This is a genomic window from Nocardioides dokdonensis FR1436 (genome assembly GCF_001653335.1).
GTDB lineage: Bacteria > Actinomycetota > Actinomycetes > Propionibacteriales > Nocardioidaceae > Nocardioides > Nocardioides dokdonensis.
Genome location: NZ_CP015079.1, coordinates 1,246,777 through 1,475,042 on the forward strand (window position 1 = coordinate 1,246,777; position 228,266 = coordinate 1,475,042).

Genomic DNA, 228,266 nt, shown 5'->3' on the forward strand with positions numbered 1-228,266 from the left:
CTGCCCGCCGGGACGACGATGCCGGCGGCGCCCCTGGCGCCCGGGCACACCCTGCGCGACGCCGAGCCCGCCGACCACGAGCCCGCCTGGACCCTGCTCGAGGACTGCTTCCTCGAGTGGGCCGAGCGCCCGCGGCAGCCGTTCGACGACTTCGGCGCCCGGATCTGGGACCGCGAGGGCTACGCGCCGTGGCAGCTGCGCCTGGTGCACGACGAGTCCGGGGCCCTGGTCGGCGCCACGCACGTGCACCTGTCCGGTGGGGGCGGCTACGTCGCCAAGATCGGTGTGCGGCGCGACCGTCGCGGCCGCGGGCTGGCCGCCGCGATGCTCACCGACGCCTTCGCCCTGGCCCGCGCGCACGGCGCCCGGCGCTGCTACCTGTCCACCGACTCGCGCACCGGCGCGCTGGGGCTCTACGAGCACGTGGGCATGGTGGTGTCCTCGACGTGGGTCCACCGCGCCGTCGACCTCTGAGCCAGGGTGCCGGCGACCGCACGGTCTGCGAAGGTGGGTCCGTGCCGAGCACCACGAGCCCGGACCTGCGCGGAGCGGGTCTCCAGCGCTCCCTGGTCGCGCTCATCCAGGTGCTCGGGCTCGCCGTGTGGTTCTCCGCCACCGCGATCGCGCCCACCCTGCGCCGCGAGTGGGGACTCGGCGACACCTCGGTGGTGTGGCTGACCGGGGCGGTGCAGGTCGGCTTCGTCGTCGGCGCGCTGACCTCGAGCGTGCTCAACCTGCCGGACCGGATGCCCCCGCAGCGCCTGGTGGCGCTGTGCGCGCTCGGGGCCGCAGCCTCCACGGCGCTCCTCGCGGTGGCCGCCGACCGCCTGGGCGCTGCCCTGCCGCTGCGCTTCCTGACCGGCGTCTTCCTGGCCGGGATCTACCCGGTCGGGATGAAGCTGATGGCGTCGTGGTCGCTGCCCGTCGACCGTGGCCGCGCCTTCGGGGTGCTCATCGGCGCCCTGACCCTGGGCTCGGCCCTGCCGCACCTGATCAGCGCCGCGGGCCCGCTGCCCTGGCGCGCGGTGATGCTCACCGCCTCGGCCCTGACCCTGGTCGCCGGCGTGGTCGCGTGGACCGTGCTGCGCCCGGGTCCGTTGCTGGCGCCCGGTCAGCGCCCGCGGGCCCGGCACGCCCTCGCGGGACTGCGCGAGCCGGCACCCCGCCTGGCCAACCTGGGCTACTTCGGGCACATGTGGGAGCTCTACGCGCTGTGGACCTGGCTGCCGGCGTTCCTGGTGCGCCAGCCGGCGTGGGAGCTGTCGGGCGCCGGGGTGAGCGCGGTGACGTTCGGCACCGTCGGCGCCGCCGGACTCGTGGGCAGCCTCCTGGGCGGCTGGGCGGCCGACCGCTACGGCCGCTCGCGCGCCGCTGTGGCCGCGATGGCCACCAGTGCCGCCTGCTGTCTGCTGGCGCCGCTGCTCTGGTCGGCGGGCCCGGTGCTCCTCGTGGTGTTCCTGCTGGTGTGGGGCGCCTCGGTGATCGCCGACTCGGGCGTCTTCTCGACCGCGCTGAGCGAGACCGCCGACCAGCGCTACGTCGGGACCGCGCTGAGCGTGCAGACCGCGGTGGGCTTCACGTTGTCGGTGGTGACCATCCAGCTGCTGCCGCTGCTCGCCGACGAGATCGGGTGGCGCTGGGCGTTCTGGCTGCTGGCGCCCGGTCCCGCACTGGGCGCGCTCGCGATGCTGCGCCTGGGCCGGATCACGGCACCTCGACCGTCGTGACCACCGAGGTCACCGACGGGCGTCGCGGGGTCGAGGAGAACCCGAAGTCGGGGGCCGGGTGCACCGGCGCCAGGGCACCGAGGTCGCGGCCCTCGAGCCGGCCGCGGACCGCGGTCACGGCGTGGTGGTCGGTGGCGCCGTACCACTCGCGGCGCCCGTGGCCGGCCGACCCCCGGGTGCGCACGCCCCGCATCACGACCCGGGCGACCGGGTCGATCGCGGCGCAGAAGGCCGGCGCGGTGGCCACCGGGTCGGGCACCAGGCCCAGCAGCCGGCCCAGCGGCGTACGCCCGCCGACGTCGAGGTCGAGCTCGAGGGAGTCGGCGCGCACCGACCACGCGGTCGGCGGCCCGGTGGTCGCGAACTCCTCCACCCGCACCTCGTCGAAGGTGTAGGTGCGCGCGATGAAGTCGGCGACCCGCTGGGTCGGGGCCAGCAACAGGCGGTGGCCCGAGGGCAGCGCCACCATCGCGTCGGAGAACGGCCCCCACGGGGTGCGGTCCCAGCGCCCGACGACGACCCGCACCCCCGAGGTGCTGCCGACGCCGGCGATCCGGCCGTGGAAGCGCTGACGCATGCCGCGAGCCTAGGCGGCGCCACCACCCCCAGCGGTGGGCTGGCAACCGGAACCGGGGCCAAGGTGGTTGCTGGCTCACCGCTGCCGACCGCGCCGGTGCCCAGCGGTGAGCTGGCAACCTGGGTCGGTCCGACAACGGTTGCTGGCTCACCGCTCCCGGGCCCGGCACCCCAGGAAGCGCTCAGGCGTGGCCCAACCGCTCGAACGCGCGGGTGGCGGCGTCGACGATGTCGTCGGGGCCGGCGGTGATCGAGCCGTCGAGCCAGGCGCCGACCAGCTTCTCCAGGCCCCCGATGAACATCAGCCCGGCGAGCTCGCCGTCGCGGCCCTGGAGCGCGTCGGAGCCGTAGAGCGCGGCCGCCTCGGAGGCGGCGTACGCACCGAAGCCGCGCAGCATCGCGTTGCGCGGCGCGGCGAGGGTCGGGCGCGAGGCGCCCAGCAGGATCGCCACCCGGCCCTTGCGCGGGTCGTCGGTGATGACGGCGACGAAGGCGGCCACGGCGGCCCGCACCCGCTCGGCGGGCCCGCCCTCGGTGTCGTTGATCGCGGCGTCGACGACGGTGCGGATCTCCTCGGTGATGCCGGCCAGCACGGCCAGCAGCGCCTCGTCGAGGTTGGCGAACTGCTCGTAGAAGTAGCGCTCGGTCAGCCCGGCCTCGGCGCAGATGCGGGTCATCGTGACGGGCGGTCCGTCGGTGCGGCCCCAGACCTCGAGGGCAGCGGCGACGAGCTGCTCCCGGCGCGCGGCGATGCGCTCCTGGGCGCTCTGCCCGCGGTAGCGCCCTGCTTTGACAGCCATGAGCGCATGGTGCCACGAGCGCCCCGACGCGCTCCGCCTCCCTCCAGGGTGTCCCCACCCCGGTATTGACAGGACGTCCTGTCTGAATGACGCTGCACCCATGGCTGATCAGATGGCTGCCTCTCCCCCCGTCCGCGAGCTGCCCCCGCTGACCCGACGCGCGCGGGGTCTCCCGGTGGTCGGGCGCACCCTCGACTACGTCCGCGACCCCCAGGCCCTCTTCGAGCGGCAGTGGAGCGAGCACGGTCCGGTCTCCCCGCTGCCGCTGCTCGGGCACCCGTGGGTGCTGCTCCTGGGCCCCGACGCCTGCGGCGCGGCCCTGACCAACGGAGACAAGGCGTTCGCCAACGCACCCGCCTGGACATACCTCGTCGGGCCCTTCTTCCGGCGCGGGCTGATGCTGCTCGACTTCGAGGAGCACAGGCTGCACCGCCGGATCCTCCAGCAGGCCTTCACCCGCGACCGGCTGGAGGGCTACAGCCGCAGCCTGCAGCCGGCGGCCCGCGCCGGCGTCGCCGCCTGGACGCCCGACCCCGCCTTCCGCGCCCACCCGGCCCTGAAGGCGCTGACCCTCGACCTCGCCGCCCAGATCTTCATGGGCGGCGCCGAGCTCACCTCGCCCGAGGAGATGGACCGGGTCAACCGGGCGTTCATCGACTGCGTGCAGGCCGCCTCAGCACTGGTGCGCCGACCGGTCCCGGGCACCCGCTGGTGGCGCGCCACCCGCGGCCGGCGCCGGCTCGAGGAGTTCCTGCACGGCTACCTGCCCGCACGCCGCGCCGCGCCGGGCGACGACCTGCTCTCCCAGCTGTGCCTGCTCGAGGACGACGACGGGCAGCGGTTCGGCGACCAGGCCGTCGTGGACCACATGATCTTCCTGATGATGGCCGCCCACGACACCTCCACCAGCACGCTGACGACCATGACGGAGATGCTGGGCAAGCACCCCGAGTGGCAGGAGCGCTGCCGCGCCGAGTCGCTGGCCCTGGGTCCCGACCCCACGCTCGCCGAGCTCGAGGGCCTGACCTCGCTCGACCTGGTGATGCGCGAGTGCCTGCGGTTGCGCGCCCCCGTGCCACTCGTCGTACGCCGCACCGTGAAGGACACCGAGGTGCTCGGCACCCGCATCCCCGCCGGCCGCTTCGTGGCCGTGGCCCCCGGCTTCAGCCACCTGATGGCCGAGCACTGGAGCGACCCCGAGCGGTTCGACCCGGAGCGCTTCGGGCCGGAGCGCCGCGAGGACCGCTCGCACCGGCACGCGTGGATGCCCTTCGGCGCCGGCGTGCACAAGTGCCTGGGCATGGCCTTCGCCGGCATCGAGGTCACCACCGTGATGCACCACCTCCTGCGCCGGTGCACCTGGGACGTCGACCCCGGCTACCGCCCACCGCTGGACCACCGGTCCCTGCCCTTCCCCACCGACGGCCAGCCGCTCGACCTCCGCCCCCTCGACCCCCGCTCCCTCGACAGCCAGGAGAACCCATGAACCGCACCCGCACCGACCGCCAGCGCGACCTGCGCGGCAAGGTCGTCGTCATCACCGGCGGCGGCCGGGGCATCGGCCTCGCCACGGCCGGACGCTTCGCGGACGCGGGCGCCCGGGTGGTCGTCGGGGACCTCGACGCGGACGTGGCGGCTCGGGCGGCCCGCGCCGTCGGAGGGACCCACCGCGCCCACGGCCACGCCCTCGACGTCACCGACCGCGCCTCCTTCGCCGCGTTCCTCGAGCGTGCCGGGGAGCACGGTCCCGTGGAGGTGCTGGTGAACAACGCCGGCATCATGCCGCTGGGCCCGCTGGGCGAGCAGAGCGAGGAGTCGATCGACCGCGTGCTCGACGTCAACCTGCGCGCGGTCATCACCGGCACCCGGCTGGTGCTGCCGTCGATGGCGGCGCACGGGCGCGGCCACGTCATCAACGTCGCCTCGGCCGTCGGCCGGGTGGGGATGGCCGGTGGCGCGGTCTACTCCGCCTCGAAGTTCGGGGTGGTCGGCTTCTCCGAGGCCATGGTCGGCGAGCTGGCGCCCCTGGGCATCGACGTCTCCTGCGTCCTGCCCACCGTGGTGGCCACCGAGCTCGGTGCCGGGGTGTCGCCCGCGCGCGGCATGAGGCCCTGCACGCCCGAGCAGGTGGGCGAGGCGATCCTCGGTGTCGCCCGCGAGCCCCGCTTCGAGACCTGGGTGCCCGGCTACGCCAAGGCGATCTTCCACACCAGCAACGCCCTGCCGCGCCGCGCCCGCGACCTGCTCAGCCACCTGATGCACGCCGACTCCAGCCTCACCGACGTCGACACCCGCGCCCGGGCCGCCTACGAGGACCGCGCCGCCCGGTGACCCGGCGCAGATGTCGCGCCGAGTCGGCGCAAACCGCCCGGGCGGGGCAGGAGGAACCTAGGATCGAGCCGTGGCCCGCCCCCGTTCCCGGCTCGTCGCGCTCCTGGCCGTCGCCGGGCTGGCGCTCACGAGCGTCCCGTCGCAGGCCGGCGCGCCCCCGCGGGTCGAGCGCGACCCACGCAGGGAGCTCGGTCTCTTCGTCGACCCGAAGATGCCCGCGGCTCAGGAGGGCGCGGCGTACGTCGACATCGCCCGGCGCCCGCAGGCGCTGTGGCTCTCGAACGAGTACTACCCGCGCGAGCAGGTCGCCGACGTCGTGCGGGCCTACACCTCGCGCGCCGCGGAGGCCGGCAAGACCCCGATGCTGGTCGTCTACGCCATCCCCGACCGGGACTGCGGCCAGCACTCCTCCGGCGGCCTGCCCGGCGCCGCCGCCTACCAGGCCTGGGTCGCGGAGGTGGCGGCCGGCATCCGGGGCAGCAAGCCGATCCTGGTCCTGGAGCCCGACGCCATCGGCTTCTACGGCCACAGCGAGTGCACCAACGGGCGGAAGCGACTGCGGCTGCTGCGCAACGCCGTACGCCGGCTGAGCGCGGCCGGCGCGTGGGTCTACCTCGACGCCGGCCACTCCGGCTGGACGCCGTACGCCGACCGCGCCCGGCTGCTGAGGACGGCCGGGGTCGGCCTGGGTCGCGGCATCAGCACCAACGTGTCCAACTTCCGGCGCCTCGGCGCGGAGAAGGCGTATGCGGAGCTGCTGCTGCGCCAGCTGCGCCAGGACGGCGTGAAGGGGGTCAAGTACGTCGTGGACACCTCGCGCAACGGGGCGCGCCGCCCCGTCGACGGCGACGTCATCAACCCCACGTGGGCGCGGCTGGGCAAGGCGCCGCGACTGCGCTTCCAGGGCCGCTTCGACGGAACCCTCTGGGTCAAGCACCCGGGCGAGTCCGACGGCCCGGTCAACGGCGGACCGGCCTCGGGCCAGTGGTGCGACCTGCTCGCCGACCGGCTGCTGGGCAACGACGGCCCCGGCGGCTGCTGACGCGTGAGGGGCTACCAGCCCCAGCTGCCCGGGACGCCCTTGAACGGGCCGACCACCCGACTCGTGATCCAGCCGCCGTAGAAGCCGCCCTCCTGGGCGACGACGACCTCGCCGTCGACCCGGCAGGCACCCATCGCCGCCGGGCTCACCGCCACGGCGTCGGCCAGCGCCGCGAACCTCGGCGTCGGTGCGGGGTAGGTCCACGCGGCCCGCTCCGCGACCACCGGTCGGCCGTCGGGGCCGGCTCCGCCGACGACGTCGAAGTACGACGCCCGGCCCTTCCACTCGCACGCCGACGATCCCTCAGCCGGGCGCAGCGCCCCGTCGAGGAACGCCGTGCGCGGCAGGTAGTAGGTCGGCGGGTGACTGGTCTCGAGGACCCGCCACGAACGGGTCGTGCGCGCCACCACGAGACCACCGAGCTCGACCTCGACGCTCTCGGTGGACTCCTGCAGGTCCGGCGGGCGCGGGTAGTCCCACACGGACTCCTGGCCGGGTCCGGCCTTCTCGGGTCGTGGACGCACGCAGCCGGGGCTCAGGCCCCGTCGGCGACGGGCTCGGTCGACTGGGTCTCGGCGGGCCGGCTCTCATCGGGCCGGCTTTCATCGGGCTTGCTCTCATCGGGCTGGGGAGCCGGCGGGCCGTCGGCCTCGGCCCGCAGGTGCATGAGGCCGAGCGCGTCGCGCAGGTCCTCCGCGCTCTGGTACGTCTGCGGAGCCTGGTCGATGAGCACGCCCGCCCAGGTGGGCTCGTCGACCAGCACGTCGCTGCCGAAGTACTCCTCGATGGCCGCCGTCGCGCCCTGCGTGTCGAGTGTCATGTGGACACCCTGCCAGGTCACAAGGGGTGAGGACGGTCCCCGTCCCGTTTTTGGGGGACCGTGCCACCGCGCGCACCACCCGTAGGGATGGCCGGGCGAGGGTGCGGACGCGGTAGGCATGGGGGTCCCGTCCGCACCGTCGAGAGGCCCGTCGTGCCCCAGAGCCAGTCCTCCCCCACCGAGGAGCTCGCCCCGCACGTGATGGTGCTCTTCGGCGCCACCGGAGACCTGGCGGCGCGCAAGCTCTTCCCCGGCCTCTACCGCCTCGCCGCACAGGGCCGGCTGCCCGAGCGGTACGCCGTCATCGGCAGCGGCCGGCACTCCCCCGGCACCGACGACGAGTTCCGCCAGCAGGTGCGCGAGGGTCTCGAGGCCACGGTCGACGACCTGGACGCCCAGGTGGCCGACGCGCTGCTGGAGCGGGTGTCGTTCTGCACCTCCGACGCCGACGACGGCGCCGACCTCGCGGCCGCCGTCCGCGCGGCCGAGGAGTCCTGCACCGCGGGCTCCGACGCCGCCGGCACCGAGGACGTACGCCGCCTCGTCTACCTCTCGGTGCCCCCCGGGGCGATGGCCGGGATGATCGCGATGCTGGGGCGCGAGGATCTCACCGAGCGGGCGCGCCTGGTGGTCGAGAAGCCGTTCGGGCTCGACCTGCGGTCCTCCCGCGACCTCGACGCGGCTCTCAAGGAGGTCGCCGACGAGGAGCAGGTCTTCCGCATCGACCACTTCCTGGGCAAGGAGGCGGTGCAGAACATCCTGGCGCTGCGCTTCGCCAACGGGCTGTTCGAGCCGGCGTGGAACCACCGCCACATCGAGTCGGTCCAGATCGACGTGCCCGAGGACCTGGGGCTCGAGGGCCGCGGCAGCTTCTACGAGTCGACCGGTGCGCTGCGCGACATGATCTCCACGCACCTGGCGCAGCTGCTGGGGTTCGTGGCCCTGGAGGAGGCCTGCCGCTTCGACGCCGACGAGCTGCGCGACGCCAAGGCCGCGGTGTTCGCGGCGATGCGTCCCCTCGACCCCGCGCGCGCGGTGTTCGGGCAGTTCGAGGGCTACCGCGACGACGAGGACGTCGACGGCGACTCCGAGGTGGAGACGTTCGTGGCCCTCGAGGCCTGGGTCGACAACGACCGCTGGCGCGACGTGCCGTTCTACCTGCGCACCGGCAAGGCGATGGCGCAGGGACGGCGCACCATCACGCTGCGCTTCCGCACCCCGCACACCGAGATCTTCAACGGCTCGGTGGCGTGCAACGAGCTGGTGCTCGAGCTGACCGACCAGCCGCAGGTGCACGTGGAGCTGCAGGCCAAGAAGCCCGGCCCCGACATGGACCTGGTCAAGGCCACGATGAGCCTCGACTTCGCCGAGGACGTCGAGGAGGGCGACCCCCTGGAGGCCTACGAGCGGCTGCTGCTCGACGTGCTGCGCGGAGAGCGCACGCTCTTCACCCGCGCCGACGAGGTGGACCGGATCTGGCAGGTCGTCCAGCCGCTGCTCGACGACCCGCCGCCGGTGCAGTCCTACGAGCAGGGGTCGTGGGGGCCGCAGGACGCGCTCGACCTGCCGCTGGGCAGCTGGCACCTGGGCCGCTGAGCGGGCTCAGCGGGCGTTCTCGCGCAGGGTCGCACCCCGCGCGCCGCGGACGGTGAGCACCGCGCTGGCCAGCGCGACCGCCCCGAAGAGCACCGCGGTCACCAGCGCCAGCAGCGCGAGCCGCAGCGGGTCCACCGCAGCGACCAGCGCGGGCGTGGAGAGCGTCTCGGCGTAGCCGAGGGTCACGGTGCGCAGGACGACGTACTGCGCCAGCGCGCCGGCGGCCAGCCCTGCGACGGCCGTGCTGCCCAGCACCACCGCCAGCTCGCGCACCACCGCCGACATCACCTCGCGCCGCGAGACCCCCACGACGCGCAGCGAGGCGGCGTCCCGGCGCCGCGAGGGCAGCTGCACCGCGGTGCTGACGGCCAGCGCGGCGACCGCCATCACCAGCACCAGCGCCGCCACGACGGCGTAGAGCCGCAGCGCGAGCGCGTAGGCCTCGCCGTCGAGCCCGGCACGCACGTCGGCGTACGTGCGGTCGACCGACAGCCCGGCCGCGCGCAGCTCGGCGCTGACCGCCGCCGGGGTGTCGGCGCGCGCCAGCACCACGACCTCGGAGGAGTCCTGGTCGTAGACCTCGCGATCGGCGCTGATCATGTCGTAGTCGATGAGCAGCCCCCGCGGGCCGAGCAGCGGGACGCTGCCCGCCTCGACGACGGGGTCGACGGCGAACGTCAGCGGCGAGCTGGTCGAGAAGGCGTTGGGATCGGGCTCGGTGCGGGCCTCGGCCCCGCGCACCACCGGCAGCGCCTCGGGCAGGTCCCCGGTGGTGAGCTGGAGGATCGCGGGCTCGTCGGCCGCGGCCTCGATGCGCAGCTCGCCGGCCTCGACCTCGACGGAGGTGATCGCGTCGGGGGCCGAGGCGTCCGGCGCCACGTCCCAGCCGGCGCCGGTGATCGCGTCGACGGGCTCGCCGTCCATGCGCAGGTCGGCGAGGGTGATCGTGCCCTCGACGGTGGTCTTCAACGCGGCCGGACCACCGATCGTCAGTCCCTCGAGCCGGCACCCCTCCCGGCAGGCCCGGACGTCGGCCACGAGCGTGGTGCGCCCCGGCGGCGCCGGGCCGAGGTAGGCGAACCCGACGTCGCCCTGCGCGCTCACCAGCCGCAGCCGCAGCGTCAGCTCGTCGCCGGTGCGGGCCCGGTGGTCGACGTCGACGGTGAGCCGGCGCCCGGTGAGGACCGGCGCGGGAGCGCGCGGGCGCAGCAGCCCGGCGATCTCGTCGGTCGACGTGCCGGGGGTCCACTGGCCCGACCACTGCGCGACCCGCGTCAACCGGGCGGTGTCGGCGACGGTGAAGACCGGCCCGGTGCTCGACAGGGTGCCCGCGGCCATCAGCCAGCGGCCGTCGGGGTCGGCGGCCCGGCTCAGCGCCACGGTGCGGCTCAGCGGCAGGTCGGAGGCCCACACGACCGCGGCGGGCGCCCGGGTCGCCGCGACGCTGGCCCGCCACTGCGACGCCGAGTCGTAGATGCCGGCCCCGAAGACGCAGATGGCGATCGCGGCGGTCACCGGCAGGATCACCAGGGTGCCCTCGCGGCGCCGGCTCAGCGTCCGCGCCGCCACGAAGGTCGGCAGCGAACGGCTGCGGGGCCCGCGCCGGGTCCACCAGCCGGCGAGCGCGGCGGTCCCGCGCGCCCCGGCCAGCCCCGCGACGACGGCCAGCAGCACCGGCAGCACCAGGTCGGTCACGTCCGGCTCGCCCGGCTTCCCGGCCGACAGCTTGCTGAGCAGCACCAGGAGGGTGGCGCCCACGAGGACGAGCTGGGCGACGACGGCGCCCCGTCGTGCGCGCGTGGGTCGGCGTACGCCGGTCAGCTGCTCGGCGAGGTCGACGCGCAGCACCAGCCCGATCGCGACGACGGCGACCAGCGCCGCTGCGAGGCCGACCCCCAGACCCAGCACGAGCGAGGTCCACGGCAGCGGCAGCGGCAGCCCGGGCACCAGCCACGACTCGACGAGCAGCCACGAGCCGCCCAGGCCCAGCGCTCCCCCGAGGGGCACCGCGAGGGCGAGCAGGACCAGCGGCTCGGAGAGACCCAGCGCCCACATCCGGTGACGGGGCAGACCGCGCAGGGACGCCAGCGCCAGCTCGGGCAGCCGCAGGTCCGCGGCGGCGGTGAGCAGCCGCAGGAGCAGCGCGAGCGCGACCAGGACCAGCGAGAGCACCGCCGGGGAGACCGAGCTGCGGGCGGTGGCCTGCTGGGCCCGGACCTCGGCGGCCACCCCGTCGATGTCGTTGATCGAACGGGACTCGAAGCTCCCGCTGTCCACCTGGACCTCGAGGTCCTCCTGGGCGGCGGCCACCGCTCGCACCCGGTCGAGCCCGGCGATGTCGAGGTCGGCGGGCGGCTCGAGGCGGCGGTCGACGAGGACGTCGTAGCCCACCCCGACGAGCCGCTCGGAGAAGGTGTCGTAGCCGGTCAGCAGCGGCGCCGGGCGGTAGGGCTGGCTGCTCGGCGGCGGGGTCGGCGTGCGGGAGGAGAAGCGGGACAGGTCGAACCACCAGTCCGCCTCATCCGGGCGTTCGGGCCCGGGCACGGTGTAGAGCCCGACGACCTCCAGCCGTCCGGTGCCCTCCACGTCGAGGGTCGAGCCGGGGCCGAGGTCGGTCAGCTCGCCGTCGCCGGCCAGCATCAGCACCTCACCGGGAGCGCTCGGGCAGCGGCCCTCGATCTCGAGGTGGTCGCAGTAGCCCTCCTTGGCCGCCAGCCGCACCAGCCCGCCCAGGCCCGCTGTCTCGTCGGAGCGCAGGAAGGTCTGCGGCGCCACGTAGGTGTCGCCCGCACCGGACCCGGCCTCCTGCGCCAGCTCGGTGGCCTCCGCCGCGGCCGCGGCCGGGTCGGTGCCGCCGGGCGGCCGGTAGGCCCAGCTCAGGCCGGTGAGGTTGTTCGGGGCGTCGGCGAGCCGGGTGACGAGGTAGGAGTTCGTCACCGCGTCCTGGAAGACCGGGCCGAGCACCGCCGAGCCGACGGCCAGGGCGGTGAGCAGCACGGAGCCCACCGAGAGCAGCAGGCGTGCACGCAGGCCGCGCAGCACCGTCGCGAGGAGCGTCCTCATCGCTGGGCCTCCTCGCGCAGGATCGCGGGCCGGGAACGTTCCCGGCTGGGTCGGCGACCGCGGCCCACGACGAGCGCCACGGCGACGGCGACGCCCGCCCCGAGACCCAGCACCGGCCACGGGTCGACCGAGGTGCGCAGGGGCACGGCATGGGTCGGGACCTCGACGAGCGTCAGGTCGCCCAGCAGCCACAGCACCGCGGCCGCGGAGCCGAGCACGGCGGCGACGACCGAGACCACGCAGAGCCCGGCGACCTCGAGGCGGCCGGCCCCGCGGAGGCGGCGTACGTCGAGGCCGACCACGCGCAGCGCAGCCATGTCGCGCAGCCACGCGGGCCGCTCGCGGGCGACGGCGGTGCTCAGCACGAGGAGCGCGACGAGGAGCGAGAAGCCGGCCATCAGCAGGTAGACCCGGGCCTGCGCCGCGCCGGTGTCGTCGCTCACCGCGGCGCGCACGTCCTCCAGGCTGCGCAGCTCGCCGCCGGTCTCCTCGAGCACCGCGTCGAGGACGGCGGCGGGCGCGTCCGCGCGCGCCAGGACCATCACCTGGGCCAGGGGGACGGTCGGCGGGGAGCCCTGCACCGCCCGCGGCAGGTCGGCCAGCACCCCGTCGCCCTGCACCAGCGGCAGGCCGGGCGTCCGGGCCACGACGTCGGCGGCCAGGTCGGCCCCGCCCGGCGAGTCGAGCACCGGCGCACCCTCCCAGGTCGCGGTGCGGGTGGCCAGGACCGGCACCGACGACGTGTCGGGGGTCGGCACGGCGACCAGCGGGGTGCTCGAGGTGAGCGCCAGCAGACCACCCGCGACCGGGACCGGTCCGCCGGGGCGGTCGCCGCGGGTCTCCGCGGCGGGCGACCAGCCGCGCTCGAGGAGGTCGGAGCCACCGAGCACGAGCGAGTCGAGGGTCCACGGCAGCGCGCTGTCGCCCGGGAGCCGCTGCAGGGTGAGCGCCACCGGCGTGCAGCCCGCCGCGCAGTCGACGGGCACCGCCACCGTGTCGGAGCCGCCGTCGAGGTCGATCTCGAGGCGGAGCCGGACCTGCCGGGACGCGCCGTCGGCAGCCCGCAGGGTGGCCACCACCTGGGGCCGCATCCGGCCCTTGAGGCGGCGGCTCACGCCGCGCACCGTGGCGACCAGCTCCTCGCCCTCGACGGGGCCGGAGGCGGCCGTCTGCTCGGCGACGAGCTCGTCGACCACCGACCCGACCGCGGCCGCGGCGGTGTCGTCGTAGAAGTCGCCCAGCACGGCGTCGAAGCGGGCCAGGTCGAGGAAGGCGCGCCGGGCGGCCACGCTGCCCTCGCCGGGCACCAGCACGGCCGCCATCAGGTCGGTGCCGTCGGGGTCGAGGCGCCGGGTCAGCGCCAGGGCGCCCTCGGCGTCGGTCTCGAGGTCGATGCGCAGCGGGGCGCCGGCGACCAGGCGGGCGGTCTGGTCGGTCCACCGCTCGACCTGCGTGGCGGCGGTGAGCGCGACCCCGGCGACGACCGCGGCGGCCACGAGCACCCGCACCGACCCGGCGGCCCCGGCGACCCGGTCGAGCCGTCGGGCGGCGAGGAACCCGGCCAGTCCCGCGCGGTGCCCGCGTCGGCGCACCCACACCCGCGCGAGGGCCCGCAGCACCCACAGCGCCGCGGCGCCCGCGGCGAGACCGAGGAGGGCGGGACCGGCGAGCACCACGAGGTCGGGGCGACCGGTCGCGGCGCCCGTCCGCGGGTCGGGGCCCACGGAGCTGCGGTAGACCGCGACCGCCGCACCCACGACCACCAGCACCTGGGCGAACGCCGCCGCGACCGACGTACGACGCGGCCTCGCGGTCGTCGTCACCTGGTCGGCCAGCGGTTCGCGCAGCGCCGCGGTCATCCCGACCATCAGCGCCCCGAGCGCCACCAGCACCACCAGCAGCGCGGCGACGAGCGCGTCCGCACCGACCAGGGGTCCGGGGTCGCTGAGCCAGGCGCGCGCGGTGACGTGGGCGACGACCAGGCCGAGCCCGCCCCCGAGCAGGCCGCCGAGCACGAGCACCACGAGCGGCTCGAGCGCCATCAGGACGAAGAGCGCGCCACCGTCGAGGCCCCGCAGCCGGGCCAGCGCGATCTCCCCCCGGCGCGCCCTCGCGAGCTCGCTGCCCGTGGCGGGCACCGCGACGAGCGCGACGACCAGCAGCGGCACCGCCAGTGCGCCGGAGGTGCCGGCGGACTCGGAGAAGCCCAGCACGGCGACCACTCCGGCGACCACCACGGTCGTGAGCAGCAGCAGCGGCAGCAGGGTGCCGCGTCGCGACCAGGCACCGCGCAGGGTCCGGGCCAGGTCGCGCCTCACCGGCCGTCCGGCGGGCGCCGGAAGGCGGAGTCGTCGACGGCCCCCGCAGGCCGCGCCGGGACGACCGGCCCGAGCGGCTCGACCGGCGGCTCGCCGGGCAGGGACTCCTGGGAGGCCTCCTGGGGACTCGGCGCGGGCTCCACCGGGTGCCCGGGCAGGTGCACCGGCTCGGTGTGGTCGACCAACCTGCCGTCGTCGAGGGAGTGGTGGCGGTCGCAGGCCTCGACCACCGCCGGGTCGTGGGTGGCCACGACCACCACGGCCCCACGGTCGGCCTCGCGACGCAGCTCGGCGAGGACCAGGGCCCGGTTGCCCTCGTCGAGCTCGCTGGTCGGTTCGTCGGCGAGCAGCACCCCGGCACCCACGCACAGCCCGCGGGCCAGCGCCACGCGCTGCATCTGACCGCCCGAGAGCTCCTCCACCTGGCGGTCGGCGAGGTCACCGATGTGGAAGCGGGCCAGCGCTTCGTGCGCCTGCGCGTCGGCCTCGGCCGGTGCGACGCCGCGGGCCCGCAGCGCCACCGACACGTTCTCGCTCGCCGACAGGATCGGGACCAGTCCGTAGACCTGGAGCACGAACGCGACCTCGGGCCGCGGGTCGCCCGTGCCGCGCCAGGTGGGCGCGCCGTCGTACGTCACCTCACCGGCGCTGGGCCGGAGCAGCCCGCCGACGATCGAGAGCAGCGTGGTCTTGCCCGAGCCGCTGGGCCCGGACAGCGCGGTCAGCTCACCGGCGCGCAGGACCAGGTCGATGTCCTCGAGCAGCGGGCGGTCCACCTCGTAGCGCACGCCGCGCACGTGGACGTCGCTCATCCGCCCTCCTCGGGGGGCCGGGAGACGACGAGGCGGTCGCGGCCGTCCTGGGGCTCCGGCTCGATGCGCACCAGCGTGCCCTGCGGCCACTGGCCGGCCAGGTGCGAGGGCAGGTGCACGACACCCTCGGCGCCGATGACGACGTACTCGGCGCCGTCGCGGCCCTCCAGGCCCACGCGCCCGCCCTTCATGGTCACCGTGCGGGGGAACGTCGCCGCCACCTCGGGCTGGTGGGTCACCACGATGATGGTGGTGCCGAGCTCGTCGCCGAGGTCGTGGACCAGCCCGATCACCGCGTCGCGGTCCTCGTGGGAGAGCTGGCTGGTGGGCTCGTCGGCGAGCAGCAGCTGCGGCGAGGTCGAGACCGCGCAGGCCAGGGCGAGGCGCTGGCGCTGGCCGCCCGACATGGTGGCGACGACCTGGTCGGCCACGCTCTCGAGCCCGACCCGGGCCAGCAGCGCGGTCTCCGGCACCGCCTGCCTGCGCTCGGCCGAGGTCAGCGCGAGCCGGGCGAACGCGACGTTCTGGCGGGCGGTCGCGTAGGACAGCAGGTTGCGGGTGGCGCCCTGCAGCATGGTGCTGACCCGGCGCGAGCGCAGTCGTGCGAGCTGGGGCTCGGGCAGCCGAGAGATCTCGTGCTCGCCGAGGAAGATCCGGCCGGCGCTGGGCTTCTGGATGCCGCCCAGCAGCGTCAGCAGCGTCGACTTGCCGGAGCCGGAGGGACCGAGGAACGCCACCCGCTCCCCGGGGCGCACCGCGAGGTCGACGCCCTGCAGCGCGACGACGTCGTGGCCCTCGAAGGTGCGGTAGAGGTGCACCACCCCGGTGCACCGCACCCCGATACCTCCGGGGTGGGTCGGCTCCCCGATGTCCACACCGGGTTCGAGCACCGTCACCTGGGACCTCCCCATCTCCGCGGGACAGCAGACCCCACCGTCGGCGGGTGGCGCAACACCGCCGGCGCTTCGTTAAGGACCTGTGACTCCTGGGGTTCACGCCGGGGCGTACCTTCTGCCCTCGTGGGAGAGCGGATGCGGGGGTTGCTGGCCGACACCCGGCCCCTGCGCAACGACCACTTCCGTCGGCTGTGGGTGGCCAACATCGTCACCGTCGTCGGCGCCCAGCTGACCGTCGTGGCGGTGCCGGCGCAGATCTACGCCGACACCGGCTCGTCGGCGTACGTCGGGCTGACCGGGCTCTTCGGGCTCGTGCCCCTCGTCGTCTTCGGCCTGTACGGCGGCGCGCTCGCCGACGTCTTCGACCGCCGCAGCATCCTGCGGGTCACCACCGTCGGGCTGATCGCGACCAGTGCGCTGTTCGCGGTGCAGGCCTTCGCCGGGTCCACGAACGTGTGGCTGCTGCTGTGCCTCTTCGCCCTCCAGCAAGCCTTCTTCGCGGTCAACCAACCGACCCGCAGCGCGGTGCTGCCCAAGCTGCTGGCCCCCGACCTGCTCCCGGCGGCGAACTCGCTCAACATGACGGTCTTCCAGGCCGGCGCGATCGCCGGGCCGCTGGTCGCCGGCGTCCTGATCCCGTTCACGGGCTTCGCCTGGCTCTACGCCGTCGACACGCTGACCCTCTTCGCCACCCTGGGCGCGGTGCTGCGGCTGCCGGCGCTGGCCGTCGAGGGAGCGGCCACCCAGGTCCCGGGCGTGCGGGCGGTCATCGACGGCTTCACCTACCTGCGCTCCCAGCCGGTGCTGCTGATGTCGTTCGTCGTCGATCTCATCGCCATGGTCTTCGGGATGCCGCGGGCGCTCTTCCCCGAGATCGCGGCCGTCGACTTCGACGGGCCCGGTGAGGGCGGGCTGGTCTTCGCCCTGCTCTTCGCGGCGATCCCCGCGGGGGCCGTGCTCGGCGGCGTCTTCAGCGGCTGGGTCTCGCGGATCTCGCGCCAGGGCCTCGCGGTGGTGCTGTGCATCCTCGTCTGGGGCGCCGCGATGGCCGGCTTCGGACTGGCCGTGGTGCTCGCCGAGCAGTGGCGCACGCCGATGCTGCTCCTCGCGCTGCTGATGCTGGTGGTCGGCGGGGCCGCCGACATGGTCTCGGCGGCCTTCCGCACCTCGATGCTCCAGAGCGCCGCCACCGACGCGATGCGCGGTCGCCTCCAGGGCGTCTTCATCGTCGTGGTCGCCGGCGGGCCGCGGGTCGCCGACGTCCTGCACGGCGCCACCGCCGCGAGCGTCGGCGCCGGCGCGGCCGCGGCCGGGGGCGGAGTGCTGGTCGTGGTCGGCACCGTGGTCGCCGCGCTGGTGGTGCCGTCGTTCGTGCGCTACCGCATCACCCGCACCCCTCCCACGGCGGCGGTGCGTGAGGGATGATGCGGGCGTGGAGGATGATGAGCGCGTGAACGCGGTCAGTGACGCCCCTCTGCTCGATCCCGACATCGACGTCGACGAGCTCGGCGCCCACCTGCGCTCGCTGGCCTACCGGATGCTCGGCTCACCGGGTGAGGCCGACCGGGTCGTGGCCGAGGCCTGGCAGCGCCGCCAGGGCGCCGCGCCGGGCAGCGTGCTCGACGAGCGCACCTGGTTGAGCATCGTGGTCGCCCGCCTGAGCCTGCAGCGGCTCCGGTCGCCGGTCCACGACCACGCGCCCGCGCCCGACGACGAGGCGGTCGCGGTGCCGCTGAGCGAGCCCCAGGAGCCCGTCGACCCGTTCCAGGAGGCCGACGCCGCCGCGCTGCGCGAGGCCGTCGACCCCGACCTGCTGGCCGCGCTCGAGCGGCTGGCGCCGGCCGAACGGGTCGCCTTCGTGCTGCACGACCTCTACGACTGGCACTTCGAGGACGTCGCCGGTGCCCTCGGGCGCACCCCGGTGGCGGCCCGCGAGCTGGCGATCCGGGGTCGGTGCGCGGTCCAGGCGGGCAGCGACGACGAGGCCGCCGGCGCGGCCGCCGGAGCCCGGGCCCGCCAGCTCGACGTCGTCCGGGCCTTCGTCGAGGCCGCTCGCGGGGACGACCCCGCCGCGATGGCCGCCCCGCTGCACCCGGAGGTGCGGCTGCGGGCCGACGGTGCCGCGATCGGGCTCGGCGCCGAGGCGATCGTGGAGGGTGCACCCGCCGTCGCCGCGCACCTCGCCGAGCACGTCGCCGACCTGCGCCCCGCGCTCCTCGACGGGTACGCCGCCGCGGTGTGGCGCGAGGACCAGGCGGAGCGGATGGTCGTCGGGTTCACCGTCGAGGACCGACTGGTCCTCGAGATCGACCTGGTCGCCGACCCCGGGATCCTCCCGCTGCTCGACCTCGCCCCGCTGGACCCCCGCGCCTGAGCCGGCGATGAATCCGGTTGTCGGCGCCGGTCTCTAGGCTGCAAGGTCGAGAGGCACCCGGCGCGGTGCCGACGAGAGGACAGCAGATGGTGGACATGATCTCCGCGACCGGCCTGGTCAAGAGGTACAAGGACGTGGTGGCCCTCGCGGGGCTCGACCTCGCCGTCCCGGAGGGGCGGGTGCTGGCCCTGCTCGGGCCCAACGGGGCCGGCAAGACCACCGCGGTGCGGGTGCTGACCACGCTGCTCAAGGCCGACGAGGGCACCGCCCACGTGGCCGGCGTCGACGTGGCGGCCGACCCCGACGGCGTCCGCGCCCGGATCGGGCTGTCGGGGCAGTACGCCGCGGTCGACGAGCACCTGACCGGCTACGAGAACCTCGAGATGGTGGGCCGGCTCTACGGCCTGGGTCGCACCCGCTCCCGCGAGCGGGCCCGCGAGCTCCTCGAGCGCTTCGACCTCGTCGACGCCGGCGACCGGCCCTCCAAGACCTACTCCGGCGGGATGCGGCGTCGTCTCGACCTGGCCGGCTCGCTGGTGGCCGCGCCGCCGGTGCTGGTCCTGGACGAGCCCACGACCGGGCTGGACCCCCACGGCCGGGTGCAGATGTGGGACGTCATCCGCGAGCTGGTCAGCGACGGGGCCACCCTGCTGCTCACCACCCAGTACCTGGAGGAGGCCGACCGGCTCGCCGACGAGATCATCGTCATCGACCACGGCCGCGCGATCGCCCGCGGCACGGCCGACGAGCTGAAGTCGCAGACCGGCGGCGAGCGCGTCGAGCTCGTCCTGGCCCACGCCTCCGACCGGGAGGCCGCCACCCGGCTGCTGGGCGACGTCGCGATCGGCGAGGTCGGCGTCGCCGAGAACGGACGCGAGCTGACCGCCGCCGTCGACGGCGGGGTGGGCGCGCTGCGCCGGGTCCTGGAGGGCCTCGAGACGCAGGGGCTCGCGGTCCTGGACATCGGGCTGCGACGCCCCACCCTCGACGACGTGTTCCTCACCCTGACCGGCCACGCGGCCGAGAAGGACCCCACCGACGAGCCGTCCGAGGCCCTCACCGCGACCCAGGAGGCCACCCGATGAGCACCACCAGCCGGATCCCCGAGCCCACCCCGGTCGTCGCCCGCCCCCACGGGACGGTGCGCGCACTCAGCGACGGCTGGATCGTGGCGAAGCGCAACCTCATCAAGATCAAGCGCGTCCCCGAGGTGCTGATCTTCGTGCTGATCAGCCCGATCATGTTCGTGCTGCTCTTCGCGTTCGTCTTCGGCGGGGCGATCGATCCCGAGGGCGCGGTCAGCTACCGCGAGTTCCTCATCGGCGGCATCTTCGCCCAGACCGTCGTCTTCGGTGCCACGTTCACCGGCGCCGGCCTGGCCGAGGACATGCAGAAGGGCATCATCGACCGGTTCCGCTCGCTGCCGATGTCGCGATCCGCGGTGCTCGTGGGCCGCACGACCTCCGACGTCGTCTACAACGTGCTGTCGTTGATCATCATGGCGCTGACCGGGCTGCTGGTCGGGTGGCGCATCCGCGAGGGCGCCTTCGACGCACTGCTCGGCTTCGCGCTGCTGCTGGTCTTCGCCTACGCGATCAGCTGGGTGATGGCCTACGTCGGGCTGCTGGTGCCCTCGGTCGAGGTCATCAACAACGCCTCGTTCATCGTCATCATGCCGCTGACGTTCGTCTCGAACGCCTTCGTGCCGCTGAGCTCCTTCGACGGCGTGCTGCGCCAGTTCGTGCTGTGGAACCCGGTCTCGGCGCTGACCCAGGCCAGCCGCGAGCTGTTCGGCAACATCGACCCCTCCACCCCGCTGCCCGACGCCTGGTCGATGCAGCACCCGGCGCTCTACACCTTGCTCTGGGTGGTGCTGATCCTGCTGGTCTTCGTGCCGCTCTCCACCCGCCAGTTCGCCCGCGCCTCCTCCTGACCCGGCCCGGATATCTCGCCGAGTCGGCGCAGATGTCCGGTCCAGTCGGCGCACATCGTCCGTTCCCTGCCCGGCTGATCCCGGGCGAGATCTGCGCCGGGTGGACGCGACATCTGGGCCGGGTGGACGCGACATCTGGGCCGGGTCGCGCTCAGCGACGCAGGAGCAGCACCCGGTCGTCGCCGTCACGGACCTCGCCGCGGCCGTCGGTGTTGGAGGTCGCCAGGAGGAGGCCGCTCTCCCCCGGGCCGCCGTCGCGGGGCAGGGCGAGGACGCTGCGCAGCCGACCGAGCTCGCCGGCGTAGTGGCCCACCGGCTGCTCGACCAGGTCGGCGGAGGGCTGGTCCGAGGCCGAGGCACCCGTCAGCGGTACCTCCCACAGCCGCTCGCCGCGCAGGGCCGCCATCCACAGCGACCCGTCCCAGAAGGCCAGGCCCGAGGGTGAGGCGTCGGCGGTGCTCCAGACGACCACGGGGTCGGTGAGGCCGGCCTCGCCTCCGCTGCCCTCGACCTGCGGCCACCCGTAGTTGGCACCCGCCTCGATCAGGTTGAGCTCGTCGTAGGCGTTCGCCCCGAACTCCGAGGCCCACAGCCGGCCCTGGTCGTCGAAGGCGAGCCCCTCGACGTTGCGGTGGCCGTAGCTGAAGACCTCGTTGTCGAAAGGGTTGCCGGGGGCGGGACGTCCGTCGAGGCCCAACCGCAGCACCTTGCCGGAGAGGGAGCCGGTGTCCTGTGCGGACCCGGGGACGCCGTTGTCACCGGTCCCCACGTAGAGCAGCTCGTCGGGCCCGATGACCAGCCGCCCGCCCTGGTGGAAGCCGGCACCTCCGGGGATGCCCTCCAGCAGCACCACGGGCTCGCCCAGCCGCTCACCGTCCCAGGGCATCGAGACGATCCTGCTGGTCGCCTCGACGGTGTAGTAGGCCAGCAGCGCCGACTCGTCGGGCGTCAGCGCCAGGCCCAGGAGGCCCGCCTCGCCACCCGGCACGACGTCGGGCAGCGTCCGCAGTGCCTCGGTCTCGCCGGTGGCAGGTTCCAGGCGCAGGAGCCGTCCGGTGTCCCGCTCGCTGAGCAGCACGGTCCCCTCCCGGGTCGCGGCCAGGCCCCAGGGGCTGGTCAGCCCGGTGCTGATCTCCTCGGACGAGAGCCCCGCCGCGTCCCCTGGGGCGAGGTCGTCGGCCGGCGAGCCGGTGCGGGTCGTGGCGCTGGGGGCGTTCGCGCGCTGCCCGGGGTCCGGGTCGCCGCCACAGCCGACCAGGAGCGACGTCACCAGGGCGACGAGACCGAGCGAGCGGCCTACGGGACGGATCACGGCCCCAGCGTGCCAGGCCGCTCTCCACCCGTCAGGTCGCCCGCGCCCGCTCCTGACCCGGCGCGACATCTGGGCCGGGTGGGCGCGACATCTGGGCCGGGTCGCGGGTCCGCGCCCGCCCTGACGAGCGGGGAGACCCCCGTGGCTGGAAGAATCGACCCAGCCTGCGGGAGGGACCCCCATGGAGGACATGACGGCGATCCTCGTCGTGGCGCTGCTCGGCGGCATGGCCGCGGCGCTGGTGCGGCTGCCGCCGCTGCTGGGCTTCCTCGTGGCCGGGTTCGTGCTCAACGTGCTCGGGGTCGCCTCGGTGCCGGCGCTCGAGGTCTCGGCCGACCTCGGCGTCACCCTCCTGCTGTTCGGCGTCGGGCTCAAGATCGACCTGCGCCAGCTCGCCCAGCGCGAGGTGTGGGTCACCGCGACCGTGCACATGGTCGCCTCCACCCTGATCGGGGCCGCCGTCGTGGCGGCCATCGGCCTGAGCGGCACCGCCCTGCTCGCGGGCAGCGACTGGCGCACCTGGGTCCTCGTCGGGTTCGCCCTGTCGTTCTCCAGCACCGTCTTCGTGGTCAAGATCCTCGAGGACCGCAGCGCCAGCCGCTCCCTGGGCGGCCGGACCGCCATCGGGGTGCTCGTGGTCCAGGACCTCGCCGCGGTCGCCTACCTGGCCGCCTCCTCCGGGAAGCCGCCGTCCCCCTGGGCCCTGCTGCTGCTGCTCCTGCTGCCCGGGGCGTGGGTGCTGCGCACCGTGCTGGCCCGCATCGGCCACGACGAGCTGCGCCCGCTCTTCGGCCTGGTGCTGGCCCTGGTGCCCGGCTACGCGCTCTTCGAGGCCGTCGGCCTCAAGGGCGACCTGGGTGCCCTGGTCATCGGCATGATGCTGGCCGGCCGGCCCGGCGCGATGGGGCTCGCGAAGAGCATCTTCACCGTCAAGGACCTGCTGCTGGTCGGCTTCTTCGTTTCCATCGGGATCGGCGCCCTGCCCACCCTGGAGCACCTCCTGGTCGCCCTCGTGCTCGTGGTGGTGCTGCTGCCGCTCAAGGCCGTGGGCTTCGCCGCGCTGCTCGGCACCGCCGGGCTGCGACGGCGTACGTCGGTCCTCACCGGCTCCACGCTCGCGAACTTCTCCGAGTTCGGGCTGATCGTGGCGGTCGCGGCCTCGGCCGACGTGCTGGGCGAGGACTGGCTGGCCACCCTGGCCACCGCGATCGCGGCCAGCTTCGTCGTCGGCACCGCCGTGGGCAGGCGCCCTGAGTACCTCGTCAAGGCCCTGTCGCGGCTGGTCCGCGAGCGGCCCGAGCAGCGCCTGCACCCGGAGGACCGGCCGATCGACGTGGGCCACGCCGAGGCGGTGGTGCTCGGGATGGGCCGGGTCGGCCGCGCGGCCTACGACCGGCTCCAGCAGGTCCACGGCCTGGCCACGGTCGGTGTCGAGACCTCCGGCGACCGGGTGGCGCGCCTGGTCGAGGAGGGTGTGGACCTCATCGAGGGCGACGCCACCGACCCGGAGTTCTACGAGCGGCTGCACACCGGTGACGTGCGCGTGGTGCTGCTGGCGATGCCGTTCCACGGCAACAACGTCGACGCGCTCGAGCAGCTGCGCGCAGCCGGTTTCACCGGGACCATCGCCGTCGTCACGCAGTACGACGCCGACCTGCGCCAGGCCCGCGCGCTCGGCGCCCAGACCGGCTTCCAGCTCTACGACGGTGCCGGGGCCGAGCTGGCCGACCTGGCCGCGGAGGCCGCCGGTCTGCGGCTGCGCGACCAGGACTGAGCCAGGCTCTGCGAGGCTGGGCCGGTGCCCGACACCGTCCCCGCGCCGCAGCTGTCCCTGCCCGACGACGAGGCCCGCGCCCGGGTCGCGGCCTTCGCCGACGACCTGGTGCGTCGGCGCACGGTCCGGGACTTCTCGTCCCGCCCGGTCGCCGCGGGCGTCCTCGAGGACGCGGTCCGCGCCGCCGCCAGCGCGCCCAGCGGGGCGCACGTGCAGCCCTGGCGCTTCGTCGTGGTCACCGACCCCACCGTCCGCCGGCGCCTGCGCGAGGCGGCGGAGGCCGAGGAGCGCGAGTTCTACGGCCGTCGCGCCTCCGAGGAGTGGTTGCAGGCCCTCGCCCACCTCGGCACCGACGCCACCAAGCCGTTCCTCACCGACGCGGCCGCGCTGGTCGTGGTCTTCGAGGTGCACCAGGGCCCGGACTCGCCCAAGCCCTACTACGTCAAGGAGTCGGTGGGGATCGCCGTCGGGTTCCTGCTGGCCGCGCTGCACCAGGCCGGGCTCGCGACCCTGACCCACACCCCGAGCCCGATGAAGTTCCTCGGCGAGGTCCTCGGTCGCCCGCCCGAGGAGCGCGCGTTCGTCGTCGTCGCGGTCGGCCATCCCGCACCGGACGCCGAGGTCCCGGCCCTGGAGCGCAAGCGGCTCGACCAGGTGCTGGTCCGCGTCTGAGCCGCAGGGTCAGTCGCGCAGCTTGGCCAGCCGGGCACGCAGCAGGTCGACGCGGTGGGCGTTGCCGTGCAGCTCCACGTAGCTCTCGGCGTACGACGCCAGCAGCGCGTCGTCGAGCCGGCGCACCGCACCCGGGGGGTAGCGGTAGTCCATGCGCTGGTTGATGTCGGCCTCGTCGACGGCGACCAGCGCCTCGGAGAGCTCGCCGAGGCTGGTGACGCCCAGCTCGAGCAGCAACCCGGAGATCCACGCGTAGTGGTCGGTGCGCGACCAGCCGGCATCGGCGTACTGCCCGGCGAGGAAGGCTGCCAGCTCACGCGGGTCGAGGCGCGGGTCGGCGTCGGGCTCGGCGACCTCGTCGTCGCCGGCGCGCGGGTCGGTGGCCTGGAGCCGGTCGCGGATCGTGGAGAACTCCCGGTCGGCCAGCTCCAGCAGCCCGGCGGCGAGGGTGAAGCGGCGGTCGAAGTCGCGCTCGTGCTCCTCGGGGACGACGCCCTTGTAGCGGATGTCGTGCTCGAACTCCGCCCACGCGTGCTGCAGGACGGTGCGGATCTGCACCGACGCGACCAGCCCGCGCAGCGACGACCACTCCGGGTCGCCCTCGCGAGCGCCGTCGAGGCCGACGACCTGGTGCCGGCTGGAGTACCCGAAGCGACCCTCGCTGGCGGTCTCCCGGCCCATGTCACGGTCGTCGTGGACGACGAGCTGGTCGCGGACCAGGTCGGCCACCGTCTCGACGTCGCGCTGGACGTAGGTGATGACCCGGACCCCGAGCTGGTCGGTGACCTCGGTCAGCGGGTCGCGGTAGAGCGGCCGGCTCCCCGGCCGGCCGTCGACGCTGCGGGCCGCCTTGGCCGCGAACGAGCCGACCGACTTGGTGCGCCCGGTGACGGAGAGGTAGTTGATGCCGGCCTCGTCGAGCAGCGACTGGACCAGCCGCACGTAGCGCTCCCCGGCGTCGCGCAGCTGCGGCAGGCGCGCGGCGTACGCCTGGGTGGCGGCCTGGACCGGGTCGGTGCGCGGCCGGCTGCGCCGCGGGCTGGGCTCGAGGTCGTCGGGGAGGGTCGGGACGACGACGTAGCCGTTCTCCCAGGAGCCCTCGGGACCCAGGTAGGTGGTGGTCGCGTCGGGGTGCAGGTCGGCGAAGAGCCCGACGTAGGCGCACACCACGGCGTCGACCTGGTCCTCGACGACGCGCAGCTCGCTCTTGCGGGTGGCGCCCTCGACGTCGGCGCGCAGCCGGGTCCACGGCTCGCCGGCGGTGACCACGACGGTCTCCAGGTAGCCCATCAGCGCGAGCAGCTCGCTGCGCAGGCCCTCGAGGTCGCGCCCGGCCTTGTTCTTGTACTTCAGGCTGCGCCCGAGCCGGAACAGCGCGACCGTGGCCGGGTGCGGGTAGACCTCGATCGCGCGCCGCTGCCGGCCGGACCGGGGGTTGAGGTCGAGACGCAGCTGACCGGCGATCCGGGCGCCGCGCGGGGTCTCGGCGAACTCGGGCTTGCCCGTGTTCGCCGGGTGGGCACCGGCGTCGAAGCGCGCGAAGTCCTTGTTCAGCGCGGCCTCGCAGCCGCGGTTGCCGGTGGCGTTGCGCACGATCAGCGGGGCGTCGATCGCCACCAGGCACGGCCCGCCGGCCACCACGCCCTCGACGGCCGCGGCCACCTCGTCGTCGGTGCGCTGCGCCGAGACGTGCAGCAGCCGCGCCTCGGGGTCCAGCACCGCGACCCCGGTGGGAGCGCGCTGGCCCCAGGCGAGGTCGATGCCGACGTAGTGCATGCCCCTACCCTGCCGTACGCCGCCCCCGCAGCCGCTCAGGCCTCGCGGGTTCAGCCCTCGTGGATCGGCTCGGCGGGAAGCCGCTTGACCTTGCGGGTCCGGCGGCGTCGGCCCGGGATCATCGAGCGCATCTCCTCGAGCTTGCCGAAGCACAGCAGCCGGTCACCGGCCTCGAGCACGTGCCGGCTGTGCGGGTTCGGGATGACGCTGGTGCCGCGCTGCAGCGTCAGCGCCGAGATGTCGCGCTCGCGCAGCCCCGACTCGCCCAGGGTCTTGCCCACGAGGTCGGAGGCGGCCTGCACCGCGATCTCGGCGACGCCGTACCCGGTCGAGACCGTGAGCCGCTGGCGCACGTCGATCTCGGGGAAGGCGACCTGGTTGTCGATGAAGTCGATGATCGAGCCGGCGACGTCTAGGTCGGTGGCGCGCTCGATGCCCTCGAGCCCGGGCGAGGAGTTCACCTCCATCACCAGGGGACCGTCGTTGCCCTCGAGCATGTCGACGCCGGCGACCCGCAGCCCCATGATCTGCGCGGCCCGCACCGCCACGCGCTCGTAGTCGGCGTCCAGGGTGACCGGCTCGACGGTGCCGCCGCGGTGCACGTTGGAGCGGAACTCGTCGCCCTGCGCGACCCGGCGCATCGCCGCCACCACCCGGTCGCCGACCACCAGCGCGCGGATGTCGCGGCCCTTGCTCTCGGCGACGAAGCGCTGGATGAGCACGTTCTGCCGGGTGCTGTGCAGGGTCTCGATGATCGCCTCGGCGACCTTGAGGGTGGGCGCCAGGATGACCCCGATGCCCTGGGTGCCCTCCAGGAGCTTGATCACCACCGGCGCCCCGCCGACCCGCTCGATGGCGGCGATGACGTCGGCCCGGTCGCGCACGAAGGTCGTGGCCGGCATCCCGATGTGGTGCCGGGACAGGATCTGGGTCGCGCGCAGCTTGTCGCGCGAGTTCGTGATCCCCCACGACGTGCTGGGCGTGTAGACGTCCATCTGCTCGAACTGGCGCACCACGGCGGTGCCGAAGTACGTGATCGAGTTGCCGATGCGCGGCAGGATGGCGTCGTAGTGCGAGAGCCGCTTGCCCCGGAACTGCAGGTCCGGCTCGTCACCGGCGAGGTCGATGCCGAAACGCAGCGTGTTGAGCACCTTGACCTCGTGACCCCGGTCGAGGGCCGCGGTGCGCAGGCGCTGCGTACTGTACGACCGGGGCGCGCGGGACAGGATCGCGAGTTTCATGGGTTCCAGACTGAGAGGCGACGGTGGAGACGGACCTTTCCTACACCCTGGCGGGGTGGCGGGAGTGGGTCAGCCTGCCCGATGCCGGTGTCGAGTGGATGAAGGCCAAGCTCGACACGGGGGCCCGGACCTCGGCGATCCACGCCTTCGACCTCGAGGAGCTCGAGCGCGACGGCCAGCAGCTCGTGCGCTTCTCCGTGCACCCCTGGCAGGCCACCGACGAGGACGCCGTGCTGGTCGAGAGCCCCGTGCTGGACCGTCGAGAGGTCCGCTCGTCCTCCGGCCACGTCGAGGAGCGGCTGGTGGTGCCGATGGCGCTCACCCTCGTCGGGCGCACCGTCACCGTCGAGATGAGCCTGAGCCGCCGCGACGAGATGGGCTTCCGGCTGCTCGTGGGGCGTGAGGCGCTGCGCCAGGGCTTCGTCGTGGACCCCGGCCACTCCTACCGCGGCGCCCGCCCGCCGGTCACCGTCCGCCGCCGCAACCGGGGCCGCTGACGTGGCCCGCCCGTCGTTCGAGATCGGCCCCGTGCGGGTGCGCCCGGGGCGCGCCCAGTCGCTCGCGCTCCCGATCACCCGCCTGGTGACCGGTGCCGAGGTCGACCTGCCGGTCCGCGTCGTGCACGGGCGCGAGGACGGCCCCACCGTCTGGATCGACGCCGCCATCCACGGCGACGAGGCCGTCGGCGTCGAGGTGGTGCGCCAGGTGCTCGCCGACCTCGACCCGCGCACCCTGCGGGGCACGCTGATCGCGATCCCGATCGTCAACGTCCTCGGCTTCATGACCGGCAGCCGCTACCTGCCCGACCGCCGCGACCTCAACCGGTCCTTCCCCGGCTCGGCCCGCGGCTCGCTGGCCGGTCGCATCGCGCACCTGATGATGACCGAGGTCGTCGCCAAGTGCTCGGTGGGCATCGACCTGCACACCGGCTCCGACCGGCGCACCAACCTGCCGCAGATCCGCACCGACCTCGAGGACCCCGAGACCCGTCGCCTGGCCGAGGCGTTCGCGGCGCCCGTGATGATGCACGCGCGGCTGCGGGACGGCTCGCTGCGCCACGCCGCGCGCGAGGAGGGCGCCAAGGTGCTGCTCTACGAGGCCGGCGAGGCCTGGCGGATGGACCCGTGGGCGATCGACGCCGGCGTGCGCGGCGTACGACGCGTGCTCGCGGCGCTGGAGATGACCGGGCCCGTCGACGAGGAGCCGCCGCCGGCCAGCCTCGAGAGCTGGCGCAGCGGCTGGGTGCGCGCGCGAGGCACCGGGATGCTGCACCTGGAGGCCGAGCTGGGCCAGCGTGTCGAGAAGGGCGAGCGCCTGGGCGGGCTCTTCGACTCCTTCGGCAAGCGGGTGCGACTGGTGCACGCCGACCGCGCGGGCATCGTGGTGGGCCGCACCGAGGCACCGCTGGTGAGCTCGGGGGACGCGGTGCTCCACCTCGCCGAGGTCGAGCCGTGAGCCCGCGGACGAGCGGCGGGCCCGAGGTCCCCCGCGAGGTCGTGATGCTGCGCGAGCTGCACGCCCTGCTCACCAGCATCAGCAGCGCCGGGACCCTCTCCGAGCTGTTGCAGCTCGTCGCCCAGGGCGTCGTCGACGTGCTGGGCTTCCAGATCGCCGCGGTCAACTACCTCGACGACGACGGCTTCCTCGAGGTGCTCGCGGTCGCCGGTGACGAGGAGGCCGCACGCACCATGAGCGGGCGCCGGGTGCGGGTGGAGGAGTTCCTCGAGGAGTTCGAGATCGCCGACCAGTGGGGGCAGCTGCGCTTCGTCCCCCACGACCGCCTGCCCGACGACGTGGTGAGCACCTGGGTCCCCCGGGTCGAGGCGCTCACGGGCCCGGACGCCTGGCACCCCATGGACGCGCTCCACGCGCCGCTGCACGGCCCCAACGGGGAGCTGGTGGGGGTGCTCGGTGTCGATCTGCCCATCGACGGCCGACGGCCCGACGAGCTCGCCCGCCAGGTGCTGGAGATGTACGCCGTGCAGGCCGGGCTGGCCATCCACCGCGCCCGCGCCCTGCAGCGGGAGCACGAGCTCGCCGCAGGACTGCGGGAGTCCAGCCGCTACCGCGAGCAGGTCAACGCGGCGGTGACCCACGAGCTGAAGAACCCGCTCACCTCCATCCTGGGCCACGTGGAGATCCTCCAGGACACGCCCGCGCAGTCGGACCAGGTCGAGCGCAGCGTGAGCTCCATCAGCCGGGCCGCACGCCGGATGGAGGCGCTGGTCGAGAGCCTCCTGAGCCTGGCCCGCGTCAGCGACCCCGAGCAGCTGCCGGCCCGTCGCCGGGTCGACCTGCGCGAGCTGGTGGCCGAGGCGCAGGAGCTCGCCGCCGTCCAGGCCCAGCGCCGCGACATCACCCTGACCGTCGACGGGGCCGAGGAGCCCTGCCACACGGAGGGGGATCCTGCCGAGCTGGCGATGGTGGTCTCCAACCTGCTGAGCAACGCCCTGAAGTACACCCCGCCCGGCGGGTCGGTGCGCCTCACGACGAGCACCGTCGGCGACCGGGTGTCGCTGACCTGCACCGACACCGGCCACGGCATCCCGCTGGCCGACCAGGCCACCGTCTTCGACGAGTTCACCCGCTCGGCCCAGCCCGACGGCGGCGAGGTGCCCGGCAGCGGGCTGGGCCTGGCGATCACCCGCCGGGTGGTCGAGCGCCACGGAGGCACGATCGACCTCCGGTCGACGCCCGGGCAGGGCACGTCGGTCCAGGTCCTGCTGCCGGCCGCCTGAGCCCGGCCCGCGGGCTCACGGAACCCGTGCGTGACCTCGAGGCTCCTGGCACGTTTTACCTTCCACCACCCAAGGATGTCCGATCGGTGGAGGCGGGGTCCGGGCTCCGCTGACGAAGATCTGACCTTCCCCCGCACCATCCCCCCTTCTCCACCCCCCCCTGAACCATCCCCCTCCTCCCCCCGGAGCCACCTGTGCGATCCCCCCACCGCGCTGCGACCAGCCCCGCCCCCCGCCGGCACCGTCGCGGCGCCCTGCTCACGGCCCTGACCGGTGCCCTGGTCACCGCGTCGCTGTCCGTGCCCGCCGGCGCCCCCGCCGCCCCCGTCGCGCCCGTCGAGTCGTCCACCGTCGCGCTCGGGCCCGTGTCCGCCGCCCCGCTCGCCGCGCGCACCCAGGAGCGCCGTCGCCGCGACAACCCCCCTCCCGAGCTCGGTGTGCAGTTCCACGGGCTGTGGTCGTCCTACTCCGACGCCGACCGGGCCGGGGTGCTCGACCGGCTCGTCGACATGGGCGCGGGCTGGGTCCGCCTGGACATGTCCTGGGCGATGATCCAGCCGACCGCCGGGCGCATCGACCCCGCCGGCTGGGGTGTGCGGTTCGTCGACCGGGTCGTCGACATGGCATCGGAGCGGGGGCTGAAGGTGCTCGCCACCTTCTGGCTCACCCCCGGCTGGGCCGGCCCCGAGGCCGGCGAGCGCTCGCTGCCGGCCGACCCCCGCGACTACGGCCGGGCGCTGGCCTGGGCCGCGGACCGCTGGGCCGGGCAGGTGCAGGCCTGGGAGGTCTGGAACGAGCCGAACTCGAAGGACTTCCTCGCCGGCGCCGACCCGGCGGCGTACGCCGACCTGCTCTGCGCGGCCCACGACGCCGTGCGCCCCGCGACCGCGGGCGGCCCGCAGCTCGTCTTCGGCGGCACGATGCACAACGACTCGGAGTGGATCGAGGCCGCGTACGACGCCGGCGCGGGCGCCTGCTTCGACGTGCTGGCCACCCACCCGTACCAGTCGCCCTCCGACACCGGCCCGATGTCGGGGTCGGGCGAGTCGCAGTGGGAGTTCAGCCACCTCGCGGAGGTGCGCGCCCTGATGCGTCGCCACGGCGACACCCGCCCCGTGTGGGTCACCGAGTTCGGCTGGTCCTCGCACTCCGACCGCGGCGGCGAGCAGCCGTGGGAGCGCGGCGTCAGCCGGCGCCAGCAGGGCACCTTCACCGTGGCCGCGCTCGAGGCGCTGCGCAAGCAGTTCCCCTTCGTGAAGAAGGCCTTCCTCTACAACGACCGGGCCCGCACCGACGCCGGGCGGCACATGAAGGGCTACGGCCTGATGACCCCCGGGCTGAAGCCCAAGCCGGTCTACCGCGCCGTGCAGCGCTGGGCGGGTCGCTGACGCGGCCCTGCGGAGCCCCGGGTCGGGGTGTAGGTGGTGGTGACGGCGATCAGTCGCCGGCGGCCTCGAGCATCCGCACCAGCTCGGCGCCCATCTCCTCGATGACCGCCTGCAGGCCCTGGAGCGGGCGCACCATGACCGTGAAGTCACGGATCAGCCCGGCGTCGTCCCAGGTGATCATGTCGATGCCGTGGACCTGCTTGCCACCGACGACGGCGCTGAACTCCAGGATCGCGGAGTCGGGGCCCACCCACTCGCGGAGGTAGCGCAGCTGCGGCCCGAGCACCGTGAAGGCGGCGCTCAGGTAGCCCACCACGGCGTCGCGACCCTCCTGGGGCGTGTGCACCGCCGGGGACCGGAAGACCCCGTCCTCGGCGACGAGGGCCGGCAGCCGCGAGGCGTCACCCGCCTCGGCGACCTCGTGCCAGCGGGCCAGGGCAGCGGTGACGTCCATGACCCCATCCCACCACGGGGCGCGATTGACACGTGGTGCGGCGCAGACGGCATCCTGCCCGGGTGGACTCCCCCATCCCGGACTACCTGCACGAGGTGCTGAGCGCCTGCGGCGCCGACACCTCCGGCGCCGTCGCCGACTACATCCCCGAGCTGGCCCAGGTCGATCCCGACCGCCTGGGCGTGGCGCTCACCACCGTCGACGGCGCGGTCTACGAGGCCGGCGACTGCGAGTCGCGCTTCACGATCCAGTCGATCTCGAAGCCGTTCGTCTACGCGCTGGCGCTGCAGCAGCGCGGGCTCGAGGCGGTCCTGGACCAGGTGGACGTCGAGCCGTCGGGCGAGGCGTTCAACGAGCTGTCCCTCGAGAAGGGCTCCGGTCGGCCGCTGAACCCGATGATCAACGCCGGCGCGATCGTCGTGCACACCATGCTCGGGGACCCGGGCGACCCGCAGGGTCGCTGCGACCAGGTGCTGGCCGGGCTGTCCGCCTTCGCCGGGCGTCCCCTCGACGTCGACGAGGCGGCGTACGGGTCGGAGACGGCGACGGCCTTCCGCAACTACGCCATCGCCAACATGCTGCGCAGCCGTGACTCGATCACCGAGGACCCCGAGGACGTCGTGGCCGCCTACACCCGGCAGTGCTCGGTGCGCGTCAGCACGCGCGACCTGGCGCTGATGGCCGCCACGCTGGCCAACGGTGGCGTGCACCCGGTGAGCGAGGAGCAGGTCGTCGAGGAGTGGGTGGCCCGCCAGGTGATGAGCGTGATGGCCACCTGCGGCATGTACGACTCCGCCGGCGACTGGATCTCGACCGTCGGCTTCCCCGCCAAGAGCGGCGTGTCGGGCGGGATCATCGGAGCACTGCCCGGCCAGCTCGGCATCGCGGCCTTCTCGCCGCGCCTCGACCCGCACGGCTCCAGCGTCCGCGGCGTCGAGGTGTGCCGCCACCTCTCGGCCGACATGGGGCTGCACATGATGGACGCCCCCCAGCCGGTGCGCGCGACCATCAGGAGGATGCACACCGTCCAGCAGGTCGACGGCAGCGCCGCGAAGGTGTTCTCGCTGCACGGCTCCCTGCAGTTCGCCGGCACCGAGCGGCTGGTGCGCGACCTCGCCGAGGCCGATGCCGCGGGCCAGCTCTCCGACGCGGTCGTGCTCGACCTCACGAGGGTGCACTCCATCAACGCGGTGGCGCGCCGGATGCTGCTCGAGACCGTACGCCGGCTCAGCGTGGAGGGCTGCAGCGTGACGGTGGTCGACCCCGAGTCGACGCTGCCCGACCCCGACTGCGGGGACGGGCTGCGCCCGACGGTGGTCGGCACCGTCGCCGAGGCGGCCGCCCTCGGTGGCGGCTGAGCCCGCTCAGACCTCGGCGAGCCGCAGCGCGGCGACGACGTCGGCGAACATCCGCTGCTTGATGGTGGCCATCGTGGCCCGGTCCTTGCCGGCCAGGTGCCGCACCCGCGCGGCCGCGGCCTCGGGCAGGTCCTCGAGGCCGGTGGCGACGTCGACGATGCCGGCCGCCGCCGCGTCCGCGCCGGGGAACCGGTGACCGGTGGTCATCGAGTCCATCGCGGCCCGCGGGGTCAGCTTGGCCATGATCAGCGCGTTCATGCCCGGGGTGAACGGGATGTGGATGTCGACCTCGGGGAAGCAGAAGTAGCCGCGGTCCTCGCGCATCACCCGGTGGTCGTGGGCCATGGCCAGCATCGCGCCGGCACCGAAGGCGTGACCGTTGAGGGCGGCGACGGTGGGCACCGGCAGGGTCAGCACCTTCTCGAAGAGGCCGTGGACGCGGCCGACGTACTCGCCGAGGCGGTCGGGGTGCGCGCCGAGCCACTCCAGGTCCAGGCCGTTGGAGTAGAACTTGCCGTCACCGGTGGTGATCAGCGCCGCCGGCTCGGTGGAGGACGCGAGGTCGTCGAGGAAGCCGTCCACCTCGTCGAGGAAGGCGGGGGTGAAGCGGTTCTCGTCGTCCCCGAAGTGGATGGTCCACAGCGGTCCGTCGTGCGTCAGCGTCGGCATGCGGCGCTCCTCTCGTCGGCGACATCAGAGCACACGTCACGCCGGGTGCTGGAGGGCACCTCCGGGTGTGTTCCCGAAGCGCCTTCCTGGCCACAATCGGGACGCGGCCCGAGGTCGGGCCGGAGCCGGCGGTGCCGGCACAGAGTCGGGTCGCCCCGCGGCGGCCCGTCCCCCACGATCATCGAGGAGGACGCATGACGCGCATCATCATCATCGGAGGACACGGCAAGGTGGCCCGCAAGGCGACGCCGCTGCTGGTCGAGGACGGTCACGAGGTCACCTCGGTGATCCGTGACCCGGACCAGTCGGCCGCGATCAGCAAGCTGGGCGCGGAGCCCGCGGTCGCCGACGTGGCGTCCATGCAGCAGCGCGAGCTCGAGGACCTGCTGCGTGGCCACGACCTGGTCGTGTGGTCGGCAGGCGCCGGGGGCGGATCGGCCGAGAAGACGTACGCCGTGGACCGCGACGCCGCGATCCGCTCGATGGACGCCGCCGCAGCGGCCGGGGCCGAGCGCTACGTGATGGTCTCCTACTTCGGCGCCGGACCCGATCACGGCGTCCCCGCCGACAACGCGTTCTTCCACTACGCCGAGGCGAAGGCCGCCGCCGACACCCACCTCGAGGAGTCGGCCCTGAAGTGGACGATCCTCAAGCCCAGCGCGCTCACCGAGGGGCCGACCACCGGCAGGATCGACGTGCGCTCCGCCGACGCTGGCGAGGTGTCGCGCGGCAACGTCGCGGCCGTCATCCGTGCGGTCGCCGGCGCCGACCCCGCTGCCGTCGCCGGGCTGACGATCCCGTTCAACGACGGCGACACCCCGATCGAGGAGGGCCTGCGGCACGTCCGCTGAGCGGGCGGAGGTCAGTCCCCCGCGACCTCGGGGAGCCGCGGGTGGGCCGTCGGGTAGATGCCGACGGCGAAGCCGTAGACGGTGTCGCCGGAGCGGGGCAGCTCGTCGAACTCGCGCACCAGCGCGGCCATCCGCTCCCAGAACTCGACGGCGCGCTCCTCGGGCAGGCGCGCGTGCCGGACGAAGCCCCACAACCGCCCGTCGGCGAACGCGGGCGCCGACTCCCGCGCGGCCACCTCGAGGTCGTTGAAGTCCCGCGGCAGGGTCGCGCCCTCGCCCCCCTGCTCGGCACGGACGTGGAACATCCGCGCGGTGCGGCCGTAGAAGCGCTCCTCGATGGCGCGCACCCGCCGGGTCCGCACGACGCGCACCAGCCCCGCCTCGGTCAGCACCTTGACGTGGTGGGCGACCGTGCTCTTGGGTCGGCCCACCGCGGTGGCCAGCTCGGTGATGGTGGCCGCCCGCTCGTGGAGCAGACCGAGGACCGTCGTCCGCAGCGGGTTGCTGAGGGCACTGACCTGCGCCGGTGACGTGAGCACGAGCCGGTCGGCGAGCTCGTAGTCGGGAGGAGGGGGGTTGCTGGACATGGCCTGACCAGACTACCGTTCCAGAACGTTCCATCTTGTTGGATCATTCGCCAGGCAAGGAGAGCCATGTCCACGATCGTCCTGTTCCACCACGTCCAGGGACTCACCGCGGGAGTGGTGTCCATCGCCGACGAGCTCCGGCGGGCGGGGCACACCGTGCACACCCCGGACCTCTTCGACGCCCGTACCTTCACCACGATCGAGGACGGCATGGCCCACGCCCGCGAGGTCGGCTTCGACACCCTCCTCGAGCGTGGCGTGGCCGCTGCCGAGGGTCACTCCTCGGCCGTCTACGCCGGGTTCTCGCTCGGGGTGATGCCCGCCCAACGGCTGGCCCAGACGCGCGCGGACGCGCGCGGCGCGCTGCTGCTGCACGCCTGCCTGCCGGTCTCGGAGTTTGGCGAGCGGTGGCCGGAGGGGGTCCCGGTCCAGGTCCACGGCATGGACGCCGACCCGTTCTTCGCCGAGGAGGGCGGCGACATCGACGCCGCTCGGGAGCTGGTGGCGTCGACCGAGGCGGCGGAGCTGTTCCTCTACCCCGGCGAGGAGCACCTCTTCACCGACTCCTCGCTCCCCGCGTTCGACCCGGCAGCCACGGCCCTGGTGCTGGAACGGGCGCTGCGCCTGCTCGACGCCCTCTGACCGACGCTGGCCTCAGTGGACGCAGCCACCCGGCCTCGCTGCTCGTCTCGTGGTCGGCTCGCCGGCCAGCCTCTCCCACGGCATGATCGGCGACGTGATGAAGTCTCCGCTGCTCGCCGCCGCCCTGTCCGCCGTGGTGCTGGCGGGGTGCGGCGCCGACACTCCTGCCGAGCCTGCCCCTCCCCGGACGGCCGACCCGCAGGCTGACGGCGCGTCCTCGGCCGAGAGGGCCACGCGCCGCGACGCGTCCGCCCTGGCGCGCCTCCTACGGGCGCACCACACCGAATCGCAGGCCTATCCGAGGAACCATGCGTCGCTCATGCGGTTCGCAGAGGAGTCCGGGTTCGAGTTCACTGACGGCAACCTGATCCAGATCTACCAGGCACTGCCCGGGAAGGGGTCTGCCTCGTCCTTCGGATTCTGCGTGGTGAACCCCAAGTCGCGTGCGTGGACGCTCTACGACAGTGCCGAAGCCGACCACACGACCAGCACGGGTGGTCTGGTCTGCCAGCCGATGGCCGGGGCGAGCTGAGATCGACGTCCGCTCCGCCGGTCCTGAGAGCTGCTGCACACCTGGTCCACCCACGGCAGGCTCACCGATCGGCGGCAGCCGCCGCGGTCAGTGGGCCATGTCGACGAAGCGGGAGTAGTGGCCCTGGAAGGCCACCGTGATGTCCCGGGTGGGACCGTTGCGGTGCTTGACGACGAGCAGGTCGGCCTCGCCGGGGCGGGTCGACTCCTTCTCGTAGGCGTCCTCGCGGTGCAGCAGGATCACCATGTCGGCGTCCTGCTCGATCGAGCCCGACTCACGCAGGTCGCTCATCGCCGGGCGCTTGTCGGCGCGCTGCTCGGAGCCACGGTTGAGCTGCGACAGCGCGATGATCGGGACCTCGAGCTCCTTGGCGAGCAGCTTGATCTGGCGGGAGAACTCCGAGACCTCGAGCTGGCGCGACTCGACCTTCTTGCCCGAGCTCATCAGCTGCAGGTAGTCGATGACGATCAGCTGCAGGTCGTGCTTCTGCTTGAGCCGTCGCGCCTTGGCGCGGATCTCCATCATCGTCATGTTCGGGCTGTCGTCGATGAAGACCGGCGCCGAGGAGACCTCGCCCATCTTGCGGGCCAGCTTGGTCCAGTCGTCGTCGCCCATCGCGCCGTTGCGGATGTGGTTCAGCGGCACCTTCGCCTCGGCGGAGAGCAGACGCATCGTGATCTCCGAGCGCGTCATCTCGAGGCTGAAGAACACGCTGGTCAGGTTGTTGTGGATAGACGCCGCCCGACAGAAGTCCAGAGCCAGCGTCGACTTCCCCATGGCAGGACGCGCCGCGACGATGATCATCTGGCCCTTGTGCAGACCGTTGGTCAGCTCGTCGAGGTCGGCGAAGCCGGTCGGGACGCCGTAGATGCCGGAGTCACGGTTGCCGATCGCCTCGATCTCGTCGAGGACCCCGTCCATGATGTCCGAGAGCGGCGCGTAGTCCTCACCCGAACGCTTCTCGGCGAGCTTGAAGACCTCGGCCTGAGCCTGGTCGACGATGTCGTCGACGTCGCCCTCACCGGCGTAGCCGATCTGGACGATCTTGGTGCCGGCGTCGACGAGCCGGCGCAGCACCGACTTCTCGCGCACGATGGCGGCGTAGTAGCCGGCGTTGGCCGCGATCGGGACGTTCGCCGACAGCGTGTGCAGGTAGGGCGCGCCACCGACGCGCTGCAGCTCACCGCGGCGCTGGAGCTCGGCCGCGACCGTGACCATGTCCACCGGCTCGCTGCGCCCGTAGAGGTCGATGATCGCGTCGTGGATCGTCTCGTGGGAGGGGCGGTAGAAGTCGCCACCCCGCACCCGCTCGGTGACCTCGCTGATCGCGTCCTTGCTGATCAGCATCGCGCCGAGCACCGACTGCTCGGCCGCCATGTCCTGCGGCGGCGTGCGGTCGTTGGGTCCGTTGCGCGGGCGCTCGCCGGGCTTGTAGGAGACCGGGCCGTCGCCCCAGTCCTCGTACGGCGGCGGCTCCTCTGCGGTGCGGCCCTGCTGCTCGGTGACGCTCAACGTGCCCTCCCCTGCGTGGTCCCCGGGCCGACCCCGTGCCGGCTGGCGCCGGTGCTCGTGACGCTAGGGGCGAGCACCGACACAGCGGCGCCGCACCGCGTGGAGACCGGTCCGAGACGACGTCCGGTGGACCTCGTCCGCGTGACCGTACGTGTCCCGGGGCCGCATCGGAAAGCCGGTTGTCCACAGGCCCTGTGGATAAGTTGGCCCGTCCCGTGGAGGACACGCGACAGCGTGTGCAGAGCCTGGGGACGGTTCTGTGGAGAACTACTGTCAACTCCTGGGAGCACCCTGTCTGACCTGGGATAACGCACATCCACACCTGTGGATGAAAATTTGTCGGACATTGATTTTGTTCACGTCCCCGACACTCCCGGGACACCCCTGATGTTTGTCGACATAGCGCCCAGTACCGCACTGTCCACAACTTGTCCCCAGTTTCGGTAAGACACCGCCGACCGGTATGGACGACCTCGCGCCTACGATCCGCTCGTGAGCGCACCACCGGCCGGCACCGACCCCCGCGCCACCGACCGCGAGATCTGGCGGCTGGCGGTCCCCGCCTTCCTGGCCCTGGTCGCCGAGCCGCTCTTCCTGCTCGGCGACGCCGCCGTGGTGGGTCGCCTCGGCACCCCCGAGCTCGCCGGCCTGGGCATCGCCGCGGTGGTCCTGCAGACCGCCGTCGGCCTCTGCGTCTTCCTCGCCTACGGCACCACCGCCAGCGTCGCCCGCCGCCTGGGCGCCGGCGACCTGCGGGGCGCCCTGGCCCAGGGCGTCGACGGGCTCTGGCTGGCCGTCGGCATCGGACTGGTGACGACGATCGCCGGCGTCGCGCTGACCGGCCCGATGGTCGCCGCGTTCGGCGCCGGCCCCGAGGTGACCGAGCAGGCGACCACCTACCTGCGCATCGCCTTCCTCGGCACCACCCCGCTGCTGGTGATGCTGGCGGCCACCGGGGTGCTGCGCGGCCTGCAGGACACCCGCACGCCGCTCTACGTCGCCGTGGGCGGCAACGTCCTCAACATCGTCCTCAACGTGGTCCTGGTCTACCCCGCCGGTCTCGGCATCGCCGGCTCCGCGATCGGCTCCGTGGTCGCGCAGGTCCTCAGCGCAGCGGTGCTCGGCACCGTCGTGGTGCGCGGGGCCCGGGCCCAGGGCGCCCCGCTGAGCCCCGACCTGCCCGGCATCCGCCTCGCCGCCCGGGCCGGCGTGCCGCTCGTGGTGCGCACCCTGACCCTGCGCGCGGCCATCCTCGCCACGACGTACGCCGTCACCCTCGGCGCCGCACCGGGCGCCGGGCTCGACGTCGACCTCGCCACCCACCAGCTGGCGATGACGCTGTGGGGCTTCCTGGCCTTCGTCCTCGACGCCATCGCGATCGCGGCGCAGGCCCTCACCGGCCGGACCCTGGGCGCCGGCGACGTGGAGGCCACCCGCCGGCTGACCCGTCGGATGCTGCGCTGGGGCGTGGTCGTCGGCGTGGTCACGGGACTGGCGCTGGCCGCCGCCAGCCCGCTGCTCGGCCCCCTCTTCAGCCGCGACGAGGCCGTGCACCAGGCACTGGTGCCGGTGCTGCTGATCGCCGCGCTGGGCCAGCCGGTGGCCGGGATCGTCTTCGTGCTCGACGGAGTGCTGATCGGCGCCGGCGACGGGCGCTACCTGGCGCTGGGCGGCGTGGTCACGCTGGTGGTCTACCTGCCGGTCGCCCTGCTCGCCGCGTCCTGGGGCGGCCTGCTGGCGCTCTGGATCGCCTACACGACCGTCTTCATGGGTTCGCGCATGGTCGTGCTGGTGCTCCGCGAGCGCAGCGACGCCTGGGTGGTCACCGGCGCCACGTTCCCCGGCCCGCGCCGGGCCAGGTCGTAGGCTGCCCGCCATGGCCCCGTTGTCCCTGGTCGCCTCGGGGCTGCTCCTCGTCGCCCTCGTCGCCCCCACCGGTGGGTACGACGTGATGGCCGACTGGGCGGGCTGGGCCCTGGTCGTCGCGGGCCTGGGCCGCCTGCCCGCCGAGACCGCCACCCGCCAGCGTCCGGTCCTGATCGGGCTGGCCGTGGTCGCCGGCCTGCTGGCGGCCGTGCTCTGGTTCCCGCAGGTCAGTGGCTCCCTGGGCGACGCCGACCCCTCGATCGCCTGGGCGCTGAGCCTGCCGCAGCTGCTGGTCACCGTGCTGCTGGCCCACGAGCTCGGCGTCGCCGCCGCCGTGGGCCAGGACGCAGCGGCTCGCCGCCGCTGGTTCCTCGTGCGGACGGTCGCGGTGGTCGTCGCGGTGCTGCCCGTCCTGGTCTACGGCGCCGGGGTGAGCGGTCTGGAGCCGCTCGCCTTCGTCCTCGCCGACCTGCTCATCCTCACCGTGGTCGTGATGCTCCTGGTCGACGCCCGCCGCGCCTGGGCCGGAGGCACACCGCGCGACTTCGGGCGAAGCGCCGCGAGCACGGCCAGGGATTCGTAGCCTGGGGCGCACTGGGGCGTTGTAGCAACGACCCCTCCGCCTCCACCTGAGGAACATCCGATGCCAGTCCCCTCGTCCGCCCGTCGCGCTGCCACCCTGTCCGTGGCCGCACTGGTGGGTGCCCTGCTGCCGGTCCTGGCCGCTCCCGCCGCGACCGCCGACCCCGGCTGCCTCACCGAGGTCGCACCGCCAGGAGAGCTCCCGCTGCCGCTCCCGTCGCCGATCGGTCCCGGGGACCGGTGCGACGACAGCGTCCCCCCGGAGACCAGCCTGGACTCGGTGACCCCGACGCCCAACGGGCTCGGGTTCGTCGCGCAGGACTCGATCACCCTGACCTTCACCGGGAAGCACCCCGACGCGGACGCCGACCCGATCGGGTTCGAGTGCCAGTTCTTCAACACCCCCGAGGCCCCGGCCGACTGGCAGAAGTGCACCAGCCCGGTGACCTACACCGACCTCGAGGACACCCGCCGCGAGCTGGGCGGCAAGGAGACGCCGTACACCTTCCGGGTCCGCGCCTTCGACGCCGCGGACCGCCCCATCGACGCGACCTCCCCGAGCAACCCGCTGTTCGGCACCGGCGGCGCCGCCACCGACGTGCCCGACATCGACCAGACGCCCGCCGAGACGAGCTTCAAGGTGGACACGCTCACCCCGGTCGCGCGGATCTTCAACGAGCCGTTCGACCCCGAGACGCCCGAGCTGCCGATGCTCACCACCGACAGCCCCCGGCTGCGCATCACCGGCTCGGAGTCCGCGCTCACCTTCGCGTGCGACATCGACGGGCGCGAGATGCCCTGCAGCGACGACAACGTCGTCTTCCACGACCTCGGGCCCGGCACCCAGACGCTGAGCGTCTCGGTGAGCGACCGCGCGGGCAACACGTCGGCGAAGCCGGCCACCACGACCTTCACCGTGCCGGAGAACCTCGTCTCGCCCGGCCGGCGCTGGAAGACCCGGTCCTCGGACAAGTACTTCGCCGGCGACTACCTCGAGGCGACCCGCTACAAGTCGAAGATCTCGGTCGAGGGCACCGACGTGCGCGAGGTGCGGCTGCTCGCCACCACCGGGCCGGACACCGGCAAGCTGAAGTTCAAGACCCCCGGCGGGGTCTGGCGCAAGGTCAAGCTCGGCGGCAAGCGCACCCAGCGCAGCGCCGTCGTGATCGTGCGCAACGCGCAGAGCGGCTCCTTCAGCGGACCGATCACGTTCCGCGTGATGAGCCGCGGCAAGCCCGTCCAGCTCGACGCCATCATGCTGCGCTGAGCGCGACCGGTCGTCGAGGACGACGAACGGGCCCGGACCTCCGTCGGAGGTCCGGGCCCGTTCTCGTGGTGCAGGTGCGGTGTGGGACTCAGCCCTTGACGACGTTGAGCGACACGGTGGCCGACACCTCGTCGTCGAGACGCACGGACACCTGGTGGGCGCCGAGCGACTTGATGGCGTTCTCGACGGCGATCGTGCGCTTGTCGACAGGCTCGCCGCTCGCCTCGGTCAGCGCCGAGGCGATGTCGGCGGGGGTGACGGCGCCGAAGAGACGCCCGCCCTCGCCGGCCTTGACCGGGACGTTGACCGTCGCGGCCTCGAGCTTCGCCTTGATCTCGAGGGCGTGCGCCTGGTCGCGCACCGCGCGGCTGGACCGCGCGCTCTTGATCGACTCGACGGTCTTCTCGCCGCCGCGGGTCCAACGGATGGCCACGCCACGGGGGACGAGGTAGTTACGGCCGTAGCCGTCCTTGACCTCGATCACGTCGCCGGGACCACCGAGACCGGTGACCTCCTGGGTCAGGATGAGCTTCATCGTCCGTGCTCCTCTCAGCGACCGGTGGAGGTGTAGGGCAGCAGAGCCACCTCGCGGGCGTTCTTGACCGCGATGGCCACGTCCCGCTGGTGCTGTACGCAGTTGCCGGTGACCCGACGCGCGCGGATCTTGCCGCGGTCGGAGATGAACTTGCGGAGAAGGGTGGCGTCCTTGTAGTCGGCGCCGGTCGCCTTCTCCTTGCAGAACTGGCAAACCTTCTTCTTGGGCTTGCGAATCACTGCCTTGGCCATTGTGGTGCTTCCTTTCTAGAAGCCCGCCCCGGAGTGGGTACCGGGTCGGAATGGATCAGGTTGATGGTCAGTGGTGCTGGACCGGACGGTCCAGGATCAGAACGGGGGCTCCTCGCCCACGCCGGGGGCGCCCCAGGGGTCGTTGCCCTGGCTCGGGGCCGGACGGGACTGTGCCCCGCCGTACCCGCCGCCGCCCTGCGGAGCGGCCTGCTGGCCACCCTGCTGGGGCGCCGGAGACGCCCAGGGGTCGTTGGCCGGAGCAGCTGCGCCCTGGCCTCCGCCCTGAGCCGGCTGGCCGCCGCCGTAGCCGCCGCCCTGTCCGCCGCCCTGGCCGCCGCCGGAGTAGCCTCCGCCGCCGCCGCCCTGACGGGTGGTGCGGGCGACCTTGGCGGTCGCGTAGCGCAGGGACGGGCCGACCTCGTCGACCTCGAGCTCCATCACGGTGCGCTTCTCACCCTCGCGGGTCTCGTAGGACCGGGCCTTGAGGCGGCCCTGGACCACGACGCGCATCCCCTTCTGGAGGGACTCGGCAACGTTCTCCGCGGCCTGTCGCCAGATCGAGCAGGCGAGGAACAGCGCTTCGCCGTCCTCCCACTCGTTGGTCTGACGGTTGAGGGTGCGCGGCGTCGACGCGATCCGGAAGTTGGCCACGGCCGCCCCCGAGGGGGTGAATCGCAGCTCCGGGTCGTCGACGAGGTTGCCGACCACCGTGATGACGGTCTCGCCTGCCATGAGGTCTCCCTAGCGGTGTGCTGATCCTGGTGCTGTTCGGTCGTCCGATCCAGCGTGCGCGACCATCGTGGCCGAACGCGCCGACATCGGACAGGGGTCATCCACAAGTGGACGACCCGAGGCATCGAGCCGGGAGGCTCAGTGCGCGTCGGGCCGGATGACCTTGGTGCGCAGGATCGCCTCGTTGAGGCCGAGCTGACGGTCGAACTCCTTGACCGTGGCAGGCTCGGCGTTCAGCGTGATGACGGCGTAGATGCCTTCGGCGTTCTTCTTGACCTCGTACGCGAGGCGGCGACGTCCCCAGACGTCGACGGACTCGACGGTGCCACCGTCGTTGGTGATCACGTTGAGGTACTTCTCGAGGGACGGCTGAATCGTCCGCTCTTCGAGGCTGGGGTCGAGGATGACCATTACTTCGTAAGCACGCATAGCAGTCTCCACCTCCTCTGGACTCGGCGGCCACGGTCTCTCCGTGGCAGGAGGGCTGTGCGTTCCCGCACCCGCACGACGCTCGCGCGCCACGCTGGTGGGAGCGGGGACCGCGGACAGGGACCCGTCGGTGGGGCCTGCGATCGCGGACAGCGCAAGATACCAGCGCGCGAGGACCACGGCCCAAACGTCGGCCCACGCCTGTGCACGACCAGGCGTGGGTGGCGCCGCCCCGGGGTAGGAGGGCGACGACATGCGCCACTCCTCCTCCGGGCGACATCCCGGGCACCCGGGCCTCCCCGCGCCGCCGCCGCGGCGGCTCGCGGGCCGCTACGAGCTGCGCGACCGGGTCGGGTCCGGTGCGATGGGCTCGGTCTGGCGCGCGTGGGACCACCAGCAGGGGCGCTGGGTGGGCGCCAAGGTGCTGGGCGAGCACGACGCGGGGCTGCTGCTGCGCTTCGTGCGCGAGCAGTCGGTGCGCATCGACCACCCGCACGTCGTCGCCCCGACGGGTTGGGCCGCCGAGGACCACCTGGTCGTCCTCACCATGGACCTGGTGCGCGGGGGGTCGCTCGACGACCTGCTGCGCGAGCACGGCCCGTTGCCCGAGAGCTACGTGGCGGTGCTGCTGGCCCAGCTGCTGCGTGCCCTGGCCGCGGTGCACGAAGCGGGCGTGGTGCACCGCGACGTGAAGCCGGCCAACCTCCTGCTCGAGCCCACCGGGAGCGGGCGCCCGCACCTGCGGTTGGGCGACTTCGGGGTCGCCACCCTGGTCGACGGCCCCCGGCTGACCCAGCACCCCGGTGTGGTCGGGACCGACGGCTACCTGGCCCCCGAGCAGGTCGCGGGGGCTGCGCCCGACCCCCGCCAGGACCTGTACGCCGCCGGCGTCGTGGTCCGCGAGCTCCTCACCGCCCGTACGCCGCGCCAGCAGGCCGGCCGGCCCGCCCCGCCCGGTCTCCTCTCCGGGTTGGTCACGTCGCTGACCAGCCCGGATGCCGGGGGCCGCCCGCCCTCGGCGCTCGCCGCGCTCGAGCGGCTGCACCGCCTGGGGGTGCCGGCGGGCACACCGTGGGACCGGGAGCCCCGACCCCCGCACGTGCCCGACCGCCTCGGCACCCCGCCGGGGCCCCGCACCCCCGGCGCGGGCCGGGAGGCGGCCCTGTCGACGCGGACCGTCGCCGCGGCGCTGTGCCTGCTCGGCTCCGCCGGGCTGTGCCTGGTGGCCCTGGTGCTGCTGCTGTGAGCGCCGGTCCGCGCCGCTCAGCGACGGCGCAGCAGCACCAGCCCGGCCACCAGGAGGGCGAGGGCGACCCCCAGCAGCAGCGTCGCCGTACCCAGCCGGTCGTCGGCCAGCGCCGCGGTGAGCAGGGTGGACGTCATGGCGGGAGGTTCCCACGACCCCGGACCCGGCAAACCCGTGTCGGTGAGCGCTCCTAGGGTGGCCCCATGTCGTCGAACTCGATCCGCATCGGTGCCCACGTCGACCAGGCCGACCCGGTCGGCGAGGCACGCGCGCGCGACCTCCCGCTGGTGCAGATGTTCCTGGGTGACCCCCAGGGCTACCGCGGGCCCGAGGTCCAGCACGTCGGCGGCGCCGCCGGGCTGCGCGAGGAGGCCGAGGCCGCCGGCGTCGAGCTCTACGTCCACGCGCCGTACATCATCAACGTCGCGACCACGAACAACCGGGTCCGGATCCCGAGCCGCAAGCTGCTGCAGCAGCACATGGACGCGGCGGCCGAGATCGGCGCCCGGGGCCTGATCGTGCACGGCGGGCACGTCAACAAGAGCGACGACCCGGCCGTCGGCTTCGACAACTGGCGCAAGGCCGTCGAGGCCACCGACCTCAAGATCCCGCTGCTCATCGAGAACACCGCCGGCGGCGACCACGCGATGACCCGCCACCTCGAGCGGATCTCCGGCGTGTGGGCCGCGATCGGGGGTGCCGAGGGTGCCGACATGGTCGGCTTCTGCCTCGACACCTGCCACGCCCACGCCGGCGGGATCGCCCTGGAGAGCGTGGTCGAGGACGTGCTGGCGATCACCGGGCGCATCGACCTGGTGCACGCCAACGACAGCCGTGACGACTTCGGCTCGGGTGCCGACCGGCACGCCAACTTCGGCTCCGGCCGCATCGACCCGGACCTGCTCGCCTCGGTGGTGCGCGACGCCGGGGCACCGGTGGTGATGGAGACCCCAGGACCCGCCGAGGCCCACGTGGCCGACGCCGCCTGGCTGCGGAATCGGCTGTAACGTCCCTGCCGTGACCCACCCCGTGCCTGCCGCCCCGCTCCGGGTGCGGGAGATCCCGCCCTCCGAGCACCTGGCGTTCCTCGAGACCCGCCCCTCGGCCAGCTTCCTGCAGACCCCCGCCTGGGGCCTGGTCAAGGCTGAGTGGCGCCGTGAGTCGCTCGGATTCTTCGCCGGCGAGGAGCTCGTGGGCGTCGCGCTGGTGCTCTACCGCCAGCTGCCCCGCCTCAAGCGCTACCTGGCCTACGTCCCGGAGGGGCCGGTCCTCGACTGGACCGACGACGACCTGGGCCGATGGCTCCAGCCGCTGGCCGCCCACTGCCGCGGCCGTGGCGCCTTCGGGGTGCGGATGGGTCCGCCCGTGGTGACCGCGCAGTGGAGCGCCCAACAGGTCAAGGACGGCATCGCCGACGACGGCGTACGCCGCCTGGGCGAGCTGGCCCCGCTCGAGCGGGACCCCGTCGGGGCCCGTGTCGTCTCGCAGCTGGAGTCCCTGGGCTGGCGCCACCAGGGCGTCGACGGCGGCTTCGCCGCCGGCCAGCCCCAGTTCGTCTTCCAGGTGCCCCTCGTCGACGACGAGGGCGCGCCGCTCGACGAGGCCGCCGTCCTCAAGGCGATGAACCAGCAGTGGCGCCGCAACATCAAGAAGGCCGTCAAGGCCGGCGTGGAGGTGCAGTCGACCTCCGGCGTCGCCGAGGCGCTCGAGGCGCTGCCGGCCTTCCACGAGCTCTACGTCCACACCGCTGAGCGCGACCACTTCACCCCGCGCCCGCTGGGCTACTTCCGCACCATGGTCGAGGCCCTGGCCGGTGAGGGCGAGCAGCTCGACCAGCCCGACCGGCTGCGCCTGCACCTGGCCCGCCACGAGGGCGACCTGGTCGCGGCCACCATCGCGATCCGCGTCGGCACCCACTCCTGGTACTCCTACGGCGCCTCGTCCACCGAGAAGCGCGACGTGCGCGGCTCCAACGCCGCCCAGTGGGCGATGCTGCGCGACGCCCTCGCCGCGGGCTCGCACGTCTACGACCTGCGCGGCATCACCGATACCCTCGAGGCCGACGACAGCCACGTCGGGCTGATCCAGTTCAAGGTCGGCACGGGCGGCCGGGCCGTCGAGTACGCCGGCGAGTGGGACCTGCCGCTCAACAAGGTGCTCTACCGCGCCTTCAGCCTCTACATGGCGCGCCGGTGACCGCGCGATGAGCCTGACCCTGAACGTCGACGGCCCGCGCTGGCGCGAGCACCTGCGCCGCACGGCTGCCGCCCACCCGGGCCTGGTGCCCGTCGTCAAGGGCAACGGCTACGGCTTCACGCTGGGCCGCCTCGCGCGGCGTACCCAGTGGCTCGCCGAGCAGGACCTGGGCCACGAGCCCGACGCGGGCACCTGCGACACCCTGGCCGTCGGCATGTACGACGAGCTCGAGGAGGTCGTGCAGCGCTTCGACGGCAGCGTCGTGGTCCTCACCCCGTGGCGGCCCTTCGGCTCCGCGCTCGAGGCCACCGCCGACGACTCCCTGGCCGACCGCCTCGTGCACACCGTGGGTCGCCTCGAGGACCTCGAGGACCTGCTCGCGCGGCGCCCGCGGGCCCGGTTCGTGCTCGAGCGGCTGACCAGCATGCAGCGCCACGGGCTGTCGGCGCGCGAGCTGTGGGCGGTCGGCGAGGCGTTGCGCGCCCACCCCGGCGCCCGGCTCGAGGGCGTGGCGATGCACTTCCCGCTCGCCCAGGGCTCGCACACCTCCGAGGCCTCGCGGCTGCTGACCGACGTGGTGGGTGCCCAGCTGCCGCCCGGCCCCCGGTCGCACACGGTCTGGGTCTCGCACCTCAGCGACACCGAGCTGTCCGGCCTGCGCGCCCGCTGGCCCGACTTCACCTTCCGGTCCCGGATGGGCACCGGCCTGTGGCTTGGCGACCGCGGCTCGCTGTCGGTGACCTCGACCGTCCTCGACGTGCACCCCCTCGAGCGCGGCGACGTCTTCGGCTACCGCGGGCGCACCGCCCCCAAGTCCGGGCACCTGCTCGTCGTCACCGGCGGCACCGCCCACGGCGTCGGCCTCGAGGCCCCCACCGGCGACCTCGGCCTGCGCGGTCGCGCCGCCACCCTGGCCCGGGGCGGTCTCGACGCGGTCGGTTTCGTGCGCTCGCCGTTCTCCATCGACGGCAAGCAGCGGCTGTTCGCCGAGCCGCCGCACATGCAGGCCTCGATGCTCTTCGTGCCCACCGGAGCCCGGGTGCCCGCCGTCGGTGACGTCGTCGACGTCCGGGTGCGCTACACCGCCACCGCGTTCGACCGCATCGTCGTCAGCTGAGCGCGCTGCATGAGTCCCCGGCCGACCGGGGACTCATGCACTGGATGGGTGTTGCAACGCCCGACTAGTGCTGGAGTCCCCGGCTGACCGGGGATTCATGCACGGGCTGCGTACGCCGCACCGGGTCGTGCCGCGGGCGCCACACGTCGCGCGCCACCAGGCCCACGAGGTAGAGCTCGGCGGCGACCCGGACCACGATCGCGACCCAGTAGAACCCGGCCGCACCGCCGCCGCCGTCGTCGAGCAGGCCGCCGAGGTACCACCACACGCAGGCGAAGTAGAAGATCTCGCCGGCCTGCCACACGATCTGGTCGCGCAGGCGCGGTCGCGCCAGGACGGCCAGCGGGAGCAGCCACAGCACGTACTGCGGCGAGTAGACCTTGTTCACCAGCAGGAAGCCGGCGACGAGCAGGAACCCGAGCTGGGCCAGGCGCGGGGTCTGGGGCGCCAGCATCCCGAGCGCGAAGACGGCCGCGCACCAGCCGGCGAAGAACAGCAGCGAGGCGGTGTTGATGGTGGAGGGCTCGAGGGCGACGTCACCGGCCTGCGCCGCGACCAGCCACAGCGACCCGAGGTCGGCGCCCCGCTCGGAGTTGAAGGACCAGAAGACCCGCCACTGCTCGTAGCCGGTCAGCAGTGCCGGCAGGTTGGCCGCCAGCCAGGCCACCGCGGCCGACACCCCCACCAGCGCCAGGTGGCGCCAGAGTCGCTGGCGCAGGCAGATGACCAGGACCGCCCCGAGCAGGAACAACGGGTAGAGCTTGGTCGCGGTGCCCAGGCCGATGAGCACGCCGGTCAGCACCGGCCGACCGGTGGACCAGGCCCACAGCGCACCTGCGACCAGCACCACCGCCAGCAGGTCCCAGTTGACCAGCCCGGTCAGCAGCAGCGCCGGGGAGAGCGCGAACCACAGCGCGTCCCACGGACGGCGCGGGTGCGTGCGCGCCAGCAGCCAGACCGCGAGCAGGCTGAGCAGCGCGAAGCCGAGCGCGTTGACGATGACGAAGGCGCGGATCTCGCGCTGCACCTCGGGGTCGCCGAAGAGCGAGCCCGGGTCGGCGGCCTGCCGCTCGTCGAGGTCGGCCCAGCCGGTCAGACCCTGGGCGACCAGGGCGGTGCCCCAGGCCCAGTACGAGATCCCGACGGGATACTCCATGACCTCGGGGTAGCGCTCGCGCAGCTCGGCGTCGCCGGAGTAGGGCCAGGCCCGCTCGACCAGCGCCCGGCCGGTGTAGAGGTAGGGCAGGTCGGAGTAGCACATCTGGGTGTACCGGGCGTCGGTGTCGGTCCAGGTGTCGCTGTAGCAGGGAGCCTTCTGCAGCATCCCCAGCGCGACCACGACCGCGCACAGCGCCAGGAGCACCCGCAGCGGCGTCCACCACGGATGACGACCGGCCCGCGTCCCCACGGGCCCGCCGATCCCCTCGCTGAGCGTCGCGGCGAGCGGGTCCTCCTCGGTGGGAGCCGCGTCCGGTCCCGAGGACGGGGTCATCGCAGGCTCACCCGGTCACCCGTTCGGGCTCGGTCCGCCGCTGCCGGCGGCCCCGCTGGGCGACGACGACTCGGAGGGCGGGCCCGTAGGCACGGGCGGCCCGGTGGTCGTGGGGGACGGGGTCGGCTCCTCGGTGGGCGTCGGCTCCTCGGTCGGGGTCGGCTCCTCGGTCGGGGTCGGCTCCCGGGTGGGCGAGGGCTGCCGGGTCGGCGACTGCTGCGTGGGCTGCGGTGCCGGCGGTGCCGGCGGCGCGGTGGTGGGCGCGTAGCCCGGGGGCGCCTCGCCGTCGACGAAGACGGGCTCGGGGAACTCCTCGACCTCCAGGCCCTCCATCAGGACCTGCATCACCGCGAGCCAGGTGTCGGCGGGGTAGGCGCCGCCGAAGTACTCCGGCAGCCAGCCCTGGAGCTCCTCGTTGCCCTTGCCGCGCACGTACATCACCGCGGTCGACAGCTGGGGGGTGTAGCCGACGAACCACGCCGAGGAGACCTCGCCCCGACCGTTGGTCGCAGTGCCGGTCTTGCCGGCGGCCGGTCGACCCAGGCCGAGGGCGGCGGTGCCGGAGCCACCGGTCACGTTCTGCTGCAGGGCGTACGACACGTCGGCGGCGATGTCGGCGCTGACCGCGCGCTCACCCTTCTCCTCGTGGGTGTACTCCACCTCGCCGTCGGCGCCGACGACCTCCTCCACGACGTACGGCTCGCTGTAGACGCCCTCGTTGGCGATCGTGGCGTAGGCGTTGGCCAGGTTGACGGGGCTGACCGTCGCGTTGCCCAACGAGATGCCGGTGATCGGCTCGAGACCGGGCGACGTGGGCGGGATGCCGGCCCCGTTCTTGCGCGCCTTCGCCGGCGGGATGCCCATCGCGTTGGCCATGTCGAGCACCTTCTGGGCGCCGTTCTCCATGGCCAGGGTCATGTCGATGAAGGCGGAGTTGGCGGACTTCTGGGTCGCGTAGACCATGTCGATCGCCGAGCCGTAGCTCTGGTTGCCCTGGTTCTCGATCTCGTTGCCGTCGGGCAGCTCGTAGGGCGAGTTGCCGTCGAAGGTGTCGCGCAGCGAGAAGCCCTCCTTGATGGCCGCCGCGAGCGCGAAGGCCTTCAGGGTCGAGCCCGCCTGGCCGCCGGTGACCGCCCAGTTGTACTGCGACTGCACGTAGTCCTGGCCGCCGTAGAAGCCGCGCACGGCCCCGGTGCCGGGCTCGACGCTGGCCACACCGACGTGCAGCTGCTTGTCGCCGAAGCCCTCGGGGCGCGCCGAGAGCACGCCCTCCTCAGCGGCCTTCATGGCCTCGGCGGTGAAGGTCGTGGTCACCTGCAGGCCGCCGCCGTCGATCTCGTCGTCGTCGAAGCCGAGCCGGTTCAGCTCGTCGCGGACCATCTCGAGGACGTGGCCCTTCTGCCCGCCATAGGTGCTCTCCGCCTCGATCTGCGGGAACTTCGGGAGTCGCTTGGCCGCCTTCTCCCCCTGGGCGGCCGTGATGCTCTCGAGCTTGACCATCTGGCTCAGCACGTAGTCGTAGCGGCTCTTGAGGAGCTGCTTGTTGTCCTTGCCGTTGGCCGGGTCGAACCGCGACGGGTTGTTCAGCACCGCCGCGAGCACCGCCGACTGGCGCAGGTTCATGTCCGCGGCGTCCTTGCCGAAGTAGGACTGCGCGGCCGCCTGCACGCCGTAGGCGCCCCGACCGAAGTAGATGGTGTTGAGGTAGCCCTGGAGGATCTCGGTCTTGGACTGCTTGCGGTGCAGCTTCAGCGCCAGGATCGCCTCCTTGACCTTGCGCTCGTACGAGCGCTCCTGCGTGAGGTAGAGCACCTTCACGTACTGCTGGGTGATCGTGGAGGCGCCCTGGGTGTCGTCACCGGCGGCGTTGTTGAAGAACGCGCGCATGATGCCCTTGGGGTCCAGGCCCGAGTCGGTCCAGAAGGACTGGTTCTCGGCCGCCACCACGGCGTCCTTGATGGTCTCGGGCATCTCGTCGTAGGAGATCGAGGTGCGGTCCTGGGTCGCGAACCGACCGGCCTCGGTCTTGCCGTCGGCGTAGTAGACGAACGTCGTCTCGGTCTCGAACTCCGCGTTCGGGTCCGGGATCTCGGTGCTCTGGTAGAGGTAGAAGAAGCCGCCCGCGGCCAGCAGCGCGCCGACCAGCCCAGCGATCGAGCCCCACTTGAGCACGCTGAGGAGACGCTGCTTCCAGGTCCGGGGCGGGGCCTTGGTGGGCGTCCGCTTCACGGCCGGACCGGCTGCCCTGCGCTTGGCTGTCACGTCGCTGCTGCTCCCGGGGAAGAGGGCGCGGCTGGCGCGCCCGGTGGTTCGGACCGTGGATCAGGGTACGCAACCGGGTGGCACACGGAGCGATCGTCGCGAGGACGGCGCAGCGCACGAGTTTTATCATCCGGCGGATATATCGCTACGATACGTCTCATGGCACGTCGTGGAGAGACCATCGAGCTCGCAGTCCTCGGACTGCTGCACGAGGGACCCATGCACGGCTACGAGCTGCGCAAGCGGCTGAACCTGATGCTGGGCTGGGGCCGGGTGCTGTCCTACGGCTCGCTCTACCCCACCTTGAAGAAGATGCTGCGGGCCGGGCTGATCGAGGAGCTGGCACCCTCGCGCACCACCGTGAGCCGGCGTCCGCGCATCACCTACCAGGTCACGCCCGCGGGCAACCAGGAGTTCCACGACCTGATGATGGAGGTCGGTCCGACCGCGTGGGAGGACGACAACTTCGACATCCGGTTCACCTTCTTCTCCTCCACCGACATGGAGATCCGTCTGCGCGTCCTCGAAGGACGCCGCACCCGGCTCCAGGAGCGCCTCGAGCGCGTCCAGAGCCAGCTGTCGATGACGCAGAAGGAGGTCGACAGCTACGCGGCGGAGCTGCAGCGCCACGGCGTGGAGTCGGTCGAGCGCGAGGTCAAGTGGCTCTCGGACCTCATCAACGCCGAGCGCGCGGTGCCGCCCTCCGGGACGGACCCGGCTCTCGGGAGCACCGCTCCGCACGACCCCCCACACGTCCCCCAGCACGACCACCAGCACGACCAGCAGCACGTCCCACCGGCAGCCTCATCCGAGGTGCCGGCGACCACAGCTCGACAGGCCGGCTCTCCAGCCGGTGAGTCGTGAGACAGGAAAGGAACGACCCGATGGGTTCGGTTCGAGTAGCAATCGTGGGAGTCGGCAACTGCGCCACCTCCCTCGTCCAGGGTGTCGAGTACTACAAGGACGCCGACCCGCAGGGTTCCGTCCCCGGCCTGATGCACGTCATGTTCGGCGAGTACCACGTCAACGACGTCGAGTTCGTCGCCGCCTTCGACGTCGACGACATGAAGGTCGGCAAGGACCTCTCCGAGGCCATCCACGCGTCGCAGAACAACACCATCAAGATCGCCGACGTCCCCACGCTGGGCGTCGACGTCCAGCGCGGCCCGACGCTCGACGGTCTCGGCAAGTACTACCGCGAGACCATCGAGGAGTCGGCGGCCGAGCCGGTCGACGTCGTCCAGGTCCTGCGCGAGCGCGAGGTCGACGTCCTGGTCTCCTACCTCCCGGTGGGTTCCGAGGAGGCCGACAAGTTCTACGCGCAGTGCTGCATCGACGCGGGCGTGGGCTTCGTCAACGCGCTGCCCGTCTTCATCGCCTCCGACCCCGTGTGGGCCAAGAAGTTCGAGGACGCCGGCGTCCCGATCGTCGGCGACGACATCAAGAGCCAGATCGGTGCCACCATCACCCACCGCGTGATGGCCCGCCTCTTCGAGGACCGCGGCGTCACGCTGGACCGCACCTACCAGCTCAACGTCGGCGGCAACATGGACTTCAAGAACATGCTCGAGCGTGAGCGCCTGGAGTCCAAGAAGGTCTCCAAGACCCAGGCCGTGACCTCCAACCTCACCGGTGAGCTCGCGAACAAGATCTCGGACCGCAACGTCCACATCGGCCCCTCGGACCACGTGGCGTGGCTCGACGACCGCAAGTGGGCCTACGTGCGCCTCGAGGGTCGCGCCTTCGGCGACGTCCCGCTGAACCTCGAGTACAAGCTCGAGGTGTGGGACTCCCCGAACTCCGCCGGCATCATCATCGACGCCCTGCGCGCCGCGAAGATCGCCAAGGACCGCGGCATCGGCGGCCCGATCATCTCGGCGTCGTCGTACCTGATGAAGTCGCCCCCGGTGCAGCTCCCCGACGACGAGGGCCGCCGCCGCGTGGAGGCCTTCATCGCCGGCGAGGAGTGAGCCCTCCCCACCAGCAGCACCGCACCCGGCCCGACTGAGCCGGCTCTGCAGGACGAACGGCGCGGACCCAGCACGGGTCCGCGCCGTTCGTCGTCCGCGGCCGGGTCCCTCCCGGGGGGTGAAGATCGCGGCGACGTCGTAACCCGGGCCCGCGCGGGGTCGTTGGCCGTGGGTACGCGCCCACACCGACGGCGCCTGTCTCGAGGACGTCCATGACTCCCACACCCCGCCACCGCCGGCGGTTGAGGGCTACCGCCCTGCTCGCCGCCGGCACCACCGCACTGTCCGGTCTCGGCGCCCTCGGCGTCAGCGCCGCTGCGGCTCCCGCCACCGTCTCCGCCGCGAGCAGCAGCGCCACCGCTGCCGCTGCTCCCGGCGCCATCGAGGCGCCGCCCAGCAAGGCCGCCCTCGGCGACCTCGGCATCGAGAACAGCTTCGTCTCCTCGGTCGGCTGGGTGAAGCCCGGCGAGTCCTACCCCTCGCGCATCCTGGTGACCAACACCGGCGCCACGCCGGTCACCGGGGTCAGCATCACCGTGACCGCCCCGCGCGGCAGCACCATCACCGCGGCCCGGCCGCCCAGCGGCACCACCGCGGTGGTCCCCGCCGGCGGCGCCAGGACCGTCACCTGGAGCCTGCCGCTGGTGCCCGCCGGCACCGCGACCTCCCCCGCCCGCGTGACGCTGGTCCTCGAGCACCGGGCCGACACCCTGGCCGCGGAGCCCACCCTCGTGTGGCGCGACCTGTCGAGCACCGCCAAGGTGACCCGCGCCCAGCAGAGCACCAGCGTCACCAGCCACGGGCCCAAGGTGATCCCGCCGAACGAGGTCTACGACACCGCCCGGTACGGCGACCGGCCCTTCCCGATCGTCCCGGTGCAGTACCGCGACCGCGCCTACCAGGGCAACCACTCCGGCGACCAGCTCGAGAAGGTCGTCAACGACCCGGACTACCCGGGCTCCACCTTCAACCTCTTCCAGGAGATGAGCCTCGGCCAGCTGTTCCCCGAGGGCAGCGTGCCCTCGGCGGGCCTCGACGGCACCGACTTCACCTACGGACCGGGCTTCGACTTCACCCAGGTCCAGCCCGGCCAGACCTGCACCGGCGGCGTGACCAAGACCGGTCCCGTCCCGGCGCCCGGCACGGTCGGCGGTCCGGCCTACACCGAGCGCATCACCAAGGGCGTCTACAACCTGCCCGGCAACACCGCCTACTACGGTGCCGACGCCAACGGCACCGCGCTGATCGGCGCCCTGGCCGGCGTCGGCGCCCTCCAGGCCATCGACAGCGGCTGCGGCACCCCCGGCAAGATGGTCTACGACGCCGCCGCGATCGCGGACCCCGAGGTCGACTACAGCGACTTCGACACCGACAAGGACGGTGTCGTCGACTTCTTCATGGCCGTCTTCGCGGGCTGCGGCGGCAACGGCGCCTCCCAGCTGAGCGTGGCCGGCTGCGAGTACACGGATGCGCCGTACGACAACGTGTGGCCGCACTCCTCGTCGCTGGAGTTCTACTACACCGACCCCGAGACCGGGCTCGCCGGCTTCACCACCGACGACCAGCTCAAGGACCTCGAGGGTCGTCCGCTCTGGTACACCGACACCACGCGGACCACGATGACCACCGCCGACACGGGCAAGGCCCTCACGGTCTTCGTGCGGGTGGGTCCCTACAACGTCAACCCCGAGACGGCCATCGACGCCGCCAGCGTCATCAGCCACGAGTACGGCCACTCGCTGGGGCTGCCCGACTTCTACTCCACCGGCAGCCGCGAGACCTATGGCGACTGGAACCTGATGGCGACCGACCAGTCGCAGAACATGGACGCCTTCTCCCGCCAGGAGATGGGCTGGGTCGTGCCGCAGGTCCTGGACTCCTCGACCTCGGTCACCGGGTGGAAGGACTCCAAGACCGACATCGACACCCTCACCTGGCAGCGCCCCGACGGCACGCCGTACACCTTGGAGGAGGGGGTCGACGGGCGGGTGCAGAACTCGCAGATGTACGTCGCGAAGCTGCCCGGTCGCCAGCTGCTGGACCCGGCCGTCTTCGACTCCGGCGACAAGGCGAGCAGGACCCACGCCTGGTGGTCCGGGTCCGGCAACGACTTCGGGTGTGCGCCGCAGAGCGGTCGCAACCTCGACGTGTCGATCCCCCAGCTGGCCACGCTGCCGGCGGGCAGCAAGGTCGAGCTGTCCATGAAGTCCTGGTGGGACATCGAGTGGGACTACGACTACGGGTTCGTGCTCACCACCACCGACGGTGGCAAGACCTACAGCTCCAACCGGTCGGAGAACGGCTACACGACCTCCAACACCGACCCGCTCGCCGGGAACCCGAACCAGAACCAGTGCCAGGCCACCTTCGACAACGGCCTGACCGGGACCTCGGGCAGCTACCAGGCCGGCTCCGAGGCCATCGACCGCAAGGCCGGTGAGACCCCCGACGCCGTGTTCCTCGCCGACCGGTACGACATCAGCGAGCTGGCCGGCAAGCCGGCCGGTGCGCTGCGGTTCAGCTACGCCACCGATCCGGGCCTGGCCCGGCCGGGCTGGTTCGTCGACGACCTCAAGGTCACCGTGACCGAACCCGGCAAGCCGGCGTACGACGTGCTGGTCACCGACCTGGAGACCAGCGGCGGTCCCGACGACGACCGCATCTTCAACGGTGGGTGCCGCGAGGACCTGACCACCGCCCAGAGCTGCACCCAGGGCTGGAAGTTCCTGCAGGCGGGCGCCGGCTCCGAGCAGGACCACGCCTACTACCTCGAGATGCGCGACCGGTCCGGCTTCGACTTCGACGGCTTGGGGCAGGCCGACCGCGGGGGCGCTGCCTTCGAGGCCGGGCTGTACCTCGGCTACACCGACGAGGCGCACGGCTACGGCAACACCGGCACCGACAACCCGCCGGCCCAGTCGCCGCTGGACTCCACACCCACGCCGGGCAGCGACACCCCGGACCTGGACGACGCCGCGTTCACCACCGCCGCGGCCCGGTCGTCGTTCTCCGACGACCCGGCCAAGCCGCACGTGGACAACTACTCCGACCCGAGCACCACGTCGGGCAGCTGGGAGTTCGCGTTCGGCTGCCTCGGCTTCTCGGTGAAGCAGATGGCGGGCGCCGACGCGGCCCCGGCCAACAACCTGACCGGTGCTGTGGACCTCACCATCGGCAAGGGCTGCGGCGAGTTCAACTACGGCTACCTGACCGAGGCGCCCGGCGGGGGTGGGCAGAACACCGCGCCCCAGGCCGACGCGAGGGCCACGCCCAGCACCGTCCGCCCCGGCCAGGAGGTGACGCTCTCGGCCGAGGGCAGCACCGATGCGCAGAGCCCGGCGGCCGACCTGGACTACAGCTGGGACTTCGGCGACGGGGGCGGCACCAAGGACGCCACCGGCCGGGTCGTGCGCACGTCGTACGGCTCGGTGGGAGCGAAGACCGCCACGGTCACGGTGACCGACCCGCAGGGTGCGGTCGACACCGCGTCGGTGACGGTCACGGTGACCGGGGAGGCCGGCAGCGACAACACCGCCCCGACCGCCGCGGCGCGGGCCAAGCCGGACCGGGCCACCACCGCGCGCTCGGTGCGGCTGACCGGCAAGCGGTCCAGCGACGCCGAGACCGGATCGAAGGACCTCGACTACAGCTGGGACTTCCACGACGGCGGGACCACGGTCGACGCCACGGGTCGCCGGACCACGCACCGATTCCGTGAGGCGGGGGTGCAGAAGGTGAGCCTGACCGTCACCGACGAGTCCGGCGCGACCGACACCGACACCATCCGGTTCCGGGTGCACCGGTTCGTGGCCTGCCAGTCCGGCGCGGTGCGGCGCTCGGGCAGCTGGCGCACGGTCGCTTCGCAGCGCGGACCGGGCGGCAACTACTGCGACAACGCCGCGAAGGGGCAAGGGAAGGGCAAGGACGTCCTGCGCCTGGGTTTCAGCGGACCTCAGGCGGCGGTCGTCCACGGCACGGACAGGGCGGGCGGCTCGGCGAAGGTCCTCGTCGACGGCAAGCGCGTCGGGACCATCTCGTTCCGCAGCGCCGAGCCCTCGCGGCGCGTCTCCCTCGAGCGCGTCTTCACCGGCCTCGGCGGCGGGGAGCACACCCTCGTCCTCAAGGTCCGCTCGGGGAGCGCCTACGTGGACGGCTTCGTCACCTTGAAGTAGCCACCACCAGCACCAACCGACGGCGTCGGTCCCCCCGGGGGCCGGCGCCGTCGCCGTCGGTCACCTCACCGGGCGTCGACGACGCTCGTCGCTGGCGCTCCTCACTGCTCGACCAACAGCGGTCAGGAGGTGAGGGCCGCGCTCATCCGCTCGAGCGTGCGCTGCATGCCCTCGCGCAGCTCGTCGGTGAAGGCGGGCACGCCGCCGAAGGCGACCTTGGTGAGGCCCGTCGACAGCTTCGAGACACCGTCGGGGCTCTCGCGCCGGTGCACGATGCGGGTGCGGGTGCCGCCGTCGAGGGGCTCGAGGGTGTAGGACCACACGGTCCGGTTCTCCACGACCCGGAAGGCGATCTGGTGGTGCGGCTCGAAGCGGACCACCCGGGCCTGGGTCGGCCAGTGCATCCAGCCGCGATGGTTGAGGTTGATCATCCGGCTGCCCTGGCGCACGGCACCGCCGGGCACGAACGTACGACGCACCTGCGGGCTCCACTCGGGCATCCGACGGACGTCGCTGACCAACGCCCAGGTCTGGGCCGGGGTCGCGTCGACCTCGATCTCTGCGTGCAGGTCGCTACCGGTGCTGGGTGCAGTCGTCATGGTCGGTGACCGTACCCAACCCGGGGCTCCGGCCGTTAGCGCTGCGCCCACCAGGCGAGCAGCTCCTCACGAGCGCGCTCCTCGCCGAGGGGACCGTCGTCCATCCGCAGCTCGAGCAGGTGCCGGTAGGCCTCGCCGACCTCGCGGCCCGGCCCGACGCCGAGGATCTCCATGATCTGGTTGCCGTCGAGGTCCGGGCGCATCGCGCCGAGCTCCTCGGCCTCGGCGAGCCGGTCGATGCGCGCCTCCAGGTCGTCGTACGTGCGGCGCAGGCTCTCGGCCTTGCGTCGGTTGCGCGTCGTGCAGTCGGCGCGGGTCAGCACGTGCAGCCGGGTGAGCTGGTCGCCCGCGTCGCGGACGTAGCGGCGCACGGCCGAGTCGGTCCACTCGCCGCTGCCGTAGCCGTGGAAGCGCAGGTGCAGCTCGACCAGCGAGCTCACCGCGTCGATCTCGTCGTTGGAGAAGCGCAGCGCCTTCATCCGCTTGCGGGTCAGCTTGGCACCGACGACGTCGTGGTGGTGGAAGGTCACGGTGCCGTCGTCGACGAAGCGGCGGGTGCGCGGCTTGCCGACGTCGTGCATCAGCGCCGCGAGGCGCGAGACCAGGTCGGGCCCGCCGAGGCGCTCCTCCTGGTCGATCGACTGCTCCAGCACCGTCAGCGAGTGCTCGTAGACGTCCTTGTGGCGGTGGTGCTCGTCGCGCTCCAGCGCCAGCGCGGGCAGCTCGGGCAGCACCCGCTCGGCCAGGCCGGTCTCCACCAGCAGCGTCAGCCCACGGCGCGGGAACGGCGACATGATCAGCTTCACGAGCTCGTCGCGCACCCGCTCGGCGGAGATGATGTCGATCCGCTCGGCCATCGCGGTCATCGCCCGGACCACCGACGCGTCCACCTCGAAGCCGAGCTGCGCGGCGAAGCGGGCCGCCCGCATCATCCGCAGCGGGTCGTCGGAGAAGGAGTCCTCCGGGGTGCCCGGCGTGCGCAGCACGCGGTGGGCCAGGTCCAGGATGCCGCCGTAGGGGTCCTCCACCTCGCGCCCCGGCAGCCGTACCGCCATGGCGTTGACGGTGAAGTCGCGGCGACCGAGGTCCCCGGCCAGGGTGTCGCCGAAAGCGACGTCGGGCTTGCGCGAGGACGGGTCGTAGGACTCCGAGCGGTACGTCGTCACCTCGACCTGCCACTCGCCCTTGCGGCACCCGATCGTGCCGAAGTCGCGACCCATGTCCCAGATCGCGTCGGCCCAGCCCTTGAGCAGCCGCTCGGTCTCGTCGGGGTGCGCCGAGGTCGTGAGGTCGAGGTCGTTGTGGCGGCGACCCAGCATCGCGTCGCGCACCGGGCCGCCGACGAGGGCGATCTCGTGGCCGGCGTCGGTGAAGCGGCGGCCGAGGTCGTCGATCACGGGGCCGATGCGGTCCAGCTCGGCGGCGACCGATCGCTGCACCTCGACCATGCTGAGGGGGGCGGGCTCGTCGTGGGGCACGGGGGGGCAGTCTATGCGCCACCGGGGGACGCCTCCGTGGTGCAGGGTTCCCGGCCGCGCACCCCCGCCCCACTAGAGTCGTGGCGTGGTTCTCCCCCGTTCGCTGCTGCCTGCCCGCACGGGCGCGCGCCGGGTCGCTGGAGGGCTCCTGGCGGTGGTCCTCGCCGGGCTGACGGGAACGGCGGGTCTGGCCGCGTCGAGCGGTGCGACCGGGCCGCTCGCGGCGCCCGCCCTCGCCGGCACCGCCCAGGCGGCGGACGAGGACGTCGAGCCCCTCCGGGTCACGATCGACGCCCTGACCCCGGGGGAGCTGCCCCGCTCCGGGCCCCTCGAGGTCAGCGGCAGCGTCACCAACGTCGACGACGACACCTGGACGACCATCAACCTCTACCCGTTCCTGGGCAGCACGCCGCTCACGACGCCCGCCGAGCTCAGCCTGGCCCGCGAGACCGACGTCCTCGACTTCGTCGGGGAGCGCGTGACCGACCCCGGCCCCTACGCCGTCATCGACACCCTGGAGCCCGGGGAGTCGGTCGGCTACTCCTTCACCGTCGCCCGGTCGCGCCTCGAGGTCGACGAGCGCGGCGTCTACTGGTTCGGCGTGCACGCCCTCGGTCAGGGCGTGGACGGGCGCGACCCCAACGCCGACGGTCGCGCCCGCACCTTCCTGCCCTACGTCGGCGCCGAGGACCGCAGCCTCCCCGTCTCCGTGGTGGTGCCGCTGCGCCGTCGGGTCCTCCACGACGCCGACGGCCGGGTGGCCGGGCTCGAGTCGTGGGCAGAGGCCCTGGCACCCGGCGGCAGCCTCGCCGACCTCGTCGCGTTCGGCGCCGGCGCCGAGGGCCGGTCACTGACCTGGCTCGTCGACCCCGCCGTCACGGACGCCGCCGGACGACTGGCCGCCGGCAACCCGGCGCGCTCCACGACGCCCACGATCGACCCGCGCGACCCCGGCGCACCCGACGCGGACGACACGTCGGCCCCCGGCTCCCCCGACGACACGGCGACCGGCGACCCCGGTGACGCCTCGCCGTCCACGGACGACCCGACGTCCGGCGGCTCCGAGGGGACGGACCCCGCCCCGGGCCCGACCGAGCAGGACACCGGCACGGTGCCGCCCCGCCTCGAGGACCCCGACGAGCTGGCCGGGCTCGACCCCCAGGCCCGTGCGCTCGCGCTCAGCGCCGCCGACTGGCTCGACGCGTTGCAGGACGCCGTGGGTTCCGGCTCGCAGGTGCTCGCGCTGCCGTACGGCGACCTCGACGTCGCGGCGGCCGCACGGTTCGCCCCCGAGGTCTACCGCTCCGCGCGCCGCCGCTCCGGCTCGGAGCTGGAAGGGATCGAGCTGAGCACCCAGCCCGCTCTCGCCTCCCCGCTGGGCTTCCTGCCGGTGGAGGCCCTCGACATGGTCCGCGAGGACGAGACGATCCTGCTCACCGACCGGATGCTCGGTGGTCAGCGCGCCGACGACCCGCTGCCGGCGGTGGCCTCGGTCCTGGGCCGCACGGTGGTGCTCACCTCCTCCGGCGCCGTGGACGGCGGCCCCGGTCCGGGGCCGCGGCTCTCGTCCCTCGGTCTGCGCCAGCGGATCCTCAGCGAGGCCGCGGTGCGCCTGCTCGACACCGGCCGGCGCTCCCCCCTCGTGGTCACCTTGCCGCTGGGCTGGGCGCCGGACACCGACCCCGCCGCCTTCTTCGACGCCCTGGCCACCGACTGGGTCGACCTCGACACCGTCGCCGAGGCCACCGCCGACCGCCGCGCCCGGCCCGTCGAGGCGGCCGAGCTCACCTACCCGAGGGGACAGCTCGACGCCGAGCTCGGCCCGGCCGACCTGACGGCGGTGTCCGAGCTGGTCGAGGTCGGGCAGAACCTGCAGGACCTGCTGACCTTCAACGACCGGATCGCCTCCGTCGTCTCGGCGGAGGCTTACCCGACCGCCTCCTACCTGACCCGCCCGATCCGCGCCGCGGCGCTGCGCTCGGCCCAGGCGGCGGAGGAGGTGATCCGGGAGCAGCTCGGGGCCGTCGAGGTCACCGCGCCACCGGGGGTCACGCTCTCGAGCGCCAGCGGCCGGCTGCCGGCCACCATCACCAACGGTCTCGACGAGAGCGTCACGGTGCGCCTCGACGCGCGCTCGGACCAGCCGATGACGCTGCGGGTGCCCGACAGCATCGAGATCCCGGCCGGGGGGAGCACCACGGTGCTGCTCAACGCCACCACCGAGCAGCAGGGCGTGCACAACGTGACCCTGGTGCTCACCGACGTCAACGACGTGCCCCTCGGCAGCATCGACGTGGTCCCGATCCGCGCCGCGCAGGTCAGCGGCGTGATCTGGCTGATCATGGGTTCCGGGGCCGTGCTGCTCTTCGGGGCGATCGCCGTGCGGCTCGTGCGCCGCGTGCGTGCGGCCCGCGCCGAGCAGCACCCCCACCCCGACGACCAGCCCGAGGACCAGCCCGCCGACGAGCCGGAGGACCGGGCGTGAGCACCAGCACCGACGACGAGCGCTCCAGCATCCTAGGCTCGTCGGCCGTCATGGCCGCCGGCACCACCTTCTCGCGCCTGAGCGGCTTCCTCCGCGCCACCCTGCTGGCCGCGGCGCTGGGCAACCTGCTGCACGCGGACGCGTTCAACATCGCGAACACGATCCCGAACATGCTCTACATCCTGCTGGCCGGCGGCGTCTTCAACGCCGTGCTGGTGCCCCAGCTGGTGCGCGCGCTGCAGCACGACGACGACGGTGGCGCGGCCTACACCAACCGGATCGTGACCCTGGCCGGGCTGTTCCTGGCCGGCGTGACGGTGCTGCTGGTCATCGCGGCCCCGCTCGTCGTCGGCCTCTACACGACCGACTGGCCCCCTGACGTGCAGGAGTCGACGGTCGACTTCGCCCGCTACTGCCTGCCGCAGGTCTTCTTCTACGGCATGTTCGTGCTCGTCGGGCAGATCCTCAACGCCCGCGGCACCTTCGGCCCGATGATGTGGGCGCCGATCGCCAACAACGTCGTGGCCGTCACCACCCTGGTCGTCTACCTGCTGGTCTTCGGCGCCGCACGCGAGTCCGAGCAGTTCGCGGGCTTCAGCGGCTCCCAGGAGCTGCTCCTCGGCCTGGGGTCCACGGCCGGCATCGCGCTCCAGCTGCTGGTGCTGCTGCCCTACCTGCGCCGCGCCGGCTTCCGCTACGCGCCGCGCTTCGACTTCCGCGGCGCGGGCCTGGGCCACACCCTGCGCCTGGGCATGTGGACCGTCGGCTTCGTGATCGTCAACCAGGCGGCGTACACCGTCGTCATCAACCTCGCCTCGACCGGCACCGCCGGCGGCGACCCGGACGGCACCGGCGCCACGGTCTACTCGGCGGCCTTCCTGATCGTGATGGTGCCGCACTCGATCATCACCGTCTCGTTGGCCACCGCGATCCTGCCGCGGCTCTCGGCGCGCGCCGCCGCCCAGGACCTCGGCGCCCTGGCGGAGACGCTGTCGTCGACGATGCGCACCGGGCTCGCCGTGATCGTCCCCTTCGCCGCCCTGCTGCCGCTGCTCGCGCCCGACCTGCCCCGCATCCTCTTCGGGTACGGCGCCGCCGCGGACTCGGTCGACAACTACGTGGCCACCCTGGCGCTGTTCGGGCCGGGGCTGGTGTTCTTCACGGTCCACTACGTGGTCCTGCGCGGCTTCTACGCACTCGAGCAGACCCGCACCGTCTTCTTCGTGCAGTGCGCGGTCGGCGCCACGAACGTCGTGGTGGCCCTGGTGCTGGTGAACCTCACCGGTCCCGCCGCGACCGCGCCGTCCCTGGTCCTGGCCTACACGGCGGCGTACGCCGTGGGCTCGCTCGTGTCCTACTCCGTGCTCTCGCGCCAGGTGGGTGGGCTCGGCGGCCGACGGCTGCTGCGCTTCGTCGTGCGCGTCGTCCTGGTGGTGCTCCTGGCCACCGCGCTCGCCGCCGCGGTGGCCTGGGGCCTGCACCACGTGGGGCCCGAGGACAGCCGGTCGATGGCCGGGCTCCGGGTGCTGGTGGTGGGGGTCGTCGACGTGGCCGCCTTCCTCCTGCTGGCCCGCCTCGTGCGGCTGCGCGAGGTCACCGACGTGCTGCGCACCCTCACCCGTCGCGCCCCCGCCCCGCAACGGGACTGACCCCCCTACGATGTCCAGGAGCCCGGTGGCGCCTCGGCCCGCCGGGGTGAGCAGTCGGCCCGCCGAGCCCGTGGAGGAGCGCAGTGCACCACTCGATCCGACCCGGTGACGTGCTCGCCGGTCGGTACCGGCTCGTCGACCTGCTGAGCGAGAGCGGGAGCGGGCGGTTCTGGCGAGCGCACGACCGGATCCTCGAGCGGCACGTCGCACTGCACGTGATCGGCGCCGACGACCCGCGGGCCCCCGGCCTGCTGGCCGCGGCGCGGCGCTCCGCAGCGGTGCTGGACCCGCACATCCTGCGCGTCCTGGACGCCGAGGAGGTCGACGGCCTCTGCTACGTCGTCAACGAGTGGGGCGCCGGCACCTCCCTGGACATCATGCTCGGCGCCGGCGGGGTGCTGCCGCCCCGACGCGCGGCCTGGCTGGTCGCCGAGGTGGGTGCCGCCACGACCGTGGCCCACGCCGCCGGGGTGCCGCACGGCCGGCTGAACCCCGAGAACGTGCTGGTCGACCTGCACGGCTCGATCCGGGTCATCGGTTGGAGCGTCGACGCCGCGCTGCACGGCGTGCCCCACGGCCGCGTCGAGGACGACGTCGCCGACCTCGCCGGGCTCCTGTACGCCGCCCTGACCGGTCGGTGGGCGGGCGCGTCCGGCTCGGCCGTGCCGCCCGCGCCCCGCGAGCACGGCCGGGTGCTGCGCCCGCGCCAGGTGCGTGCCGGCATCCCCCGCCAGCTCGACACCCTCTGCGACGAGGTGCTCGACCTCACCGGACGGGGCCGGGGGCTGCGCGCCCCCGAGTCGGCGCGTGGCCTGGCGGCCGCGCTCGAGGACTTCGTCGGCGACCCGACGGGGATCCCCGAGTCGCTGGTCGAGCGCCTGGTCTCCCGGGGCACCGGCCCGGTGCGGTTCAGCGCGGTGCCCGAGCTGGGCCTGCGCCCCGCCGACGAGCCCGAGCCGGAGGCAGAGCCGGAGCCGGAGCCGGACGTGGAACCGACCCGGGTCATCCGGGCCGGCGACCCGGCCCTCGACGCCCCCACCGTGGCTGCCTCCATCGACACGCCCACGACCGCCGAGCCCGACGACGCCGCTGACCCCGACGGGACCGACACCCCGGCCGGCGGCACCCCCGCCGGCACCGACGCGCCCGCGTCGGTGGACCTCCCGACCGAGGCGGGGCTCCCGTCGTTCGGCACCAGCGAGGACCGCACCCACCGACCGACCCCCGGGCCGCCCCCGCCGCCCCTGGAGGACCCGGAGCCGCGTCCCCTCTTCGCCCCGGACCCGCCCGAGGGGGCCCCTGCCCGACGATCGCGTCCCGGCGCGCACACGTCGAGCGGACAGGGCGACTACTGGCCCTGGGACACCGGCACCGGCACCGGTGGTCCGGGCTCGATGACGCACACCGGGAGCGGGGTGCTCGGGTCGGACCCGCCGCCCGAGGACGAGGAGGTCCCCGGCCGCAACACCTTCCGCCTGGCCGCGCTGCTGCTGGCCGGGGTGCTCCTGGCGGTGGCCGTCGCGGTCGCCTTCAACGTGGGTCGCGGCCGGACACCGCTGGGCTCCGTCCCCGACGACGAGGCGTCGTCGGGCTCCTCGAGCAGCTCCTCGCCCTCGAGCACGCCGCAGCCGCTGCGCGGACTCAGTGCCGCCGACTTCGACCCGCAGGCCGACCCGCCGGAGGAGAACCCGGACCTGGCACCCAACGCGGTCGACGGCGACCCCTCGACCAGCTGGCGCACCAACACCTACGACCAGAACTTCGGTCCGGGCGGGCTCAAGACCGGTCTCGGGCTGGTCGTCGACCTCGGCTCCCCCGCCGAGGTCCGCGCCGTGGAGCTCGAGCTGGTCGGCGAGGGGTCACAGGTCCAGCTCTACGTCACCGAGGAGCCGCCCACGGGCATCGCCGACCTCGAGCCGGTCGCGGACGTCTCGGCAGGCAGCCAGGAGCGCATCGAGCTCGACGAGGCCGTGGCCGGCAGCTACCTGACCGTGTGGTTCACCTCCCTGCCCGACGTCGGCGACGGTTTCCGCGGCGAGGTCTCCGAGATCCGGGTGCTCGGGTGAGCGTCCCGTGAGGGGCCACCGCCAGGACGCCCGCCCGCTCGCCGAGCTCGACGACCGGGCCCTGCTGGCTGCCCACGTGGCGGGACGCGGAGGAGCCTTCGGCGAGCTGTTCGGTCGCCACCGGGACCGGCTCTGGGCCGTCGCGCTGCGCACCACCGGCCACCACGAGGACGCCGCCGACGGCCTCCAGGACGCCATGGTCGCGGCGTACCGTCGCGCCGGCTCCTACCGCGGCGACGCAGCGGTCACCACCTGGCTGCACCGCATCGTCGTCAACGCCTGCCTCGACCGGATGCGCGCCGCCCGCGTACGACGTACCGAACGGCTCCCTGACGACCTGGAGGAGTACGGCGACCGCGGCGACACCCGCACCGCGACCCCGGAGACCGAGGACCCCGTCGAGCACTCGGTGCGCCTGGAGCGCCGCCGCGCGGTGCTGGACGCACTGGCCACGCTGCCGGCCGAGCAGCGCGCCGCGATCGTGCTCGTCGACATGGAGGGCTACCCGGTCGCCGAGGTGGCCCTGATGCTCGACTGCGCGGTGGGCACCGTGAAGTCCCGGTGCTCCCGCGGTCGCGCCCGCCTGGCCGCGCAGCTGGGTGACCTGGTCCGCGTCGACGACCACGCCGACCGGGACCCGGCCGAGCCCGGCCGGGGGAACCCCCTCGCCGCCTCACCCGTCCGACCTGACGACCCCCGCGGACCACCCGCACCCCACCCCGACCAGCAGCCCGACCAGCAGCCCGACCAACAGCCCTGAGACCAGCCCCTCACCCCCGGCACGGTGGCCGACCCCGGCCAGCGACCGCCGGAGGACACGGGGGAGGATGGTCCGTCGTCCACCCGGACACCCACCGTCACTGAAGGAGGCGAGATGACCGCTCCCGTCGCTCCCTCCCCCGAGGAGGAGGCCCGGCTCCGGCGCCTGCTCGCCGACGCCCGGCACGAGGCGCCCGTCCCGGCCGACGTGGGCGCCCGGCTCGACGAGGTGCTCGGCAGGCTCGAGGCCGGCGAGGACGTGCCCAGCGGGATCAGCGGCACCGGCGTGCTCGAGTTCGCCGCCGCACGCCGCCGACGGGTCGCGTCGATGCTCGTCGCCGCCGCAGCCGTCGTGGTGGTCGGCATCGGCCTCGGCCAGGTGGTCGACCTGGACGGCGCCGGGTCCGGAGGTGACGCCTCCTCGCCCGAGGCCGGTGCCGGGGTGGCCGAGTCCAGCGACCGGGACGAGTCCCCGGACCGCAGCGAGACCAGCGCCGATGCGGGCGAGGGGAGCAAGGCGGCCCAGGACAGCCTGTCCTCCGGGCGCAGCCTGAGTCGACAGGGGCCCACCCGCGGGGTCGTGGTCCTCGACGGGCGGCTGCCGCGCATCTCGGAGAAGGCCTTCGGCGACGACGTGACCCGGCTCCAGCAGCGTGCCGTGCGCGACGGCGGGGCGCCCTCGGCCCGGCTGGAGCGCCTCCGCGGTGCGCCGCGCCCGGTGCTGCGCGCCTGGCGGGACTGTGCGCCGGCCGCGTGGGGCGAGGGCATCCTGGTGGCCGTCCTGAGCGGCAACGACGCGGCCGTGCTCGCCTTCCGGCCACCCGCCGGGGACAGCCAGGTCGTCGACCTGCTCCAGTGCGGCACCGGCGGCGTGCTGCGCACCACCACGCTCCCGCGCCGCTGACACGGGTGCGACCCGGTCCCCCGGGAATGCCACTCCCCTAGGATCGGTTGGACCGAGCGGACCGGGAACCGGTCCACCCCCAGACCGAGGAGAAGCTGGACGCATGTCCGAGAACGTCATCCGCAACGTCATCATCATCGGCTCGGGGCCTGCCGGCTACACCGCGGCGGTCTACGCAGCCCGGGCCAACCTGCACCCGCTGGTCTTCGAGGGCTCGGTGACCGCCGGTGGTGCGCTGATGAACACCACCGACGTCGAGAACTTCCCCGGCTTCCGCGACGGCATCATGGGCCCGGCCCTGATGGACGAGATGCGCGCCCAGGCCGAGCGCTTCGGCGCCGAGCTGGTCTCCGACGACGTCGTCGAGGTCGAGCTGACCGGTGACGTCAAGACCGTGCGCACCGCCACCGAGACCCACCAGGCGCACGCGGTCATCCTGGCCACCGGTTCCGGCTACCGCGAGCTGGGGCTGCCCCGCGAGAAGGAGCTCTCCGGTCGCGGTGTCTCCTGGTGTGCCACCTGCGACGGGTTCTTCTTCCGCGACCAGCACATCGCCGTCGTCGGCGGCGGCGACTCCGCGGTGGAGGAGGCCACGTTCCTGACGCGCTTCGGCTCCAAGGTCTCCCTCATCGTGCGCCGCGACGAGCTGCGCGCCTCCAAGATCATGCAGGAGCGGGCGTTCGCGGACCCCAAGCTCGAGATCCTGTGGAACAGCGAGATCGCCGAGATCCACGGCCCCGATCGCCTGGAGTCGCTGACCCTGCGCGACACCCGCACCGGTGAGCTGCGTCCGCTGGACGCCACCGGGCTGTTCGTGGCCATCGGCCACGACCCCCGCTCCGAGCTCCTGACCGGACAGGTCGACCTCGACGACAACGGCTACGTGCTGGCCCAGCACCCCAACACCGGCACCAACCAGCCCGGCGTCTTCGCCTGCGGCGACCTGGTCGACCACCAGTACCGCCAGGCCATCACCGCGGCCGGCACCGGGTGTGCGGCGGCGCTGGACGCCGAGCGCTACCTCTCCGAGCTCGAGCACGTCGCCTCCTCGCCCGCGGACGCCCAGGAGCGTGCCGACGCCGAGGTCGTCGGGGCCTGAGCCCGACCGCCGGGCACCGGGGAACATCACGACGCCCGGCGGCGTTCCACCTCGCAACGACCCCCTGGAGCCCTGCTCCGGAACCCGTCCCACCCCACAGATCTGAGAGGTCCACCATGGGCAACATGTCAGCCGTCACCGACGCCGAGTTCGAGCAGCAGGTCCTCCTGGCCGACAAGCCGGTCCTCGTGGACTTCTGGGCCGAGTGGTGCGGTCCGTGCCGTCAGGTCTCGCCGATCCTCGACGAGCTCGCCGGCGCACACAGCGACAAGATCACGTTCCTGAAGATGAACGTCGACGAGAACCCCGTGACGCCCTCGTCCTACCGGGTCACGGGCATCCCGACGATCAACGTCTACCAGGGCGGCCAGGTCGTGAAGAGCATCGTCGGCGCGCGCCCGAAGGCCGCGCTGCTCAAGGAGCTCGCCGACTTCATCTGAGCCGGCACGGAGCCTGCTCACGCAGGCCCCACCAGCGCACCCCGACCCTCGTCACCTCACGGTGACGGGGGTCGGCTGCGTTGGGTGGCCGGCACCGGGACGGGACGCACCACCCCCCGCAGCCGCGCGATGGCCGCCTCCACCTCGTCGCGCCAGGTCAGGGCGGCGTCGAGGTCCATCCGCATCCGTGGTGTCACCGGGTGCGCGCGGACGGTGCCGAACCCCACGCCGCTCAGGAACCCGACCGGCAGGGCGCACCCGGCCACGGTGCCCGGTCTCGCGGCGAGCAGCGCCCGGGGCGAGCCCGTGGGTGGGGTCGCCCGGCCGAAGGCCTCCACCGCCCCGATCCCCCCGCGGCCCAGCAGGTCGCGCGCCATGGCCTGCACCAGGACCCGGCCGAGGCCGCCCCCCGTGTGCGCGGGGTCGACGTACCCGCTGACCAGGAGGACGGCGTCCGGGGACACCGGTGAGGTCGCGAAGCCGTCCGCCGCAGGCACCAGCGCCGGCGGCGCGTAGAGCAGGTGCCCCACCGCCCGGCCGTCGACCAGCACCACCCGTCCGCACGAACCCCACTCGCGCAGGACCTCCGACAACCAGGACGCCCGTTCGTGGAGTGCCTCGGCGTCGCTGCACGACCGGGAGCGGCGCACCGGGTCGAGCTGCCACAGGGCGCAGGTGCGGCAGGGAGCGTCCAGCTCCTGGAGCAGGTCCACGGTGATCCGCACGATCTTCCGGGACACGCACCTCACCTACCCTCGTCGCCGGTGTGAGCCGATCGACTCGCCCACACCGCGATCTCCGCGTGCACGCAGGCCGTCCATCCCTCATGCTAGACCTGTCATGGATTCCTCACCCGCGCGCTCGCACACCAGCCTCGACTCCTTCGTCGACCTCTACGCCGCGCGCACGGCGGGGATGACCGCCTCGGAGATCCGAGCGCTCTTCGCGGTCGCCTCGCGCCCCGAGGTGGTCTCGCTGGCCGGCGGCATGCCCAACATCTCCGGACTGCCGCTGGACGTCGTCGGCAGCGCCATCAGCGACCTGGTCGAGCACCAGGGCACCGTGGCGATGCAGTACGGGTCCGGCCAGGGCCTGCCCGAGCTGCGGGAGCAGATCACCGACGTCATGCGGCTCGAGGGCATCGAGGCGCACCCCGACGACGTCGTGGTCACCGTGGGCTCCCAGCAGGCCGTCGACCTGGTCACCCGGGTCTTCTGCGATCCCGGCGACGTGGTGATCTGCGAGGCCCCGTCGTACGTCGGCGCACTGGGCGTCTTCCGCGCCTACCAGGCCGAGGTCGTGCACGCCGAGATGGACGCGCACGGGCTGGTGCCCGAGGCGCTGCGCCACGCGATCGCGACCGTCAAGGCAGCCGGCAAGAAGATCAAGTTCCTCTACACGATCCCGAACTTCCACAACCCCGCCGGCGTGACCATGTCCGCGCAGCGGCGCACCGAGGTCCTCGAGATCTGCCGCGACGAGGGCGTGCTCATCCTCGAGGACAACCCCTACGGACTGCTGGGCTTCGAGCGCGAGCCCCTGCGGGCCCTGCGCGCCGACGAGGCCGACGGCGTGATCTACCTCGGCTCCTTCTCCAAGACCTTCGCCCCGGGGTTCCGGGTCGGCTGGGCGCTGGCCCCCCACCCGGTGCGCGAGAAGCTGGTGCTGGCCCAGGAGTCCGCGACCCTGTGCCCCCCGCAGTTCTCCCAGATGGCGGTCTCGGCGTACCTGGCCAAGCACGACTGGGTCGGGCAGATCAAGCAGTTCCGCGAGATGTATCGCGAACGCCGCGACGCGATGATCTCCGCGCTCGGCGACATGATGCCCGCCGGCTGCTCCTGGAACGTCCCCGAGGGTGGCTTCTACGTCTGGCTCAGCCTGCCTCCTGGCATCGACGCCAAGGCGATGCTGCCACGGGCTGTGACCTCCCGGGTCGCCTACGTCCCCGGCACCGCGTTCTACGCCGACGGTTTCGGGTCCGGTGCGATGCGTCTGTCGTTCTGCTACCCCACGCCGGAGCGGATCCGCGAGGGCGTGCGGCGCCTGGCCGGCGTCCTGGAGGCCGAGATCGAGCTGAGGGCCACCTTCGGCACCACCATCCCGGAGCGCGGCCTGCCCGCCGGGTACGACGCGCCCGGCACCGACGTCACCTGATCCGGGCGGCATGGCAGGATCGGGCTCGTGCTCGATCTCACGTACCCCCCGATCATCCTGGCGGCGAAGACCGGTTTTCGCCTGCTCGGTCAGCGCATCACGACCACGGGCGCCGAGCACGTGCCGCGCACGGGCGGGGTGCTGCTGGCCTTCAACCACATCGGGTACGTCGACTTCGTCTACGGCGGGCTCGCCGCGAACCCCTCCAAGCGGCTGGTGCGCTTCATGGCCAAGCGGGAGATCTTCGACCACAGCGCCGGCGGGGTCCTGATGCGTTCCCTGCACCACATCGAGGTGGACCGGGGCGAGGGTCTCGAGTCCTTCCGCACCGCGGTGGACTACCTGGAGCAGGGTGAGGCGGTGGGGATCTTCCCCGAGGCGACCATCTCACGCTCCATGGAGCTCAAGGAGTTCAAGACCGGCGCCGTGCGCATCGCCGCGGCGGCGGGCGTCCCGATCGTCCCGGTGATCCTGTGGGGCACCCAGCGGATGATGACCAAGGACCACCCCCGCGACTTCTCACGTGGCAAGTCGATCCACCTGCGCGTCGGTGAGCCGCTGCACCCCGACGGCAGCGATCCCGTCGCCGAGACGGCCGCCCTGCGGGCCCGGATGGCCACGATGCTCGACGAGACGATCGCGGACTACCCCGCGGACGAGCAGCCGCCCGGCAGCTGGTGGGTCCCGGCCCGCCTGGGGGGCAGCGCCCCCACCCCCGAGGAGGCGCTTCGCCTCGACGGCGAGGAGAAGCGGGCTCGCGCCGCCAAGCGGCGCGCAGCCCGGGGCGACACGTCGGCCTGAGACCGTCCCATCGACTCGGTCGCCAGCAACATGTCGCTTTGTCGATAAAGCGACATATCGCTACATCGCTTCAGCAGTGGTTCAGATGGGTCGATCCCTGCGGTTGCGCGGGTCGATCACGTCCATGATCCGCTCGAGGTCCTCCATCGAGGCGAACTCCACGGTGATCTTGCCCTTGCTGCGGCCCATGTCCACCTTGACCCGTGTCTCCAGGCGCTCAGCGAGCCGCTCCCCCAGCTCGGAGAGCCCCGGCGCCGGGGTCCGCGGGCGCTTGGTGCGGGGACCGGGGCCCCCGTGGGTGCCAACGGACACGATCTCCTCGAGTCCGCGCACGCTGATGCCCTCGGCCACCACGCGCTGAGCCAACCGGTCCTGCAGCTCGGCGTCGTCGACCGCGAGGAGGCTCCGGGCGTGTCCCGCCGACAGCACACCGGCAGCCACGCGACGCTGCACAGCGGGGCTGAGGCGGAGCAGGCGGAGCGTGTTCGAGATCTGCGGGCGTGAACGGCCGATGCGCTGCGCCAGCTCGTCGTGCGTGCACTCGAAGTCCTCGAGCAGCTGCGCGTACGCCGAGGCCTCCTCCAACGGGTTGAGCTGGGAGCGGTGCAGGTTCTCCAGCAGCGCGTCGCGCAGCATGTCGGTGTCGTCGGTCTCGCGCACGATCGCCGGGATCGCCGTCAGGCCCGCCTGCTGGCAGGCGCGCCACCGGCGCTCGCCCATCACCAGCTCGAAGCTCTCCGGCCCCGAGCGGCGCACCACGATCGGCTGCAGCAGCCCGACCTCCCGCACGGAGTGCACGAGCTCGGCCATCGCGTCCTCGTCGAACACCTGACGTGGTTGCGCCCGGTTCGGCACGATCTGCTCGATCGGCACCTCGCTGAACCACGCCCCGGGGACGGGGGCGAGTCCGTGGACGTCGGCGCCAGGACCGGTCGTCGCGCCGACCCCGTCCACCGACGTCGGCCCCGGGCCGTCCAGCGGACCGGGCCCATCGAACGCGTCGTCCCGCTGCCCCTCCACCGGGGGAGGGGACGTCGGGATCAATGAGCCCAGGCCGCGACCCAAGCCGCGTCGTGGCGCAGGACGGGGTGCGTTCACAGCGTGACTCCTCGGGTGGTGATCTCGCGGGCGGCCTCCAGGTACGACAGGGCACCCGGCGAACCGGGATCGTAGGTCATCACCGTCTGTGCGTACGACGGCGCCTCGGAGACCCGCACCGAGCGCGGGATGAAGGTGCGCAGTACCTGGTCGCCGAAGTGCTCGCGCACCTCGTCCGCCACGCCGGCGGCCAAGCGCGTGCGCCCGTCGTACATCGTGATCAGGATCGTGGAGACCGCCAGGTCGGGGTTGAGGTGCTTGCGCACCATGTCCACGGTCTCGAGCAGCTGTCCCAGCCCCTCCAACGCGTAGTACTCGGCCTGGATCGGGATCATCATCTCCTCGCCGGCCACCAGGGCGTTCAGCGTGAGCAGCCCCAGCGACGGGGGACAGTCCACGAGGACGTAGTCGAAGCGGTCGTCCCCCACGTCGGTGGCCGACCCGACCCACGGGTGCGCGTGGATCGCCTTGCGCAACCGTCCCTCGCGCGCGACGACGCTGACCAGCTCGATCTCGGCACCGGCCAGGTCGATGGTGGCGGGGACCACCCACAGGTTCTCGACCTCGGGACAGACGCTGATGACGTCCTGGAGCGGGGAGCCGTCCACCAGTGCGTCGTAGGTGCTGGGCACCCCGCGTCGGTGCTCGACGTTGAGCGCCGTCGACGCGTTGCCCTGGGGGTCCAGGTCGATCACCAGGACCCGCTGACCCAGCTGGGCCAGGGCAGCCGCCAGGTTCACCGTGCTCGTGGTCTTGCCGACACCGCCCTTCTGGTTGGCGACCACCATGATCCGCGTCGTGCGCGGGCGAGGTGCCGGCGGCATCGACCGAGACCGCTGGCGCACGGACAGGCTGTGCTCCGCGGCCCGCGCCAGGGGAGTGGCGTCGTCGGCAAGTGCCGACGGAGCGTCGGCGAGGTCGCCGGCGGTCCGCACGCGGTACGGCGTGCTGGAGCCGGTTTCACGTGAAACATCGTCGTGGGCGGCCATCGGCCCTCCTGTGGAGAAAGTTCGAAATCTGTGGACAACCACGCTCAGAGCGCCGTTCTGGCCGGTGGATAACTTGTGGAGACAGGTCCCGGTCCGTGCGTCGCCGCGAAGCCCCCACGGTGCGTCGGGTGACCCTCAGGCCTGGGGGCGACGACGCCCGGACCGAGGACCCGGACGACGACCGCCGTTGCGCGACGCTCGACCCGCTGAGGTGCCGGGCGCCGGCGGCCACGATACCGACGAAGGATCCGCCCAGGCCACTCGGAGCACCCAGGTCGGCTCCTCGAGCACCCCGGCCCCCAGTCGACCGATCTCCGGCTCGGCACAACCCCAGCCGTGGAGGACGCCCCTTGATCGCTCGACCTCGTCGGCCACGGAGGACCCCTTCATCGCCACCAGGGCGCCGTGCGGGGCCACCAGGGGCATCGACCAGCCCAGCAGTCGCTCCAGCGGCGCCACCGCACGAGAGGTGACCACGTCGAACAGACGCTCACCGTGCAGGGCGTCCGCCCGGGCGCGCACGACCTCCACCTGCTCGGTCAGTCCCAGGAGGGCGACCGCCTCGTCGAGGAACGTGGTGCGTCTCAGGAGGGGCTCCACGAGCGTGACCTGGACGTCGGGGCGCGCCAGCGCCAGCACCAGGCCAGGCAGTCCGGCTCCGGAGCCGATGTCGCACACCCGCGCACCCTCGGGGATCCACGTCGAGACAGCAGCACTGTTGAGGACGTGCCGGTCCCAGAGCCGGGGGACCTCACGCGGACCGATCAGCCCGCGCTCCACACCGGCGTCGGCCAGCAGGGCGGCGTACTGCTCGGCGAGCGCCATCCGGGACGACGGGAAAACCCCCCGGGCCACGGCGGGCACGGGGGGTGTTTCACGTGAAACCGAGCCCGGGGGCTGCTCGTCACTCAGGGAGGATCACCACGAACCGACGCGGCTCGACGCCCTCGGACTCCGAGGCCAGGCCGGCCGCGGCCACGGCGTCGTGGACGACCTTGCGCTCGAACGGGCTCATCGGGTCGAGCTCCAGGCGACGCCCGGACTCGCGGACCTCCGCGCACTTCTCGCTGGCCAGCGCCTCGAGCTGGGTGCGCTTGTCGGCACGGAATCCCGAGATGTCCAGCATCAACCGGGAGCGCTCACCGGTCTCACGGTAGACCGCGAGCCGGGTCAGCTCCTGCAGGGCGTCCAGCACCTCGCCACGGGGACCCACGAGCTGCAGCAGGTCGGCGCCGACGATCGACACGGCGGCACGGTCGCCCTCGACGTCCATGTCCAGGTCGCCGTCGAAGTCCGCGATGTCCAGGAGCTCCTCGAGGTAGTCCGCAGCGATGTCACCCTCGTTCTCGAGGCGCTCGAGCCGACCGCTCTCGCTCTCCCGGGCGTTGGCCGGATCGTCCGTCCCGGCCGCCGGCTGGGCGTCCGTCACGGTCTCGGTCGGGGTCTCGTTCTGGCCGGCGTCGTCAGCCAGGTCCTGGCCGGCGTCGTCGATCGATTCTGGGGTCACGTCCTGGGTCACGAGGAACCTCCGTCGTTGGCGCCCGGCCGCTGGGGACCGGACTGCCGGCGTTGCTGCCGGGTCTGCTTCTTGGGCTGCTGGCGCGGGGCGGGGCGCTTCTCGACGGGAGCCTCGGTCGGCTCGTCGACGGCGAGCACCACGCCGTGCTTGGCCGCCTTGGCCTTCTCGCGCTCCTGCTTGGCGTCGAAGGCCGGCGTGCCCGGCGCGGGGTTGTTGCGGATCACGTAGAACTGCTGACCCATGGTCCACAGGTTCGAGGTCGTCCAGTAGAGGAGGACACCGATCGGGAAGGCCACGCCACCCAGGCCGAAGGCCACGGGGAGCACGTAGAGGAGCAGCTTCTGCTGCTGGGCGTACGGTCCGCTCAGCGCGTCGGCGGGCATGTTCTTGCTCATCAGCTGGCGCTGGGTGAAGAAGGTGGTCGCGGTCATGGCGAGCACCAGGACCAGGGCCACACCCATCACCCCGAGGTCGCCGCCGTCGCCGCGCCAGATCCCGTTGTTCCAGAAGGTCTCCGCGAGCGGGACGTGCCCGAACAGCTTGGAGTCACCGAACTGGATGGCCAGCTTCTCGGTGAGGAACCCGTGGGCGGTCTGGTTCTTGGCCGCCTGGTCGAGCAGGCGGAACAGGGTGAAGAAGATGGGCATCTGCAGCAGCAGCGGCAGGCAGGACGCGAACGGGTTGGTGCCCGAGTCCTTGTAGAGCTTCATCGTCTCCTGTGCGAGACGTTCCCGGTCGTGCCCGTACTTCTTCTGCAACTCCTTGACCCTGGGCTGGATCAGCTGCATGTTGCGGCTGGCCTTGATCTGCTTGACGAACAGCGGGATCAGCAGGGCGCGGATGACCACGGTCAGCCCGATGATCGACAGCGCCCAGGCCGCACCGCCCGCGGGGTCCAGGCCGATGATCGTGAAAAGCTTGTGCCACCCGATGAGGACGGCGGAGATCGCGTAGTACAGCGGGGTCGCGATGAAGCCGAAGATGTCGCCGATGATGCCCACCGATCAGGCTCCTTGCTGGGTCGTGTGCGGGGAGGGTACGGGGCTGCTCTGCGCCTCGGACACGTCCGGGGCCTCTCGAGGACGAGCATGCCGTCCCGGTGGGACCGGGTCGTAGCCGCCCGCCGCCCAGGGGTGGCAGCGACCGACCCGGCGGGTGCCGAGCCAGACGCCCCTGAGGCTGCCATGGACCTGCACGGCCTCCAGCGCGTAGGCCGAGCAGGAGGGGTGGTAGCGGCACACCTGGCCGTAGATCGGGCTGACGAAGGTGCGGTAGAGGCGCAGGAACGCGATCAGGACGTGCTTCACGCGCTGACCCTGCCGAGGCACCGCACGAGATCGGCCTCGAGGTCGGCCGACGACGCCTGCGCCGCCGCCGGCAGCGCGCGCACCACGAGCACAGCAGAGCCCGGGAGCGACCGGAGGTGCTCCCGGGCCAGGTGGCGCAGGCGACGTTTCACGCGGTTGCGGGCGACGGCGTTGCCCACGGCCTTGCTGACCACGAACCCCACCCGCAGCCCGCTGTCGTCGTCGACGACCAGCAGGTGCACGACCAGGGTCCGTGACCCCGCGCGCCGACCGCCCCGCGAAGCGGCCCGGAAGTCCGAGCCGTCACGCAGGCGGTGGGCGAGGGGTAGCAACGGCCGGGAGCGCCTCGCTCAGACCGAGATGCTCTTGCGACCCTTGCGGCGGCGCGAGCTCAGGATGGCGCGGCCGGCGCGGGTGCGCATGCGCAGTCGGAACCCGTGCACCTTGTGGCGACGGCGGTTGTTCGGCTGGTACGTACGCTTGCTCACGGCAGGGTTCTCTTTCGCTGGACGTCTGTGCAGTCTCGCCCCAGATCGCGCCGGGGTCTCGCCCCGACTGCGGTCGGGCAGTACCCGTGCGCGGACGCACGGTCGATGTCGCCTTTCGGCTGGCACCGCTCGCCCATGATGACGGCCCCGCGGAGAGCGGGAATCGTCATGGACATGCGGCCCCGGTCGACCTCGGGTGACCGCCCAACGGTACGCGGGGGAGAACAGCAGGGTCAAACCGGCGCGTACGCCCTGTGGAGGACGGCCTGGAACCTGTGGACAACGCCTTGCTGGTCAGCCTGCCAGCGGGTTACGTTCGAGGTCACCGAAGGTCGTCGCGACGGGGCCCGCTCCGGGCCGGAGCATCGGCCCCCGGCGCACGCTCGGGACCAGCGGAACCGCGGCTGACCTGCAGGGACGTGTCCCTTCGGCGGTTGCGACCGATGCGCACGAACCAGGTGGGGCGAGCACTGCCCGCATCACCCACAGCCTGTGGAAAAGCTTGTGGAACAAAGGCCGCACCAGGCCGGACGAGGCAGGAGATCCACCGTGGAGGACATCAGCTCTGAGCTCGCGAACGCGTGGGCCAGTGTGCTCGAGGACCTGCAGCCCAACCAGCGTGCCTGGCTCCGAGCCAGCGAGCCGGTGACCCTGCACGGCAACACCGCGATCGTCGCGGTCGCCAACGACTTCACCCGCAACCAGCTCGAGGGTCGCCTGCGAGGCCAGCTCGAGGACGCCCTGACCGTGCGCTTCGGCCGGGAGATCCGGATCGCGGTGACCGTGAACCCCGACCTCGAGGACACCGCCACCGACGAGCAGCCGTCCCCCGCGGAGGTCGAGGAAAGTCCATATGTCGACATAACGACTCGCCGAGACGAGCTGCCCGACCCCCCTCGCGCCGACCGGTTGAGCCCGAACCCGCCGCCGGTGCCGGATCCGCGGCCCTCCCAGGCAGGCGCCCCGAGCGCCCTCGAGGCCCGGCTCAACCCGAAGTACACCTTCGAGACCTTCGTCATCGGATCGTCCAACCGGTTCCCGCACGCCGCCGCCGTCGCCGTCGCGGAGGCCCCCGGCAAGGCGTACAACCCCCTGCTCGTCTACGGCGAGTCCGGGCTGGGCAAGACCCACCTCCTGCACGCCATCGGCCACTACGTGCGCTCCCTCTACAACGGCGCCAAGGTGCGCTACGTGTCGAGCGAGGAGTTCACCAACGAGTTCATCAACGCGATCCGCGACGACCGGCAGGACCGGTTCAAGCGGCGCTACCGCGACGTCGACGTGCTCCTGATCGACGACATCCAGTTCCTGGAGGGCAAGACCCAGACCCAGGAGGAGTTCTTCCACACCTTCAACACGCTCCACAACGCGAACAAGCAGATCGTGCTGACCTCGGACCGGCCGCCGAAGCGGCTCGAGGCCCTCGAGGACCGGTTGCGCAACCGGTTCGAGTGGGGCCTGATCACCGACGTGCAGCCGCCGGACCTGGAGACCCGCATCGCGATCCTGCGCAAGAAGGCGGCCATGGACCGCCTGACCGCGCCGCCGGACGTCCTGGAGTTCATCGCCTCGAAGATCCAGACCAACATCCGGGAGCTGGAGGGGGCGCTGATCCGGGTCACGGCCTTCGCGAACCTCAACCGCCAGGAGGTCGACATGACCCTGGCCGAGATCGTGCTGAAGGACCTGATCCCCGAGGGCGGCGAGCCGGAGATCACCGCGGGGCTCATCATCGCCCAGACCGCGGCGTACTTCGGGCTGGCCATCGACGAGCTCACAGGTCCCAGCCGCGGGCGGCACCTGGTGATGGCCCGCCAGATCGCCATGTACCTGTGCCGCGAGCTGACGGCCCTGTCGCTGCCCAAGATCGGGGCCCAGTTCGGCAACCGCGACCACACCACCGTCATGTACGCCGATCGCAAGATCAACCAGCTGCTCGCCGAGCGTCGCGCGGTCTTCAACCAGGTCAGCGAGCTGACGAACCGGGTCAAGCTGCAGGCCCGCCAGGGCTGAGGTCCCCGCAGCGCACCGGTCCGCGGAACCGGTGCGCTGCCTGTGGAGCAACCGGTCCCCGAGGTACGAACTACACGGGGAGGATCTGTGGAACCACAAGGGACGACCGGTTTCGGCACCGGTTCGCTGCACACCCCGACGCCGCTCGTCCGGATCCTCGTCCACAGGGGCTGTGGACAACGATCGAGCGTGCTGACCTGCACCGATCGTGTCTCTCCACAGAGTGCACCGCTGCTATGACTACGACTCACCTGTCACCAAGTCAGATCACTCGTCAACATCTGTTCGGCCCCTCCCCTGGGGAAAACCGCCCGGACCTGCCGACCGGGACACCCTCGTGGCAGGATCTGTCTCCCACCGCCCGCTGACCGCGCCCGACTCGAAGAAGGACTCCCCACCGTGAAGTTCCGCGTCGAACGTGACGTGCTCGCCGACGCCGTCGCGTGGGCAGCCCGCAGCCTCCCGGTCCGCCCGAGCGTCCCGGTGCTCGCCGGACTCCTCGTGGAGGCCACCGACCAGGGACTCCTGCTGTCCACCTTCGACTACGAGACGTCGGCGCGGGCGACCCTGCCGGCCGAGGTCTCCGGTGAAGGACGAGCCCTGGTCAGCGGCCGGCTGCTCGCCGACATCTGCCGCAGCCTGCCCGCCAAGCCGGTCGAGATGGTGCTCGACGGCACCCGGGTCTCGCTGACCTGTGGTTCGGCCCGGTTCAGCCTGCAGACCATGCCGGTGCAGGACTACCCGGCGCTCCCGGAGATGCCGATGGCCACCGGCACCGTGCAGAGCGACCTGTTCGCCCACGCCGTCGCCCAGGCCGTCACCGCCGCCGGTCGCGACGACATGCTGCCCGTGCTGACCGGCGTCCGCATCGAGATCGACGGTTCGTCGATCTCGCTGCTGGCCACCGACCGCTTCCGGCTCTCGCAGCGCGAGCTCGGCTGGGACCCGCGCACGCCGGACGAGACGGTCGCAGCGCTGGTGCCCGCGAAGGTGCTGGGCGAGACCGCCAAGTCCCTCACCGCGGGCAGCGAGATCGTCATCGCCCTGGCCGCCACCGGGTCGGGCGAGGGCATCATCGGCTTCGAGGGTGCGGCCGGCGGCGGCGTGCGACGTACGACGACCCGGTTGCTCGACGGTGAGTTCCCCAAGGTCCGCAGCCTCTTCCCCAGCGAGCACCTGACCGTGGCGAAGGTCGACAAGGCCGCGCTCATCGAGTCCGTCAAGCGCGTCTCGCTGGTGGCCGAGCGCAACACCGCCGTCCAGCTCGCCTTCAGCGACGGCGTGCTCACCCTCGACGCGGGCTCGGGGGACGAGGCCCAGGCCTCCGAGTCGATCCCGGCCGACGTCGAGGGCGAGGACCTCACGACCGGCTTCAACCCCCAGTTCCTCCTCGACGGCCTGACCGCCATCGACGAGTCGGTCGTCGAGCTCGCCTTCACCCAGGCCTCCAAGCCCGTGGTGATCAGCGGCTCCCCGGCGGAGGGCGGATCCGACCCCGGGTTCCGCTACCTGCTGATGCCGCGGCGCCTGCTCTCCTGAGCACCCGCACCCCTGGCAGACCGGCCCCACAGCAAGGAGCGCACCATGGACATCGGACTCGTCGGACTCGGCAAGATGGGTGGCAACATGCGCACCCGTCTGCGCAACGCCGGCCACACGGTCGTCGGCTTCGACCTGGACCCCGAGAAGCGTGACGTCGACAGCCTCGAGGAGATGGTGCAAGCACTGCCCTCGCCCAAGGTCGTGTGGGTCATGGTGCCCTCGGGCAAGATCACCCAGGACACCGTCGACGCGCTCGGCGAGCTGCTCGGTGAGGGCGACCTGGTCATCGACGGCGGGAACTCGCGCTGGACCGACGACCAGGCGCACGCCGCCCAGCTCGGCGAGAAGGGCATCGGCTTCGTGGACTGCGGCGTCTCCGGCGGCGTCTGGGGCCTGGAGAACGGCTACGCGCTGATGTACGGCGGCAGCGCCGACGACGTCGCGACCGCCCAGCCGATCTTCGACGCGCTCAAGCCCGAGGGCGACTTCGGGGCCGTGCACGCCGGCAAGGTGGGCGCCGGCCACTTCTCCAAGATGGTCCACAACGGCATCGAGTACGCCGTGATGCAGTCCTACGCCGAGGGCTGGGAGCTGCTGCAGGCCGTCGACGTCGTCGACAACACCACCGAGGTCTTCCGCTCCTGGCGCGAGGGCACCGTGATCCGTTCGTGGCTGCTCGACCTGCTGGTCGGGGCCCTGGACGAGGACCCGGGTCTGGCCTCGATCGCCGGGTACGCCGACGACTCCGGCGAGGGACGCTGGACCGTCGAGGCCGGCATCGAGAACGCCGTGGCCACCCCGGCCATCACCGCGGCGCTCTACGCACGCTTCGTCTCGCGCCAGGACGACTCCCCGGCGATGAAGGCGGTCGCCGCCATGCGCAACCAGTTCGGCGGCCACGCCGTGCAGAGCGCCAAGTCCAGCGGCGAACCCGGCCCGGAACCCGACCTGGCATGACGTGCACGTCTCGCACCTGACGCTGCACGACTTCCGTTCCTACGCCTCCGCCGAGGTGGCGCTGGAGCCCGGCGCCACGGCGTTCATCGGTCGCAACGGGCAGGGCAAGACCAACCTGGTCGAGGCGGTGGACTACCTGTCCCGGCTCTCGTCGCACCGGGTCGCCTCGGACGCTCCGCTGGTGCGTGCGGGTGCCGACCAGGCCGTGGTCCGCGCGGCCGTGGTCCGCGACGGGCGCACCGCGGTGCTCGAGATCGAGATCAACCCCGGGCGCAGCAACCGGGCGCGGGTCAACAGGTCCCCGCTGCCCCGGGCCCGCGAGCTCGTCGGCCTGGTCCGCACGGTCGTCTTCTCGCCGGAGGACCTCGTGCTGGTCAAGGGCGACCCGTCGGACCGACGACGGTTCCTCGACGACCTGCTCGTGCTGCGCACCCCGCGCCTGGCCGGGGTCCGGGCGGACTACGACCGGGTGCTGCGCCAGCGCAACTCGCTGCTCAAGACCGCGGGCCAGGCGCGGCGCGGCAGCTCATCGCAGGAAGGTGCGCTGGCGACGCTGTCGGTGTGGGACGACCACCTGACCCGCACCGGCGCGGAGCTGCTGTCCGAGCGGCTGGGCCTCGTCGAGGCGCTGCGGCCCTACGTGGCCCGGGCCTACGAGACCGTCGCCCGCGGGGCCGGTCGCGACGACGCGCACCTGGAGTACCGGCCCAGCCTCGAGATCGGCGCTGCGAGCAGCATCCCCGACCTCACCGCCCTCCTGCTCGCGGAGGTGGAGCGCCGCCGGGGCGAGGAGCTCGACCGCGGCGTCTCGCTGGTCGGCCCGCACCGCGACGACCTGCTGCTCAGCCTCGGCCACGGGGCCCCGGGACCGACGCCGGCGCCTGCTGGACCGGACGCCGAACCGGTGGACCCGGAGGCACCGGCGCCACCGCCGCCGCGCCTGCCGGTGAAGGGGTACGCCTCCCACGGCGAGTCCTGGTCGTTCGCGCTGTCGCTGCGGCTGGCGTCGTACGACCTGCTGCGCGACGACGGGGACGACCCGATCCTGATCCTCGACGACGTCTTCGCCGAGCTCGACACCGAGCGTCGTGACCAGCTCGCGGACCTCGTCGCCGGGGCCGAGCAGGTGCTGGTGACAGCGGCGGTGGCGGCGGACGTCCCGGCCGCGCTGGCCGGGGTCCGCTACCTCGTCGGTGGCGGGGAGGTGCGTCGTGAGCCCTGAGGAGCCCGGCGACCCGAGCGACGGTCCCACCGGTGGACCGTCCGGCGGATCCTCGGGCGGTGACGCCACGGGGGACCCGAAGGAGACGCCGCACCAGGATGACGGCCTCGACCTGGCCCGGCGCATCGCCCGGGCCACCGCGGGCGCCGGGGGCGCACCCGCGAGGCGCCGCAAGCGCCCGCGGAGCCCGGGCGACCAGGGCAGGGGCTCGCACCCCGACGACCGGGACCCCCAGCTGCTCGACGCGACCATGGGTCGCCTGGTGGCCGACCACGGCTGGGAGCTCAACCTCCGTGTCCACGGGGTCTTCGGGCGCTGGGTCGAGATCGTGGGCGCCGACGTGGGCGAGCACTGCACGCCCGAGTCGTTCGCCGACGGCCGCCTGGTGGTGCGCACCGGCTCGACGGCCTGGGCCACCCAGCTCAAGCTGCTGGCGCCCAGCCTGGTGCGGCGGCTCAACGAGGAGCTGGGGCACGGCACCGTGACGGTGATCGAGGTCCTCGGCCCGCACCTGCCCAACTGGCGCAAGGGCCCGCGCTCGGTACGCGACGGCCGGGGGCCGCGCGACACCTACGGCTGAGCCGGAGCCGGGTGCGCGCCAGGCGATCTGAGAGCCTCCCAGCGGTACCCGCCCCCACCGGACCCCCTGGGAGGCGCTCCGAGAGGCCTCCACGACCCGGGGATCGGCATCTTTTGCGCTGCGACACGTCATTCCTGGGGATGACGACGTGGTCTGGGGCCTTCTGGGCGGTATCATGGACCTCGGGTCGCCTCTGGCGGCCCGTTCCATGTCGTGGCTCGTCACGCGAGCCTGCAACGAAGAGGTGGACGTGTCCGAGCAGACCCCCAACCCGGACGACCAGCAGGACTCCCCAGCAGCACCCCCGGCAGGCGCGGCACCCGAAGGATCCGCAGCACCCGCCGACCGTCGACCCAACGGGGTCGAGTACGACGCCTCGGCGATCCAGGTGCTCGAGGGTCTCGAGGCGGTGCGCAAGCGGCCCGGCATGTACATCGGGTCCACGGGCGAGCGCGGACTGCACCACCTCATCTGGGAGATCGTGGACAACGCGGTCGACGAGTCGCTCGCCGGCTACTGCGACCGGATCGTGCTGACCCTGCTCGCCGACGGCGGCGTCCGTGTCGAGGACAACGGTCGCGGCATCCCCACCGGCACCGCTCCCGGACAGGAGATCCCCGCGCTGACGCTGGCCCTGACCGTGCTGCACGCGGGCGGCAAGTTCGGCGGCGGCGGCTACAAGGTCTCCGGTGGTCTGCACGGCGTGGGCGTCTCCGTCGTCAACGCGCTGTCCACCCACCTCATCGCCGAGGTGAAGAACCGTGACCACCTGTGGCGCCAGACCTTCAGCATCGGGGTGCCGGACGGCGAGCTCGAGCAGGTCCGCGCGCTGGGTGACGACGAGGGCACCGGCACCACGATCACGTACTACCCATCGCCCGACATCTTCGAGACCACCCGGCACTCGCTGGAGACGATCACCTCGCGGGTGCGCGAGTACGCGTTCCTCAACAAGGGCCTCGAGATCGTGGTGCGTGACGAGCGCTCCGCCGCCGACGCCCTGATGGACGCCGTCGAGGACGACACCGTCCCCGAGGACGTCGACAGCGCGGGTCCCGACGCCCTGCAGCGCGGTGCCGAGGGCGGCAGCGAGCAGATCTTCCGCTACGACCGCGGCCTGGTGGACTTCGTCGAGCACCTCAACCGGACCAAGACGGTCGCGAACCCCTCGGTGATCTCGTTCGAGGCCGACACCCCGGAGTCGGTCGAGAACCACATGAGCCTCGAGGTGGCGATGCAGTGGAACACCTCGTACGCCGAGTCGGTGCACACCTTCGCCAACACCATCAACACCCACGAGGGCGGCACCCACGAGGAGGGCTTCCGCTCCGCGCTCACCTCGCTGATGAACAACGCCGGGTTCGACTGGGGGTTGATGAAGAAGCAGGAGGACCGGATCACCGGTGACGACATCCGTGAGGGTCTGACCGCGATCATCTCCCTCAAGCTCGGCGAGCCCCAGTTCGAGGGCCAGACCAAGACCAAGCTCGGCAACACCGAGGCCAAGGGCTTCGTGCAGCGGGTGGTCAACGACCAGCTCGGCGCCTGGCTGGAGCAGAACCCGCAGGAGGGCCGCGACATCATCCGCAAGGCCCAGGCCGCGGCGCACGCCCGGGTCGCGGCCCGCAAGGCCCGCGACCTGGCGCGCTCGCGCAAGGGGCTGCTGGGCGGCGGCGGTCTGCCCGGCAAGCTGTCGGACTGCCAGTCCACCAACCCCGCCGAGTGCGAGGTCTTCATCGTCGAGGGCGACTCGGCCGGCGGCTCGGCCCGCCAGGGTCGTGACCCGCGGATCCAGGCGATCCTGCCGATCCGCGGAAAGATCCTCAACGTCGAGAAGGCACGCATCGACAAGGTCCTCGGCAACGCCGAGGTGCAGACCATCATCTCGGCCCTGGGCACCGGCATCCAGGAGGAGTTCGACGGCGACAAGCTGCGCTACCACAAGGTCGTGCTGATGGCCGACGCCGACGTCGACGGCCACCACATCAACACGCTCCTGCTGACGCTGCTGTTCCGCTTCATGCGTCCGCTCATCGAGCGCGGCTACGTCTACATGGCCCAGCCGCCGCTGTACCGGCTGCGCTGGAACAAGCCGGCCGAGCACGAGTTCGTCTACTCCGACGCCGAGCGCGACGCGCTGCTCAAGGAGGGCCAGGCCGCGGGCAAGAAGCTGCCCAAGGAGAACCCGGTCCAGCGCTACAAGGGTCTGGGCGAGATGAACGCCAAGGAGCTGTGGGAGACCACGATGGACCCCGACCAGCGCCTGATGCTGCAGGTCACCCTCGACGACGCCGCCCACGCCGACGAGATCTTCTCGATCCTGATGGGCGAGGACGTCGAGCAGCGCCGCTCCTTCATCCAGCGCAACGCCAAGGACGTCCGATTCCTCGATATCTAGAGATCTAGCACTGCTCCTAGACGTTCCTAGACATTCGTAGAACAGACGAGAGAGACGCAGACACGTGACTGAGACCCCCACCGACGGCGGCGGCCCGATCATCCCCAGCGGCGGCCGCATCGAGCCCGTCGAGCTGCAGACCTCCATGCAGCGCGCCTACATCGACTACGCGATGGCCGTCATCGTCGGGCGCGCGCTGCCCGACGTGCGTGATGGTCTGAAGCCGGTGCACCGCCGGGTGCTCTACGCGATGTTCGACGGCGGCTACCGCCCCGACCGCGGCTTCTCCAAGTGCAGCCGCGTCGTCGGTGACGTCATGGGTCAGTACCACCCGCACGGCGACACCGCGATCTACGACACCTTGGTCCGGCTCGCACAGCCGTGGGTGATGCGGGCCCCGCTGGTCAACGGGCAGGGCAACTTCGGCTCGCCGGGCAACGACTCGGCGGCGGCCATGCGGTACACCGAGTGCCGGATGGCGCCGCTCGCGCTCGAGATGGTCCGCGACATCGAGCAGGACACCGTCAACTTCCAGCCCAACTACGACGGCCGCTCGTCCGAGCCGATGGTGCTGCCGGCGCGCTACCCCAACCTGCTGGTCAACGGCTCCGCCGGCATCGCGGTCGGCATGGCCACCAACATCCCGCCGCACAACCTGCGCGAGGTCGCCTCGGGTGCCCGGTGGGCGCTGGAGCACCCCGGGGCCAGCAAGGAGGAGCTGCTCGAGGCGCTCCTCGAGCGGATCAAGGGCCCCGACTTCCCCAACGGAGCGACGATCGTGGGTCGCGAGGGCATCGAGCAGGCCTACCGCACCGGTCGCGGCTCGATCAGCCAGCGCGCGGTCATCGAGGTCGACGAGGACGCCCGGGGCCGCACCTGCCTCGTGGTCACCGAGCTGCCCTACATGGTCAACCCCGACAACCTGGCGCTCAAGATCGCCGAGCTGGCCGACTCCGGCAAGGTCCAGGGCATCTCCGACGTCCGCGACGACACCTCGGACCGCACCGGCCAGCGCCTGGTGATCGTGCTGCGCCGCGACGCCGTCGCCCGGGTGGTGCTCAACAACCTGCTCAAGCACACCGAGCTGCAGACCAACTTCAGCGCCAACATGCTCGCCCTGGTCGACGGGGTGCCGCGCACCCTCTCGATCGATGCCTTCATCTCCAACTGGGTCGCCCACCAGGTCGACGTCATCCAGCGGCGGACCCGCTTCCGCCTGGCCGAGGCCGAGCGCAACGCCCACGTCTACCGCGGCCTGGTCAAGGCCCTGGACATGCTCGACGAGGTCATCGCACTGATCCGTCGTTCGCCCGACGCCGACGAGGCCCGCACCGGTCTCATCCGGCTGCTCGACATCGACGACGTGCAGGCCGAGGCGATCCTGGCCATGCAGCTGCGGCGCTTGGCGGCGCTCGAGCGCCAGAAGATCATGGACCGGCTCGCCGAGCTCGAGGTGATCATCGCCGACCTCGAGGACATCCTGGCCAACGAGGCCCGGCAGCGCCAGATCATCTCCGACGAGCTGGCCGAGATCGAGGAGAAGTTCGGCGACGACCGCCGCTCGCAGATCATCGCGGCCGACGGGGACCTCTCCATGGAGGACCTGATCCCGGACGAGGAGCTCGTCGTCTCCATCACCCGCGGCGGGTACGCCAAGCGGACCCTGCGCCACCAGTACCGCCTGCAGAAGCGGGGCGGCAAGGGCGTGCGGGGCGCGACCCTGCGCGGCGACGACGTCGTCGAGCACTTCATCGCCACCACGAACCACCACTGGCTGCTGTTCTTCACGACCGCCGGCCGGGTCTACCGCACGAAGGCCTACAACCTGCCGGAGGCCTCCCGCGACGCCAAGGGCGGTCACGTGGCCGGGCTGCTGTCCTTCCAGCCCGACGAGTCGATCGCCCAGGTGCTCGCGATCCGCGACTACGAGCAGGCGCCGTACCTGGTGCTGGCGACCCGCAGCGGGCTCGTCAAGAAGACCCGCCTGGGCGACTACAACTCGCCCCGCCAGGCGGGCGTGATCGCGATCAACTTCCGCGAGGACGACGACGAGCTGATCGGCGCCGAGCTGGTCGGGCCCGACGACGACATCCTGCTGGTCTCCCGCAAGGGGCAGGCCGTCCGCTTCCGGGCCGACGACGGGCAGCTGCGCCCGATGGGCCGCGCGACCTCCGGTGTCTCGGGCATGAAGTTCCGTGACGGGGACTCGCTGCTGTCGATGTCGGTCATCCGGGCCTCGCAGATCGCTGCCGAGGTGGCCGCGGGCTTCAGCGAGGCCAGCGAGGACACCCCGGACGTGGACCCGGGCTCGCGCGAGCTCGTCGAGCCGGTGCAGGCCGACGAGGTCAAGCCGCAGTACGTCTTCACCATCACCGACGGCGGCTTCGCCAAGCGCACCCGCATCAACGACTACCGCCTCACCAACCGCGGCGGTCTCGGGGTCAAGGCCATGGGCCTGGTCAACGAGGACCGCGGCGGACTGGTCGGGGCCTTCATCGTCGAGGAGGGTGACGAGGTCCTGTCGATCACCGCCAGCGGCCAGGTCGTGCGCAGCCCCGTCAACGAGGAGTTCCGGCCCACGGGGCGCTCCACGATGGGCGTGAAGTTCGTGACGCCCAAGAAGAACGACTCGGTCGCGGTGGTGGCTCGCTCCGTCGAGGCCAAGGTCGACGCCGAGGACGGGGTCGAGGAGGGCGCCGACGAGGCCCTCGAGAGCGACGTCGACACCGGCGAGCCGGGGGACGGTTCGAGCCCGGATGCAACAATCGATGCCGACGAAGCGTCCGAGACGGTGGAGCACGGCACCGAGGACGTGGCCGACGACACCGAGGGTGAGAGCTGATGACTGAGCGTTCGACGGGGCCGCGCCCGACCTCCGGGTCGACGCCGGCACCGAAGCCCGCGGCCAAGCCCGCGGCCAAGCCCGCCGCCAAGCCGGCTCCGAAGCCGGCGGCCGAGCCGCCCTCGAAGTCGGGTGCGGTGGGCGACGACGACACCGCGGTCCGCGCCCCCATCACCGAGCGGATCCAGGGCCGGGTCACCCGGGCCGCGGAGGAGCACAAGGCGAACCGCGAGGCGAAGAAGCAGGCCGCCACGGCTGCGGCGTCGACCTCCGGGAGTGCGATGGCGGCGCCGGGGTCCGGGACCTCACGCGGCCCGCGCCGCGCCCGGCTGCGCCTCACGCGGGTGGATCCGTGGTCGGTGATGAAGACCGCGTTCCTGCTCGCCGTCGCCTTCGGCATCGTGACGGTGGTGTCGGTGCTGATGGTGTGGACCGTCCTCGACGGGGCGGGGGTCTGGGAGTCCATCAACCGCACCGTGACCGACGTGGTCGGGCAGGAGAGCGCCTCGGACTTCGACGTCGAGAACTACATCGGCACCTCGCGGGTCATCGGCTTCACGATGCTCATCGCTGCGGTGGACGTGGTCCTGCTCACCGCGATCGCGACCCTCGGGGCCTTCCTCTACAACATGGCCGCCGCACTGCTGGGCGGCATCGAGGTCACGCTGGCCGAGGACAACTGAGGTCGACCACCCGCGTTTTGTCCGCTCCCGCGGGCGTCGGGTAGTCTCCCCTCTCGGTCGACCGGGTCCTGTACCCGGTCCGATCCCGCCGGCGTGAGCCGGTGTGGGGCCTATAGCTCAGACGGTTAGAGCGCTTCCCTGATAAGGAAGAGGTCACAGGTTCAAGTCCTGTTAGGCCCACCCCTACGCCCCACCTGCGTGATCCGTTCCGTGCCTGGGAGGCCGACGTGAAGAAGATCCTGATGCTGCTGATCGCCGCTGGCGGCGCGCTGGTGGCGAAGAAGAAGTACGACGAGTCGCAGGCCGAGCAGGCGCTGTGGGCCGAGGCCACCGACCCGGTGCACAAGGCCTGATCGCTCCTCGGGTGCCACGGCACCTGGCAGCACCCTCCGGGGGCCTTGGCGCAATTGGTAGCGCACCTGCTTTGCAAGCAGGGGGTTAGGGGTTCGAGTCCCCTAGGCTCCACCACGAGAAACCGCAGGTCAGCCTGCGGTTTCTCGCGTTGGGGCCCGCCGCCCGGCCAGCGTCGTCAGGCGCGCAGGATGTCGTCGTCGTCCGACGTGTCCTCCTCGCGCCTGCCGAGGACGGCGCGGCCGGCCTCGAGCCGGGCGACGGGGACGCGGAAGGGCGAGCAGGAGACGTAGTCCAACCCGACTCGGTGGAAGAAGTGGATCGACTCGGGATCGCCCCCGTGCTCGCCGCACACACCGGCCTTGAGGCCCGGGCGGGTGCGGCGACCCTCCTGCGTGGCGACGTCGACGAGCCGGCCCACGCCGGCCTCGTCCAGGGTCTCGAAGGGCGACACCGTGAAGACGCCCTTCTCCAGGTAGGCCGCGAAGAAGGCGGCCTCCACGTCGTCGCGACTGAATCCCCAGGTCGTCTGGGTCAGGTCGTTGGTGCCGAAGGAGAAGAAGTCGGCCTCCTCGGCGATCCGGAACGCCGTGAGCGCCGCACGAGGCAGCTCGATCATCGTGCCGATGGGGATGTCCAGGGCGACCCCCTCTGCCTCGGCCACCTCGGCGAGGATCCGGGCGGCCTCCTCCCGCACGAGGTGCAGCTCCATCAGCGATCCCACCAGGGGCACCATGATCTCGGGCCGCGGGTCGTGCCCGCCCCGGATCCGGCGGGCCGCCGCCTCGGCGACCGCACGGATCTGGCCCGCGAACAGACCGGGCACCGTGAGGCCGAGTCGCACGCCACGCAGGCCGAGCATGGGGTTGGACTCGTGCAGCCGGTTCACCGCGGCGAGCAGCCGCACGTCCTCGTCGTCGACCACGCCCTGCTCCTCGGCGCGCGCGACCTTCACCATCAGCTCCGAGCGGTCCGGCAGGAACTCGTGCAGCGGCGGGTCGAGGAGGCGGATCGTGGTCGGCAGGCCGTCCATCGCGGTGAGGAGCTCGTCGAAGTCCTCGCGCTGGGGAGGCAGCAGCGCAGCGAGCGCCTCCGCGCGCTCGGCGGAGCTCGCGGCGAGGATCACGCGCTCGATCAGGACGCGTCGCTCACCGAGGAACATGTGCTCGGTGCGGCACAGGCCGATCCCCTGAGCTCCCATCCGTCGCGCCCGCAGCGCGTCCTTCCCGGTGTCGGCGTTCGCCCGGACCTCCATGGTGCGCACGGAGTCGGCGTGGGTGAGCAGGCGATCCACCGCTCGGATCAGGTCGGCAGTGCCCTCGTCGGCCACCTCGAGAGCCGGCTCGAGGCCCTCCTCGAGGTACGTCACCACCGGCGAGGCCACCACCGGCAGCCGGCCGATGAACACCTCCCCGGTGGATCCGTCGATGGAGAGCAGGTCGCCCTGGCGGACCTCGACGCCGTCGGCGTGGGCCAGCGCCTGCTCCTCGTCGATGTGCAGGGACTCAGCCCCGCAGACAGCGGTCTTGCCCATGCCCCGCGCCACCACGGCAGCGTGCGAGGTCTTGCCGCCCCGGCAGGTCAGGATGCCGGTCGCCGCGATCATCCCCTCGAGGTCCTCGGGGTTGGTCTCCTTGCGCAGCAGCACGACCGGCTCGCCGGCCGCCGTCCACGCGAGCGCCGTGGCTGAGTCGAAGACCACCTTGCCCACCGCAGCACCGGGGGAGGCCGGCATCCCCCGGGTGAAGGGCGTGCGCTCGCTGTCGGGGTCGAACTGCGGGAACATCAGCTGGGCCAGCTGTGCTCCGCCGACTCGTTCCAGCGCCTCGTCCATGGTGATGAGCTGCTCGTCCACGAGCTGCGTGGCGATGCGGAAGGCTGCCGCAGCGGTGCGCTTCCCGACCCGGGTCTGGAGCATCCAGAGCTTGCCGCGCTCGACGGTGAACTCGATGTCGCACAGGTCGCGGTAGTGGGTCTCCAGGCGCCGCATGATCTTGCGGAGCGACTCGTGGGACGCGGGGTCGACCTCGGCGAAGTCCTCCAGCGACAGCGTGTTGCGGATGCCGGAGACGACGTCCTCGCCCTGCGCGTTGACCAGGTAGTCGCCGTACCCGCCGGGCTTGCCCGTGGACGGGTCCCGGGTGAAGCAGACCCCGGTGCCGGACGTCTCGCCCAGGTTGCCGAAGACCATCGTGCAGACGTTGACCGCCGTGCCTGCGTCCTCGGGGATGCGCTCCCGTCGTCGGTAGATGCGAGCGCGGTCGGTGTTCCAGGACTCGAACACGGCCTGGATGGCCAGGTCGAGCTGTTCGCGGGGGTCCTGCGGGAAGGCGCGCCCGCTCCCGGCCTCCACCACTGCCTTGAAGTCCTCCACCAGCCGACGCAGGTCGCTCGCGTCCAGCTCGAGATCGTCCACGGCCCCCTTGGTCGCCTTCGCGGCATCGAGCACCCGGGCGAAGTCGTCGCCCTCGATGCCCAGCACGGTCCTGCCGAACATCTGGATCAGCCGCCGGTAGGAGTCCCAGACGAAGCGCTCGTCCCCTGAGGCCTCGATCAGGCCCTGCACCGAGAAGTCGTTGAGGCCGACGTTGAGCACCGTCTCCATCATCCCCGGCATGGAGTACTTCGCACCGGACCGCACGCTCACCAGGAGCGGGTCGACGGAGTCGCCGAGCCGGCGCCCGACCTCGTCCTCGAGTCGGCGCAGGGCCATGGTGACCTGCACCTTGAGGTGGTCGGGCAGGCGATCGTGCTCCAGGTAGTGCCGACACGCCTGCGTCGTCACGGTGAAGCCCGGGGGCACCGGCAGGTCCAGCCGGGTCATCTCGGCGAGGTTGGCACCCTTGCCGCCCAGCAGGTCCTTCTGGTCCTTGTTGCCCTCGCTGAAGTGGTAGACGAGCTTGTCCATCAGTGGTTCACGGCCTTTCGGTTCACGGGGTGGGCGGGCTGTCGGGACGGGCCGGCGGGAGCCGTGCCGGTCACGCGTGCTCGCCCCTGTGGCGCAGCACCTTGGTCAGCGAGTGGTCGCTGCCGACCTCGCGGACCGTCCCGCTCCGCGAGCGCATCACGAGCGACCTGGTCCGGGCCCCGCCACCGGAGTAGCGGACCCCCGCCAGCAGGTCGCCGTCCGTGATGCCCGTGGCCACGAAGAAGGTGTTGTCGCACGTGACCAGGTCGTCGAGCTCGAGGACCCGGTCGAGGTCGTGTCCCGCCGCGAGAGCCCGACGTCGCTGGTCGTCGTCGTCGACGTACAGTCGGGCCTGGATCTCGCCGCCCATCGCCTTCATGGCGCAGGCGGTGATGACACCCTCGGGCGTGCCTCCGACGCCCATCAGCACGTCGATCCCCGACTCGGGGCGGGCCACCGCGATCGCCACGGCCACGTCGCCGTCGGGGAAGAGCTTGATCCGGGCGCCGGCGGAGCGCAGGCGGGCGATCAGCGGGGCGTGCCGGGGACGGTCCAGGACGGCGACGGTCACGTCGGACACCGAGCCGCCCTTGGCATCGGCCACCACCCGCAGCGTCTCCTCGGCCGGGGCGGTCACGTCCACCCGTCCGGCCGCGCTCGGGCCGACCACGAGCTTCTCCATGTAGTACACGTCCTTGGGGTCGAACATGCTGCCTCGATCGGCCGCCGCGATCACCGCGATCGCGTTCGGCATCCCGTTCGCCAGCAAGGTCGTCCCGTCGACGGGGTCCACGGCGATGTCCATCTCGGGGCCCGTGCCGTCCCCGAGGTGCTCACCGTTGTGCAGCATGGGCGCCTCGTCCTTCTCGCCCTCACCGATCACCACGACCCCCCGCATCTGGACGCCGGCGAGCACCTGGCGCATGGCGTCGACGGCGGCGCCGTCACCCGCCTCCTTCTCGCCGAGCCCGGCCCACCGACCGGCTGCCATCGCAGCCGCCTCCGTGGCCCGCATCAGGTCGAGTCCGAGGTTGCGGTCGGGCAGCTGGTAGGGCCCGGTGTGCGGTTCGACCGGCGTCATCGCCCGCCCCGCACCTGGGCGTTCGGGCCGACCCGCGCCGCGATCGATCTGCCTCGCCCACCGGGGGGCCGGCTCGAGCGTGTCGTGCGGTGCACTCTCATCGTCGTCGTCCGTTCCTCGGCTGCCGGGTCGTCCCTGCGGATGTGATCTGCGTCTCACACCTTTGAATATCTTTATACACCTTTGTTTGTGTTGGTTCAAGGGGGTCAGGCGGCACCGTCGACGTGACCGGCGACCGGTCCGGCGACGCCGTTCGCCGCCGCCGGCCCGACGCGGGTGGCAGAATCGCCGGGTGCCCCCTCGCCTGTCGCTGTCGCTGGCGGCTGCCCTCGTGGTGCTGGCCGGGTGCAGCAGCCCCATCCCTCCGCCGGACGCCAACGAGCCGGCCGTGCCACTGGCCACCCCCACCGTCCAGGAGCGGCAGCCCCCCGCCGCTCGCCTGGTGCTCGACCTGGTGCCGCCGGAGGTGTCGCGGGTGACGGTGACCGACTTCGACCAGGTGGCTGCGGAGCTGGGGGTCACCGAGCGGTCCAGCGATCTCGACGCCGAGCAGCGCAGTGAGTTCTGGCGGCGTGCCGAGGCCGAGACGGTGCTCCTGGCCGACGGTCTGCTGCGTCCGGTGCAGGCCCGGCTGGAGCGGGACTTCTCGATCGGGCAGGAGGACGTCGAGTGGGAGGCGCGGCTCTTCGACGACGCGGGCCGCGAGGTCGGCTTCGTGCTGGCCTGGTCCGCGATGATCGATCCCGCCGTCGTCCAGCGGGCGGTGCGGGCCGGCGTGGGGCCGTTGCGCGGCGCCACGGTCCTGCCCGAGCAGAGCCTGGTGCTCTCCGGTGCCGCCACCGAGGTCGACGAGCCCTGGGGAGGTGAGCAGGTGGTCGACCTGGTCGACGGGTCCGCGACGTCGACGTACCTCGAGATCGGCTGCGTCGACGAGCCGGGCGCCGACTCGTGGGACGAGCTCGAGGCCTACACCCTGTCCTTCGGCAGCATCCTGGCCACCGCGCGCCTCGGCACCGGACGCGACGACCTCTTCGAGCGGCTGGCGGCCGGCACCGACGAGGACGGGTTCGGCGCCGGGTTCACCGGAGGCGCCGCCGACCCGTCCACCGGCCGACTGGGCTTCGAGGTGGTCTCGCCGGCGCGGGCCGCGGCCCTGACGCTGCGCCGTCAGCTGCCGTTCGCCGCCTGCGCCGGCTGAGCGCCGCAGGTGCGGGCGATCTCCCGCCGGGCCAGGCGGGTGCGGACCGTACGATCGGGGCGTGCCGTCCGCCCTCTCCCCCCGACTCTGGGGTGCCCACCTCCTGGTCCTGGTGCTGGTGGCGGCGGCCGGAGGTCTGGGCTGGTGGCAGTACTCCGCCTACCAGGCCCAGCAGGAGGCCGAGGCGCGTGACCTGACCGAGGCCACGCCCGTCGCGCTCACCGACCTGATGGGTCCTGACGACCCGTTCCCCGCCCGGTCGGTCGGCCAGCCGGTGACGGTGTCGGGCGCCTGGGTCCCCGACGGGACGGTCTACGTCTCGGGGCGCGAGCACGACGGGACGGAGGGCTACTGGGTCGTCACACCACTGGCCGTGGGCGGGGCCGGTGAGCCGGCCCTGCCGGTCGTGCGCGGCTGGGCACCCGAGCCCGAGGCGGCCGCCGCGGCGCCCGAGGGCGCCGCCAGCGTCCAGGGCTGGCTGCAGCCCTCCGAGGGCACCGGTGCCGGGGACGTCGACCGCACCGACGACGTGGTCCCGCAGGTGCGCACCGCGGACCTCATCCAGCACGTCGACCAGGACCTGTACGGCGCCTACGCCGTCCTCGACCCCGACGCGGCGCCCAACTCCGACCTGGTCGCCGCCGACGCGCTCGAGCCCGCCGACCTGGCCGAGCTGCCCGAGGCCGCCGGCTCCACGGGCCTGCGCAACCTCCTCTACGCCCTCGAGTGGGTGATCTTCGGAGGTTTCGCCGTCTTCATCTGGTGGCGCTACGTGCGCGACGTCACCCAGGGTGGACCGCTCGGAGCACCGAGGGGCGTCGGGCCCGGGGAGCCCCGGGTAGCGTCGGGCTCGTGAACGACGAGCTGCGCGCCCCGCTGGCGGCGTACCGGGTGATGGCCACCGTGGTCGGCCTCCTGCTGGTGGTCCTGGTCCTGGTCGGCTTGCCCCTGCACTACGGCTACCTCGTGTCCGACGCCGTCTGGCTCGCCGAGGGCAGCGGTCAGGGCTGGCAGCTGGGCTCCGACATCTCCGCCTACCTGGGCGTCGCCCACGGTTGGCTCTACATGATCTTCCTGTTCTGCGCCTTCTGGCTCTCGCGGCGCGCGGAGTGGGCGCTGGGCTTCACCGCGGTGACCCTGCTGTCCGGCACCGTGCCGCTGCTGAGCTTCTGGGCCGAGCACCGGGCCACGAAGCGGGTGCGCGCCCAGCAGCGCGCCGCCGCCGTACCCGTCCACTGAGCGACGAGGCAGTGCCGTGACCACCGCCTTCGTCCTCGGGGGCGGCGGCGCCCTCGGCGCTGTCGAGGTGGGCATGCTCGCCGCGCTGCTCGAGCGCGACGTCCGTCCCGACCTGGTGCTCGGCACCTCGGTGGGCGCCCTCAACGGCGCCTTCCTGGCCCAGAGCCCCGACCTCGAGGTGATCGAGCGCCTCACGGCGCTGTGGCGCGCCGTGGCGACCAACCGCAACGAGGTGTACGGCGACCGGCCGCTGCGCAGCATGCGCCGCGCGGTGGCGACCGGCACGCACGTGTTCTCGGCGAAGCCGCTCACGACCCGCTTGCGCGAGGAGCTGGGCGACGTGGTCTTCGCGGACCTCGCCGTGCCGTTCCAGGTGTGTGCGGCCAGCATCGAGCGGGCCGCGGAGCACTGGTTCGACACCGGCCCGGTCGTCGACGCCGTGGTCGCCAGCGCCGCGGTGCCGGGCCTGCTGCCGCCGGCCCGGGTGGGCGAGGAGCACTTCCTCGACGGCGGCATCGTGAACTCCGTGCCGGTCGCGCGCGCCCACCAGCTGGGGGCCGAGCGCATCTTCGTGCTCCAGGTCGGCCGGTACGACCGCCCGCTGCGCCCGCCGCGCCGCCCGTGGGAGGTCGCCCGCGTCTCCTTCGAGATCTCCCGGCGCCACCGGATGACGCGTGAGCTGGCCGAGCTGCCCGAGCACGTCGAGGCGCACGTCCTGCCGGCGCGCGGCACCTCGGACCGCGACGACTCGGTGCGCGCCGGCCTCGACTTCCGCGACGTCGAGCGACGCATCGAGCTGACCCGGGTGGCCAGCGGGGACTACCTCGACGCGCTGGGCTGACGCCGACGGCGCAGCAGCCGCGGGCTGGTGATCTCGGGCTGGGATGATCGCGGGGTGAGCATGCTGCGCAGGGCGGTGACCGTGCCGCTCGTCGTGCTGCTGACGGGCGTGGTCTGGCTGACGCTGCCGCTGTGGTTGATCGGGGCGGCGGCGCTGTCCCCGTTCGTGCCCGGGCACTGGCGGGCGCTGCGGCTGACCTGGCTCCTGGTCGTCGCCCTGACCGCGGAGAGCCTGCTGCTCGTGGTGCTGCTGGGCACCTGGCTGGCCAGCGGGTGCGGGCGCCGGCTGCGCACGGCGTACTGGGAGGGGGTGCACTACGACCTGGTGCAGGGCACGATGTGGCTGCTCTTCCGCGAGGCGCGGCGGGTGCTGCACCTGAGCATCGTCACGGAGGGTCCCGAGCCCGACGCCCATCCCGGCGTGCCGCTGCTGGTGTGCTGCCGGCACGCGGGGCCCGGCGACTCCTTCACCCTCGTCCACGCGCTCATGGACTGGTACGACCGTGAGCCGCGCGTGGTGCTCAAGGACAGCCTGGGCTGGGATCCCGTGGTCGGCACGGTGCTGCGCCGCATCCCGGCCCGCTTCATCAGTCCCGGCTCGGGGGAGGACCTCGAGGACCAGATCGCGGCCCTGGCCACCGACCTCGACGGGAACGACGCGTTCGTGATCTTCCCCGAGGGTGGCAACTTCACCGTCGAGCGACGGGCGCGCGCCATCGAGCGGTTGACCGGACTGGGTCTGCACGCCATGGCGCGGCGTGCCGAGGGGATGCTGCACGTGCTGGCGCCCCGGCCCGGCGGGGTGATCGCCGCGCTCGACGCCGCCCCCGAGGCCGACGTGATGATGGTGGCGCACACCGGGCTCGACCACCTGAACGGCGTACGCGACCTGTGGCGGGAGCTGCCGATGGACAAGCAGCTGGTGATGCGGTGGTGGCAGGTGCCGCGGGCGGAGATCCCCGAGGGCCGCGAGGAGCGGATCGAGTGGCTCTACGACTGGTGGCAGCACATCGACGACTGGGTGGAACAGCACCGGCCGGAGGATCTCTCCCCCGGCCGGTGGCGTCGCTGACCCGCTCCTGTGCAGGACGCGGGCCGATGGATCAGCTGTTGCTGGTGCCCTTGTCCTCGATGTCGACGACCTCGGCCGGCTCGTCGGGGGTGGTGACCGGGTGAGCGGTCTCGGCCTCGTCGGCCAGCGCCTCGTCGGGCGAGGAGCCGCCCGTGTCGTCGCTGGCAGCGGACATCGGCGCCGCCGGGGTGGGCACAGCGCCCGCACCGGTGGCCGTGCCCGTGGTGCTGGCCGTGGTGCTGGCCGCGGGCGGGCTGGGCACGTAGGAGGACTGCCAGTTCTGCGACTCCGAGCCGCCCTGGAGCTTCTTGGCCACCACACCGACCACGGCTGCCACGCCGGTGAAGATGAGGAGCTTCTTGAGCTTCGAGCCCTTCTTGCGGGGCTCCTCGCCCTTGAGCTCGGCGACCTTGGTCGAGGCCTTGTCGCCGAGGTCGGCGGCCCGGGTGCTCGCGAGGTCGTTGAGCTCGGCGGCCTTGGCGCCGGCGAACGCGGCACCGGAGGCGACGAGCGGGGCGGCCTTGGCGCGGACGTCGGCGATCGCCGGCCCGGCCTTCTCCTTGGCGTCGTGGCCGAGCACGACGGCCCGGTCGCGCGCGTCGAGGACGTACGGCGTGGCCCGGGTGCGGGCGTCGACCAGTGCCGGCCCGGCCTTGGCGCGGGCGTCGGCGATCGCCGGCCCGGCCTTCTCCTTGGCGTCGGCCATCAGCGAGCGCGCCTCGTCCTTCGCGGTGCTCACCGCCGACTCGACCTGGGGACGCACGGAGTCCACGACCGATTCCATGTAGTCACCGGCCTGCTCGATGAGGGACTTCTTCTTGCGAAGACGCATCCGCGTCACTTCCTCTCGTCAATGTGTGATCCATTCGACCACGGTTGTTCAACACCCGCCCGGGCGCCCCGGAGGGCCTCACGCGCTCCGACGTCACCTGCGGCAGGGCGACTTGTCACTCCGTGCGAGGATCTTCTCGCACTGACGACTCGTCGTCGTACACCCAGATGTACCCCCTCAGCACGAAAGGCAGTCATGGCGGACCCGCAGGCCATTCTCAAGACCAACCGGGGCGACATCGTCCTGAACCTCTTCCCGAACCACGCACCCGAGACGGTGGCCAACTTCACCGGCCTCGCGACGGGTGAGAAGAAGTACGACGCCGGCAACGGCAAGACCGGCCCGTTCTACGACGGTCTCGGCTTCCACCGCGTCATCTCCGGCTTCATGATCCAGGGCGGTTGCCCGCTGGGCACCGGCACGGGCGGCCCGGGCTACACCTTCAAGGACGAGCCGCACCCCGAGCTCGTCTTCGACAAGCCCTACCTGCTCGCGATGGCCAACGCCGGCCCGAGCACCAACGGCTCGCAGTTCTTCATCACCGTCGGCCCCACGCCGCACCTGAACCGCAAGCACACCATCTTCGGTGAGGTGGCCGACCAGGCCTCGCGCGACGTCGTCGACGCCATCGCCGCCACGCAGACCGGGCCGGGCGACCGCCCCGTCGAGCCCGTCGTCTTCGAGTCCGTGGAGATCGTGGGCGCCTGAGGCACCCGCCTCGACGCCGACCTCCTCACCACTGCCTCCCGTGACCCAGCCGCCGACTCCCGAGCCTGCGCCTGACGTCGGGGTGCCGGTCTGCTACCGGCACCCCGGCCGGGAGACCTACATCCGCTGTCAGCGCTGCGACCGGCCGATCTGCCCGGACTGCATGCGCGACGCCTCCGTGGGCTTCCAGTGCCCCGAGTGCGTCGCCGAGGGCGCGCGCAGCACCCGCCAGAACCGCACGGCGTACGGCGGGCTGCGTCCGACCGACGCCAGCCGCACCTCCATGGTGCTGATCGCGCTCAACGTCGCCGTCTGGATCGCGATCAGCGTGACCGGGGGCGCGGCGAGCCGCCTGGTCGACCTGCTCGCGCTGCGCACCAACGGCGTCTGCCTGACCGGCGAGGGCGGCTTCGACGTCGCCCGCGCCGTCTGCGAGGGCAACGGCACCTGGTTGCCGGGCTTCGTCGACGGCGCGTTCTGGCAGGTCCTCAGCTCCGGCTTCACCCACGTGCAGCTGATGCACCTGGGCTTCAACATGCTCGCCCTCTACCTGATCGGCCCGCAGCTCGAGGCCGTCCTCGGTCGGGCCCGGTTCCTCGCGCTCTACCTGATCTCCCTGCTGGCCGGCTCGGTGGTCGTGCTCTGGGCGGCCTCGCAGTACGGCGCGACCGTCGGGGCCTCCGGCGCCATCTACGGCCTCTTCGCCGCGCTCCTCGTCGTGGCGCGCAAGGTCGGCGGCGACATGCGCCAGCTGCTGATCCTGGTGGCGATCAACGTCGTCATCACCTTCGCGGTCCCGAACATCTCCTGGCAGGGCCACCTCGGCGGGTTCGTCGGCGGCGCGGTCGTGACGGCCCTCCTCGTGCACGCCCCCCGCGGCCCGCGACGCGGAGCCTTCCAGGTCGTGGGGCTGGTGCTCCTCACCCTCAGCCTGCTCGCAGCCGCCGTGCTGCGCATCGCCGCACTCTCCTGACCCGGCCCAGATGTCGCGCCCACCCGGCGCAGATCTCCCGCCCACCCGGCCCAGATGTCGCGCCCACCCGGCGCAAATGTTGCGCTCCTCTGCGGCCCCGTTGACGTTGCGCGGAGATGGGGACATCTGCGCCGACTCGGTGCGACATCTGCACCGGGTCAGCGGGATATCTGGGCCGGGTCGCGTGGGGGTGAGTTCTCCACAGGTGTGTCCACAGCTGTGGAGAACTACACGCGTGTGATTCGTCCACAGGTTCATCCCCAGGTGTGCAGAAACCGCCCGCCACCGTGAGGTGACGGGCGGTTCCTGGATGCGGTCGGGGCCGGCTCAGCAGGGGAGCCGGCAGGTCACTCCCAGCGGGTGGCGAAGATGAAGCCGACGCCCATGAACGCGATGCCGACGAACAGGTTCGACTGCGCCAGGTCGTTGAAGACCGGGATCGAGTCGAGCTTGTCGTTGGCGAAGATGTAGTAGGTGCAGATCCACACCAGGCCGACCAGGAAGCAGCCGAGCATGCCGCCGACGACGCCGCGGCCGCGGCCCATGGGGGTGCTCGGGTGCGCGGAGACCGCGAGCCCCAGGAAGAGGAGGCCGAAGCCGATGACGTAGTTCCACCGCACCAGGTCCGCCATCCAGGCCGGACCGCTGGGCTCGGAGCCGACGACCGTCGGGTCGGCACGCACCCCGAAGTAGTAGAAGAGGACCCAGGCCACCCCTGCGAGCACCATCAGCAGCGCCACGACGGATCGGGGGGTCACCACCGGGCCCCGGGGATCGGCCAGCTCGTCCTTGACCTTCTGTCTCACGTCTACTCCTCGCTGGTGGTGCTGATGGCTCGTCCCCGCAGCGCGTGGACCGCCCCCATGGCTCGGTGCGCGCCCGGGTCGCGGCTACCTTAGTGGGCATGACGGCGAGATCCCACGCGAGGCCGGCCCCGGGGCAGCGACCTCCGGGCTGGTGGCGTCGTGTGCGCGAGCGCTCGGGCATCGTCGTCGGGGGCACGCCCAGCACCGAGCGCCCGCGGGCGTGGCGGGTGCTGACCCCGGCGGTGGTGCTGCTCAGCGGAACCCTGTTCGCCGTCAGCGCGGTGAACTCCGACGGCACCGACCTGCGTCCGGGCATCACCGACCTGGTCGGCCTGGTCAGCTCCGAGGCCGACGAGTACGAGCGGCTGCGCAGCCGGGTCGCGGACCTGACCGAGGAGGTCAACGTCCTCACCAGCAGCCTCGCCGACCGTGACGTCGCGCGGGTGCAGGGCCGCATCGAGGAGTACGCCGACCCCGCGGGGCTGGTCCCGGTCGAGGGCGAGGGCCTCACGGTCACGCTCACCGACAGTCCTCTGGGCGACGACGACACCGACCAGCCCGAGAGGTTCCTGGTGGTGCACCAGCAGGACATCCAGTCGGTGGTCAACGCGATGTGGCGCGCCGGCGCCGAGGCCGTCACGATCCAGGGCCAGCGCCTGATCTCGACGACCGGCATCAAGTGCGAGGGCCCGTCGGTGACCCTGCACGGCGTTCCCTACCCGCCGCCGTACGTCATCTCAGCGGTGGGCGACACCGCCGAGCTGGCCGCCTCCGTGGACGGCGACCGCTACCTCACGCAGTACCGCGAGCAGTCCGAGCAGGACGACATCCTGATCGGCTGGGAGATGGAGGCCGAGTCCGAGGTGGAGGCGCCGCCCTACGCCGGCCTGCTCGACCTGTCGTACGCCGAACCCATCGCCTGACCCCAGCACGTTGGGGCCCAGCACGATCCGGCCCGCGGCGATCAGGCGCGTGGCGCGCGTCGTCCCTGACGGCCGTTGCCGTTGCCGTTGCCGTTGAGCAGCCCGTCCGACGGTGTCGGCTCGTCGGTCGGCTCCTGCGACGGCTCGTCGGTGGGCTCGTCGCTGGGCTCGGGCGAGGGCTCCTCGCTGGGTTCGGGCTTCTGGGCGACGAAGAGGTTGACGTCCTGGCCCTGGGAGAGCCGCTCCCCGGCAGCAGGAATCTGCTCGGTGACGGTGCCGGGCTTGGCATCGGGGTCGGTGTCCTCCCGGATGACGGGGTTGAAGCCGGCGTCGCGCACCTTCTGCGCGGCGACCTCCTCGTCGTCACCGACGACGTCGGGCACCTTCTCCGGGCCCTCGGAGATGATGAGGGTGACCGTCGACCCGTCCTCGACCTGCGTGCCGGCGGGGGGCTGCTGCTCGAGGACGAGGTTGCGCTCCTCGTCGGACTGGCGGCGTTGCACGACGGGTTCGAGTCCTTGGTCCTCGAGCGTCGCGACGGCCTGGTCGCGGAAGAAGCGGGTCACGTCGGGCACCGCCACCTCCGGGGGACCTGCGGAGACGGTGAGCAGCACGGTCGTCTGCGGCGCGACGAAGCTGTCGCCCGAGGGATCCTGGCCGATGACCCGCCCGGCGGGCCGGTCGGAGGTCTCGAGCTCGGTGTCGACGCTGAAGCCGGCCTCACCGAGCAGCCGGCTCGCAGCGGCTTCCTGGCGACCGACGACGTCGGGCACCGGGACCTCGTCGGGTGCGGAGGGGAAGAGGCGGGGCCACAGCAGCACGCCGGCGACGATGAGACCGATGACCAGCAGGCCGAGGGCGACCAGCCAGCCCACGGGTCGACGCTCCTCCTCGACCGCCGGCAGGCCGGTGGTCTGCGGCGGCACCGGGCGGGCCGCGACGGCCGTGGTGGCGACGGGCGGGGGCATCGGGGGGACGGTGGCCTGGACGGGTCGCCCGGCCAGGTAGCGCTCGATGTCGGTGCGCATCGCGGCGGCCGACTGGTAGCGGTCCTCGACCCGCTTGGCCAGCGACTTCATCACGATGGCGTCGATCTCGGGCGGGAGCTCGGTGTCGTGGTCCGACGGCGGCTGGGCCGGCTCCCGCACGTGCTGGTAGGCCACGGCCACCGGGGAGTCGCCCACGAAGGGCGGTCGCCCGGTCAGCAGCTCGTAGAGCTGGCAGCCGGCGGAGTAGACGTCGGAGCGGGAGTCGACGGTCTCGCCGCGCGCCTGCTCGGGGGAGAGGTACTGCGCGGTGCCCACCACGGCCGCGGTCTGGGTCATCGCCGACGCGGCGTCGCTGATGGCGCGGGCGATCCCGAAGTCCATCACCTTGACGTCGCCGGTGGGCGTGAGCATCACGTTGCCGGGCTTGATGTCGCGGTGGATGATCCCGGCCCGGTGGCTGTAGTCGAGGGCAGCGAGCACGCCGCTGGTGATCTCGAGGGCGCGCTCCGGGAGGATCTTGCGCCCCTCGCGCAGGATGTCGCGCAGGGTGCGCCCGGCGACGTACTCCATGACGATGTAGGGTTGCATCACGCCCGAGCCGTCCGAGGCGGGCTCCTCGCCGGTGTCGTAGACCGCCACGATGGAGGGGTGGTTCAGCGAGGCGGACGACTGGGCCTCACGTCGGAACCGGGCCTGGAAGGTGGCGTCGCTGGCCAGGTCGGTGCGCAGCCGCTTGACCGCGACCACGCGACCGAGCCGGGTGTCGGTGCCCTTGCGGACCTCGGCCATCCCGCCGCGGCCGAGCATCTCGCCCAGCTCGTAGCGTCCGCCGACCGTCGTCGGTGTGCTACTCATCCGCTCGCTCCGTCGCTCGGGGTCGGCTCCGTGGTGCTGCTCCGGCCCGGGGTCTGGCTCGGGCTCGGGCTCCTGCTCGGGGTCAGGCTCGGGCTCTCGCTCGGGGACGGGGACTCGCTGGGCGTCTCGGTCGGCGTGGGGGTGGGGGTCGGCTGGAGCCGCTCCCCCCAGTAGCTGACAGTGATGGTGGCGCCCTTCTGCACGGTGCCGGTCGGGGTGACGGACTCGACCACACCGGGCTCCTGGGCGCCGCCGTTGTCGATCTCCTGGAGGGTGACGTCCAGCCCCTGCCCGCGCAGGTCGGCCTCGACCTCGCGGACCTGCCGTCCGGTGTAGTCGGACTCCTGCAGGGTCACGGTCTCGGGAGCGGGGGGTGGTTCGCTCTCGGTCGGGGTCGGCGAGGGCTCCGCCGAGGTCGACGTCGCCGACGGCTCACGGGTCGGCTCCTCCTCCGGCTGCTCGTCGTCGCCGCCGGTGGTGAGCAGGACCAGGATCAGGGCGGCCACGGCGGCCAGCAGCAGCACCATCAGCACGACCGCCCACGGGCTGCGACCCGACCCGGACGAGCCGCCGGTGGGCGTGCTCGTGGGGGTGGCGACCGGCGTCGGTACGGCGGTGCCGTCGGCCGGCGTGTCGCCGGCTGCGGCCGCACCTGCCGCCGCTCCGGCGGCGAGGCCGGCGCCCGCGGCCCCGGCGGCCGGCAGGACCTGCGTGGCGTCCGGTGAGCCCGGGCCGACACCAGCGGGGCCGTGGGCACCGCTCGGGTCGCGCAGGGCTGCGGCGAAGGCGTGGGCGTCGGGCCAGCGCTCGGCGGGCTCCTTGGCCAGCGCACGGCGTACGACGGCGGCGAGCGGTCCCGGCACGGCGTCCGGGAGCTCGGGGACCGGCTGGTTCAGGTGCGCCAGCGCCGTCGTCACGGGCGAGTCGGTCTGGAACGGGCGACGCCCGGCGAGGCACTCGAAGGCCACGACGCCCAGGGCGTAGACGTCGGAGGAGGCGGTGGCGGTCCCGCCCCGCGCCTGCTCGGGGGAGAGGTACTGCGGGGTGCCCATCACCTGGCCGGTCTGGGTGACGCCGACGGCGTCGGCGGCCCGGGCGATGCCGAAGTCGGTGACCTTGACGGTGCGGTCGGGGGTGACGATCAGGTTGGCGGGCTTGACGTCGCGGTGCACGATGCCGGCCGCGTGCGCGGCGGCGAGGGCGGTCGCGGTCTGGGCCATCAGGTCGGCCGCGACCTCGGGGTCCATCGGCTCGCCCCGGCGCAGCAGCGCGGAGAGCGGCTGGCCCTCGACGAGCTCCATCACCAGGTAGGGCCGAGGCTGGCCCGACCCGTCGGCCGCGGCGGCCTCGCCGAAGTCGTAGACGGCCGCGATCCCCGGGTGGTGCAGCGAGGCGGCGTGCCGGGCCTCGGTCTCGAAGCGGCTGCGGAAGGCCGGGTCGTCGGCGTACTCGTGCTTGAGCAGCTTGACGGCTACGGAGCGGCCCAGGGTGGTGTCGGTGCCACGCCAGACCGCGCCCATCCCGCCGGTGGCCAGTCGGGAGTCGAGCCGGTAGCGGCGCGAGTCGTCGGCGAAGCCGGCGCCGGCCGCGCCGCTCTGGTCGCCGCCCGCGGGCACCGCCTGGGAGGGGGCGTCGTCGTCGCTCACCGGTTGATCACCGCCTCCATGATGGCCTTGGCGATGGGGCCGCCGAGCAGGCCGCCGGCGATCTCGCCGCGGGCGCGGCCCGGGGCGTCCTGGATCATCACCGCGACCGCGACCTGCGGGTCGTCGGCGGGGGCGAACGAGACGAACCAGGCGTACGGCGCCACGTCGTCCTGGCCGCTCTGCGCGGTGCCGGTCTTGCCGGCGACCTGGATGCCGGGGATGGCAGCGGGGTTCGCGGTGCCGACGTCGACGGTGGAGACCATCAGCTCGGTGAGCTGGTCGGCCGAGGAGGCGCTGAGGGCCTCGGAGAACTCCTCGTCGTCGGTGCCGTCGATCTGGTCGAACTCGGGGCTCTGCACCTCGTCGACCAGGTAGGGCCGCATGACGGAGCCGTCGTTGGCGATGCCGGCGGCGACCATGGCCATCTGCAGCGGAGTGGCGGCCACCTCGAACTGGCCGATGCCCGACTGGCCGGTCTGCGGCTCGTTCATCCCCTCGGGGAAGCGCGACACCGCCTGCGGCAGCAGGTCGTCGAAGTAGGACTGGTTGAAGCCGAAGAGCTCGGCCTGCTCCTGCATCGCCTCGGGGCCCAGCTCGACGGCCAGGCGCGCGAAGGTGGTGTTGCAGGAGTTCTCCATCGCCTGGGCGAAGGGGATCCGGTCCGAGCCGCAGTCACGGCCCTCGTTGTCGATGAGCCCGGAGTCGCCGGTGGTCTGCGGCAGCTGGTAGCTCGGACCGCCGGGCACCAGGTCGCCGGCCTCGTAGTCGCCGCTCTCGAGCGCGGCCGCCGCGGTGACGATCTTGAACGTCGAGCCCGGCGGCAGGGTGGTCTGGATCGACCGGTTCAGCAGCGGCTCCGAGTCGTCGGCCTCGAGCTCCTCGGCAGCGGCGTTGACCTCGCCCAGGTCGTGCGAGGCGAGCTCGTTGGGGTCGAAGGTGGGCAGCGAGACCATCGCCAGCACCTTGCCGGTGCGCGGCTCCAGGGCCACGACCGAGCCCTGGCCCTCGGGGCCGACGACCGCGCGCAGGCCGTCGAAGGCGGCCTGCTGGGCGGCGGGGTCGATGGTGAGCTGGACGTTGCCGCCCTGGCTCTCCTTGTTGCTGAGCAGGTCGACGAGCCGGGTCACGAAGAGCCGGTCGTCCTCCCCCGAGAGCAGGTCGTTGTAGGTCTGCTCGAGGCGCTGCTGGCAGCCCGAGCAGGTCGCCGGCTGGGCGTTGTAGAAGTTGAACCAGCCGGTCAGGTGGCTGTAGAGCAGCGGCTTGAGGTAGGTGCGCTGGTAGTCGTAGCGGTCGTCGGTCGGCTCGCTGCGCGCGATCGCCTCCTTGCCGACCAGGATCGCGCCCCGCTGCTGGGAGAAGCGCTCGTCGAGGGCGCGCCTGTTGTTGGCGTTGTCGTTGAGGCCCTCGGCCCGCCAGAACTGCAGGTAGGTGATGTTGGCCAGCAGTGCCACGAACAGCAGCAGGCAGAACACCGCGATGGTGCGGATCGGCTTGTTCATCGCTGGATCTTCACCACCTGGGTGTCGTCGTCGGAGCTCTGGTCGGTCTCGGCGGACAGGTCCGGCAGCGGGCGCCGGGCCAGGTCCGAGACGCGCAGCAGCAGGGCGATGATGACCCAGTTGGCGACCAGGGAGCTGCCGCCGTAGGAGAGGAACGGGGTGGTCAGGCCGGTCAGCGGGATCAGGCCGGTGACGCCGCCGACGACCACGAAGACCTGCAGCGCCAGCACGGCGCCGAGGCCGGCGGCCAGCAGCTTGCCGAAGCCGTCGCGGGAGATGAGGGCAGCGCGCAGGGCCCGCTCGACGATGAGGCCGTAGAGCACCAGCACCGCCATCAGCCCGGTCAGGCCCAGCTCCTCGCCGATCGAGGCGATGATGAAGTCGGACTCCGCGAAGGGCACCCGGCCCGGGTCGCCCGCACCGAAGCCGCGTCCGATCAACCCGCCCCAGGCCATCCCGAAGATCGCCTCGAGGGGCTGCTCGCCGCGCCCGTCGGTGCCGGCGCCGTAGTGCGCGAACGGGTCGAGCCAGATGTCGACGCGGATCTTGACGTGGCTGAAGACGCGCCAGGCCATCAGCGCGCCGCCGAGGAACAGCGCCCCGCCCACGACCAGCCAGCCGGGGCGTTCGGTGGCGACGTAGAGCATCACCAGGAAGAGGCCGAAGAACAGCAGGCTGGAGCCGAGGTCCTTCTGGAAGACCAGGATGCCGAGGCTGATGAGCCACATGCCGAGGATCGGGCCGAGGTCGCGCCCGCGGGGCAGGTCGACGAAGAGCACCCGGCGCCCGGCCAGGGCCAGCGCGTCGCGGTGCAGCACCAGGTAGCCGGCGAAGGCGATGACCAGCAGCACCTTGGCGACCTCGCCGGGCTGGAGGCTGAAGGGACCGAGCTGGATCCAGATCCGGGCACCGCGCACCTCGTTGCCGATCAGCGGCATCATCGGGGTCAGCAGCATGACGATCGCGGCCAGGCCGCTGGTGTAGGTGAAGCGGGTCAGCACCCGGTGGTCGCGCAGCAGCACCAGCGTGGCGATGAAGAGCCCCACCCCGACGCTCATCCAGGTCAGCTGCCGGGAGGCGAAGCTGCTGCCCTCGGCGAGGTCGATGCGGTGGATGACGGCCAGGCCGAGGCCGTTGAGCGCCGCGACCACGGGCAGCAGCACCGGGTCGGCGTACGGCGCGACGAGGCGCACCACGACGTGGCAGGCGACGATCAGCGCGGTCAGCCAGCCGCCGTAGCCGATCAGGTCGGCCGGGACGCTCTGCTCGACCCCGATCCCGACGGCGGCGTAGGCGCCGATCCCGACGGCGAGGGCCAGCACGAGCAGGAAGAGCTCCGCGCCACGCCGGCGGCGGTGCACGAAGGCGAGGGGACCCGAGGGGCTGGTCACGGCCACGTGATCACCCGCTGGGCGGCGCTCGCGCGGGTGCCCGTGTCGACGGAGCCACGGTCCAGGGACTCGGCGGGCGACATCTCGCTGGCCAGGTTGTCCACGATCGCCTCGGCGTCGGCGAAGTCGTCGGCGGCGATGCCGTCGCGCACGCCCTCGGCCACGAAGGCGGGCAGCCGGTCGAGCTCGACGTTGGTGGTCGCGAACGGCTGCGACAGGTCGATGCCGGGCAGGCTGGTGTTGACGCCGCGGAAGATGACGACCTGGCCGTCCTGCTCGCCGACGTAGTACTGCGACTGGCTCCAGGTCCAGGCCCCGGCCGCGACCATCCAGACCAGGCCGACCGCGATCAGGGCCACCATCAGCCGGCGCAGCCAGAAGAACCGGAACGGCTCTCGAGGCGCGTAGCGAGCGGTCTCGGGGTCGATCGGGTCACTGGGGATGGCGTGCACGTCGGGCGGCAGGTCGGGGATCTCCGCCTGCACCGGCTCGAGCTCACCGGTGTCGCCGGACCGGTGGCCGCGGAAGATGCCCGCGGGGCGCGCGCCCTTGACGGGTCGCCGACGCAGCTCGGCGGCCGCGCCCACCAGCAGGGGCTGGAGCTCGTCGAGGGCGGCGGCACGTCCGGCCGCCGCGGCCTCGTCGAGGACGTCGGCGACGATGCAGGTGACGTTGTCCGAGGAGCCGGCCTCGAGGCTGGCGCGCACCAGCTCGACCGCCGCGTAGTCGGGGGTGCCGGTGGACAGCACGTCGGCGAGCCGGGCGTCGTCGAGCACACCGCTCGCACCGTCGGAGCACAGCAGCAGCCGGTCGCCGGGCTGGAGGTCGGCGAGGAAGAGGTCGGGCTCGGCCTCGTGGATGCCGTCGAGCGCCTTGAGGATGAGGTTGCGGTGCGGGTGCACCCGCGACTCGGGCTCGGTGATCCGGCCCTCGTCGATGAGGCTCTGCACGAACGTGTGGTCGTGGGTGAGCTGGCTGATCTCGCCGGCGCGGTAGAGGTAGGCACGGCTGTCGCCGATGTGCCCGATGCCCGCCCGGGTGCCGTCGAAGACCAGGACCGTGGCGGTGGTGCTGGTGCCGTTGAGCGCCGGGTCCTCGTCGACGAGCTCGCCGATGCGGTCGTGGGCGCGGTGCAGCGCCCCGGCGACCCGGCCGAGCAGGTCGTCGGGCGTCAGACCGGAGGGCGGCTGCTCGTCGAGGCGGCGCAGCTGCTGGACGGCGGTGCCGCTGGCGATGTCGCCGCGGGCCGCGCCACCCACGCCGTCGCAGACCGTGAGCAGCCAGGGGCCGGCGTACCCGGAGTCCTGGTTGTCCTTGCGCACCCGGCCGACGTCGGAGATCGCGGAGTAGTGCAGCCGCAGCATCCCCCCGCTGCCGGTGTCCTCGGCCGTGGCCGTGGCCGCCTCGGGGTCCGGGCCGCTCACTTGCGCAGCTCCAGGATCGTCTTGCCGATGCGCACCTGGGTGCCCATGGTGATCGTGGTGGGCTGGTTGATGCGCACGGTGCCGATGTAGGTGCCGTTGGTGGACCCGAGGTCCTCCACGAACCACTGGTCGCCCGAGGCGGCGACGCGGGCGTGGCGGGTGGAGACGTAGTCGTCGTCGAGGCGGATCGCGGCGTCCGAGCCGCGCCCGATCAGCAGCGGGGCGTCGACGAGCTCGGCCCGCTCGCCGGCGTTGCCGCCCTCGACCACCAGCAGGTGGGTCGGCGCGCCGCGACGCTTGGCCGGGACCTTGGCCGCCTTGGCCTTCTTCTCCTTCTTGCCGCCTGCGGGCTGGGCGCCGCGGGCGGTCTCGGGCACGCGGGCCCCGAACATGTCGGAGCGGATGACCGAGATGGCGGAGAGCACGAAGATCCACAGCACCGCCAGGTAGGCGATGCGGATCAGCAGCAGGGTGAGCTCAGACATCGGCGTGCTCCTGCTCGATCCGCACGGTCATGGTGGTGTTGCCGATCTTCACCTCGGTGCCGTCGTCGGCGATGCTGCTCGTCATCTTCTGGCCGTTGACGAGCATGCCGTTGGTGGACCCGAGGTCGCGCACGTCGACGCGCGGGCGCTCGGCGCTCGCGTCGACGCGGAACTCGATGTGGCGTCGGCTCACGCCGGGGTCGTTGATGCGCACGTCGGCGTCGGTGCCGCGGCCCACCACGACGCTGCCGCCGAGCAGCGGGTGCCGGGTGCCGTTGACCTCCAGGAGGGCGCGGGCGCGGCCCACCTGGGTGTGGGTCGCGTTGCCGGTCACCCGGGCCTGGGCCTGGCTGCGGACCCGGAACCGGCCGGTGGTCAGATCGTCGGCGCCCTCGAACTCGATGCTCACGGGGCCGGGGAACGAGTAGGCGTTGGCCTGCGCGTGCTCCTCGAGCTGGCGCACCAGCTCGTCGGCCATGGCGGTGTCGTAGGGCGCGAGCCGCTCGAGGTCGGTGCCCGCCAGCTCGACGTGGAAGTCGTTGGGCACCAGGCGTCGTTGCCGGGAGAGGATCTGGGCGTTGTTGTCGCACTCGCGCTGCAGGGCGGCCGCGATCTCGACGGGCTGCACGGCGGAGCGGAACGCGCGGGCGAACGCTCCGGAGATCATCTGTTCGAGCCGCTGCTCGAATCGCTGCAAGGCGCTCACTCGGCCTCCTTCCGTCCTCGGCGACGCGGGAGCCGGCTCCTGGGGCAGGCCGACCGGCCCGGCACTGATGCCGGGTCGGACCCGATCGTAACGGGACGGGGCGGTCGGGGTGGGCACCCCCGACCCCTGGGAGCGGCCCGGTTTGGGTAACCGTCCCGCGCTGCGATAACCTCAGCACGCTTCGAGCGCGAGTGGCGGAATAGGCAGACGCGCACGGTTCAGGTCCGTGTGTCCGAAAGGACGTGGGGGTTCAACTCCCCCCTCGCGCACACTTGAGGCGAAAGACCGGTCGTCCAGCGATGGATGGCCGGTCTTTCTCGTTCCGGGGTCTCAGACCCCCGGCACGATCCGCATGTCACGCACCGCGCCGCCGTCCAGGGCGGTCAGCGCCTCCTGGTAGGCGGGGCTGTCGTGCGCGGCGCGGGCGACCTCCAGGGACGCGAACTCGATGAGCACGGTGCGGGTCGTCTCGCCGGCCTCGTAGGTCTGCTCGGGCAGACCCCGGGCCACGAAGGTGCCGCCCGCGGCCTGCAGCGCCGGTCCGGCCAGCGCGGCGTACGCCGCCACCTTGGCCTCGTCGCGGATCTCTCGGTAGATGCTGACCCAGTACACGCTCATGGCGACATTCTTCCGCACCGCCCGGCGGGCCCCTAAGGTCGGGCGATGATCGTCCCGCAGGTCCCCCGCGCGCTGGTGCCGGTCGTGGTGGTCAGTGTGCTCGCCTGGGGCCTGCTGCTGGTCGGTGCCGGCCAGGGCTGGCTGGGGGAGGCGACCGGACGCGGCGGCGAGTTCTGCGAGGCCGGTCGAGGAGGTCTGCTCCGCCAGCCCGTCAACACCCTCAGCAACCTGGGCTTCACCGTGGCCGGGCTGGCCATCGCGTGGCGACGGGACCGGACGCCGGGCGCTCCCGCCGCCCTGACGGCGTACGCCGTGGTGGTGGCACTGCTGGGCCCGGCCAGCGCGGCGATGCACGCCACCGAGACCGCGCTCGGTGGGCGGCTGGACCTGTTCAGCATGTACCTGCTGGCCTCGTTCACGACCGCGTACGCGGTGGTGCGCAGCGGCGGGCTCGACGAGCCGCGGGGCGCCGTGCTCTTCGGGGGCCTCGTCCTGGTCTGCGAGGCAATGGGGTCGCTGCCGGTGACGGTCCCGGTGCTGATGCACCCGGGCAACGTCGTCTTCGCCGTCCTGCTGCTGCTCACCATCGGCCTCGAGGGGCGGCTGGTCCGGCGGGGTCGTGCCGAGCCGGGCTGGGGGCTGGCCTCGGTCGGCACCCTGCTGCTGGCCTTCGCGATCTGGAGCCAGGCCAAGGACGGCTCCGCGCTCTGCGCGCCGAGGTCGGTGCTGCAGGGCCACGGGGCGTGGCACCTGCTGGACGCGCTCGCGGCCTGGTTCCTGGCGCGCCACTACCTGGCCCGTGGGCCCCGGTCGTCGTCCTGACGTTCCACACCACGACACGCCGTGCCGGTGTGCGGAACGTCAGGACGGCGGCGGCCTCAGCCGGCTGCGCGCTCCCGGGTGCGGCTGGCGAGCGCGGCCAGCGCCTGCGGGAAGATCTCCGCGGGCGGGGTGACCAGCCCGGCGCCGACCTGGCCGACGCCGGCCTTGTTGCCGGCCATGCCGGTGTTGATCTGCGGCAGGATCTGGGTGCGGCAGACCAGGCTCACGTCGATCCCGGTCGGGGCGCCCGCGAACTCCAGGATCGGGATGGACCACCGCGGGTTCTCCGCGAGGGTGATCTCCCGCATCCGCCGGGTGGTGGCCAGCGCGTCGGGCACGGTGCCGCCCACGAGCCGCACGATCGCCGGGGCGGTGGCCATCGAGAAGCCGCCGATGCCGGCGGTCTCGGTGATCGCGGAGTCGCCGATGTCGGGGTTGGCGTCCTCGGGGCCGTAGCCGCCCAGGAAGAGACCGTCGGCCACCTGGGCCGGGCCTGTGAACCACTGGTCGCCGGTGCCGGCGACCTGGATGCCGAACTCGGTGCCGTTGCGCGCCATCGCCACCACCATCGTGGAACCCTCGATGCCCCGGGCGGCGTCGAGCGCGAGCTTGCACGCCGGCATCGCCAGGTTGAGGAAGAAGTGGTCGTTGCCGCCGATGAAGCGCAGCGTGTCCGCGACGTCCTTGGCGTCGGCCGCGGACTCCGCCAGGGCCGGGGCGAGGTCCCGCAGCAGCATCAGGGTGCCGGCCCGGTTGCGGTTGTGGGCCTCGTCGCCCATCTGGAGCATCTGGGTCAGGATGCCGGTGACGTCGACCGGTCCGGCCGCCTTCACGGCCTGGGCCAGCAGCGGCCCGAGGACCGCCGACATCCAGCGCAGCCGCTCCAGCACCTCGGGTCCGTAGGCGCCGTAGCGCAGCACCTTGCCGAGGCCCTCGTTGAGCGAGCAGTAGGTGCGGCGACCGCTCACCGGGTCCTCGAGCACGAACATCCACATCGAGGGGGAGACCACGCCGGCCATCGGACCGACGGCGTCACGGTGGTGGCAGGGCTCCAGGGACACGGCGTCGCCGCGCTCGAAGAGCGCGACCGCGTCCTCGGGGTCCTCGACCAGCCCCTCGAGCGCTGCGGCGGCCATCAGCCCGCCGCGCAGCGGGCCGGTGGCCGCAGCCCACTCGATCGGCGGGCCCGCGTGCAGGAACTGGCCGGCCTCGAGGCCCAGCACCTCCGAGGCGGGGGCCACGTCGACCAGCACGGCCTGCACGTCCAGCATCGCCTGCACCGCCCGCGCGTTGGCCGCACGGCGCAGCGGGTCGGCCGCGACGACGGCGAGGTCGTCGGCGGTGCCGTCCATCGGGGGGCGCCAGTCGACCCGGGAGACCGGGACGGCCTGCAGGTCCACGGCGTCGGCGAAGAGGTCGACCCCGGAGGCGGCGACGCCCTCGGGGGCCGCGGTGGGGCGGGGAGCAGGCGTCGTACGGGCGTTCATCGGATGCCTCCGGTCAGGGCGATGGCCCGGCGCGTGGCCCGGGCGTTGGACAGGTGGACCTCGGCGCCGGCCTCGGCCAGGGTCCGGGCCTGGCGGGACAGCTGCTGCGGGTCGGACTCGGTGCCGACGCAGGCGATGACCACCGGGAGCTCACGGCCGGCGGCCCGGGCGGTCCCGATCGCGGCGGTGATGGCCGGGGCGAGGGCGCCGGCGGGGTCGGGCTCCGCGCCGTGGCCGAGCACCACGTCCATCAGGATGCAGGCCGTCGTCGGGTCGGCGGCGGCCCGGCTCAGGTGCTCCAGGCGCAGCGTCGGGTCGATCATCGGGTGCGCCCGGCCGGCGGTGAGCGTGTCGTCGCCGAAGTCGACCATGGTGTGCGCGTCGGCGGTGAGCGAGGAGTCCAGCGCCAGCTCGGGGGAGAGCGGGATGTTGCTCCGGATCCCGCCGAGCTCGGCGGCCGCGACCAGCATCGCCTCGTCGCAGAGCGTGCCGCCGACGAACAGGCCGCGCAGGTGGGCACCGCTGGTGCCGTCCGCGGTGCTGCCCCACGAGGGCCAGTCGGGGACCGGGCTGCCGAGCCGGTCGAGCACGGCCTCGGCGGCGGTGGTGAGGTCGGGCTGGCCGGCGCCGAGCAGCGCGAAGTGGACCGGGGTGGTCAGGGTCTCGGCGAAGGTGCGCAGCTCGGCCGCCACCTCGTCGGCGGGGGGCTTGGAGACCACCACGACCAGCTCGATGGTGGGGTCGGCGTCCAGGCGGCGCAGCGCCTCCCGGGTGGAGCGACCGGCGACCTGGCTGCCCAGGTCGCGGCCGCCGACGCCCAGCGCGGCACCGACCCCGACACCGGCGGCGTCGAGCAGGCACATGAGCTGCTGGCAGCCGGTGCCCGAGGCCGCGACGATCCCGACCGGGCCGGGGCGGGTGGTGTTGGCGAAGCCGAGGCCGAGGCCGCCGACCATCGCGGTGCCGCAGTCGGGGCCCATGACCAGCAGGCCGCGCTCGGTGGCGAGGTCCTTGAGCGCGATCTCCTGCTCCACGGGCATGTTGTCGCTGAAGATCATCACGTCGCGGTCGGCGTCGAGGGCGTCCATCGCCTCGACCATCGCGTGCTGCCCGGGCACCGAGATCAGGGCCAGGTCGGCACCCGACTCGGCGAGTGCGCGGCCCGTGGTGCGGGTGGGCGCCTCCTCGACGGATCCGGAGCGGCGGCGGCTGGAGGCGGCGAGCGCCGCGTCCACGGCGAGGAGCGCGGTCGACACGTCGCCGTCCTCGCCGAGCATCAGCGCCACGACCATGTCGTTGGGCGTCGTCGCCGGCAGGTCGAAGCCCATCGAGGCGAGGACCTCGAGGTTCAGCGGGGTCGCCATCGCCACCTGGGCGCTGTGCACCCCCGGGGTCGCGGCCACGTCCTTGCTGACCTGGAGCAGCGTGACGGAGTCGGCGTAGGCGCCGGAGCGGACCTCCACGTGCTGGCGGTGGGCGGTGAGCGGGGGACTGGTCATGGTGTGAGGCTCCTTGACGCGAGGTGGTGGAGAGCGGTCGTGGCACCGAGCAGGAGCCCGGCGCCGGAGGTGTGGCCGACCCGCATCAGGGCGTCGAGGCGGGCGGTGAGTCGGGTGTCGCGGCCGGCCTCGGCCGGATCGGCCAGGTCGAGGACGAGGCGCCGGAACTCGGGCAGCACCTCACCCCGCAGCGCGCAGCCCAGCAGGGTGGCGGACAGGGCGGTGGTCGCGGTGGGCGCGTGGCGGCGTACGGCGTCCGCGACGGGGCCCGATGCGGTGCCGAGGACCGCGGCCGTGACGGCCAGCCAGCCGCACAGCACGTCGTCGCCGACCGGGGTCAGCCCGCTGCCGCGACCCACGAGGGCGGGCACGCAGGCGGCGGAGCCCGTGGCGAGGTCGGCCAGCGCTGCCGCGGGCAGCTCGGCGCGGACCGCCGCCAGCCGGTCGCCGACGAGGTCCTCGAGCACCCGGGCGCGGGAGGGCACGCCGGCCCGGGGCAGCCGGGGGACGGCGACGTCGACGAGGCGGGTGACCACGACCTCGGAGTCCCCGACCAGGAGCCGGCCCGCACCCAGCAGGGCGTCGGGGGCGGCGGCGATGTCGTCGCTCAGCCGGGGCAGGAGGGTCTGGAGGCCGCAGGGCACGGCCGTCGCGGCCGCCGACAGCACCCCGAGGACGGCAGGGCCGGTCTGGTCGACCGGGCCTGCGGGGTCGCGCAGGTCGAGGTAGACGGCGTCGGGGCCCCGGTGCAGCACTGGGACCGTCCGGGCGGGACCGGCCAGCAGCGCGCCCAGCGGGGCGGGAGCCGCAGCGACGACGCGACGGTGGGTCCTCATGCGTCCTTCCGATGTGCGTCCCCGGGGTCTGGTGGGGACTTCGGTCGACGCTAGTGCGCTGGGGTACGGTCTGCCGATGGTAGGTCTTGCCAAGTTCGAGCCGCTGGGGGTGCAACAGTTGATAAGTCCCACGTACGGAGTCCCGCTGCGCGACCTCCTCCGGCTGGAGGGGATGCAGGGCACCACGGTGCTGGCCGGGCACGGTGGCCTGGACCGCATGGTGCTCGGGATCAACGTGATGGAGGTCCCCGACATCGCCGACTGGGTCAAGCCCCACGACCTGCTCGTCACGACCGGGTTCCCGCTGGCCTCGGGGGAGGACCACCGCAGGCGCACCGTGGCCCTGACCCGGCTGATCCGCGACCTGCACGCCCGTGAGCTGACCGGGCTGGGGGTGAAGCTCGGCCGGTACGTCGACTCCGTGGATCCCGAGGTGCTGGCCCTGGCCGACGAGCTGGACTTCCCGCTGCTGGGGCTGCCGATGGCGTTGGCCTTCGACGACCTGCTGCGCCAGGCCTACGGCCGGATCCACGAGCTCACGGCCGGGGTCCTGGAGCGCATCGACGCCCTGCACCGCGCACTGACGCTGCTGGTCCTGGAGGGCGGCGACCTCGACCAGATCGCGGCCGAGGTGGCCCGGGTCCTCGACCTGGGGGTGCTGATCACCTCGACCGACGGCCGGCTGCGGGCCTCCGCGCTGCCCGAGCAGCTGCGCACCCGTCTCGAGCAGGCCGACCTGCTCGAGCCCGGCGGCCGCTTCCGGGTGGAGCGCGCCAGCACCCGCCCGGCCCCGGTCGGGGACGGCGAGGTGCGGCTCCAGCCGATCGTCGCCGGCGGCACCGACCTGGCGCGGCTGGTGTGCTTCAGCCCGCACCGCCCCCTGTCCCGCGACGACGTCGTCGCGATGGAGCGCGCGGCGACCGTGGCCGCGCTGCTGGTCACCCGCCAGGAGGCGGTCGCGGCTGTCGAGAACAAGTACCGCGGCGACTTCCTGCGCGACGTCTTCCTCGGTCGCGCGGGTGATCGCACCTACGTCACCGAGCACGCCGCCAGCCTCGGCTGGGACCTCGCGAGCCCGATGTACGTCGTCTCCGCCGAGCTCGACCCGATGGCCGCCGACGAGCCCCCGGTCTCGGGCCGGGTGCGTCGCAGCTGGCAGGAACGCTTCGCCACCGCCTGGCGCCAGGTCTGCGAGGGCCGGCGACCGGTCATCCCCACCGTCGACTTCACCGCCGAGGTGGTGGCCCTGGTCCCCGACGGCGATCCCGGTCCCGACGGGTCGACCCCCGTGGACCAGCTGGTCGCGGCGGTGCAGGGCGACCGCGGCGGCGGCCGCCGCCCGTTCTCCGTCGGGGTCAGCCGGCTGGTGACCTCCCCGGACCAGCTGCCCGAGGCCTACCTGCAGGCCCGCCGGGCCACCGAGGTCGGTCGGCGGGTCAGCGGTGGCGGCGGCACCACCCGCTTCGACTCCCTGGGGGTGCACCGGCTGATCGCGCTGGTCCCGGACCCGGCCGAGGCCCGCGCCTTCGCCGTCGACGTCCTCGGCGAGCTTGCCGGGGACACCGAGGAGGCCGCTGACCTGCGCAGCACCCTGCAGACGCTCCTGGACCACAACCTCAACGTGGCCGAGGCGGCGCGGCAGCTGTTCTTCCACTACAACACCATGCGCTACCGGGTGAACAAGCTCGAGCGGCTGCTCGGACCCTTCACCAGCGACCCGCACCTGAGGCTCGACATCGCGGTGGCCTTGCAGGTCCTGCAGCTCCGGGGCTGAGAGACCGACCACAAGGAGTGCCAGTGCTCGCTGTTGTCGCTTGGCACTAGTCGCCCGTGCTCACGTGTGAGGCGCGCCACTAGCGTCACCCAAACGGTCTCGGACAAGAGCAAGGAGCCTGAGGATGAGCATGTTCAAGTGGGAGGTAGTGCACGGAGGCAAGACGCCGCCTCCGGGCGAGGCCGTCGGGCCGATGGAGAGGCTGAGCTGGCCACGCACCATCGGGCTCGGGGCCCAGCACGTCGTCGCCATGTTCGGCGCGACGTTCGTCTTCCCGGTCGTGATGGGGCTCGACCCCAACCTCGCGATCCTCTTCTCGGGTATCTGCACCATCCTGTTCCTGCTGATGGTCAGCAACCGGGTGCCGAGCTACCTCGGCACCAGCGCCTCGTTCGTCGCCGGTGTCGCGGCGATCCGGGCCCAGGGTGGTGACTCCTCCGACGTGACCGGCGCGATCATGGTCTCCGGTGTGATCCTCGCCCTGATCGGCGTGGCGGTGCACGTCGCCGGAGCCGGGTGGCTGAAGAAGATCCTGCCGCCCGCCGTCACCGGCGCGGTCGTCATGCTGATCGGCTTCAACCTGGCGCCCGTCGTGGCCGGCATCTACTGGCCCCAGGACCAGTGGATCGCCCTGGCCACCGCGACCGTCATGGTCACCGCCGCGGTGCTGCTGCCCGGCTTCTGGTCGCGGATCGCGGTCTTCCTGGCCCTGATCTTCGGCTACGCGGTCTCGTGGCTGGCCGACAACGTGATCGGCCCGATCACCTCGGTGACCCCGATCAGCGGCGGCGAGGCCGTCGAGCACGACCGGGTCGACTGGAGCATGGTCGGCGCCGCCGACTGGCTCGGCCTGCCCAACAGCGTCCTGGCCGACGGCGTCTCGGCCGTGCACGGTCCCAGCTTCTCGCTGACCTTCATCCTGCTCGTGCTGCCCGGCGTCATCGCGCTGGTCGCGGAGAACACCGGTCACGTGCGCGCCGTCGCGGAGATGACCGGCGAGGACCTCGACCCCTACATGGGTCGGGCGCTCTTCGGCGACGGTTTCGCCACCGCTCTCGCGAGCGCCTTCGGTGGCTCGCCCACCACGACGTACGCCGAGAACATCGGCGTCATGTCCGCGACCCGGATCTACTCCACGGCCGCCTACTACGTCGCGGCGCTGGTCGCGATCATCCTCGGCCTGAGCCCGAAGTTCGGTGCGATCGTCAACGCGATCCCGGGCGGTGTGCTCGGCGGCATCACCGTGGTCCTCTACGGCATGATCGGCCTGATCGGCGCCAAGATCTGGGTCGAGAACGGGGTCGACTTCGGCAACCCGGTCAACCTGGTGGGCCTCTCGGCCGGCCTGATCGCCGGCATCGGCGGGGTCACGATGAAGATCACCGACGACTTCGAGCTCGGTGGCATCGCCCTGGGCACCATCCTGGTCCTCGCCTTCTTCCACCTGGTCAAGGGCCGCAAGGAAGAGCTCGGTGCGGGAGAGGTGACGAAGGTCCTGTGAAACCCGCCCCCTTCTCGTACCTGAGACCGACCACGCTCGACGAGGCGCTGGCGAACCTGGCGGCCGATCCGGACGCCAAGGTCCTCGCCGGCGGCCAGAGCCTGGTGCCGCTCCTCTCGATGCGGCTCGCCGCACCGAGCACGCTGGTCGACATCAATGCAGTACCGGGCCTCGACCAGGTGCGCACGGACGAGAAGGGGGTCCGGGTCGGAGCCCTCGCCCGGCACGCCGCCGTCGAGGCCGACCCGGCCGCGCGGCGGGTCCAGCCGTTGCTCTCCCTGGCGCTGCGGATGGTCGCCCACCCGACCATCCGCAACCGGGGCACCACCGTCGGGTCGCTGGTGCACGCCGACCCGTCCGCCGAGATGCCGGTGGTGCTGATGCTCCTGGGCGGCAGCGTCACCGCTGCCTCCGCCCAGGGCACCCGCACCATCGCCGCCGAGGACCTCTACGTGGGGCTGATGGAGAGCGCCCTGAGCCACGACGAGATCGCCACCGAGGCGTTCTTCCCGGCCCTGCCGGACGGCGCAGGGGTGGCCTTCGACGAGATCGCACGCCGCCACGGCGACTACGCCCTGTGCGGGGTCGCCGCGATCGTGCACGCCGACGAGGAGGGGGCCGTCACCTCCGTGCGTGCGGGCTACCTCTCGGTCAGCGACCTCCCGACGGTGGTGGACCTCACGGAGGCCTTCACCGCTGGAGCCCTGGACGAGGAGGGCCTCGACCGGGCCGCCGAACTGGCGCTGGAGTCGCTGGCGCCCGAGGGAGACATCCACGGCACCGCCGCCTACCGGGCGCAGCTGGCCCGGGTGCTGACCAAGCGAGTGGTCCGCCGGGCCCACGAGGACTGCCTGGCACGACGCAAGGGAGACGCATGAGCACGCACGCCCCGACCCAGACCGATCCGGCCACCGGGGAGGAGCTGCACGACGTCCGGCTGCACGTGAACGGGATCGTGCACCAGGTGCGACTGCCGGCACGTCGCCTCCTCTCCGACGCCCTGCGCCACGACCTCGGCCTGACCGGCACCCACGTCGGCTGCGAGCACGGCGTCTGCGGCGCCTGCACGGTGCTGCTCGACGGACAGCCGGTGCGCGCCTGCCTGATGTTCGCCGTCTCCGCGGCCGGCCAGGAGCTGACCACCGTCGAGGGGCTCGCCCAGCCCGACGGCCGCCTCGGCCACGTGCAGCAGGCCTTCAAGGAGTGCCACGGGCTGCAGTGCGGCTTCTGCACCCCGGGCTTCCTCACCACCATCACCGCGGGGCTCCGGGACAATCCCGACCCCACCGAGGACGAGGCCCGCGACATGATCGGCGGCAACCTCTGCCGCTGCACCGGCTACCAGAACATCGTCAAGGCGGTGTGCCGGGCGGCCGAGCTCGGCCGGCTCGAGCCCGACCAGGAGGACCAGTCGTGACCACCAAGCTCTTCGGGCAGGCCGTCCAGCGGGTCGAGGACGACCGGCTGCTGCGCGGCAACGGCCAGTACGTCGACGACCTGATGCCCGGCGCCCTGCACGCCGCCATCCTCCGCAGCCCGCACGCCCACGCGAGGATCCTCGGCATCGACGTCGACGCGGTCCTCGACGTGGACGGGGTCGTGGCCGTCTACACCCACGAGGACCTCGACGGGGCGATGGCCGAGCCGCTGCCCCTGCTCATCCCGCACCCCACGCTCACCCACGGCCGCACGCAGTACGCCCTGGCCCGCGACGAGATCAACTACGTCGGCGAGGCCATCGCGATGGTCGTCGCGGTGGACCGCTACGTCGCCGAGGACGCGGTCGGACGGATCCACGTCGACTACGAGGTGCTGCCCCCGGTGGTGGGCATCGAGAACGCCCGCGACGGCGAGCTGCTGGTCCACGACGACGTCCCGGGCAACCGGGCCGCCCGGATGGAGCAGGAGGTCGGCGACGCCGAGGCCGCGATCGCCGCTGCCCCGCACCGGCTCAGCCTCGACCTCGAGGTCGAGCGCAGCGCCTGCATGCCGATGGAGGGTCGCGGCACCGTCGCCCGTTGGGACACCGACTCGCACCGGATGCAGGTGTGGACCTCCACCCAGACCTCGTCCGGGGTCCGGGCCGCGGTCGCCGCCAAGCTGGGGCTCGACCTCGGCCAGGTCGACGTGATCACGCCCGACGTCGGAGGTGGCTTCGGGGTCAAGATCGTGCACCCCTGGCCCGAGGAGCTGCTGGTGCCGATGGCGGCCCGAGCCCTGGGTCGTCCGGTGAAGTTCATCGAGGACCGCCGCGAGCACTTCATCTCCTCCGCCCACGAGCGCGGCCAGGTCCAGCACGTCGACGTCGGCTTCGACGACGACGGCCGCCTCCTCGGCCTGTCGGTGCAGTTCTGGCACGACAACGGCGCGTACACGCCGTACGGCCTGATCGTCCCGATCATCACCTCGACCCAGCTGCTGGGGCCCTACAAGCCCGCCAACTACAAGGTCGTCTTCGACAGCCTCTACACCAACACCGTCATCGTCACCCCCTACCGCGGTGCCGGGCGTCCCCAGGGCGTGTACGCCATGGAGCGCACGATGGACGCGATCGCTGCCTACCTGGGCAAGGACCGCACCGTCGTCCGGGCGGCGAACTTCATCCAGCCCGACGAGTTCCCCTACGACCAGGGCCTGCTCTTCCAGGACGGCCGCCCGCTGATCTACGACTCCGGCGACTTCCCGGCCTCGTTGGAGAAGCTCAAGGCGCTCGTCGGCTGGGACGACTTCGAGCGGATCCGGGACGAGGCCCGCGCCGAGGGGCGCACGGTCGGGATCGGGCTCGCCTGCTACGTCGAGGGCACGGGGGTCGGTCCCTACGAGGGCGGCCACGTGCACATCGAGACCTCGGGGAAGGTGAAGGTGTCCACCGGGCTGACCAGCCAGGGCCAGGGTCACCAGACCGCCTTCGCCCAGATCGTGGCCGACGAGCTCGGGGTGCCCTTCGAGGACATCGAGGTCGTCACCGGCGACACCCGCCGCTCGCCGTACTCGGTGGGCACGTTCGCCTCCCGGGCCGCGGTGATGAGCGGCTCGGCGATCGCCCTGGCTGCGCGCAAGACCCGCGAGAAGGTGCTGCGGATCGCGGCGGACGCGTTGGAGACCACCCCCGAGGACCTCGAGATCGTCAACGGCGTCGTCCAGGTCAAGGGTGCGCCCGCGAGCCGGATCGAGCTCGGGACCATCGCGGTGCTCTCGAACCCGCTGCGCTACGCCTTCGACGAGGCGTCGAAGGCGGCCACCCAGTTCGCTGTGGGCGACCCCACCAAGCCGCCGGTGGCCGACGACGACGAGCCGGGCCTGGAGGGCAAGGACTTCTACTCCCCGCTGCGCTCCACGTTCGCCAACGGGATGCACGCCGTGGTCGTCGAGACCGACCCGGACACCGCGGAGATCACGATCCTGCGCTACGCCGTGGTCCACGACTGCGGCAACCTGATCAACCCGCTGATCGTCGAGGGCCAGATCCACGGCGGCGTCGCGCAGGGCGTGGGTGGTGCGCTCTACGAGCGGATGGCCTACAACGAGCACGGCCAGCTCGAGAACGCCTCGTTCATGGACTTCCTGATGCCCTACGTCAGCGAGGTGCCCAAGCACATCGAGATCGACCACATCGAGACCCCGTCCCCGCTGAACCCGCTGGGTCTCAAGGGCGCCGGCGAGGCCGGCGTCATCCCCTCCGCGGCGGTCTTCGCGTCCGCCATCGAGGACGCCGAGGGCTTCTCCATCACCTCGATGCCGATCTCCCCGTCGGAGCTCTTCGCGCTCCGGCTCCACCACGAGCAGAAGCTCCAGGAAGGACCCCACGCATGAAGATCTCCGGAGAGGCCGTCCTCGAGGCACCCGTCGAGCAGGTCTGGAACGCCGTGCTCGACCCCTCGGTGCTGGTGCGCACGATCCCCGGCTGCGAGCAGCTGCAGGTGACCGGCGAGAACCAGTACGACATGACCGTCACCGCGGGTGTCGCCGCGATCCGCGGCACCTACACCGGCACCTGCGAGCTGCGTGACCTGCAGCCGCACGAGTCGCTGGTGCTCAAGGCCGCCGGCGCCGGCGCCCCCGGCACCATCTCCGCCGACGTGAAGGTGACCTTCATCGACACCGGCGAGGGCACCACGCGACTCACCTACGAAGCCGTCGCCGTCGTCGGCGGGATGATCGGCGGGGTCGGGCAGCGGATGCTCACCTCGGTCAGCAAGCGGCTCGCGGGGGAGTTCTTCTCCTCGATCAACCGCGTGCTGAGCGGCGCCGAGCCCGAGGCTGCCCCCGCCGCGGCGGTGGCTGCCGGCGCCCCGGCTGCTCCCGGTGCCCCCGCCACGGCACCTGCCGCGGGCGGCACGACCTTCACCGCCCCGCCGCGAGGCGGCTCGGGCGGCGCCGGTGGCGCGCTGCCCGGTGGCGACTTCGTGCAGGGCGTGCTGATCGGCGGCGGCCTCGTGCTGGCCGGCGTGCTGGCCGGTGCCCTGGCCGCCCGTCGGAGGGGTTGAGCGACATGAGCGCCCTCGACCACTTCAGCACCGCCCTCGAGATGGCCGCGGCCCTGCGGGCCCGGGAGATCTCCGCCCGTGAGCTGCTCGAGCTGCACCTGGCCCGGATCGACGAGGTCAACCCGCAGGTCAACGCACTCGTCAGCGTCGACCCCGACCGGGCCCGCGCGCAGGCGGCGGAGGCCGACGAGCGCCTGGCCCGCGGCGAGGAGGTCGGCGCCCTGCACGGCCTGCCCTACGCGGTGAAGGACACCCACGACGTGGGCGGGTGGCGCACGACGTACGGCTCGCCCCTGATGGCCGACCACGTGCCCGAGGCCGACGAGCTGGTCGTCGAGCGGATCCGCGCGGCCGGTGCCGTGGTGGTCGCGAAGAGCAACGTGCCGGAGTTCGCCGCCGGCTCGCACACCTTCAACACGATCTTCGGGACCACCCTCAACCCCTACGACCTGGGCCGCTCCGCGGGCGGGTCGAGCGGCGGCAGCGCGGCGGCCCTGGCCACCGGCATGGTGGCCCTGGCCGACGGCACCGACATGGGCGGCTCGCTGCGCAACCCCGCCTCGTTCAACAACGTCGTGGGCCTGCGTCCGGGCCTGGGCCGGGTGCCCGAGTGGCCCCAGGCCAACGCGTGGGAGGCCACCGCGGTGAGCGGTCCGATGGCACGCACGGTCGGTGACCTGGCCCTGCTCCTCTCGGTCCAGGCCGGTCCGACCCCGCGCGTCCCGATGGCCCTGGAGACCCCGGGTGCGGTCTTCGCGGAGCCGCTCGAGCGGTCGGGGGGCGCAGCCCTGGCGGGCCTGCGGGTCGCGCTCTCGGCCGACCTGGGTGGTGCCTTCGAGGTCGACCACGAGGTCGCCCGGGTGCTGGCCGACCAGGTCGCGGTGCTCGAGGGGGCGGGCAGCCGTGTGGTCGACGCCCACCCCGACCTGCACGAGGCGGAGGACACCTTCCGCACCCTGCGGGCCTGGCACTTCCAGGCCCGGTTCGGCGACCTGCTGGCCGCCCACCCCGACCAGTTCAAGGCCTCGCTCGCCGACAACATCCGGGCCGGCGCGCCGCTCAGCGGCGCCGACGTGGCCCGGGCCTACACCCAGCGCACGACGCTCGCGGAGCGGATGCGGGTCTTCTTCGAGTCCCACGACGTCCTGGTGCTGCCGGTGAGCCAGGTCCCGCCGTTCCCGGCCGACCAGGAGTACCCGCAGTCCATCAACGGCCGCCCCCAGGAGACCTACCTCGACTGGATGCGCTCGTCGTACCTCATCACCGTGACCGGCTGCCCGGCCATCTCGGTGCCGGCCGGGTTCACCACCGACGGGCTGCCGGTCGGCATCCAGATCGTCGCCCCGCACTCCGGGGAGCGACGGCTGCTGGAGATCGCGCACGCCTTCGAGCAGATCACTCGCGTGGGAGATCGTCGCCCGGCCCTCGGCAACGTTTGACGAACGGTCGCCGGTCGGCGATGCCCGGTTGGCGAACAGTGACAACGAAAACGCCATCGTCCGGCAAGTGATGCCGTGTTCACCGCCTCAGTTCCCGGGTGGAATGGTCCCCGTGAACCTCAGGGAACTTCCCCCAGAACAGGAGCAGCCCGTGACGCAGGACCGTCTCATCAGGATCGGCATCGACACGGGTGGCACCTTCACCGACGTCGTCGCCTTCGACGAGGGCAGCGGCGAGCTGGTCTCGACCAAGACGCCGTCGACGCCGGGCAACCCGGCCGACGGCTTCCTCGCCGGCGTGGAGAAGGTGCTCGGACTGCTGGGTCTGCCCACCGACCACGGCGACGCGATCGCCGCGGTCAGCCACGGCACCACGGTGGCCACCAACCAGCTCCTCGAGGGCAAGGTCGACGAGCTCGGCTTCATCACCACCGAGGGCTACGAGGCGATGCTCGAGATCGCCCGCCAGTCGGTGCCCGACGGGTACGGCAACTCCTACTTCTGGGTCAAGCCCGACCGGATCGTCCCCCGGCACCTGGTCAAGGGCGTCGGCGGCCGCCTCGACCACACCGGCGCGGAGGTGCGCCCCTTCGACGAGGAGGGCGCCCGCGCCGCCGCCCGGTGGTTCCGCGACCGCGGCGTGAACACGCTCGGCGTCTGCCTCCTGCACGCCTACGCCAACTCCGAGCACGAGGAGCGGCTGCGCCAGATCCTGCGCGAGGAGCACCCCGAGGCCGTCGTCAGCGTCTCCTCGGAGGTGCTGCGCGAGTACCGCGAGTACGAGCGCGCGATGACGACCCTCGTCGACGCCGCGGTGAAGCCGAAGCTCTCCCGCTACGTCAGCAACATCAAGACCCGGCTGGACGCCTTCGCCAGCACCGAGGTCGAGCGGCACGTGCCGTTCTACGTGATGAAGTCCAACGGCGGGGTGCTCTCCGCCGAGGAGGTCGTGCACCAGCCGATCACCACCGTCCTGTCCGGCCCCGCGGCCGGCGCCCTGGGCGCCGCGCTCATCGCCCAGGTCGCCGGTTTCGACAAGGTCCTCACCTGTGACGGCGGCGGCACCTCCACCGACGTCTCGGTCGTCATCGACGGCGAGCCCACGCTGACCACCGAGGGCAGCGTCGGGGCGTTCCCGAGCAAGATCCCGATGATCGACGTCGTCACCGTCGGTGCCGGCGGCGGCTCCATCGCCTGGCTCTCCCCCGAGGGCACCCTCAAGGTCGGTCCGCACTCGGCGGGCGCCGACCCGGGCCCGCTCTGCTACGCCAAGGGAGGGGCCGACGTCACGATCACCGACGCCCACGTGACCCTGGGCCGGATCCCTCCCCACCTGCTCGGTGGCGAGATCCCGCTCGACGTCGACGCCGCCCGCACCGGCGTCGTCGCCCTGGCCGGCAAGCTCGGCATCTCCCCGGAGGAGTGCGCCAGCGGCGTCCTGGAGATCTCCGCCTGGAACCAGGCCAACGCGCTGCGCCAGATCACCGTCAAGCGCGGCCTCGACGTCCGCGACTTCACCCTGACCACCTTCGGCGGCTCCGGCTCGCTGCTGCTGTGCCGCCTGGTCGACATCCTCGGGCTGCGCGCCGTGCTGGTGCCACCGAACCCGGGCAACGTCTCCGCCTTCGGCCTGCTGACCGTCGACGTCAAGAACGACTACGTCCAGACCAGCGTCAGCCTGCACGAGAACCTCCGTGCCGACGAGGTGGCCGGGGTCCTCGACACCCTCACCGCCCGCGCGGCCCGGGCGCTGGACGGCGAGGGCTTCCCCGCCGAGCAGCACCGCTTCGACCGCACCGCGGACGTGCGCTACTTCGGCCAGGCCTACGAGGTGCGGGTGCCCATGCCCGACGGCCCCGTCGACCAGGCGACCCTCGACGAGGTCGCCCGCCGCTTCCACGCCGAGCACCGCGGCCTGTACGGCTACGACTTCTCCACCGACGACAGCCAGCAGGTGGAGTGGGTCAACCTGCGGGTCTCGGGCATCGGCCCGATCCAGCGCCCCGACATCGCCGTCGAGACGATCGCCGACGAGCCGGGCACCCCCGAGCCGGCGAGCCGCCGCCCGGTCTGCTTCGAGGCGACCACCGGGTACGTCGACACCCCGGTCTACTGGCGCCCCGACCTGGCCCCCGGGCAGCAGGTCAGCGGCCCCGCCGTGATCGAGGAGTTCGGCTCGACCATCCCGCTGCACCCCGGCTTCCACGCCCGCATCGACGCCCACCGCAACGTCATCGTGACCCGAGAGGACGTGACGGCATGACCGCCGCTCCCGCCACCGAGCCCGCCCTCGAGCCTGGCCGCACGACGATCCCGTCGGCCAAGGCGCCCACCCAGTTCCCGTTCGGCAGCCTGACCGGCGACGCCGGCGCGTCCGCCGACCCGGTCCTCGTCGAGATCGTCCAGGGCAGCCTGGCCTCGGTCGAGATGGAGGTCGAGACGGCCATCGGCCGCACCTCGCGCTCCCCGATGATCCGCGACGCGCACGACTTCCGCGCCGGCATCCACGACCGGCTGCTGCGCAAGCTGACCGGTCGTTCCTACAGCGCCCTGGTGCACCCCATCGCCCGGGACTTCCCGCTGGAGGAGATGCGCCCCGGCGACGTCTTCTTCCACAACGACGTCTACGAGTCCGAGGGCGGCATCGGCCACCTGCCCGACCTGTGCGTCACCGTCCCGGTCTTCCACGACGCCGGCAACGGCCCCGAGGTCGTCGCGTTCGTCCAGGCCTTCGGCCACCACGACGACATCGGCGGAGCCGTCCCCGGCTCGATGCCCAGCCACGCCACCTCGGTCTTCGAGGAGGGCCTGATGGTGCCGCCCATCAAGCTGTGGGACCAGGGCGTCCCGGTCCGCTCCGCGCTGCGGATCATGACCCGCAACTCGCGGATGCCGGAGTCCCTGGCCGCCGACCTCGACGCCGAGTGCTCGGCCTGCCTGATGGGCGCGCAGCGTCTCGGTGAGCTCTTCGACCGGTACGGCCGCGACGTCGTGGAGTCGTGCTTCGACGCGATCATCGACCGCACCACCCAGACCTACCGGCGCGAGATCCTCTCGAAGATCCCGGTCGGCAGCTGGGTGTGGGAGGACTACGCCGAGCACGACGGGGTCGACGAGCCGCAGCTGCACACGCAGCGGATCACGCTGACCCGGACGCCGGCCGAGGACCCCGACGGCGAGCGGATCATCATCGACTTCGCCGGCACCTCCCCGCAGGCCAAGGGCCCGATCAACCACTGCGGCGACTACTCCGACGGCGTCTTCCTCAAGAAGTGGCTGGCGCCGATCCTGCGCAACCTGGCCGACACCCCCGAGCGGATGGCCGAGCTCGACGTCAACGAGGGGATCATCCCCCTCATCGAGATGCGCTTCCCGCCCAAGGGCACCCTGCTCACCCCGGAGTTCCCGGCCCCGACCAACGCCCGCACGTTCGTGATCCTGCGCCTGCTCGGGGTGCTGTCCGGCGTGGTCGCGAAGGCCGTCGACGGCCGGATGCCCGCCGACCAGGAGACGATCCGCTACACGGGCGTCTACGGCGACGACCTCGAGGGCCGTCCCTACCTGATGCGCGAGGTGCTCGGCGGCGGCTCCGGCGGCCGCTACTACGCGGACGGGGAGGACACCATCCACGTGGTCCCCGACTCCCGGAACCTGCCCAGCGAGTTCACCGAGTCGCGCTTCCCGTTCCTGGTCGAGAAGCTCGGCCTGGCCATGGACTCCGGCGGCGCCGGGCAGTTCCGCGGTGGCCTCGGCTACGAGAAGCACATCCGGATGCTCAAGGACGGCCACTTCATGTCGATCGCCGACCGGTCGATCCTGGCCTGCTGGGGCGTCAAGGGTGGCCAGGCCGGTCGCTCCTTCGAGGTCGTCATCGACCCGGACGGCCCGAACGAGCGGATCGTCGAGGCGCTGGCCGACGACGAGCCGGTCAAGGCCGGTGAGGTGATCCGGATCCGGACCACCGGTGGCGGCGGCTGGGGCGACCCGCTGGTGCGCGACCCCGAGATGGTGGTCCGCGACGTGGTCTGGCGCAAGGTCTCGCCCGAGGCGGCGCTGGCCGACTACGGCGTCGTGCTGACCGGGTCGCTGGACGACGACAGCCTCGGCTTCGACGCCGACGCCACCGAGCGGCACCGCGCCGAGGTCGGCGCGGCCCGCCCGGAGCAGGCCTTCTTCCACCGCGGGCCGGGCTACGCCCAGCTCAGCGGCGGGGCCACGGTCGCGGACGTCGACTGGCTGTGACCCAGCACGAGGTGGGCGTCCTGGCCGGTCGAGGCAAGACCGGCCGGGCGCTCGCCCGGGCCCTGCGCGAGCGGGGAGCCCGGGTCCGTCCGCTGGGGCGGGCGGACCTCGACCGGCTCGACCCGGCCCTGTCCGGGTGCACGGCGGTCTACCTGATGGCGCCGAACCTGCACCCCGACGAGCCGGCGCTGGTGGCCGACGTGCTGGCAGCGGCGCAGCGGGTCGGGGTGGACCGCGTGGTCCACCACTCCGTGGCAGCGCCGTACACGCCGTCGATGCCGCACCACCTGGGCAAGGCCCGCGGCGAGGACCTGGTCCGGCGCAGCGGGCTGCGCTGGACGGTCCTGCAGCCCTGCGCCTACGTGCAGAACCTCCTGTCCGGGCTGCGCGGCGACGAGCCCGCGGTGCGGGTGCCCTACGACCCGGACCGGCTCTTCGGGCTCGTCGACCTCGCCGACGTGGCCGAGGCCGCGGCCCGGGTGCTGCTCGAGGACGGCCACGAGGGGGCGACGTACGAGCTGGGCGGACCCCGACCGGTCTCCGCCCGCGACGTCGCCGAGACCGCCGCGCGCGTGCTCCGGCGCGACGTGCCGCTGCAGCGGGTGCCGACCGACGAGGCGGTGGCCGCGGCGCCGGAGGCCGAGCGGGAGTGGCTGCGCGCGATGTTCGAGTACTACGACCGGCACGGGCTCCCGACGGGCGGGCTCGTGCTCCGGGCCCTGCTCGGTCGGGGCGGCACCCCGCTCGCCGCGACCCTGGCCCGGGAGCTCGGAGCCGGCGACCCGGCCGCAGGGCCGTCCGCCACTGGCAGATAGTGCCCACATCGGCGCATCCACTTGGCCGATCCTGCCCGTGCCAAGGCGGTGCGGCCGACCCTAGGTTCGTCAGCATGCGCATCGTCATCGCCCTGGGCGGCAACGCCATGACCTCCTCCGACGGACGCGCGCGCCCGGAGGACCAGGCCCAGGCGGTCGCCCAGGCGGCCGAGCTGGTCGCCGACCTGGTGGTCGCCGGCCACGACGTGCTGCTGACCCACGGCAACGGCCCCCAGGTGGGCAACCTGCTGCTCAAGAACGAGCTGTCGGCCTCCGTGGTGCCGCCGGTGCCCCTGGACTGGTGCGGCGCCCAGACCCAGGCCACGATCGGCGCCCTGATGCTGAGCGCGCTCGACGGTGCCCTGACCCGCCGCGGCAGCGACCGCCGTTCGGCCGCGCTGGTCTCCCGCACCCTGGTCGACGCCGCCGACCCCGGCTTCACCGACCCGACCAAGCCGATCGGTCGCTACCTGCCCGAGGACGAGGCGCGGGTGCTGATCGAGCACGGCCAGCACTTCGTCGAGGTGCCCGACCGTGGGTGGCGCCGGGTGGTGGCCTCCCCGGAGCCGCTCGAGTGCCTCGACGGCCCGGCCGCCGACACGCTGCTGGCCCAGGGCTACCTCGTGGTGTGCTCCGGCGGCGGGGGCATCCCCACCGTCCGCCGCGACGACGGCAGCCTGAGCGGCATCGAGGCCGTCATCGACAAGGACCTCACCGCCGCCCTGATCGCCCGGCAGACCTCGGCCGACGTCCTGGTGATCGCCACCGACGTCGACTCCGCCGTCACGGACTGGGGCACCGCCCACGCCCGCCCGATCGGGGAGGTCACCGTCGCCGAGATGCGTGCCATCTCCCGCGACCAGGGCTTCGCGGCGGGGTCCATGGGACCCAAGGTGGAGGCCGTCACGCGCTTCGCCGAGCAGACCGGCGGCACCGGGATCATCACCTCCCTCAGCCGCATCGCCCAGGCCATCGAGGGACACCTCGGGACCCGGGTCGTGCCGGACCCGCCCGTCCCGCGCTGACCGGCCGGCCACTCCAGACCAGATCACCGACCCAGACCAGCTACACCCAAGAGGAAGGACAGCGGACGTGCCCGCAGCCATCGAAGTACGCAAGGTGCCGATCCACTCCGTCGCAGACGCGAGCGAGCTCGCCAAGCTCATCGACGACGGTGTCATGGAGGCCGACCGTGTCATCGCCATCATCGGCAAGACCGAGGGCAACGGCGGGGTGAACGACTACACCCGGATCATCGCCGACCGGGCCTTCCGCGAGGTGATCGCGGCCAAGGGCACCCGCTCCGCCGAGGCCGTGCGCGAGATCCCGATCGTGTGGTCAGGCGGCACCGACGGTGTCATCAGCCCCCACGCCACCATCTTCGCCACCCTGCCCGACGACAAGGTGGAGAAGACCGACGAGCCGCGCCTCTCGGTCGGCTTCGCCATGAGCGAGCAGCTCCTCCCCGAGGAGATCGGGCGCACCCCGATGATCGAGAAGGTCGCCGACGCCGTCAAGGTCGCGATGGAGCGGGCCGGCATCACCGACCCGGCCGACGTGCACTACGTGCAGACCAAGACGCCGCTGCTGACCATCCACACCATCCGCGACGCCAAGAGCCGCGGCAAGCAGGTGTGGACCGAGCAGACCCACGAGTCGATGGACCTCTCCAACGGCGTCACCGCCCTGGGGATCGCGGTCGCGCTCGGCGAGATCGAGATGCCGACCGACGACGACGTGATGCACAGCCGCGAGCTCTTCTCCGCGGTCGCCTCCTGCTCCTCGGGCGTCGAGCTCGACCAGGCGCAGGTCGTCGTGGTGGGCAACGTCCGCGGCGTCGGTGGTCGCTACCGCATCGGCCACTCGGTCATGAAGGACGCCCTCGACCAGGACGGCATCTGGGAGGCCATCTCGAACGCCGGCCTGGAGCTGCCCGAGCGTCCGCGCACGGCCGACCTCGACGGCCGCCTGGTCAACGTGTTCCTCAAGTGCGAGGCCAGCCAGGACGGCGAGGTCCGCGGACGTCGCAACGCGATGCTCGACGACTCCGACGTGCACTGGCACCGCCAGATCAAGGCCGCCGTCGGTGGCGTCACCGCTGCCGTCACCGGTGACCCCGCGGTCTTCGTGTCGGTCTCCGCCGCCCACCAGGGCCCCGAGGGTGGCGGCCCCGTGGCCGCGATCGTCGACCTCGGCTGACGCACCCGCACCACACGCACGAGAAGGGGCGCCCCCGCTGGGGGCGCCCCTTCTGCGTTCTCACCGGGTGCGCGCACCGGGCCGGTCGGCCGGGAGCGGTGCGCTGGCAACCGTTCGGGTGGGGCGGGTGGTTGCTGGCTCACCGCTGCGGCGGTCGACCAGCCGGCCCTCAGCCGGCGTAGCGCTGCCGGCGGCGGGCCAGCACGGTGGGCGTGCTCAGCTCGGCCAGGCCGCCCAGCTCGTGGCGCAGCACGCTGCCCAGCCGGCGGCAGAACTCCTCGGGCTCGTCGGCGGCGTCGGGCCGCTCCGGCACGATCCTGTCCACGATCCCGGCGGCGTGCAGGTCGCTGGCCCGCACCCCCTGCTGCCGGGCCATCTCCGGGGCGCGGTCCGGGGTCCGGTGCATGATCGCGGAGGCTCCCTCCGGGGGGAGGGGCGACAGCCAGGCGTGCTGGGCGGCGATGACCCGGTCGGCCGGGAGCAGCGCCAGCGCGCCCCCGCCGCAGCCCTGTCCGAGCAGCACGGTGACCGACGGCGACTGCAGGGTGACCAGGTCGGCCAGGCAGCGGGCGATCTCGCCGGCCAGCCCGCCCTCCTCGGCCTCCGGGGAGAGCGCGGCGCCGGGGGTGTCGATGACGGTGACCAGTGGCAGCCGCAGCTCGGCGGCCAGCCGCATCCCGCGCCGGGCGGCGCGCAGCGCGCCGGGGCCGAGCGGCTCGAGCTCGGTCTGGGTCGACCGGTCCTGCCCGAGGAGCACGCAGGGCGCGCCCTCGAAGCGGGCCAGGGCCAGGAGCATGCCGGGGTCGCTCTCGCCCTCACCGGTGCCGTTGAGGGGGATCACCTCGGAGGCGGCGTGCCGCAGCAGCTGGCGCACACCGGGCCGGTCCGCGCGGCGGGACCGGGTGATGGACTCCCAGGCGTCGATGTCCGGGTCGGGCGCCGGAGCGTCGGCGAGCGGGTCCGGGACCGAGGCGGGCGGTGCCGCGGTCAGCACGGCCAGCGCCCGCTCGACGATCGCGGGCAGCTCCTCGGGGGGCACCACGCCGTCGATCAGGCCGTGGGCGTAGAGGTTCTCCGAGGTCTGCACGCCCTCGGGGAAGGTCTCGCCGTAGAGCGCCTCGTAGACGCGGGGGCCGAGGAAGCCCAGCAGCGCGCCGGGCTCGGCCACGGTGATGTGGCCCAGCGAGCCCCACGACGCCATCACGCCGCCGGTGGTGGGGTGGCGCAGGTAGACCAGGTAGGGCAGGCCGGCGTCCTTGTGCCGGGCGACGGCGGCGGAGATCCGTGCCATCTCGACGAAGGCGACGGTGCCCTCCTGCATCCGGGTGCCGCCGGAGGTGGGGGAGGCCAGCAGCGGGAGGCCCTCGGCGGTGGCACGCTCGATGGCGGCGATCAGGCGCCGCGAGGCCGCGACCCCGATGGAGCCGGCCAGGAAGGCGAACTCGCCGGCGACCAGGGCCACGCGGCGGCCGCGGACCAGGGCCTCGCCGGTGATCAGGGCCTCGTCCTCGCCGGACTTCTCGGCCGCGGCGACCAGCTGGGCGGCGTACTCGGGGGAGATCTCCCCCCGCTCGGGCGGGGTGTCCCAGCAGACGAAGGAGTCGGGCTCGACCACGCGCCCGATCAGCTCACGGGCGGGCGTGGCGACCCGCTTCACGACAGCGGCTCGCTGGCCCAGGCGCGGATCTCGGCGTCGTGCTGGCCGAGCGTGGGCGGGGCCTGGTGGGTCGCGCGGCCGCCGGAGTAGGGCTGGTCGTCGAACCGGATCGGGGACCCCGGGAGCTGCAGCGACCCCTGGGTCGCGTGCTCGACGTCGAGGAGCAGGCCCTGGGAGCGGGTCTGCTCCCAGCTGTAGACGTCGTCGATCGAGCGCACCTTGCCCGAGGGGATCCCGGCCCCGGCGAACAGCTCGAGCCAGTGCTCGGCCGGCTGCTGGGCGAAGACCTCCTCGATCACGGCGGTCAGCTCCTCGCGGTGCCCGACCCGGTCGCCGTTGGTGGCGAAGCGCGGGTCGTCGACGTCGATCCCGGCCGCGGCGGCGAAGGAGCGCCACAGCGTCTCGGAGCCGCAGGCGATCTGGACCGGCGAGGTGGCGGTGTGGAACAGCCCGTACGGCGCGATGGAGGGGTGGTGCGGACCGGACATCCCGGGCACCTCCTTGGCGACCGTCCAGCGGGTGCCCTGGAAGGCGTGCACGCCGACGACGCTGGCCAGCAGCGAGGTGCGCACCACCCGGCCGCGACCCGTGCGGGAGCGCTCGTGCAGCGCGGCGAGGACGCCGTACGCGCCGTTCATCCCCGCGAGCAGGTCCGCGATCGGTACGCCGACCTTGGTCGGCTGGTCGGGGTCGCTGCCGGTGATGCTCATCAGGCCGCCCTCACCCTGGGCGATCTGGTCGTAGCCGGCGCGGGTGGCCTCGGGCCCGTCGTGGCCGAACCCGGTGATCGAGAGCAGGATCAGGCGCGGGTTGAGCTCGTGGAGCCGGTCGAGGCCGAAGCCGAGCCGCTCGAGCACGCCTACCCGGAAGTTCTCCATGAGCACGTCGCTGCGACGCACGAGCCCGGCGAGGACCTCGCGGTCCTCCTCGGTCTTGAGGTCGAGGACGACCGACTCCTTGTTGCGGTTGGCGGCCAGGAAGTAGGTCGACTCGCGCTCGTCGCCCTCGCCGATGAAGGGCGGGCCCCAGCCGCGGGTGTCGTCACCGGCCGGGCTCTCGACCTTGATCACCCGGGCACCCATGTCGCCGAGCATCATCGCGGCGTGCGGGCCGGCGAGGGCGCGGGTCAGGTCGAGCACGACGAGGTCGTCAAGGGGTGCCGAGTGCGGGTCCATGGCCGCACGCTAGCCCTGTGTCGAACCGGCCCCTATGGCACCACTTGCCAACGCCAGCCCGTGGTTGTTGTGGTGCAGGTGGACCTCAGGTGTCGCGCACGCAGCGCAGGACGACCACCGGGTGGGCCAGCAGCAGGGCGCGGGGGTCGGAGGCCGGCAGGGCGACCGCGGCCAGGAAGACCAGGGCCGCTCGGCGCACCTGGGCGGTCAGGCGGGCCTGCGTGGTGAAGTCGAGGACGTCGGGCTCGGCGTCGGTGAGGTCCAGCACGGCGTCGAGGCAGACGGTGGAGCCCGGTGGCAGACCGGCCTCGGTGAGACCCACCTCGACATCCTCGCTGAACCACTGCGGACGCCCCTCGACGGGCGGTGCGAGGGCGGCGACGAGTCGGTTGAGCGGGCCCTGCGTGGCAGTGAGCACGAGCAGCTCCCCACCCGGCCGCAGCCGCCGGTACGCCGCCCGCAGCGCCGCGGCCACGTCGGGCACGTAGTACATGGACTGCACGAACAGCACCACGTCGAACGTCTCGTCGCCCAGCGGGGCGGCCTCGGCCGCGGTCTCGTGCACCACGACGTCGAGACGGGTGCCGAGGGCGCCCAGCCGGTCGGCGAAGGCGCGCGCGCTGCCGGCGTACGGCTCGACCCCGACGTAGCGCACCGGGCCGGGGCCCTCGAGCAGCGTCGCGGCCACGAGGGCGTCGACCGAGCCGTCGCCGCAGCCGAGCGACAGCACGGAGACCGGCCCGACGGCGCGGGGCCGCAGGAGGGAGCACAGGTGCTCCTGGATGAGCCGGCGCTGGTCGGAGCGGGCCTCGAACGAGGCGTGGGCGAGGGCGTAGCCCTCGGGCTCGAGCCCGGGGAGCGCGCTGCTGCCGAGCGCCGTGCGGACGTGGTGGAGGAGCTGGTCGGCGGTGGCGGTGATGGTCACGGGACTCCCGGTGCACGGTGGCGAGGACTGTGTCGGTCCTCGGTGCCGAGTCAACCACGGCCCGCCGCCGACGGCCGTCAGCCCGGTGGTCTGCGGGCAGGGGTGAGCGGCGCCGCCGACCCGCCTGCCTAGGGTCGAGGTCATGGACTCCTCCTCGCTGCTCGCCCGCGCCGTCGACGCGACCCTGGACCGCTCGGTGGTGCTGGGCTACACCTCCATCGGCTCCGGAGTACGCCGGAAGTTCTGGCCGGCCGATCCCGCGCCCGGATCGCTGGTGGGCAAGCGGGTGCTGGTGACCGGGGCGACCTCGGGCATCGGGGAGGCGATGGCGCGCTCGTTCCTCGACCTGGGGGCCACGGTGCACCTGCTGGGCCGCAACCCCGACAAGGTGGCCGACTACGCCCGCGACCTGCGCCTCGAGGTGCCCAACGCCGACATCGTGGAGGAGGTCTGCGACCTCAGCGACCTCGACGCGGTGCGCGCCTTCAGCACCGACCTGGCCGGCCGCGTCGACGCGCTGCACGGGCTGGTGCACAACGCCGGCGTGATGCCCCCCGAGCGCGTCGAGAGCGCCCAGGGCCACGAGATGGCGCTGGCCGCGCACGTGCTCGGGCCGCACCTGATGACCCACCTGCTGCGCGAGCGGCTCACGGCCGGGCCGGGCTCCGTGGTGTGGATGAGCTCGGGCGGGATGTACGGCTCGGGGCTGCGCACCCGCGACGACGCCGACATCGAGTACCGCCGCGGTGAGTACAAGGGCGTCCAGGCCTACGCCCGCACCAAGCGGATGCAGGTCGTGCTGGCCGACGCCTGGGCCACCGAGCTGGCCGGCACCGGCGTCAAGGTCGAGAGCATGCACCCGGGCTGGGTGCGCACCCCCGGCGTCACCGAGAGCCTGCCGACCTTCAACAAGGTCCTCGGCAAGGTGCTGCGCGAGCCCGAGGACGGTGCCGACACCGCGGTGTGGCTGGTGGCGACCCGGCCCACCTCCGAGCACCAGCACTTCTGGCACGACCGGGCCCAGCGGCCCACGACCTTCGGCTGGCAGCGCCAGCAGGATCCCGACCTGCGCGCCCGCCTGCTCGAGTACGTCGCCACCGTCACCGCGACGCCCCGGTTGCGCTGAGCGGCTGGCCCGTCCTGCCCCCGGCCGGGAGGCTCGACCAGCGCAGCGAGCGCCGCTAGGTTCGATGTATGGAGTCTCGGCGCACCTCCGGCGGGGCGGCGCGCGCGGCTGTCGTCGCCGTGGTGGGCTGCACCGTGCTGGTGCTCCTGCTGGCGGTGTGGGCGGCCTCCATCGGGCCGGGCGAGGTGCTGAGAGGCGAGGGGCCCGACCGGGTCACGCTCCCGTCCGCGCCGCAGACGACCCCCTCGGTCGACGGGATGCTCGGACCCCTGTCGGAGGGGACCCGGCCCGGTCCCGATGAGCAGTCCCCGCTGCTGGCGGTGCTGGCCGGCGTGCTGATGCTCGGTGCTGGCGTGGCGCTGGCCGTCGTCCTGGGCCTGGGCGCGCGCCACCTGTGGCGGCTTCGCCCCGCCGCGGCTGCGCCGAGCGACCACGTGGAGTTCGACGTGCTCGAGCCTCCCTCGCGGGCGGTGATCGGAGAGGCGCTGGCTCGTGACGCAGAGGAGCGACGCAGGGCCCTGGCGCAGGGATCCCCGAGGAACGCGATCGTCGCCTGCTGGCAACGCTTCGAGGACCGCGCGGCCGATCTCGGCGTGCACCCGAGGGCGTCGGAGACATCGACGGAGTTCGCACGCCGGGTGCTGGAGCTGTCCGGCGCGGACGCCGCCACGGTGAGCGCCCTGGCCGAGGGGTTCCGCGAGGCACGGTTCAGCCGGCACGAGATCGGCGAGGACGCGCGGGCGCGAGCGATCGCCCTGTGGGAGGACCTGGACTCGGTCCTCGTCGGGCGGGGGGAGCGGTCGTGAGGCGTCGCTGGGGGCTGCGCACAGGCGCAGCGGCCGTCGGAGTCGCCGTGCTGGCGATCGCGCTGCAGGTCAGTGGGTTCGAGCCGGACCTCCTGCGTCTGGCTCTGGTGTGCGGGGCGTGCGCGGGCGCCTCGTGGGTCATCATCGACGTGCTCGTGGACGCCGGCCCCGGATGGGGGATCCGCGTCGAACCGTCGGTGGCCGCGCCCGGCGCGGACAGGCGGCTCTCCACCTACCAGCGGATGCTCGACAACCACCTCCAGGCGACGGACCCGGACGCCAGCGTGCGTGACGCCCTCGAGCGGCTGGCGCGCCGCGCGCTCGCCCAGCGCCACCACGTGGCGTGGGAGGCAGCCGCCCGCAAGCGGGTCCACCCCGAGCTGCTGGCCGTGCTGGACGCCGCGCCACGCCGTATGAGCCCGGCCGAGATCGACCGCTGCATCCACCACATCGAGGAGATCTGAGCATGCCGGCACCGATGTCCGTCCACGAGACCAGCCGCCGCGCGGGTGACGTCCTCGCTGAGGTCGAGCGCATCATCATCGGCAAGCACGACCAGCTGGAGATTGTGCTGGCCGGGCTGCTGGCCAAGGGCCACGTCCTCCTGGAGGACGTCCCGGGCCTCGGCAAGACCTTGGCGGCGCGGTGCCTTGCCCTGGCGCTGGGCCTGGACTTCGCCCGGGCCCAGTTCACGCCGGACCTGCTGCCGGCCGACCTCACGGGTTCCTTCATCTACGACCAGGGGCGCGGCGAGTTCGAGTTCCGCCGCGGGCCGGTGTTCACGGGGTTGCTGCTGGCCGACGAGATCAACCGGACCCCGCCCAAGACCCAGTCGGCGCTGCTGGAGGCCATGCAGGAGCACCAGGTGAGCGTCGAGGGGCAGACCTTCGCCCTGCCGGACCCCTTCCACGTCCTGGCAACGGCCAACCCCATCGAGTACGAGGGCACCTACCCGCTGCCCGAGGCGCAGCTGGACCGGTTCCTGCTGCGCGTCTCCTTCGGCTACCCCACCCACGCCGAGGAGTACGCCGTGCTGGCCGGTCGGCTCGACCGGCGCCAGGAGGAGGTGACCCTGGACCCGATCACCGACGCCGCCGGCCTGCGTGCCATGCAGGCCGCCGTGGAGACCGTCGCCGTGGACGAGAGCGTCGGGCGCTACTGCGTGGCGCTGGCTGCAGCGACCCGGTCGCACCCGCAGGTGCTCACCGGCGCGTCGCCCCGCGGGTCCCTGGGCCTGGTCCTGACGGCGCGGGCACTGGCCGTGCTGCGCGGGCGGGACTACGTCACCCCCGAGGACGTCAAGGCGGTCGCCGGTCCGGTGCTCGCCCACCGGATCACGCTGCGGCCCGAGCTGTGGATGTCGGACGCCTCGGCGGCCCAGGTCGTCTCGGCAGTGCTGTCCACGGTGGCAACCCCTGCCACCCTGGAGACATCGGTCGGTGGGGCGTGAGCCGATGGCGCGTCACCGCCTCCTTGGGGAGAGCGGCCCTCGTCGCGTCCACGGGCACGGCGCTCGCCGTGCTGCTGGGTGACCCGGTGCTGGTGGTGCTGGTCGCGCCGCTCGCCCTGTGCGCCGCCCTGGGGTTGCTGCGGGCCACCCGCTCGACGCCCACGGCCCGCGTCCAGCTCGACCACCAGGTGCTGCACGAGGGCCAGGGCACGACGTCGCGGCTGACGCTGACTGGCGCGGACGCGGCCGAGCACGTCGCCCGGGTCAGCGGGCGGACGCCGTACGTCGCGTTGCATCCGGCGCACGGCGTCGTCGGGACGCTGTGGCAGCCGGGTCGGGGGCTCGACCTCGAGGTCAGCCCTCGACGGTGGGGGCTGCGTGCGCCGGCCGAGGAGAAGGTGGCCCTCACCACGGCGTGGGGCGGCTGGCGCTGGGGGCCGGTTCCGGTCGTCGCCTCGTCCCTCCGGGTCCTCCCGGATCCGGCAGCCTTCGACTCGCGCGCCGAGATGCCCCAGCCCCTCGGTCTGGTCGGGACGCACCGGTCCGCGCGGGTGGGCGCCGGCTCCGAGCTCGCGGGCATCCGGGCCTTCCGGGCCGGGGACAGGCTGCGCCGGGTCGACTGGCGGGTCACGCTGCGTACTGGCGAGCTGCACGTCGTCTCCACCCGCAGCGAGGAGGACAGCGCCGTGCTGCTCGTGGTCGACGCGCTCGCCGACCACGGCCGTTCCGGCGGCTTCGGGGCCGAGGAGAGCAGCCTGGACCTCAGCGTCCGGGCCGCTGCCGCGGTCGCCCGCCACGTGGGGCGGACCGGGGACCGGGTGGGGCTGCGCGTGATCGGGCCGGCCGCAGGCTCCGTCGGCTACGGGTCCGGTGAGCGTCATCAGCAGCGGATCCTCACGGCCCTCGCGGGGGTGCGGCCCAGTCGGTCCACGGAGGTGGAGGCCGATCGTCTGCGCCTGCGGGTCACGCCCGGCACGGTGGTCGTCATCCTCTCGCCCATGCTCGACGACCTGGTGTCCACGCTCACCGCGACCCTCACCAGCCGCGGACTGCCGACGCTCGTCGTCGACACCCTGCCTCGCCGTCTGGTCGGCACCGGTCCCGACGCCGTCGGTGCGGTCGAGAGGCTAGCCTGGCGGATGCGCCGGATCGAGCGGGACCTGCTCCTCGCCGACGTCGAGACACGGGGGTGCCCCGTGGTGCCGTGGCGCGGGCCCGGGACCCTCGACGAGGTGCTCCGAGGCTTCGCCCGGGCGGCCCGGACGCCGCGGGTGGTCGCGCGATGACCCCGTTCGTCGGCCGTCTCAGCGCCGGCCAGTGGGTCGTCCGGGCCCTCGTGGCCGTGCTGCCGACCGCGGCGGGGCTGTGCACCCTGGGTGCCGGGGAGGCGCCCAGCGCGTGGTTCGTCGCCCTCGTGCTCGTCCTCGGCGTGGGCTGGGCGGTCTTCCCCGAGTCGGCCGCCGGCGCCACGGTGCTCGTGCTCGTCATCGCCTGGTGGGGCATCGGTCTGCGGGACGGCCTCGACCCCTGGGCGTTGCCGGCGGCCCTCGCGCTGCTCACGGCGCACGTCGCGGCCACGATCGCGGCGTACGGACCTGCCGGCATGCCCGTCGATCCGGCGCTGGCCCGGCTCTGGGCCCGCCGGGCCGGGCTCGTCTACCTGGCGGCTCCACTCACCTTCGCCCTGGCCGTGGCTGTGCGCGACGTCGCACCGCCTGCTGGCATCTGGGTCGCAGGACTCGCCGCCGTGCTGGGCGCCAGCACCGTGGCGTCGGTGCTCCTCACGCAGCGTGACTGACGCCCCGGTTGCGCTGAGCCCACCGGGCGGTCCGGATACTGGTCGGGTGAGCCGACGACTGAAGACCTGGCTGCTGGTGGGCGTGCTGGCCACGATGATCAACCTGCCACTGCTGCACAGCACGCTCCAGGCGCGCGACCTCGACCGCAACGGCACCCGCAGCACCGTGCCCGCGCAGACCCTGGAGGAGGCGCAGACCGCCGACGGCGGCGCCGCCCTGGAGGAGGCCGTGCGCGACGCCGAGAGCGGTCTCGTCGAGCGGCTGGTGGTGGTCCGCCTGCCCGCCGAGGTCGTCGAGGCCGTCGTGGGTCAGCAGGTCGAGGAGGGTGCCCCCGCGGCGCAGGACGACCGGGTGCTGGTGCCCTTCGAGGAGGCGGCGTACGACGCCGTGGTCGCGAGCGGGGAGACCGAGGTGGTGCACCTCCCGGACAACCCCAAGGTCTACCGCGTGAGCGGGCGCGTCGACAGCAACGCGGCGCTCGTCACCACCCTGGTCGCGAACGCGATCCTGGTCGCGCTGGTGGGCTTCTTCCTGGCGGTGCGCAGCCGGTTGCGCCCCGAGCTGCGGCTGCTCGCGACCGAGGACGTCGTGCGCGCCGCCCCCGGGGGCGTGCTCGAGCGGCTCGAGGGCACGTCGTACCGCGTCTGCGGCGACGTCGCCGTGATCGAGCGGGACGAGCTGGTGCTCGAGGTGGGGGACCGGCGGGTGCGGGTGCACCTCGACGGGCACCACAACCCGGCCGGCTACCAGCAGAGCGTCGAGGTCCGCGGCACGATGGTCGGCTGATCCGCGGATCGCAGCGGGGCACAGGTGTGCCCCCTGCCGAGCGCCCGACGTGGGACCTCCTGGTCCGGACTCGTCGGGTGGGGTGAGGACGCCCGGTTGCCTGCCAGACTCCTGGGCATGACCGCCTTGGACGACTTCAGCGCCCGCAGCATCGACGGCCGGGAGGTGGACCTCGCCGACTACCGCGGCCAGGTCGCGCTCGTGGTCAACACCGCCTCGCAGTGCGGCTTCACGCCGCAGTACCAGGGCCTGCAGCAGCTGCACGACACCTTCGCCGAGCGCGGCTTCAGCGTGCTGGGCTTCCCCTGCGACCAGTTCGGCGGCCAGGAGCCCGGCGCCGACGACGAGATCGCCGGCTTCTGCGAGCGCAACTTCGGCGTCACCTTCCCGCTGTTCTCGAAGGTCGAGGTGAACGGGGACGACGCCCACCCGCTGTACGCGTGGCTGCGCTCGGAGAAGGGTGGCGTCCTGGGCAGCAGGATCAAGTGGAACTTCACCAAGTACCTCATCGGCCGCGACGGGCAGGTCGTGGCCCGCTACGCCCCCACCACCAAGCCCGAGAAGATCGCCGCCGACATCGAGAAGGAGCTCACCCGATGACCCGTTTCTCCGCCAGCACCGAGGCCACCGCGGTCGTGAAGGCCACCCGCCAGGAGATCTGGGACCTCCTGGTCGACCCCGACGCGATCGCCGAGATGACCCCCTTCGTCAAGCGGATCACGGCCGACGGGGAGCACTGGCGCTGGGAGATGAGCGGTCTGGAGGTGCTGGGCAAGAACGTCTCCCCGGCCTTCACCGAGAAGATGACCTTCACCGACCTCGAGCGCATCGAGTTCCGCCACGACCCGCCCGAGGGTGCGACGGAGCGCTCGGCCGTCGAGGGGTGGTACCAGCTCTCCGACGCCGACGAGGGCACCCACCTGGCGACGAACCTGGAGATCACCCTCGACCTGCCGCTGCCCAAGGTCTCCTCGAAGGCGGTCACCGCCACGATGAGCGGGGTCATCGAGAAGATGGGCGACCGGTTCTCCAAGAACCTCCTCGAGCGGCTGGGCACCACCGAGGCCTGAGGTCCGCACGGCCGCACCGACGTACGCAGCAGCCCCCGACCGAGACCGGTCGGGGGCTGCAGTGCGTCAGGGCCTGCGGGTCCGGCTCAGACCCGGACCGACTCCTCGTCGCTCAGGCCGTTGAGCTCGCCGTCGAGGTCCTCGTCGCGGTAGGTCGCGCCGCGGTCGAGGCGCTCGCCCTCGACATCGACGTTGGGCAGGATCTTGTCGAGCCAGGCCGGGAGCCACCAGGACCTGTCGCCCATCAGGTAGAGCAGCGCCGGGATCAGCACCATCCGCACGATGAAGGCGTCGAAGATGATGGCGACCGCCAGGGCGAAGCCCATCGACTTGATGATCGCGTCGTCCTGGAGGATGAACGCCGCGAAGACCACGGTCATGATCGCTGCAGCCGCCGTCACGACCCGGGCGGAGTTGCGGAACCCGTCGACGATCGCGTCGGGGGTCGACATGCCGTGCACGCGGGCCTCGCGGATGCGGGTCACCAGGAACACCTGGTAGTCCATCGCGAGACCGAAGACCACGCCGATGAGGAACAGCGGGATGAAGCTGACCAGCGGCTGACCCTCCACGAGCCCGCCCCAGCCGAGCTGGAACACCGCGACGGTGGTGCCGAGGGTGGCCAGCACCGAGAGCAGGAAGCCCAGGGTGGCGGTCAGCGGCACCAGGATCGACCGGAAGACGATCATCAGGAGGATGAAGGCCAGGCCGACGATGATCGTGAGGTAGACCGGCAGCGCGTCGGCGAGGCGGTCGGACACGTCGGTGGTGATCGCGGTCAGTCCGGTGACGCCGATGTCGGTGCCGGTGGAGTCCTCCACGCCGGCCTCGCCGTCGCGCAGATCGGTGAGCAGCTCCTGGGCCTCGGCATCGGCGGGACCGAACTCGGGCAGGACCTGCACCAGCGCACCGGTCGCCGCCGCGGCCGGCGTACCGGGCTCGGCGCTGGGGTCGGCGTTGGTGCCCACGACCTGTGCGTTCTGGACGCCCGGGAGTCCGGCCGCCCACTCGACGACGCCGCCGAAGGCCGCGCCCTCCTCGCCCGACGCGATGTCGCGGGCGTCGACGACGACCAGCAGCGGCGCCTCGCGGCCGGGGCCGAACTCCGCCGAGACCAGGTCGGAGGCCTTGCGCTGGGTGGTGTCGCTGGCGGCGGTGGAGTCGGTCGGGAAGGCCAGCTGGAGCTCCTTGAGCGGGATGGCGAGGGCGCCGAGGGCGACCACGACGACCAGCACCAGCGCGACGGGGCGCTTGCCGACCCAGCGGGCCCAGCGCACGCCGTTGTTGACGACGAGACCCTGCTCGTCGCGCTTCGGGGCGTAGCGGCGGACCTGGCCGCCGAAGGCCTTGCGGCCGAGCATGCCCAGCACCGCCGGGAGCAGCGTGAGCGAGATCAGCACGGCCACGAACACGGTGGCCGCCGCGGCGAGACCCATGGCGGTCAGGAACGGGATCCCGACCACGGCCAGCGCCGACAGCGCGATGAGCACGGTCAGGCCCGCGAAGACGACCGCGGAACCGGCGGTGCCGACCGCGATCCCGACCGCGCGGGCCCGGTCGTCGGTGTGGTGCAGCTCGGTGCGGTAGCGGGCCAGGATGAACAGCGTGTAGTCGATGCCGACCGCCAGACCGATCATCGTGGCCAGGATCGAGGTGCTGCTGGAGATGTCGACGACCGCGGTCATCGCCGTGACGCCGGTCAGGCCGATGACGACCCCGATGAGGGCGGTGATGATGGGCAGACCGGCCGCGACGAGCGAGCCGAAGGTCAGGATCAGCACCAGCAGGGCGATCCCGATGCCGATGGCCTCCGAGGCCAGGCCGGGAGTGGCGAAGCCGGTGGCTCCGGGGCCGTTGGCCTCGACGGTCAGGCCCTCGTCGCGCGCCTGGTCCATGACGTCGTCGAGCGCATCGAGGGTCGCGGCCTCGACGTCGGCGGGCGTCTCCACGTCCCAGGTGTAGGTGATCAGACCGGTGCGGCCGTCCTCGGTGAGCGGGGAGATGGCCGCCGCGTTGCTGCGGGCCCGCTCGACTGAGCCGCCACTGGCCTTCGCCTGGTCGACCAGCATCTGCTCCTGGCCGGCCGCGGCCTGGCCGGGGGGCACGATCTGCACGTCGTCGGCCTGCTGCGGGAGACCGGCGAGGTCGACGACGAGCTGGTCCACGACCGCCGCGTTGGCGGGGTCGGCCAGGGTCTCGCCCTGCGGCGCCTGCACGACGACGGTGACGTTGGCCTGGTCGAAGGCGCTCGTGGAGCCCGGGAAGAGCTCGGCCTGGAGGTCGGCGGCCTGCTCGGAGGGGATGCCGGGGATGGTGAAGTTGTCCGACATCGGCTTGGCGAAGCCGGCGGCCAGGCCGATGATCACGGCGAGGACGCCGACCCAGCCGGCGATGAAGAACGGCCAGCGTCGGTAGGCGGTGGTCCCGAGTCGGGCGAGCAGGGTGGCCATGGTGTCTCTCCTGTGGGCGGCACGGTGGTGCCGGGTGGTCGTGCCGGGTGGTGGTGCCAGGTGGGGCAGGGGCGGTGCGGCGGCGCTGGGCGGCGGCTAGCCGAGCAGCTCGCCGGCGGTGCGCAGGTGGGCGACGAAGAGGTCGACCAGGTCGGTGCCGTCGGGGTCGTCGGTGGCGAGGTAGGAACGCATCGCGGAGTCGAAGACCGCCACGAGCAGGCGCACCATCAGGTGGGCACGCTCCTCGCCGAAGCCGGCGCCCTCGCGCTGCAGGATGAGCGCGACGATGTCGTCGGCGGTCTGCTCGAAGTGCTCGTGCATCGCCTCGATGAGGCGGGTCGAGCAGGTCAGCATGCTGCGCCGCAGCGCGACGTTCTCGGGGTCGAAGCCCTCGTCGGCGAGGATCGGACCGGCGAGCACCGCCACGTCATCGACCAGGCGCCCGGTGGGCCCGCGGTCGACGAAGACGGCGAAGGCGGCCTGCGCGGTGGGGTCGTCGCTCCGGGTGGGCGAGCCGATCGTGCCGAGGACGGCGTCGATCTTGGAGCTGAAGTAGTTGAACAGGGTGCGCCGCGAGACCTCGGCGGCAGCGGCGAGGTCCTCCATGGTCCAGCCGTCCAGGCCGCGGTCGATCGTCAGGCGCATGGCGCAGTGGTTGATGCGGGCGCGGGTGCGCTGCTGCTTCGTCACCGCCACGGGTCGCGCCGGTGTTGCACTTTCAACCATAGAGTGCAGTCTGCACTATTCATTTGAAAGTGCAAAGAATTGTGGCAGCAGTCACACGCCGCGCCGGACTTGCCGGTAACCCCCCGGGGGGCGGAAGGTGTGCACGTGTCCAGGTCAGCCACCACCTCGTCGTACTCGATCACCATGCGCCTGCACACGGCGCCCGACCACGGGGTGGTGGGCGCGGTCGCCACCGCCATCGCCGGCGCCGGAGGGATCGTGACCGCCATCGACGTCGCCGAGTCGAGCCACGAGCGGCTCGTCGTCGACGTCACCTGCTCCGCCGGCGACGCCGAGCACGCGCAGGAGCTGCAGGAGGTCGCGGCGGCGGTGCCCGGGGTCGAGGTCTACCGCACCAGCGACCGGGTGTTCCTGCTGCACATCGGCGGCAAGATCGAGGTCGGCTCGAAGGTGCCGCTGCGCAACCGCGACGACCTGTCGATGGCCTACACCCCCGGCGTCGGGCGGGTCTGCATGGCGCTCTACGAGAACCCCGAGGACGTGCGGCGCCTGACCATCAAGGGCAACTCGGTCGCCGTGGTCACCGACGGCTCCGCTGTGCTGGGACTGGGCAACATCGGTCCTGGGGCCGCGCTGCCGGTGATGGAGGGCAAGGCGGCGCTGTTCAAGCGCTTCGCCGACATCGACGCCTGGCCGATCTGTCTCGACACCCAGGACACCGACGAGATCGTGCGCGCCGTCGAGCTGATCGCCCCCGGCTTCGGTGGCATCAACCTCGAGGACATCGCCGCGCCCCGCTGCTTCGAGATCGAGCGCCGGCTGCGCGAGAGCCTCGACATCCCGGTCTTCCACGACGACCAGCACGGCACCGCGATCGTGGTGCTCGCCGCGCTCACCAACGCGCTGCGGGTGGTGGGCAAGCAGCTCGACCAGGCCCGGGTCGTCGTCGCCGGTGCCGGGGCGGCCGGCACCGCCATCGTCACCCTGATGCTCGCGGCCGGCGTCGGCGACGTGATCGTCTGCGACAAGGACGGTGCGCTCGCGGCCGACGACGAGACGCTCTCGGAGGCCATGAGCGAGCTGGCCTCGCGGACCAACCGCGAGCGCCGCCGTGGGAGCCTCCACGACGTGCTGCACGGCGCCGACGTCTTCGTCGGGGTCTCCGCGCCGGGCGTGCTGCAGGCCGAGTGGATCGCCGACATGGCCGACGACGCGGTCGTCTTCGCCCTCGCGAACCCCGACCCCGAGGTCGACCCCGCCGAGGCGTCGAAGTACGCCGCCGTGGTGGCCTCCGGCCGCTCGGACTACCCCAACCAGATCAACAACGTGCTGGCCTTCCCCGGTGTCTTCCGCGGGCTGCTCGACGCTCGGGCCTCCAACGTGACGATCGAGATGATGCTGCGCGCCGCGGAGGCGATCGCGCACGTCGTCCACGACGACGAGCTCAACCCCAGCTTCATCATCCCGACCGTCTTCCACCCCGACGTGCCGGGCGCGGTGGCGGCCGCGATCAAGGGCTGAGCCCGAAGGCGCCAGGTCGGGAGACGGGTCAGGCCTCGGGGTCGGCCAGGCGAAGCCGGTCGACGGGCCGCACCTGCACGAGGGTGTCGAGGGCGCGTCCCACGTCGGCGCGGTTCTGGGCGGTCACGGTGACGGCGTACGGCGCGCCGCTCAGCAGGATGCTGCCCGCGAACTCGCGGGCGCCCTCGCTGCCGGTGAGCCGGGCCGTGGCCCAGCGCTCGCGACGCCGCTGGTCGCCGTCCTCGGCGTCGACGGAGGACGCCCCGTGCAGCTTGTCGAAGTAGCGGCGAGCCGACTTGATGCTGCTGACCTGGCTGTAGGTGAGGGCGACGGGGCCGGTCAGCTCCTGCTCGCACGTCCACATCGCCGGGCGCTGGTACTGGGGGTTCGCGACCAGCTCGTCGCGGCACTCCATCCGGTCGGGGTCGAACGACGGGAAGACGTGGCTCAGGCCCGCGCGGCCCGTCGGCAGGGCGCAGTCCTTCGTCCGCGCCGCCGGCTTGCCGTCCCAGCAGGTCAGCGTCTCGTCGCTGCCCGAGCGTGCGTCGGCCGAGGAGTCCTCGGACGTCGCGGTGGGCGTCGCCACGGGGTCGGGGTCCCCGGGCCACAGCAGGTTGGCGCCGACGAAGGCGGCCACGCCGAGGCCGGCGAGCACCGGCAGCACGACCAGCGCGGTGCGCTTGCGGCTGGGGCGGGCGTAGAGGGCCTCCAGCATCCCGGCGGGCAGGCCCGGGTCCTCGCGCACGGCGAACCCGGAGGTGGGCTCGAGCTCGTCGGACGGGACCCCGGATCCCTGAGGCGGGGTCGGTCGGGGACGTCGGGGAGCGCTCACGTCCGCCTCCTCCTGGTCGATGGCACGACGGCGCGTTCATTGTGCACCGCAACCGGCACGCCGGCGCTACCCCCTGGAAGAAAAGCAAAGAACTTTACAACTGTGTCCCTCTTGTCAATTTGCTTGACATTCTCTACGGTGTTGTCAAGCACGTATCCGTGACCCCCGTCACCGGCAGGAGGCTCCCCATGGCCAGCAGCACCCCGAGACCACCGAGCACGACGTCCCGCCCGACCACCTCCCCGACCGGGCCGGAGGCGCGGTCCACCGTGCCTGCGGGCTCGACGGAGGCCTGGCGCGACCACAAGCGCCACCTGTGGCTCATCGGCCTGGTCGTGCCGCTGCTGGCCTTCGTCGCCGGCGGCATGTGGGCGCTGACCGGCTGGGGCGTGTGGTTCTGGATCGGCCCCATCGTGGTGCTCGGCGTCGTCCCGGCCATCGACCTGATCGCCGGCCTCGACCGGGCCAACCCGCCCGACGACGCCATCGAGGCCCTCGAGAACGACCGGTACTACCGCTGGATCACCTACGCGTTCCTGCCGATCCAGTACATCGGCTTCATCGGTGCCTTCTACGTGATGGCCGAGGGTGCCCCCTTCGGCCTCGGCGAGCTCACCACCGTGGACAAGGTCGGGCTGGCGCTCTCGATCGGCATCATCGGCGGGATCGGGATCAACACCGCGCACGAGCTGGGCCACAAGCGCGAGGCCAACGAGCGCTGGCTCTCCAAGATCGCCCTGGCCCAGAGCTTCTACGGCCACTTCTACATCGAGCACAACCGTGGCCACCACGTCCGGGTGGCCACGCCGGAGGACCCGGCCTCGAGCCGCTTCGGTGAGACCTTCTACGCGTTCTGGCCGCGCACCGTCCTGGGGTCGCTCAGGAGCGCCTGGCACCTGGAGAAGAAGCGCTACGCCCGCAAGGACACCCACCCCTTCCACCTCGGCAACGACGTCCTCAACGCCTGGGCGATGTCGGCGGTGCTCTGGGGCGCGCTGCTCGTCTGGCTGGGGCCCTCGATCCTGCCGCTCCTGCTGGTCCAGGCCGTCGTCGGGCTCTCCCTGCTCGAGGTCGTCAACTACATGGAGCACTACGGCATGCGTCGGCAGAAGGTCGGCAGCGCCACCCGGCAGCGCTACGAGCGCGTCGACCCCTCGCACTCGTGGAACTCCAACAACATCGCCACCAACGTGCTGCTCTACCACCTGCAGCGCCACAGCGACCACCACGCCAACCCCACCCGTCGATACCAGACCCTGCGCGACTTCGAGGAGAGCCCGACGCTGCCCACCGGGTACGCCGGCATGATCCTGCTGGCGCTGGTGCCGCCGCTGTGGCGCCGGGTGATGGACCCCCGCGTCCTGGCCCACTTCGACGGCGACCTGACCCGCGCCAACCTGGACCCGCGCAAGCGTGAGGCGATCCTGGCCCGCTACCCCGTCCCCCCGGCCCCCCGGCCCCCCACGCCCCGCAGCCCGTGGCCGGCGCGCCCGCCGCCCCCCTCGACAGGCCGGTCGTTCCCCCCGCGACGGTGCCCTCCGACCAGGACGAGGACGAGGTGCTCGCGGCGCGCTGCCCGGGCTGCGGCCACACCTACGAGGTCGCGGCCGGCAACGAGCTCGAGGGCTTCGCGGCCGGGACGGCGTGGGCCGACATCCCCGACGACTGGTGCTGCCCCGACTGCGGGGTGCGCGAGAAGGTCGACTTCGTGGCGCTGCGCGAGGCGGAGGTCTCCTGATGCGCATCGAGGTGGACCGCGACCGGTGTGAGGGACTCGGCATGTGCGAGGCGATGGCCAGCGACGTCTTCGAGCTCGACGACGACGAGGTGATGCACGTGCTGGACCCGTCCCCCGACGAGTCCCGGCGCTCGCACGTGCATGCCGCCGTCCAGGCCTGCCCGGTGCTCGCGCTGAGCCTGCAGGGCTGAGCGGGGCCGCTGCCGGTGCCGTAGCGGTGTCGGCTCCGGTGCTCCCACTTCCTACACTCGGGGGCGTGAGCACCGTGGGCCAGCCGACCATGCGCGACCGCGTCGTCGATGCGGCCGTGCGGCTGACCACCGAGACGGGCTGGTCCAAGGTGACGATGGCGCGCCTGGCCGACGAGGTCGGCGTCTCGCGCCAGACGGTCTACAACGAGGTCGGCACCAAGGCCGGGCTGGCCGAGGCGATGATCCTGCGCGAGCTCGACCGCTTCCTGGCCACCGTCACCCTCGCCTTCGACGAGCACCCCGACGACCTCGTCGAGGCGATCCGGGGGTCCTCGCGGGCCGTCCTCGAGGTCGCCCCCAGCAACCCGTTGCTGCACGCGGTCGTCTCCGCCACCCACGGCGCCGACACCGAGCTGCTCCCGCTGCTGACCACCCACGCCGGGTCGCTGCTCAGCGCGGCCAAGGCGGTCATCGTGGAGCGGATCGCGCCCTACGACGTCGCCCTGCCCGCCGAGCAGGTCGACGCCACCATCGACATGGTGGTGCGCGTCGTGCTCAGCCACGTGATGCAGCCCTCCGGCCCGGCCGAGCGCACCGCCGACCAGGTCGCCTGGATCGTGGCGCGGGTGCTGGGCTGAGCCGGCTGGCCGGGAGGTGAAGCACCAGGCTCAGGCAGCAGACCCCGACGCGCGTACGACGGCCAGCTCGCGGGCCTCGCGGAAGGCGCGGGCGACGTAGTCGGGCACCGTCATCCCCTGGCCGCGCGCCCACAGCAGCTCCATCTCGACTCGGGCGATCTGGGCGCTGAAGTCGGAGTCCTCGCCGATGCCGAGCGTGGCCATCAGGTCGCCGAAGTCGGCCTTCTGGGCATCGTTGTTGGCGCCGACCGGGGCGAACGAGAGCCGGCGCAGGTGCCGCACCAGCCACCGCTGCCACGGGGCCAGCTGGGACCAGAGTCCACGCGCGGAGAGCTGGTAGAAGGCGTAGTGGCCCGGCTCCTGGCGCCGGATCGGGGCGATGATCGTCTCCGCGACGCCCCGCTCGCCGAGCTCGGCGACCCCGTCGTGCAGCAGGTTGTAGGCGAGCACGGCGGAGCGCTCGGTGGCCATGCCGGTGAGGTAGTAGAGCATCCGCGAGACGTCCTGGACGGCGTCGAGGTGACCGAGCGCGCCGAGCACCTTGAGCTTGGTGCCGAGCGAGTCGAGGTCGGCGTCGGCGGGTGGTCGGCCGAGGCGGACCTGGAGCTCGTCGAGGATCCGGCCGTGCTGGGTCTCCTGCGGCTGCCACACGTCGCGGTAGAAGCGCACGTCGATCTCCGGCGGGTCCGGCAGCATCGTCATCAGCTCGAGCACGTTGCGGTCGACCTCGAGCTCGACGCGGGCCATGTAGTCGAGCACGTGGCCGAAGCGCGCCTCGAGGACGGCCGGGTCGTCGACGTGGAAGTCGACCGAGTCCAGGCTGATCGGCGGGTGCTCCGCGCCGAGACGCTCCACGTGGTCGACGAGGCGCTGGTCGACACGGCGCGCGTCGTCGAGGCGCTGGGCGGAGGATCGAGACATCCCGCGGATCCTAAGGTGGGGTGGTGGCGACCTCGGAATCCTCCGGTGCGACCGCCTGGGTGCGGGCGGGCACGCCGGCCGGCCGGGCGGTCGTGGCGGCCGCCACCCTGGGCTCGGCGATGTCGCTGCTGGACGGCACCGTCGTCAACGTCGCGCTGCGCACCATCGGTGCCGACCTCGACGCCTCCATCACCGACCTGCAGTGGGTCACCAACGGCTACCTCCTGGCGCTCGCCGGGTTGATCCTGCTCGGCGGCTCGTTGGGCGACCGGCTGGGCCGGCGTCGGGTGTTCGTGCACGGCACGGTCGGGTTCGGCCTCGCCTCGGCGCTGTGCGGGCTGGCCCCGACCGCCGAGGTGCTCATCGCGGCCCGGGTGCTGCAGGGCGTGGCGGCAGCGCTGATGGTGCCCGGCAGCCTCTCGATGATCCAGGGAGCGTTCGACCCCCGCGACCGGGCCCGGGCGATCGGCACCTGGACCGGGCTCGGTGCGATCGCGGGCGCGGCCGGGCCGCTCGTGGGCGGCTTCCTCGTCGAGTACGCCGACTGGCGGCTGGTGTTCTGGATCAACGTGCCGCTCGCGGTCCTCACCGTGTGGCTGGCGCGCTCGGTGCCCGAGACCCGCGACCCCGGCGCCGCGCAGCACCTCGACGTCCCCGGAGCCGTCCTCGCGACCCTCGCCCTCACCGGGGTCACCTACGCGCTGGTGCAGTGGGGTGACCCGGCGGCGCTGCCGGCGCTGGCGGTCGGCCTCGTGACCGGCGCCGGGTTCCTGGTCGTCGAGGCGCGGGTGGACCACCCGATGCTCGCGCTGGGCGTGTTCGCCGACCGGACCTTCTCGGCCGCCAACGCGATGACGCTGCTGGTCTACGGCGCCCTGTCGGTGCTGCTGTTCATGCTGCCGCTGCAGCTCCAGGTGGTGGGCGGCGACGGTCCGCTGGTGGCCGGGCTGGCCACGTTGCCCCTGCCGCTGGTGATGCTCCTGCTCGCCGGGCGCGGCGGGGCCCTCGGCGCCCGGATCGGTCCTCGGCTGCCGCTCACGCTCGGCCCGCTGGTGATGGCGGCCGGCGCGCTGCTGCTGCTCGGCGCCGGGGAGGCGGCGTACGTCGTCGCGGTGCTGCCGGGCATGGTCGTGTTCGCGCTCGGGCTGGCGCTGCTGGTGGCCACCCTGACCGCGACCGTGCTCGCCGCGGCGCCCGACGACCACGCCGGGATCGCCAGCGGCGTCAACAACGCGGTCTCGCGCGCCGGCGGGCTGCTCGCCGTCGCGGCGGTGCCGAGCCTGGTCGGCCTCGGCGGCGACGAGTACGCCGACCCCGCAGCCCTCGATCCCGCCTGGACGCTGGTCGTGCTCGCCTGCGCGGGGCTGCTGGTGCTCGGCGGGGTGCTGTCGTGGTTCACGATCCCGCGCACGGCGCTCGACCCGAACCGCTGACGGGGGCCGGGGCCCGCGTCGACCGGGTGCCGGATTCGCGGTGGGGGGTGGCACCCCACCGCCTAGGCTGGCGCTGGGCCGCGCTGGGGCGAGCCCGGGGAGGAGCACGCCATGAGGCGAGCGGGTCGGTGGCGTCGTACGACGCCCGGCGTGGCGCTGGTGCTCGCGCTCCTGCTGGCGTCCTGCGGCGGCTCGGGCGCCGACGAGCCGACCTCCGGCGCGGAGGCCGGCGCGACCGCCGCCGCCCCGGACCCCACCGACGCCTCCACCGCGCCCGGGCAGGACGGGTCGGACGGTTCCGAGGACGGCGACGGCTCCGGTGGTGGCGAGCAGCCCACCGTGGGCCTCGACCCGGCCTTCGCCGTCGACCCGCCGGGCCGGCTCAAGGACCTCCCGCGCACCGCCGACATCCTGGTGCAGACCCAGGCCGGGATCTCCGACGAGACGGTGGCCGCGATCCGGCGGCTGCCGGGCGTCCAGGACGTCGAGCAGCTCTCCATGCTCCAGATCAGCATCGAGAACCGGGTCCTCAACCTCGCGGCGGTCGACCCGGCGACGTACCGCCGCTTCACCCCTGGCCAGGTGCCCCAGACCCGCGAGGTCTGGGACCGCGTCGCCGGGGGCGAGCTGGCGATCAGCCCCGAGCTGCAGAAGAAGCTGCCCGTCGACAAGGACGGCTTCCTCGCCCTGGACCCCGGCAGCCCCGAGGTGCACCTGGGCGCGCTGGCCCCCCAGATCGAGAACGCGGTCGACGCGGTCGTCAACGACAAGTGGGGCGCCGAGCTCGGCGCCGAGCCCGGCAACGCGCTCCTGGTGTCCACCGGGATCGTGGCCCCCGACAAGGTGGTGGGTCCGCTCAGCAGGCTGCTGCCGAAGCAGACCTCCGTGCAGCGCCTCGACTCGGTCGCCCGCTACGGCCTCGACATCAACGCCAAGCAGACCGCGTTCGTGGTCGGCTCGGTCTCCTCGGCCGTCGGCGTCTTCAACTACACGGTGCTCGGCGGCGGCCGGATCGCCCCCGAGCCTGCCTGGGAGCAGGCCAACATCACCACCGCCCAGGTGCCGATCCTCGGCTCGGTGCGCTGCAACAAGGCGATCATCCCGCAGCTCACGGCGGCGCTGCGCGAGGTCGTCGAGACCGGCCTCGCCGACGAGATCCACCCCGACGAGTACGCCGGGTGCTACTACCCGCGCTTCATCGCGGGCTCCACGACGCTGTCCAACCACTCCTTCGGCCTGGCGCTCGACTTCAACGTGCCGGGCAACCTGCGCGGCACCGTCGGCGAGATGGACCGCACCGTGGTCGCGATCTTCAAGAGGTGGGGCTTCGGCTGGGGTGGCGACTGGCGCTACACCGACCCGATGCACTTCGAGGCCGTGCGCATCGTCGACGTCCGCTGAGCCTGGTCACGCAGGTCTCAGGCCAGCGCCGCCGCCACCTCGGCGGCCATCCGCGCCATCGTGGTGCGGGCCCGGGCCGGGTCCTCGGTCAGGAAGTAGTGGTCGGCGCCCGGCGTGACGTCGTGCCAGACGCCGACACCGGCGTCACGCAGCCGCACCGCGTAGTCGTCACCGTCGCGGCGCAGTGCGTCCCGCTCGGCGGTCAGCACCAGCGCCCGGGGCAGCCCGGCCAGGGACGGCGCCAGCAGCGGTGAGGCGTAGGGCTCGCTGCGGGTCATCGGGTCGGGGAAGTACGCCGCTCGCACCAGCGTCCGCAGCGATGCCGAGATCGCCCCGGTCCCGGGCAGCACCTCGGTGGCCAGGTCGAGCGCGGGCACGCCGAGCACCTGCAGCCGCGGCGTGAACGATCCGGTGTCGCGCGCCATCAGGCACACCGCGGCGGCCATCCCGCCGCCGGAGGAGAAGCCGCCCACCGACACCGCTGCCGAGGTGGCGGCCCAGGCCGCCACGTCGTGGGACTGCTCCTGGGCCAGCGGGTAGACGGCGTACGGGGCGGTGCGGAAGTCGACGTTGAGCACCCGGACGCCGGCGGTCGCGGCCAGGTAGCGGCACCACCAGTCGTCCATGAACGGGTGCCGCATCAGCCAGGCGCCGCCGTGCAGGTGCACGTGGACGGGGGTGTCGTCGTGCCCGCGCAGCGCCGGGGCGGCGTACTCCCACACGGTGACCGAGCCGTGCCGGGTCGGCACCTGCAGCCTGCGGGGCCGGGGCAGCTCGGAGCCGGCGAAGCGCAGCTGTTCGCCGTAGCGCACGGTGAAGCGCGCGGTGGCGTGCAGCAGTGTGGCCTGGAGACGTTGGGCGGGTCGCACAACCCTCCTTCGGACCGGCGGGCCGACCGGATGGTTACGGTGGCGCCATGCGCGCAGTCCAGGTCGTCGACACCACCGGTCCCGAGCACCTCCAGATCAACGACGTCGCGGAGCCGGTCCCCGGCCCCGACGACGTGTTGGTGGAGGTGCACGCCGTCGGCACGTCCTTCCCGGACCTGCTGCTCAGTCGGGGGGAGTACCAGCTGCGTCCCGACCCGCCGTTCACCCTGGGCGTCGACTTCGCCGGCGTCGTGGTGCGCGGGCCCGAGGGCCGCGCCGACCTGGCGCCCGGCACCCGGGTCGCCGGGGTGGCGCCGTACGGCGGGGCCGCCGAGCTGGTCGCCAACCCGGCCGTCTCCACCTTCGTGCTGCCGGAGTCGCTGAGCCTCGAGCAGGGCGCGGCGCTGCCGATGAACTACCTCACCGCCCAGTTCGCGCTCGCCGAGCGCGGCAACCTGCGCGCCGGCGAGACCGTGCTCGTGCACGGCGCCGCGGGCGGCGTCGGGACCGCGACCATCCAGGTCGCGAAGGGGTACGGCGCCCGCACCATCGCAGTCTGCTCCACCGAGGAGAAGCGCCGGGTGGCGCTGGACGCCGGGGCCGACGAGGCGGTGCTGCTCGACGGGTTCAAGGACGCGGTCAAGGACCTGACCGGCGGGGTCGGTGTGGACGTGGTGATGGACGTCGTCGGCGGCGACGCGTTCACCGACTCGTTGCGGGTGCTCGCGCCCCAGGGCCGCCTGCTCGTGGTCGGCTTCGCCGCCGGGCAGGGCATCCCCGAGGTCAAGGTGAACCGGTTGCTGCTCAACAACGTCGACGTGCGCGGCGTCGGCTGGGGCGCCTACGCCATGATGCGCCCCGGCTACATGGAGCAGCAGTGGGCCGAGCTCGTGCCGATGATGGAGGCCGGCACGATCCGCCCGCCCGTCGGAGCGTCGTACGACCTCGAGGACTTCGGGCGCGCGCTGGTCGACATGGACGAGCGGCGCACCCTGGGCAAGGGCGTGGTGCGGGTCCGCTGACCCGCCGCCGCTGACCTGGCGGCCGGACTCAGCCGATCGGGCGCAGCGGGTGGATGGCGACGTCGCCGGCCAGCGCGGGGCCGAGGACGTCGAACACCTTGGCCATGTGCGGGGTCGTCATGTGCGCGTCCATCGCCTCCTGGCTGGCCCACTCCTCGACCATCACGAACGTGCCGGGCGCCGCCGCGGACTCGTAGCAGGTGTAGGAGACGTTGCCCTCCTCGGCGCGGGTCGCGGCGACCAGCTCGTTCAGCCCGGCGCGCACGGCGTCGCCCTGCGCGGGGTCGGTGGGGATGGTGGCCACGACGTGCAGGTTCTCGCTCATCCGGCGAACCTACTGGGCGGGGCTGCCGGTGGCCATCCCCCCGACCGGCGATGATGGGGGCGTGGACGAGCCCGTGCTGGACCCTGAGGAGCGGCTGCGCCGCGCCGGCCACGTCATCCTCGACGGGGTCGTCGCCGCCGAGGCCGACCCCGATCTCGTGCCCTGTGGCACCAACCCCGTCGAGCTGGCCTTCGGGCACCTGCTCGAGATCGGCGCCGTCGAGCTGATGATGGACGACGAGAGCGAGGAGCTCGAGCTCGACATCTCCCCGCTGATGGGTGGGGTGATGCTCGTCGTGCGCCGCCTGGTCGCCGAGCTCGCCGCCCGCGACGGCGTCGACCCCGAGACCGTGGTGATGTCGGTGCGCGCCGCCATCGACCAAGCCGCAGGCTGAGGCCTCCGCGGCCTCGCCCGCAGGGGTATTTCTGGGTGCCGTTTGGTCACCAACGACAACAAAGTGACCCCCGGAGACGCCGTTTGGTCACCAACGGCATGCCGTCGACCTGGCGAGCGGAGCGGGCGCGGATCTGTTCGCCCTGCGCGAAGCCACCCCTGCAGGCGGGGAGTCGGCGGCTAGGGTCGCGGCCGTGAGCATCCTTGACGACGCCCGCCCGGGCATGGACCCCGACACCCGCCCCCAGGACGACCTGTTCGGCCACGTGAACGGGCGCTGGCTGGCGGAGACCGAGATCCCGTCCGACCGCTCGAGCTGGGGCCCCTTCGTGCAGCTCGCCGACGCGGCGGAGGCACAGGTCCGCGACATCATCACCGACCTGGCGGGGCTGGCGACCGCGCCCGACCGGTCGGCTCCCGACGAGGACGCCCGCAAGATCGGCGACCTCTTCGCCTCCTTCATGGACACCGAGGCGATCGCCGCGAAGGGCCTGGAGCCGGTGCAGCCGCTGCTCGACGCGGCCGCCAACCTGCGCGACGTGCGCGACCTGGCGGCGTTCCTCGGCGAGTTCGAGCGCATCGGCGGGCACGGGCTGTTCGGCTCCTATGTCGACACCGACGACAAGGACTCCGACCGCTACCTCTTCCACCTGGTCCAGGGCGGGCTCGGGCTGCCCGACGAGTCCTACTACCGCGAGGACAAGCACGCCGAGACCCGCGAGAAGTACGTCGCCTACCTGACCCGGCTGCTGGGCCTCGGCGGCCACGGCGACCCCGAGGCCGCGGCCCGCACCATCCTCGACATCGACACCCGGCTGGCCAAGGGCCACTGGGAGCGGGCCGAGACCCGCGACGTGCAGAAGACCTACAACCTGCGCACCCTGGCCGAGCTGCAGGAGATGTGCCCGGGCTTCGACTTCGACGTCTACATCAAGAACCTCACCGCCTCCACCCGCACCGCGGCCGACGTGCTGGGTGAGGCCTGCGTGCGCCAGCCGTCGTACTTCGAGCACCTCTCGACGGTGCTGCAGGAGGTGCCGGTCGAGCAGTGGCGCGACTGGCTGCTCAGCCACGTGCTGCGCGCCACCGCGGCGTACCTCACCGACGACCTCGTCGAGACCAACTTCGACTTCTACGGCCGCACCCTCAACGGCACCCCCGAGCTGCGAGCGCGCTGGAAGCGCGGCGTCGCGCTGGTCGAGGGTGCGCTGGGCGAGGCGGTCGGGCGGGTGTACGTCGAGCGGCACTTCCCGCCGCGCTCGAAGCAGATGATGGACGACCTGGTCGCCAACCTGCTCGCGGCCTACCGGGTCTCGATCTCGCGCCTGGACTGGATGACCGAGGAGACCAAGAAGCGCGCCTACGAGAAGCTCGCGACCTTCCGTCCCAAGATCGGCTACCCCGAGACGTTCCGGGACTACTCGGCGCTCCAGGTCACCCAGGACGACCTGATGGGCAACGTCGCCGCGGCCTCCGCCTTCGAGACCGACCGCCAGGTCGCCAAGATCGGCGCCCCGGTCGACCGTGACGAGTGGTTCATGCTGCCGCAGACGGTCAACGCCTACTACAACCCCGGCACCAACGAGATCTGCTTCCCGGCCGGCATCCTGCAGGCCCCGTTCTTCAGTCCCGACGCGCACCCGGCCGAGAACTACGGCGGCATCGGCGCGGTCATCGGCCACGAGATCGGCCACGGCTTCGACGACCAGGGCGCGCAGTACGACGGCCAGGGCAACCTCAACGACTGGTGGACCGCCGACGACAAGGCCGCCTTCGAGGTGAAGAGCAAGACCCTCATCGAGCAGTACGACGCCTTCGAGCCGCGCGCCCTGCCCGGGGAGAGCGTCAACGGCGCCCTGACCGTCGGCGAGAACATCGGCGACCTCGGCGGACTGACCATCGCCCACCACGCCTACCTGATCTCCACCGACGGGCAGGCCTCGGTCGAGGACCGGCGCACCCTGTTCACCAACTGGGCCTACGTGTGGCGCACCAAGCGCCGCAAGGAGCAGGAGGCGCAGTACCTCACCATCGACCCGCACTCGCCGCCGGAGTTCCGGGCCAACATCGTGCGCAACCTCGACGAGTTCCACGAGGTCTTCGAGACCCAGGAGGGCGACGGGCTGTGGCTCGACCCGAGCGAGCGGGTCCGCATCTGGTGAACCGCCCGCCGCGGGACGTCATGCGGGCGGGACGTCCGTTCCTCCCGAGCGTATGACGTCCGGGGCGCCGCGCCCGAGCGGCGTCGTCCACAGGCGAGGGCCGCGGGGTCCTGCTCGGTCGGTGCGCGCTGGTAGACAGGCGCCATGACGTCCCCCGCAGCGACCCCTGCAGCGACCCCCGCCCCCACCGTCGACCGCGCCCAGGCACGCGCGTCGGCCGAGGCACACCTGCGGGCCCTGGTCGGGCGCGACGACGCGGTGCTGCGCGAGGACCAGTGGTCGGCCATCGAGGCGCTCGCCGTCGACCGGCGCCGGGCCCTGGTCGTGCAGCGCACCGGCTGGGGCAAGTCGGCGGTGTACTTCGTGGCCACCCTGCTGCTGCGCGAGCGCGGGGCGGGGCCGACGGTGATCGTCAGCCCGCTGCTCGCGCTGATGCGCAACCAGATCCAGGCCGCCGAGCGCGCCGGCATCCGGGCGGTGACGATCAACTCCACCAACATCGGCGACTGGGAGCCGATCCACCGCTCCATCCAGGCCGGTGAGGTCGACGTGCTGCTGGTCAGCCCCGAGCGGCTGAACAACCCCGGCTTCCGCGACGAGGTGCTGCCCCGGCTCGCCGCGACCTGCGGGCTGCTGGTGGTCGACGAGGCGCACTGCATCTCCGACTGGGGCCACGACTTCCGCCCCGACTACCGACGCATCCGCACCCTGCTCGACGACCTCACCGAGGGCATCCCGGTCCTGGCGACGACCGCGACCGCCAACCAGCGCGTCACCGAGGACGTCCAGCAGCAGCTCGGCACCGACGTGCTGGTGCTGCGCGGGTCCTTGGACCGCGAGTCGTTGCGCCTGGGCGTGGTGCACCTCAAGACCGCCGACCAGCGCCTCGCGTGGCTGGCCGACCACCTCGCCGAGCAGCCCGGGTCGGGCATCGTCTACTGCCTCACCGTCGCCGCGACCCAGGAGGTCGCCGACTACCTGCGCAGCCGCGGTCACGACGTGGCGGCGTACTCCGGGCAGACCGAGACCACCGAGCGCCAGGCGCTCGAGGGCGACCTGGCCTCCGGCAAGGTCAAGGCCCTGGTCGCGACCTCGGCGCTCGGGATGGGCTTCGACGCCAGCCTCGGGTTCGTGGTCAACCTCGGGGCTCCGAGCTCCCCGGTGGCCTACTACCAGCAGGTCGGTCGTGCCGGGCGTGGCCTCGACGCGCGCAGCGAGTCCGCCACGGTGGTGCTCCTGCCGGCGATCGAGGACCGCGACATCTGGGCCTACTTCGCCTCCCTGGCCTTCCCACGCGAGGAGCAGGTGCGCGAGACGCTGGCGGTGCTCGCCGAGGAGGGCCGCGCGATGAGCACGCCCGCCCTGGAGACCCGTGTCGAGCTCACCCGCACCCGCCTCGAGACGATGCTCAAGGTGCTCGACGTCGACGGCGCCGTACGTCGCGTGCGCGGCGGCTGGGAGTCGACCGGGCAGGCGTGGACCTACGACGAGGCGCGCTACCGCCGGGTCAGCGAGGCCCGCCAGCGCGAGCAGGACGCGATGCTGGAGTACCTGCGCACCGACCAGTGCCGGATGCTCTTCCTGCGCGCCCAGCTCGACGACCCGGAGGCGCAGGCGTGCGGGCGCTGCGACAACTGTGGCGGGCTGAGCCTGTCGAGCGAGATCTCGGCCGCCGCCATCGAGGAGGCCCAGGCCCGCCTGGCCCGTCCCGGCGTCCCGGTGGCGCCGCGCAAGATGTGGCCGACCGGGATGGACCGGCTCGGCATCGAGCTCAAGGGCAAGATCTCCGACGGCGGCGCCGAGGAGGGTCGTGCCGTGGCCCGCCTGACCGACCTGGGCTACGGCCAGGCGCTGCGCGAGATCTTCCGCGAGCGGCCCGAGGGCCCTGTCGACGCGCCCGTCCCGGTGCCGCTGGTGCAGGCCGTGATCGAGGTGCTCAACGACTGGCGTCCGCCGGTCGACGCGATCGTCTCGGTGCAGTCGGTGCGCCGCGGCGAGCTGGTCGACAGCCTGGCCGACGGCCTCTCCCGCTACCTGGGCGTGCCGCTGCTGGGTCTGTGGGCGGTCGTCGACCCCAACGTCGTGCCGGGTCAGGGGTCGATGAACTCCGCCCAGCGCGTCGCCGCCGTCGGGCGCCGCTTCGACCTGCAGGCCGACCCCGGCGCGCTGGAGGGTCGTTCGGTGCTGCTCGTCGACGACCTGGTCGACACCGGCTGGACCCTCACCATGGCCGCCCGGGCGATCCGCCGGGCCGGCGCCACCGCGGTGCGCCCGCTGGTCCTGGGCGTCTCCGGCTGATGCTCGCCCGGGACGTCATGCGTCCCGCACCGGGGTACGTCCCGCCCGCATGACGTCCTGGGGCACGCGAGGCTCAGGCCTTCTCGCAGGCGATGCCGTCCTTGTCGCGGTCCAGGGTGCCGTTGTGGTTGATGGCCTCGTTGTAGGCCTTGGTGTTGCGGTAGAAGTTCGTGACCTTCTTGCCGGACGTCTTGTCGACGGCGTTCGCGCGGCCCACGCCGTGCTTCCACTTCTTGTTGAGGTTGGTGCAGTTGTCGTGGATCCCGGTCGTGTGCGCCTGCGCGCTGGTCACCAGGACGGGGGCGGCCAGGAGGGCGAGGGCCATGAGGGCGCCTGCGGCGGCCCGGGTGGTGGTCTTCATGAGCGGAAGGTACCGCCCGCGCGCGGACTGCGGGGCCGAAGTCTCGACGACGCCGCATCGAGCCCGTGACGGGGGCGGTGAGCTGACAACCGTCGCCGAGCCGGAAGTGGTTGCCAGCCCACCGCTCGGCACGCCGCGTGGTCGGGGCCGCGGGACTAGGGTCGGGCCATGCGACTCGGGCTGACGATCCTGACCGACCTGCCGTGGGCGGAGGCCGCGCCGCGGTGGCGGGCGGCGGAGGAGATGGGCTTCGACCACGCCTGGACCTACGACCACCTGGTGTGGGGCGGGCTGCCGGAGAGCCCCTGGACCGGCGCGCTGCCGACGCTGGCGGCCGTCGCGGCCACCACCAGCCGGATCCGGCTCGGCACGCTGGTGGCGGCGCCGAACTTCCGTCACCCCTACCCGTTCCTGCGCGACGTCCAGGCGCTCGAGGGCATCGCCGACGGTCGGGTGCTGCTCGGGCTCGGCGTCGGGGGCGACCGCGACGCCCACGTGCTCGGGGCCGAGGAGCTGAGCACCGGGGAGCGGGTCGACCGGTTCCAGGAGTTCGTCACCCTGCTGGCGCGGCTGCGCGACGAGGACCACGTCGACGCCGACGGGCGCTGGTTCGCCACCCGCGACGCGCGGACCCTGCCGCCGCTGCGGCGTACGCCGTTCCTGGTCGCGGCCAACGGCCCCCGCTCGCTGCGCTTCTCGGCCCGCGTCGGCGACGGGTGGGTGACCACCGGCCCGGCGGGCGCCACCACGATGCCCGACTGGTACGCCGGCCTGGCCCGCTCGCGCGACACCTACGAGGAGGCGCTGGTCGCCGCCGGGCGCGACCCGGCGGAGCTGCCCCGCTACCTGCTGGCCGACACCGACAAGGCCCGCTGGGACGTCGGCGGGTTCGCGCTGTCCAGCGTGGGTGCCTTCGAGGAGACCGTGGGCCGGGCCGCCGAGCTCGGCTTCACCGACGTCGTCACCCACTGGCCCCGCCCCGACCAGCCCTACGCCGGCGACGAGCAGGTGCTGGAACAGGTGGCCGCCGACGTGCTGCCCCGGCTCAGGGGCTGAGCCCCGGGAGCACCACGCTCAGCCCTGGCCGGCGACCAGGACGTCCAGGGCGGCGGCCCGGTCGAGGCGCTCACCCACCGACACGGACACCGTCTCGAGCATCCGGTAGGCGGTGAAGAAGGCCCCGAGCTCGTCGAGGAACGCCGGCGGCAGGTCCGTGAGGTCCTGCAGGTGGTCGGCGTGGTGGTCGGTCTCGGGGACGACGATGAGCTTGGTCTCCGCGATGTCGCCGACCTGCAGGGCGAACGCCCCGATCACCCGGCAACGCATGTGGACACCGGGGAAGGTGGCCTCCTCGAGGAGCACCAGCGCGTCGAGGGCGTCGCCGTCCTCGCCGTCGGAGCCAATGACGTAGCCGTAGTCGCCGGGGAAGCCGGCCGGACCGCCGAGCCGCCGGTCGAACCAGATCTCGCCGTCCTCGGACGCCTCGTACTTGTTGCGGCTGCCTCGGGGGATCTCCACCACGACGTCGCAGCGTCCGTCCCGGTGCAGCTGGTCCCTGTCCTCGTCGATGCTCATGGTGATCGACCGTAGCCCGCACCCGCCCGCAGCGATCCCACCCGCCCTCGGGGCCGCCGCGCAGTAGCCTGCCGGGCATGCCTTCTCGGGGATCGCACCGCCTGCTCGCCGGCCTGCTCGCCGGTCTCGTCCTGACCGGGGCGTCGGCCTGCTCCGACGACCCCGATCCCGACCCGAGCGGCGCACCCGAGGCAGGACCCGGCCCGACGGCCGTGGAGACCACCGAGCGGGCCCTGGCCGCAGCCGTCGAGGAGCACCTGGGCCGCGAAGCCGCGGCGGCCGCGCCGCTCTTCAGGGGCGATGGGCTGCCCCGCGCCGCGATCGGCACCGAGCTCGCCTTCGACCGGGCGGTGGGCGACAACACGCACGTGCGCGTCGTGGTCTCACCCCCGGGCGCCGACCCCCAGGTCGAGGACCTCACGGACTGCTCCGGCTTCGCCGAGGGGTGCGAGGAGGACGTCATCGATGGCACGTCCTACGTGCTCCTGCGCGAGGCGGGCTCGCCCGAGGAGGACCCGGGCTACGTCGGCGCGGTCGGGCGCCGCGACGACGTCGCCGTGTTCGTCCTGGCCTACGGCCCGTTCGTTCCCGGTGAGGAGGGGGAGGCCGAGGCGGACGACGTGGAGCAGACCGAGGAGCTCGTCGACCTGGTGCGCGCGGTGGTCACCGACCCCGCGGTCGGCCTGCGCACCAGCGCGGCGTACGACGCGGCCGGGCGGGCGATCCCCGACGACCGCTGGCTGGACTGGTTCGGCCAGGGCAACGGGGCCTCCGAGCCCGAGGGCTACCGCCCGACCTGAGCCCGCTGCCGTTCCTGGCCGGGCGTGCGGCCGCGCCAGCGGCGGAACGCCCGGGTGAACGCGGTCTCGTCGGAGTAGCCCAGGCGTACCGCCACGTCGCCGACCCGTTCGCCCTGCTCGAGCGCGCGCACGGCGAGCTGCTCGAGCGTGCGTTCCCGGACGGCCGAGAAGCTCAGCCCCTCCTCGGCCAGCAGCCGGTTGAGGTGCCGGGCGCTGTGCCCCAGGTGGTCGGCGACCCGGTCCCTGCTCCAGTCGGGGTGCGCGATCACCACCTGCCGCACCCGCACCGCCAGGTCCTGGTCGCCGAGCTGGGCCAGCGTCCGGTCGGCGAGCTCGCGCAGGTGGTCGCGCAGCGCCTCGTTGGCCTGCACCAGGGGGAGGTCGAGCTGGTCGGCGGCGAGGACCAGGGCGCTGCGCGGTGCATCGAAGTGCACGGGTACGCCGAGCACGGCGGCGTGGGCGGGATCGGGACCGGGCGCGGCGTGCGCGAACTCCAGCGCGGACGCGCGGATGCGACCCCCGGTGGCCCACCGGGCCAGGTGCAGCAGCGTGGTCAGCGCCGCCTCGACCCGCTCCAGGGGGCGCACGGCGAAGTCGTGCTCGAAGTCGACGTGCACCTGGGCGTCCGCGTGGTCCTCGTCGCGGCGCAGCGCGAACGACCCGGCCCCGATCACCGGCGCGTACGCCGTCAGCTCCTCGAGCGCCTCGCCCAGGGTGGCGCAGGTGACCAGCAGCATCCCGGCGCTGTCGAGGTGGCCGACCTGCATCCGCAGCCCCAGCCGCAGCCCGGCCAGCGGGTCGGCGGCCCCGATGCAGTAGTCCTCCCAGAGCTCGTCCTGCCAGGCCAACGGCACCCGGTGGGCGCCCTGCACCCGCGCGACCAGGCCCTCGTCGAGCGCGATCCCGGTCTCCTGCGCGGCCTGCAGCAGCGCGTGCGCGTACTGCGCGGTGACGTCGCGGCCGGCCGGGAGGCTCATGGCCCGATCATCCCTGCTCGTCCCGGATTGCCGGTGGGGGCGTCCCGAACGGCCGGGCGCGCGGTCCCCGGCACCCCTAGGGTGACGGGGATCACGCCACCCCCACTCCCGGGGCGTCGGCCGGGGAGGACGCACATGAGCACGAGCGGGGACACGCACGGGTACGCCGTCATCGGCGCCGGGCCGATGGGACTGGCCTGCGTGCGCAACCTGGCCCGGGCCGGGCTGCCGGTCACCGGCATCGAGCTGCACACCGACGTGGGCGGGCTGTGGGACATCGAGAACCCGCACTCCACCATGTACGACAGCGCGCACCTGATCTCCTCGCGGCACATGACCGAGTTCGCCGAGCACCCCATGGACGACGCCGGCGCGGCGTACCCGCACCACCGCGAGGTGCGCGACTACCTCGCCGGGTACGCCGACCGCTTCGACCTGCGCCGCCACTACGAGCTCGGCACCCGGGTGGTCTCGGCGCGGCCGCACGCGCACGGCTGGGAGCTGGTCACCGAGCACGACGGTGCGCAGCGGACCCGGGTCTTCGAGGGCCTGCTCGTGGCCTCGGGCACCCTGCACACCCCGCGGGTGCCCGGGCTGCCGGGGGAGTTCACCGGGACCGTCCTGCACTCCTCGCAGTACCGCTCACCGTCGGCGTTCACCGACCAGCGGGTGCTCGTGGTGGGCTGCGGCAACTCCGGCGCCGACATCGCCGTCGACGCCGTGCACCACGCCCGCAGCGTCGACCTCAGCGTGCGCCGCGGCTACCACTTCCTGCCCAAGTTCGTCGCCGGGCGGCCCATCGACACCCTCGGTGGGAAGCTGCGGCTGCCGCGGGCGGTCAAGCAGCGCGTCGACGCCGCGCTGATCCGCGCCCTGGTCGGCAGGCCCAGCGACTACGGCCTGCCCGACCCCGACTACCGGCTCTACGAGTCGCACCCGGTGGTGAACTCGCTGGTGCTGCACCACCTCGGGCACGGCGACATCACCGCCCGGCGCGACATCGCGGCGATCGAGGGCCGGCGGGTCACCTTCGGCGACGGCGAGAGCGCGGAGTACGACGTGCTGCTGCTGGCCACCGGCTACGAGCTGGACTACCCCTTCCTCGACCGCTCCGACCTGGCCTGGCCCGCCGACGCCGACGCGCCGCAGCTCTATCTCAACGTCTTCCACCCCGAGCGCGATGACCTGTTCGTGATGGGCATGGTCGAGGCGACCGGACTGGGCTGGGAGGGGCGCAACCAGCAGGCGCTGCTGGTCGCGCGCTACCTGGCCCACCGCCGCGCGGGCACCGGTGCCACCGCGGCGCTCGACCGGGCGCGGCGCGAACGTTCCCGCGAGCGGGAGGACGGCGGCTACCACTACCTGCCGCTGGCCCGGATGGCCTACTACGTCGACAAGCAGACCTACCTCGACGCGCTCTCGGCGCACCTCGAGGAGCTGCCGGCCGACCCGGTCGGAGCCGGCCGGGTAGACGCCGCGCAGGTGTCGGCATGACCGAGATCGCGCTGCCCGACCTGACCCTGCTCAACATCCTGCTCGGCCTGATGATGTTCGGCGTCGCGCTGACCCTGCGCCCCGCCGACTTCGTGCGCATCATCAAGGCGCCCAAGGCGCCCGCCGCCGGGCTGGTGGCGCAGTTCGTGCTGCTGCCCGCCGGCACCTGCCTGGCCGCCTGGCTGCTCCCGGTCAGCGCCGAGGTGGCGCTCGGGATGATGCTGGTCGCCGCCTGCCCCGGCGGCTCCTTCTCCAACATCCTGACCTGGCTGGCGCGCGGCAACGTCGCGGTGTCGGTGTCCATGACGGCCGTCTCGAGCCTGGCCGCGACCGTGCTGACCCCGTTCAACTTCGCGCTCTACGGCACCCTCAACCCGCGCACCCGCGACCTGATGACCGACATCTCGCTGGACCGGGTCGACCTGCTGCTGCTGGTGCTGCTCGTGCTCGCGCTGCCGATGGCGCTGGGGATGACGCTGGGCTCGCGCTTCCCGGGGTTCGCCGCGCGGAGCGAGAAGCCGTGGAGGATCGGTTCGATGGTGGTCTTCCTGGCCTTCGTCGCGATCGCCTTCGGCAACAACCTCGACCTGTTCCTCGACCAGATCGGCACCTTCTTCTGGGTCGTGGTCGGGCACAACGCGCTGGCGCTGCTGCTGGGCCAGGGGATCGCCCGCTCGCTGCGGATGCCGGTCAGCGACCGCCGCGCGGTCACCCTCGAGGTCGGCATCCAGAACTCCGGTCTCGGGCTGGTCATCGCGTTCACGTTCTTCCCCGAGCTCGGCGGCGCGCTGCTGGTCGCGGCCTTCTGGGGCGTGTGGCACCTGGTCTCCGGGCTCACCCTGGCGCAGGTCTGGTCGCGGATCCCGCTGCCCGAGGACGACCCGGTCCGCCGGGCGGAGGCGGTGGCGCCGTGACCCGCCGGATCGTGGTGACCGGGGCGGCCGGCTACCTGGGCCGACAGCTCGCCGAGCGTCTCGCGGCGTCGTACGCCGTGGTGGGGCTGGACGTGCGCGACCCCGCCGAGGTGGCCCGGGAGTCCGGGCAGCCCGGCTTCGAGCTGCGCCAGGGCGACGTGCGGGACCCGGGGCTGGTCCAGACGCTGCGCGACTTCGGTGCCACCCACGTGGTGCACCTGGCGTCGGTGCTGGTCGCCTCGCGCGACCGGGCCCGCGACTTCGACATCGACGTCAACGGGACCCGCAACGTCGTCGAGGCCTGCCTGGGCGCCGGGGTCGACCACCTCACCGTCACCAGCTCGGGCGCGGCCTACGGCTACCACCCCGACAACCCGGCGTGGCTCGACGAGCACGACCCGCTGCGCGGCAACCCCGAGTTCGCCTACAGCGACCACAAGCGCCAGGTGGAGGAGCTGCTCGCCGGCTACCGCGCGTCGCACCCGCGACTGCGCCAGCTGGTGCTGCGCCCCGGGACGGTGCTGGGCGACACCACCGACAACCAGATCACCGGCCTGTTCAGCGGGTCGCGGGTGGTCGCGCTGCGCGGCAGCCCGTCGCCGTTCGTGCTGATCTGGGACCAGGACGTGCTCGCGGTGCTCGAGAAGGGTGTCGCGGAGGACCGCACCGGCATCTACAACCTCGCCGGTGACGGCGCACTGACGATGGCCGAGATCGCCGAACGGCTCGGGAAGCCGTTGCTGGCGCTGCCGGTGCCGCTGGTGCGCGCCGGGCTGCAGGTGCAGCGCTGGCGCGGGCGGCCGGTCGGGCCCGAGCAGGTCGCGTTCCTGCGCTACCGCCCGGTCCTGTCGAACCGACGGCTCAAGGAGGAGCTCGGCTACGTGCCGCAGCGCAGCACCCTCGAGGTGCTCGAGGGGTTCGCGCGGGCCCGCGGGATGGCGCTGCCGTGAGCGTCCTGCTGGTCACCGGGGCCGCCTCGGGGCTCGGGTGGGCGCTGACACGGCACTGGTACGCCGCCGGCCACGACCTGGTGCTCGCCGACATCGACGGTGCCGCGCTGGCCGCGCGGGCCGCCGACCTGGACCCCGACCGGGTGCTCGCCCTGACCGTCGACGTCACCGACGCCGCCGACCTGGCCCGCCTGGTCGAGGCGACCCAGCAGCGCTTCGGACGTCTCGACGTGCTGGTCAACAACGCCGGGATCACCCACCGCAGCCCCGCCTACCGCACCGACCCCGCGGTCTTCCGCACCGTGATGGCGGTGGACTGGCAGGGGCCGGTCGAGCTGACCCTGGCCGCCCTCCCGCTGCTGCGTGCCGGCGGCGGCACGGTGGTGTGCATCTCCTCGATGGCGGGCTGGATGCCGGTGCCCGGGCGGGCCGCCTACAGCGCCGCCAAGGCGGCCCTCACCCAGTTCTTCGAGGTGTTGCGGCTCGAGCTGGAGCCGCAGGGCGTGCGGGTGCTGATGGTGCACCCCTCGTTCCTGGACACCCCGATCGACGAGCACGCGCTCGGCGAGGACGGCCGCCCCACCGGGCGGGCCCGCTCGACCGTCGGGCGGCTGCGCTCCGCCGAGGAGACCGCCGTCCAGGTCGACGCCGCGCTGTGGGCGGGTCGCCGCCGACTGTTCCCCGACCGCGGCACCGTCGCCGCGAGCCTGCTGTGGCGCCTCGCCCCCTCGGTCTACCAGGCCCAGGTGCGTCGCCGGTTCGCCGACGACCTGCGCTAGCCTCCGGTCGTCGGTCCCGGGTGGCTCCGGTGGCTCCGGGGGTGTTCGCGGTGGTGGAATCGGCCTTGGCGGACTGCCGTTGGTGACCAAACGGCACCGCAGAGGGCTCATTTGTTGTCGTTGGTGACCAAACGGCACTCAGGATCCCACGCCCGGGGCGAGAGGGGCCTCAGCCGCAGACGGCCTCGACCGCACTGACCAGCCGCGGGTCGTCGGGGGCGACCGCCGGGCCGAAGCGGGCCACGACCGCGCCGTCTGCGGCGATCAGGAACTTCTCGAAGTTCCACTTCACGTCGCCGGCCTCGCCGTCCTGGTCCGGCACCGAGGTCAGCTCCTCGTAGACCGGGTGCCGCGACGCGCCGTTGACCTCGACCTTCTCGCTCATCGGGAAGGTCACGCCGTACGTCGCCGAGCAGAAGGTGGCGATCTCCTCGGCCGAGCCGGGCTCCTGGCCGCCGAACTGGTTGGACGGCACCCCCACCACGGTGAACCCGCGCCCGGCGTACGTCGTGTGCAGCGCTTCGAGGCCGGTGTACTGCGGGGTCAGGCCGCAGCGGCTGGCGACGTTGACCAGCAGCGCGGCGCGCCCGCCGGTGAGGTCGCGCAGGGTGCCGGTGGTGCCGTCGAGGCGGGCCAGGGGCTCGTCGAGGATGCTCATGGCGCGAGCCTATGTGCACCGACCCCGGCAGCGTCGGTGCCGGCGGCTAGCGTCGTGCGGGTGAGCTTCGTCCCCGTCACCGGCACGGCGACGTTCCTGCCGGCCGACCCGCCGCGCGAGGGCGTCGTGGAGTTCGTCGACGCCCGCCGCACCGTGGCGCTGCCGGTGCGCGCCGCGCTGCCGGTGCTGACCAAGGCGCACGCGCGCGAGGACCTGCACCCCAGCGTCGGGCTGCTCTCGGGCGCCGCACTGCTCGGGATGCGCCTGGTCGCGGCCGGCGCCTTCGAGCCCGCCCCCACCGAGCCCGGTGAGCCGCCGCACTGGCAGGTGGCCCCGCTCGGCGACGACGACGAGGACCGGGTGCGGATGCTGGCCCGGGCCCGCGCCCACGAGGGCTGCGACGAGGCCGCCGCCGAGCAGGTCGTACGCCGCCTGCTCGACGCCGTGGTCGACGCCATGCCGCGCGGGGCCCCGGTCGCCCCGGCGCGCCCGACCCGCCCCCGACCGCGGCTGATCGAGGACCCCGACGACCCCCGGGCCACCGGGGCCGCGCCCCCGCTGCAGCCCTCCGCCGACTTCCGCGACCGGCTGCGTCGGCGCATCGACCGGCACCGGTTCGCCGGCGACCTGCCGCACCTGGTGGCGGTCAGCCTGCGGGTGGAGGCCGACGAGGAGGAGCTGGTCGGCGGCACGGTGCGCGTGGTGCTGCAGGTCCACGACGAGCGCGACCCTTTGCACCTGGCCGACGCCGCGTCGCTGTGGGTCGACGAGCCGGAGGTGCACGGCTTCGGCGACCGGGCCCGCACCCACGCCACCATCGCGCTGCGCGCTGCCGCCGACGCCTGGCCGGTCCTCGAGCGGCTGCTTGACCTGCGGGTGCCCGACCAGCTCACCCTCGACTCCGACGAGCTGGTCAGCCTGCTCGACGAGGGCGTCGCGGCGCTCTCCGAGCGCGGCGTCGACGTGCTCTGGCCGCGCAGCCTGGGCCGCGAGCTCACCACCCGCGCCGTGCTCGACCGAGCCCCGCGCAGCACCGTCCCGCGGGAGGAGCCGCTGCAGACCGGGCTGCTGACCCCCGAGAGCATGTTCGCCTTCCAGTGGCAGGTGGCGCTGCACGGCGATCCGCTGACCGCGGAGGAGATGGACCAGCTCGCCGAGGCCGCCTCCCCGATCATGAAGCTGCGCGGCTCCTGGACCGTCGTCGACCCGGCGGTGGCCCGCAAGGCCCGCAAGCGGATGGTGCGCGAGGTCAAGCCGGCCGAGGCCCTCGCCGGCGCGCTCACCGGCGTGGCGACCCTCAAGCCCGGCGACGAGCAGGAGGGCGTCATCGTCGGCGCCAGCCTGCTCCGGGTGCGCGAGCAGCTGACCCAGGCGGCCACCCGCGACCCCATCGAGGTGCCGGACGGTCTGGCCGCGACCCTGCGCGACTACCAGCGGCACGGGCTGACCTGGTTGGCCGACCTGACGGCGTCCGGGCTCGGGGCCTGCCTGGCCGACGACATGGGCCTGGGCAAGACCGTGCAGGTGATCGCGCTGCACCTGCACCGCGCCGAGGGAGCCCGCAGCGAGGACCGGACGCCGCTGCCGACCCTGGTGGTCTGCCCCACCAGCCTGCTGGGCAACTGGGAGGCCGAGATCCGCCGCTTCGCCCCCGGGGTCCCGGTGCGCCGCTTCCACGGCGGGCGCCGGACCCTGCCCGACCTGGGCGATGCCCTCGAGCCCGGTCTCACCGGTGACCCGGGCTTCGTGCTCACCACCTACGGCACCATGCGCAGCGACGCCAAGGACCCCGACACCTCGCTGCTGCGCCCGGTCGCGTGGGGGCTGGTCGTCGCCGACGAGGCGCAGCACGTGAAGAACCCCCGCGCCGCGACCGCGCGGATGCTGCGCACCCTGACCAGCCAGGCGCGGGTCGCGCTGACCGGCACCCCGGTCGAGAACGACCTGACCGAGCTGTGGGCGATCCTGGACTGGGCGATCCCGGGGCTGCTCGGCAGCCGCAACGCGTTCCGTCGGGTGTGGGCCGCGCCGATCGAGTCCGGCCAGGAGCCCACCAAGGCCCGCCAGTTCGCCGACCTGATCGCGCCGTTCCTGCTGCGCCGGCGCAAGTCCGACCCCGGCATCGCGCCCGAGCTGCCGCCCAAGACCGAGACCGACCACCCGCTGAGCCTGACCCGGGAGCAGGTGGTGCTCTACGAGGCGTTCGTGCGCGACACGATGGAGCGCATCGAGCGCGCTGACGACGACTCCAGGCGCGGGCTGGTGCTGATGCTGCTCACCGGGCTCAAGCAGATCTGCAACCACCCGGCGCACTTCCTCAAGCAGGCCAGCGGCCGGTTGGGCGGCCGCTCGGAGAAGCTCGACCTGCTCGACGAGCTCATCGGCACCGTGCTCGCCGAGGACGGCGCCGTCCTGGTCTTCACCCAGTACGTCGCCATGGCCCGGTTGCTGGAGCGGCACCTGGCCGCCGTGGGCGTGCCCACCCAGCTGCTGCACGGCGGCACCCCGGTGCGCGAGCGGGAGGCGATGGTGCGCCGCTTCCAGGACGCCCCGCCCGGCGAGGCCCCGGTCTTTCTGCTCTCCCTCAAGGCCGGCGGCACCGGGCTGAACCTGACCCGCGCCGACCACGTCGTGCACTTCGACCGCTGGTGGAACCCCGCGGTGGAGGAGCAGGCCACCGACCGGGCCTACCGGATCGGCCAGACCCGGCCGGTGCAGGTGCACCGCCCCATCGTGCGCGGCACCATCGAGGAGAAGGTCGCCGAGCTGCTGACCCGCAAGCGGGCGCTGGCCGACGCGGTGCTGGGCAACGGCGAGGCCGCGCTCACCGAGCTCAGCAACGACGAGCTGCGCGACCTGGTCACCCTGCGCCGGGAGGACTGAGCGTGACCGGGGCCGGTGTCGGCCCGGGTGCCGGAGGGGACGGCGTCGTGCACCCGCGGCTCGCGGCGCGGCGCCGCAGCACCCGCGCCGAGACCTGGTGGGGCAAGGCGTGGGTGCGTGCGGTCGAGGAGTCGGCGTACGCCGAGGGCGACCTGGCCGCGGCCCGGTCGCTGTCCCGCTCGGGCCGGGTCGGGGCGATCGAGGTCGGTGCCGGCTCGGCGGTGGCCGTGGTCGACGACGGCTCCGACGGGGGCGGTCGGTGGACCGTGCGGATCGAGGTCCCGGTGCTCGACGACACCGGCGCCGAGACGCTGGTCGAGGCGGTCGCGGCCCAGGCCGGGCGCGTCGGCGCGCTGCTGGCCGGCGACCTGCCGCACGAGCTGGTCGAGCACGCCGAGGAGGCCGGGGTCGAGCTGCTGCCCTACGGCGGCGAGCTGGTCGCCTCCTGCACCTGCGCGGGCTGGGTCGACCCGTGCGTGCACGCGCTCGGGGTCCTCTACCAGCTGACCTGGCTGCTCGAGGCCGACCCGTTCGTGCTGGTCCACCTGCGCGGGCTGGGCCGCGAGGAGGTGCTGGCCCGGTTGCACGCCCGGGTCGTGGAGCCGGAGGAGCGGATGTCCGGGGACGGGCCCGGGGGAGACGACGAGCCCGACCTGGCCACGGCGTACGACGCCGCCGCCCGCGCGGCACGGGTGCTCGAGCTGCTCGACGCCCGGGGTGCGGGCGAGGCCGCCCCGGACCTGAGCCACCTCTTCTGAGCCGCCCTCCGGCCCGGCCCGTGACCCTGTCGCGCGGCGTGCTGCGGGCGTACAGTCGATCGGTCGAGGCGTGGCGCCTCCGCAGGAGGTCCCGTGCAGACCGACGAGCTCGCCGAGCATCTCTTCGGCTCCGTGCTGGGCGCCCTCGACGTCCTGACCGTGGCGGTCGGGGCCCACTTCGGGCTCTACGACCTGCTGCACCGCGAGCCCCGCACCGCGGCCGAGGCCGCCGCAGCCTCCGGGATGGCGCCCCGCTACGCCCGGGAGTGGCTGGAGCAGCAGTGCGTGGCCGGCCTGGTCGACGTCGACGACCCCGCGCTGCCGCCCGAGCAGCGCACCTACGCCGTCAGCGACGCGCACGCCGCGGTGCTCTGCGACCCCGACAGCCTCGCGTTCACGACGCCGCTCGCCCAGATCGTCGCCGCCGCCGGGGTGCAGCTGCCGCGGTTGCTGGAGGCCTACGCCGGCGGTGGGGGACTGCGCTGGCACGAGTACGGCGAGCTCATGTCGCCGCGCACAGGCCGACGCCAACCGGCCCCTGTTCCTGGGGCTCCTCGGCACCGAGTGGCTGCCCGCGCTGACCCAGGTGCACGCCGACCTCGACGCGGGCGGGCGGGTCGCTGAGCTCGGCTGCGGGGACGGCTGGGCCGCGATCGGGGTCGGGCTGGCCTACCCCCGCACCCACGTCGACGGCTACGACATCGACCACGCCTCCATCGAGGCGGCCACCGCCAACGCGGCCGCTCACGGCCTCGCCGACCGGGTGCGCTTCCACCACGCCGACGCGGCGGACACCACCCGCGACGGGGCCTACGACCTGGTGCTGGCCATGGAGTGCGTGCACGACATGGCCGACCCGGTCGCGGTGCTCGGCTCGGCCCGCCGACTGGTGGCCGGCGAGGGGAGCGTCGTGGTCATGGACGAGCGGGTCCCCGACGCCTTCACCGGACCCGGCGACCCGGTCGAGCAGCTGATGTACGGCATCTCGGTGCTGGTCTGCCTGCCCGACGGCCTCTCCCACGAGCCCTCGGTCGGCACCGGCACCGTGATGCGCACGCCCGTGCTGCGCGGCTACGCCCGCGACGCCGGGTTCGCGGACGTGGAGGTGCTGCCCATCGAGCACGACCTGTTCCGCTTCTACCGCCTCCTCACCTGACCGGGTCCGGTCCTGGGCCCGCGGCGTAGCGTGGCGGGCATGGACGTGAGCAGCCCGACCGACCTGCGGCTGGGGACCCGCTTCGCCGACGAGCTGCCCGAGCTGGCGGTGCGCTGGCAGGCCGAGGAGGCACCCGAGCCGCAGCTGGTGGTGCTCAACGAGCCGCTCGCCGCTGAGCTGGGCCTGGACCCGCGGTGGCTGCGCAGCGAGGCCGGCGTGCGGCTGCTGGTGGGCGCCGAGGTGCCCGACGGCGCGACCCCGGTGGCGCAGGGCTACGCCGGGCACCAGTTCGGCGGGTACTCCCCGCGCCTCGGCGACGGCCGCGCGCTGCTGCTCGGCGAGCTCACCGACCCCGCCGGGCGGGTCCGCGACCTGCACCTCAAGGGCTCGGGCCGGACCCCGTGGGCACGCGGCGGCGACGGCCTCGCCGGGCTCGGACCGATGCTGCGCGAGCACGTCGTCAGCGAGGCGATGCACACGCTGGGCATCCCCACCACCCGCTCGCTCGCCGTGGTCGCGACCGGGCGCGGGGTGCGCCGCGAGCAGGTGCTGCCGGGCGCGGTGCTGGCCCGGGTCGCGAGCAGCCACCTGCGGGTCGGCAGCTTCCAGTACGCCCGCGCCACCGGCGACGACGACCTGCTGCGCCGCCTGGCCGACCACGCGATCGCGCGCCACCACCCGGCCGCGCGCGACGCCGGCCCCGCGGGTGCGGCGTACGTCGCGCTGCTCGAGGGGGTCGTCGAGGCGCAGGCGCGACTGGTGGCGCAGTGGATGCTCGTCGGGTTCGTGCACGGCGTGATGAACACCGACAACATGACGATCTCGGGGGAGAGCATCGACTACGGGCCGTGCGCCTTCCTGGACGCCTACGACCCCGCGACCGTCTTCAGCTCGATCGACGAGGGCGGGCGCTACGCCTACCGCAACCAGCCGGCGGCGGCCCAGTGGAATCTCGCCCGGCTCGCCGAGGCGCTGCTGCCGCTCATCGACGCCGACGAGGAGCGGGCGGTCGAGACCGCGACGCGCAGCCTGCAGGGCTTCGCCACGACGTACGCCGACGCCTTCACCGCGGACGCGGCCGCCAAGCTGGGCCTGCCCGCGGGGCTCGACCGCGCGGTCGTGGCCTCGTTGGTCGAGGACCTGCTGGCCCTGATGGCCGCGGCCCGGGTGGACCACACGTCGTTCTTCCGCGCGCTCGGGGACGCGGCGCGCGGGGACGTCGAGGGGGTGCGGGGCGTGGTCCTCGACCTGCCCGGCCTCGACGCGTGGCTGGAGCGCTGGCGCGGGCTGGGTCCCGACGCGGAGGCGATGGACCGGGTGAATCCCGTCTACATCCCGCGCAACCACCTGGTCGAGCAGGCCCTCGACGCCGCGACCGCCGGCGACCTGGCCCCGCTGCACCGACTCCTCGAGGCCGTCACCGCGCCGTACGACGAGCGGCCGGGCCTGGCGGCGTACGCCGAGCCGGGCCCCGCGGGCGCCGGGCCCTACGTGACGTTCTGCGGCACCTGAGCACCAGCCGTCTGGAGGCCGAGCGCGCCCAGCGCCATCTGGTGCAGCAGCGCGCCCATCGCCGGGTCGGGCAGCAGCGCGCTGTGCGGGGTGGAGTTGATCAGCCCGAAGGTCGCGTGCGCCATCGCCCGCGCCTGCTCGAGGTCGAGGCCGAGGTGCACCGCCTGCAGCTCGGTGGCCCACACGTCGACGTACTCGCGCTGCAGGGCGCGCACCTGCTCGCGCGCCTGCCCGGGCAGGGACTCCCAGTCGCGGTCCTGCACCACGATCAGCGGCCGGTGCCGCAGCGCGAAGTCGACGTGCCAGTCGACCAGGGCGACCACGGCCGCCCGCGGCTCCCCGGCCGCCCGTGCCCGCTCGCGGCCCACGGCGAGGAGCTGCTCGCTGATCGAGACGAGCATCGCGGCGAGCACCGCGTCCTTGGAGGCGAAGTGCTTGTAGAGCGCCGGCCCGGAGATCCCGCACGCCGCGCCCAGGTCGGCCACCGACACCCCGTGGAACCCGCGCTTGGCGAACAGCTCGGCCGCGGTGGCCAGGATCTGCTCGCGCCGGGACATGGCCTCAGGTTAGCGGGCGTTAACCCACCACCCGGCCCTGTCCGCGAGTCGGCCCAGATGTCGCGCTGAGTCGGCGCAGATCTCCCCTGTGGCGAGCGATCCACGCCGACTCGGACGGACATTTGGGCCGACTCGCGGTGGTGGGGGAGGTTAATGATCGCTAACCTAGCCTCGTGAGCGATCTCAAGGACCTCGTGACCGACCTGCGTGAGCGGCTGGCGACGGCCCGGACCGGTGGCAGCGAGTCGGCGCGGACCAAGCACACCGGGCGCGGCAAGCTGCTGGTGCGCGAGCGGGTGGACCGGCTGCTCGACCCCGGCAGCCCGTTCCTGGAGCTGAGTCCGCTGGCCGCGACCGGCATGTACGGCGCGCCGGGGGAGACGCCGGTGCCCAGCGCCGGGATCGTGACGGGCATCGGGCGCATCCACGGCCGCGAGTGCGTCATCGTCGCCAACGACGCCACCGTCAAGGGCGGCACGTACTACCCGATGACGGTCAAGAAGCACCTGCGCGCGCAGACGGTCGCGGCCGAGAACCACCTGCCGTGCGTCTACCTCGTCGACTCCGGCGGCGCGTTCCTGCCGATGCAGGACGAGGTCTTCCCCGACCGCGAGCACTTCGGCCGGATCTTCTTCAACCAGGCGAACATGTCGGCGGCCGGGATCCCGCAGATCGCCAGCGTGATGGGCTCCTGCACCGCCGGCGGCGCCTACGTGCCCGCGATGAGCGACGAGACCGTGATCGTCAAGGAGCAAGGGACGATCTTCCTCGGCGGCCCGCCGCTGGTGAAGGCCGCGACCGGTGAGGTGGTCACCGCCGAGGAGCTCGGCGGCGGCGACGTCCACGCCCGCACCTCCGGCGTCGTGGACCACCTCGCCGACGACGACGCGCACGCGCTGGCCATCGTCCGCAGCGTCATCGACACCCTGCCCCCGGCCCAGCCGACCCGTGTCCCGGCCGCCGAGGTCGAGGAGCCGCACGAGCCGCCCGAGTCGCTCTACGACGTGGTGCCCACCGACACCCGCACGCCGTACGACGTGCGCGAGGTGGTGCGCCGCCTCGTCGACGGCAGCCGCTTCCACGAGTTCAAGAAGCTCTACGGCGAGACCCTGGTCTGCGGGTTCGCCCGGATCTGGGGCCACGAGGTCGGCATCGTGGCCAACAACGGCATCCTCTTCAGCGAGTCGGCCCTCAAGGGCGCCCACTTCATCGAGCTGTGCAACCAGCGCGGCATCCCGCTGGTGTTCCTGCAGAACATCTCCGGCTTCATGGTCGGGCGCGAGTACGAGAACAAGGGCATCGCCCGCGACGGCGCCAAGCTCGTCACGGCGGTCGCCTGCAGCGTCGTCCCCAAGTTCACCGTCGTCATCGGCGGCTCCTACGGCGCCGGCAACTACGGCATGTGCGGACGTGCCTACGACCCGCGCTTCCTGTGGATGTGGCCCAACGCCCGGATCTCGGTGATGGGCGGCGAGCAGGCCGCCGGCGTGCTGGCCACCGTGCGCCGCGACGGGATCGAGGCCCGCGGCGAGGAGTGGTCGGCGCAGGACGAGGAGGCGTTCAAGGAGCCGCTGCGCGAGCAGTACGAGACGCAGGGCTCGCCGTACTACGCCACCGCGCGGCTGTGGGACGACGGCGTGATCGACCCCGCCGACACCCGCCGGGTGCTGGGGATGGGGCTGGCCGCCACGGCGTACACCCCGATCCCCGAGCCCCGCTACGGCATCTTCCGAATGTGAACACCCCGCGGGAGCAATCTGATGGAGAACCGATGAACACCCTTCTCGTAGCCAACCGCGGCGAGATCGCCCGCCGGGTCCTGGCCACCGCACGCCGTCTCGGCTGGCGCACCGTGGCCCTGCACACCGACCTCGACGCCGGCGCGCTGCACGTCACCGAGGCGGACCGTGCCGTGCGCGTCGCGTCCTACCTCGACATCGGGGAGGTCGTGGCCGCCGTTCGTGCCAGCGGCGCCGGGTTCGTCCACCCGGGCTACGGCTTCCTCTCCGAGCGCGCCCCGTTCGCACGGGCGTTGGCCGAGGCCGGCATCACCCTGGTCGGTCCCAGCGCCGACGTGATGGACGCGATGGGCCGCAAGGACGCCGCCCGCGTCCTCGCGGTCGAGGCCGGGGTGCCCGTGGTGCCCTCCTACGACCTGGACGACGACCCGGCCGGGTTCGCCTACCCGGTGCTGGTCAAGGCCGCCGCCGGCGGCGGCGGCAAGGGCATGCGCGTGGTCCGCTCGTCCGGCGAGTACGCCGAGGCGCTCGCCGCCGCGCAGCGCGAGGCCGCCTCCTCGTTCGGTGACGACACCATGCTCATCGAGAAGTACGTCGAGTCCGGCCGCCACATCGAGGTGCAGGTCATGGGCGACACCCACGGCCACGTCGTGCACCTCTTCGAGCGCGACTGCTCCACCCAGCGCCGGCACCAGAAGGTGCTCGAGGAGGCGCCCGCCCCCACCATCAGCGCGGAGCAGCGGGCCGCGATCACCGCCTCGGCGACCGCGCTGGCCGCCCAGGTGGGCTACACCGGCGCCGGCACCGTCGAGTTCCTGCTCGACAACGCGTCCGGGGAGTTCTACTTCCTCGAGATGAACACCCGCCTGCAGGTCGAGCACCCGGTCACCGAGGAGGTCGCCCGGGTCCGCGGCGAGCGGGTCGACCTGGTCGCCCTCCAGCTCGCCGTGGCCACCGGCGCCCACCTCGGCTTCACCCAGGACGACGTCACCCTGGAGGGCCACGCCATCGAGGCCCGGGTCTACGCCGAGGACTCCTTCGGCGGGTTCCTGCCCCAGGCCGGCACCGCCTCGCTGGTGCGGTGGCCGGTCGCGGTCGAGCGGACCGGCACCCGGGTCCGGGTCGACCACGCCCTGGTCTCGGGCCAGGAGGTCAGCACCGCCTACGACCCGATGCTCGGCAAGGTCGTCGTGTGGGGGCCCGACCGCGAGAGCGCCCGCGCCGGCCTGGTCGCCGCGCTCGACGACACCGCCGTCCTGGGTCTGACCACCAACACCGGGTTCCTGCGGGCGCTGGTCGCGGGGCAGGAGTTCGGCGACGCCACCCTCGACACCGCGTGGCTGGACCGGCACGAGGTGCCGGCGCCCGACGGCGCCCTGGCCCGGGTCTTCGCGGCCTGGACCCAGGTGCTGCTCGACACCACCGACAGCCCTGGCAGTCACGACAGCCCCGGCGCGACCGGTCGCGCCGCGGGCCCCTGGCACGCCGACGGCTGGCGGATGGGCGCCGACCCGGCCCCCGACACCGTGACCCTGGGCACCGACCAGCTCGTCGTCGACCGGCACCGCGGTCGGGTCGACGAGGGTGCTCGCTCCTGGGAGGTCCGCACCGTCTCGGCCGCGGACCACACCATGCACCTGCTCGTCGACGGCCAGGCGGAGCACGCCGTGCTGCACGTGCGCTCCGGCGCCGTCGAGGTCGTGCACCGCGGCCAGCGCTGGGCCTGGGAGCGGCCCGATCCGTTCGCCGACCGCGGCCCCGAGGCCGGCGACGGCTCCTTGGTGGCTCCGATGCCCGGCACCGTGCTCGACGTCCGGGTCGAGGCGGGCCAGCAGGTCGCCGAGGGCGACGTCCTCGGCGTCCTCGAGGCGATGAAGATGGAGCTCGCGCTCACCGCGCCGTTCGCCGGCACCGTCGTCACCGTCGACGCCGTGGTGGGCCGCCAGGTGCCCCTGGGGCACGTGTTGTTCCACGTGGAACCACACGACGACACCCAGCAGGAGCAGGGGTGACCACCGCTGCTGACCGGGAGCCTGCCATCGGCCGACTGCCGATGACCGTCCCCGCGCCCGGGTTGCCCGAGCGGGTCACGATCTACGAGGTCGGACCCCGCGACGGGTTGCAGAACGAGAAGGCGCTGGTGCCCACCGACGTCAAGGCCGCGTTCGTGCGCCGCCTGGTCGCGGCCGGGCTGCCGGCCGTGGAGGCGACCAGCTTCGTGCACCCGCGCTGGGTGCCGCAGCTGGCCGACGCGGCCGACCTGGTGGCGCTGCTGGAGTCCGACGACCAGCTCGGCGAGCGGGCCCGCGACCTGCCGGTGCTGGTGCCCAACGAGCGTGGCCTGGACCGGGCGCTCGAGCTCGGGATGCGCCACGTCGCGATCTTCGGCTCGGCCACCGAGACCTTCGCGAGCAAGAACCTCAACCGGACGTTGGCCGGGCAGATGGAGATGTTCGAGCCCACCGTGGCCCGCGCCCGCGGGGCCGGCCTCGACGTGCGCGCCTACGTCTCGATGTGCTTCGGCGACCCCTGGGAGGGCGCGGTGCCGCTCGAGCAGGTCGTCACCGCCGGTCGCCAGCTGCTCGACCTCGGTGCCTCCCAGCTCAGCCTCGGCGACACCATCGGGGTCGGCACCGCCGGCCACGTCACCGCCCTGGTCGAGGCGTTCGCCGCAGCCGGGGTGGGCCCCGACCGGCTCGCGCTGCACTTCCACGACACCTACGGCCAGGCGCTGTCCAACGTCCAGGCCGGCCTGCGCGCCGGGGTGACGACGTACGACGCGTCGGCCGGCGGCCTGGGCGGCTGCCCCTACGCCGTCAGTGCCACCGGCAACCTCGCCACCGAGGACCTCGTCTGGCTGCTCGACGGCCTCGGGATCGAGCACGGGGTGGACCTCGACGCGCTCGTGGCGACCAGCACCTGGATGGCCGGCGAGCTCGGGCGCCCCAGCCCCTCGGCCGTCGTTCGGGCACTGGGCGGGGATCGGGCACAATCACCCGCGTGAGCACCCGACGCGTCTACCTCCACATCGGCGCGCCGAAGACCGGCACGACGTACCTCCAGGACCGCCTGAGCCGCAACGTCAAGGCGCTCGGCGCCCACGGGGTCACCGTGCCGACCCGGTCGCCGGCGGTGAGCCCGGGCCTGTTCCACTTCCGCGCCGCGCTCGACCTGCTCGGCCAGGACTGGGGCGGGGACCCCGGTCACGCGGAGGGCAGCTGGGACGCGATGGTGCGCCGGGTCCGCCGGTCGAGCGGATCGGTGATCATCAGCCACGAGATCCTGGCCCCGGCCCCGGCCGAGGCGGTCGCCCGCGCCAAGCGCGAGCTCGGCGGCGGCGAGGACGTCCACGTCGTCTACTCGGCGCGCGACCTGGCCCGCCAGCTGCCGGCCGCCTGGCAGGAGAGCATCAAGCAGGGTCGCAAGTGGACCTACCGCCAGTTCCTCAAGAAGGTGCGTCGCCGTCAGCCGTGGTTCTACCGCTCCTTCGACCTGCCTTCCGTGCTCGGCACCTGGAGCGCCGGGCTGCCCCCCGAGAACGTGCACGTCGTCACCGTGCCGCAGCGCGGCACCGCCACCCCCGACGAGCTGTGGCACCGCTTCTGCGCCGCCTTCGAGATCGACCCGGCGTGGGCCCCCGAGGAGTCCGGGCGCCGCAACCCCTCGCTCGGCGCCGCCGAGACCGTGCTGCTGCGCCGCCTCAACAAGGGCCTGGGCCGCCAGACCCGCCGCGAGATCACCTACGACGTGCTGGTCCGCGACCTGCTGGCCGAGCAGGAGCTCGCCGGCCGCGCGGGCGCCGCGCCGCTGGGCCTGCCGCCCAAGATGTACGACTGGGTCGCTGACGAGGCCGAACGGTGGATCGAGTACGTCGAGGGCTCGGGCGTGGACGTGCTCGGTGACGTGGCCGACCTGCGCCCGGTCCGCCCGTCGCCCGAGGAGGTCGAGGCGTGGGTCGACCCCGACAAGATCGCCTCGCGCGACCAGCTCGACGTGGCCGTCGAGGCCCTGGTCGCGATGACCCGCGAGGCCGCGCGCCGCGAGGATCCCGACCAGCAGCTGGTCAACCGGGTCCGCACCCAGGCGCGCCGCCTGCGCGACCAGTGACGCGCCGGTGACCAGCAGCGACGACGCCGGCCAGGGCCGCGCCTGGGCCTGGCTCGAACACCTGCGCGAGGGTGGCACCACGCCGTGGGCGCAGTGGGCCGGCACCGGCGAGCGCACCGGCCGGGTGCTGCCCGGCGCCCAGCAGCTCGAGCTGCTGCGCCGGCTCAACGAGGCGGGCCGACCGGACCCCGGGCTGGCCCGACGGGTGCTCGCCGCGAGCGCCCCCGGGCGCGGGCGCCCCGACCTCGAGCTGGTCGGCGCCGCGCCGCAGTCCCGCTTCGGCCCCGCCCCCGTGGACCCCGCCGACCTGCCGGCCGACGAGCTCATCCGGGTCACCACCAGCCTCCTCGCCGAGGACCTGGTGGCGGTCCCCGAGCCCGAGCCCGACCTGGTCACCCGCTGGCGCCGGCTGGGCGGCCACTGGGGCCGGCTCCGGCGCCCGCACTACCGGTTGGTCGGGGACCCCTGGCGCGCCGACGCCGCGCGCCGCCACCTGGTGCAGCGCGGGCGTCCGCCGGGCGGGGCGTCGCCGACGGTGCTGGTCCTGGGCGGGGACCTCGCCGGGATGCTGACCGACCTGTGGACCGACCGCGCCTTCTCCACCGGCGGCCCGGTGCCGACCTGGCGGACCTGGATCGACACCGTGGTGGAGTCCGGGCGGCTGGGCCGCGGGGCCGACCCGCTGGCCTCGGCCCGCCGGTGGACCGAGCGGGTGGGTCCACGGCGGGTCCGCGTGGTGCTCGACCCCGCCGCCCTGCCCGGCCTCGTCGGGGTCCGGTCGCTGCCGCCGGCGCCGTCGCTGTCGGTCGACGCGATCGACCTGGCTCGTCGGATCGGTGGCGTGCTGGGGCTGCTGGTCACCCCGCCCCGCGGTCGGGAGGTGCTGCGCCAGGCGCTGCTGCCGCGCCTGCTCGACGCGCCGGGGCCGCGCCTCGGCGTACCCCCCGAGCACCACCGGTGGGTCGTGCGCCGCTCGCGCCGGTTGCGCGAGGACCTGCGCTCTGCTGGCTACCCTGTCGTGGGCACGGTGCTGGGCTCCGCGGACGCGGTGCTCGACCACCCGCGTCGTCTGGCGACGGCCCAGCCGGGCGAGCCGCACGAGGACCGGGTGCTCGCGCTGGCCGTGCGGATGCTGCTCGACGCCGCCCCGCACCAGGCCCCGCACCAGACCCCGCACCAGACCCAGCCGCAGGAGGACCTCTCGTGAGTGAACGGGTCCTGCTGCACGTCGGCACCCCCAAGACCGGCACCTCCCACCTGCAGGACGTGCTGTTCCGCAACCGCGAGCAGCTGCTGCGCGCCGGGGTGCTCTACCCCGCCGACCGTTTCGACGCGCACTTCCTGGCCGCCCTCGACCTGATGCGCCTGCCCTGGGGCGGGCTCGAGACCGAGGCGATCGGCGCCTGGGACGCCCTGGCCGCCCAGGTGCGCGAGCACCGCGGGACCGCGATCATCAGCCACGAGATCCTCGCCACCGCCTCCCGCAGCCAAGTCGGTCGGGCGCTGGAGTCGCTGGGCCACGGCGCCGGCACCGAGGTGCACGTCGTGGTCTCGGTGCGCGACCTGGTCCGCCAGATTCCCGCGGAGTGGCAGGAGAACATCAAGCACCGCAGCACCATCAGCTTCGAGCGCTTCCTCGCCGAGCTGCGCGATCCCGAGCGTGCCAGTCGGATCGCCACCTGGTTCTGGGGCGTGCAGGAGATCCCCGACATCCTCGACCGGTGGGCCCACGACGTGCCGCCGGAGCACGTGCACGTGGTCACGGTGCCGCCCTCGGGCGGCAAGCGCGACCTGCTGTGGCGCCGCTTCGCCGGCGTGTTCGGCCTCGACGACCTCGGTGGCGTCGAGCTCGACCTGCACGCCGAGCGGGCCAACCCGTCGCTGGGGGTGCCCGAGACGGCGCTGCTGCGGCGCATCAACAAGTCCGTCAACCCGGTCCTGGACCCGCCCGACTACCGCCCGTTGGTGCGCGAGCTGCTGGCCCACCAGACGCTCTCGCAGCGCACCCGCTCACCCCGGCTGGGCCTGCCCGCCGACGTGCACCCCTGGGCCGAGGGGCTCGGTCACGCCTGGGTCGAGGAGCTGCGCCGACGCCGGTACGACGTCGTGGGCGACCTCGACGACCTCACCGGGGCGCCCGCCGCCCCGCACTGGGCCGACCCTGACGCACCCCGCGAGAGCCAGGTGGCCGGCGCCGCGGTCGACGCGATCCGTGCCCTGCTGCTCGAGAACGCCCGGCGCGGCCACGAGGAGGCACGGCTGCACGGCGAGGTCGAGCACCTGCGCCACGAGCTCGCGCGCGCCCACGGGCGATCCGTGCAGCGCGCCAAGGAGCGCACGCTGCGCGTGGCCCGGCGTTCAGTCCTGGGCCGGGCGCTGCACCGCGTCTACCGCGCCGCGCGCGGCAGGAGCGCGCGGTCGGCGTAGCGGCCGATCTTCCACGTCGAGTAGCCGTCGGCGCCCATGCCGACCACACCACCGACCACCGGCACCCGGCGCCCCACCGTCACCGCGAGGCGCTTGCCCATGATGGCGGTGACGATGTCGTCGGCGACCGCGCGGGAGATCCGCAGGTCGAGCTCGGCGTCGGAGGCCGGACCGGTGGCCAGATCGGCCGGACCGGCCGGGACGGTGCCGTCCTTGACCAGGCGCTGGGCGTCGTCCTCGCCGAGCAGGCAGACCAGGATCGCGTTGCGCACCCGCGGGTCCTCGAGGTCGTAGCCACGCAGGTGCGCGATGCCGGCGATCATCCGGCACTGCACCAGGGCGAGACCGGTGATGTTGGCGGGGATCGCCACGGTCGCCGTGACGACACCGCCGATGTTGGTCAGGAACCCCTGCGCGCCGGCGTACCGGACGTGGTTCTCGATCACCTCGTGCACGGCCTTGTCGACGTCGCCGTGCTGCTCGCGCAGCTGCTCGTCGGCGGCCGCCGCGGCCCCCGGCAGCGGCCCGACGCCGCGGATGGCGCGCTGCAGCGCCTCGCGCACGAAGGAGGAGGTCAGCCCGGGGGCGAGACCGGTCACTTTGGGGGCCAGGCGGCGGCCGACCTGTCCGGCCAGTAGTCCACGTTTGCTCACGCGACGATCCTACGAACAGCCACCACCTCGGCCCACCACCCCTCCTGCCCGACGCGGGCGAGCCTGTGTCCCCTCCCTCCGGGTCTGGAGCGGTCACCGGGGCGCCGATACCGTGCGGTGAGTGCCCGTCGAACCCGCCCCGACCCCCTGGTCGTTCGGCGACCCCGCGCGCTTCGACGCCCGCGACGACCTGGTGGGGGTGGGGGCCGACCTCGCCCCGGGCACCCTGCTCGCGGCCTACCGCCAGGGCCTGTTCCCGATGCCCTCGGGCCAGCGCGGCGACCCGATGTACTGGTTCTGCCCCGTGCACCGCGGCGTGCTGCCGCTGGACGGGGTGCACGTCTCGCGGTCCCTGCGCCGCTCGATGCGCTCCTTCGAGGTCCGTGTCGACACCGCCTTCGAGGAGGTCCTCGACGCCTGCGCCGACCCGCGCCGGCCCTCGGGCTGGATCGACGGCGAGATCCGCGAGGCCTACCTGCGCCTGCACGACCTGGGGTGGGCGCACAGCGTCGAGACCTGGCGCGAGGGCCGGCTGGTGGGTGGCCTGTACGGCGTCGCGAGCGGCGGGCTCTTCGCCGGCGAGTCGATGTTCCACCGCGAGACCGACGCCTCGAAGGCCGCCCTCGTGGCCCTGGTCGACCTGCTCGACGACGAGCACGCGGCGGACCGGCTCCTCGACGTGCAGTGGAGCACCCCGCACCTGGCCAGCCTCGGGGTCATCGAGATCGGGCGCGAGGAGTACCTGCGCCGGCTGGCCCGCGCGGTGACGACGCCGCTGCCGGCGGCCCTGGACGACTCCGGTCTGGACAGGCAAGGCATGGAAACGGGGTGAGTGGGCAGGGTGGGACAGTCCCCCCGCCGCTCACCCCCATCCCAGGAGCCCCCATGAGAGCCCTCGCCCGATCCCTCCAGCGCCCGACCCTGACCATCGCCGGGCTGGCGCTCGTCCTGGGCGGGGCGGCCGCGTGCGGCAGCGACGACCCGTCGTCGGCGCCCGACGACGCGTCCCAGGACGACTTCTGCCAGGTGTACGCGGACACGGCCGAGGAGGAGAGCGACGACCTGGACACCGCGCGGGACGCGGTCGAGCAGCTGATCGAGGTCGGGACCCCCGAGGACATGCCGGAGAAGGCCCGGGACGGCTTCGAGACGCTGGCCACCCTGGTGCAGGAGGCCGACGACAACGACGACCTCGAGAAGATGGGCGAGGACCTGGACCAGGCGCAGCAGGAGAACTTCGGTGCCTTCATCCAGTACATCACCGAGACCTGCGCCGACGAGCTCGGCATCCCCAGCGACGAGGACCTCGAGCAGCAGCTCGACGACCTCGAGGTGCCCGAGGGTCTGGAGTCCCCCGGCGCGGAGTGACACCGCCCACGCGGGTCGTGTGCCCGCGGCCCGCGGGCCGAGCAGTCACTTTTGCACCACCGAGAGGTCACTTCCGCACCCACACGGGTGCAGAGCTGACCGGTGGGTGGTGCAGAACTGACCGCTCGGCCGGCGCCGTTCAGGTTCCTCTCGGGATGGTGTGGCACCGTCGAGGGCTGCGCCGGGGCAGACGCCCGGGCGCCCTCGAACGGAAGGACCCCCCGTGAAGCACGCTCTCGCCCCCCTGGCGGTGCTCGTCGCCCTGACGGCCGCCGCCTGCGGATCCGACGACGAGACGTCCGACGCGTCGAGCGACCCGACGACGGCCTCGTCGAGCTCGTCGTCCGCCGGTGACCCCGGCACCGACAACGCCTTCTGCACCGCCCTGGTCGGCAACGGCGCTCTCGAGGACGGCTCCGACGTGGAGACCCTGATGGCGGGTCTGGAGGCCAGCGGCATCCCGGACGACGCGCCGCAGGAGGCCTCGAAGGGCTTCGACGTCTACCTCGACATCCTCGGCGACATCGACACCGACGCCAGCGCCGAGGAGCTCGCCGCCATGGAGGACTTCGACCTCTCCAAGTCCGAGCAGCAGCAGGTCAACGCGCTCGTGCAGTACGCCGGCGCCACCTGCGCACCGCCCGCCGAGGGCGAGTCGGGCTCGGAGTCCGCGCCCGCCGACGGTGGTCAGGACCAGTCGGAGGAGAGCGACGAGAAGTAGGGCCTAGACGACCTGGGGCGGCTGGCCGGTCTCGCTGAGCATCGGCCGACCGGCCGCCTCCCAGTCGAGCATCCCGCCGTCGAGGTTGACGACGTCGTGGCCGTGCTGCGACAACCACGCCACGGCCTGCGCGGAGCGCCCGCCGATGCGGCACACCACGAGGGTCCGCCCCGCCGGCACCTCGCTGACCCGGGCGACGAGCTCACCGATCGGGATGTGCAGCGCCCCTGCGATGTGGGCGTGCGCCCACTCGGTCGGTTCGCGCACGTCGAGCACGGACAGGTCCTCGGGCAGCGGGTCGGGCACGCGGTCGAGGCTGACGGTGGGAACGGGCATCGAGGTCATGGGTTCCTTCGGGTCGGGCTCCTCCACCGTAACCGAACCAGGCGGTGGCCGACGCCGATGAGCAGGACCGCTGCGCCCCCGAGCACTGCGGGCCACGGCAGGGTCACCACCAGGACCGTGCAGCCGAGCGCACCGAGGACCGCCAGGACCCGGGGGAAGCGACGGTGCGCCCGGTCCTGGGTGAGCGCGGCCAGGTTGGCCACGAGGTAGTAGACGAGCACGCCGAAGGACGAGAAGGCGATCGCCCCGCGCAGGTCGACGGTGAGCACCAGCAGGCAGACCACCGCCGCCAGGGCGACCTCCGCGTGGTGGGGCACCTGGTGGCGTGGGTGCACCGCGCCCAGCCAGCGGGGCAGGTCGTCGTGGCGCGCCATCGCCAGGGTGGTGCGCCCGATGCCCGCGATCAGCGCCAGCAGCGCGCCGAGCGAGGCGGCTGCGGCGCCGACTCGCACCACCGGCTCGGCCGCCGACCAGGTGCCCGCCGCGACGGCGTCGGCGAGCGGGGCGCTGCTGGCCGCGACCCCGTCGGCGCCCAGCACCGCCAGCACGGTGACCGCGACGGCGGCGTAGACGAGCACCGTGAGCCCGAGCGCGACCTGGATGGCGCGCGGGATCGTGCGCCCGGGCTCGCGCACCTCCTCGCCCAGGGTGGCGATGCGCGCGTAGCCGGCGAAGGCGAAGAACAGCAGCCCCGCGGACTGCAGCAGCGGGTACCAGCCCACCCCGCCGTCGAGGGCGACGCCGACCCGGGCCGGGTCGGCGCCGCCGCCGGCGAGCCCGGCCGTGACCGCGACGGTCAGCGCCATCAGCACCACGGCGACGATCACCCGCGTGAGGCGGGCGGTGCGGGTCACCCCGCGGTAGTTCACCGCCGCCAGGGCGAGCACCGCCGCCACTGCCACGGGGCGCTGCCAGCCCGCGGGGGCGGCGTACGCCGCGAAGGTGAGGGCCATCGCCGCGCACGAGGCGGTCTTGCCGACCACGAAGCCCCAGCCGGCCAGGAAGCCCGGCCACGCCCCGAGGCGCTCGCGGCCGTAGACGTAGGTGCCGCCCGAGGTCGGGTACTGCGCGGCGAGCTGGGCCGAGGACGTGGCGTTGCAGTAGGCCACCACCGCCGCGATCGCGAGGCCGAGCAGCAACCCGGCGCCGGCCGCGCGCGCAGCGGGGGCGAACGCCGCGAAGACCCCCGCCCCGATCATCGAACCGAGACCGATCACGACCGCGTCCCCGGTCCCGAGCCGCCGGGCCAGGGCGGGGGAGGGGGAGGAGCTCACTTGAGGAGCTTGCTCATCCGGCGGTCCGCCAACGGCTTGCCCCCGGTCTGGCAGGTGGCGCAGTACTGCAGGCTCGAGTCGGCGAAGGACACCTCGCGCACGGTGTCACCGCACACCGGGCAGGCCTCGCCGGTGCGGCCGTGCACCGCCAGGTGCGTCTTCTTCTCGCCCTTGAGCTCGCTGGCCGCGAGCCCCCGCGAGCGGTCCACGGCAGCGCCGAGGGTCTCGCGCAGCGCGGCGTACAGGACGGTGAGCTCGTCGTCGGTCACCGAGGATGCCGGCTTGTACGGCGACATCCGGGCCGCGTGCAGGATCTCGTCGGAGTAGGCGTTGCCGATGCCGGCGATGGTGCCCTGGTGGCGCAGCACGCCCTTGAGCTGCTTGCGGCCCTCGGTCCGCAGGATCTCCGCGAACCGCTCGCGGGTGAAGTCGTCGGTGAGCGGGTCGGGGCCCAGGCTCGCGATGCCGGGCACCTCGAGCGGGTCGCGCACGACGTACATCGCCAGGCTCTTGCGGGTGCCGGCCTCGGTGACGTCGAGACCCGTCTCGTCGTCGAGCACGATCCGCGCGGCGATCACCGACTTGGGGCTCGGCTTCGGCGGCAGGGCCGGCACCTCGGCGCGCCAGCGCACCCAGCCCGCGCGCGCGAGGTGCATGACCAGGTGGGTGCCGGAGACGTCGATGTCGAGGAACTTGCCGTGCCGGGTGACGCCGTCGACCAGCAGACCCTCGAGGGCGCCCAGCGGCGGGTCGAAGGTCTTCAGGGCACTGAACTGCGCCACGTGGACCCGGGTGATCGCACGGCCCGCCAACCGGCCCCCCAGGTCGAGGGCCAGGGCCTCCACCTCGGGCAGCTCCGGCATGGCCCCGATCCTAGGACCGGGCCGTGCCCCTGGGGGAGACCCCGGGCCGACCCTGGGGGGCACGCCCCGGTCCGGGGGAGTGCTCTGCGACTCGCTAGCGATGTATCGGAGTTCGGCTAGAGATGTCGATACCGTCCGATCGTGGACCCGGTACGCAATCCCTATGCCCCCGGCGCGGGCCAGCGCCCGCCCGAGCTGGCCGGTCGTGACGAGCAGCTGCGCGCCTTCGACGTCGTGCTCGAGCGGGTGGCGCGCGGGCGTCCCGAGCGATCCCTGGTGCTGACCGGGCTGCGCGGCGTCGGCAAGACCGTGCTGCTCAACGCGCTGCGCTCGGCCGCCGTACGCCGCGGCTGGGGCACGGGCAAGCTCGAGGCCCGCCCCGACCAGGGCTTGCGGCGCCCGCTGTCCAGCGCGCTGCACCAGGCGATCCGCGAGCTCGGGCACCCCGAGCAGGACCAGGTCGACCACGTGCTCGGCGTGCTGCGCGCCTTCGCCCAGCGCGAGGCCGGCACCGACGCGAAGCTCAAGGACCGGTGGAGTCCGGGCATCGACGTACCTGCCGCGAGGGGGCGCGCCGACTCCGGCGACATCGAGATCGACCTCGTCGAGCTGCTGACCGACGTGGGCGGGTTGGCCTCCGACGTCGGCAACGGCGTGGGCGTCTTCATCGACGAGATGCAGGACCTCGGCCCCGACGACATCTCCGCGCTGTGCGCGGCCTGCCACGAGATCAGCCAGTCGGGCCTGCCGGTCATCGTCGTGGGCGCGGGGCTGCCGCACCTGCCGGCGGTGCTCTCGGCCAGCAAGTCCTACTCCGAGCGGCTCTTCAGCTACCAGCGCATCGACCGGCTCGCCCGTGACGCGGCCGACCGCGCGCTGTGCGCCCCGGCCGCCGAGGAGGACGCGGAGTTCACGGAGGACGGGTTGGCCGCGATGTACGCGGCCACCGGCGGCTACCCGTACTTCATCCAGGCCTACGGCAAGACCGTGTGGGACCACGCCCCGCGATCCCCGATCACCGCCGAGGACGTCGCGGTGGCGGCGCCCGAGGCGGAGCGCGAGCTGGCGGTGGGCTTCTTCGGCTCCCGCTACGAGCGCGCGACCCCCGGGGAGCGCGACTACCTGCGCGGCATGGCTGACGCCGCCGCCGACGTCGGCGAGGACCCGGTCGGTGCGGTCGCGACCGCCGACGTCGCCGTCGTGCTCGGCAAGAAGCCGCAGTCGCTGTCCCCGGCGCGCGACTCGCTGCTGAAGAAGGGCCTGATCTACTCCGGGGAGCGCGGCCGGATCGCCTTCACCGTGCCGCACTTCGGGCGCTACCTGCGCGAGCAGGGCTGACCCGGCCCAGATATCGCGCCGACCCGGCCCAGATATCGCGCTGACCCGACCCAGATATCGCGCCGACCCCGCCCCCATCGGTGCAGAAGTGACCGCTCGATGGTGCAAAAGTGACTGCTCGTGCTGGGGGAGGGGTCGGTGGGGGATGATCGGCACATGAGGCCGCAGGTGCTCGCCCACCGTGGCGCGAGCCACGACCACGCCGAGCACACGCTCGGGGCGTACACCGCCGCCCTCGACGACGGCGCGCAGGGCCTGGAGTGCGACGTCCGGCTCACCGCCGACGGCCACCTGGTGTGCGTGCACGACCGCGACCTGCGGCGCACCGCCGCCACCCGCGACACCGTGTCGACGATGGACCTGGCCGACCTCTCCGAGCTCGACTTCGCCAGCTGGAAGCACCCGTGGGCCGACCTCGACGACGAGCGGCCCGACGTCGACGAGGCCGACGGCAAGGTGCTGACCCTGCGCAAGCTGTTCGAGGTGGCGGCCGACTACGACCGCCGGGTCGAGATCGCGGTCGAGACCAAGCACCCCACCCGGTACGGCGGACTCGTGGAGCAGCGGGTCGTGGAGCTGCTCGCCGACTTCGGCTGGACCGGTCCCGACAGCCCGGTGCGGGTGATGAGCTTCTCCTGGCGGGCGCTGCGACGGGTCTCACGCCTGGCGCCGGACGTGCGCGTGGTCCAGCTCGTCGACCAGCTCGGCCGCTGGCCGCTGGTGCGCCGCAGCATCGGCAGGGACTGGATCGTGGGGCCCGGCATCGCCGAGCTGATGGCCCACCCGCGCATGGCCCGCCGCATCGCCGACAGCGGCCACGACGTGCACGTGTGGACGGTCAACACCCGCGCCGAGCTGGAGCTGTGCCTCGACCTCGGCGTCAAGGCGGTCATCAGCGACCGGCCGGCCTACGTCCTGGAGCTGCTCGACGACCTCGGGGTGTGAGCCCGGGGCCCGTCCCGAGGTGCCGCGGGGTGGGACGCAGCGATAGGTTCACCACCATGGCGAAGAAGTCCCGCACCAAGGCCCGCGACCAGCGCACCACCACCTCCACCCCCGGTGAGGTCGGCCCCCGGCAGCCCTGCCCGTGCGGGTCCGGCCGGCGCTACAAGGCCTGCCACGGCGCGCCCGGCGGCCCCGTCGACACCTACGTCCGCCGCCCGTTCGAGGGTCTGCCCTCGGAGTGCGACCTGATCGCGCTGCGCGAGCTGGTCCCGGCCGGCACCGCGCCCCTGACGCTCGCGGACTCCCTGGACGGCTCCGAGCGCAGCGTCGTGCTGTGCTCGCTGCTGCCGATGGCGGCGCCCGCGATGGTCCGCGAGAGCGGCGAGATCTGGCTGGGCCTGCAGGTCCAGCACCAGTTCGGCGACCCCGCCCGCGACCTCGGCGCCGTGCTCATCAAGGCCCTGGCGGCCGCCGAGGCCGGCGAGAGCGGCGTCATCGGTCTCACCGACGCGCCCGGCGAGGGTCCGCGCCTGCAGGACCTCGTCACCGGCGACACCCTCGACGTGACCGTCCACGACGGCTTCGACTACTGGATCGCCGACGTCGAGGACAAGGAGTCGATGGCCGGCGCCCTCGACCAGGCCAACGAGCAGGCCCACCCCACCGCCCGGCTGACCCGGGTCGAGGCGGCGTACTGGACCGACGTCGGCACCAAGGAGCACCTGCGCTGGGTGATGCCCGAGCCCGAGGACCAGCTCCTCGACGCGCTGGCCCGCCTGCACGCCGCCGGCAAGGACGTCATCGTCGAGGGTGCGCGCCTGGTGGGGATGTTCCGTGCCCACGGCCTGCTGGCCCCGGTCTGGGACCTCCCGCTCGGCACCGGCGCCGAGGTCCTCGAGGGCCCGGCCGCCACGTTCGCCGCCGCGCTCGCCGAGGCGCTGGCCGACGAGTCGCCGCTGAGCACCGAGGAGCGGGCCGCCCGCTCCGGCCTGGCGAACCGCCAGGTCACCATCCGCTGAGACCGGTCGGTCAGGCGCGGCGCAGCACCCACGGCTGCAGCCGCGAGTAGCCCTTGACCGAGGCGCGCGGCGGGCGGCGGAACGTGTACGCCGCCTGCTCGCTCGCCTCGTCGAGCGCGAGCAGGTGCGCGTGGGCGCCCTCGTCGACCAGCACGGTGCCCGGTCGGGCCAGCGAGGTCAGCCGGGCCGCGACGTTGACGGTGGCGCCCAGCACGTCGCCCAGGCGCAGCACCACGGCGCCGTACGCGATGCCGGCGCGGACCTCGGGGAACGCGTCGTCGGGGTCGCTGCCGCGCCGGGTCATCTCGAGCGCGATCTCGGCCGCGACGACGGGGTCGTCGGCGAGGAGGAGCACCTCGTCGCCGATGTTCTTGATGATCCGGCCACCGTGGTCGAGCACGATGCTGCTGGAGGCGTCCTCGAAGGCCTCGATCCACGCGACCAGCTCGGCCTCGCGCAGCGACTTCGAGCGGGAGGTGAAGCCGACGATGTCGACGAAGCACACCGCTTGGGGCAGCACTGCCTCCCCGGGCTCACCGGGCTCCGTGGAGCCGCCGCTCACGTCGAGCAGCCGGCTGGAGGCGGTGGCCAGGTGTCGCTTCCAGGTGTAGGCCTGCAGCTGCTCGACCCGCGGCAGCACCTCGGCCGTCAGCTCGGCGAGGGCCTCGACGGGGTCCTCGTCGCTGCCCGGCACCAGGTGGGCGGTCGCGACCCGGGCCAGCAGGGTCGTCTGCCACTCGGCCAGCCGCGCGAAGGAGCGCCCCAGGGTGCGCACGAGGGCGGCCTGCGAGTCGTCGCTCAGCACGCCGAGGCTGGTCAGCTCGGCGCTCAGGCGCAGGGCGTCGACGTCGGCCCGGGTGAAGGCGAGCACGTCGTCGGTGGTCTCGGCGAAGCCGAGCAGGCGCCACAGCTCACGGGCCAGCTCCAGCGGGACGCCCGCCTGCTCGCTGACCTGGACCCGGTTCAGGTGCGGCGCCTCGCCGAGGATCAGCTCCTCGACCCGGCCCGCCCGGTCGCCGGCGCCCGACGCGGTGGGACCCGCCGGTCCGGCCACTAGCTGGTCTGGCTGGGACGGTGCTTGGCGCGGTCGGCGGCGAAGCGCTCCTGCGCGACCTGCTCGAGGGCCTCGCCGAAGCTCGGCAGCTCCACGGCCAGGCGGTTGAGGTCCTCGGCGGTGAAGTGGATGAGCTCCAGCGGGCTCAGGGCCACGACGCTCGCGGTGCGCAGCGAGTGGTTGACGATCGCGGCCTCACCCATGATGTCGCCGGGACCGAGCTGGGCGATCTCCTCGCCGTGCTGGCGCACGGACACCGAGCCGGACAGGATGATGTAGGCCTTGTCGGCGCCGGTGCGCTCGGAGATGGGCGCCCACCCCTCGGGCAGGGTCACCCGGGTCCCTGCGGAGCTGATCTTGGCGATCTCCGCGGGCGTGAACGTGCTGAAGAACGAGTTGGCCATCGGGCGCAACCTTTCGGGTTCGGGGGTCCTCCCGCGAGTGATACTCGCGGACCTGCAGCGGGCTGGCAAGCGTGCGTCACGCGGGTCACACGTGACGAAGCCGCTGCTCAGACGGGGTGTGGCTCAGAGGGGGTCGCGCACGATGGGGCAGCTCATGCAGCGGGGTCCGCCGCGGCCCGAGCCGAGCTCGGTGCCGGCGATGCGCACGACCTCGATCCCGGCCTCCTCGAGGCGCTCGTTGGTCTGGTCGTTGCGCTCGTAGGCGACCGCGACCCGCGGGGCGAGGGCCAGGGTGTTGTTGCCGTCGTCCCACTGCTCGCGCTCGGCGGTGACCGGGTCGAGCCCGGTGTCGATGTGGTGCAGCTGGTCGATGCCCATCGCCTTGGCGGCGGCCACCAGGAACGGCTCGGCCGGGGCGACGTCGAGACGCAGCGTGGACTCGTCGTCGGTGTCCTCGGCGAGGGTGACGGCGTAGGCCTGCAGCGCGTCGGCGACGTTGGGGTACATCACCACCTTGTCCACGTCGACCAGCGTGCAGATCGTGTCGAGGTGCATGGTGGCCCGCTCCTGGGCGATCGGCACCGCCAGCACGGTGCGCGCCAGGCCCGCGTGGAAGACCTGGCGGGCGAAGCGCTCCACACCGGCCGGCGTGGTGCGCTCGCCGACGCCGACGGCGATGACCCCGGGAGCCAGGAGCAGCACGTCGCCGCCCTCGACGTGCTCGGAGTGCCAGCCGTGGATCTTGCGGGTGCCCCGGAAGCGCGGGTGCTCGGTGTAGATGAGCTCGGTCAGCTGCGTCTCGCGGGTGCGGGCCGGCATCGCCAGGGACGTCACCGCCACCCGGTCGCGGACCCAGACGCTGGAGTCACGGGTGAAGAGCAGGTTCGGCAGCGGGTCGACGAGGAAGTCGTAGGGCGAGAGCAGCGAGGTCACCAGGCCGTGTCCGCCGCGGACCTCGTCGTTGCGGATGCCGGCGGTCAGCACGGCCGTCAGCTCCTCGGGGCTGGCGTCGTGCAGGAACCCCGCCAGGTAGGAGCGCAGCGTGTCGCCGAGGTGCAGGCCCGAGAGGGCCGCGGTGACGGCGTGGTTGCGGGCCATCTGGTCCTGCAGCGTCTCGGTGAGCAGGTCGGTCAGGTACAGCACCTCGACGTCGCGGGCGCGCAGCGCCTCGGCGAAGGCGTCGTGCTCCTCCTGGGCGCGCGCCACCCAGGGGATGCCGTCGAAGAGCAGCCGGTCGTTGTTGCGCGGGGTGAGCCGCTTCAGCTCGTTCCCGGGGCGGTGCAGCATCACGGTCCGCAGCCGGCCGACCTCGCTGTCGGCGCCGTGCACGGGCTGGGCGGCGCTGGTGGTCGGGCTCGCAGTCATGGGTCCACCCTAGTGGCGCCGACCGGGTGGGAGTCAGGCCAGGAGCTCGTAGGTCGTCAACGCCGCCAGCACCAGGCAGACGAGGGCCCCGCCGTACATCAGTGCGTGCAGCGGCACCCGCCGCGTCAGCGCCCGCCCGACGAGCACCGCCAGGGCGCTCACGGTGAGCAGGGCGCCGAGGGCGCCGACGAAGACCGGCAGCGCGGCGTCGTAGCGGGCCACCAGGGTGATCGTGAGCAGCTGCGACAGGTCGCCCCACTCGGCGGCGAAGAGCACGACGAACGACGCCCCGACGGCGCGCAGGCCGGTCGCGGGCGCGGCGCGCTCGAGGAACTCGGCCCCGTCCCCGGTGTCGTCCGCCTGGCTCCCGGTGGCGGTACGCCGCGCACCGCGGGCCTCGCGCAGCAGCAGCAGGGCGCCGACCAGGAACATCGCCGCGGCCAGGCCGCGCACCAGGTCGTCGGGCAGGAAGGACGCGGCGCTGCCGAGCAGCACCGCCACCCCGGTCTGGACCGTGAAGGCGAGACCCACGCCGATCCACACCAGCAGCGGGCGGTAGCGGGTGCTGAGCACCAGCGTCGCCAGGAACGTCTTGTCGGGCAGCTCGACGAGGAAGATCGTGCCGAACGCCACCAGCAGCGCGCTCAGCTCCACGCGGTGTCCTCCTCGAGCAGGCGCCACGCCTGCGACCGGGCCTCGGCGAGCACCGCCCGGGCCGGGCGGCCGGCGACCCGCGCGACAGCGGCGACATCCTCCCACTCGGGCTGGGCGGTCACCGCGCGGCCCTCGTGGCGCGACACCTTGACCCGCACCGGTGCGCCGGCGACCTGCACCTCGACCACCTCGCGCGGCAGCGCCCGCTTCGTCACCGGGTGCTCGCGCAGGCCGATCGTGGAGGTCTCGCGGAAGACGACGCCCCGCACCGCCGCGGCGTGCTCGGGTCGCACCAGCACCGACAGCGTGTGGGCGGGACGGCCCTTCTTCATCAGGACCGGGGTGAGCCAGGCGTCCGCGGCGCCTGCCGCCATCAGGGCCTCCAGCACCCCGGGCCACAGCCGCGGGTCGAGGTCGTCGACGTTGGCCTCGAGCACCAGCTCCTCGTCGGTGGCGGGGGGCCGGGTGGGTCCTGCGTCGACCGCGGGACCGGCCAGCACCCGCACGACGTTCGCGTGCGTGTCCGGGTCCCGTCCCCCGGCACCGACCCCGACGTCCTCGAGCACCAGTGCCGGCTGCGGGCCCCACGCGTCGCCCAGCGTGCTGAGCAGCGCAGCGCCGGTGGGCGTGCACATCTCCGCCGGCGCGGCGCCCGGGGGACCGGCGTACGACGGGGCGCCGCGCAGCAGCGCCACGACCGCCGGCACCGGCACCGGCAGGGACCCGTGGGCCGCGCCGACCCGTCCCGAGCCGACGGCGACCGTGCCGACCACCACGGGGCCGCCGACCCGGTCGCGCAGGTGCGCGAGCCCCGCGCACACCCCGACTACGTCGGCGATCGCGTCGAGGGCGCCGACCTCGTGGAGGTGGACGTCGTCGGCGTCGTGGCCGTGGACGGCTCCCTCGGCGGCGGCGAGGCGGGCGAAGACGGCCAGCGCGGCCGCCCGCACCTGCTCGTCCAGCCCGGCGGCCACGAGCAGGTCGCGGACGTCGCGCCAGGTGCGGTGCGTGCTCGAGTCGGCGACCTCGACGTGGCAGCGCGTGGCGAGGAGACCGCCGCGGTCGACCTGCTCGGCCCGCAGCGCGACGGGCTCGGGCGAGACGGCGTCGACGGCGTCCTGCAGCAGCGCCAGCGGGACGCCGGCGCCGATCAGGGCCCCCAGCAGCATGTCGCCGCTGGCGCCGGCGGAGGCGTCGACCCAGATCGTCACCGGTCGGCTCCGGGCGCCTCGTCGCGGGACCCGCTCTGCCGGGCGATCCGCGCGGCCAGGACGCCGGCGCCGTAGCCGTTGTCGATGTTGACCACGCCGATGCCGGGGGCGCAGCTGTTGAGCATGCCCAGCAGCGCCGAGAGCCCGCCCAGGGAGGCGCCGTACCCGATGCTGGTCGGCACCGCGACGATCGGCACGCCCACCAGGCCGCCGACGACCGAGGGCAGGGCACCCTCCATGCCGGCGACCACGATCAGCGCGTCGGCGGTCGCGAGGTCGTCGCGCACCGCGAGCAGGCGGTGCAGGCCGGCCACCCCGACGTCGTCGATGCGGGCCACGGCGGCGCCGTGCACGGCGACGCTGAGCGCCGCCTCGGCGGCCACCGGCGCATCAGAGGTGCCGGCGCTGAGCACCAGCACCCGCCCTCGCCCGGCCGGGGGCGGCCCGAGGACCGCGGCGCGGGCCACCTCGTCGACCACCGCCGTCGGCAGCCGCTCGGCGACCAGGGCGAGGGCGGCGGGGTCGAGCCGGGTCGCCAGGACGGCGCGGTCGGGGTGCTGCTCGTGCAGCGCGGAGAGCAGGTCGACGACCTGCGAGGGGCTCTTGCCCTGGCCCAGGACCACCTCGGGGTCCCCGGTGCGGGCGGCCCGGTCGACGTCGACACGGGCGAAGCCGAGGTGGTGGGTGCGCGGGTCGGTCGGGTCCACGCGCCGAACCTACCCCGAGAGATTTTGCTGCAAGTTTCACGGATGATGGTTTGCGTGGTCCTGACGGGGGTACACCGACGAGAACCGCTGCGGCGGTGTTGATGCACCACGAAATGACATGGGGGTCTACGCGTGGAGATCGATCTCGCTCACGAGGTACGTCGGGTGTCCGCGAGCCTGCTCGCCTTCGACAAGGGGGCGCAGACGCTGACGTTCCGTCCGGTCGGTGCCACCCCGGTCGGGATCGGCGCCGACGAGCAGCGGGTGCGCAACTGGCTGCAGGGCGCCCTGCTGGCCTCCGACGCCCCGCCCAGCCGGGCGTTCCCGCACGAGCGCGCCATCGAGGAGCTGGTGCGGCGCCTGCAGCAGGAGCACGAGCGCGGCGCTGACCCGTTCGGCCGCTACCGCGCCCGCCGGGACGCGCCCCCGGCCGTCCAGCTCGTCTCCTGACCCGGCGCAGATATAACCCCGACCCGGCCCAGACATCACCCCGACCCGGCCCAGATGTCGCGTTGACCCGGCCTGAAGTGTCCGGCCGAGGCTGCGTCAGCGGGCGGTCTCGGCCCGGAACCGGTCGGCGGGGTAGACCCCGATCACCTTCACCTCGGTGGTAAAGAAGGCCAGCTCCTCCAGCGCCCGCCGCAGCGGCGGGTCGTCGGGGTGGGCGTCGACCTCGGCGAGGAACTGGGTGGCGGTGAAGTGCCCGTCGACCATGTAGCTCTCGAGCTTGGTCATGTTGACGCCGTTGGTGGCGAAGCCGCCCAGCGCCTTGTAGAGCGCCGCGGGCAGGTTGCGGACGTTGAAGATGAACGTCGTGACCACCGGCCCGTCGCCGGCGGCGGCGAGCCGGGCGTCGCGCGAGAGCACCACGAAGCGGGTGGTGTTGTGCTCCTCGTCCTCGATGTCCGCGGCCAGCACCTCGAGCCCGTAGATATCCGCGGCCAGCGGGGGCGAGATCGCGGCCTGGGTGACGTCGCCGGCCTCGGCGACCTCGCGGGCCGCGCCGGCGGTGTCGCCGGAGATCTGGGGGACCAGGCCGTGCTCGCGGATGATCCGGCGGCACTGGCCGAGGGCGTGCACGTGGCTGTGCACGGTGCGGATGGTGCCCAGGTCGGCGCCGGGGACGGCCATCAGGTGGAAGCGGATGCGCAGGAAGTGCTCGGCCACGATGTGCAGCGACGACGCCGGCAGGAAGTGGTGTATGTCGGCCACCCGACCCGCGATCGAGTTGTCGATCGGGATCATCGCCAGGTCCGCCTCCCCGCCCTCGACGGCGGCGAAGACGTCCTCGAAGGAGGCGCACGCCAGGGCCTCCCAGTCGGGGTAGTGCTCCTGGCACACGATGTGGGAGTTCGCTCCCGGCTCGCCCTGGTAGGCGATGCGTCTCACGGTCGGCACGCAGGTGAGTCTAGGGTCGGCTCGTGCTCGCCCTCGCCGTCGTCTCCCTGGTGGTCGCCCTGGCCGCGCTCGCCCTCGCAGCCCTGGCCATGCGGCGTACGTCGCCGGGGCCGACGGGCGCCGACGCGCTGCCCGAGGACGTGGTCGGGCTGCGCCGCGAGGTGGCTGCGCTGCGCGCGGAGGCCGGTGACGCGCTGCGGCACCTGGCGGTGGTGCGCTACGACGCGTTCGGCGACATGGGCGGGCACCTGTCCTGGTCGGTGGCGCTGCTCGACGACGGCGGCAACGGGGTCGTGCTCACCTCCATCCACGGCCGCAGCGAGGCGCGCACCTACGCCAAGTCGGTCACCGGCTGGTCCTGCGAGCAGCAGCTCTCCCCCGAGGAGGAGGAGGCGGTCGGCGCCGCCCGGCCCGCGGCTCGCTGAGCCTGGCAGTATCACCTGGTGACCGAGCCGACGTACGCCGCTGTCGACAGGTCCGCCGACCCCGCTCGGTGGTGGACGCTGGTCGCCGTGTGCACCGGCGTGTTCATGCTGCTGCTCGACATCACCATCGTCAACGTCGCGCTGCCCGACATCCAGGCCCAGCTCGACGCGAGCCTGGCCGACCTGCAGTGGGTGATCGACGCCTACGCGTTGAGCCTTGCGGCCCTGCTGCTCACGGCCGGCTCGCTGGCCGACCTCTTCGGTCGCCGCAAGGTCTTCGCGATCGGGATCGTGCTGTTCACCCTGGGCTCGCTGGCGTGCGGTCTGGCCCAGGACGTGCTGTTCCTGACCCTGGCCCGCGCGTTCCAGGGCATCGGCGGGGCGGCGATGTTCGCGACCGCGCTGGCGCTGCTGGCCACGGCCTTCACGGGTCGCGAGCGGGGCATCGCCTTCGGCGCGTTCGGCGCCACCACCGGCGTCGCGGTCGCGATCGGGCCGGTGCTGGGCGGGGTGCTGACCAGCGGCTTGTCGTGGCGCTGGATCTTCTTCGTCAACATCCCGATCTGCGCGGTCGCCCTGCTGGTGACCCTGGGCAAGGTCCGCGAGTCGCGGGATCCCCGGGCCGGGCGGCCCGACTGGGCGGGTTTCCTCACCTTCAGCCTCGCGCTCGCGAGCCTCGTCTACGGCCTCATCGAGGCCGGTCAGCCGATGCGAGGCTGGGGTGACACCCGCGTGGTCGTCTGCCTCGTGGCAGCGGTCGTGCTCCTGGCGGTCTTCGTCGTCACCCAGCTGCGCCAGCAGCAATCGATGCTCGACCTGCGGCTGCTGCGCAAGCCGACCTTCGTCGGCGGTCTCGTGGCGGCCTTCGGCGTGTCGGCCTCGATCTTCTCGCTGCTGGCCTACCTCGTGATCTACCTGCAGAACGTGCTCGGCTACTCCGCGGTCGGGACCGGCGTGCGGCTGCTGTTCCTCTCGGGCGCCTCGTTCGTGGTCGCCGCCGCGGCCGGCCGGCTGACCGAGAAGGTGCCCGCGAAGTGGCTCATCGCCCCGGGCTTCCTGCTGCTGGGCGTCGGCCTGCTGCTCCTGTGGGGCATCGAGCCGGACTCGTCGTGGACCGGGCTGATCCCCGGGCTCATCGTCACCGGCGTCGCGATCGGGCTGATCAACCCGCCGCTGGCCTCCACCGCGGTCGGGGTGGTGAGCACCGACCGGGCCGGGATGGCCTCCGGGGTGAACTCGACGTTCCGCCAGGTCGGGATCGCCACCGGCATCGCCGCGCTCGGGTCGATCTTCGGCAACCAGATCTCCTCGACCGTGCGCGACGAGCTCACCGGGAAGGTGCCCGACCAGGCGCTGATGGGGCTCCAGGGCGCCCTCTCGGGGGGCCAGGTGGAGCGTGCGGCGGACGCCGCCCGGCAGGGCGCGGAGCAGAGCGGAGGCGGCACCGCGGGCCAGCAGGCCTACGACCTGGTGACCTCGGTAGGCACCTCGGCCGTCGTCGAGGCGCTCAACCACATCATCGCGATCGCCGCGGTGATCGCCTTCACCTCGGCCGTGCTGTGCCTGGCGCTGATCCGGCAGCGGGACTTCGTGACCCCCGGGGCGCCCGCAACGGTGTCAAGCAAGTCTTGACGCGGCCGACGTGTCAATCTACGGTTGACGCATGAGTCCCCTCTCTCGCACCCTCGATCTCTCGACGCTCGGGGCGGTCGTCATCGGGCTCCTCCTCCTCGTGCTCGGCCTGCAGGTCGACGGGTTCGTCGGGGGGATGGGGCAGGGTGCCGGCGCCGCCCTGGTGGTGCTCGGCGCCGTGCTGCTCCTCAGGCGGCGGCGCGGGCCCGACCGTGTCGACCACGGCTGGCTGCCCAGTCGCGATGGCGAGCGCTGAGCCGCCGGCTCCCGACCTCTCCGAGGCGCTGGGAGCCGCGATCCTGGGCAGCCTCCCCCCGAGCGACGAGGAGCAGGACCACCTCGCCATCGTGCGGCGCAGCGCCCAGGCGGAGCAGGAGGTGCGCCGGCTCCTGGGCCAGGCCGTCTCCGCGGCCCGCGCCTCGGGGCACAGCTGGGCCGCGCTCGGGTCCGAGCTGGGGATGAGCCGCCAGGCCGCACAGCAGCGCTTCGGCACGATGCCCGGGGCCGGGGGCCCCGACGAGCTCGAGGGCGGGCCGCACGGGACGGTCGAGGAGCGGTGGCTCGGCCCCGTCACCGCGTTCGACGAGATGGCCGAGCTCGCGCTCGCGGGTCGGCTGGGCTGGCGCACGGTCGGCGCGGGGATGCTGCGCCACCGGGTCCGGCGTACGTCGACGCAGTGGGAGCACCGCCGCGTGGTGTGGGTGGGCGCGACGTCGCGCTACGAGCAGGACGGCTGGGAGGTGGCCGTGCGGGCCTTCCCGTGGGTCTACCTGGTGCGCGACACCGGCCGGCCGGCCGGCGAGGCGCCCGGGCCGACGCTCAGCGAGGGACCCTGACCAGCATCCGGCCGTGGATGCACTCCATCCGCAGCTCGCGGCCCGAGCCGATGGAGTCGCCGTCGAGCTGGCGCGGGGTGTCGGCGGAGGTGCGCACGACGACGGAGGCGCCGGTCATCCGGTTGACCAGGTCGTCGGTGTGCTTGCGCTTGAGCAGCACCCGCCAGGCCAGCGGGATCCAGGAGAAGAAGTTGCGCGGGTGCAGGATCACCACGTCGAGCTCGCCGTCATCGATCGTCGCGTCCGGCAGCAGCGGCATCCCGGCCTGCAGGAAGCCGACGTTGCCGACGACCACGGTGCGGGCGCGGTGGGTGCTGAACTCCCCGCCGTCCACGCTGACCTCGACCTTCATGGCCGGGAACATCAGCGACTTCAGCCCGGACAGCACGTAGGCCAGCCACCCGACGCGCTTCTTGATGTCCTCGTTGACGCCCTCCATGATCGCGGCGTCGAAGCCCATCCCGGCCATCACCATGAAGTGGGTGCGCTCGAGGCCGTCGCCCTCGACGGAGACCATGTCGATGGCCCGGTCCTGCCCGGTCAGGGCCACGTCGATGGCGGCGCGCAGGTAGAGCGGGATGCCCAGGTTGCGGGCCAGCAGGTTGCCGGTGCCGGCCGGCACGATGCCGACCGGGATGCCGGTGCCGGCGAGCTCGGCGCACACCTCGCGCACGGTGCCGTCGCCACCGCAGACCAGCACCATGTCGGCGCCGGCCACGGACGCCGCCTCGGCCATCCCGCGGCCCGGGTCCTCGACGGTGGTCAGGTGCCAGGTGGGCTCCGACCAGCCGGCCTCGGCCGCCATCGCCGAGACCGTGGCCCGGAAGGCGCCCTGGTCCTCGACCTTGATCGGGTTCAGCACCACCGCGAGCCCCCGGGCCATCGGGAACGGGTCGGGCAGCGGATCAGACTTGACCGCGTGGCTGCGAGGACGGGGGGAGTAGAAGGCCAGCGTCAGCAGCGCCACCCCGATGCCGAGCAGCACGCCCGCGACCACGTCGGTGGCGTAGTGCCGCCCGAGCAGCACCCGGTCGAGCCCGGCGACGACGACCAGCGCGGTGGCAGCGACGTACACGAGGCGACGGGTGCTGAGGCGGCGCACGAGCATGATCGCGAGCACCACGCACACCGCCGCGAAGGCCGCGGTGGACGAGGCGTGGCCCGACGGGAACGCGTTGCTCGACAGCGCCGACTCCGCGTCCTGCCACTGCGGGCGGTCGCGGGCGACCAGCAGCTTGAGACCGGTGGTGGCGGCCGCGGTCACGCCCATCACGACGACGGCGTACGCCGCTGCCCGGCGGTGCCCGCGCGCGAACATGGCCGCGGCCAGCGCGATCGTCAGCACCGTCATCCCGGTCGTGCCGAGCCCCGCCTCGACCCAGCGCAGCGGCGGGTGCAGCCAACCGACGTCGACCGCCCACACCTCGAGCGGCTCCCCACGGTCGTCGAGCCCCGCCAACGGGCCCCAGCCGCCGGTGACGGCGAGGGCGAGCAGGGTGAACACGGCGAAGCAGGCGACGGCCCAGCTCAGCAGCACGTATCGGGAGCGGTCCAGCACGCCGACCAGTATGGGTGACGCCCGCGGCCACGACGGGGGTGAGGCGCCGCGGGGGCCGGCGATAGCCTCTGTCCATGATCGATCCCCGCATCCTGCGTGACGACCCCGACCGCGTCCGAGCCTCGCTGACCAAGCGAGGGCTGCCCACGGACGTCGTGGACCGCGCGCTGGCCGCCGACACCGCGCGACGCTCGGCCATCGCGGCGTACGAGACGAGGCGTGCGGAGCAGAAGCAGCTGGGCAAGCAGATCCCGCAGGCACAGGGCGAGGAGAAGCAGGCGCTGCTGGCGCAGACCAAGACCCTCGCCGCCGACGTGAAGGCCGCCGAGGCCGCCCAGGTCGAGGCCGAGGCGACCTGGCAGGGCGCGCTGGCCTCGATGCCGAACCTCACCTCCGAGGAGACCCCGCCGGGCGGCGAGGACGACTTCGTGGTGCTGGAGACCATCGGCACCCCGCGCGACTTCGCGGCCGAGGGCTTCGAGCCGCGCGACCACGTCGAGCTGGGCAAGATGCTCGGCGCGATCGACATCGAGCGCGGCGCCAAGGTCTCGGGCAGCCGGTTCTACTTCCTGACCGGCATCGGCGCCCAGCTCGAGCTGGCCCTGGTCAACCTGGCCATGGAGCAGGCCCGCGCGGCCGGGTTCATCCAGGTCGTGCCGCCGTCGCTGGTTCGCCCGCGCGCGATGGAGGGCACCGGCTTCCTGGGCCAGGCCGCCGACGACGTCTACCGGATCGAGGGAGAGGACCTCTACCTCGTGGGCACCTCGGAGGTGCCGATGGCGGCGTTCCACTCCGACGAGATCCTCGACGGTGACGACCTGCCGCTGCGCTACGCCGCCTTCAGCCCGTGCTTCCGCAAGGAGGCCGGCTCTCACGGCAAGGACACCAAGGGCATCATCCGGGTGCACTGGTTCGACAAGGTCGAGATGTTCGTCTACACCACCCTCGAGGACGCCGAGGCCGAGCACCAGCGGCTGCTGGGCTGGGAGAAGGCCTTCCTCGACAAGCTCGAGCTGGCCTACCAGGTCATCGACGTCGCGGCCGGCGACCTCGGGCTCTCGGCCATCCGCAAGTTCGACTGCGAGGCCTGGATCCCGACCCAGGGCAAGTACCGCGAGCTCACCTCGACCTCCAACTGCACCGACTTCCAGACCCGGCGCCTCGACACCCGCGGCCGGTTCGCCACCGACAACGGCACCGAGATGCGCCCGGTCGCCACGCTCAACGGCACCCTGTGCGCGATGACCCGCACCATCGTGGCCATCCTCGAGACCCACCAGCAGGCCGACGGCTCGGTCCGCGTCCCGAAGGCGCTGCAGCCCTACCTGGGCGGCCTCGAGGTCATGGAGCCGGTCGCCCGATGAGCGCGCCCGTCCCCGGCCCCGCGCCGGTCGCCGGCTGGACGCCGCGGCTGGTGGCCCTCGACATCGACGGCACGCTGCTGCGCTGGATCGACGGCACCGGCACCTCGCACGAGGAGATCACGCCGGCCGTCCACGACGCCGTACGCCGGGCGCAGGAGGCGGGTGCGCACATCGTGCTGGCCTCGGGCCGCTCGCCGGACGGGATGACCGGCGTCGCCGACATGCTCGGGCTCGCCACCGAGGAGCACCCGGTGTGGGTGGTGGCCTCCAACGGGGCGGTCGTCTTCCGCTACCCGCCGATGCAGGTCGTGCACGAGCAGACCTTCGACGCCCGTCCCGCTGTGGCGGCCGTGCTCGCCGAGCACCCGAACGCACTGGTCGCGGTCGAGGAGCGCGGCGTGGGCTACCGGGTCAACCGGCAGTTCCCCGACGGAGAGCTGTCGGGGGAGATGATCCTGGCCGAGGTGGATCGGATGGTCGCCGAGCCGGTCAGCCGCGTCATCATCCGCGACCCCGACGCGACCGTCGACGACTTCGTCGCCCTCGCCGGCCGCCTGGGCCTGCACGGCACCGACTACATCGTGGGCTGGACGGCCTGGATGGATCTGGCCCCGGTCGGCGTGTCCAAGGCCTCCGGGCTGGCGCAGGTGGCCGACGACCTCGGCATCGACGCCGCGGACGTGCTGGCCATCGGCGACGGGCGCAACGACCTGGAGATGCTCGCGTGGGCCGGGCGCGGGGTGGCGATGGGCCAGGCGATCGAGCAGGTCCGCTCGGCGGCCGACGCCGTGACCGCCACCGTCGACGACGACGGGGCCGCGCTCGAGATGTCGCGCTACTGGCCGGCATGAGCACCGACGGGGGCCCCGGCCCGCTGCCCGGCGAGATCCGCACCGAACGGCTGGTGCTGCCGCTGTGGAGCGCCGACGAGGCCGCCGACATCCTCGCCGGGCGGCACCGGCCGCACTGGCACCCCGACTTCCCCCGCCCCGACGACCGTGACGCGGCCACGCTCTTCGTGCTCGGCAGCGGGTGGAGCTCGCGCCACGTGGTGCGAGGCACCACGGTGCTCGGCTCGATCGGTTTCTTCGGGCCCCCCGCACCCGCCGCCGACGGTGTGCTCGAGGCGGAGGTCGGCTACGGCCTGGTCGCGCAGGCGCAGGGCTACGGGTTCGCCAGCGAGGCGCTGCGCGGCGTCCTCGCCGCCACCGACGCGGCCGGCGTGCGGGTGCGCGCCGCGGTCGCCCCCGAGAACCGGGCCAGCCTCAAGGTGCTGGCCGGCTGCGGCTTCACCGGGCTGCGCGGCAGCAACGAGGACGGCCACCTGGTGATGGTGCGGCCGCTGCCGGCGGTGTCCGCGTGACCCGGCCGCCCGACCCGCTCGAGCTGCCCCGGCTGCACCGGCCGCCGCGGCTGGTCGCGACCGACCTCGACGGCACGCTGGTGCGCAGCGACGGCACCGTCTCGCCCTACACCCGTGAGGTGCTGCTCGAGCTCGACCGCCGCGACGTGCCGGTCGTGTTCGTCACCGGCCGCCCGCTGCGCTGGGCCGCCGACGTCTTCGAGCACGTCGGCGCCCACGGGCTGGCGATCATCTCCAACGGTGCGCTCGTCTGGGACGTCACCGGCGACCGCGCGGTGCTCGAGCGGCCGATCCAGCCCTCCCTGGGCCTCGAGGTCTGCGCGGCCCTGCGCGCCGCGGTGCCCGGCACGGCGTACGCCGTCGAGACGGTGCGGGGCATCGAGCTGGAGCCCTCGTTCATGGAGCGCTACCAGGTGCCCGACGCTGTCCGCCGTGCTCCGGTCGAGGAGCTCTTCGACGGGCCGGCGCTCAAGCTGCTGGCCCGCCACGAGGAGCTGGGGCCTCAGGAGTTCTGGGACGTCGCCGAGGAGGTCACCGGCGGGCGCCTGGTCATCACCTGGTCGTCGACCACGACGCTGCTCGAGATCAGCGGCCCCGAGGTCACCAAGGCGTCCACGCTGGAGCTGCTCTGCGCCGAGCGGGGGATCGAGGCCGCCGACGTCATCGCCTTCGGCGACATGCCCAACGACCTGCCGATGCTCGGCTGGGCGGGGACGTCGTACGCCATGGCCGACGCGCACCACACGGTCACCGAGCTGGCCGACCACGTCGCCCCCGGGCACGACGAGGACGGCGTGGCGCGGGTCCTGGCTGGTGTGTTCGGCCTGTGATCTGGTCTCATGTCATCGTGCCGAGCCCCCGTTCCGTGACCGCGCGACCCGGCTCGCCTGCGCTCGCGAGGCGGCTGGGCGCCCCGCTGGTCGGCCTCGGGCTGCTGCTGGGCCTGCTGCTGGGCCCGCTGCTGGGGATGGGCTCCCTGCTGTCGCCCGCGGCCGCGAGCGGCCAGAAGTGCGACAGCGACACCTCCGTCAGCTCCCGGGCCCGCCAGGCCCAGGCCGTCTTCACGGGCAAGGTCGTGTCGAGCTCCGCGAAGCGTCTCTCGGGCGGCCAGCGCGGCGTCGAGGTCACCCACGAGGTCGAGGTCGATCTCGTCTACAAGGGCGGCAGCCGGGTCACCGAGACCACGGTCGAGGTCGTCACCACCCGCAGCTCGGGCGGGTGCGACCTGGGACGTTTGCAGGACGACACGACGTACGCCTTCTTCGTCACCGGTGACGAGGAGAGCCGGCTCCTGGCCGCCGGGGACAGCGGGACCGCTCCCAGCGACGCCGCCCTGATGCGGGAGGTCGAGCAGATCTTCCCGAACCCCTCGCCGCCGGTGGCTGCCGAGCCGCCCTCGGCGCAGTTCGACCGTCTCCAGCTCGAGCCGCTCAGGCCGCTCTCGCGGGCCCTGGCCCCCGGCGCCGCGATGGTCATCGTCGGAGGACTCGGGCTGATCCTGGCCCGCCGCCTCGCCCGCCGCTGACCCGGCGCAAATCTCTCGCCGACCCGGCCCAGATGTTGCACTGACCCGGCCCATATGTCGCGTCGACCCGGCCCGGATGTCGCACTGACCCGGCCCAGATGTCGCACTGACCCGGCCCGGATGTCTCGGCCAGGGGTGCTGCTCTGCGCCGACTCGACGGGCTATGCGGGCCGACTCGGCGGGATATCTGGGCCGGGTCGCGGTGGGTCAGAGGTACATGCCGCCGGAGTCGCCGGGCTGGGCACCGGGGTCGCCGCCGGGCCGGGCGCCGGGACCCTGCTGACCCGTCGGGCCCGGGGGCAAGCTGCGCCGCATGTGCTCGAACTGGGCCTTGGCGGCCATCTGCTGGGCGTAGATCGCGGTCTGGATGCCGTGGAAGAGGCCCTCGAGCCACCCGACGAGCTGCGCCTGCGCGATCCGCAGCTCGGCCTCGGTGGGCAGGCCCTCCTCGGTGAAGGGCAGCGAGAGCCGGTCCAGCTCCTCGACCAGCTCGGGGGCCAGGCCGTCCTCGAGCTCGGCGATGGAGGCCTGGTGGATGTTCTTGAGGCGCTGGCGGCTCGCCTCGTCGAGCGGCGCGGCCTTCACCTCCTCGAGGAGCTGCTTGATCATGTTGCCGATCCGCATGACCTTCGCGGGCTGCTCGACGAGCTCGGTGATCGAGCGCTCGCCGCCGTCCTCGCGCTCGCCGCCGTCCCCGTCCTGACCGGCCAGGTCGAGCGCCGAGGCCGGCATCGTGGCCATCGGCTGACCGTCGGGCCCCACGATGACGACCTGCTGGTCCTGCTCCCCCTCGGGGGAGCCGGGGCGCTCGGGCTGTGGCTGCGTGTCGGACTGCTGGCTCATGCCCCCAGCCTAGGAGGAACCACCGTGCGGTGCGTCGGTCCTACAGGGTGAGCAGGATCTTGCCGGTGTGGGCGCCCGACTCCATCAGCTCGTGCGCCTCGCGGACCTGTTCCAGCGCCATGGTGCCGTGCACGATCGGACGCACCCGGCCCTCGGCGACCAGCGGCCACACGTGCTCGACGACGGCGGCACAGATCGCCGCCTTGCTCTCGACCGGACGCGAGCGCAGCGACGTGGCGATCACCGCGCCCCGCTTGCGCAGCAGCTTGCCGAGGTCCAGCTCGGCCTTGGTGCCGCCCTGCATGCCGATCACGACCAGGCGTCCCTCGAGGGCGAGCGCGTCGACGTTGCGAGCGAGGTACTTCGCGCCCATGTTGTCGAGGATGACGTCGACCCCGCCGTCGGTGCTGGCGCGGGCCACCTCGACGAAGTCCTGCTCGCGGTAGTCGATGGTCACGTCGGCCCCCAGGTCGGCGCAGAACTGCAGCTTCTCCGGCGTGCCCCCGGTGGTGAGGACCCGCGCGCCGAAGGCGTGGGCGAGCTGGATGGCGAAGGTGCCGATGCCGCCCGCGCCGCCGTGCACGAGCAGCGACTCGCCGGCCTGCAGCCCTGCGACCATGAAGACGTTGGACCAGACGGTCGCAGCGACCTCGGGCAGCGCAGCGGCCGTGACCAGGTCGACCCCGGCGGGCACCGGCATCACCTGCCCGACCGGCACGACGACGTACGACGCGTAGCCGCCCCCGGCGAGCAGGCAGCAGACCTCGTCGCCGACCGCCCAGCCCTCCACACCCTCACCGAGCGCGGCCACGGTGCCGGAGCACTCCATGCCGATCACGTCGGAGGCGCCCGGCGGCGGCGGGTAGAAGCCCTGGCGCTGCAGCAGGTCGGCGCGGTTGAGCCCCGCGGCGGCGACCTCCACCAGCACCTCGCCCGGACCCGGGGCGGGGTCGGGCAGCTCGCTCACGGACAGGACGTCGGGTCCACCGGACCCCTGGGCGATCACGGCACGCATGACCCCACCCTAGGGGCCGTGGCTACTCCTCCTCGTCGGCGTCGAGGTCGGCGAGCGCCGCGGGGTCGAGGTCCTCGACCTCGGTGAGCGCGTCGTCGTCCTCGAGCGCGTCGACCGTGATCTGGTCGTCGGCGACCGCGGCCGGCTTGTCCCAGCCCTCGGCGAGCCCGCGGGCGCGCTCGACCAGCTCCTCCACGACGGAGGGGTGCCCCCCGCGAGCGCCGGCGGCCATCCCCAGCAGGAACGCCGACAGCGGCGCGGCCGGGCGTGCCACCGCGTGGGCGACGTCGCGGGCCAGGTCGAGCAGCAGCGCCTCGTCGACCTCGGCGTCGAGGTCGAGCACGTCGCACAGCTCGTCGATCCAGTCGTGCAGGTTCACCCCCCCACCTTGTCGACGCGACCCGTCCGGACGCAAGGGCGCGGGGCGATCAGCCGTCGGCGAGGTCACGCAGGTCCGCCCAGGTGTCGACGTCGCGGTGCTCCCGGTCCTCGGCCGGCACCTCGACCAGGTCGAGGCGGGACAGCAGCCGGTGCAGCGCCATCCCGTGCTCCTCCCCCCGGGGAGGGCGTACGGCGTCGAGCCGGTCGGCCCGCAGCACCAGCGCCAGCGCGTGCCGGCCGTCCGGTGCGACGAGGAGGGCGCCGTCGTGGTCCCCGACGGCCCGGTGCAGCCGCGCGAAGGTGGTCGCGTGCACGTGCGGCATGTCCACGGCGAGCACCCCCAGCGTGCGTGGGCGCCGTCGCAGCGCGTCCCGGCCCGCCAGCAGCGCGGCGACCGGCCCGCCGTGGCGCGGCTCCTCACGGGTGAAGGTGACCGGGAGCGGGGTCGGGACCGGGTCGCCGACCACGACGACCTCGGCGGCCCCGACGAGCGCCTCGAGCGCATAGGCCAGCAGGGTGCGCCCCGCGAGCTCCACGGAGGCCTTGTCGGCCCCGTCGAGCCGCACCGCCGCGCCCCCGGCGAGCACGACGGCGCAGAAGGCGTCACCCTCGGCGCCCAGGTCCTCCCGCTCAACTGCCTCGTTCATGGGCCCAGGATGGCAGGCTGGGGCCATGACCACGCTGCGAGTCGCCCTGGTCCAGGAGGCCTCCGACGTCGACCCGGGGGCCAACCGCGCCCGTCTCGAGCAGCTGGTGCCCGAGGGCCAGGACCTGGTGGTGCTCCCGGAGGCCTTCGCCCGTGACTTCGGCCCGGCCGGGTCCGACGTCAGCGCCGCCGCCGAACCGGCCGAGGGCCCCTTCGGCTCCGAGCTGGCGCGCGTCGCGCAGGAGCGGCGTACGACGCTCGTGGCCGGCATGTTCGAGGTCGGCCCCGACCCCGCACGACCCTGGAACACGCTGCTGGTGCGGGGCGCCGCGGTCGCTGCGTACCGCAAGATCCACCTCTACGACTCCTTCGGCTACCGCGAGTCCGGCCGGCTCAGCCCCGGCGACACCACCCCGGCGGTGGTCGAGGTCGGCGGCGTCCGCGTGGGGCTGATGACCTGCTACGACCTGCGCTTTCCCGAGCTCGCGCGGCTGCTCGTCGACGCCGGCGCCGACCTCCTCGTGGTCCCGGCCGCGTGGGTGGCCGGCCCGCGCAAGGTCGACCACTGGCGCACCCTGCTCCGCGCCCGCGCCATCGAGAACACCGTGTACGTCGCTGCCGCGGCCCAGCCGGCGCCGCGCTACAGCGGCCACTCGATGCTGGTCGACCCGCTGGGAGACGTGCTGGCGGAGGCCGGTGAGGGCGCCGAGACCGTCACGGGCGTGGTGGACCTCGCACGGCTGGACGAGGCGCGGCGCACCAACCCGTCGCTGGCCAACCGTCGGTTGTAGCCTTCCTCGACGTGTCCCGATCAGCACCTCGCCGTCGCGCTGAGTCGCCGCGACGCTTCGCCCGCCCGGCGACCGCGACCGCGACGGGTCCCGCGGCAGGCCCCGCGTCGGGCCCGGGCCGCCGCTGGGTGCTGAACCAGCCCGACGCCGCACGACCGGCCGGCGAACCGGGTCGTCCGGCACCGGTCGGACCGCCCGCCCCGCCGGTGGTGGGGCAGCAGGGCGCCCCGGGGCCGCTCGACCCCCGACGCACCGAGGACAGCGACGACGTCCCCGAGACACCCGAGGCACCCGAGGGCCGCGGCGGCGGTCGCCTGCAGCGCCTCGGCGCAGCCGTGGACCGCCTGGCGGCGTCCCCCTGGCCGCTGCGTGCCTGGTTCGTCGGTGTCCTCGGCGGCCTCGCCCTGCTCGTCGCCGGCATGGTCGAGGTCGGCCCCGCGTGGCTGCCCGGCGTCGGTTCCGTCGCGGTCGCGGGCGCCTTCACCTGGGCGCTGGCGGCGCGCACCGGCGGACGACCGGTCGTGTTCGGCACCCTCGCCGTGGCCATCGGCGTCGCGGTGCTGGTCCTCGACGAGGACCGGTTGCGCACCGGCGCCGCGGCGCTGACCTGCGTGGTCGCCGCGGTGCTGGCCGTGATGGGCACCGTCCCCGCCCGCCGCTTCCGCCACGCTGCCCGCGAGGGCCTGTTCGCGTTCACGATCGCGTCGATCGGAGCCCTGGCGGTGGTCGGGCTGGAACCGGTCATCAGCGTCGTGCGCTTCGAGTACGCGACGCTCGGCCTGGCCCTGCTCGGGGTCTTCGGTCTCGTCTTCCGCCTCGGCGCCGGCTTCCACGGCCTGGGCCGGCGCGGACTGCTGATCGTCCTGGTCGGGGCGGCGGTGCTGCTGCTGACCCTGGGCTACGCCGAGCTGCTGCGCCGCTACGGGCCCGGCGAGGTGGTCACCGACCTGCTCGACGGGGTGCGCTGGTCGCGCGAGAACCTCGGCGCCTTCCCGCGTCCGATCGCCACGGTGCTGGGCGCGCCCGCCCTCGTCTGGGGCTGCCACATGCGCGCCCGCCGGCGTCAGGGCTGGTGGGTGTGCGCCTTCGGCGTCGCCGCGACCGCTCCTGTGGCGAGCGCGATGATGAACCCCTCGATCGCGCTGCTCGAGGTCGGGCTGTCGATCGTCTACAGCCTGGCCCTCGGGCTGCTGATCGGGTTCGCCCTGATCCGCCTCGACCTGCGCCTCACCGGTCCCCGCGGACGTCGCGCCCGCCGGGCCGAGGAGCAGGCGGCGGGTCGACCGGAACCGGCCCGCGGCCAGGCCCTGCTCTGAGCCATGACCGAGTGGATCCGACGTACCTGTCGGTAACGGTTACGTTCATGAGGTGGCTCGTGAACAGGTGACTCAGATCGTGGCGGAGATGGTGGCAGGCGTCCTCGAGGTGCCGGTCGCGGTGGGTGCACGCGTCGAGGTCGGCGACACCGTCGTGCTGCTGGAGTCGATGAAGATGGAGATCCCCGTCATCTCCGAGGCCGCCGGCACGGTCGTCTCGGTCAACGTGGTCCCCGGCGACGCCGTCCAGGAGGGCGACCTCCTGCTGTCCCTCACCCCGTGAGGTCGTGCCCCCGAGCGTGAGCCCGGTGGCACCCCCAGGGGCACGACCCCGGGCCTGGCAGAGGGGGCGGGATTCGAACCCGCGGTAGGTCTCCCTACGACCGCTTTCAAGGCGGTTCCGATAGGCCACTCCGGCACCCCTCCGTGCGCGCGTCGGCAAGGACGCGTGCCAGGTCACTCTAGAAGACCGGCCCGGCCCGCCCGGTTGGCGCCCCGAAGTGCCGTGGTGTGGAATCGGGCCATGCCCGAGACGCAGCTCCCCACGCCGCACGACTACCGCTTCGCCCAGACCTTCACCGTGCGGCTGGTCGGGATCAGCGTGGTCGCCCTGGCGCTCGTGCTGTTCGTCGGCACGGCCGTGGTCGCCCTCGCCGGCGTCAACGCCGACGTGCTCGTCGTGGTGCTCGCGCTCGGCCTGGTCGGGGTCTTCGCGCTCGGCTGGTGGCTACGCAACCGCGCCTACGTGCTGCGCGCCGAGGAGGACGGGTACGTCGTCGGGCCGGTGCGCGGAGCCGGGGTCAAGCGGGCCCGCTGGGCCGACGTCACCGAGGCCACGACCGCGGCGCCGCACGGCATCGACTGCCTGGTGCTGCACCTCGGTGACGCCGGCACGACGACCGTCCCGGTCGACACGCTCGCGATGGACCGCGAGCAGTTCGTGCGCGAGATGCAGCGTCGGCTGCGTGCCGGCCAGGGTCACCGACCCCTGGGCTGACCGCTCCCCGCGGCTCCGCGCCGACCCCGCGCCTGCGCGGGGACGCCCCTGATTGGTCGCTGGGCGGCTCGGGCTTGTAACCTGTCGGCGCTGCCGGGAGGCGTCGCCTAGTCCGGTCTATGGCGCCCGCCTGCTAAGCGGGTTTGGGGCTACAACCCCATCGAGGGTTCAAATCCCTCCGCCTCCGCCAGCGCACGACCCCCGCCGGCCGCGAGCCGGCGGGGGTCGTGCCATGCCCGCGTCCGCTGCTCGCCGCGGCGCCGTGCGACCGCACCCGACTGCAGGTTTGTGCATTGCAGGAACCTGGCCCACACCGTCCGGGTGTGGGGAGCGCGACCTGGGGCAGACTCGGGGCACGGGCCACGATCTGGCCCGCATGAGCGAAGGAAGGGTCGTCCCATGAAGATCGTCCGCAAGGCTGGAGCCCTCGTCGCCGCCACGGCACTCGCCGTCGGCCTGCTCGGAGCCGCCGCGCCCGCCCAGGCCATGGACAGCAGCTGGGGCTGCGGCGGCTGTCGCCCCGCCCCCTGAGTCCCCGCAGCCCCCAGCAGCTCCCCCCGCGGCGTCGTCCGCGCATCTGAGGCCCCTCCCCTCCCGGTGGGGCCTTCGGTGTGTCTCAGGCCCCCTCGGGGCTCCCTGGCCCTGCTGGGGCCCCCAGGGGCCCTGAGGCGCCGGGGGAGTCGGGGGTCTCGGTGCCCGAGATCCCGAGCCGCCCCATGGTGTAGCCGAGCTGGAAGCGGGTCTCCGCCTCGTACTCGTCCTTGAGGTCGGCCACGTAGCCGGCGTAGGTGCGCGGGCTGACGCCGAGCCGCTTGGCGCTGACCGGGTCGGCGTGGCCCTCGACCAGCATCCGGATCGTCATCTGGCGCTGCTCGACCGCGATGTCGCGCAGCAGCGACGTGTCCTTGTTCGTGAACGCGCGGCCGCGGCCCCAGGCCCGCTCGAAGACGTCGACGAGGTAGGCGACCACGGAGGGCTCCCGCACCGCGATGGCGACGGTCAGGTCCTCGGCGGCCGGGATGATCGCGACCCGGCGGTCCACCACGATCATCCGGTTGAAGAACTCGTCGAGCGTGCGGACCTCCGCGCCGCGCTCGGTGACCGAGGCGACGTACTGGTGGGTGATGGTGCTGCGGCGGGCACTGTGCTGGTAGAGCGTGCGGATCCGGACGCCGCGCTCGAGGGCGGCGATGTCGCGCTGGGCGGCCGCCGCGAGGGTGGCGGCGTCCCGGCCGGCCTGCGGCTGCGCGGTCAGCATCTCGTCCTCCACCTCGGCCACCAGCGCCTCGAGGTAGCTGCTGATGGCGCCGTCGCGCAGGTAGGTGAAGGGGCCGCCGCGCTCGTTCTGGGGCGCCCGGCGCCAGGTCTGGGCCAGCCCGCCGAAGGCGCGCGCCCACTGCGAGGACTCCTCCAGCAGCCGGCTGCCGCTCTGGCTGAGCGGGGAGACCACGCGCGACTGCACGGTGCTGGGGTCCTCGGGCAGGTACGTCGCCCCCTCCGGGTCGAGGTGGAGCAGCCCGAGCTCGAGCAGCAGGGCGAACGCGGCGTGGGTGTCGGCGCCGTCCTGCACCCGCGCGTCGTCGACGCCCAGCCCGCCCTCGGCGACCGCCGCCTCGTAGAGCGGCGCGGCCCCGGACTCGAAGAGGGCCCGGTGCTCGGGACCGTAGCGCGACAACGGGTCCTCCTGGAGGGCTCGGAAGGGGTCAGGGGGGATCGGCCGGGGGCTGCCCCGAGGTGGCCGGGCGGACGATCCTCGCACATCGGCGGGGTCCCCGGACGCAACAGACCCCGCCCCCCGGAGCGGGGCGGGGCCTGCGGCGTTTGACGCTCAGAGGCGGTGGGCTCAGACGCCCAGGCGGGCCTTCAGGCCGTCGAGCTCGCTCCAGAGCACGCCCGGCAGGTCGTCGCCGAACTTCTCGAACCACTCCTGGATCTGCGGGATCTCGGCCTTCCACTCCTCGGCGTCGACCTCGAGCGCGGCGTGCAGCGCCTCGTCGGTCATGTCGAGACCGTCGGTGTCGAGCGCCTCGGGGGTGGGCACGTAGCCGATGGGGGTCTCCCGGGCGCCGGCCTGGCCGTCCATGCGCTCCACGACCCACTTCAGCACGCGGCTGTTCTCGCCGAAGCCGGGCCACAGGAAGCCGCCCTCGTCGTCGCGGCGGAACCAGTTGACGTAGAAGATCTTCGGCAGCTTGGCGGCGTCGTTGTCCTTGCCGATGTTGATCCAGTGGCTGAAGTAGTCACCGGCGTTGTAGCCGATGAAGGGGAGCATCGCCATCGGGTCGCGGCGCACGACGCCGACCGCACCGGTCGCGGCGGCGGTGGTCTCCGAGGAGAGCGTCGCGCCGAGGAAGGTGCCGTGGGTCCAGTCGCGGGCCTCGAAGACCAGCGGGACGGTCGTCTTGCGACGACCACCGAAGAGGATCGCGTCGATCGGGACGCCGCGCGGGTCGTCGTACTCGGCCGCGAGGATGTCGCACTGCTTGATCGGGGTGCAGTAGCGGCTGTTCGGGTGGCTGGAGAGCTCCTCGGAGTCCGGGGTCCAGGGCTCGCCCTTCCAGGAGGTGGCCCTGGCCGGCGGGTTCTCCAGGCCCTCCCACCACACGTCGCCGTCCTCGGTGAGCGCGACGTTGGTGAAGACGGAGTTGCCCTTGTTGATGGTGCGCATGGCGTTGGGGTTGGTGTGCTCGTTGGTGCCCGGCGCCACGCCGAAGAAGCCGTACTCGGGGTTGACCGCCCACAGGCGGCCGTCCTCGCCGATGCGCATCCAGGCGATGTCGTCGCCCAGGGTCTCGACCTTCCAGCCCGGGATGGTCGGCTGCAGCATGGCCAGGTTGGTCTTGCCGCAGGCGCTGGGGAAGGCCGCGGCGACGTACTTGGTCACGCCCTGGGGGCTGGTGAGCTTGAGGATGAGCATGTGCTCGGCCAGCCAGCCCTCGTCGCGCGCCATCACCGAGGCGATGCGCAGCGCGTAGCACTTCTTGCCCAGCAGCGCGTTGCCGCCGTAGCCGGAGCCGAAGGACCAGATGGTCCGCTCCTCGGGGAACTGCACGATGTACTTCGTGTCGTTGCAGGGCCACTTCACGTCGGCCTGGCCCTCGGCGAGGGGGTGGCCCACGGAGTGCACGGCCTGCACGAAGTCGGCGTCCAGCTCGGTCATCCGGTCCAGGACCTTGGAGCCCATGCGGGCCATCACGCGCATCGAGGCGGTGACGTAGGCGGAGTCGGTGAGCTCGATGCCGAACATCGGCTTCTCGGCGTCGAGGTGACCCATGACGAAGGGGATGACGTACATGGTGCGCCCGGTCATGCAGCCGTCGTACAGGCCCCGCATGAGGGTCTTCATCTCGTCGGGCGCCATCCAGTTGTTGGTGGGCCCGCAGTCCTTCTCGTCGACCGAGCAGATGTAGGTGCGGTCCTCGACGCGCGCCACGTCGATGGGGTCGGAGGCCGCGTAGTACGAGTTCGGCTTGATCGAGGGGTTCAGCTGGGTGAACGTGCCGGTGCCGACGAGCGCGTCGGTCAGCTTGGTCCACTCCTCGTCGGAGCCGGTGCACCAGTAGACGGCGTCGGGCTTGGTCATCGCCGCGATCTCCGCGACGAAGTCCAGGATCCCCTGGTGGGTCGTGGGAGCGTCGCTCAGTGCCTGGTCGGCGGTCATCTGCTTCTTACCTCTCGCGCATTCGCGGGGACCGGACCTCGCGCAGCGGGGTCGGCGCCCCGGCCGTCGAGCGTATCGACGGAGTGTCGTGGAGCTGATGTGGATCGCACGGCATCGTTGCCGCCGACTTTTGTGGGCCGGGGCGCGCGTGGAGACGAGCGGACCCGGATTGCGGCGAATGTACCGCTGCCCGTCGGGGACCGACCATTGGATCGTTCAACGCACAGTGGGCTCCGTCACACCTATGCCGCGCGGCCACGGCGGGCGGGCGGCCCCCCGAGGGCCCGATTTCGGCTCGCCGCCCGGACTGCGCTAATCTCCTTGGGTCGCACGGTCCGCCGTGTCGAAGGGCGCCTGTAGCTCAACGGATAGAGCATCTGACTACGGATCAGAAGGTTTGGGGTTCGAATCCCTACAGGCGCACAGATCACGAAGCCCGGTCCTCTCGGACCGGGCTTCTCCTGTTCCTGCGGTCCACCGGGCCTCGCAGGCGGCGCCGGCCACCCGAGGTCCGCGCGGGGGTCACCGTCGAGACCTGTCCAACTCGTGGCCCGAGCCCTGTCACTTTCCCTCGTGTCCCAGCGCGCAGCTGCTTCGTAGTTTGAGCCCTTCCAGCCGCTTCGACTGTGAGGACTGCACCATGAGCAGCACCGCCCCCCTGCGCTACGGGCCCGACGACCGTCCGCCCTTGCGCACCGCCGTGCCGCTGGGGCTCCAGCACGTCATGGTGATGATGGCCAGCAACGTCACCATCCCGGTCATCCTGGCCGGCGCGATCGGGTCCAGCCCCGAGGACACCGCCTTCCTGGTCCAGATGGCGCTGCTCGTCGCCGGCATCGCCACCCTCGTCCAGACCGTGGGCATCGGCCCCGTCGGGGCGCGGCTGCCGCTGGTGCAGGGCACCAGCTTCGGGTTCCTCGTGGTGGCGATCCCGCTGGCCCAGGAGTACGGCTTGGCCGCGGTGTTCGGAGGGGCGCTCTTCGCCGGAGTGGTCCAGATCTTCTTCGGCGCCGTCTTCACCAAGATCCGCCACCTCTTCCCGCCGCTGGTCGCCGGGATCGTGGTGCTGGTGATCGGTGTCGGCCTGATCCCGACCGGGATCCTGCTCTTCGGGGGCGGTGCGGGTGCGGAGGACCTCGGTTCCCTGCGCAACCTGGGCGTGGCCTCGTTCGTGCTGATCGCGATCCTGCTGATCTACCGCTTCGGGAAGGGCTTCGTGGGGGCCGCCGCGGTCCTGTTCGGCCTGGCGCTGGGTTACCTGTTGGCGACCACCCTGGGCATGGTCGACTGGGGCCGGGTGGCCGATGAGAAGTGGCTGGCCGCTCCCCGGCCCCTGGAGTTCGGTCTGGACTTCCCGGCCGCCGCGCTCATCGCGATGGGTGCCATGGCTGTCGCCACCTCCATCGAGACGGTGGGTGACATCTCCGCCCTCACCAAGACCGGTGCCGGACGGGAGGCCACGCCCCAGGAGATGCGGGGCGGCCTGATGGGCGACGGTCTCGGCACGGCGCTGGCTGCCCTGTTCAGCGCGCTGCCCAACACGTCGTTCTCCCAGAACGTCGGCCTGGTCGCCTTCACCGGGGTGATGAGCCGCTTCGTCGTCACCATCGGCGCCTGCTTCCTGATCCTCTCCGGCTTCGTCCCCAAGGTGGCGGTCGTCATCGCCGTCGTCCCGGCCCCCGTCATCGGTGGCGCGGCGGTCGTGATGTTCGGGATGATCATCTCGGCAGGGATCAGCCTGATCACGACGAACCCGCTCACCCAGAACGACCTGATCATCGTGGCCGTGTCCGTGGTGGTGGGCCAGGGGTTCGCCCTGCAGCCGGAGGTGGCGGCGCAGTTCCACTCCAACGTCGCGGCCCTGTTCACCTCGGGCATCGTGCCGGCCGCCGTCATCGCGGCTGTCCTCTACCGGCTCAAGCCCAAGCACGAGCGCGATGCCGACGCGGCGGCCAGTGCCGGTGCCGCGGTCACGCAGCAGCCGTCCGAGAGGTCCCTGCCGGCTGCCGAGTAACAGGACCGGCACGCCGTGACCCTCATCGGCCCCTGGACGTCATGGTGGCCTCGGTCAGTCGAGGGTGGCGAGCAGCCCCGCCAGGTCCGCGGCATCCTGTGCCTCGAGAGGGGGCTGCGGGCCCTCCGGGTCCACAGCGTGCCCGGGACGGGCCAGCCGGATCGTGGTGATCCCGGCCTCCAGCGCACCGCGCACGTCGCGTGCCGAGGCAGCGACGTGCACGAGCCGCTGGGGAGCGACCGCCGCGGCAGCCGCCCGGTAGATCTCCGGAGCGGGCTTGAAGGCCCCAAGGCGCTGGGAGCTCAGCACCAGCCGGGGGTCCACGAGCGCATGTGCGCGGGTGAGCCGGGCCAGGTCGTCATCGACGTTCGACAGCAACCCGACCCGCGCGTGCTGCGCCACCCGGGCGATCGCGTCGGCGACGTCCGGCCACAGCGGCCAGTCGGGGATCGAGGCGTGCAGCCGCGCCAGGTCTTCACCGATGGGGTCGGCAACGTCGAGACCCAGGTCGGCGTACGCCAGCGCCAGGGCCTCGCCGGACACGTCGCGGAACGTCACGGGCGCTCGTGCCTCGCGTTGGAGCGCCTTGTTGCGCGCGTCCCAGGCGTCGTACACGTCCGCGCCTGCGAGTGGCCATCCTCGTTCACCGGCGATCTCGGCGAACGTCACGCTCGCGCCGCTGCGGGTGTCGGTCAGGGCTGAGAAGAGATCGAAGGTGATGATCATCAGGTCTGATCCTCTCCGGTCGCCGGCGATGGGCCCAGGGTAGAGACGGGCACGCCGAGACCGTCGACCTAGGTGTGACGACGAAGCCCCGGTCGAGCGGGACTGCTGCACGATCAGGTGACGGGTTGACCCGCCCCACCGTCTGGGGTTCGCATCCCTGCAGGCGCGCGCATCCATCAGGGCACGAGAGGCCCCGGCTCTGGTCGAGCCGGGGCCTCTCGCGGTCCGGGTGCTCAACGCACCCGGTGGTCAACCATCACTGAGCTCAACGCACCTGCTGGGTGAGCCTGCTCATGACCGAGGCGTCGGCGTACCCCGGGCGGGAGCCGGTGACCTGGACCTTGATCCTCTTGCTACGCAGCGCAGGGCCGACCTCCAACCGCTTGCCGCTCTCCTTCCGGAGGACCTTGCCATCGGCGAGCCAGCGGTAGGTGAGGGTCACCCCGTCGTCCCACTGGCCGGCGCGGGCCACCAGGGTGCGCCCGACGCGGGCCTGGCCCTTGATGGTCGGGCGACGCGGCGCCTCGAGCCGTGCGGCGGCGACGGGAGCCGTCGCGTCGCTGGTGCGGGTGACCGACGCGTAGCCGGTCCTCGACCCCGTCACCGCGACGGTGACGATCCCGGCGACGTCGCTCGCCCGGGGGCTGAACTCGGTGCCGGTCGCGTCGGCGACCGGCACCCCGTCGACGAGCCACTGGTAGGACAGGTCGACCCCGTCGTCCCAGGTGCCGGCCTCGGCGCTGAGCACCTCCCCGAAGCGGGGCGTCCCACCGATCGTGGGGGTCGGCGTGAGCGTCATGCCCGCGGCGGCGACGGCATCGGACCCGGCGCTGGTGCGCGCGGTCGTGGCGTAGCCGGTCTTGGTGCCCGTCACGCGCACGGTCAGGGTGTTGCCCAGGTCGTCGGCGGTGGGCGAGTAGTCGACCCCCGTCGCGCCGGGGACGGCCTGGCCGTCCGAGAACCACTGGTAGGCGAGCGCGGTGCCGTCGTCCCAGGTGCCGGCCTCGGCTCTCACGGTGCCGCGGACGACGGGGGTGCCGGCGATCGTCGGCGTGGGGGACGAGGTGAACGTCCCGAGCGCCACGGGCGCGGTCGGGGCGCTGGTGCGCGCCACGCTGTCGTAGCCCGGGCGCGAACCGGTGACCTGCACGGTCACCGTCCTGCCCACGTCGGCGGGCACCGGCGTGTACGACGCGGTCGTGGCGGCCGGCACGGGCTGGCCCCCGACGGACCACTGGTAGGACAGGCTGGCCCCGCCGTCCCAGCTGCCGGTCTCGGCGCTCAGTGCCGCGCCCACGGCCGGGTCGCCGACCACGGTCGGGACGGGCGTGCCGGTGAGGGAGCCCCGCGCGACGGGCGCGCTGGGCTCGCTGGTGCGGGTCACGGGCAGGTTGCCTGCCCGGTCGCCGGTCACCTCCACGCTCACGGTGCGGCCCACGTCGGAGGGACGCGGCGTGAAGGTCGCGGAGGTGGCGCCGGCGACGACGTCACCGCCGACCGACCACACGTACTCGAACGTGCTGCCCTCGGGCCAGCCGGTCGTCGCAGCGGTGAGCCTGCCGTCGACCACCGGTGTGCCGGTGACCACCGGGTCAGCGGTGGGGGTCAGCGGCTGGGCGTCGACCGTGTGGCTGCTCGAGCAGGTCTCGGTGCACAGGCCGCCGAGCGAGGCCGCAGCGGGGGCGGCGGTCGCGTCGAGCGTGTCGCTGGAGGCGTCGTCCGCCACGACGGCGGAGAAGGAGACGGTGGCGGTGTTGGCCCCCGCCGTCGTCGGGGTCGTCGGCACCGTCCAGACGAGGTCGGTGCCGTCGACGACGAGCCCGTCGGGCAGGGCGCCCAGCTCGGCGTCGTCGAGGACGTCGCTCAGGTCGACCTCCACGCTCGCGCCCGCTAGGGCGACGCGCCCGACGTTCGTCGCGGTCAGGGTGTAGTCGATCGCGTCGCCGGGCTCGAGCACGCCGGTGCCCGGCTCGGTCGTGAGCGCGAGGTCGTACTTGCCGGGCCACGCCGGCTTGTCGCCGTCGTAGATCCAGTCCTGCCAGAAGGCGTCGAGGTCGCGCCCGGAGATCTCCTCCGCGAGGTCCTTCAGCTCGTCACCGCGCGGGCTGGTGCCGCCGTTGAGGTCCTGCCACTGGCGCACGACGGCGAGGAAGTCGGTGCGTCGCAGGGCGGTGTGCAGCGCCTCCCAGAACTGCGCGCCGCGCGTGTAGGTCTGGTAGCCGTACAGCTTCGCCGAGTCGGTCTGCGTGCCCGGGGGCGTCGTCCAGTCGGCACTGGTCGACACCTTGTTGTTCCAGCTGTTGAAGTAGGTCGTCTCGAGCTGGGTCCAGTTGGGCGTCGCCGGGGCGACGACGTTGTTGTAGTAGTTCGGCGCGTAGGAGGCCATCCCCTCGTTGATCCAGATGTCGGTCCACAGGCCGGGCGAGACGTTGTCGCCGTACCACTGGTGGGCGATCTCGTGGGTGAGGGTGTTGCCGTTGAAGGAACTGACACTCGGGAAGAAGGAGCGGTCCTGGGTCTCGAGCGCGTAGTTGATGCCGCTGGGCACCGAGTCGACGATGACGCCGGTGGCATCCCCCGGGTAGGGGCCGTAGATGCCCTCGAGGCCTCGGGTGATCGTGCCGATGGCGGCGCGGCGGTTGGTGAACGTCGTCTTGTTGGTGGAGGACTGGGCCGAGTCGATGAAGGACAGCTCGGGGATCTCGCGGCCGCTGCTCAGCGTCACCGTGCCCTCGTGGACGTCGTACTTGCCGATCGAGATGACGACCAGCTCGCTGGCCATCGGCTGCGCCATCGTCCAGCGCCAGGTGGTGCGGGTGGCCTCGTCGGTGGGCACCTTGGCGGTCAGCACGCCGTTGCTGGCCGCAGCGGCCGCACCGGTGCCGCCGACGTTGGTGAGGGTGTCGGGCACGTTGACGTCGATCGTGTACGACGCCTTGTCGCCCGGGGTGTTGTTGTGCGGGTAGGCGGCCATCGCGCCCACCGGCTGGGCCAGGAAGGTGGCGCCGTCGGAGGTGCCGACCCAGCCCTCCCAGGAGCCGTCGGCGTCGGTGTGCCGCTCTGGGATGCCGTGGTAGTCGACGTCGACGGTGAACGGGCCCTCGACCGGGGTCGCGGGGGTGATGACGAGCTTGTACTTGTGGGAGGGGTCGTAGCTGATCCCGGTGACGACGTCGCGCGTGAAGGTGGCCGGGACTCCGTCGACCTCGACGCTGTCGATCGTCAGGCCGCGGAAGTCCATCGAGAACGAGCGCAGCGCCTCGCCGGTCGTGGCCGCGTCCATGTGCAGGCTGGCCTCGTCGAGGACGCCGCCCATGATGCCGCTGACCACGCCCGTGGGGCTCCACCGGATGTCGAGGTCGTAGTGCAGTGCGTCGTAGCCGCCGTTGCCGATGTGGGGGAACTGGGCGTCCCCGACGGTCTGGGCGCCGTCGACCGGCTCGGCTGCGGCGGCCGCCGACGTGGGAGCCACTGCTCCCAGCGCGAGCGTCATCGTCAGTGCCGCGACGGCCGACAAGCGTCGTGATCGAGCGGCGGGCCAGCACTGACGTGGTGGTTGCGTCATCTCGCGGGTACCTCTTCCGGGTCCTCGTCGCCGTCAGACCGGCGAGCATCTGGCAACCTAGGGACACGTCATTCGGCCTCGAGGTCAATTAACGAGAAGTTTTCCTGCGGCGGTGGAAATCGCCCAGCGGTCCAGACCAGCGTCGGTCGGTGGCGACGACGCCTGGGGACGCCGTTCTCCTCGTCGACGACGGCCGGCCCGGGGTCAACCACGACGAGAGCCGGGGTGGCTGTGACGCGACAGTGAGCCGGACCACTAGAATCGAGACATGAAGCCCCAGGTGCTGAAGTCCCTGTCCGTCGCTGCTGCTCTGACCCTCGCCCTCTCGGCGTGCGGTTCCAGTGAGCCGGAGGCTGCGGAGGGTGAGCCCGAGCTGCTCAGCGCCGGCAACCTCACCGTGTGCACGGACGCGCCGTACAAGCCGTTCGAGTACCCGGACAAGGCTTCCCCGACCGGGTACACCGGCTTCGACATGGAGATCATCGACGCGATCGCCGCCGAGATGGACCTCGAGGTGACGATCAAGGACGCCGGCTTCGACGGACTGCAGAGCGGCGCCTCCCTCGCGGCCGGGCAGTGCGACCTGGTCGCGAGCGCGATGACGATCACCGAGGAGCGCGAGGCGAACCTCGACTTCAGCGAGCCGTACTACGACTCCAAGCAGTCGCTGCTGGCCGAGGCTGGCTCCGACATCGCGTCGATCGACGACCTGGACGGCACGAAGGTCGGCGTGCAGCAGGGCACGACCGGCGCCCAGTACGCGAAGGACAACGTGCCGGAGGGCGCCGAGCTGGTGTCCTTCCCCAGCGACGCGGAGCTCTACGCGGCGCTGAGCTCGGGCGGCGTGCAGGCCGTCCTCCAGGACCTCCCCGTCAACCTGGAGCACACCGACGACGGCAACTACGAGATCGTCGAGGAGTACGACACCGACGAGTCCTACGGGTTCGCGGTCAAGGAGGACGGCAGCGAGGACCTCCTGGCCGCCATCAACGACAACCTGCAGGCCCTCAGGGACAGCGGCGACTACGACACCATCTACGAGAAGTACTTCTCCACCGAGTGACGCTGAGCCGCACCGACCTGTAGCCGACCGCCACCGAGGAGACCCCGGGTGAAGAGGACCACGAAGAAGCGCTTGACCCGTGGGGTGATGTACCTGATCTTCGTCGCGGCGATCCTCGCGCTGGTGCTCGCCGCCGACTGGGCGGCGATCCAGAAGGCGTTCTTCAACGTCGACATCGCCCGGGACGCCTTCCCGGACGTGATCGTCATCGCGGCCAAGAACACCATCGTCTACACCGCGATCGCCTTCGCCGGGGGCATGGTCTTCGGGTTGGTC

General features: G+C 73.1%; 210 protein-coding genes and 6 tRNA genes (2 of these 216 only partly in view). 134 read left to right on the top strand and 82 right to left on the bottom strand.

Features of this window, described 5'->3' with window-relative positions; all coding sequences use genetic code 11:
• Together I601_RS05950 and I601_RS05955 are read left to right on the top strand one after the other, a co-directional pair.
• Nucleotides 1-474: the 3' portion of a GNAT family N-acetyltransferase gene (locus I601_RS05950; RefSeq protein WP_068107374.1), read on the top strand. The gene continues 450 nt to the left of window position 1, outside the view; 474 of the gene's 924 nt are visible here — the last part of the coding sequence; its start codon lies off the left edge, out of view; it ends in the stop codon at nucleotides 472-474.
• A 41-nt stretch (nucleotides 475-515) separates the two neighbouring features.
• A complete protein-coding gene (locus I601_RS05955) occupies nucleotides 516-1,727 on the top strand; it encodes an MFS transporter (RefSeq protein WP_218917757.1) in 1,212 nt (403 codons plus the stop codon).
• On the opposite strand, the gene I601_RS05960 is transcribed toward I601_RS05955, so the two are convergent.
• Together I601_RS05960 and I601_RS05965 are read right to left on the bottom strand one after the other, a co-directional pair.
• A complete protein-coding gene (locus tag I601_RS05960) occupies nucleotides 1,705-2,304 on the bottom strand; it encodes a hypothetical protein (RefSeq protein ID WP_068107375.1) in 600 nt (199 codons plus the stop codon). The genes I601_RS05955 and I601_RS05960 overlap by 23 nt on opposite strands.
• A gap of 181 nt (nucleotides 2,305-2,485) precedes the next feature.
• Nucleotides 2,486-3,103, bottom strand: coding sequence for a TetR/AcrR family transcriptional regulator (locus I601_RS05965; protein ID WP_068107377.1), 618 nt, complete (start codon nucleotides 3,101-3,103; stop codon nucleotides 2,486-2,488).
• Nucleotides 3,104-3,203: 100 nt separating this feature from the next.
• Between I601_RS05965 and I601_RS05970 the strand changes: the two genes are divergently transcribed.
• From I601_RS05970 to I601_RS05980, 3 genes are all read left to right on the top strand, one after another.
• Entirely contained in the window at nucleotides 3,204-4,589 is a 1,386-nt protein-coding gene (locus tag I601_RS05970) for a cytochrome P450 (protein ID WP_068107379.1), read from the top strand.
• Nucleotides 4,586-5,434: an SDR family oxidoreductase gene (locus I601_RS05975; protein ID WP_068107380.1), complete on the top strand. Its 849-nt coding sequence runs from the start codon at nucleotides 4,586-4,588 to the stop codon at nucleotides 5,432-5,434. The genes I601_RS05970 and I601_RS05975 overlap by 4 nt, the downstream gene beginning before the upstream one ends.
• A gap of 70 nt (nucleotides 5,435-5,504) precedes the next feature.
• The gene (locus I601_RS05980; RefSeq protein WP_068107382.1) at nucleotides 5,505-6,476 is read left to right on the top strand and encodes a glycoside hydrolase family 6 protein; all 972 of its coding nucleotides are present in this window, start codon (nucleotides 5,505-5,507) and stop codon (nucleotides 6,474-6,476) included.
• An 11-nt stretch (nucleotides 6,477-6,487) separates the two neighbouring features.
• Here I601_RS05980 and I601_RS05985 read toward each other — a convergent pair whose 3' ends face one another.
• Together I601_RS05985 and I601_RS05990 are read right to left on the bottom strand one after the other, a co-directional pair.
• On the bottom strand, nucleotides 6,488-7,000 hold the full coding sequence (locus tag I601_RS05985) for a DUF427 domain-containing protein (RefSeq protein ID WP_068107384.1): 513 nt from the start codon (nucleotides 6,998-7,000) through the stop codon (nucleotides 6,488-6,490).
• Between the two features lie 11 nt (nucleotides 7,001-7,011).
• On the bottom strand, nucleotides 7,012-7,296 hold the full coding sequence (locus I601_RS05990) for a hypothetical protein (protein ID WP_068107386.1): 285 nt from the start codon (nucleotides 7,294-7,296) through the stop codon (nucleotides 7,012-7,014).
• 153 nt (nucleotides 7,297-7,449) lie between these two features.
• On the opposite strand from I601_RS05990, the gene zwf reads away from it, so the two are divergent.
• Nucleotides 7,450-8,892, top strand: coding sequence for a glucose-6-phosphate dehydrogenase (zwf, locus tag I601_RS05995; protein WP_237089562.1), 1,443 nt, complete (start codon nucleotides 7,450-7,452; stop codon nucleotides 8,890-8,892).
• Nucleotides 8,893-8,898: 6 nt separating this feature from the next.
• Here the strand turns inward: zwf and I601_RS06000 are convergent, their stop codons facing one another.
• From I601_RS06000 to I601_RS06015, 4 genes are read right to left on the bottom strand one after another with little or no spacing between them, the layout of a single operon-like run.
• Nucleotides 8,899-11,955 carry an FtsX-like permease family protein gene (locus tag I601_RS06000; protein ID WP_068107388.1) on the bottom strand — a complete coding sequence of 1,019 codons (3,057 nt, stop codon included), beginning with the start codon at nucleotides 11,953-11,955 and terminating at the stop codon, nucleotides 8,899-8,901.
• A complete protein-coding gene (locus I601_RS06005; RefSeq protein ID WP_068107391.1) occupies nucleotides 11,952-14,273 on the bottom strand; it encodes an FtsX-like permease family protein in 2,322 nt (773 codons plus the stop codon). Before I601_RS06005 ends, I601_RS06000 begins: the two co-directional genes overlap by 4 nt.
• Nucleotides 14,270-15,085 carry an ABC transporter ATP-binding protein gene (locus tag I601_RS06010; protein WP_068107393.1) on the bottom strand — a complete coding sequence of 272 codons (816 nt, stop codon included), beginning with the start codon at nucleotides 15,083-15,085 and terminating at the stop codon, nucleotides 14,270-14,272. Before I601_RS06010 ends, I601_RS06005 begins: the two co-directional genes overlap by 4 nt.
• Nucleotides 15,082-15,981 (bottom strand): ABC transporter ATP-binding protein, encoded by a 900-nt coding sequence (locus I601_RS06015; RefSeq protein WP_237089563.1) that lies wholly within the window; start codon nucleotides 15,979-15,981, stop codon nucleotides 15,082-15,084. Before I601_RS06015 ends, I601_RS06010 begins: the two co-directional genes overlap by 4 nt.
• 123 nt (nucleotides 15,982-16,104) lie before the next feature.
• Here I601_RS06015 and I601_RS06020 point away from each other — a divergent pair, with 123 nt between their 5' ends.
• The 4 genes from I601_RS06020 (at nucleotide 16,105) to I601_RS06035 (ending at nucleotide 20,288) form a co-directional block, all read left to right on the top strand.
• On the top strand, nucleotides 16,105-17,406 hold the full coding sequence (locus tag I601_RS06020) for an MFS transporter (protein ID WP_237089564.1): 1,302 nt from the start codon (nucleotides 16,105-16,107) through the stop codon (nucleotides 17,404-17,406).
• 25 nt (nucleotides 17,407-17,431) lie between these two features.
• Complete coding sequence (locus tag I601_RS06025) at nucleotides 17,432-18,355, top strand: sigma factor-like helix-turn-helix DNA-binding protein (protein ID WP_084527240.1); 924 nt, start codon at nucleotides 17,432-17,434, stop codon at nucleotides 18,353-18,355.
• Between the two features lie 95 nt (nucleotides 18,356-18,450).
• Nucleotides 18,451-19,440, top strand: a complete 990-nt coding sequence (locus tag I601_RS06030) for an ATP-binding cassette domain-containing protein (protein WP_237089565.1) — start codon at nucleotides 18,451-18,453, stop codon at nucleotides 19,438-19,440.
• The gene (locus I601_RS06035; RefSeq protein ID WP_084527242.1) at nucleotides 19,437-20,288 is read left to right on the top strand and encodes an ABC transporter permease; all 852 of its coding nucleotides are present in this window, start codon (nucleotides 19,437-19,439) and stop codon (nucleotides 20,286-20,288) included. Before I601_RS06030 ends, I601_RS06035 begins: the two co-directional genes overlap by 4 nt.
• Before the next feature lie 151 nt (nucleotides 20,289-20,439).
• On the opposite strand, the gene I601_RS06040 is transcribed toward I601_RS06035, so the two are convergent.
• Complete coding sequence (locus I601_RS06040; protein ID WP_068107400.1) at nucleotides 20,440-21,600, bottom strand: PQQ-dependent sugar dehydrogenase; 1,161 nt, start codon at nucleotides 21,598-21,600, stop codon at nucleotides 20,440-20,442.
• A 181-nt stretch (nucleotides 21,601-21,781) separates the two neighbouring features.
• Here I601_RS06040 and I601_RS06045 point away from each other — a divergent pair, with 181 nt between their 5' ends.
• Complete coding sequence (locus I601_RS06045; protein ID WP_068107401.1) at nucleotides 21,782-23,374, top strand: cation:proton antiporter family protein; 1,593 nt, start codon at nucleotides 21,782-21,784, stop codon at nucleotides 23,372-23,374.
• A 24-nt stretch (nucleotides 23,375-23,398) separates the two neighbouring features.
• Entirely contained in the window at nucleotides 23,399-24,046 is a 648-nt protein-coding gene (locus I601_RS06050; protein WP_068107403.1) for a nitroreductase family protein, read from the top strand.
• Nucleotides 24,047-24,055: 9 nt separating this feature from the next.
• Here the strand turns inward: I601_RS06050 and I601_RS06055 are convergent, their stop codons facing one another.
• Nucleotides 24,056-25,822, bottom strand: a complete 1,767-nt coding sequence (locus I601_RS06055; RefSeq protein WP_068107405.1) for a DUF429 domain-containing protein — start codon at nucleotides 25,820-25,822, stop codon at nucleotides 24,056-24,058.
• A gap of 50 nt (nucleotides 25,823-25,872) precedes the next feature.
• Nucleotides 25,873-27,063, bottom strand: a complete 1,191-nt coding sequence (locus I601_RS06060) for a RimK family alpha-L-glutamate ligase (protein WP_068107407.1) — start codon at nucleotides 27,061-27,063, stop codon at nucleotides 25,873-25,875.
• A 23-nt stretch (nucleotides 27,064-27,086) separates the two neighbouring features.
• Here I601_RS06060 and I601_RS06065 point away from each other — a divergent pair, with 23 nt between their 5' ends.
• From I601_RS06065 to I601_RS06080, 4 genes are all read left to right on the top strand, one after another.
• Nucleotides 27,087-27,560, top strand: coding sequence for an ATP-dependent zinc protease family protein (locus I601_RS06065; RefSeq protein WP_068107409.1), 474 nt, complete (start codon nucleotides 27,087-27,089; stop codon nucleotides 27,558-27,560).
• A 1-nt stretch (nucleotide 27,561) separates the two neighbouring features.
• Entirely contained in the window at nucleotides 27,562-28,518 is a 957-nt protein-coding gene (locus I601_RS06070; protein WP_068107411.1) for a succinylglutamate desuccinylase/aspartoacylase family protein, read from the top strand.
• Nucleotides 28,515-29,801 (top strand): GAF domain-containing sensor histidine kinase, encoded by a 1,287-nt coding sequence (locus I601_RS06075; RefSeq protein WP_068107413.1) that lies wholly within the window; start codon nucleotides 28,515-28,517, stop codon nucleotides 29,799-29,801. The genes I601_RS06070 and I601_RS06075 overlap by 4 nt, the downstream gene beginning before the upstream one ends.
• 194 nt (nucleotides 29,802-29,995) lie before the next feature.
• Nucleotides 29,996-31,189, top strand: a complete 1,194-nt coding sequence (locus I601_RS06080) for a cellulase family glycosylhydrolase (RefSeq protein ID WP_068107415.1) — start codon at nucleotides 29,996-29,998, stop codon at nucleotides 31,187-31,189.
• 49 nt (nucleotides 31,190-31,238) lie between these two features.
• Here the strand turns inward: I601_RS06080 and I601_RS06085 are convergent, their stop codons facing one another.
• Complete coding sequence (locus tag I601_RS06085; protein ID WP_068107417.1) at nucleotides 31,239-31,643, bottom strand: nuclear transport factor 2 family protein; 405 nt, start codon at nucleotides 31,641-31,643, stop codon at nucleotides 31,239-31,241.
• A gap of 62 nt (nucleotides 31,644-31,705) precedes the next feature.
• On the opposite strand from I601_RS06085, the gene I601_RS06090 reads away from it, so the two are divergent.
• Nucleotides 31,706-33,001 (top strand): glutaminase, encoded by a 1,296-nt coding sequence (locus tag I601_RS06090; protein ID WP_068107419.1) that lies wholly within the window; start codon nucleotides 31,706-31,708, stop codon nucleotides 32,999-33,001.
• A gap of 6 nt (nucleotides 33,002-33,007) precedes the next feature.
• On the opposite strand, the gene I601_RS06095 is transcribed toward I601_RS06090, so the two are convergent.
• Entirely contained in the window at nucleotides 33,008-33,670 is a 663-nt protein-coding gene (locus I601_RS06095; RefSeq protein WP_068107421.1) for an enoyl-CoA hydratase-related protein, read from the bottom strand.
• 194 nt (nucleotides 33,671-33,864) lie between these two features.
• On the opposite strand from I601_RS06095, the gene I601_RS06100 reads away from it, so the two are divergent.
• The gene (locus I601_RS06100; RefSeq protein ID WP_068107424.1) at nucleotides 33,865-34,521 is read left to right on the top strand and encodes an SDR family oxidoreductase; all 657 of its coding nucleotides are present in this window, start codon (nucleotides 33,865-33,867) and stop codon (nucleotides 34,519-34,521) included.
• A gap of 11 nt (nucleotides 34,522-34,532) precedes the next feature.
• On the opposite strand, the gene I601_RS06105 is transcribed toward I601_RS06100, so the two are convergent.
• Entirely contained in the window at nucleotides 34,533-35,108 is a 576-nt protein-coding gene (locus I601_RS06105) for an ArsR/SmtB family transcription factor (RefSeq protein ID WP_068107426.1), read from the bottom strand.
• Between the two features lie 66 nt (nucleotides 35,109-35,174).
• Here I601_RS06105 and I601_RS06110 point away from each other — a divergent pair, with 66 nt between their 5' ends.
• Nucleotides 35,175-35,750, top strand: a complete 576-nt coding sequence (locus I601_RS06110) for a dienelactone hydrolase family protein (protein ID WP_068107428.1) — start codon at nucleotides 35,175-35,177, stop codon at nucleotides 35,748-35,750.
• Between the two features lie 82 nt (nucleotides 35,751-35,832).
• Complete coding sequence (locus I601_RS06115; protein WP_157519929.1) at nucleotides 35,833-36,282, top strand: hypothetical protein; 450 nt, start codon at nucleotides 35,833-35,835, stop codon at nucleotides 36,280-36,282.
• A gap of 87 nt (nucleotides 36,283-36,369) precedes the next feature.
• Here the strand turns inward: I601_RS06115 and dnaB are convergent, their stop codons facing one another.
• Entirely contained in the window at nucleotides 36,370-37,794 is a 1,425-nt protein-coding gene (dnaB, locus tag I601_RS06120) for a replicative DNA helicase (RefSeq protein WP_068107432.1), read from the bottom strand.
• 492 nt (nucleotides 37,795-38,286) lie between these two features.
• On the opposite strand from dnaB, the gene I601_RS06125 reads away from it, so the two are divergent.
• The 3 genes from I601_RS06125 to I601_RS06135 are packed head-to-tail and all read left to right on the top strand — an operon-like array spanning nucleotide 38,287 to nucleotide 41,509.
• A complete protein-coding gene (locus I601_RS06125) occupies nucleotides 38,287-39,660 on the top strand; it encodes an MATE family efflux transporter (RefSeq protein WP_068107433.1) in 1,374 nt (457 codons plus the stop codon).
• 10 nt (nucleotides 39,661-39,670) lie between these two features.
• Nucleotides 39,671-40,243: a hypothetical protein gene (locus I601_RS06130; RefSeq protein WP_068107436.1), complete on the top strand. Its 573-nt coding sequence runs from the start codon at nucleotides 39,671-39,673 to the stop codon at nucleotides 40,241-40,243.
• A 60-nt stretch (nucleotides 40,244-40,303) separates the two neighbouring features.
• The gene (locus I601_RS06135) at nucleotides 40,304-41,509 is read left to right on the top strand and encodes a hypothetical protein (RefSeq protein WP_068107437.1); all 1,206 of its coding nucleotides are present in this window, start codon (nucleotides 40,304-40,306) and stop codon (nucleotides 41,507-41,509) included.
• A gap of 88 nt (nucleotides 41,510-41,597) precedes the next feature.
• Here the strand turns inward: I601_RS06135 and rplI are convergent, their stop codons facing one another.
• The 4 genes from rplI to rpsF form a co-directional block, all read right to left on the bottom strand.
• Complete coding sequence (gene rplI / locus I601_RS06140; protein ID WP_068107439.1) at nucleotides 41,598-42,044, bottom strand: 50S ribosomal protein L9; 447 nt, start codon at nucleotides 42,042-42,044, stop codon at nucleotides 41,598-41,600.
• Between the two features lie 14 nt (nucleotides 42,045-42,058).
• The gene (rpsR, locus tag I601_RS06145) at nucleotides 42,059-42,295 is read right to left on the bottom strand and encodes a 30S ribosomal protein S18 (protein WP_068107441.1); all 237 of its coding nucleotides are present in this window, start codon (nucleotides 42,293-42,295) and stop codon (nucleotides 42,059-42,061) included.
• Between the two features lie 96 nt (nucleotides 42,296-42,391).
• Complete coding sequence (locus I601_RS06150; protein ID WP_068107443.1) at nucleotides 42,392-43,027, bottom strand: single-stranded DNA-binding protein; 636 nt, start codon at nucleotides 43,025-43,027, stop codon at nucleotides 42,392-42,394.
• A 138-nt stretch (nucleotides 43,028-43,165) separates the two neighbouring features.
• Nucleotides 43,166-43,456 carry a 30S ribosomal protein S6 gene (rpsF, locus tag I601_RS06155; RefSeq protein ID WP_068107445.1) on the bottom strand — a complete coding sequence of 97 codons (291 nt, stop codon included), beginning with the start codon at nucleotides 43,454-43,456 and terminating at the stop codon, nucleotides 43,166-43,168.
• A 253-nt stretch (nucleotides 43,457-43,709) separates the two neighbouring features.
• On the opposite strand from rpsF, the gene I601_RS06160 reads away from it, so the two are divergent.
• The 4 genes from I601_RS06160 to I601_RS06175 all read left to right on the top strand — a co-directional run bounded on the left by I601_RS06160 (nucleotide 43,710) and on the right by I601_RS06175 (nucleotide 48,015).
• Nucleotides 43,710-44,702: a serine/threonine-protein kinase gene (locus I601_RS06160; RefSeq protein WP_068107448.1), complete on the top strand. Its 993-nt coding sequence runs from the start codon at nucleotides 43,710-43,712 to the stop codon at nucleotides 44,700-44,702.
• A gap of 203 nt (nucleotides 44,703-44,905) precedes the next feature.
• On the top strand, nucleotides 44,906-45,709 hold the full coding sequence (locus I601_RS06165; RefSeq protein WP_068107450.1) for a deoxyribonuclease IV: 804 nt from the start codon (nucleotides 44,906-44,908) through the stop codon (nucleotides 45,707-45,709).
• Between the two features lie 10 nt (nucleotides 45,710-45,719).
• A complete protein-coding gene (locus I601_RS06170; RefSeq protein WP_237089566.1) occupies nucleotides 45,720-46,898 on the top strand; it encodes a lipid II:glycine glycyltransferase FemX in 1,179 nt (392 codons plus the stop codon).
• 7 nt (nucleotides 46,899-46,905) lie between these two features.
• Nucleotides 46,906-48,015, top strand: a complete 1,110-nt coding sequence (locus I601_RS06175) for an alanine racemase (RefSeq protein ID WP_068107452.1) — start codon at nucleotides 46,906-46,908, stop codon at nucleotides 48,013-48,015.
• Nucleotides 48,016-48,079: 64 nt separating this feature from the next.
• Here I601_RS06175 and I601_RS06180 read toward each other — a convergent pair whose 3' ends face one another.
• Nucleotides 48,080-49,507, bottom strand: a complete 1,428-nt coding sequence (locus I601_RS06180) for a glycosyltransferase family 87 protein (protein ID WP_068107453.1) — start codon at nucleotides 49,505-49,507, stop codon at nucleotides 48,080-48,082.
• A 15-nt stretch (nucleotides 49,508-49,522) separates the two neighbouring features.
• Nucleotides 49,523-51,769, bottom strand: coding sequence for a transglycosylase domain-containing protein (locus I601_RS06185; protein ID WP_068107456.1), 2,247 nt, complete (start codon nucleotides 51,767-51,769; stop codon nucleotides 49,523-49,525).
• Between the two features lie 159 nt (nucleotides 51,770-51,928).
• Between I601_RS06185 and I601_RS06190 the strand changes: the two genes are divergently transcribed.
• From I601_RS06190 to I601_RS06200, 3 genes are all read left to right on the top strand, one after another.
• Nucleotides 51,929-52,633 (top strand): PadR family transcriptional regulator, encoded by a 705-nt coding sequence (locus tag I601_RS06190; protein ID WP_084527248.1) that lies wholly within the window; start codon nucleotides 51,929-51,931, stop codon nucleotides 52,631-52,633.
• Nucleotides 52,634-52,653: 20 nt separating this feature from the next.
• Nucleotides 52,654-53,739 (top strand): inositol-3-phosphate synthase, encoded by a 1,086-nt coding sequence (locus I601_RS06195; RefSeq protein ID WP_068107458.1) that lies wholly within the window; start codon nucleotides 52,654-52,656, stop codon nucleotides 53,737-53,739.
• 212 nt (nucleotides 53,740-53,951) lie between these two features.
• Nucleotides 53,952-57,911: a PKD domain-containing protein gene (locus I601_RS06200; protein WP_084527250.1), complete on the top strand. Its 3,960-nt coding sequence runs from the start codon at nucleotides 53,952-53,954 to the stop codon at nucleotides 57,909-57,911.
• A 122-nt stretch (nucleotides 57,912-58,033) separates the two neighbouring features.
• Here I601_RS06200 and I601_RS06205 read toward each other — a convergent pair whose 3' ends face one another.
• Both I601_RS06205 and I601_RS06210 read right to left on the bottom strand, forming a co-directional pair.
• The gene (locus I601_RS06205; protein ID WP_068107462.1) at nucleotides 58,034-58,510 is read right to left on the bottom strand and encodes an SRPBCC family protein; all 477 of its coding nucleotides are present in this window, start codon (nucleotides 58,508-58,510) and stop codon (nucleotides 58,034-58,036) included.
• Between the two features lie 35 nt (nucleotides 58,511-58,545).
• On the bottom strand, nucleotides 58,546-59,958 hold the full coding sequence (locus I601_RS06210) for a CCA tRNA nucleotidyltransferase (protein ID WP_084528020.1): 1,413 nt from the start codon (nucleotides 59,956-59,958) through the stop codon (nucleotides 58,546-58,548).
• A 115-nt stretch (nucleotides 59,959-60,073) separates the two neighbouring features.
• Here I601_RS06210 and I601_RS06215 point away from each other — a divergent pair, with 115 nt between their 5' ends.
• From I601_RS06215 to trxA, 7 genes are all read left to right on the top strand, one after another.
• Nucleotides 60,074-62,473 (top strand): DUF6049 family protein, encoded by a 2,400-nt coding sequence (locus I601_RS06215; RefSeq protein WP_157519931.1) that lies wholly within the window; start codon nucleotides 60,074-60,076, stop codon nucleotides 62,471-62,473.
• Entirely contained in the window at nucleotides 62,470-64,122 is a 1,653-nt protein-coding gene (gene murJ, locus I601_RS06220) for a murein biosynthesis integral membrane protein MurJ (protein WP_237089567.1), read from the top strand. Before I601_RS06215 ends, murJ begins: the two co-directional genes overlap by 4 nt.
• A gap of 83 nt (nucleotides 64,123-64,205) precedes the next feature.
• A complete protein-coding gene (locus tag I601_RS06225; protein WP_068107469.1) occupies nucleotides 64,206-66,188 on the top strand; it encodes a protein kinase family protein in 1,983 nt (660 codons plus the stop codon).
• Between the two features lie 7 nt (nucleotides 66,189-66,195).
• Nucleotides 66,196-66,948, top strand: a complete 753-nt coding sequence (gene sigM, locus I601_RS06230; RefSeq protein WP_068107471.1) for an RNA polymerase sigma factor SigM — start codon at nucleotides 66,196-66,198, stop codon at nucleotides 66,946-66,948.
• Nucleotides 66,949-67,062: 114 nt separating this feature from the next.
• Nucleotides 67,063-67,851 (top strand): hypothetical protein, encoded by a 789-nt coding sequence (locus I601_RS06235; RefSeq protein ID WP_068107472.1) that lies wholly within the window; start codon nucleotides 67,063-67,065, stop codon nucleotides 67,849-67,851.
• A 103-nt stretch (nucleotides 67,852-67,954) separates the two neighbouring features.
• Nucleotides 67,955-68,950: a thioredoxin-disulfide reductase gene (trxB, locus tag I601_RS06240; protein WP_068107475.1), complete on the top strand. Its 996-nt coding sequence runs from the start codon at nucleotides 67,955-67,957 to the stop codon at nucleotides 68,948-68,950.
• Between the two features lie 116 nt (nucleotides 68,951-69,066).
• Nucleotides 69,067-69,390, top strand: coding sequence for a thioredoxin (trxA, locus tag I601_RS06245; RefSeq protein ID WP_068107477.1), 324 nt, complete (start codon nucleotides 69,067-69,069; stop codon nucleotides 69,388-69,390).
• Between the two features lie 56 nt (nucleotides 69,391-69,446).
• Here trxA and I601_RS06250 read toward each other — a convergent pair whose 3' ends face one another.
• Entirely contained in the window at nucleotides 69,447-70,130 is a 684-nt protein-coding gene (locus tag I601_RS06250) for a GNAT family N-acetyltransferase (RefSeq protein WP_068107479.1), read from the bottom strand.
• Between the two features lie 100 nt (nucleotides 70,131-70,230).
• Between I601_RS06250 and I601_RS06255 the strand changes: the two genes are divergently transcribed.
• A complete protein-coding gene (locus tag I601_RS06255) occupies nucleotides 70,231-71,544 on the top strand; it encodes an aminotransferase-like domain-containing protein (RefSeq protein ID WP_068107481.1) in 1,314 nt (437 codons plus the stop codon).
• Between the two features lie 27 nt (nucleotides 71,545-71,571).
• The gene (locus tag I601_RS06260; RefSeq protein WP_068107483.1) at nucleotides 71,572-72,345 is read left to right on the top strand and encodes a lysophospholipid acyltransferase family protein; all 774 of its coding nucleotides are present in this window, start codon (nucleotides 71,572-71,574) and stop codon (nucleotides 72,343-72,345) included.
• 81 nt (nucleotides 72,346-72,426) lie between these two features.
• Here the strand turns inward: I601_RS06260 and I601_RS06265 are convergent, their stop codons facing one another.
• The 8 genes from I601_RS06265 to rpmH form a co-directional block, all read right to left on the bottom strand.
• On the bottom strand, nucleotides 72,427-73,443 hold the full coding sequence (locus I601_RS06265) for a ParB/RepB/Spo0J family partition protein (protein WP_068107485.1): 1,017 nt from the start codon (nucleotides 73,441-73,443) through the stop codon (nucleotides 72,427-72,429).
• Nucleotides 73,440-74,432, bottom strand: a complete 993-nt coding sequence (locus I601_RS06270; protein ID WP_084527252.1) for a ParA family protein — start codon at nucleotides 74,430-74,432, stop codon at nucleotides 73,440-73,442. Before I601_RS06270 ends, I601_RS06265 begins: the two co-directional genes overlap by 4 nt.
• Nucleotides 74,433-74,567: 135 nt before the next feature.
• Nucleotides 74,568-75,287, bottom strand: coding sequence for a 16S rRNA (guanine(527)-N(7))-methyltransferase RsmG (gene rsmG / locus I601_RS06275; protein WP_335582184.1), 720 nt, complete (start codon nucleotides 75,285-75,287; stop codon nucleotides 74,568-74,570).
• A 49-nt stretch (nucleotides 75,288-75,336) separates the two neighbouring features.
• Nucleotides 75,337-75,951: a Jag family protein gene (locus I601_RS06280; protein WP_418303088.1), complete on the bottom strand. Its 615-nt coding sequence runs from the start codon at nucleotides 75,949-75,951 to the stop codon at nucleotides 75,337-75,339.
• The gene (yidC, locus tag I601_RS06285; protein ID WP_068107491.1) at nucleotides 75,948-76,952 is read right to left on the bottom strand and encodes a membrane protein insertase YidC; all 1,005 of its coding nucleotides are present in this window, start codon (nucleotides 76,950-76,952) and stop codon (nucleotides 75,948-75,950) included. Before yidC ends, I601_RS06280 begins: the two co-directional genes overlap by 4 nt.
• 3 nt (nucleotides 76,953-76,955) lie before the next feature.
• Nucleotides 76,956-77,258, bottom strand: a complete 303-nt coding sequence (gene yidD / locus I601_RS20730; RefSeq protein WP_218917758.1) for a membrane protein insertion efficiency factor YidD — start codon at nucleotides 77,256-77,258, stop codon at nucleotides 76,956-76,958.
• Nucleotides 77,255-77,590 (bottom strand): ribonuclease P protein component, encoded by a 336-nt coding sequence (gene rnpA / locus I601_RS06295; protein WP_068107492.1) that lies wholly within the window; start codon nucleotides 77,588-77,590, stop codon nucleotides 77,255-77,257. Before rnpA ends, yidD begins: the two co-directional genes overlap by 4 nt.
• An 18-nt stretch (nucleotides 77,591-77,608) precedes the next feature.
• Nucleotides 77,609-77,746, bottom strand: a complete 138-nt coding sequence (gene rpmH / locus I601_RS06300; RefSeq protein WP_068107494.1) for a 50S ribosomal protein L34 — start codon at nucleotides 77,744-77,746, stop codon at nucleotides 77,609-77,611.
• Between the two features lie 504 nt (nucleotides 77,747-78,250).
• Here rpmH and dnaA point away from each other — a divergent pair.
• From dnaA to I601_RS06350, 11 genes are all read left to right on the top strand, one after another.
• Nucleotides 78,251-79,759: a chromosomal replication initiator protein DnaA gene (dnaA, locus tag I601_RS06305; RefSeq protein WP_418303093.1), complete on the top strand. Its 1,509-nt coding sequence runs from the start codon at nucleotides 78,251-78,253 to the stop codon at nucleotides 79,757-79,759.
• A 399-nt stretch (nucleotides 79,760-80,158) separates the two neighbouring features.
• Nucleotides 80,159-81,298 carry a DNA polymerase III subunit beta gene (dnaN, locus tag I601_RS06310; protein WP_068107498.1) on the top strand — a complete coding sequence of 380 codons (1,140 nt, stop codon included), beginning with the start codon at nucleotides 80,159-80,161 and terminating at the stop codon, nucleotides 81,296-81,298.
• A gap of 45 nt (nucleotides 81,299-81,343) precedes the next feature.
• Nucleotides 81,344-82,258 (top strand): phosphogluconate dehydrogenase (NAD(+)-dependent, decarboxylating), encoded by a 915-nt coding sequence (gene gnd / locus I601_RS06315; RefSeq protein ID WP_068107499.1) that lies wholly within the window; start codon nucleotides 81,344-81,346, stop codon nucleotides 82,256-82,258.
• A 1-nt stretch (nucleotide 82,259) separates the two neighbouring features.
• A complete protein-coding gene (recF, locus tag I601_RS06320; protein WP_068107501.1) occupies nucleotides 82,260-83,480 on the top strand; it encodes a DNA replication/repair protein RecF in 1,221 nt (406 codons plus the stop codon).
• The gene (locus tag I601_RS06325) at nucleotides 83,470-84,060 is read left to right on the top strand and encodes a DciA family protein (protein ID WP_068107502.1); all 591 of its coding nucleotides are present in this window, start codon (nucleotides 83,470-83,472) and stop codon (nucleotides 84,058-84,060) included. Before recF ends, I601_RS06325 begins: the two co-directional genes overlap by 11 nt.
• A gap of 250 nt (nucleotides 84,061-84,310) precedes the next feature.
• Entirely contained in the window at nucleotides 84,311-86,458 is a 2,148-nt protein-coding gene (gene gyrB / locus I601_RS06330; protein ID WP_237089569.1) for a DNA topoisomerase (ATP-hydrolyzing) subunit B, read from the top strand.
• Nucleotides 86,459-86,603: 145 nt separating this feature from the next.
• Nucleotides 86,604-89,300, top strand: coding sequence for a DNA gyrase subunit A (gene gyrA, locus I601_RS06335; RefSeq protein ID WP_237089613.1), 2,697 nt, complete (start codon nucleotides 86,604-86,606; stop codon nucleotides 89,298-89,300).
• The gene (locus I601_RS06340) at nucleotides 89,300-89,983 is read left to right on the top strand and encodes a DUF3566 domain-containing protein (protein ID WP_084527261.1); all 684 of its coding nucleotides are present in this window, start codon (nucleotides 89,300-89,302) and stop codon (nucleotides 89,981-89,983) included. The genes gyrA and I601_RS06340 overlap by 1 nt, the downstream gene beginning before the upstream one ends.
• A gap of 106 nt (nucleotides 89,984-90,089) precedes the next feature.
• A tRNA-Ile gene (locus I601_RS06345) sits at nucleotides 90,090-90,163 on the top strand.
• 47 nt (nucleotides 90,164-90,210) lie between these two features.
• The gene (locus I601_RS21535; protein ID WP_237089570.1) at nucleotides 90,211-90,336 is read left to right on the top strand and encodes a DLW-39 family protein; all 126 of its coding nucleotides are present in this window, start codon (nucleotides 90,211-90,213) and stop codon (nucleotides 90,334-90,336) included.
• 39 nt (nucleotides 90,337-90,375) lie between these two features.
• A tRNA-Ala gene (locus tag I601_RS06350) sits at nucleotides 90,376-90,451 on the top strand.
• A gap of 61 nt (nucleotides 90,452-90,512) precedes the next feature.
• Here the strand turns inward: I601_RS06350 and ppdK are convergent.
• Nucleotides 90,513-93,245 (bottom strand): pyruvate, phosphate dikinase, encoded by a 2,733-nt coding sequence (ppdK, locus tag I601_RS06355; RefSeq protein ID WP_218917808.1) that lies wholly within the window; start codon nucleotides 93,243-93,245, stop codon nucleotides 90,513-90,515.
• A 67-nt stretch (nucleotides 93,246-93,312) separates the two neighbouring features.
• Nucleotides 93,313-94,323 carry a class II fructose-bisphosphatase gene (gene glpX, locus I601_RS06360; RefSeq protein WP_068107507.1) on the bottom strand — a complete coding sequence of 337 codons (1,011 nt, stop codon included), beginning with the start codon at nucleotides 94,321-94,323 and terminating at the stop codon, nucleotides 93,313-93,315.
• A 292-nt stretch (nucleotides 94,324-94,615) separates the two neighbouring features.
• Between glpX and I601_RS06365 the strand changes: the two genes are divergently transcribed.
• The 5 genes from I601_RS06365 (at nucleotide 94,616) to I601_RS06385 (ending at nucleotide 98,672) form a co-directional block, all read left to right on the top strand.
• Nucleotides 94,616-95,521: a hypothetical protein gene (locus I601_RS06365; RefSeq protein WP_068107509.1), complete on the top strand. Its 906-nt coding sequence runs from the start codon at nucleotides 94,616-94,618 to the stop codon at nucleotides 95,519-95,521.
• A gap of 61 nt (nucleotides 95,522-95,582) precedes the next feature.
• Entirely contained in the window at nucleotides 95,583-96,377 is a 795-nt protein-coding gene (locus I601_RS06370) for an SURF1 family protein (RefSeq protein WP_068107511.1), read from the top strand.
• On the top strand, nucleotides 96,374-96,760 hold the full coding sequence (locus tag I601_RS06375; RefSeq protein WP_218917759.1) for a DUF3817 domain-containing protein: 387 nt from the start codon (nucleotides 96,374-96,376) through the stop codon (nucleotides 96,758-96,760). Before I601_RS06370 ends, I601_RS06375 begins: the two co-directional genes overlap by 4 nt.
• A 16-nt stretch (nucleotides 96,761-96,776) precedes the next feature.
• Nucleotides 96,777-97,601, top strand: a complete 825-nt coding sequence (locus tag I601_RS06380) for a patatin-like phospholipase family protein (RefSeq protein WP_068107513.1) — start codon at nucleotides 96,777-96,779, stop codon at nucleotides 97,599-97,601.
• Between the two features lie 60 nt (nucleotides 97,602-97,661).
• Nucleotides 97,662-98,672, top strand: a complete 1,011-nt coding sequence (locus I601_RS06385) for a 1-acyl-sn-glycerol-3-phosphate acyltransferase (protein ID WP_068114482.1) — start codon at nucleotides 97,662-97,664, stop codon at nucleotides 98,670-98,672.
• 31 nt (nucleotides 98,673-98,703) lie between these two features.
• Here the strand turns inward: I601_RS06385 and I601_RS06390 are convergent, their stop codons facing one another.
• Nucleotides 98,704-99,504: a hypothetical protein gene (locus tag I601_RS06390; RefSeq protein WP_157519933.1), complete on the bottom strand. Its 801-nt coding sequence runs from the start codon at nucleotides 99,502-99,504 to the stop codon at nucleotides 98,704-98,706.
• 195 nt (nucleotides 99,505-99,699) lie between these two features.
• Between I601_RS06390 and I601_RS06395 the strand changes: the two genes are divergently transcribed.
• Both I601_RS06395 and I601_RS06400 read left to right on the top strand, forming a co-directional pair.
• On the top strand, nucleotides 99,700-100,212 hold the full coding sequence (locus I601_RS06395) for a peptidylprolyl isomerase (RefSeq protein WP_068107517.1): 513 nt from the start codon (nucleotides 99,700-99,702) through the stop codon (nucleotides 100,210-100,212).
• Nucleotides 100,213-100,252: 40 nt separating this feature from the next.
• Nucleotides 100,253-101,185, top strand: coding sequence for a rhomboid family intramembrane serine protease (locus I601_RS06400; RefSeq protein WP_237089571.1), 933 nt, complete (start codon nucleotides 100,253-100,255; stop codon nucleotides 101,183-101,185).
• Between the two features lie 347 nt (nucleotides 101,186-101,532).
• Here the strand turns inward: I601_RS06400 and I601_RS06405 are convergent, their stop codons facing one another.
• On the bottom strand, nucleotides 101,533-101,991 hold the full coding sequence (locus I601_RS06405) for a cell division protein CrgA (RefSeq protein WP_068107521.1): 459 nt from the start codon (nucleotides 101,989-101,991) through the stop codon (nucleotides 101,533-101,535).
• Between the two features lie 98 nt (nucleotides 101,992-102,089).
• Here I601_RS06405 and I601_RS06410 point away from each other — a divergent pair, with 98 nt between their 5' ends.
• Nucleotides 102,090-102,914, top strand: a complete 825-nt coding sequence (locus tag I601_RS06410; protein ID WP_237089572.1) for a DUF881 domain-containing protein — start codon at nucleotides 102,090-102,092, stop codon at nucleotides 102,912-102,914.
• 41 nt (nucleotides 102,915-102,955) lie between these two features.
• On the opposite strand, the gene pknB is transcribed toward I601_RS06410, so the two are convergent.
• From pknB to I601_RS06445, 7 genes are read right to left on the bottom strand one after another with little or no spacing between them, the layout of a single operon-like run.
• A complete protein-coding gene (gene pknB / locus I601_RS06415) occupies nucleotides 102,956-104,758 on the bottom strand; it encodes a Stk1 family PASTA domain-containing Ser/Thr kinase (protein WP_068107522.1) in 1,803 nt (600 codons plus the stop codon).
• Nucleotides 104,755-106,404, bottom strand: a complete 1,650-nt coding sequence (locus tag I601_RS21450) for a serine/threonine protein kinase (RefSeq protein WP_084527263.1) — start codon at nucleotides 106,402-106,404, stop codon at nucleotides 104,755-104,757. Before I601_RS21450 ends, pknB begins: the two co-directional genes overlap by 4 nt.
• On the bottom strand, nucleotides 106,401-107,903 hold the full coding sequence (locus tag I601_RS06425) for a peptidoglycan D,D-transpeptidase FtsI family protein (protein ID WP_068107523.1): 1,503 nt from the start codon (nucleotides 107,901-107,903) through the stop codon (nucleotides 106,401-106,403). The genes I601_RS21450 and I601_RS06425 overlap by 4 nt, the downstream gene beginning before the upstream one ends.
• Nucleotides 107,900-109,300, bottom strand: a complete 1,401-nt coding sequence (locus tag I601_RS06430; protein ID WP_068107524.1) for an FtsW/RodA/SpoVE family cell cycle protein — start codon at nucleotides 109,298-109,300, stop codon at nucleotides 107,900-107,902. Before I601_RS06430 ends, I601_RS06425 begins: the two co-directional genes overlap by 4 nt.
• The gene (locus I601_RS06435) at nucleotides 109,291-110,718 is read right to left on the bottom strand and encodes a PP2C family protein-serine/threonine phosphatase (RefSeq protein ID WP_068107527.1); all 1,428 of its coding nucleotides are present in this window, start codon (nucleotides 110,716-110,718) and stop codon (nucleotides 109,291-109,293) included. Before I601_RS06435 ends, I601_RS06430 begins: the two co-directional genes overlap by 10 nt.
• The gene (locus I601_RS06440; RefSeq protein ID WP_068107528.1) at nucleotides 110,715-111,203 is read right to left on the bottom strand and encodes an FHA domain-containing protein FhaB/FipA; all 489 of its coding nucleotides are present in this window, start codon (nucleotides 111,201-111,203) and stop codon (nucleotides 110,715-110,717) included. Before I601_RS06440 ends, I601_RS06435 begins: the two co-directional genes overlap by 4 nt.
• Nucleotides 111,196-111,909: an FhaA domain-containing protein gene (locus tag I601_RS06445; protein ID WP_084527265.1), complete on the bottom strand. Its 714-nt coding sequence runs from the start codon at nucleotides 111,907-111,909 to the stop codon at nucleotides 111,196-111,198. The genes I601_RS06440 and I601_RS06445 overlap by 8 nt, the downstream gene beginning before the upstream one ends.
• 185 nt (nucleotides 111,910-112,094) lie before the next feature.
• Here I601_RS06445 and I601_RS06450 point away from each other — a divergent pair.
• Nucleotides 112,095-112,178, top strand: a tRNA-Leu gene (locus tag I601_RS06450).
• A 61-nt stretch (nucleotides 112,179-112,239) separates the two neighbouring features.
• Here I601_RS06450 and I601_RS06455 read toward each other — a convergent pair.
• The gene (locus I601_RS06455; RefSeq protein WP_068107530.1) at nucleotides 112,240-112,527 is read right to left on the bottom strand and encodes a DUF1330 domain-containing protein; all 288 of its coding nucleotides are present in this window, start codon (nucleotides 112,525-112,527) and stop codon (nucleotides 112,240-112,242) included.
• Nucleotides 112,528-112,572: 45 nt separating this feature from the next.
• Here I601_RS06455 and I601_RS06460 point away from each other — a divergent pair, with 45 nt between their 5' ends.
• Nucleotides 112,573-113,349, top strand: coding sequence for a ceramidase domain-containing protein (locus tag I601_RS06460; protein ID WP_068107532.1), 777 nt, complete (start codon nucleotides 112,573-112,575; stop codon nucleotides 113,347-113,349).
• 56 nt (nucleotides 113,350-113,405) lie between these two features.
• Here I601_RS06460 and I601_RS06465 read toward each other — a convergent pair whose 3' ends face one another.
• From I601_RS06465 to I601_RS06475, 3 genes are read right to left on the bottom strand one after another with little or no spacing between them, the layout of a single operon-like run.
• On the bottom strand, nucleotides 113,406-114,836 hold the full coding sequence (locus tag I601_RS06465; RefSeq protein WP_068107534.1) for a YlbE family protein: 1,431 nt from the start codon (nucleotides 114,834-114,836) through the stop codon (nucleotides 113,406-113,408).
• Nucleotides 114,833-116,335, bottom strand: a complete 1,503-nt coding sequence (locus I601_RS06470; protein WP_068107536.1) for an FdrA family protein — start codon at nucleotides 116,333-116,335, stop codon at nucleotides 114,833-114,835. The genes I601_RS06465 and I601_RS06470 overlap by 4 nt, the downstream gene beginning before the upstream one ends.
• Nucleotides 116,332-117,171 (bottom strand): oxamate carbamoyltransferase subunit AllH family protein, encoded by an 840-nt coding sequence (locus tag I601_RS06475; protein WP_068107538.1) that lies wholly within the window; start codon nucleotides 117,169-117,171, stop codon nucleotides 116,332-116,334. The genes I601_RS06470 and I601_RS06475 overlap by 4 nt, the downstream gene beginning before the upstream one ends.
• Nucleotides 117,172-117,247: 76 nt before the next feature.
• Here I601_RS06475 and I601_RS06480 point away from each other — a divergent pair, with 76 nt between their 5' ends.
• The 12 genes from I601_RS06480 to bar all read left to right on the top strand — a co-directional run bounded on the left by I601_RS06480 (nucleotide 117,248) and on the right by bar (nucleotide 133,628).
• A complete protein-coding gene (locus I601_RS06480; RefSeq protein ID WP_068107540.1) occupies nucleotides 117,248-118,945 on the top strand; it encodes a PucR family transcriptional regulator in 1,698 nt (565 codons plus the stop codon).
• A 124-nt stretch (nucleotides 118,946-119,069) separates the two neighbouring features.
• Entirely contained in the window at nucleotides 119,070-120,446 is a 1,377-nt protein-coding gene (locus I601_RS06485) for a uracil-xanthine permease family protein (RefSeq protein ID WP_218917760.1), read from the top strand.
• A complete protein-coding gene (locus tag I601_RS06490) occupies nucleotides 120,443-121,324 on the top strand; it encodes an FAD binding domain-containing protein (RefSeq protein WP_068107542.1) in 882 nt (293 codons plus the stop codon). Before I601_RS06485 ends, I601_RS06490 begins: the two co-directional genes overlap by 4 nt.
• Nucleotides 121,321-121,863, top strand: coding sequence for a (2Fe-2S)-binding protein (locus I601_RS06495; protein ID WP_068107544.1), 543 nt, complete (start codon nucleotides 121,321-121,323; stop codon nucleotides 121,861-121,863). The genes I601_RS06490 and I601_RS06495 overlap by 4 nt, the downstream gene beginning before the upstream one ends.
• Nucleotides 121,860-124,259 (top strand): aerobic carbon-monoxide dehydrogenase large subunit, encoded by a 2,400-nt coding sequence (cutA, locus tag I601_RS06500; RefSeq protein ID WP_068107546.1) that lies wholly within the window; start codon nucleotides 121,860-121,862, stop codon nucleotides 124,257-124,259. The genes I601_RS06495 and cutA overlap by 4 nt, the downstream gene beginning before the upstream one ends.
• A complete protein-coding gene (locus I601_RS06505; RefSeq protein ID WP_068107547.1) occupies nucleotides 124,256-124,933 on the top strand; it encodes an SRPBCC family protein in 678 nt (225 codons plus the stop codon). Before cutA ends, I601_RS06505 begins: the two co-directional genes overlap by 4 nt.
• A gap of 5 nt (nucleotides 124,934-124,938) precedes the next feature.
• A complete protein-coding gene (locus tag I601_RS06510) occupies nucleotides 124,939-126,372 on the top strand; it encodes an amidase (protein ID WP_179948558.1) in 1,434 nt (477 codons plus the stop codon).
• A gap of 151 nt (nucleotides 126,373-126,523) precedes the next feature.
• Nucleotides 126,524-128,635 (top strand): hydantoinase/oxoprolinase family protein, encoded by a 2,112-nt coding sequence (locus tag I601_RS06515; protein ID WP_068107551.1) that lies wholly within the window; start codon nucleotides 126,524-126,526, stop codon nucleotides 128,633-128,635.
• A complete protein-coding gene (locus I601_RS06520; RefSeq protein WP_084527275.1) occupies nucleotides 128,632-130,614 on the top strand; it encodes a hydantoinase B/oxoprolinase family protein in 1,983 nt (660 codons plus the stop codon). The genes I601_RS06515 and I601_RS06520 overlap by 4 nt, the downstream gene beginning before the upstream one ends.
• Nucleotides 130,611-131,429: an SDR family oxidoreductase gene (locus tag I601_RS06525; RefSeq protein WP_218917761.1), complete on the top strand. Its 819-nt coding sequence runs from the start codon at nucleotides 130,611-130,613 to the stop codon at nucleotides 131,427-131,429. Before I601_RS06520 ends, I601_RS06525 begins: the two co-directional genes overlap by 4 nt.
• Before the next feature lie 74 nt (nucleotides 131,430-131,503).
• The gene (locus I601_RS06530) at nucleotides 131,504-132,454 is read left to right on the top strand and encodes a carbamate kinase (protein WP_068107556.1); all 951 of its coding nucleotides are present in this window, start codon (nucleotides 131,504-131,506) and stop codon (nucleotides 132,452-132,454) included.
• Between the two features lie 67 nt (nucleotides 132,455-132,521).
• The gene (gene bar, locus I601_RS06535; RefSeq protein WP_068107557.1) at nucleotides 132,522-133,628 is read left to right on the top strand and encodes a barbiturase; all 1,107 of its coding nucleotides are present in this window, start codon (nucleotides 132,522-132,524) and stop codon (nucleotides 133,626-133,628) included.
• Between the two features lie 169 nt (nucleotides 133,629-133,797).
• Here bar and I601_RS06540 read toward each other — a convergent pair whose 3' ends face one another.
• The 3 genes from I601_RS06540 to I601_RS06550 form a co-directional block, all read right to left on the bottom strand.
• Nucleotides 133,798-135,285 (bottom strand): carboxyl transferase domain-containing protein, encoded by a 1,488-nt coding sequence (locus I601_RS06540; RefSeq protein WP_068107559.1) that lies wholly within the window; start codon nucleotides 135,283-135,285, stop codon nucleotides 133,798-133,800.
• Nucleotides 135,282-136,460, bottom strand: coding sequence for a CaiB/BaiF CoA transferase family protein (locus tag I601_RS06545; RefSeq protein ID WP_068107561.1), 1,179 nt, complete (start codon nucleotides 136,458-136,460; stop codon nucleotides 135,282-135,284). The genes I601_RS06540 and I601_RS06545 overlap by 4 nt, the downstream gene beginning before the upstream one ends.
• 85 nt (nucleotides 136,461-136,545) lie before the next feature.
• A complete protein-coding gene (locus tag I601_RS06550) occupies nucleotides 136,546-137,385 on the bottom strand; it encodes a class I SAM-dependent methyltransferase (RefSeq protein WP_068107562.1) in 840 nt (279 codons plus the stop codon).
• 142 nt (nucleotides 137,386-137,527) lie between these two features.
• Here I601_RS06550 and I601_RS06555 point away from each other — a divergent pair, with 142 nt between their 5' ends.
• The 9 genes from I601_RS06555 to I601_RS06595 all read left to right on the top strand — a co-directional run bounded on the left by I601_RS06555 (nucleotide 137,528) and on the right by I601_RS06595 (nucleotide 144,422).
• Nucleotides 137,528-138,511, top strand: a complete 984-nt coding sequence (locus I601_RS06555) for an SDR family NAD(P)-dependent oxidoreductase (protein ID WP_068107565.1) — start codon at nucleotides 137,528-137,530, stop codon at nucleotides 138,509-138,511.
• Between the two features lie 68 nt (nucleotides 138,512-138,579).
• A complete protein-coding gene (locus I601_RS06560) occupies nucleotides 138,580-139,317 on the top strand; it encodes a DUF4129 domain-containing protein (RefSeq protein ID WP_068107566.1) in 738 nt (245 codons plus the stop codon).
• A complete protein-coding gene (locus I601_RS06565) occupies nucleotides 139,314-139,781 on the top strand; it encodes a hypothetical protein (protein WP_157519935.1) in 468 nt (155 codons plus the stop codon). Before I601_RS06560 ends, I601_RS06565 begins: the two co-directional genes overlap by 4 nt.
• Nucleotides 139,782-139,783: 2 nt before the next feature.
• Complete coding sequence (locus tag I601_RS06570) at nucleotides 139,784-140,767, top strand: AAA family ATPase (RefSeq protein WP_068107569.1); 984 nt, start codon at nucleotides 139,784-139,786, stop codon at nucleotides 140,765-140,767.
• On the top strand, nucleotides 140,764-142,053 hold the full coding sequence (locus I601_RS06575; RefSeq protein WP_084527279.1) for a DUF58 domain-containing protein: 1,290 nt from the start codon (nucleotides 140,764-140,766) through the stop codon (nucleotides 142,051-142,053). The genes I601_RS06570 and I601_RS06575 overlap by 4 nt, the downstream gene beginning before the upstream one ends.
• On the top strand, nucleotides 142,050-142,565 hold the full coding sequence (locus I601_RS06580) for a hypothetical protein (RefSeq protein ID WP_068107571.1): 516 nt from the start codon (nucleotides 142,050-142,052) through the stop codon (nucleotides 142,563-142,565). The genes I601_RS06575 and I601_RS06580 overlap by 4 nt, the downstream gene beginning before the upstream one ends.
• Nucleotides 142,566-142,611: 46 nt before the next feature.
• Nucleotides 142,612-143,352 (top strand): hypothetical protein, encoded by a 741-nt coding sequence (locus I601_RS06585; RefSeq protein WP_068107573.1) that lies wholly within the window; start codon nucleotides 142,612-142,614, stop codon nucleotides 143,350-143,352.
• Nucleotides 143,353-143,469: 117 nt separating this feature from the next.
• Complete coding sequence (locus tag I601_RS06590) at nucleotides 143,470-143,952, top strand: glutathione peroxidase (protein ID WP_068107574.1); 483 nt, start codon at nucleotides 143,470-143,472, stop codon at nucleotides 143,950-143,952.
• Nucleotides 143,949-144,422 carry an SRPBCC family protein gene (locus I601_RS06595; protein ID WP_068107577.1) on the top strand — a complete coding sequence of 158 codons (474 nt, stop codon included), beginning with the start codon at nucleotides 143,949-143,951 and terminating at the stop codon, nucleotides 144,420-144,422. The genes I601_RS06590 and I601_RS06595 overlap by 4 nt, the downstream gene beginning before the upstream one ends.
• 86 nt (nucleotides 144,423-144,508) lie before the next feature.
• Here I601_RS06595 and I601_RS06600 read toward each other — a convergent pair whose 3' ends face one another.
• A complete protein-coding gene (locus I601_RS06600) occupies nucleotides 144,509-146,872 on the bottom strand; it encodes an MMPL family transporter (RefSeq protein WP_068107578.1) in 2,364 nt (787 codons plus the stop codon).
• Between the two features lie 96 nt (nucleotides 146,873-146,968).
• The gene (locus I601_RS06605) at nucleotides 146,969-147,562 is read right to left on the bottom strand and encodes a TetR/AcrR family transcriptional regulator (protein WP_218917762.1); all 594 of its coding nucleotides are present in this window, start codon (nucleotides 147,560-147,562) and stop codon (nucleotides 146,969-146,971) included.
• Between the two features lie 180 nt (nucleotides 147,563-147,742).
• Here I601_RS06605 and I601_RS06610 point away from each other — a divergent pair, with 180 nt between their 5' ends.
• Nucleotides 147,743-149,080 carry an NAD-dependent malic enzyme gene (locus tag I601_RS06610; protein WP_068114495.1) on the top strand — a complete coding sequence of 446 codons (1,338 nt, stop codon included), beginning with the start codon at nucleotides 147,743-147,745 and terminating at the stop codon, nucleotides 149,078-149,080.
• Nucleotides 149,081-149,108: 28 nt separating this feature from the next.
• Here the strand turns inward: I601_RS06610 and I601_RS06615 are convergent, their stop codons facing one another.
• The gene (locus I601_RS06615) at nucleotides 149,109-149,912 is read right to left on the bottom strand and encodes a hypothetical protein (protein ID WP_068107582.1); all 804 of its coding nucleotides are present in this window, start codon (nucleotides 149,910-149,912) and stop codon (nucleotides 149,109-149,111) included.
• Nucleotides 149,913-150,100: 188 nt separating this feature from the next.
• On the opposite strand from I601_RS06615, the gene I601_RS21965 reads away from it, so the two are divergent.
• From I601_RS21965 to I601_RS06630, 3 genes are all read left to right on the top strand, one after another.
• Entirely contained in the window at nucleotides 150,101-151,681 is a 1,581-nt protein-coding gene (locus I601_RS21965; RefSeq protein ID WP_472459233.1) for an alkane 1-monooxygenase, read from the top strand.
• A 10-nt stretch (nucleotides 151,682-151,691) separates the two neighbouring features.
• Entirely contained in the window at nucleotides 151,692-151,841 is a 150-nt protein-coding gene (locus tag I601_RS06625; RefSeq protein ID WP_237089573.1) for a ferredoxin, read from the top strand.
• 65 nt (nucleotides 151,842-151,906) lie between these two features.
• Complete coding sequence (locus I601_RS06630; protein ID WP_237089574.1) at nucleotides 151,907-152,479, top strand: TetR/AcrR family transcriptional regulator; 573 nt, start codon at nucleotides 151,907-151,909, stop codon at nucleotides 152,477-152,479.
• A gap of 30 nt (nucleotides 152,480-152,509) precedes the next feature.
• On the opposite strand, the gene I601_RS06635 is transcribed toward I601_RS06630, so the two are convergent.
• Nucleotides 152,510-153,400 (bottom strand): GTP-binding protein LepA, encoded by an 891-nt coding sequence (locus tag I601_RS06635; protein WP_068107586.1) that lies wholly within the window; start codon nucleotides 153,398-153,400, stop codon nucleotides 152,510-152,512.
• 23 nt (nucleotides 153,401-153,423) lie between these two features.
• Here I601_RS06635 and I601_RS06640 point away from each other — a divergent pair, with 23 nt between their 5' ends.
• Nucleotides 153,424-154,833: an MFS transporter gene (locus I601_RS06640; protein ID WP_068114499.1), complete on the top strand. Its 1,410-nt coding sequence runs from the start codon at nucleotides 153,424-153,426 to the stop codon at nucleotides 154,831-154,833.
• A 111-nt stretch (nucleotides 154,834-154,944) separates the two neighbouring features.
• Nucleotides 154,945-156,234: a M15 family metallopeptidase gene (locus I601_RS06645; RefSeq protein WP_068107588.1), complete on the top strand. Its 1,290-nt coding sequence runs from the start codon at nucleotides 154,945-154,947 to the stop codon at nucleotides 156,232-156,234.
• Nucleotides 156,235-156,251: 17 nt separating this feature from the next.
• Here the strand turns inward: I601_RS06645 and I601_RS06650 are convergent, their stop codons facing one another.
• Nucleotides 156,252-157,103, bottom strand: coding sequence for an alpha/beta hydrolase fold domain-containing protein (locus I601_RS06650; RefSeq protein ID WP_218917763.1), 852 nt, complete (start codon nucleotides 157,101-157,103; stop codon nucleotides 156,252-156,254).
• A 47-nt stretch (nucleotides 157,104-157,150) separates the two neighbouring features.
• On the opposite strand from I601_RS06650, the gene I601_RS06655 reads away from it, so the two are divergent.
• Nucleotides 157,151-158,125, top strand: a complete 975-nt coding sequence (locus tag I601_RS06655; RefSeq protein WP_068107590.1) for an NADPH:quinone oxidoreductase family protein — start codon at nucleotides 157,151-157,153, stop codon at nucleotides 158,123-158,125.
• 28 nt (nucleotides 158,126-158,153) lie between these two features.
• Here I601_RS06655 and I601_RS06660 read toward each other — a convergent pair whose 3' ends face one another.
• Complete coding sequence (locus tag I601_RS06660; protein WP_068107592.1) at nucleotides 158,154-158,450, bottom strand: putative quinol monooxygenase; 297 nt, start codon at nucleotides 158,448-158,450, stop codon at nucleotides 158,154-158,156.
• 61 nt (nucleotides 158,451-158,511) lie between these two features.
• Here I601_RS06660 and I601_RS06665 point away from each other — a divergent pair, with 61 nt between their 5' ends.
• The 3 genes from I601_RS06665 to I601_RS06675 all read left to right on the top strand — a co-directional run bounded on the left by I601_RS06665 (nucleotide 158,512) and on the right by I601_RS06675 (nucleotide 163,303).
• Entirely contained in the window at nucleotides 158,512-158,844 is a 333-nt protein-coding gene (locus I601_RS06665; protein ID WP_068107594.1) for a hypothetical protein, read from the top strand.
• A gap of 193 nt (nucleotides 158,845-159,037) precedes the next feature.
• Nucleotides 159,038-161,005 carry a M13 family metallopeptidase gene (locus tag I601_RS06670; protein WP_068107597.1) on the top strand — a complete coding sequence of 656 codons (1,968 nt, stop codon included), beginning with the start codon at nucleotides 159,038-159,040 and terminating at the stop codon, nucleotides 161,003-161,005.
• A 144-nt stretch (nucleotides 161,006-161,149) separates the two neighbouring features.
• On the top strand, nucleotides 161,150-163,303 hold the full coding sequence (locus I601_RS06675) for a RecQ family ATP-dependent DNA helicase (protein WP_068107598.1): 2,154 nt from the start codon (nucleotides 161,150-161,152) through the stop codon (nucleotides 163,301-163,303).
• Between the two features lie 73 nt (nucleotides 163,304-163,376).
• Here the strand turns inward: I601_RS06675 and I601_RS06680 are convergent, their stop codons facing one another.
• A complete protein-coding gene (locus I601_RS06680) occupies nucleotides 163,377-163,664 on the bottom strand; it encodes an excalibur calcium-binding domain-containing protein (RefSeq protein ID WP_068107600.1) in 288 nt (95 codons plus the stop codon).
• Nucleotides 163,665-163,832: 168 nt separating this feature from the next.
• On the opposite strand from I601_RS06680, the gene I601_RS06685 reads away from it, so the two are divergent.
• The gene (locus I601_RS06685) at nucleotides 163,833-164,720 is read left to right on the top strand and encodes an LLM class flavin-dependent oxidoreductase (RefSeq protein WP_068107602.1); all 888 of its coding nucleotides are present in this window, start codon (nucleotides 163,833-163,835) and stop codon (nucleotides 164,718-164,720) included.
• An 18-nt stretch (nucleotides 164,721-164,738) separates the two neighbouring features.
• Here I601_RS06685 and I601_RS06690 read toward each other — a convergent pair whose 3' ends face one another.
• The gene (locus I601_RS06690) at nucleotides 164,739-165,239 is read right to left on the bottom strand and encodes an inorganic diphosphatase (protein WP_068107604.1); all 501 of its coding nucleotides are present in this window, start codon (nucleotides 165,237-165,239) and stop codon (nucleotides 164,739-164,741) included.
• Nucleotides 165,240-165,316: 77 nt separating this feature from the next.
• On the opposite strand from I601_RS06690, the gene I601_RS06695 reads away from it, so the two are divergent.
• Nucleotides 165,317-166,039 (top strand): hypothetical protein, encoded by a 723-nt coding sequence (locus tag I601_RS06695; protein ID WP_157519937.1) that lies wholly within the window; start codon nucleotides 165,317-165,319, stop codon nucleotides 166,037-166,039.
• Here I601_RS06695 and I601_RS06700 read toward each other — a convergent pair.
• Complete coding sequence (locus I601_RS06700; protein ID WP_068107609.1) at nucleotides 166,024-167,016, bottom strand: AraC family transcriptional regulator; 993 nt, start codon at nucleotides 167,014-167,016, stop codon at nucleotides 166,024-166,026. The two genes, I601_RS06695 and I601_RS06700, sit on opposite strands and share 16 nt — an antisense overlap.
• Before the next feature lie 135 nt (nucleotides 167,017-167,151).
• On the opposite strand from I601_RS06700, the gene I601_RS06705 reads away from it, so the two are divergent.
• The 4 genes from I601_RS06705 to I601_RS06720 are packed head-to-tail and all read left to right on the top strand — an operon-like array spanning nucleotide 167,152 to nucleotide 171,153.
• A complete protein-coding gene (locus I601_RS06705) occupies nucleotides 167,152-168,510 on the top strand; it encodes a flavin-containing monooxygenase (protein ID WP_068107611.1) in 1,359 nt (452 codons plus the stop codon).
• Entirely contained in the window at nucleotides 168,507-169,424 is a 918-nt protein-coding gene (locus tag I601_RS06710) for a bile acid:sodium symporter family protein (protein WP_068107613.1), read from the top strand. The genes I601_RS06705 and I601_RS06710 overlap by 4 nt, the downstream gene beginning before the upstream one ends.
• Nucleotides 169,421-170,374, top strand: a complete 954-nt coding sequence (locus tag I601_RS06715; protein ID WP_068107615.1) for an SDR family oxidoreductase — start codon at nucleotides 169,421-169,423, stop codon at nucleotides 170,372-170,374. The genes I601_RS06710 and I601_RS06715 overlap by 4 nt, the downstream gene beginning before the upstream one ends.
• Entirely contained in the window at nucleotides 170,371-171,153 is a 783-nt protein-coding gene (locus I601_RS06720) for an SDR family NAD(P)-dependent oxidoreductase (protein ID WP_068107617.1), read from the top strand. Before I601_RS06715 ends, I601_RS06720 begins: the two co-directional genes overlap by 4 nt.
• A 169-nt stretch (nucleotides 171,154-171,322) precedes the next feature.
• Here I601_RS06720 and I601_RS06725 read toward each other — a convergent pair whose 3' ends face one another.
• Nucleotides 171,323-171,811 (bottom strand): glutathione peroxidase, encoded by a 489-nt coding sequence (locus tag I601_RS06725; protein ID WP_068107619.1) that lies wholly within the window; start codon nucleotides 171,809-171,811, stop codon nucleotides 171,323-171,325.
• Between the two features lie 60 nt (nucleotides 171,812-171,871).
• Between I601_RS06725 and I601_RS06730 the strand changes: the two genes are divergently transcribed.
• The 5 genes from I601_RS06730 to I601_RS06745 all read left to right on the top strand — a co-directional run bounded on the left by I601_RS06730 (nucleotide 171,872) and on the right by I601_RS06745 (nucleotide 178,120).
• Nucleotides 171,872-174,694, top strand: a complete 2,823-nt coding sequence (locus tag I601_RS06730; protein WP_068107621.1) for a DEAD/DEAH box helicase — start codon at nucleotides 171,872-171,874, stop codon at nucleotides 174,692-174,694.
• A 2-nt stretch (nucleotides 174,695-174,696) separates the two neighbouring features.
• Nucleotides 174,697-175,452 carry an SWIM zinc finger family protein gene (locus tag I601_RS06735; RefSeq protein WP_068107623.1) on the top strand — a complete coding sequence of 252 codons (756 nt, stop codon included), beginning with the start codon at nucleotides 174,697-174,699 and terminating at the stop codon, nucleotides 175,450-175,452.
• 93 nt (nucleotides 175,453-175,545) lie between these two features.
• The gene (locus tag I601_RS21540; RefSeq protein ID WP_218917764.1) at nucleotides 175,546-176,076 is read left to right on the top strand and encodes a hypothetical protein; all 531 of its coding nucleotides are present in this window, start codon (nucleotides 175,546-175,548) and stop codon (nucleotides 176,074-176,076) included.
• The gene (locus I601_RS21545; protein WP_218917765.1) at nucleotides 176,039-176,608 is read left to right on the top strand and encodes a class I SAM-dependent methyltransferase; all 570 of its coding nucleotides are present in this window, start codon (nucleotides 176,039-176,041) and stop codon (nucleotides 176,606-176,608) included. Before I601_RS21540 ends, I601_RS21545 begins: the two co-directional genes overlap by 38 nt.
• Before the next feature lie 39 nt (nucleotides 176,609-176,647).
• Nucleotides 176,648-178,120 (top strand): protein adenylyltransferase SelO, encoded by a 1,473-nt coding sequence (locus I601_RS06745; RefSeq protein ID WP_068107627.1) that lies wholly within the window; start codon nucleotides 176,648-176,650, stop codon nucleotides 178,118-178,120.
• On the opposite strand, the gene I601_RS06750 is transcribed toward I601_RS06745, so the two are convergent.
• Nucleotides 178,096-178,677, bottom strand: coding sequence for an SACE_7040 family transcriptional regulator (locus tag I601_RS06750; RefSeq protein WP_068107629.1), 582 nt, complete (start codon nucleotides 178,675-178,677; stop codon nucleotides 178,096-178,098). The genes I601_RS06745 and I601_RS06750 overlap by 25 nt on opposite strands.
• A gap of 173 nt (nucleotides 178,678-178,850) precedes the next feature.
• Between I601_RS06750 and I601_RS06755 the strand changes: the two genes are divergently transcribed.
• The 6 genes from I601_RS06755 to I601_RS06780 are packed head-to-tail and all read left to right on the top strand — an operon-like array spanning nucleotide 178,851 to nucleotide 186,950.
• Nucleotides 178,851-180,416 (top strand): carboxyl transferase domain-containing protein, encoded by a 1,566-nt coding sequence (locus tag I601_RS06755; protein ID WP_068107631.1) that lies wholly within the window; start codon nucleotides 178,851-178,853, stop codon nucleotides 180,414-180,416.
• A 32-nt stretch (nucleotides 180,417-180,448) separates the two neighbouring features.
• Nucleotides 180,449-182,428: an acetyl/propionyl/methylcrotonyl-CoA carboxylase subunit alpha gene (locus I601_RS06760; protein ID WP_068107633.1), complete on the top strand. Its 1,980-nt coding sequence runs from the start codon at nucleotides 180,449-180,451 to the stop codon at nucleotides 182,426-182,428.
• Nucleotides 182,425-183,420, top strand: a complete 996-nt coding sequence (locus tag I601_RS06765; protein ID WP_237089575.1) for a hydroxymethylglutaryl-CoA lyase — start codon at nucleotides 182,425-182,427, stop codon at nucleotides 183,418-183,420. The genes I601_RS06760 and I601_RS06765 overlap by 4 nt, the downstream gene beginning before the upstream one ends.
• Nucleotides 183,417-184,523: a hypothetical protein gene (locus tag I601_RS06770; RefSeq protein WP_068107635.1), complete on the top strand. Its 1,107-nt coding sequence runs from the start codon at nucleotides 183,417-183,419 to the stop codon at nucleotides 184,521-184,523. Before I601_RS06765 ends, I601_RS06770 begins: the two co-directional genes overlap by 4 nt.
• Before the next feature lie 7 nt (nucleotides 184,524-184,530).
• Nucleotides 184,531-185,730: a hypothetical protein gene (locus tag I601_RS06775; RefSeq protein WP_068107636.1), complete on the top strand. Its 1,200-nt coding sequence runs from the start codon at nucleotides 184,531-184,533 to the stop codon at nucleotides 185,728-185,730.
• Entirely contained in the window at nucleotides 185,727-186,950 is a 1,224-nt protein-coding gene (locus I601_RS06780; RefSeq protein WP_068107638.1) for a hypothetical protein, read from the top strand. Before I601_RS06775 ends, I601_RS06780 begins: the two co-directional genes overlap by 4 nt.
• Here I601_RS06780 and I601_RS06785 read toward each other — a convergent pair.
• On the bottom strand, nucleotides 186,911-187,603 hold the full coding sequence (locus I601_RS06785; RefSeq protein WP_084527283.1) for an EcsC family protein: 693 nt from the start codon (nucleotides 187,601-187,603) through the stop codon (nucleotides 186,911-186,913). The genes I601_RS06780 and I601_RS06785 overlap by 40 nt on opposite strands.
• A gap of 121 nt (nucleotides 187,604-187,724) precedes the next feature.
• On the opposite strand from I601_RS06785, the gene aat reads away from it, so the two are divergent.
• The 3 genes from aat to I601_RS06800 all read left to right on the top strand — a co-directional run bounded on the left by aat (nucleotide 187,725) and on the right by I601_RS06800 (nucleotide 189,692).
• Nucleotides 187,725-188,435 carry a leucyl/phenylalanyl-tRNA--protein transferase gene (aat, locus tag I601_RS06790; RefSeq protein ID WP_068107641.1) on the top strand — a complete coding sequence of 237 codons (711 nt, stop codon included), beginning with the start codon at nucleotides 187,725-187,727 and terminating at the stop codon, nucleotides 188,433-188,435.
• Between the two features lie 53 nt (nucleotides 188,436-188,488).
• A complete protein-coding gene (locus I601_RS06795; RefSeq protein ID WP_068107643.1) occupies nucleotides 188,489-188,971 on the top strand; it encodes a hypothetical protein in 483 nt (160 codons plus the stop codon).
• A 223-nt stretch (nucleotides 188,972-189,194) separates the two neighbouring features.
• On the top strand, nucleotides 189,195-189,692 hold the full coding sequence (locus tag I601_RS06800; RefSeq protein WP_068107645.1) for a hypothetical protein: 498 nt from the start codon (nucleotides 189,195-189,197) through the stop codon (nucleotides 189,690-189,692).
• Between the two features lie 3 nt (nucleotides 189,693-189,695).
• On the opposite strand, the gene I601_RS06805 is transcribed toward I601_RS06800, so the two are convergent.
• From I601_RS06805 to I601_RS06815, 3 genes are read right to left on the bottom strand one after another with little or no spacing between them, the layout of a single operon-like run.
• Nucleotides 189,696-190,037, bottom strand: coding sequence for a rhodanese-like domain-containing protein (locus I601_RS06805; RefSeq protein WP_068107647.1), 342 nt, complete (start codon nucleotides 190,035-190,037; stop codon nucleotides 189,696-189,698).
• Complete coding sequence (locus I601_RS06810; RefSeq protein ID WP_068107649.1) at nucleotides 190,034-191,311, bottom strand: APC family permease; 1,278 nt, start codon at nucleotides 191,309-191,311, stop codon at nucleotides 190,034-190,036. Before I601_RS06810 ends, I601_RS06805 begins: the two co-directional genes overlap by 4 nt.
• Entirely contained in the window at nucleotides 191,308-192,174 is an 867-nt protein-coding gene (locus tag I601_RS06815) for an Fpg/Nei family DNA glycosylase (protein WP_068107651.1), read from the bottom strand. Before I601_RS06815 ends, I601_RS06810 begins: the two co-directional genes overlap by 4 nt.
• Before the next feature lie 141 nt (nucleotides 192,175-192,315).
• Between I601_RS06815 and I601_RS06820 the strand changes: the two genes are divergently transcribed.
• The 3 genes from I601_RS06820 (at nucleotide 192,316) to I601_RS06830 (ending at nucleotide 195,476) form a co-directional block, all read left to right on the top strand.
• Nucleotides 192,316-193,512 (top strand): ATP-binding protein, encoded by a 1,197-nt coding sequence (locus tag I601_RS06820; RefSeq protein ID WP_068107654.1) that lies wholly within the window; start codon nucleotides 192,316-192,318, stop codon nucleotides 193,510-193,512.
• 156 nt (nucleotides 193,513-193,668) lie between these two features.
• Nucleotides 193,669-194,457 (top strand): glycerophosphodiester phosphodiesterase, encoded by a 789-nt coding sequence (locus I601_RS06825; protein ID WP_068107656.1) that lies wholly within the window; start codon nucleotides 193,669-193,671, stop codon nucleotides 194,455-194,457.
• A gap of 56 nt (nucleotides 194,458-194,513) precedes the next feature.
• Nucleotides 194,514-195,476, top strand: a complete 963-nt coding sequence (locus tag I601_RS06830; protein WP_068107658.1) for a DUF5926 family protein — start codon at nucleotides 194,514-194,516, stop codon at nucleotides 195,474-195,476.
• Nucleotides 195,477-195,486: 10 nt separating this feature from the next.
• Here the strand turns inward: I601_RS06830 and I601_RS06835 are convergent, their stop codons facing one another.
• From I601_RS06835 to larB, 6 genes are all read right to left on the bottom strand, one after another.
• The gene (locus tag I601_RS06835; RefSeq protein WP_068107659.1) at nucleotides 195,487-196,530 is read right to left on the bottom strand and encodes an adenylate/guanylate cyclase domain-containing protein; all 1,044 of its coding nucleotides are present in this window, start codon (nucleotides 196,528-196,530) and stop codon (nucleotides 195,487-195,489) included.
• Nucleotides 196,530-196,934, bottom strand: coding sequence for a Crp/Fnr family transcriptional regulator (locus tag I601_RS06840; protein WP_068107662.1), 405 nt, complete (start codon nucleotides 196,932-196,934; stop codon nucleotides 196,530-196,532). The genes I601_RS06835 and I601_RS06840 overlap by 1 nt, the downstream gene beginning before the upstream one ends.
• A 123-nt stretch (nucleotides 196,935-197,057) precedes the next feature.
• Nucleotides 197,058-198,299: an arginine deiminase gene (locus tag I601_RS06845; RefSeq protein WP_068107664.1), complete on the bottom strand. Its 1,242-nt coding sequence runs from the start codon at nucleotides 198,297-198,299 to the stop codon at nucleotides 197,058-197,060.
• Between the two features lie 33 nt (nucleotides 198,300-198,332).
• Complete coding sequence (locus tag I601_RS06850; RefSeq protein WP_068107666.1) at nucleotides 198,333-198,953, bottom strand: TMEM165/GDT1 family protein; 621 nt, start codon at nucleotides 198,951-198,953, stop codon at nucleotides 198,333-198,335.
• Nucleotides 198,944-200,164 carry a nickel pincer cofactor biosynthesis protein LarC gene (gene larC, locus I601_RS06855; protein WP_068107667.1) on the bottom strand — a complete coding sequence of 407 codons (1,221 nt, stop codon included), beginning with the start codon at nucleotides 200,162-200,164 and terminating at the stop codon, nucleotides 198,944-198,946. Before larC ends, I601_RS06850 begins: the two co-directional genes overlap by 10 nt.
• A complete protein-coding gene (larB, locus tag I601_RS06860) occupies nucleotides 200,161-200,871 on the bottom strand; it encodes a nickel pincer cofactor biosynthesis protein LarB (RefSeq protein WP_068107669.1) in 711 nt (236 codons plus the stop codon). Before larB ends, larC begins: the two co-directional genes overlap by 4 nt.
• A 165-nt stretch (nucleotides 200,872-201,036) precedes the next feature.
• Here larB and I601_RS06865 point away from each other — a divergent pair, with 165 nt between their 5' ends.
• Nucleotides 201,037-201,321: a hypothetical protein gene (locus tag I601_RS06865; RefSeq protein WP_157519939.1), complete on the top strand. Its 285-nt coding sequence runs from the start codon at nucleotides 201,037-201,039 to the stop codon at nucleotides 201,319-201,321.
• 96 nt (nucleotides 201,322-201,417) lie between these two features.
• Here I601_RS06865 and I601_RS06870 read toward each other — a convergent pair whose 3' ends face one another.
• Nucleotides 201,418-202,269 carry a prephenate dehydratase gene (locus I601_RS06870; protein WP_068107673.1) on the bottom strand — a complete coding sequence of 284 codons (852 nt, stop codon included), beginning with the start codon at nucleotides 202,267-202,269 and terminating at the stop codon, nucleotides 201,418-201,420.
• A 23-nt stretch (nucleotides 202,270-202,292) separates the two neighbouring features.
• On the opposite strand from I601_RS06870, the gene I601_RS06875 reads away from it, so the two are divergent.
• Genes I601_RS06875 through I601_RS06890 form a run of 4 tightly spaced genes read left to right on the top strand, consistent with a single transcriptional unit; the run spans nucleotide 202,293 to nucleotide 205,162 of the window.
• Nucleotides 202,293-202,694: a DUF4446 family protein gene (locus I601_RS06875; RefSeq protein ID WP_068107675.1), complete on the top strand. Its 402-nt coding sequence runs from the start codon at nucleotides 202,293-202,295 to the stop codon at nucleotides 202,692-202,694.
• 18 nt (nucleotides 202,695-202,712) lie between these two features.
• Nucleotides 202,713-204,326, top strand: coding sequence for an MFS transporter (locus I601_RS06880; protein WP_068107678.1), 1,614 nt, complete (start codon nucleotides 202,713-202,715; stop codon nucleotides 204,324-204,326).
• 31 nt (nucleotides 204,327-204,357) lie between these two features.
• Nucleotides 204,358-204,582, top strand: a complete 225-nt coding sequence (locus tag I601_RS06885) for a hypothetical protein (protein ID WP_068107680.1) — start codon at nucleotides 204,358-204,360, stop codon at nucleotides 204,580-204,582.
• Nucleotides 204,569-205,162 carry a hypothetical protein gene (locus I601_RS06890; protein ID WP_068107682.1) on the top strand — a complete coding sequence of 198 codons (594 nt, stop codon included), beginning with the start codon at nucleotides 204,569-204,571 and terminating at the stop codon, nucleotides 205,160-205,162. The genes I601_RS06885 and I601_RS06890 overlap by 14 nt, the downstream gene beginning before the upstream one ends.
• Here I601_RS06890 and I601_RS06895 read toward each other — a convergent pair.
• Nucleotides 205,146-206,720: a bifunctional phosphatase PAP2/diacylglycerol kinase family protein gene (locus I601_RS06895; protein ID WP_068107684.1), complete on the bottom strand. Its 1,575-nt coding sequence runs from the start codon at nucleotides 206,718-206,720 to the stop codon at nucleotides 205,146-205,148. The genes I601_RS06890 and I601_RS06895 overlap by 17 nt on opposite strands.
• A 74-nt stretch (nucleotides 206,721-206,794) precedes the next feature.
• Here I601_RS06895 and serS point away from each other — a divergent pair, with 74 nt between their 5' ends.
• The 5 genes from serS to I601_RS06920 are packed head-to-tail and all read left to right on the top strand — an operon-like array spanning nucleotide 206,795 to nucleotide 210,972.
• The gene (gene serS / locus I601_RS06900) at nucleotides 206,795-208,084 is read left to right on the top strand and encodes a serine--tRNA ligase (RefSeq protein ID WP_068107686.1); all 1,290 of its coding nucleotides are present in this window, start codon (nucleotides 206,795-206,797) and stop codon (nucleotides 208,082-208,084) included.
• Nucleotides 208,081-208,935, top strand: coding sequence for an HAD family hydrolase (locus I601_RS06905; protein ID WP_068107688.1), 855 nt, complete (start codon nucleotides 208,081-208,083; stop codon nucleotides 208,933-208,935). Before serS ends, I601_RS06905 begins: the two co-directional genes overlap by 4 nt.
• Nucleotides 208,932-209,447 (top strand): GNAT family N-acetyltransferase, encoded by a 516-nt coding sequence (locus I601_RS06910; RefSeq protein WP_068107690.1) that lies wholly within the window; start codon nucleotides 208,932-208,934, stop codon nucleotides 209,445-209,447. The genes I601_RS06905 and I601_RS06910 overlap by 4 nt, the downstream gene beginning before the upstream one ends.
• Entirely contained in the window at nucleotides 209,444-210,277 is an 834-nt protein-coding gene (locus tag I601_RS06915) for an HAD family hydrolase (protein WP_237089576.1), read from the top strand. Before I601_RS06910 ends, I601_RS06915 begins: the two co-directional genes overlap by 4 nt.
• A 17-nt stretch (nucleotides 210,278-210,294) precedes the next feature.
• Nucleotides 210,295-210,972: a hypothetical protein gene (locus I601_RS06920; RefSeq protein WP_157519941.1), complete on the top strand. Its 678-nt coding sequence runs from the start codon at nucleotides 210,295-210,297 to the stop codon at nucleotides 210,970-210,972.
• Nucleotides 210,973-211,179: 207 nt separating this feature from the next.
• On the opposite strand, the gene I601_RS06925 is transcribed toward I601_RS06920, so the two are convergent.
• From I601_RS06925 to mobA, 4 genes are read right to left on the bottom strand one after another with little or no spacing between them, the layout of a single operon-like run.
• The gene (locus I601_RS06925) at nucleotides 211,180-211,815 is read right to left on the bottom strand and encodes a bacterial proteasome activator family protein (RefSeq protein WP_068107694.1); all 636 of its coding nucleotides are present in this window, start codon (nucleotides 211,813-211,815) and stop codon (nucleotides 211,180-211,182) included.
• Between the two features lie 40 nt (nucleotides 211,816-211,855).
• Complete coding sequence (locus I601_RS06930; protein ID WP_068107696.1) at nucleotides 211,856-212,830, bottom strand: NAD(P)H-quinone oxidoreductase; 975 nt, start codon at nucleotides 212,828-212,830, stop codon at nucleotides 211,856-211,858.
• 22 nt (nucleotides 212,831-212,852) lie between these two features.
• Entirely contained in the window at nucleotides 212,853-213,209 is a 357-nt protein-coding gene (locus I601_RS06935) for a DUF6457 domain-containing protein (protein WP_068107698.1), read from the bottom strand.
• A gap of 49 nt (nucleotides 213,210-213,258) precedes the next feature.
• Entirely contained in the window at nucleotides 213,259-213,858 is a 600-nt protein-coding gene (mobA, locus tag I601_RS06940) for a molybdenum cofactor guanylyltransferase (RefSeq protein WP_068107700.1), read from the bottom strand.
• 25 nt (nucleotides 213,859-213,883) lie between these two features.
• On the opposite strand from mobA, the gene I601_RS06945 reads away from it, so the two are divergent.
• From I601_RS06945 to I601_RS06955, 3 genes are read left to right on the top strand one after another with little or no spacing between them, the layout of a single operon-like run.
• Entirely contained in the window at nucleotides 213,884-214,648 is a 765-nt protein-coding gene (locus I601_RS06945; RefSeq protein WP_068107702.1) for a carbon-nitrogen hydrolase family protein, read from the top strand.
• An 11-nt stretch (nucleotides 214,649-214,659) separates the two neighbouring features.
• Nucleotides 214,660-215,964: a hypothetical protein gene (locus I601_RS06950; RefSeq protein WP_157519943.1), complete on the top strand. Its 1,305-nt coding sequence runs from the start codon at nucleotides 214,660-214,662 to the stop codon at nucleotides 215,962-215,964.
• Nucleotides 215,965-216,016: 52 nt separating this feature from the next.
• Entirely contained in the window at nucleotides 216,017-216,247 is a 231-nt protein-coding gene (locus tag I601_RS06955; RefSeq protein WP_157519945.1) for a biotin/lipoyl-binding carrier protein, read from the top strand.
• 55 nt (nucleotides 216,248-216,302) lie between these two features.
• On the opposite strand, the gene I601_RS06960 is transcribed toward I601_RS06955, so the two are convergent.
• Nucleotides 216,303-216,390, bottom strand: a tRNA-Ser gene (locus I601_RS06960).
• A 97-nt stretch (nucleotides 216,391-216,487) separates the two neighbouring features.
• Between I601_RS06960 and I601_RS06965 the strand changes: the two genes are divergently transcribed.
• The 3 genes from I601_RS06965 (at nucleotide 216,488) to I601_RS21840 (ending at nucleotide 217,492) form a co-directional block, all read left to right on the top strand.
• On the top strand, nucleotides 216,488-216,961 hold the full coding sequence (locus I601_RS06965) for a hypothetical protein (protein ID WP_068107705.1): 474 nt from the start codon (nucleotides 216,488-216,490) through the stop codon (nucleotides 216,959-216,961).
• Between the two features lie 96 nt (nucleotides 216,962-217,057).
• Nucleotides 217,058-217,151 (top strand) — tRNA-Ser (locus tag I601_RS06970).
• 209 nt (nucleotides 217,152-217,360) lie between these two features.
• Nucleotides 217,361-217,492, top strand: a complete 132-nt coding sequence (locus I601_RS21840; protein WP_257734942.1) for a hypothetical protein — start codon at nucleotides 217,361-217,363, stop codon at nucleotides 217,490-217,492.
• Nucleotides 217,493-217,577: 85 nt separating this feature from the next.
• On the opposite strand, the gene I601_RS06975 is transcribed toward I601_RS21840, so the two are convergent.
• Nucleotides 217,578-218,636 (bottom strand): phospholipase D-like domain-containing protein, encoded by a 1,059-nt coding sequence (locus tag I601_RS06975; RefSeq protein WP_068107707.1) that lies wholly within the window; start codon nucleotides 218,634-218,636, stop codon nucleotides 217,578-217,580.
• 168 nt (nucleotides 218,637-218,804) lie between these two features.
• Nucleotides 218,805-220,622: a phosphoenolpyruvate carboxykinase (GTP) gene (locus I601_RS06980; RefSeq protein WP_068107709.1), complete on the bottom strand. Its 1,818-nt coding sequence runs from the start codon at nucleotides 220,620-220,622 to the stop codon at nucleotides 218,805-218,807.
• Between the two features lie 350 nt (nucleotides 220,623-220,972).
• Between I601_RS06980 and I601_RS06985 the strand changes: the two genes are divergently transcribed.
• Together I601_RS06985 and I601_RS06990 are read left to right on the top strand one after the other, a co-directional pair.
• A tRNA-Arg gene (locus I601_RS06985) sits at nucleotides 220,973-221,045 on the top strand.
• Between the two features lie 217 nt (nucleotides 221,046-221,262).
• Nucleotides 221,263-222,636: a uracil-xanthine permease family protein gene (locus I601_RS06990; RefSeq protein ID WP_068107711.1), complete on the top strand. Its 1,374-nt coding sequence runs from the start codon at nucleotides 221,263-221,265 to the stop codon at nucleotides 222,634-222,636.
• A 54-nt stretch (nucleotides 222,637-222,690) separates the two neighbouring features.
• Here the strand turns inward: I601_RS06990 and I601_RS06995 are convergent, their stop codons facing one another.
• Both I601_RS06995 and I601_RS07000 read right to left on the bottom strand, forming a co-directional pair.
• Complete coding sequence (locus I601_RS06995) at nucleotides 222,691-223,362, bottom strand: HAD-IA family hydrolase (protein ID WP_068107713.1); 672 nt, start codon at nucleotides 223,360-223,362, stop codon at nucleotides 222,691-222,693.
• 265 nt (nucleotides 223,363-223,627) lie between these two features.
• Complete coding sequence (locus I601_RS07000) at nucleotides 223,628-226,855, bottom strand: M1 family metallopeptidase (protein ID WP_068107714.1); 3,228 nt, start codon at nucleotides 226,853-226,855, stop codon at nucleotides 223,628-223,630.
• A gap of 340 nt (nucleotides 226,856-227,195) precedes the next feature.
• Between I601_RS07000 and I601_RS07005 the strand changes: the two genes are divergently transcribed.
• Both I601_RS07005 and I601_RS07010 read left to right on the top strand, forming a co-directional pair.
• Nucleotides 227,196-227,990 (top strand): transporter substrate-binding domain-containing protein, encoded by a 795-nt coding sequence (locus I601_RS07005; RefSeq protein ID WP_068107716.1) that lies wholly within the window; start codon nucleotides 227,196-227,198, stop codon nucleotides 227,988-227,990.
• 48 nt (nucleotides 227,991-228,038) lie between these two features.
• Nucleotides 228,039-228,266, top strand: partial view of an amino acid ABC transporter permease gene (locus I601_RS07010; RefSeq protein WP_068107718.1) — the start only. The gene runs 558 nt beyond the window's last position; only the first 228 of its 786 coding nucleotides appear in the window; its start codon is at nucleotides 228,039-228,041; its stop codon lies off the right edge, out of view.

Excerpts from the sequence above, each read along its gene's own strand:
- I601_RS06530 (WP_068107556.1), top strand. The coding sequence starts at position 131,504 with ATGCGCATCGTCATCGCCCTGGGCGGCAACGCCATGACCTCCTCCGAC.
- I601_RS06580 (WP_068107571.1), top strand. The coding sequence starts at position 142,050 with ATGACCCCGTTCGTCGGCCGTCTCAGCGCCGGCCAGTGGGTCGTCCGG.
- rpsR (WP_068107441.1), bottom strand. The coding sequence starts at position 42,295 with ATGGCCAAGGCAGTGATTCGCAAGCCCAAGAAGAAGGTTTGCCAGTTC.
- I601_RS06475 (WP_068107538.1), bottom strand. The coding sequence starts at position 117,171 with ATGAGGACCCACCGTCGCGTCGTCGCTGCGGCTCCCGCCCCGCTGGGC.
- I601_RS06505 (WP_068107547.1), top strand. The coding sequence starts at position 124,256 with ATGAAGATCTCCGGAGAGGCCGTCCTCGAGGCACCCGTCGAGCAGGTC.
- I601_RS06520 (WP_084527275.1), top strand. The coding sequence starts at position 128,632 with ATGACCGCCGCTCCCGCCACCGAGCCCGCCCTCGAGCCTGGCCGCACG.
- I601_RS06440 (WP_068107528.1), bottom strand. The coding sequence starts at position 111,203 with ATGTCTGAGCTCACCCTGCTGCTGATCCGCATCGCCTACCTGGCGGTG.
- I601_RS06055 (WP_068107405.1), bottom strand. The coding sequence starts at position 25,822 with ATGCACTACGTCGGCATCGACCTCGCCTGGGGCCAGCGCGCTCCCACC.
- I601_RS07000 (WP_068107714.1), bottom strand. The coding sequence starts at position 226,855 with ATGACGCTCGCGCTGGGAGCAGTGGCTCCCACGTCGGCGGCCGCCGCA.
- I601_RS06160 (WP_068107448.1), top strand. The coding sequence starts at position 43,710 with ATGCGCCACTCCTCCTCCGGGCGACATCCCGGGCACCCGGGCCTCCCC.
- I601_RS06965 (WP_068107705.1), top strand. The coding sequence starts at position 216,488 with ATGCCCGAGACGCAGCTCCCCACGCCGCACGACTACCGCTTCGCCCAG.
- I601_RS06745 (WP_068107627.1), top strand. The coding sequence starts at position 176,648 with ATGGACGTGAGCAGCCCGACCGACCTGCGGCTGGGGACCCGCTTCGCC.
- I601_RS06705 (WP_068107611.1), top strand. The coding sequence starts at position 167,152 with ATGAGCACGAGCGGGGACACGCACGGGTACGCCGTCATCGGCGCCGGG.
- I601_RS06130 (WP_068107436.1), top strand. The coding sequence starts at position 39,671 with ATGGCCCCGTTGTCCCTGGTCGCCTCGGGGCTGCTCCTCGTCGCCCTC.
- I601_RS06685 (WP_068107602.1), top strand. The coding sequence starts at position 163,833 with ATGCGACTCGGGCTGACGATCCTGACCGACCTGCCGTGGGCGGAGGCC.
- I601_RS06470 (WP_068107536.1), bottom strand. The coding sequence starts at position 116,335 with ATGACCAGTCCCCCGCTCACCGCCCACCGCCAGCACGTGGAGGTCCGC.
- I601_RS06255 (WP_068107481.1), top strand. The coding sequence starts at position 70,231 with ATGGATTCCTCACCCGCGCGCTCGCACACCAGCCTCGACTCCTTCGTC.
- I601_RS21840 (WP_257734942.1), top strand. The coding sequence starts at position 217,361 with ATGAAGATCGTCCGCAAGGCTGGAGCCCTCGTCGCCGCCACGGCACTC.
- I601_RS06980 (WP_068107709.1), bottom strand. The coding sequence starts at position 220,622 with ATGACCGCCGACCAGGCACTGAGCGACGCTCCCACGACCCACCAGGGG.
- I601_RS06655 (WP_068107590.1), top strand. The coding sequence starts at position 157,151 with ATGCGCGCAGTCCAGGTCGTCGACACCACCGGTCCCGAGCACCTCCAG.
- gyrA (WP_237089613.1), top strand. The coding sequence starts at position 86,604 with ATGCAGCGCGCCTACATCGACTACGCGATGGCCGTCATCGTCGGGCGC.
- I601_RS06635 (WP_068107586.1), bottom strand. The coding sequence starts at position 153,400 with ATGTCTCGATCCTCCGCCCAGCGCCTCGACGACGCGCGCCGTGTCGAC.
- I601_RS06845 (WP_068107664.1), bottom strand. The coding sequence starts at position 198,299 with ATGACTGCGAGCCCGACCACCAGCGCCGCCCAGCCCGTGCACGGCGCC.
- I601_RS06690 (WP_068107604.1), bottom strand. The coding sequence starts at position 165,239 with ATGAGCATCGACGAGGACAGGGACCAGCTGCACCGGGACGGACGCTGC.
- I601_RS06210 (WP_084528020.1), bottom strand. The coding sequence starts at position 59,958 with ATGGTCGAGGTGCAGCGATCGGTCGCCGCCGAGCTGGACCGCATCGGC.
- I601_RS06060 (WP_068107407.1), bottom strand. The coding sequence starts at position 27,063 with ATGAAACTCGCGATCCTGTCCCGCGCGCCCCGGTCGTACAGTACGCAG.
- I601_RS06805 (WP_068107647.1), bottom strand. The coding sequence starts at position 190,037 with ATGACCTCGATGCCCGTTCCCACCGTCAGCCTCGACCGCGTGCCCGAC.
- I601_RS06570 (WP_068107569.1), top strand. The coding sequence starts at position 139,784 with ATGCCGGCACCGATGTCCGTCCACGAGACCAGCCGCCGCGCGGGTGAC.
- I601_RS06885 (WP_068107680.1), top strand. The coding sequence starts at position 204,358 with ATGAGTCCCCTCTCTCGCACCCTCGATCTCTCGACGCTCGGGGCGGTC.
- I601_RS06485 (WP_218917760.1), top strand. The coding sequence starts at position 119,070 with ATGAGCATGTTCAAGTGGGAGGTAGTGCACGGAGGCAAGACGCCGCCT.
- I601_RS06180 (WP_068107453.1), bottom strand. The coding sequence starts at position 49,507 with ATGACCCCGTCCTCGGGACCGGACGCGGCTCCCACCGAGGAGGACCCG.
- trxB (WP_068107475.1), top strand. The coding sequence starts at position 67,955 with ATGTCCGAGAACGTCATCCGCAACGTCATCATCATCGGCTCGGGGCCT.
- I601_RS06560 (WP_068107566.1), top strand. The coding sequence starts at position 138,580 with ATGGAGTCTCGGCGCACCTCCGGCGGGGCGGCGCGCGCGGCTGTCGTC.
- I601_RS06200 (WP_084527250.1), top strand. The coding sequence starts at position 53,952 with ATGACTCCCACACCCCGCCACCGCCGGCGGTTGAGGGCTACCGCCCTG.
- I601_RS06700 (WP_068107609.1), bottom strand. The coding sequence starts at position 167,016 with ATGAGCCTCCCGGCCGGCCGCGACGTCACCGCGCAGTACGCGCACGCG.
- I601_RS06030 (WP_237089565.1), top strand. The coding sequence starts at position 18,451 with ATGATCTCCGCGACCGGCCTGGTCAAGAGGTACAAGGACGTGGTGGCC.
- I601_RS06045 (WP_068107401.1), top strand. The coding sequence starts at position 21,782 with ATGGAGGACATGACGGCGATCCTCGTCGTGGCGCTGCTCGGCGGCATG.
- I601_RS06165 (WP_068107450.1), top strand. The coding sequence starts at position 44,906 with ATGTCGTCGAACTCGATCCGCATCGGTGCCCACGTCGACCAGGCCGAC.
- I601_RS06195 (WP_068107458.1), top strand. The coding sequence starts at position 52,654 with ATGGGTTCGGTTCGAGTAGCAATCGTGGGAGTCGGCAACTGCGCCACC.
- I601_RS06460 (WP_068107532.1), top strand. The coding sequence starts at position 112,573 with ATGATCGTCCCGCAGGTCCCCCGCGCGCTGGTGCCGGTCGTGGTGGTC.
- I601_RS06410 (WP_237089572.1), top strand. The coding sequence starts at position 102,090 with ATGACGGCGAGATCCCACGCGAGGCCGGCCCCGGGGCAGCGACCTCCG.
- I601_RS06555 (WP_068107565.1), top strand. The coding sequence starts at position 137,528 with ATGGACTCCTCCTCGCTGCTCGCCCGCGCCGTCGACGCGACCCTGGAC.
- I601_RS06760 (WP_068107633.1), top strand. The coding sequence starts at position 180,449 with ATGAACACCCTTCTCGTAGCCAACCGCGGCGAGATCGCCCGCCGGGTC.
- I601_RS06660 (WP_068107592.1), bottom strand. The coding sequence starts at position 158,450 with ATGAGCGAGAACCTGCACGTCGTGGCCACCATCCCCACCGACCCCGCG.
- I601_RS05965 (WP_068107377.1), bottom strand. The coding sequence starts at position 3,103 with ATGGCTGTCAAAGCAGGGCGCTACCGCGGGCAGAGCGCCCAGGAGCGC.
- I601_RS06135 (WP_068107437.1), top strand. The coding sequence starts at position 40,304 with ATGCCAGTCCCCTCGTCCGCCCGTCGCGCTGCCACCCTGTCCGTGGCC.
- rpsF (WP_068107445.1), bottom strand. The coding sequence starts at position 43,456 with ATGCGTGCTTACGAAGTAATGGTCATCCTCGACCCCAGCCTCGAAGAG.
- I601_RS06990 (WP_068107711.1), top strand. The coding sequence starts at position 221,263 with ATGAGCAGCACCGCCCCCCTGCGCTACGGGCCCGACGACCGTCCGCCC.
- I601_RS05960 (WP_068107375.1), bottom strand. The coding sequence starts at position 2,304 with ATGCGTCAGCGCTTCCACGGCCGGATCGCCGGCGTCGGCAGCACCTCG.
- I601_RS06995 (WP_068107713.1), bottom strand. The coding sequence starts at position 223,362 with ATGATCATCACCTTCGATCTCTTCTCAGCCCTGACCGACACCCGCAGC.
- I601_RS06270 (WP_084527252.1), bottom strand. The coding sequence starts at position 74,432 with ATGGCCGCCCACGACGATGTTTCACGTGAAACCGGCTCCAGCACGCCG.
- I601_RS06840 (WP_068107662.1), bottom strand. The coding sequence starts at position 196,934 with ATGGCCAACTCGTTCTTCAGCACGTTCACGCCCGCGGAGATCGCCAAG.
- I601_RS06115 (WP_157519929.1), top strand. The coding sequence starts at position 35,833 with ATGATCGGCGACGTGATGAAGTCTCCGCTGCTCGCCGCCGCCCTGTCC.
- I601_RS06725 (WP_068107619.1), bottom strand. The coding sequence starts at position 171,811 with ATGAGCATCCTCGACGAGCCCCTGGCCCGCCTCGACGGCACCACCGGC.
- I601_RS06035 (WP_084527242.1), top strand. The coding sequence starts at position 19,437 with ATGAGCACCACCAGCCGGATCCCCGAGCCCACCCCGGTCGTCGCCCGC.
- I601_RS06710 (WP_068107613.1), top strand. The coding sequence starts at position 168,507 with ATGACCGAGATCGCGCTGCCCGACCTGACCCTGCTCAACATCCTGCTC.
- I601_RS06385 (WP_068114482.1), top strand. The coding sequence starts at position 97,662 with ATGCTGCGCAGGGCGGTGACCGTGCCGCTCGTCGTGCTGCTGACGGGC.
- I601_RS06205 (WP_068107462.1), bottom strand. The coding sequence starts at position 58,510 with ATGACGACTGCACCCAGCACCGGTAGCGACCTGCACGCAGAGATCGAG.
- I601_RS06680 (WP_068107600.1), bottom strand. The coding sequence starts at position 163,664 with ATGAAGACCACCACCCGGGCCGCCGCAGGCGCCCTCATGGCCCTCGCC.
- rplI (WP_068107439.1), bottom strand. The coding sequence starts at position 42,044 with ATGAAGCTCATCCTGACCCAGGAGGTCACCGGTCTCGGTGGTCCCGGC.
- I601_RS21965 (WP_472459233.1), top strand. The coding sequence starts at position 150,101 with ATGGCCAGCAGCACCCCGAGACCACCGAGCACGACGTCCCGCCCGACC.
- serS (WP_068107686.1), top strand. The coding sequence starts at position 206,795 with ATGATCGATCCCCGCATCCTGCGTGACGACCCCGACCGCGTCCGAGCC.
- I601_RS05975 (WP_068107380.1), top strand. The coding sequence starts at position 4,586 with ATGAACCGCACCCGCACCGACCGCCAGCGCGACCTGCGCGGCAAGGTC.
- pknB (WP_068107522.1), bottom strand. The coding sequence starts at position 104,758 with ATGAGTAGCACACCGACGACGGTCGGCGGACGCTACGAGCTGGGCGAG.
- I601_RS06010 (WP_068107393.1), bottom strand. The coding sequence starts at position 15,085 with ATGAGCGACGTCCACGTGCGCGGCGTGCGCTACGAGGTGGACCGCCCG.
- glpX (WP_068107507.1), bottom strand. The coding sequence starts at position 94,323 with ATGACGCCGGTCGAACCGCACACCGGGCCCTACCAGCTGCCCGACCGC.
- I601_RS06890 (WP_068107682.1), top strand. The coding sequence starts at position 204,569 with ATGGCGAGCGCTGAGCCGCCGGCTCCCGACCTCTCCGAGGCGCTGGGA.
- I601_RS06425 (WP_068107523.1), bottom strand. The coding sequence starts at position 107,903 with ATGAACAAGCCGATCCGCACCATCGCGGTGTTCTGCCTGCTGCTGTTC.
- I601_RS06495 (WP_068107544.1), top strand. The coding sequence starts at position 121,321 with ATGAGCACGCACGCCCCGACCCAGACCGATCCGGCCACCGGGGAGGAG.
- I601_RS06340 (WP_084527261.1), top strand. The coding sequence starts at position 89,300 with ATGACTGAGCGTTCGACGGGGCCGCGCCCGACCTCCGGGTCGACGCCG.
- I601_RS06595 (WP_068107577.1), top strand. The coding sequence starts at position 143,949 with ATGACCCGTTTCTCCGCCAGCACCGAGGCCACCGCGGTCGTGAAGGCC.
- I601_RS06925 (WP_068107694.1), bottom strand. The coding sequence starts at position 211,815 with ATGAGCCAGCAGTCCGACACGCAGCCACAGCCCGAGCGCCCCGGCTCC.
- I601_RS06390 (WP_157519933.1), bottom strand. The coding sequence starts at position 99,504 with ATGCGTCTTCGCAAGAAGAAGTCCCTCATCGAGCAGGCCGGTGACTAC.
- I601_RS06465 (WP_068107534.1), bottom strand. The coding sequence starts at position 114,836 with ATGAACGCCCGTACGACGCCTGCTCCCCGCCCCACCGCGGCCCCCGAG.
- I601_RS06590 (WP_068107574.1), top strand. The coding sequence starts at position 143,470 with ATGACCGCCTTGGACGACTTCAGCGCCCGCAGCATCGACGGCCGGGAG.
- I601_RS06625 (WP_237089573.1), top strand. The coding sequence starts at position 151,692 with ATGTGCGAGGCGATGGCCAGCGACGTCTTCGAGCTCGACGACGACGAG.
- I601_RS07005 (WP_068107716.1), top strand. The coding sequence starts at position 227,196 with ATGAAGCCCCAGGTGCTGAAGTCCCTGTCCGTCGCTGCTGCTCTGACC.
- I601_RS06095 (WP_068107421.1), bottom strand. The coding sequence starts at position 33,670 with ATGCCGACGCTGACGCACGACGGACCGCTGTGGACCATCCACTTCGGG.
- I601_RS06455 (WP_068107530.1), bottom strand. The coding sequence starts at position 112,527 with ATGAGCGTGTACTGGGTCAGCATCTACCGAGAGATCCGCGACGAGGCC.
- I601_RS06830 (WP_068107658.1), top strand. The coding sequence starts at position 194,514 with ATGGCGAAGAAGTCCCGCACCAAGGCCCGCGACCAGCGCACCACCACC.
- I601_RS06910 (WP_068107690.1), top strand. The coding sequence starts at position 208,932 with ATGAGCACCGACGGGGGCCCCGGCCCGCTGCCCGGCGAGATCCGCACC.
- I601_RS06815 (WP_068107651.1), bottom strand. The coding sequence starts at position 192,174 with ATGCCGGAGCTGCCCGAGGTGGAGGCCCTGGCCCTCGACCTGGGGGGC.
- I601_RS06600 (WP_068107578.1), bottom strand. The coding sequence starts at position 146,872 with ATGGCCACCCTGCTCGCCCGACTCGGGACCACCGCCTACCGACGCTGG.
- I601_RS06100 (WP_068107424.1), top strand. The coding sequence starts at position 33,865 with ATGACGCGCATCATCATCATCGGAGGACACGGCAAGGTGGCCCGCAAG.
- I601_RS06110 (WP_068107428.1), top strand. The coding sequence starts at position 35,175 with ATGTCCACGATCGTCCTGTTCCACCACGTCCAGGGACTCACCGCGGGA.
- I601_RS05970 (WP_068107379.1), top strand. The coding sequence starts at position 3,204 with ATGGCTGATCAGATGGCTGCCTCTCCCCCCGTCCGCGAGCTGCCCCCG.
- I601_RS06795 (WP_068107643.1), top strand. The coding sequence starts at position 188,489 with ATGAGAGCCCTCGCCCGATCCCTCCAGCGCCCGACCCTGACCATCGCC.
- I601_RS06610 (WP_068114495.1), top strand. The coding sequence starts at position 147,743 with ATGCGCCTGCACACGGCGCCCGACCACGGGGTGGTGGGCGCGGTCGCC.
- I601_RS06695 (WP_157519937.1), top strand. The coding sequence starts at position 165,317 with ATGCCTTCTCGGGGATCGCACCGCCTGCTCGCCGGCCTGCTCGCCGGT.
- I601_RS06190 (WP_084527248.1), top strand. The coding sequence starts at position 51,929 with ATGGCACGTCGTGGAGAGACCATCGAGCTCGCAGTCCTCGGACTGCTG.
- I601_RS06750 (WP_068107629.1), bottom strand. The coding sequence starts at position 178,677 with ATGTCCCGGCGCGAGCAGATCCTGGCCACCGCGGCCGAGCTGTTCGCC.
- I601_RS06395 (WP_068107517.1), top strand. The coding sequence starts at position 99,700 with ATGGCGGACCCGCAGGCCATTCTCAAGACCAACCGGGGCGACATCGTC.
- I601_RS06545 (WP_068107561.1), bottom strand. The coding sequence starts at position 136,460 with ATGGACCCGCACTCGGCACCCCTTGACGACCTCGTCGTGCTCGACCTG.
- gnd (WP_068107499.1), top strand. The coding sequence starts at position 81,344 with ATGGACATCGGACTCGTCGGACTCGGCAAGATGGGTGGCAACATGCGC.
- trxA (WP_068107477.1), top strand. The coding sequence starts at position 69,067 with ATGGGCAACATGTCAGCCGTCACCGACGCCGAGTTCGAGCAGCAGGTC.
- I601_RS06930 (WP_068107696.1), bottom strand. The coding sequence starts at position 212,830 with ATGCGTGCCGTGATCGCCCAGGGGTCCGGTGGACCCGACGTCCTGTCC.
- I601_RS06150 (WP_068107443.1), bottom strand. The coding sequence starts at position 43,027 with ATGGCAGGCGAGACCGTCATCACGGTGGTCGGCAACCTCGTCGACGAC.
- I601_RS06085 (WP_068107417.1), bottom strand. The coding sequence starts at position 31,643 with ATGGACGTCACCGCTGCCCTGGCCCGCTGGCACGAGGTCGCCGAGGCG.
- I601_RS06175 (WP_068107452.1), top strand. The coding sequence starts at position 46,906 with ATGAGCCTGACCCTGAACGTCGACGGCCCGCGCTGGCGCGAGCACCTG.
- I601_RS06480 (WP_068107540.1), top strand. The coding sequence starts at position 117,248 with ATGGTAGGTCTTGCCAAGTTCGAGCCGCTGGGGGTGCAACAGTTGATA.
- mobA (WP_068107700.1), bottom strand. The coding sequence starts at position 213,858 with ATGAACGAGGCAGTTGAGCGGGAGGACCTGGGCGCCGAGGGTGACGCC.
- I601_RS06905 (WP_068107688.1), top strand. The coding sequence starts at position 208,081 with ATGAGCGCGCCCGTCCCCGGCCCCGCGCCGGTCGCCGGCTGGACGCCG.
- I601_RS06105 (WP_068107426.1), bottom strand. The coding sequence starts at position 35,108 with ATGTCCAGCAACCCCCCTCCTCCCGACTACGAGCTCGCCGACCGGCTC.
- I601_RS06825 (WP_068107656.1), top strand. The coding sequence starts at position 193,669 with ATGAGGCCGCAGGTGCTCGCCCACCGTGGCGCGAGCCACGACCACGCC.
- I601_RS06235 (WP_068107472.1), top strand. The coding sequence starts at position 67,063 with ATGACCGCTCCCGTCGCTCCCTCCCCCGAGGAGGAGGCCCGGCTCCGG.
- I601_RS05990 (WP_068107386.1), bottom strand. The coding sequence starts at position 7,296 with ATGACACTCGACACGCAGGGCGCGACGGCGGCCATCGAGGAGTACTTC.
- I601_RS06000 (WP_068107388.1), bottom strand. The coding sequence starts at position 11,955 with ATGAGGACGCTCCTCGCGACGGTGCTGCGCGGCCTGCGTGCACGCCTG.
- I601_RS06675 (WP_068107598.1), top strand. The coding sequence starts at position 161,150 with ATGACGTCCCCCGCAGCGACCCCTGCAGCGACCCCCGCCCCCACCGTC.
- I601_RS06645 (WP_068107588.1), top strand. The coding sequence starts at position 154,945 with ATGAGGCGAGCGGGTCGGTGGCGTCGTACGACGCCCGGCGTGGCGCTG.
- I601_RS06510 (WP_179948558.1), top strand. The coding sequence starts at position 124,939 with ATGAGCGCCCTCGACCACTTCAGCACCGCCCTCGAGATGGCCGCGGCC.
- I601_RS06945 (WP_068107702.1), top strand. The coding sequence starts at position 213,884 with ATGACCACGCTGCGAGTCGCCCTGGTCCAGGAGGCCTCCGACGTCGAC.